This is a genomic window from Pseudomonas wadenswilerensis, from assembly GCF_024749185.1.
In the GTDB taxonomy this organism is placed as follows: Bacteria; Pseudomonadota; Gammaproteobacteria; order Pseudomonadales; family Pseudomonadaceae; genus Aquipseudomonas; species Aquipseudomonas wadenswilerensis.
On sequence record NZ_CP087191.1, the window covers coordinates 2,195,407 to 2,418,059 of the forward strand.

At 63.4% G+C, this 222,653-nt stretch carries 215 protein-coding genes, 1 tRNA gene and 1 pseudogene (2 of these 217 only partly in view); 104 read left to right on the forward strand and 113 right to left on the reverse strand.

Annotation, left to right across the window (positions count from 1 at the left end; genetic code table 11):
- The 6 genes from LOY45_RS10205 to LOY45_RS10230 all read right to left on the reverse strand — a co-directional run.
- Nucleotides 1-475 carry the 5' portion of an efflux RND transporter periplasmic adaptor subunit gene (locus tag LOY45_RS10205; protein ID WP_115087494.1) on the reverse strand. The gene continues 683 nt to the left of window position 1, outside the view, so only the first 475 of its 1,158 coding nucleotides appear in the window; it begins with the start codon at nt 473-475; the stop codon falls past the left edge of the window.
- 72 nt (nt 476-547) lie between these two features.
- A complete protein-coding gene (locus LOY45_RS10210) occupies nt 548-1,147 on the reverse strand; it encodes a TetR/AcrR family transcriptional regulator (protein WP_115087493.1) in 600 nt (199 codons plus the stop codon).
- An 84-nt stretch (nt 1,148-1,231) separates the two neighbouring features.
- Nucleotides 1,232-2,347 carry an agmatine deiminase family protein gene (locus LOY45_RS10215; RefSeq protein ID WP_115087492.1) on the reverse strand — a complete coding sequence of 372 codons (1,116 nt, stop codon included), beginning with the start codon at nt 2,345-2,347 and terminating at the stop codon, nt 1,232-1,234.
- Nucleotides 2,348-2,371: 24 nt separating this feature from the next.
- Nucleotides 2,372-3,463: an extracellular solute-binding protein gene (locus LOY45_RS10220; protein ID WP_258579074.1), complete on the reverse strand. Its 1,092-nt coding sequence runs from the start codon at nt 3,461-3,463 to the stop codon at nt 2,372-2,374.
- Nucleotides 3,460-4,365 carry an N-carbamoylputrescine amidase gene (aguB, locus tag LOY45_RS10225; protein WP_134063212.1) on the reverse strand — a complete coding sequence of 302 codons (906 nt, stop codon included), beginning with the start codon at nt 4,363-4,365 and terminating at the stop codon, nt 3,460-3,462. Before aguB ends, LOY45_RS10220 begins: the two co-directional genes overlap by 4 nt.
- Entirely contained in the window at nt 4,362-5,429 is a 1,068-nt protein-coding gene (locus LOY45_RS10230; protein ID WP_258579075.1) for an agmatine deiminase family protein, read from the reverse strand. The genes aguB and LOY45_RS10230 overlap by 4 nt, the downstream gene beginning before the upstream one ends.
- Before the next feature lie 125 nt (nt 5,430-5,554).
- On the opposite strand from LOY45_RS10230, the gene LOY45_RS10235 reads away from it, so the two are divergent.
- The gene (locus LOY45_RS10235) at nt 5,555-6,448 is read left to right on the forward strand and encodes a LysR substrate-binding domain-containing protein (protein WP_258579076.1); all 894 of its coding nucleotides are present in this window, start codon (nt 5,555-5,557) and stop codon (nt 6,446-6,448) included.
- Here LOY45_RS10235 and LOY45_RS10240 read toward each other — a convergent pair.
- The 3 genes from LOY45_RS10240 to LOY45_RS10250 form a co-directional block, all read right to left on the reverse strand.
- On the reverse strand, nt 6,420-7,094 hold the full coding sequence (locus LOY45_RS10240) for a polysaccharide lyase family 7 protein (RefSeq protein ID WP_115087487.1): 675 nt from the start codon (nt 7,092-7,094) through the stop codon (nt 6,420-6,422). The two genes, LOY45_RS10235 and LOY45_RS10240, sit on opposite strands and share 29 nt — an antisense overlap.
- Before the next feature lie 168 nt (nt 7,095-7,262).
- The gene (locus tag LOY45_RS10245; protein WP_258579077.1) at nt 7,263-8,363 is read right to left on the reverse strand and encodes a sigma-54 interaction domain-containing protein; all 1,101 of its coding nucleotides are present in this window, start codon (nt 8,361-8,363) and stop codon (nt 7,263-7,265) included.
- Nucleotides 8,364-8,373: 10 nt separating this feature from the next.
- Nucleotides 8,374-9,549, reverse strand: coding sequence for an acyl-CoA dehydrogenase family protein (locus tag LOY45_RS10250; protein ID WP_115087485.1), 1,176 nt, complete (start codon nt 9,547-9,549; stop codon nt 8,374-8,376).
- Between the two features lie 214 nt (nt 9,550-9,763).
- Between LOY45_RS10250 and LOY45_RS10255 the strand changes: the two genes are divergently transcribed.
- Nucleotides 9,764-9,979, forward strand: coding sequence for a TOBE domain-containing protein (locus tag LOY45_RS10255; RefSeq protein ID WP_010227092.1), 216 nt, complete (start codon nt 9,764-9,766; stop codon nt 9,977-9,979).
- Between the two features lie 54 nt (nt 9,980-10,033).
- Here the strand turns inward: LOY45_RS10255 and LOY45_RS10260 are convergent, their stop codons facing one another.
- Nucleotides 10,034-11,455 (reverse strand): purine-cytosine permease family protein, encoded by a 1,422-nt coding sequence (locus LOY45_RS10260; RefSeq protein ID WP_258579078.1) that lies wholly within the window; start codon nt 11,453-11,455, stop codon nt 10,034-10,036.
- A gap of 329 nt (nt 11,456-11,784) precedes the next feature.
- On the opposite strand from LOY45_RS10260, the gene LOY45_RS10265 reads away from it, so the two are divergent.
- The 4 genes from LOY45_RS10265 to LOY45_RS10280 are packed head-to-tail and all read left to right on the forward strand — an operon-like array spanning nt 11,785 to nt 17,904.
- Nucleotides 11,785-12,270: a DUF2165 family protein gene (locus tag LOY45_RS10265; protein ID WP_134063206.1), complete on the forward strand. Its 486-nt coding sequence runs from the start codon at nt 11,785-11,787 to the stop codon at nt 12,268-12,270.
- 24 nt (nt 12,271-12,294) lie between these two features.
- Nucleotides 12,295-13,392 carry an efflux RND transporter periplasmic adaptor subunit gene (locus tag LOY45_RS10270; protein WP_115087482.1) on the forward strand — a complete coding sequence of 366 codons (1,098 nt, stop codon included), beginning with the start codon at nt 12,295-12,297 and terminating at the stop codon, nt 13,390-13,392.
- Nucleotides 13,393-13,414: 22 nt separating this feature from the next.
- The gene (locus LOY45_RS10275; RefSeq protein WP_115087481.1) at nt 13,415-16,498 is read left to right on the forward strand and encodes a MexW/MexI family multidrug efflux RND transporter permease subunit; all 3,084 of its coding nucleotides are present in this window, start codon (nt 13,415-13,417) and stop codon (nt 16,496-16,498) included.
- The gene (locus LOY45_RS10280) at nt 16,495-17,904 is read left to right on the forward strand and encodes an efflux transporter outer membrane subunit (RefSeq protein ID WP_258579079.1); all 1,410 of its coding nucleotides are present in this window, start codon (nt 16,495-16,497) and stop codon (nt 17,902-17,904) included. The genes LOY45_RS10275 and LOY45_RS10280 overlap by 4 nt, the downstream gene beginning before the upstream one ends.
- Before the next feature lie 451 nt (nt 17,905-18,355).
- Here LOY45_RS10280 and LOY45_RS10285 read toward each other — a convergent pair whose 3' ends face one another.
- Both LOY45_RS10285 and LOY45_RS10290 read right to left on the reverse strand, forming a co-directional pair.
- Nucleotides 18,356-19,093, reverse strand: coding sequence for a nitroreductase family protein (locus LOY45_RS10285; protein WP_115087479.1), 738 nt, complete (start codon nt 19,091-19,093; stop codon nt 18,356-18,358).
- A gap of 30 nt (nt 19,094-19,123) precedes the next feature.
- Entirely contained in the window at nt 19,124-19,783 is a 660-nt protein-coding gene (locus tag LOY45_RS10290) for a helix-turn-helix transcriptional regulator (RefSeq protein ID WP_233674323.1), read from the reverse strand.
- A 312-nt stretch (nt 19,784-20,095) separates the two neighbouring features.
- Between LOY45_RS10290 and LOY45_RS10295 the strand changes: the two genes are divergently transcribed.
- The 6 genes from LOY45_RS10295 to LOY45_RS10320 all read left to right on the forward strand — a co-directional run bounded on the left by LOY45_RS10295 (nt 20,096) and on the right by LOY45_RS10320 (nt 26,146).
- The gene (locus LOY45_RS10295) at nt 20,096-21,139 is read left to right on the forward strand and encodes a methyltransferase (protein WP_258579080.1); all 1,044 of its coding nucleotides are present in this window, start codon (nt 20,096-20,098) and stop codon (nt 21,137-21,139) included.
- Nucleotides 21,139-22,029 (forward strand): VOC family protein, encoded by an 891-nt coding sequence (locus LOY45_RS10300; RefSeq protein ID WP_115087476.1) that lies wholly within the window; start codon nt 21,139-21,141, stop codon nt 22,027-22,029. The genes LOY45_RS10295 and LOY45_RS10300 overlap by 1 nt, the downstream gene beginning before the upstream one ends.
- Nucleotides 22,030-22,110: 81 nt before the next feature.
- A complete protein-coding gene (locus LOY45_RS10305) occupies nt 22,111-23,121 on the forward strand; it encodes a formylglycine-generating enzyme family protein (RefSeq protein ID WP_115087475.1) in 1,011 nt (336 codons plus the stop codon).
- Between the two features lie 29 nt (nt 23,122-23,150).
- Nucleotides 23,151-23,747 (forward strand): GTP cyclohydrolase II RibA, encoded by a 597-nt coding sequence (gene ribA / locus LOY45_RS10310; RefSeq protein WP_258579081.1) that lies wholly within the window; start codon nt 23,151-23,153, stop codon nt 23,745-23,747.
- Between the two features lie 29 nt (nt 23,748-23,776).
- On the forward strand, nt 23,777-25,468 hold the full coding sequence (locus tag LOY45_RS10315) for a WD40 repeat domain-containing protein (protein ID WP_258579082.1): 1,692 nt from the start codon (nt 23,777-23,779) through the stop codon (nt 25,466-25,468).
- 18 nt (nt 25,469-25,486) lie between these two features.
- Nucleotides 25,487-26,146 (forward strand): SAM-dependent methyltransferase, encoded by a 660-nt coding sequence (locus tag LOY45_RS10320; protein WP_115087472.1) that lies wholly within the window; start codon nt 25,487-25,489, stop codon nt 26,144-26,146.
- 47 nt (nt 26,147-26,193) lie between these two features.
- Here the strand turns inward: LOY45_RS10320 and LOY45_RS10325 are convergent, their stop codons facing one another.
- Together LOY45_RS10325 and LOY45_RS10330 are read right to left on the reverse strand one after the other, a co-directional pair.
- Complete coding sequence (locus tag LOY45_RS10325) at nt 26,194-26,922, reverse strand: class I SAM-dependent methyltransferase (RefSeq protein WP_115087471.1); 729 nt, start codon at nt 26,920-26,922, stop codon at nt 26,194-26,196.
- Between the two features lie 35 nt (nt 26,923-26,957).
- On the reverse strand, nt 26,958-28,385 hold the full coding sequence (locus LOY45_RS10330; RefSeq protein ID WP_115087470.1) for an MFS transporter: 1,428 nt from the start codon (nt 28,383-28,385) through the stop codon (nt 26,958-26,960).
- Between the two features lie 185 nt (nt 28,386-28,570).
- On the opposite strand from LOY45_RS10330, the gene LOY45_RS10335 reads away from it, so the two are divergent.
- The 3 genes from LOY45_RS10335 to LOY45_RS10345 all read left to right on the forward strand — a co-directional run bounded on the left by LOY45_RS10335 (nt 28,571) and on the right by LOY45_RS10345 (nt 29,693).
- A complete protein-coding gene (locus LOY45_RS10335) occupies nt 28,571-28,891 on the forward strand; it encodes a YbjQ family protein (RefSeq protein WP_115087469.1) in 321 nt (106 codons plus the stop codon).
- 175 nt (nt 28,892-29,066) lie between these two features.
- On the forward strand, nt 29,067-29,252 hold the full coding sequence (locus LOY45_RS10340; RefSeq protein WP_115087468.1) for a hypothetical protein: 186 nt from the start codon (nt 29,067-29,069) through the stop codon (nt 29,250-29,252).
- A gap of 138 nt (nt 29,253-29,390) precedes the next feature.
- Entirely contained in the window at nt 29,391-29,693 is a 303-nt protein-coding gene (locus LOY45_RS10345; RefSeq protein ID WP_115087467.1) for a hypothetical protein, read from the forward strand.
- Here the strand turns inward: LOY45_RS10345 and LOY45_RS10350 are convergent.
- Together LOY45_RS10350 and LOY45_RS10355 are read right to left on the reverse strand one after the other, a co-directional pair.
- Nucleotides 29,684-30,106 (reverse strand): group II truncated hemoglobin, encoded by a 423-nt coding sequence (locus tag LOY45_RS10350; RefSeq protein WP_115087466.1) that lies wholly within the window; start codon nt 30,104-30,106, stop codon nt 29,684-29,686. The two genes, LOY45_RS10345 and LOY45_RS10350, sit on opposite strands and share 10 nt — an antisense overlap.
- 187 nt (nt 30,107-30,293) lie before the next feature.
- Nucleotides 30,294-30,626: a hypothetical protein gene (locus LOY45_RS10355; protein ID WP_115087465.1), complete on the reverse strand. Its 333-nt coding sequence runs from the start codon at nt 30,624-30,626 to the stop codon at nt 30,294-30,296.
- A 410-nt stretch (nt 30,627-31,036) separates the two neighbouring features.
- Here LOY45_RS10355 and LOY45_RS10360 point away from each other — a divergent pair, with 410 nt between their 5' ends.
- A complete protein-coding gene (locus LOY45_RS10360) occupies nt 31,037-32,479 on the forward strand; it encodes a DASS family sodium-coupled anion symporter (RefSeq protein ID WP_258579083.1) in 1,443 nt (480 codons plus the stop codon).
- A 122-nt stretch (nt 32,480-32,601) separates the two neighbouring features.
- Here LOY45_RS10360 and LOY45_RS10365 read toward each other — a convergent pair whose 3' ends face one another.
- Complete coding sequence (locus LOY45_RS10365; RefSeq protein ID WP_038995852.1) at nt 32,602-33,147, reverse strand: cupin domain-containing protein; 546 nt, start codon at nt 33,145-33,147, stop codon at nt 32,602-32,604.
- A 137-nt stretch (nt 33,148-33,284) separates the two neighbouring features.
- On the opposite strand from LOY45_RS10365, the gene LOY45_RS10370 reads away from it, so the two are divergent.
- Nucleotides 33,285-34,328: a hypothetical protein gene (locus LOY45_RS10370; RefSeq protein WP_233674326.1), complete on the forward strand. Its 1,044-nt coding sequence runs from the start codon at nt 33,285-33,287 to the stop codon at nt 34,326-34,328.
- Here the strand turns inward: LOY45_RS10370 and LOY45_RS10375 are convergent.
- From LOY45_RS10375 to LOY45_RS10405, 7 genes are all read right to left on the reverse strand, one after another.
- Nucleotides 34,319-35,527: an MFS transporter gene (locus LOY45_RS10375; protein WP_134062189.1), complete on the reverse strand. Its 1,209-nt coding sequence runs from the start codon at nt 35,525-35,527 to the stop codon at nt 34,319-34,321. The two genes, LOY45_RS10370 and LOY45_RS10375, sit on opposite strands and share 10 nt — an antisense overlap.
- Before the next feature lie 94 nt (nt 35,528-35,621).
- A complete protein-coding gene (locus tag LOY45_RS10380) occupies nt 35,622-38,123 on the reverse strand; it encodes a TonB-dependent siderophore receptor (protein ID WP_258579084.1) in 2,502 nt (833 codons plus the stop codon).
- Nucleotides 38,124-38,208: 85 nt separating this feature from the next.
- Complete coding sequence (locus tag LOY45_RS10385; protein ID WP_258579085.1) at nt 38,209-39,162, reverse strand: FecR domain-containing protein; 954 nt, start codon at nt 39,160-39,162, stop codon at nt 38,209-38,211.
- Nucleotides 39,159-39,689, reverse strand: a complete 531-nt coding sequence (locus tag LOY45_RS10390) for a sigma-70 family RNA polymerase sigma factor (RefSeq protein ID WP_115087453.1) — start codon at nt 39,687-39,689, stop codon at nt 39,159-39,161. Before LOY45_RS10390 ends, LOY45_RS10385 begins: the two co-directional genes overlap by 4 nt.
- Nucleotides 39,690-39,776: 87 nt before the next feature.
- Nucleotides 39,777-41,030, reverse strand: a complete 1,254-nt coding sequence (locus LOY45_RS10395) for an OprD family porin (RefSeq protein WP_258579086.1) — start codon at nt 41,028-41,030, stop codon at nt 39,777-39,779.
- 132 nt (nt 41,031-41,162) lie between these two features.
- Nucleotides 41,163-41,693, reverse strand: coding sequence for a cytochrome b (locus tag LOY45_RS10400; protein ID WP_115087449.1), 531 nt, complete (start codon nt 41,691-41,693; stop codon nt 41,163-41,165).
- Nucleotides 41,690-42,736 carry a catalase family peroxidase gene (locus LOY45_RS10405; RefSeq protein ID WP_258579087.1) on the reverse strand — a complete coding sequence of 349 codons (1,047 nt, stop codon included), beginning with the start codon at nt 42,734-42,736 and terminating at the stop codon, nt 41,690-41,692. Before LOY45_RS10405 ends, LOY45_RS10400 begins: the two co-directional genes overlap by 4 nt.
- Before the next feature lie 131 nt (nt 42,737-42,867).
- Between LOY45_RS10405 and LOY45_RS10410 the strand changes: the two genes are divergently transcribed.
- The 3 genes from LOY45_RS10410 (at nt 42,868) to LOY45_RS10420 (ending at nt 44,534) form a co-directional block, all read left to right on the forward strand.
- Nucleotides 42,868-43,377: a sigma-70 family RNA polymerase sigma factor gene (locus LOY45_RS10410; protein ID WP_115087446.1), complete on the forward strand. Its 510-nt coding sequence runs from the start codon at nt 42,868-42,870 to the stop codon at nt 43,375-43,377.
- Nucleotides 43,374-44,123 carry an anti-sigma factor family protein gene (locus LOY45_RS10415; RefSeq protein WP_115087444.1) on the forward strand — a complete coding sequence of 250 codons (750 nt, stop codon included), beginning with the start codon at nt 43,374-43,376 and terminating at the stop codon, nt 44,121-44,123. Before LOY45_RS10410 ends, LOY45_RS10415 begins: the two co-directional genes overlap by 4 nt.
- Nucleotides 44,124-44,198: 75 nt before the next feature.
- A complete protein-coding gene (locus LOY45_RS10420) occupies nt 44,199-44,534 on the forward strand; it encodes a DUF2790 domain-containing protein (RefSeq protein WP_134062203.1) in 336 nt (111 codons plus the stop codon).
- Here the strand turns inward: LOY45_RS10420 and LOY45_RS10425 are convergent.
- Nucleotides 44,479-45,393 carry a LysR substrate-binding domain-containing protein gene (locus tag LOY45_RS10425; protein WP_258579088.1) on the reverse strand — a complete coding sequence of 305 codons (915 nt, stop codon included), beginning with the start codon at nt 45,391-45,393 and terminating at the stop codon, nt 44,479-44,481. The genes LOY45_RS10420 and LOY45_RS10425 overlap by 56 nt on opposite strands.
- Nucleotides 45,394-45,507: 114 nt before the next feature.
- Here LOY45_RS10425 and LOY45_RS10430 point away from each other — a divergent pair, with 114 nt between their 5' ends.
- From LOY45_RS10430 to LOY45_RS10445, 4 genes are all read left to right on the forward strand, one after another.
- The gene (locus tag LOY45_RS10430) at nt 45,508-46,350 is read left to right on the forward strand and encodes an SDR family NAD(P)-dependent oxidoreductase (RefSeq protein WP_415842518.1); all 843 of its coding nucleotides are present in this window, start codon (nt 45,508-45,510) and stop codon (nt 46,348-46,350) included.
- Nucleotides 46,351-46,423: 73 nt separating this feature from the next.
- The gene (locus LOY45_RS10435) at nt 46,424-46,933 is read left to right on the forward strand and encodes a sigma-70 family RNA polymerase sigma factor (protein ID WP_115087436.1); all 510 of its coding nucleotides are present in this window, start codon (nt 46,424-46,426) and stop codon (nt 46,931-46,933) included.
- Nucleotides 46,930-47,877, forward strand: a complete 948-nt coding sequence (locus tag LOY45_RS10440) for a FecR domain-containing protein (RefSeq protein ID WP_258579089.1) — start codon at nt 46,930-46,932, stop codon at nt 47,875-47,877. Before LOY45_RS10435 ends, LOY45_RS10440 begins: the two co-directional genes overlap by 4 nt.
- 81 nt (nt 47,878-47,958) lie before the next feature.
- Nucleotides 47,959-48,186, forward strand: a complete 228-nt coding sequence (locus tag LOY45_RS10445) for a hypothetical protein (protein ID WP_115087432.1) — start codon at nt 47,959-47,961, stop codon at nt 48,184-48,186.
- A gap of 10 nt (nt 48,187-48,196) precedes the next feature.
- Here LOY45_RS10445 and fauA read toward each other — a convergent pair whose 3' ends face one another.
- From fauA to LOY45_RS10465, 4 genes are all read right to left on the reverse strand, one after another.
- Nucleotides 48,197-50,395: a TonB-dependent alcaligin siderophore receptor FauA gene (gene fauA, locus LOY45_RS10450; protein ID WP_258579090.1), complete on the reverse strand. Its 2,199-nt coding sequence runs from the start codon at nt 50,393-50,395 to the stop codon at nt 48,197-48,199.
- 123 nt (nt 50,396-50,518) lie between these two features.
- The gene (locus LOY45_RS10455) at nt 50,519-51,454 is read right to left on the reverse strand and encodes a helix-turn-helix transcriptional regulator (protein WP_258579091.1); all 936 of its coding nucleotides are present in this window, start codon (nt 51,452-51,454) and stop codon (nt 50,519-50,521) included.
- A gap of 113 nt (nt 51,455-51,567) precedes the next feature.
- Complete coding sequence (locus tag LOY45_RS10460; RefSeq protein ID WP_115087667.1) at nt 51,568-52,857, reverse strand: sensor histidine kinase; 1,290 nt, start codon at nt 52,855-52,857, stop codon at nt 51,568-51,570.
- Nucleotides 52,858-52,871: 14 nt separating this feature from the next.
- A complete protein-coding gene (locus LOY45_RS10465) occupies nt 52,872-53,606 on the reverse strand; it encodes a response regulator (RefSeq protein ID WP_115087427.1) in 735 nt (244 codons plus the stop codon).
- Between the two features lie 213 nt (nt 53,607-53,819).
- On the opposite strand from LOY45_RS10465, the gene LOY45_RS10470 reads away from it, so the two are divergent.
- Together LOY45_RS10470 and LOY45_RS10475 are read left to right on the forward strand one after the other, a co-directional pair.
- Nucleotides 53,820-54,083 (forward strand): DUF2790 domain-containing protein, encoded by a 264-nt coding sequence (locus tag LOY45_RS10470; RefSeq protein WP_115087425.1) that lies wholly within the window; start codon nt 53,820-53,822, stop codon nt 54,081-54,083.
- Nucleotides 54,084-54,107: 24 nt separating this feature from the next.
- The gene (locus LOY45_RS10475) at nt 54,108-54,686 is read left to right on the forward strand and encodes a thioredoxin family protein (protein WP_115087423.1); all 579 of its coding nucleotides are present in this window, start codon (nt 54,108-54,110) and stop codon (nt 54,684-54,686) included.
- 92 nt (nt 54,687-54,778) lie between these two features.
- Here LOY45_RS10475 and pdxR (LOY45_RS10480) read toward each other — a convergent pair whose 3' ends face one another.
- Nucleotides 54,779-56,293: a MocR-like pyridoxine biosynthesis transcription factor PdxR gene (gene pdxR, locus LOY45_RS10480; protein ID WP_258579092.1), complete on the reverse strand. Its 1,515-nt coding sequence runs from the start codon at nt 56,291-56,293 to the stop codon at nt 54,779-54,781.
- 100 nt (nt 56,294-56,393) lie between these two features.
- Here pdxR (LOY45_RS10480) and LOY45_RS10485 point away from each other — a divergent pair, with 100 nt between their 5' ends.
- Nucleotides 56,394-57,614 (forward strand): benzoate/H(+) symporter BenE family transporter, encoded by a 1,221-nt coding sequence (locus LOY45_RS10485; RefSeq protein ID WP_233674336.1) that lies wholly within the window; start codon nt 56,394-56,396, stop codon nt 57,612-57,614.
- Nucleotides 57,615-57,622: 8 nt separating this feature from the next.
- Here the strand turns inward: LOY45_RS10485 and LOY45_RS10490 are convergent, their stop codons facing one another.
- Nucleotides 57,623-58,156 (reverse strand): hypothetical protein, encoded by a 534-nt coding sequence (locus tag LOY45_RS10490; RefSeq protein WP_115087419.1) that lies wholly within the window; start codon nt 58,154-58,156, stop codon nt 57,623-57,625.
- Between the two features lie 100 nt (nt 58,157-58,256).
- Here LOY45_RS10490 and LOY45_RS10495 point away from each other — a divergent pair, with 100 nt between their 5' ends.
- Nucleotides 58,257-58,727, forward strand: coding sequence for a hypothetical protein (locus LOY45_RS10495; protein ID WP_010226837.1), 471 nt, complete (start codon nt 58,257-58,259; stop codon nt 58,725-58,727).
- 136 nt (nt 58,728-58,863) lie between these two features.
- On the opposite strand, the gene LOY45_RS10500 is transcribed toward LOY45_RS10495, so the two are convergent.
- Nucleotides 58,864-59,319 carry an Lrp/AsnC family transcriptional regulator gene (locus tag LOY45_RS10500; RefSeq protein ID WP_115087415.1) on the reverse strand — a complete coding sequence of 152 codons (456 nt, stop codon included), beginning with the start codon at nt 59,317-59,319 and terminating at the stop codon, nt 58,864-58,866.
- A gap of 98 nt (nt 59,320-59,417) precedes the next feature.
- On the opposite strand from LOY45_RS10500, the gene rarD reads away from it, so the two are divergent.
- Nucleotides 59,418-60,347 (forward strand): EamA family transporter RarD, encoded by a 930-nt coding sequence (gene rarD, locus LOY45_RS10505; RefSeq protein ID WP_258579093.1) that lies wholly within the window; start codon nt 59,418-59,420, stop codon nt 60,345-60,347.
- Here the strand turns inward: rarD and LOY45_RS10510 are convergent.
- On the reverse strand, nt 60,311-61,318 hold the full coding sequence (locus LOY45_RS10510; protein WP_115087411.1) for a GlxA family transcriptional regulator: 1,008 nt from the start codon (nt 61,316-61,318) through the stop codon (nt 60,311-60,313). The genes rarD and LOY45_RS10510 overlap by 37 nt on opposite strands.
- Before the next feature lie 273 nt (nt 61,319-61,591).
- On the opposite strand from LOY45_RS10510, the gene LOY45_RS10515 reads away from it, so the two are divergent.
- The gene (locus LOY45_RS10515) at nt 61,592-62,113 is read left to right on the forward strand and encodes a GNAT family N-acetyltransferase (protein WP_134062223.1); all 522 of its coding nucleotides are present in this window, start codon (nt 61,592-61,594) and stop codon (nt 62,111-62,113) included.
- A complete protein-coding gene (locus LOY45_RS10520; protein ID WP_115087409.1) occupies nt 62,110-62,670 on the forward strand; it encodes a hypothetical protein in 561 nt (186 codons plus the stop codon). Before LOY45_RS10515 ends, LOY45_RS10520 begins: the two co-directional genes overlap by 4 nt.
- A gap of 107 nt (nt 62,671-62,777) precedes the next feature.
- Here the strand turns inward: LOY45_RS10520 and LOY45_RS10525 are convergent.
- Nucleotides 62,778-63,877 (reverse strand): IS3 family transposase gene (locus LOY45_RS10525; protein WP_476705458.1). Its coding sequence is split into 2 segments (ribosomal slippage): nt 62,778-63,673 and nt 63,673-63,877, totalling 1,101 coding nucleotides; the frame shifts between segments, so codons are not numbered across the junction.
- Between the two features lie 200 nt (nt 63,878-64,077).
- Here LOY45_RS10525 and LOY45_RS10530 point away from each other — a divergent pair.
- The 5 genes from LOY45_RS10530 (at nt 64,078) to gltS (ending at nt 68,248) form a co-directional block, all read left to right on the forward strand.
- Nucleotides 64,078-64,737 carry an HD domain-containing protein gene (locus LOY45_RS10530; protein WP_115087408.1) on the forward strand — a complete coding sequence of 220 codons (660 nt, stop codon included), beginning with the start codon at nt 64,078-64,080 and terminating at the stop codon, nt 64,735-64,737.
- 160 nt (nt 64,738-64,897) lie between these two features.
- Nucleotides 64,898-65,209: an NIPSNAP family protein gene (locus LOY45_RS10535; protein ID WP_258579094.1), complete on the forward strand. Its 312-nt coding sequence runs from the start codon at nt 64,898-64,900 to the stop codon at nt 65,207-65,209.
- Nucleotides 65,210-65,311: 102 nt separating this feature from the next.
- Entirely contained in the window at nt 65,312-66,037 is a 726-nt protein-coding gene (locus LOY45_RS10540) for an IclR family transcriptional regulator (protein WP_258579095.1), read from the forward strand.
- Nucleotides 66,038-66,056: 19 nt separating this feature from the next.
- Nucleotides 66,057-66,995: a formimidoylglutamase gene (hutG, locus tag LOY45_RS10545; RefSeq protein ID WP_115087404.1), complete on the forward strand. Its 939-nt coding sequence runs from the start codon at nt 66,057-66,059 to the stop codon at nt 66,993-66,995.
- A 44-nt stretch (nt 66,996-67,039) separates the two neighbouring features.
- Nucleotides 67,040-68,248, forward strand: a complete 1,209-nt coding sequence (gene gltS / locus LOY45_RS10550; protein WP_115087402.1) for a sodium/glutamate symporter — start codon at nt 67,040-67,042, stop codon at nt 68,246-68,248.
- 39 nt (nt 68,249-68,287) lie between these two features.
- On the opposite strand, the gene LOY45_RS10555 is transcribed toward gltS, so the two are convergent.
- A complete protein-coding gene (locus tag LOY45_RS10555; protein WP_258579096.1) occupies nt 68,288-70,105 on the reverse strand; it encodes a di-heme-cytochrome C peroxidase in 1,818 nt (605 codons plus the stop codon).
- A 304-nt stretch (nt 70,106-70,409) separates the two neighbouring features.
- The gene (locus LOY45_RS10560; protein ID WP_258579097.1) at nt 70,410-70,862 is read right to left on the reverse strand and encodes an Lrp/AsnC family transcriptional regulator; all 453 of its coding nucleotides are present in this window, start codon (nt 70,860-70,862) and stop codon (nt 70,410-70,412) included.
- A 154-nt stretch (nt 70,863-71,016) separates the two neighbouring features.
- Between LOY45_RS10560 and LOY45_RS10565 the strand changes: the two genes are divergently transcribed.
- The 5 genes from LOY45_RS10565 to LOY45_RS10585 all read left to right on the forward strand — a co-directional run bounded on the left by LOY45_RS10565 (nt 71,017) and on the right by LOY45_RS10585 (nt 75,204).
- Nucleotides 71,017-71,649, forward strand: coding sequence for a LysE family translocator (locus LOY45_RS10565; protein ID WP_134062229.1), 633 nt, complete (start codon nt 71,017-71,019; stop codon nt 71,647-71,649).
- Between the two features lie 105 nt (nt 71,650-71,754).
- Nucleotides 71,755-72,852, forward strand: coding sequence for a carboxynorspermidine decarboxylase (nspC, locus tag LOY45_RS10570; protein ID WP_115087666.1), 1,098 nt, complete (start codon nt 71,755-71,757; stop codon nt 72,850-72,852).
- Nucleotides 72,853-72,879: 27 nt separating this feature from the next.
- Nucleotides 72,880-74,115 carry a saccharopine dehydrogenase family protein gene (locus tag LOY45_RS10575; protein ID WP_115087394.1) on the forward strand — a complete coding sequence of 412 codons (1,236 nt, stop codon included), beginning with the start codon at nt 72,880-72,882 and terminating at the stop codon, nt 74,113-74,115.
- A gap of 271 nt (nt 74,116-74,386) precedes the next feature.
- A tRNA-Gln gene (locus LOY45_RS10580) sits at nt 74,387-74,461 on the forward strand.
- A gap of 110 nt (nt 74,462-74,571) precedes the next feature.
- The gene (locus LOY45_RS10585) at nt 74,572-75,204 is read left to right on the forward strand and encodes a LysE family translocator (RefSeq protein WP_233674340.1); all 633 of its coding nucleotides are present in this window, start codon (nt 74,572-74,574) and stop codon (nt 75,202-75,204) included.
- A 9-nt stretch (nt 75,205-75,213) separates the two neighbouring features.
- Here LOY45_RS10585 and LOY45_RS10590 read toward each other — a convergent pair whose 3' ends face one another.
- From LOY45_RS10590 to LOY45_RS10630, 9 genes and pseudogenes are all read right to left on the reverse strand, one after another.
- Nucleotides 75,214-75,645 (reverse strand): MAPEG family protein, encoded by a 432-nt coding sequence (locus LOY45_RS10590; RefSeq protein ID WP_115087390.1) that lies wholly within the window; start codon nt 75,643-75,645, stop codon nt 75,214-75,216.
- Between the two features lie 90 nt (nt 75,646-75,735).
- Nucleotides 75,736-77,001 carry a carbohydrate porin gene (locus LOY45_RS10595; protein WP_134062234.1) on the reverse strand — a complete coding sequence of 422 codons (1,266 nt, stop codon included), beginning with the start codon at nt 76,999-77,001 and terminating at the stop codon, nt 75,736-75,738.
- Between the two features lie 103 nt (nt 77,002-77,104).
- Complete coding sequence (locus LOY45_RS10600) at nt 77,105-79,522, reverse strand: glucose/quinate/shikimate family membrane-bound PQQ-dependent dehydrogenase (RefSeq protein ID WP_258579098.1); 2,418 nt, start codon at nt 79,520-79,522, stop codon at nt 77,105-77,107.
- Nucleotides 79,523-79,669: 147 nt separating this feature from the next.
- A pseudogene (locus tag LOY45_RS10605) lies at nt 79,670-80,298 on the reverse strand (MFS transporter); the annotation flags it as partial.
- A 269-nt stretch (nt 80,299-80,567) separates the two neighbouring features.
- On the reverse strand, nt 80,568-80,702 hold the full coding sequence (locus LOY45_RS10610) for a hypothetical protein (protein ID WP_258579099.1): 135 nt from the start codon (nt 80,700-80,702) through the stop codon (nt 80,568-80,570).
- Nucleotides 80,703-81,503: 801 nt separating this feature from the next.
- Entirely contained in the window at nt 81,504-81,782 is a 279-nt protein-coding gene (locus LOY45_RS10615; protein ID WP_115087384.1) for a hypothetical protein, read from the reverse strand.
- Nucleotides 81,783-81,947: 165 nt separating this feature from the next.
- Nucleotides 81,948-82,589: a hypothetical protein gene (locus LOY45_RS10620; protein ID WP_258579100.1), complete on the reverse strand. Its 642-nt coding sequence runs from the start codon at nt 82,587-82,589 to the stop codon at nt 81,948-81,950.
- A gap of 237 nt (nt 82,590-82,826) precedes the next feature.
- Nucleotides 82,827-83,114, reverse strand: coding sequence for a barstar family protein (locus LOY45_RS10625; RefSeq protein WP_115087382.1), 288 nt, complete (start codon nt 83,112-83,114; stop codon nt 82,827-82,829).
- Nucleotides 83,111-83,524, reverse strand: coding sequence for a hypothetical protein (locus LOY45_RS10630; protein ID WP_115087380.1), 414 nt, complete (start codon nt 83,522-83,524; stop codon nt 83,111-83,113). Before LOY45_RS10630 ends, LOY45_RS10625 begins: the two co-directional genes overlap by 4 nt.
- Before the next feature lie 678 nt (nt 83,525-84,202).
- Between LOY45_RS10630 and LOY45_RS10635 the strand changes: the two genes are divergently transcribed.
- The gene (locus tag LOY45_RS10635) at nt 84,203-86,134 is read left to right on the forward strand and encodes a tyrosine-protein phosphatase (protein WP_258579101.1); all 1,932 of its coding nucleotides are present in this window, start codon (nt 84,203-84,205) and stop codon (nt 86,132-86,134) included.
- Here LOY45_RS10635 and LOY45_RS10640 read toward each other — a convergent pair.
- Entirely contained in the window at nt 86,122-87,123 is a 1,002-nt protein-coding gene (locus LOY45_RS10640) for an AraC family transcriptional regulator (protein WP_420832714.1), read from the reverse strand. The genes LOY45_RS10635 and LOY45_RS10640 overlap by 13 nt on opposite strands.
- 491 nt (nt 87,124-87,614) lie before the next feature.
- On the opposite strand from LOY45_RS10640, the gene LOY45_RS10645 reads away from it, so the two are divergent.
- The 3 genes from LOY45_RS10645 (at nt 87,615) to dapF (ending at nt 89,616) form a co-directional block, all read left to right on the forward strand.
- On the forward strand, nt 87,615-88,172 hold the full coding sequence (locus LOY45_RS10645) for a DUF1842 domain-containing protein (RefSeq protein WP_258579103.1): 558 nt from the start codon (nt 87,615-87,617) through the stop codon (nt 88,170-88,172).
- Between the two features lie 19 nt (nt 88,173-88,191).
- Nucleotides 88,192-88,671: a DUF1842 domain-containing protein gene (locus LOY45_RS10650; protein ID WP_115087372.1), complete on the forward strand. Its 480-nt coding sequence runs from the start codon at nt 88,192-88,194 to the stop codon at nt 88,669-88,671.
- A 114-nt stretch (nt 88,672-88,785) separates the two neighbouring features.
- Nucleotides 88,786-89,616, forward strand: a complete 831-nt coding sequence (gene dapF, locus LOY45_RS10655; protein WP_258579104.1) for a diaminopimelate epimerase — start codon at nt 88,786-88,788, stop codon at nt 89,614-89,616.
- 16 nt (nt 89,617-89,632) lie between these two features.
- On the opposite strand, the gene LOY45_RS10660 is transcribed toward dapF, so the two are convergent.
- The 5 genes from LOY45_RS10660 to LOY45_RS10680 form a co-directional block, all read right to left on the reverse strand.
- Complete coding sequence (locus tag LOY45_RS10660; protein WP_166675678.1) at nt 89,633-90,919, reverse strand: endonuclease/exonuclease/phosphatase family protein; 1,287 nt, start codon at nt 90,917-90,919, stop codon at nt 89,633-89,635.
- A gap of 103 nt (nt 90,920-91,022) precedes the next feature.
- Nucleotides 91,023-92,579, reverse strand: a complete 1,557-nt coding sequence (locus LOY45_RS10665; RefSeq protein ID WP_258579105.1) for an MFS transporter — start codon at nt 92,577-92,579, stop codon at nt 91,023-91,025.
- Complete coding sequence (locus tag LOY45_RS10670) at nt 92,576-93,655, reverse strand: HlyD family secretion protein (RefSeq protein WP_258579106.1); 1,080 nt, start codon at nt 93,653-93,655, stop codon at nt 92,576-92,578. Before LOY45_RS10670 ends, LOY45_RS10665 begins: the two co-directional genes overlap by 4 nt.
- 65 nt (nt 93,656-93,720) lie before the next feature.
- Nucleotides 93,721-94,134: a cupin domain-containing protein gene (locus tag LOY45_RS10675; RefSeq protein ID WP_258579107.1), complete on the reverse strand. Its 414-nt coding sequence runs from the start codon at nt 94,132-94,134 to the stop codon at nt 93,721-93,723.
- A gap of 34 nt (nt 94,135-94,168) precedes the next feature.
- Nucleotides 94,169-94,930 (reverse strand): SDR family oxidoreductase, encoded by a 762-nt coding sequence (locus LOY45_RS10680; RefSeq protein WP_134062260.1) that lies wholly within the window; start codon nt 94,928-94,930, stop codon nt 94,169-94,171.
- Nucleotides 94,931-95,183: 253 nt separating this feature from the next.
- Between LOY45_RS10680 and LOY45_RS10685 the strand changes: the two genes are divergently transcribed.
- The 6 genes from LOY45_RS10685 (at nt 95,184) to LOY45_RS10710 (ending at nt 104,189) form a co-directional block, all read left to right on the forward strand.
- The gene (locus LOY45_RS10685) at nt 95,184-96,758 is read left to right on the forward strand and encodes a winged helix-turn-helix domain-containing tetratricopeptide repeat protein (RefSeq protein WP_134062262.1); all 1,575 of its coding nucleotides are present in this window, start codon (nt 95,184-95,186) and stop codon (nt 96,756-96,758) included.
- A gap of 77 nt (nt 96,759-96,835) precedes the next feature.
- The gene (locus LOY45_RS10690; protein ID WP_115087350.1) at nt 96,836-99,040 is read left to right on the forward strand and encodes an OsmC domain/YcaO domain-containing protein; all 2,205 of its coding nucleotides are present in this window, start codon (nt 96,836-96,838) and stop codon (nt 99,038-99,040) included.
- A 164-nt stretch (nt 99,041-99,204) separates the two neighbouring features.
- Complete coding sequence (locus tag LOY45_RS10695) at nt 99,205-100,017, forward strand: class I SAM-dependent methyltransferase (protein ID WP_258579108.1); 813 nt, start codon at nt 99,205-99,207, stop codon at nt 100,015-100,017.
- A gap of 159 nt (nt 100,018-100,176) precedes the next feature.
- On the forward strand, nt 100,177-100,680 hold the full coding sequence (locus tag LOY45_RS10700) for a sigma-70 family RNA polymerase sigma factor (RefSeq protein WP_115087346.1): 504 nt from the start codon (nt 100,177-100,179) through the stop codon (nt 100,678-100,680).
- Complete coding sequence (locus LOY45_RS10705) at nt 100,677-101,645, forward strand: DUF4880 domain-containing protein (protein WP_258579109.1); 969 nt, start codon at nt 100,677-100,679, stop codon at nt 101,643-101,645. The genes LOY45_RS10700 and LOY45_RS10705 overlap by 4 nt, the downstream gene beginning before the upstream one ends.
- Before the next feature lie 108 nt (nt 101,646-101,753).
- Nucleotides 101,754-104,189, forward strand: coding sequence for a TonB-dependent siderophore receptor (locus LOY45_RS10710; RefSeq protein WP_258579110.1), 2,436 nt, complete (start codon nt 101,754-101,756; stop codon nt 104,187-104,189).
- On the opposite strand, the gene LOY45_RS10715 is transcribed toward LOY45_RS10710, so the two are convergent.
- The 3 genes from LOY45_RS10715 to LOY45_RS10725 form a co-directional block, all read right to left on the reverse strand.
- Nucleotides 104,177-104,689: a hypothetical protein gene (locus LOY45_RS10715; RefSeq protein WP_115087665.1), complete on the reverse strand. Its 513-nt coding sequence runs from the start codon at nt 104,687-104,689 to the stop codon at nt 104,177-104,179. The genes LOY45_RS10710 and LOY45_RS10715 overlap by 13 nt on opposite strands.
- Nucleotides 104,690-104,700: 11 nt before the next feature.
- Complete coding sequence (locus LOY45_RS10720; RefSeq protein ID WP_258579111.1) at nt 104,701-105,639, reverse strand: YncE family protein; 939 nt, start codon at nt 105,637-105,639, stop codon at nt 104,701-104,703.
- 106 nt (nt 105,640-105,745) lie between these two features.
- Nucleotides 105,746-106,636: a LysR family transcriptional regulator gene (locus LOY45_RS10725; protein ID WP_258579112.1), complete on the reverse strand. Its 891-nt coding sequence runs from the start codon at nt 106,634-106,636 to the stop codon at nt 105,746-105,748.
- Between the two features lie 100 nt (nt 106,637-106,736).
- Between LOY45_RS10725 and nfsB the strand changes: the two genes are divergently transcribed.
- The 3 genes from nfsB (at nt 106,737) to LOY45_RS10740 (ending at nt 108,580) form a co-directional block, all read left to right on the forward strand.
- Nucleotides 106,737-107,390 carry an oxygen-insensitive NAD(P)H nitroreductase gene (gene nfsB / locus LOY45_RS10730; protein ID WP_115087336.1) on the forward strand — a complete coding sequence of 218 codons (654 nt, stop codon included), beginning with the start codon at nt 106,737-106,739 and terminating at the stop codon, nt 107,388-107,390.
- 45 nt (nt 107,391-107,435) lie between these two features.
- Nucleotides 107,436-107,744 (forward strand): putative quinol monooxygenase, encoded by a 309-nt coding sequence (locus LOY45_RS10735; RefSeq protein WP_134062350.1) that lies wholly within the window; start codon nt 107,436-107,438, stop codon nt 107,742-107,744.
- A 140-nt stretch (nt 107,745-107,884) separates the two neighbouring features.
- Nucleotides 107,885-108,580 (forward strand): tRNA (adenine(22)-N(1))-methyltransferase, encoded by a 696-nt coding sequence (locus LOY45_RS10740; protein ID WP_338106154.1) that lies wholly within the window; start codon nt 107,885-107,887, stop codon nt 108,578-108,580.
- A 6-nt stretch (nt 108,581-108,586) separates the two neighbouring features.
- On the opposite strand, the gene LOY45_RS10745 is transcribed toward LOY45_RS10740, so the two are convergent.
- Together LOY45_RS10745 and LOY45_RS10750 are read right to left on the reverse strand one after the other, a co-directional pair.
- Nucleotides 108,587-110,173: a hypothetical protein gene (locus LOY45_RS10745; RefSeq protein ID WP_258579113.1), complete on the reverse strand. Its 1,587-nt coding sequence runs from the start codon at nt 110,171-110,173 to the stop codon at nt 108,587-108,589.
- Nucleotides 110,174-110,385: 212 nt separating this feature from the next.
- Complete coding sequence (locus tag LOY45_RS10750; protein WP_134062276.1) at nt 110,386-110,772, reverse strand: hypothetical protein; 387 nt, start codon at nt 110,770-110,772, stop codon at nt 110,386-110,388.
- 275 nt (nt 110,773-111,047) lie between these two features.
- On the opposite strand from LOY45_RS10750, the gene LOY45_RS10755 reads away from it, so the two are divergent.
- Both LOY45_RS10755 and LOY45_RS10760 read left to right on the forward strand, forming a co-directional pair.
- On the forward strand, nt 111,048-111,485 hold the full coding sequence (locus LOY45_RS10755; protein ID WP_115087328.1) for an NUDIX hydrolase: 438 nt from the start codon (nt 111,048-111,050) through the stop codon (nt 111,483-111,485).
- Nucleotides 111,486-111,542: 57 nt separating this feature from the next.
- Complete coding sequence (locus tag LOY45_RS10760; RefSeq protein ID WP_115087326.1) at nt 111,543-112,022, forward strand: isochorismatase family protein; 480 nt, start codon at nt 111,543-111,545, stop codon at nt 112,020-112,022.
- 60 nt (nt 112,023-112,082) lie between these two features.
- Here LOY45_RS10760 and LOY45_RS10765 read toward each other — a convergent pair whose 3' ends face one another.
- The 6 genes from LOY45_RS10765 to LOY45_RS10790 form a co-directional block, all read right to left on the reverse strand.
- Nucleotides 112,083-112,544, reverse strand: coding sequence for a hypothetical protein (locus LOY45_RS10765; RefSeq protein ID WP_115087324.1), 462 nt, complete (start codon nt 112,542-112,544; stop codon nt 112,083-112,085).
- A gap of 3 nt (nt 112,545-112,547) precedes the next feature.
- On the reverse strand, nt 112,548-112,715 hold the full coding sequence (locus tag LOY45_RS10770; protein ID WP_115087322.1) for a DUF2986 domain-containing protein: 168 nt from the start codon (nt 112,713-112,715) through the stop codon (nt 112,548-112,550).
- 4 nt (nt 112,716-112,719) lie between these two features.
- Nucleotides 112,720-113,610, reverse strand: a complete 891-nt coding sequence (locus LOY45_RS10775; RefSeq protein WP_115087320.1) for a GGDEF domain-containing protein — start codon at nt 113,608-113,610, stop codon at nt 112,720-112,722.
- A gap of 191 nt (nt 113,611-113,801) precedes the next feature.
- Nucleotides 113,802-114,128, reverse strand: a complete 327-nt coding sequence (locus tag LOY45_RS10780) for a low molecular weight protein tyrosine phosphatase family protein (RefSeq protein WP_115087318.1) — start codon at nt 114,126-114,128, stop codon at nt 113,802-113,804.
- The gene (locus LOY45_RS10785) at nt 114,125-114,319 is read right to left on the reverse strand and encodes a hypothetical protein (RefSeq protein ID WP_115087317.1); all 195 of its coding nucleotides are present in this window, start codon (nt 114,317-114,319) and stop codon (nt 114,125-114,127) included. The genes LOY45_RS10780 and LOY45_RS10785 overlap by 4 nt, the downstream gene beginning before the upstream one ends.
- Nucleotides 114,320-114,944: 625 nt before the next feature.
- Entirely contained in the window at nt 114,945-115,814 is an 870-nt protein-coding gene (locus LOY45_RS10790) for an AraC family transcriptional regulator (protein WP_258579114.1), read from the reverse strand.
- Between the two features lie 459 nt (nt 115,815-116,273).
- Between LOY45_RS10790 and LOY45_RS10795 the strand changes: the two genes are divergently transcribed.
- Nucleotides 116,274-118,493 (forward strand): TonB-dependent receptor, encoded by a 2,220-nt coding sequence (locus LOY45_RS10795; protein ID WP_115087313.1) that lies wholly within the window; start codon nt 116,274-116,276, stop codon nt 118,491-118,493.
- A gap of 139 nt (nt 118,494-118,632) precedes the next feature.
- A complete protein-coding gene (locus LOY45_RS10800) occupies nt 118,633-118,986 on the forward strand; it encodes a DUF1428 domain-containing protein (protein WP_115087311.1) in 354 nt (117 codons plus the stop codon).
- A 120-nt stretch (nt 118,987-119,106) separates the two neighbouring features.
- Here the strand turns inward: LOY45_RS10800 and LOY45_RS10805 are convergent, their stop codons facing one another.
- The gene (locus LOY45_RS10805; RefSeq protein WP_115087310.1) at nt 119,107-120,732 is read right to left on the reverse strand and encodes a methyl-accepting chemotaxis protein; all 1,626 of its coding nucleotides are present in this window, start codon (nt 120,730-120,732) and stop codon (nt 119,107-119,109) included.
- Nucleotides 120,733-121,050: 318 nt separating this feature from the next.
- Between LOY45_RS10805 and LOY45_RS10810 the strand changes: the two genes are divergently transcribed.
- Entirely contained in the window at nt 121,051-121,920 is an 870-nt protein-coding gene (locus LOY45_RS10810) for a follicular epithelium yolk protein subunit (protein ID WP_134062291.1), read from the forward strand.
- A 46-nt stretch (nt 121,921-121,966) separates the two neighbouring features.
- Here LOY45_RS10810 and LOY45_RS10815 read toward each other — a convergent pair whose 3' ends face one another.
- Nucleotides 121,967-122,878 carry an AraC family transcriptional regulator gene (locus LOY45_RS10815; RefSeq protein ID WP_115087305.1) on the reverse strand — a complete coding sequence of 304 codons (912 nt, stop codon included), beginning with the start codon at nt 122,876-122,878 and terminating at the stop codon, nt 121,967-121,969.
- Nucleotides 122,879-122,985: 107 nt separating this feature from the next.
- Between LOY45_RS10815 and LOY45_RS10820 the strand changes: the two genes are divergently transcribed.
- From LOY45_RS10820 to LOY45_RS10845, 6 genes are all read left to right on the forward strand, one after another.
- The gene (locus LOY45_RS10820; RefSeq protein ID WP_134062293.1) at nt 122,986-123,543 is read left to right on the forward strand and encodes a carboxymuconolactone decarboxylase family protein; all 558 of its coding nucleotides are present in this window, start codon (nt 122,986-122,988) and stop codon (nt 123,541-123,543) included.
- Nucleotides 123,544-123,594: 51 nt separating this feature from the next.
- Entirely contained in the window at nt 123,595-124,656 is a 1,062-nt protein-coding gene (locus tag LOY45_RS10825; RefSeq protein ID WP_134062295.1) for an acyl-CoA dehydrogenase family protein, read from the forward strand.
- Entirely contained in the window at nt 124,653-125,501 is an 849-nt protein-coding gene (locus LOY45_RS10830; protein WP_115087299.1) for an ABC transporter ATP-binding protein, read from the forward strand. Before LOY45_RS10825 ends, LOY45_RS10830 begins: the two co-directional genes overlap by 4 nt.
- On the forward strand, nt 125,467-126,666 hold the full coding sequence (locus tag LOY45_RS10835; protein WP_134062297.1) for an ABC transporter substrate-binding protein: 1,200 nt from the start codon (nt 125,467-125,469) through the stop codon (nt 126,664-126,666). The genes LOY45_RS10830 and LOY45_RS10835 overlap by 35 nt, the downstream gene beginning before the upstream one ends.
- Nucleotides 126,666-127,421, forward strand: coding sequence for an ABC transporter permease (locus LOY45_RS10840; protein WP_258579115.1), 756 nt, complete (start codon nt 126,666-126,668; stop codon nt 127,419-127,421). The genes LOY45_RS10835 and LOY45_RS10840 overlap by 1 nt, the downstream gene beginning before the upstream one ends.
- A 126-nt stretch (nt 127,422-127,547) precedes the next feature.
- The gene (locus LOY45_RS10845) at nt 127,548-129,827 is read left to right on the forward strand and encodes a KAP family P-loop NTPase fold protein (RefSeq protein ID WP_258579116.1); all 2,280 of its coding nucleotides are present in this window, start codon (nt 127,548-127,550) and stop codon (nt 129,825-129,827) included.
- A 10-nt stretch (nt 129,828-129,837) separates the two neighbouring features.
- Here LOY45_RS10845 and LOY45_RS10850 read toward each other — a convergent pair whose 3' ends face one another.
- A complete protein-coding gene (locus tag LOY45_RS10850) occupies nt 129,838-130,956 on the reverse strand; it encodes an MFS transporter (protein ID WP_258579117.1) in 1,119 nt (372 codons plus the stop codon).
- Nucleotides 130,957-131,056: 100 nt separating this feature from the next.
- Between LOY45_RS10850 and LOY45_RS10855 the strand changes: the two genes are divergently transcribed.
- Nucleotides 131,057-131,827: an AraC family transcriptional regulator gene (locus LOY45_RS10855; protein ID WP_115087289.1), complete on the forward strand. Its 771-nt coding sequence runs from the start codon at nt 131,057-131,059 to the stop codon at nt 131,825-131,827.
- 97 nt (nt 131,828-131,924) lie between these two features.
- The gene (locus LOY45_RS10860; RefSeq protein WP_115087287.1) at nt 131,925-132,554 is read left to right on the forward strand and encodes a LysE family translocator; all 630 of its coding nucleotides are present in this window, start codon (nt 131,925-131,927) and stop codon (nt 132,552-132,554) included.
- Nucleotides 132,555-132,617: 63 nt separating this feature from the next.
- Here LOY45_RS10860 and LOY45_RS10865 read toward each other — a convergent pair whose 3' ends face one another.
- The 6 genes from LOY45_RS10865 to LOY45_RS10890 all read right to left on the reverse strand — a co-directional run bounded on the left by LOY45_RS10865 (nt 132,618) and on the right by LOY45_RS10890 (nt 136,446).
- Nucleotides 132,618-133,013, reverse strand: coding sequence for a hypothetical protein (locus LOY45_RS10865; protein WP_115087286.1), 396 nt, complete (start codon nt 133,011-133,013; stop codon nt 132,618-132,620).
- A 12-nt stretch (nt 133,014-133,025) separates the two neighbouring features.
- Nucleotides 133,026-133,856, reverse strand: a complete 831-nt coding sequence (locus LOY45_RS10870) for an AraC family transcriptional regulator (RefSeq protein WP_115087284.1) — start codon at nt 133,854-133,856, stop codon at nt 133,026-133,028.
- Nucleotides 133,853-134,176, reverse strand: a complete 324-nt coding sequence (locus LOY45_RS10875; RefSeq protein ID WP_038994745.1) for an AzlD domain-containing protein — start codon at nt 134,174-134,176, stop codon at nt 133,853-133,855. The genes LOY45_RS10870 and LOY45_RS10875 overlap by 4 nt, the downstream gene beginning before the upstream one ends.
- A complete protein-coding gene (locus LOY45_RS10880; RefSeq protein ID WP_115087663.1) occupies nt 134,173-134,871 on the reverse strand; it encodes an AzlC family ABC transporter permease in 699 nt (232 codons plus the stop codon). The genes LOY45_RS10875 and LOY45_RS10880 overlap by 4 nt, the downstream gene beginning before the upstream one ends.
- 102 nt (nt 134,872-134,973) lie before the next feature.
- The gene (locus tag LOY45_RS10885; protein ID WP_233674725.1) at nt 134,974-135,702 is read right to left on the reverse strand and encodes a sel1 repeat family protein; all 729 of its coding nucleotides are present in this window, start codon (nt 135,700-135,702) and stop codon (nt 134,974-134,976) included.
- A 126-nt stretch (nt 135,703-135,828) separates the two neighbouring features.
- On the reverse strand, nt 135,829-136,446 hold the full coding sequence (locus LOY45_RS10890) for a LysE family translocator (RefSeq protein WP_115087661.1): 618 nt from the start codon (nt 136,444-136,446) through the stop codon (nt 135,829-135,831).
- A gap of 112 nt (nt 136,447-136,558) precedes the next feature.
- Between LOY45_RS10890 and LOY45_RS10895 the strand changes: the two genes are divergently transcribed.
- A complete protein-coding gene (locus LOY45_RS10895; RefSeq protein WP_258579118.1) occupies nt 136,559-137,458 on the forward strand; it encodes a LysR substrate-binding domain-containing protein in 900 nt (299 codons plus the stop codon).
- Here LOY45_RS10895 and LOY45_RS10900 read toward each other — a convergent pair.
- Nucleotides 137,455-138,360, reverse strand: coding sequence for a LysR family transcriptional regulator (locus tag LOY45_RS10900; RefSeq protein WP_115087279.1), 906 nt, complete (start codon nt 138,358-138,360; stop codon nt 137,455-137,457). The genes LOY45_RS10895 and LOY45_RS10900 overlap by 4 nt on opposite strands.
- Nucleotides 138,361-138,482: 122 nt before the next feature.
- Here LOY45_RS10900 and LOY45_RS10905 point away from each other — a divergent pair, with 122 nt between their 5' ends.
- Together LOY45_RS10905 and LOY45_RS10910 are read left to right on the forward strand one after the other, a co-directional pair.
- Nucleotides 138,483-139,682 carry an MFS transporter gene (locus LOY45_RS10905; protein WP_258579299.1) on the forward strand — a complete coding sequence of 400 codons (1,200 nt, stop codon included), beginning with the start codon at nt 138,483-138,485 and terminating at the stop codon, nt 139,680-139,682.
- A gap of 66 nt (nt 139,683-139,748) precedes the next feature.
- Entirely contained in the window at nt 139,749-142,109 is a 2,361-nt protein-coding gene (locus LOY45_RS10910) for a DNA polymerase II (RefSeq protein ID WP_134062307.1), read from the forward strand.
- A gap of 339 nt (nt 142,110-142,448) precedes the next feature.
- Here the strand turns inward: LOY45_RS10910 and LOY45_RS10915 are convergent, their stop codons facing one another.
- On the reverse strand, nt 142,449-142,952 hold the full coding sequence (locus LOY45_RS10915; RefSeq protein ID WP_258579119.1) for an anthrone oxygenase family protein: 504 nt from the start codon (nt 142,950-142,952) through the stop codon (nt 142,449-142,451).
- A gap of 222 nt (nt 142,953-143,174) precedes the next feature.
- Between LOY45_RS10915 and LOY45_RS10920 the strand changes: the two genes are divergently transcribed.
- Nucleotides 143,175-143,756 (forward strand): DUF4174 domain-containing protein, encoded by a 582-nt coding sequence (locus LOY45_RS10920; RefSeq protein WP_115087276.1) that lies wholly within the window; start codon nt 143,175-143,177, stop codon nt 143,754-143,756.
- Nucleotides 143,757-143,759: 3 nt separating this feature from the next.
- On the opposite strand, the gene LOY45_RS10925 is transcribed toward LOY45_RS10920, so the two are convergent.
- The 4 genes from LOY45_RS10925 to LOY45_RS10940 form a co-directional block, all read right to left on the reverse strand.
- The gene (locus LOY45_RS10925; protein WP_258579120.1) at nt 143,760-144,710 is read right to left on the reverse strand and encodes a nucleotidyltransferase domain-containing protein; all 951 of its coding nucleotides are present in this window, start codon (nt 144,708-144,710) and stop codon (nt 143,760-143,762) included.
- Nucleotides 144,711-144,752: 42 nt separating this feature from the next.
- Entirely contained in the window at nt 144,753-145,847 is a 1,095-nt protein-coding gene (locus LOY45_RS10930; RefSeq protein WP_115087275.1) for a polyamine ABC transporter substrate-binding protein, read from the reverse strand.
- Between the two features lie 39 nt (nt 145,848-145,886).
- The gene (locus tag LOY45_RS10935; protein WP_258579121.1) at nt 145,887-146,702 is read right to left on the reverse strand and encodes a carbon-nitrogen hydrolase family protein; all 816 of its coding nucleotides are present in this window, start codon (nt 146,700-146,702) and stop codon (nt 145,887-145,889) included.
- Between the two features lie 94 nt (nt 146,703-146,796).
- A complete protein-coding gene (locus LOY45_RS10940; protein ID WP_258579122.1) occupies nt 146,797-147,384 on the reverse strand; it encodes an SMI1/KNR4 family protein in 588 nt (195 codons plus the stop codon).
- Between the two features lie 241 nt (nt 147,385-147,625).
- Between LOY45_RS10940 and LOY45_RS10945 the strand changes: the two genes are divergently transcribed.
- From LOY45_RS10945 to LOY45_RS10955, 3 genes are all read left to right on the forward strand, one after another.
- The gene (locus tag LOY45_RS10945) at nt 147,626-148,159 is read left to right on the forward strand and encodes a sigma-70 family RNA polymerase sigma factor (RefSeq protein WP_115087272.1); all 534 of its coding nucleotides are present in this window, start codon (nt 147,626-147,628) and stop codon (nt 148,157-148,159) included.
- Nucleotides 148,159-149,124 carry a FecR domain-containing protein gene (locus tag LOY45_RS10950; protein ID WP_115087271.1) on the forward strand — a complete coding sequence of 322 codons (966 nt, stop codon included), beginning with the start codon at nt 148,159-148,161 and terminating at the stop codon, nt 149,122-149,124. Before LOY45_RS10945 ends, LOY45_RS10950 begins: the two co-directional genes overlap by 1 nt.
- Before the next feature lie 97 nt (nt 149,125-149,221).
- On the forward strand, nt 149,222-151,621 hold the full coding sequence (locus LOY45_RS10955; RefSeq protein WP_258579123.1) for a TonB-dependent siderophore receptor: 2,400 nt from the start codon (nt 149,222-149,224) through the stop codon (nt 151,619-151,621).
- 133 nt (nt 151,622-151,754) lie between these two features.
- Here the strand turns inward: LOY45_RS10955 and LOY45_RS10960 are convergent, their stop codons facing one another.
- The gene (locus LOY45_RS10960; RefSeq protein ID WP_258579124.1) at nt 151,755-152,276 is read right to left on the reverse strand and encodes a methylated-DNA--[protein]-cysteine S-methyltransferase; all 522 of its coding nucleotides are present in this window, start codon (nt 152,274-152,276) and stop codon (nt 151,755-151,757) included.
- A gap of 13 nt (nt 152,277-152,289) precedes the next feature.
- Entirely contained in the window at nt 152,290-152,847 is a 558-nt protein-coding gene (locus LOY45_RS10965) for a helix-turn-helix domain-containing protein (protein ID WP_233674240.1), read from the reverse strand.
- Nucleotides 152,848-152,943: 96 nt separating this feature from the next.
- Here LOY45_RS10965 and LOY45_RS10970 point away from each other — a divergent pair, with 96 nt between their 5' ends.
- Nucleotides 152,944-153,867 carry a DMT family transporter gene (locus LOY45_RS10970; protein WP_115087269.1) on the forward strand — a complete coding sequence of 308 codons (924 nt, stop codon included), beginning with the start codon at nt 152,944-152,946 and terminating at the stop codon, nt 153,865-153,867.
- An 18-nt stretch (nt 153,868-153,885) separates the two neighbouring features.
- Here LOY45_RS10970 and LOY45_RS10975 read toward each other — a convergent pair whose 3' ends face one another.
- The 3 genes from LOY45_RS10975 to LOY45_RS10985 form a co-directional block, all read right to left on the reverse strand.
- Complete coding sequence (locus LOY45_RS10975) at nt 153,886-154,572, reverse strand: TIGR04211 family SH3 domain-containing protein (RefSeq protein WP_115087268.1); 687 nt, start codon at nt 154,570-154,572, stop codon at nt 153,886-153,888.
- Nucleotides 154,573-154,754: 182 nt separating this feature from the next.
- A complete protein-coding gene (ppnN, locus tag LOY45_RS10980) occupies nt 154,755-156,128 on the reverse strand; it encodes a nucleotide 5'-monophosphate nucleosidase PpnN (RefSeq protein WP_258579125.1) in 1,374 nt (457 codons plus the stop codon).
- Between the two features lie 86 nt (nt 156,129-156,214).
- Nucleotides 156,215-157,333, reverse strand: coding sequence for a DmpA family aminopeptidase (locus LOY45_RS10985; protein ID WP_258579126.1), 1,119 nt, complete (start codon nt 157,331-157,333; stop codon nt 156,215-156,217).
- Nucleotides 157,334-157,499: 166 nt separating this feature from the next.
- On the opposite strand from LOY45_RS10985, the gene LOY45_RS10990 reads away from it, so the two are divergent.
- On the forward strand, nt 157,500-158,291 hold the full coding sequence (locus LOY45_RS10990) for a response regulator transcription factor (protein ID WP_258579127.1): 792 nt from the start codon (nt 157,500-157,502) through the stop codon (nt 158,289-158,291).
- A 3-nt stretch (nt 158,292-158,294) separates the two neighbouring features.
- Nucleotides 158,295-158,918: a glutathione S-transferase family protein gene (locus LOY45_RS10995; RefSeq protein WP_258579128.1), complete on the forward strand. Its 624-nt coding sequence runs from the start codon at nt 158,295-158,297 to the stop codon at nt 158,916-158,918.
- Between the two features lie 196 nt (nt 158,919-159,114).
- On the opposite strand, the gene ampC is transcribed toward LOY45_RS10995, so the two are convergent.
- Nucleotides 159,115-160,269 (reverse strand): class C beta-lactamase, encoded by a 1,155-nt coding sequence (ampC, locus tag LOY45_RS11000; protein ID WP_115087263.1) that lies wholly within the window; start codon nt 160,267-160,269, stop codon nt 159,115-159,117.
- Between the two features lie 131 nt (nt 160,270-160,400).
- On the opposite strand from ampC, the gene LOY45_RS11005 reads away from it, so the two are divergent.
- On the forward strand, nt 160,401-161,276 hold the full coding sequence (locus LOY45_RS11005) for a LysR family transcriptional regulator (protein WP_115087262.1): 876 nt from the start codon (nt 160,401-160,403) through the stop codon (nt 161,274-161,276).
- Here the strand turns inward: LOY45_RS11005 and LOY45_RS11010 are convergent.
- The 6 genes from LOY45_RS11010 to LOY45_RS11035 form a co-directional block, all read right to left on the reverse strand.
- Nucleotides 161,266-162,315 carry an NAD(P)/FAD-dependent oxidoreductase gene (locus LOY45_RS11010; RefSeq protein WP_258579129.1) on the reverse strand — a complete coding sequence of 350 codons (1,050 nt, stop codon included), beginning with the start codon at nt 162,313-162,315 and terminating at the stop codon, nt 161,266-161,268. The genes LOY45_RS11005 and LOY45_RS11010 overlap by 11 nt on opposite strands.
- The gene (locus tag LOY45_RS11015) at nt 162,312-162,737 is read right to left on the reverse strand and encodes a hypothetical protein (protein ID WP_258579130.1); all 426 of its coding nucleotides are present in this window, start codon (nt 162,735-162,737) and stop codon (nt 162,312-162,314) included. Before LOY45_RS11015 ends, LOY45_RS11010 begins: the two co-directional genes overlap by 4 nt.
- Nucleotides 162,734-163,153 carry an LIC_13387 family protein gene (locus tag LOY45_RS11020; RefSeq protein WP_010221778.1) on the reverse strand — a complete coding sequence of 140 codons (420 nt, stop codon included), beginning with the start codon at nt 163,151-163,153 and terminating at the stop codon, nt 162,734-162,736. Before LOY45_RS11020 ends, LOY45_RS11015 begins: the two co-directional genes overlap by 4 nt.
- A gap of 59 nt (nt 163,154-163,212) precedes the next feature.
- The gene (locus tag LOY45_RS11025) at nt 163,213-165,873 is read right to left on the reverse strand and encodes a DUF4132 domain-containing protein (protein WP_258579131.1); all 2,661 of its coding nucleotides are present in this window, start codon (nt 165,871-165,873) and stop codon (nt 163,213-163,215) included.
- 3 nt (nt 165,874-165,876) lie between these two features.
- Nucleotides 165,877-166,272, reverse strand: a complete 396-nt coding sequence (locus LOY45_RS11030; protein WP_115087258.1) for a hypothetical protein — start codon at nt 166,270-166,272, stop codon at nt 165,877-165,879.
- An 81-nt stretch (nt 166,273-166,353) separates the two neighbouring features.
- Nucleotides 166,354-167,166, reverse strand: coding sequence for an AraC family transcriptional regulator (locus LOY45_RS11035; RefSeq protein ID WP_115087257.1), 813 nt, complete (start codon nt 167,164-167,166; stop codon nt 166,354-166,356).
- A 79-nt stretch (nt 167,167-167,245) separates the two neighbouring features.
- Here LOY45_RS11035 and LOY45_RS11040 point away from each other — a divergent pair, with 79 nt between their 5' ends.
- A complete protein-coding gene (locus tag LOY45_RS11040) occupies nt 167,246-168,238 on the forward strand; it encodes a bile acid:sodium symporter family protein (RefSeq protein ID WP_115087256.1) in 993 nt (330 codons plus the stop codon).
- On the opposite strand, the gene LOY45_RS11045 is transcribed toward LOY45_RS11040, so the two are convergent.
- Together LOY45_RS11045 and LOY45_RS11050 are read right to left on the reverse strand one after the other, a co-directional pair.
- Nucleotides 168,219-169,136 (reverse strand): bestrophin family protein, encoded by a 918-nt coding sequence (locus tag LOY45_RS11045; protein WP_115087255.1) that lies wholly within the window; start codon nt 169,134-169,136, stop codon nt 168,219-168,221. The genes LOY45_RS11040 and LOY45_RS11045 overlap by 20 nt on opposite strands.
- Nucleotides 169,137-169,249: 113 nt before the next feature.
- Nucleotides 169,250-170,155 (reverse strand): hypothetical protein, encoded by a 906-nt coding sequence (locus LOY45_RS11050; protein WP_115087254.1) that lies wholly within the window; start codon nt 170,153-170,155, stop codon nt 169,250-169,252.
- 275 nt (nt 170,156-170,430) lie between these two features.
- On the opposite strand from LOY45_RS11050, the gene LOY45_RS11055 reads away from it, so the two are divergent.
- Nucleotides 170,431-171,632, forward strand: a protein-coding gene (locus tag LOY45_RS11055) for an IS3 family transposase (RefSeq protein WP_258579062.1) whose coding sequence is annotated in 2 segments (ribosomal slippage) — nt 170,431-170,737 and nt 170,737-171,632 — 1,203 coding nt in all. Because the reading frame shifts where the segments join, the coding sequence is not laid out codon by codon here.
- A gap of 75 nt (nt 171,633-171,707) precedes the next feature.
- Here the strand turns inward: LOY45_RS11055 and LOY45_RS11060 are convergent.
- The 3 genes from LOY45_RS11060 to LOY45_RS11070 all read right to left on the reverse strand — a co-directional run bounded on the left by LOY45_RS11060 (nt 171,708) and on the right by LOY45_RS11070 (nt 174,232).
- Nucleotides 171,708-172,571: a hypothetical protein gene (locus tag LOY45_RS11060; RefSeq protein WP_258579132.1), complete on the reverse strand. Its 864-nt coding sequence runs from the start codon at nt 172,569-172,571 to the stop codon at nt 171,708-171,710.
- Between the two features lie 101 nt (nt 172,572-172,672).
- Nucleotides 172,673-173,392, reverse strand: coding sequence for a DUF899 domain-containing protein (locus tag LOY45_RS11065; RefSeq protein WP_115087252.1), 720 nt, complete (start codon nt 173,390-173,392; stop codon nt 172,673-172,675).
- Between the two features lie 183 nt (nt 173,393-173,575).
- A complete protein-coding gene (locus LOY45_RS11070) occupies nt 173,576-174,232 on the reverse strand; it encodes an HAD family hydrolase (protein WP_115087251.1) in 657 nt (218 codons plus the stop codon).
- Between the two features lie 77 nt (nt 174,233-174,309).
- Between LOY45_RS11070 and lexA the strand changes: the two genes are divergently transcribed.
- Genes lexA through LOY45_RS11090 form a run of 4 tightly spaced genes read left to right on the forward strand, consistent with a single transcriptional unit; the run spans nt 174,310 to nt 180,046 of the window.
- Nucleotides 174,310-174,927 (forward strand): transcriptional repressor LexA, encoded by a 618-nt coding sequence (lexA, locus tag LOY45_RS11075; protein ID WP_233674252.1) that lies wholly within the window; start codon nt 174,310-174,312, stop codon nt 174,925-174,927.
- Entirely contained in the window at nt 174,927-175,544 is a 618-nt protein-coding gene (imuA, locus tag LOY45_RS11080) for a translesion DNA synthesis-associated protein ImuA (RefSeq protein ID WP_115087250.1), read from the forward strand. The genes lexA and imuA overlap by 1 nt, the downstream gene beginning before the upstream one ends.
- A gap of 6 nt (nt 175,545-175,550) precedes the next feature.
- Nucleotides 175,551-176,966 carry a Y-family DNA polymerase gene (locus LOY45_RS11085; RefSeq protein ID WP_258579133.1) on the forward strand — a complete coding sequence of 472 codons (1,416 nt, stop codon included), beginning with the start codon at nt 175,551-175,553 and terminating at the stop codon, nt 176,964-176,966.
- A complete protein-coding gene (locus LOY45_RS11090) occupies nt 176,942-180,046 on the forward strand; it encodes an error-prone DNA polymerase (RefSeq protein ID WP_258579134.1) in 3,105 nt (1,034 codons plus the stop codon). Before LOY45_RS11085 ends, LOY45_RS11090 begins: the two co-directional genes overlap by 25 nt.
- A gap of 109 nt (nt 180,047-180,155) precedes the next feature.
- Here LOY45_RS11090 and LOY45_RS11095 read toward each other — a convergent pair whose 3' ends face one another.
- The 3 genes from LOY45_RS11095 to LOY45_RS11105 are packed head-to-tail and all read right to left on the reverse strand — an operon-like array spanning nt 180,156 to nt 184,077.
- Entirely contained in the window at nt 180,156-181,004 is an 849-nt protein-coding gene (locus LOY45_RS11095) for an aldo/keto reductase (RefSeq protein WP_115087247.1), read from the reverse strand.
- Nucleotides 181,004-181,861, reverse strand: coding sequence for an HNH endonuclease family protein (locus LOY45_RS11100; RefSeq protein WP_258579135.1), 858 nt, complete (start codon nt 181,859-181,861; stop codon nt 181,004-181,006). The genes LOY45_RS11095 and LOY45_RS11100 overlap by 1 nt, the downstream gene beginning before the upstream one ends.
- Entirely contained in the window at nt 181,858-184,077 is a 2,220-nt protein-coding gene (locus tag LOY45_RS11105) for an AAA family ATPase (RefSeq protein WP_258579136.1), read from the reverse strand. Before LOY45_RS11105 ends, LOY45_RS11100 begins: the two co-directional genes overlap by 4 nt.
- Nucleotides 184,078-184,111: 34 nt before the next feature.
- On the opposite strand from LOY45_RS11105, the gene LOY45_RS11110 reads away from it, so the two are divergent.
- Nucleotides 184,112-185,317 (forward strand): phospholipase effector Tle1 domain-containing protein, encoded by a 1,206-nt coding sequence (locus LOY45_RS11110; protein WP_244211929.1) that lies wholly within the window; start codon nt 184,112-184,114, stop codon nt 185,315-185,317.
- A gap of 10 nt (nt 185,318-185,327) precedes the next feature.
- Here the strand turns inward: LOY45_RS11110 and LOY45_RS11115 are convergent, their stop codons facing one another.
- Nucleotides 185,328-186,224, reverse strand: a complete 897-nt coding sequence (locus tag LOY45_RS11115; RefSeq protein WP_115087243.1) for a LysR family transcriptional regulator — start codon at nt 186,222-186,224, stop codon at nt 185,328-185,330.
- Between the two features lie 137 nt (nt 186,225-186,361).
- On the opposite strand from LOY45_RS11115, the gene LOY45_RS11120 reads away from it, so the two are divergent.
- The 3 genes from LOY45_RS11120 to LOY45_RS11130 all read left to right on the forward strand — a co-directional run bounded on the left by LOY45_RS11120 (nt 186,362) and on the right by LOY45_RS11130 (nt 189,312).
- Nucleotides 186,362-187,060 carry a CoA transferase subunit A gene (locus LOY45_RS11120; protein ID WP_258579137.1) on the forward strand — a complete coding sequence of 233 codons (699 nt, stop codon included), beginning with the start codon at nt 186,362-186,364 and terminating at the stop codon, nt 187,058-187,060.
- 32 nt (nt 187,061-187,092) lie between these two features.
- Nucleotides 187,093-187,749 (forward strand): CoA transferase subunit B, encoded by a 657-nt coding sequence (locus tag LOY45_RS11125; RefSeq protein ID WP_115087241.1) that lies wholly within the window; start codon nt 187,093-187,095, stop codon nt 187,747-187,749.
- A 132-nt stretch (nt 187,750-187,881) separates the two neighbouring features.
- On the forward strand, nt 187,882-189,312 hold the full coding sequence (locus LOY45_RS11130) for a short-chain fatty acid transporter (RefSeq protein WP_134063190.1): 1,431 nt from the start codon (nt 187,882-187,884) through the stop codon (nt 189,310-189,312).
- A gap of 47 nt (nt 189,313-189,359) precedes the next feature.
- Here LOY45_RS11130 and LOY45_RS11135 read toward each other — a convergent pair whose 3' ends face one another.
- The 3 genes from LOY45_RS11135 to dkgB form a co-directional block, all read right to left on the reverse strand.
- Nucleotides 189,360-189,797 carry a carboxymuconolactone decarboxylase family protein gene (locus LOY45_RS11135; RefSeq protein ID WP_115087239.1) on the reverse strand — a complete coding sequence of 146 codons (438 nt, stop codon included), beginning with the start codon at nt 189,795-189,797 and terminating at the stop codon, nt 189,360-189,362.
- A 102-nt stretch (nt 189,798-189,899) separates the two neighbouring features.
- The gene (gene pdxR, locus LOY45_RS11140) at nt 189,900-191,330 is read right to left on the reverse strand and encodes a MocR-like pyridoxine biosynthesis transcription factor PdxR (protein ID WP_258579138.1); all 1,431 of its coding nucleotides are present in this window, start codon (nt 191,328-191,330) and stop codon (nt 189,900-189,902) included.
- Nucleotides 191,331-191,472: 142 nt separating this feature from the next.
- Nucleotides 191,473-192,276 carry a 2,5-didehydrogluconate reductase DkgB gene (dkgB, locus tag LOY45_RS11145; protein WP_233674259.1) on the reverse strand — a complete coding sequence of 268 codons (804 nt, stop codon included), beginning with the start codon at nt 192,274-192,276 and terminating at the stop codon, nt 191,473-191,475.
- 159 nt (nt 192,277-192,435) lie between these two features.
- On the opposite strand from dkgB, the gene LOY45_RS11150 reads away from it, so the two are divergent.
- Nucleotides 192,436-193,056 (forward strand): TetR/AcrR family transcriptional regulator, encoded by a 621-nt coding sequence (locus tag LOY45_RS11150; protein WP_115087236.1) that lies wholly within the window; start codon nt 192,436-192,438, stop codon nt 193,054-193,056.
- A gap of 89 nt (nt 193,057-193,145) precedes the next feature.
- Here the strand turns inward: LOY45_RS11150 and LOY45_RS11155 are convergent, their stop codons facing one another.
- From LOY45_RS11155 to LOY45_RS11175, 5 genes are all read right to left on the reverse strand, one after another.
- Nucleotides 193,146-194,432, reverse strand: a complete 1,287-nt coding sequence (locus tag LOY45_RS11155) for a ComEC/Rec2 family competence protein (RefSeq protein ID WP_258579139.1) — start codon at nt 194,430-194,432, stop codon at nt 193,146-193,148.
- On the reverse strand, nt 194,429-196,162 hold the full coding sequence (locus tag LOY45_RS11160) for a gluzincin family metallopeptidase (protein ID WP_115087234.1): 1,734 nt from the start codon (nt 196,160-196,162) through the stop codon (nt 194,429-194,431). Before LOY45_RS11160 ends, LOY45_RS11155 begins: the two co-directional genes overlap by 4 nt.
- Before the next feature lie 44 nt (nt 196,163-196,206).
- Nucleotides 196,207-197,028, reverse strand: a complete 822-nt coding sequence (locus tag LOY45_RS11165) for a WG repeat-containing protein (RefSeq protein ID WP_166675702.1) — start codon at nt 197,026-197,028, stop codon at nt 196,207-196,209.
- 77 nt (nt 197,029-197,105) lie between these two features.
- Nucleotides 197,106-197,585, reverse strand: a complete 480-nt coding sequence (locus tag LOY45_RS11170) for a GNAT family N-acetyltransferase (RefSeq protein ID WP_038995679.1) — start codon at nt 197,583-197,585, stop codon at nt 197,106-197,108.
- A gap of 34 nt (nt 197,586-197,619) precedes the next feature.
- Complete coding sequence (locus tag LOY45_RS11175) at nt 197,620-198,831, reverse strand: multidrug effflux MFS transporter (protein WP_258579140.1); 1,212 nt, start codon at nt 198,829-198,831, stop codon at nt 197,620-197,622.
- Nucleotides 198,832-198,921: 90 nt separating this feature from the next.
- Here LOY45_RS11175 and pdxR (LOY45_RS11180) point away from each other — a divergent pair, with 90 nt between their 5' ends.
- Together pdxR (LOY45_RS11180) and tam are read left to right on the forward strand one after the other, a co-directional pair.
- Nucleotides 198,922-200,376: a MocR-like pyridoxine biosynthesis transcription factor PdxR gene (gene pdxR / locus LOY45_RS11180; protein ID WP_134063182.1), complete on the forward strand. Its 1,455-nt coding sequence runs from the start codon at nt 198,922-198,924 to the stop codon at nt 200,374-200,376.
- 64 nt (nt 200,377-200,440) lie between these two features.
- Complete coding sequence (gene tam, locus LOY45_RS11185; RefSeq protein WP_115087230.1) at nt 200,441-201,205, forward strand: trans-aconitate 2-methyltransferase; 765 nt, start codon at nt 200,441-200,443, stop codon at nt 201,203-201,205.
- Here the strand turns inward: tam and LOY45_RS11190 are convergent.
- On the reverse strand, nt 201,202-201,585 hold the full coding sequence (locus tag LOY45_RS11190) for a DUF2784 domain-containing protein (RefSeq protein WP_010221808.1): 384 nt from the start codon (nt 201,583-201,585) through the stop codon (nt 201,202-201,204). The genes tam and LOY45_RS11190 overlap by 4 nt on opposite strands.
- A gap of 124 nt (nt 201,586-201,709) precedes the next feature.
- On the opposite strand from LOY45_RS11190, the gene LOY45_RS11195 reads away from it, so the two are divergent.
- Entirely contained in the window at nt 201,710-202,339 is a 630-nt protein-coding gene (locus LOY45_RS11195) for a LysE family translocator (protein WP_115087229.1), read from the forward strand.
- A gap of 56 nt (nt 202,340-202,395) precedes the next feature.
- On the opposite strand, the gene preA is transcribed toward LOY45_RS11195, so the two are convergent.
- The 3 genes from preA to hydA all read right to left on the reverse strand — a co-directional run bounded on the left by preA (nt 202,396) and on the right by hydA (nt 206,598).
- A complete protein-coding gene (gene preA / locus LOY45_RS11200; RefSeq protein ID WP_115087228.1) occupies nt 202,396-203,670 on the reverse strand; it encodes an NAD-dependent dihydropyrimidine dehydrogenase subunit PreA in 1,275 nt (424 codons plus the stop codon).
- Nucleotides 203,671-205,038 (reverse strand): NAD(P)-dependent oxidoreductase, encoded by a 1,368-nt coding sequence (locus LOY45_RS11205; RefSeq protein ID WP_258579141.1) that lies wholly within the window; start codon nt 205,036-205,038, stop codon nt 203,671-203,673.
- Nucleotides 205,039-205,152: 114 nt separating this feature from the next.
- The gene (gene hydA, locus LOY45_RS11210) at nt 205,153-206,598 is read right to left on the reverse strand and encodes a dihydropyrimidinase (protein ID WP_258579142.1); all 1,446 of its coding nucleotides are present in this window, start codon (nt 206,596-206,598) and stop codon (nt 205,153-205,155) included.
- A 331-nt stretch (nt 206,599-206,929) separates the two neighbouring features.
- On the opposite strand from hydA, the gene LOY45_RS11215 reads away from it, so the two are divergent.
- Both LOY45_RS11215 and LOY45_RS11220 read left to right on the forward strand, forming a co-directional pair.
- The gene (locus tag LOY45_RS11215; protein ID WP_233674263.1) at nt 206,930-208,417 is read left to right on the forward strand and encodes an NCS1 family nucleobase:cation symporter-1; all 1,488 of its coding nucleotides are present in this window, start codon (nt 206,930-206,932) and stop codon (nt 208,415-208,417) included.
- Between the two features lie 45 nt (nt 208,418-208,462).
- Nucleotides 208,463-209,746, forward strand: coding sequence for a Zn-dependent hydrolase (locus LOY45_RS11220; protein WP_258579143.1), 1,284 nt, complete (start codon nt 208,463-208,465; stop codon nt 209,744-209,746).
- Between the two features lie 92 nt (nt 209,747-209,838).
- On the opposite strand, the gene LOY45_RS11225 is transcribed toward LOY45_RS11220, so the two are convergent.
- A complete protein-coding gene (locus tag LOY45_RS11225) occupies nt 209,839-210,708 on the reverse strand; it encodes a LysR family transcriptional regulator (protein WP_134063169.1) in 870 nt (289 codons plus the stop codon).
- 190 nt (nt 210,709-210,898) lie between these two features.
- Here LOY45_RS11225 and LOY45_RS11230 point away from each other — a divergent pair, with 190 nt between their 5' ends.
- From LOY45_RS11230 to LOY45_RS11240, 3 genes are all read left to right on the forward strand, one after another.
- Complete coding sequence (locus LOY45_RS11230) at nt 210,899-212,215, forward strand: MFS transporter (protein ID WP_115087223.1); 1,317 nt, start codon at nt 210,899-210,901, stop codon at nt 212,213-212,215.
- A gap of 18 nt (nt 212,216-212,233) precedes the next feature.
- A complete protein-coding gene (locus LOY45_RS11235) occupies nt 212,234-213,625 on the forward strand; it encodes an FAD-dependent oxidoreductase (protein ID WP_258579144.1) in 1,392 nt (463 codons plus the stop codon).
- A 94-nt stretch (nt 213,626-213,719) separates the two neighbouring features.
- The gene (locus LOY45_RS11240) at nt 213,720-214,427 is read left to right on the forward strand and encodes a YebC/PmpR family DNA-binding transcriptional regulator (RefSeq protein ID WP_115087221.1); all 708 of its coding nucleotides are present in this window, start codon (nt 213,720-213,722) and stop codon (nt 214,425-214,427) included.
- 71 nt (nt 214,428-214,498) lie between these two features.
- Here LOY45_RS11240 and LOY45_RS11245 read toward each other — a convergent pair whose 3' ends face one another.
- A complete protein-coding gene (locus tag LOY45_RS11245; protein WP_258579145.1) occupies nt 214,499-215,788 on the reverse strand; it encodes a leucine-rich repeat-containing protein kinase family protein in 1,290 nt (429 codons plus the stop codon).
- Nucleotides 215,789-215,930: 142 nt separating this feature from the next.
- On the opposite strand from LOY45_RS11245, the gene LOY45_RS11250 reads away from it, so the two are divergent.
- Nucleotides 215,931-217,820, forward strand: a complete 1,890-nt coding sequence (locus tag LOY45_RS11250) for a propionyl-CoA synthetase (protein WP_115087219.1) — start codon at nt 215,931-215,933, stop codon at nt 217,818-217,820.
- Between the two features lie 118 nt (nt 217,821-217,938).
- Here the strand turns inward: LOY45_RS11250 and zapE are convergent, their stop codons facing one another.
- Nucleotides 217,939-219,039: a cell division protein ZapE gene (zapE, locus tag LOY45_RS11255; protein WP_134063161.1), complete on the reverse strand. Its 1,101-nt coding sequence runs from the start codon at nt 219,037-219,039 to the stop codon at nt 217,939-217,941.
- A 281-nt stretch (nt 219,040-219,320) separates the two neighbouring features.
- Here zapE and LOY45_RS11260 point away from each other — a divergent pair, with 281 nt between their 5' ends.
- The 6 genes from LOY45_RS11260 to LOY45_RS11285 form a co-directional block, all read left to right on the forward strand.
- Complete coding sequence (locus LOY45_RS11260) at nt 219,321-219,809, forward strand: Csu type fimbrial protein (protein ID WP_115087655.1); 489 nt, start codon at nt 219,321-219,323, stop codon at nt 219,807-219,809.
- Between the two features lie 32 nt (nt 219,810-219,841).
- Nucleotides 219,842-220,369, forward strand: coding sequence for a Csu type fimbrial protein (locus LOY45_RS11265; protein ID WP_115087217.1), 528 nt, complete (start codon nt 219,842-219,844; stop codon nt 220,367-220,369).
- A gap of 17 nt (nt 220,370-220,386) precedes the next feature.
- Nucleotides 220,387-220,920 carry a Csu type fimbrial protein gene (locus tag LOY45_RS11270; protein ID WP_115087216.1) on the forward strand — a complete coding sequence of 178 codons (534 nt, stop codon included), beginning with the start codon at nt 220,387-220,389 and terminating at the stop codon, nt 220,918-220,920.
- Between the two features lie 3 nt (nt 220,921-220,923).
- The gene (locus tag LOY45_RS11275) at nt 220,924-221,427 is read left to right on the forward strand and encodes a Csu type fimbrial protein (protein WP_115087215.1); all 504 of its coding nucleotides are present in this window, start codon (nt 220,924-220,926) and stop codon (nt 221,425-221,427) included.
- A gap of 41 nt (nt 221,428-221,468) precedes the next feature.
- On the forward strand, nt 221,469-222,260 hold the full coding sequence (locus tag LOY45_RS11280; protein WP_258579146.1) for a fimbrial biogenesis chaperone: 792 nt from the start codon (nt 221,469-221,471) through the stop codon (nt 222,258-222,260).
- Between the two features lie 68 nt (nt 222,261-222,328).
- Nucleotides 222,329-222,653, forward strand: the start of a protein-coding gene (locus LOY45_RS11285; protein WP_258579300.1) for a fimbria/pilus outer membrane usher protein. The gene runs 2,003 nt beyond the window's last position; 325 of the gene's 2,328 nt are visible here — the first part of the coding sequence; it begins with the start codon at nt 222,329-222,331; the stop codon falls past the right edge of the window.

Genomic DNA, 222,653 nt, shown 5'->3' on the forward strand with positions numbered 1-222,653 from the left:
GGTCGAGTTGCTGGGCGCTGACCGCACCGATGCTGCCCAACTCATTGATTCGCGCCAGGCTGGCCTGTGCCTCGGTGTCGAGCGCTTGCTGCTGCTTGATCAGGGCGGCATTGCGATTGAGGGTGGCCTCGGCCTGGCGTACCTGGGCGTCGAGGGTATCGGTTTCCAGCTGCGCCAGCAGTTGCCCGGCCACCACTGTGTCGCCTTCTTCGACCAGTACCCTGGCAATGCGCGTGTCTTGCAGCGCGGTACCAATGGACACCTCGTCGCGGGCCACCAGGCTGCCGGTGACGTGGAGGGTCTGGCTCACGGTGCCGGGTTCGGCCAGCACGCTGCTGACCTTGAGCAAGGGCACTTGCGGGGGGGAGATATCCGGTTGCTCGCTGGCAGGCATCACCAGCACCCAGCCAGCCACGAGCAGTAGCAACAGGCCGGGGATCAACAGGCGGGGTTTGTCTCGCAGCACAAAAGCCATCGCGATCAATCTCGAGTGGGCATATCAACAAGGGGAGGTAACAACGAGTACAACAGGCCGATATCGGGCTGCTTATGGCTGCAACTGCAGGAACCTGCGGATGATCGTACGCAGCATCGGTTTATGGGCTTTGGCCTTGAAGCCTGGCTCGAGCACGACGCGGCCGATGCCGCCTTCGGTCAGGGCGATCAGCCAGGTCGCGGCTATCGGTGTATCCAGCGTCGGGTCAATCTGCCCGGCTTCGATGCCGCGCTTGAGCAAGGCCTGGAGATCGGCTTTGACCTTGGCGTCATTGGCGGCAAGCAGGGCTCCGACCTCGGGGTTGCGCAAGGCTTCGGCGGCGACTTCGAGGCTGATCCGGGCGTAGGTGGGGTCGCTGCACAACTCCATCATGTCGATGGCGATGTTCTCGATTGCAACGAGGGTGTCCTTGGCCTTGGCGTGGTGGGCGATCAACTCGGCCATGCCATGCTGGTCGTCCTGGGCAATGGCTTCGATGATCGCGTTCTTGCTGGGGAAGTAGTGGAACAGGTTGCCCGGGCTCATGCCCGCAGCGGCGCAGATTTGCGCCGTCGAGGTGGAGTGAAAGCCATTGCGGGCGAAGCATTCGATGGCCGCATCGAGGATCTGCTTGCGTTTGGCGGCGACTTTTTCCGGGTCTACGGTTCTCATACCTGGCTCATTAATAGACTGACTGATCGATCTATTATTGGCCTGCCGCTGCCCGCCGTCAAGCGAGCAAGGCGGCGGGTTGGATTACTGCCGGGTATCGGGCATGTTCTTGCTGATGCAATGAATCCCGCCGCCACCGGCGGCAATCGGGTCGATGTTGACCTGCTCGATGATTCGCCCCGGGTACAGTTTGCTGAGCAATTGTTTGCAGTGCTGGTCGGCCTGCGGGTCGCCAAATTGCGGCGCGATCACCGCGCCATTGATCGGCAGGTAGTTGATGTAGCCGGCGGCAAACTCCGGGTTGTCGCGGGTGAAGCGGTTGCTGCGCAGTTTGCTTGGCGGCGGCAGCAGGTGCACGGTCAACGGGCGGCCGTCGGCGTCGGTGGCCTGCTTGAGGATCTCCAGGTGCTTGCGGGTGACTCGGTAATCGTAGGAGTCAGGGTCATTGTCGAGGTTGGCGATCACCACCCCCGGTTTGACGAAGCGCGCATAGAAGTCGACATGGGCATCGGTGATGTCCTGGCCCTTGATACCCGGCAGCCAGATGATCTTGCGCAGGCCAAGGTTGGCTTTAAGCTCGGCCTCGACGTCGCGGCGGCTCCAGTCCGGGTTGCGGTTGGCGTTGACCCAGCAGCTTTCGGTGATGATCGCCGTGCCATGGCCATCCACTTCGATGCCGCCGCCTTCGCCGGTCAGCTCGCTTTGCAGGTAGGGCACGCCCAGGGTTTCGCTGAGCGTTGCCGCCACCCGGCTATCGTTGCGGTGGCGTTGCTTGTTGCCCCAGCCGTTGAAGTTGAAGTCCATCAGCGCGCTGTTGCCGTCGTCGTCGATGACAAAGCAGCCGCCGTAATCGCGGATCCAGATGTCGTCCAGTGCCACAGGCAGGAACTCGATGTTGTCGGTGCCGCATTGCTGGCGTGCCTCAGCCAGGTCTTCGGGACGGCAGAGTACGGTGACCGGCTGGTACCGGGCGATGGTACGGGCCAGTTGCGCGATACAGCTGTTGACCGCGTCCGCCTGGTCTTCCCAGACATTTTCGGCGGCGGCGAAGGCCAGGAAGATCCGTCGCTGGGCCTGGTCTTCTTCGGGCATGAACCAGCGCTCGTCAGCGGCCATGGCCAGGCGCAACGGGCCGAGGCCGAGGCCGGCGATGCCGGCGGCGACTGACAAATGTTTGAGAAAGGTACGACGGGGTGTCATCGGTATGGCTCTCGTGGTGGCGGCTCAATGGGCCGAGGAAGTCTTGAGGGTGGTCCAGGTGCGCATGCGCGCGCGCATGTCTTTCTGGGAAATGTCCTTGCCCGGGACCAGCCGCGCGTAGGTTTCATCGCTGACATAGATGTCCGGGTTGTCACGCATCTGCGGCTCGACCAGCGGCCGCGCCTTGGCGCTGGAGGTGGGGTAGCCGGTGAACGAACTGATGGCGGCCATCTGCTGCGGCTGCATGACGAAGTTGATAAAAGCGTAGGCGTATTCCGGGTGGGCGGCGTCGGCAGGAATGGCCATGCTGTCCATCCAGATGGTCGTGCCTTCAACCGGGATGTGGTAACGGAACTCGACCTTTTTACCGGCGGCATCGGCGGTGCGCTGGGCCTGGATCATGTCGCCGCTGTAGCCGAGCGAAATGCAGGTATCGCCATTGACCAGCTGGGTCACCGGCTGCGACTGGAACTTGCGGATGTACGGCTTGATCGCCCCCAGCATCTGGCGGGCGGCGAGCAGATCGTCGGCCTTGCCGCTGCGCGGGTCCTTGCCCAGGTAGTGGAGCACCACCGCCAGCACTTCGTCGGGGGAGTCGATCATCGAGATACCGCAGTCGGCCAGCAGCGCGGCGTTCTCTGGCTTGAACAACAGGTCGAGGCTGTTGACCGGGGCATTGGCGATGCGTTGCTCGATGGCTGCGCGGTTGTAGGTCAGGCCGATGCTGCCCCAGGTGTAGGGCACGGTGCTCTCGCGTGAATTGGGGTAACGCTGGTGCAGGCGCTGCAGGCCAGGCTCGATGTCTGCCAGGTGCTCGAGCGTGCCCGGGTCGAGCTTCTGCAGGGCCCCGGCGCGGGCCAGGCGCTCGGCCACGGTGTCGCCGGGGAAGATCAGGTCATAGCCGCTGTTGCCTGACAGCAGCTTGGCCTCCAGGGTTTCGCTGCTGTCCATGACGTCGTAGATGACCTTGATGCCGGTCTGGGCGGTGAAGTCCTTGAGGGTGTCTTCGGCAAAGTAATCCGCCCAGTTGTACAGGCGCAGGACTTTGTCTTCGGCGCCGGCCAGGCTGCAGCTCAGGGCCAGGGAAACGGCGATCAGGGTTTTCAGGCTGTTCATGCGCCTTGCCTCCAGGTGGTGTGCGGGTGACGGCCATCCAGGCTCAACAGCGTGCCGTACATCTCCGGGCGACGGTCGCGGTAGATGCCCCAGGTCAGGCGCTCCTCGCGCATCTGCGCCAGGTCCAGCTCGGCCAGCAGCATGCAGGTGTTGTCGCGATCGGCTTCGGCCAGCAGGCGGCCCTTGTGGTCGGTGATAAACGACGAGCCGTAAAAGCGCATGTGCAGGTCGGCATCGCTGCGCGCCACTTCAACGCCGGTGCGATTGGCGGTGATCACCGGGAGGATGTTGGCGGCGGCGTGGCCGCGCTGGGTCAGTTGCCAATGGTCGCGTGAATCCAGGGCTGCGGCGCCGGGTTCGGAGCCGATGGCGGTGGGGAACAGCAGGATTTCCGCGCCCTGCAAGGCCAGGCAGCGAGCGGTTTCGGGGAACCACTGGTCCCAGCAGATGCCCACGCCGAGGCGCCCGGCGGCGGTGTCCCAGACCTTGAAGCCGGTATCGCCGGGGCTGAAGTATTCCTTCTCCTGGTAGCCGATGGCGTTGGGGATGTGGGTCTTGCGATAGACACCGAGCAAGCGCCCGTCGGCATCGGCCACGGTCAGCGAATTGAAGTAGGCGTTGCCGGCCTGTTCGAACCAGCTCAGCGGCAGCACCACCCCCAGCTCTGCGGCCAGGGCGGCAAAGCGTTGCAGCAGCGGGCTGTTGTCATAGGGTTCGGCCAGCGCCAGATGCTCGTGGCATTGCTCGATGCAGAAGTAGGGCGTGGCGAACAGCTCCGGTAGCAGGATCAGCTTGGCCCCGGCTGAGGCTGCCTCGCGCACCAGTTGCTCGGCTTTATCGAGGTTGCCTTCAAGGTTCCAGCTGCAGGCGAACTGCAAGCTGGCGACAGTCAGCGCGCTCATTGCTTGCCTCCCGCCAGGGGCCAGGCCGGTTGCTGCTGGGTGATGCAATGTACGCCGCCACCGCCGTGGGCCAGCTGGTTGATCTGCACCGGTACCACGGTGCGGCCGGGGAAGGCCTGCTGCAGAGTGGCAGCCGCCTGCTGGTCGGCGTCGATGCCGTAGGCCGGCATGATCACCGCGTCGTTGCACAGGTAGAAGTTGGTGTAGGAGGCGCAGAACACTTCGGCGTCGGTATCGACGGCAGCCGAGGCTTCGTACAGGTCGATCAGCTCGAAGCCACGGCCACGGGCGTCGGTCGCCAGTTCAAGGGCGCGGCGGTTCTCTTTGGCCACCTGGGCGTAGACGGAGGATTTGTCGTGGGTCGCGTCGACCAGCAATACGCCGGGTCGGGCGAAAGCACAGACGCCGTCGACGTGGCCATCGGTCATGTCGCCCGTGACGTAATCCGGGTCGCCCGGCAGCCAGATGACTTTGTTCACCCCCAGCAGGCGCACGAAGATTTCCTCGATATCCTTTTTGCCCAGGCCCAGGCCCGGGTTGCGGTTGGGGTTGAGCAGTACCGATTCGGTGGTGATCAGCGTGCCGTCGCCGTCGACATGAATGGCGCCGCCTTCGTTGGCCAGGAAGCTGCCAAAGCAGGGCAGGCCCAGGCCATTGAGCACACGGCGGGCCAGGCCTTCATCAAGGTCATGGGCCGACTTGGCACCCCAGGCGTTGAAGCGCCAGCTGACCCCGGCCAGGCCCTGTTGCGGGTGGCAGATGAAGCTTGGACCGGAGTCGCGGCACCAGCTGTCGTTGACGGCGATTTCGATCAGCTCGATGTTGGCCCCGCACAGCGCCCGGGCCTGGTCGACTGCGCTGGGGTCGACCACCATCTTCACCGGCTCGAAGCGGGCGATGGCGTTGGCGACCCGGGCGAAATCGACCTGCACATCCGCCAGGGTCACGCCCCAGGTCGACTCCCACAGGGCCTGGTTGTGCGGCCAGACCATCCAGGTGGCGGCGTGTCGGGCCCATTCGGCGGGCATGAACCAGCCGTTGTTGTTGGCGCTGTCGTTGTGCATTGCAATAACCTTCAGTTAAGTAATTGTTTTCAGCGTTGTTGCCTGGGTGTCCATGCTATAACTGGGCTTTGCACCTGAACAAACGATGGATTTTGCCGATATATGATTAGCTGGGCTTATCAATCATGCTGAAATACTGGCCACCCCTCAATACCTTGCGCGGCTTTGAAGCGGCAGCGCGCCTGGGCAGTTTTCACAAGGCCGCCGAAGAGTTGCACCTGACCCAGTCGGCGATCAGCCAGCAGATCCGCAGCCTGGAAAACTACCTGGAGCAACCGCTGTTCTTTCGCGAAGGGCGCAGTGTGTCGCTCACTGATGCCGGCCATGACCTGCTCAGCACCACCCAGGTAATGCTGCAACAACTGACCGTAGGCATTCGCCGCCTGGAGCAGTACCGCAAACCCAACCAACTGGTGGTCAACACTACTCCGGCGTTCGCCCGGCACTGGCTGGTGCCGCACCTGGGCGACTTCCATCGCCGGCACCCGGAAGTGGACCTGTGGCTGTTCACCAGCGATGAAATCCCCGACATGACCACCCAGACGATTGACGTCGCGGTGCGTGACGACATCAGCGCCCAGGCCGATTGTGGCTTTCGTGTGTTGTTGCAGGATCGCTTGTATCCGGCCTGTCACCCGCGCTTGCTGGCGCAAGAGGTGCAGCAGCGGACCACTTTGCATGGCGAGCGGGAAATGGACTGGAGCTACTGGCACACCCAGGGTGGCGAGGGCGTAGGGCAGAAGCTGCAGGGCCTGAATTTTTCCGACCCTGGGCAGTTGCTCGACGCTGCCAGCCAGGGCTTGGGTATTGCGCTGGTGAGTGCCTTGCTGGCCGAGCAGGCTCGTGTGCAAGGCAGCCTGGTGGCCCTGACCGAGCAGACCGTGCGCGGTCCCAAATGGGCATGGCTGGTGCACCGCAACAGTGAAGGGGAGGCCTTGACTGTGAGCTTCTGCCAATGGCTGGAGCAGCGCCTGGCGGGCAGCTCAGGGCTTAATGGTGACCCAGCGCCAGCGCGTTGATGATGCAGATTGAACCGTCAGTGCTGGGGGTGCTGTCGCTGTAGTCGATCTGGTTGTAGACCCCGCCATGGAAGTTGAAAGTGCGGCTGTTCCAGCTGCTGTCCATCTGCAGTGCGCCGCTGCTGCCGGTAGTGCCGTTGCAGGTGGCGACGAGGGTGACCACGCCTTGGGCGGTGACATCGAGGATGATCTCGAACGCGGCGCCCAGCGGCACGTTGGCCAGCAGGGTGACGCTGGCCGGGGCGGCCTGGTTGTAGCTCTGGCGAAAGCCGTAGGTGAGCTTGCCCTTGTTCCAGAACACCTTGACCGCCGGGCTGTCGTCGTTCTTGACGTGCAATTGGGAGATCACCACCTTCTGCGCCGAGTTGACCTTGCTCAGGGTCATGGTCTGGTGGTTGTGGTGTTTGGCGGCGCTGCTGAGTGACCAGTAGGTGGGTTCTTTCCATTCGCAGCGGGTGCGGTGAGTGCTTTTGCTTGAGGCGCCCTTGGTCGGGGCGGTGAAGCGGACCGAGCCGTCGCTCAAGGTGGCGATGACCTGTGGCAGTTGTTCAAGCGCCTGGGCACCGGTCAATTCCAGGGCGGTGGGGTCGGTGCTGGACTTGGGCACCGGGGTGGTGATGGTGAGTCGGTCGATGTTGACGCTCATGTGTTTCTCCTTCGGTTTTGGATGTGGGCCCTCTCTGAAATGAATGTGGGCTTGAGCTAATATTTAGCTGTAAGCTAAATATTCGTCAATGGCTAAATTAATTGCTGGCTGCAATTTCTGTGAGAGGTGCAAGACCTGTGGGAGCGGGCTTGACCCGCGATGAGTCCACTAGATGGACAGATTCAGCACCCGCTCGCCCTGGGTATTCCCCGCAGGCTGCCTGCGATTCACCGCCAGCTCGCCCATCTTGATCAACCGGGTACGGGTGACGTTGCGACTCAGCCCGAGCAGGTTCGCCGTATGCACCTGGTTGTAATGACTGAACCGATACGCCGCCCGCAACAGCGCATCCTCGACCTTCTCGTGCAAGGCGCCGCCGGGCTGCTCGAAGAGTTTCTGGAAGGCCCGCTCCAGCAGCCCCTCAGCCGAGTCATCACTGCCGGGGCTGTCGTCGGCGCGTTCGATGCGCATGTTCGACAGGCGCAGGTCCTCCTGGCGGATCACGCCGTCGCGGCAGATCAACAAGGTGTGATGGATGACGTTTTCCAGCTCGCGAATATTGCCCGGCCAGCCATAGCCGCGCAGCTTGGCTTCGGCCTCGCTGCTGAGGCTGACCTCGCCATAGCCCAGGCGCTGGCTGTAGGCCTGGATGAAGTGGCGGGTCAACGGCAGGATGTCGCCCGGGCGTTCGCGCAGCGGCACCAGCTCCAGGCTGACCACGTCGAGACGGTAGTACAGGTCTTCGCGAAAATGCCCGGCGTTGATGGCTTTTTCCAGCTGCACGTTGGTCGCCGCCAGCACCCGCACATCGATGGGGATGCTCTTGCGCGAGCCCAGGCGCACCACTTCGCGCTCTTGCAACACGCGCAGCAGCTTGACCTGGATCGGCATCGGCAAGTCGCCGATCTCGTCGAGGAACAGGGTGCCGCCGTTGGCTTCTTCGAACCAGCCGGCCTTGGAGCTGAGGGCGCCGGTGAATGCGCCTTTTTCGTGACCGAACAGCTCGGCCTCGACCAGCGATTCGGAAAACGCCCCGCAGTTTACCGCCACGAAAGGCTTGTCGCGCCGGCCGCTCAAGTTGTGGATGTGGCGGGCCACCAGCTCTTTGCCGGTGCCGGTTTCGCCGATGATCAGTACGCTGGCTTCACTCGGCGCAACCCGCTGCAGGTGCGTCAGCAAGGCCCGCGACTTGGGGTCTTCAAACACTTGCGCAGTGGCGCGGATCGAGGTGGCCAGGGCCGGGGAGGGCGGTAGGGTCAACAATTGCATGGCGGTCACACTATGAGTAGAAGGTCGGAGTCGGCAATTGCCCACGCAGGGCCCATTCACCGAGTTCGTGCAGCTTGTAGTCGAGCGGGTCGTGCAGGCTCTGGGTGCGCAGGTTGCGCCAGTGCCGGTCGAGGCCCACCGAGGCCTGGGTGGCGCGGGCACCGGTGACTTCAAACACCTTGCTGCAAATCTCCAGGCCATCACGGCTGGCGGCAACCTTGGCGGTGGCAATGGTTACGGCCAGGCGCCCGCGTTGTTCGGCACTCAACGCCGCGCCCCTGCCCCAGGCCTGGTCCAGCTCGAGGGCGGCCTGCTCGACCAACAAACGTGCGCCCTGCAGGCGCACCCAGAAGTCGCCGAAATGGTTGAGCACGTAAGGGTCGGCGCTGCTCTGCTCGGCGGGTGACTTGAACCATGGCCGCGATTCGCGCAAGGCGTAATGCCGGGCCTCGTCGAAGGCGCCTTCGGCGATGCCAAGGAAGATATTGGCGAAATGCAGCTGGGCAATCAGCGGCCGCAGACAGGCGAACGGCGTGCTCAAGGGGCCGGGCTCGAGCAGCAGGTCGCTTTCTTCCACCCGGACCCGTTCGAAGGTGGCGCTGCCACTGTCGGTCTGGCGCTGACCCATGTTGTGCCAGTCGTTGTGCAGGGTGATACCGGTGCGGCCGCTGGGAATCGCCGCGATCAACAGCTTGCCTCCCGCGCTTTCGTCCACCGCCGAGGCGATGAGCATTTCCGAATCGCTGGCGCCGGAGCAGAAGCTCTTTTTGCCGGAGAATTCACGAAAGCTGCCGCGGTCCTTGACCACCGTGCGGGTGTCCAGCGGGTTGAGGGCGTTGCCCCAGAACCAGCTCTTGCGCGCGGTCAGTTCGAACCACGGCTGCCACTGCGCCGGGGTGGCAAACAGACGCACGGTGGCGAGCATCAGGTGATGAAAGCCGAACACGTGGGCCAGCGAGCTGTCGACACGGGCGAATTCACGGACCACGTCGAAGGTTTGCGTCCAGCTGGCGCCCAGCCCGCCGAAGTCGCGGGGGATGCTCAAGGCCAGCAGGCCGCTGTTGCGGATGGCATCGCGCTCGGCCTTGGGCGTGCCGCCCTGGCGGTCGCGCTCGACTGCGGTGCGGGCGAACTCACTGGCCAGTTCCCGCGCGATTTGCAGAGGGGTCGATGGAGTGCTGTGCAAAGGTGGCGCTCACTTGCTCTATGAGGGTGGCACCGATGCTAAAGGATCTAAAAAACTGAAAATAAATAACTTATGGATCTTTCTATATGACGATTTTTATATTTCTTTTTGTTCTATATTCGTAAGTATTTATTCTTTTTAATTTTATCTGCCCAGGCGCACTCTGCACCTCAAGCACTGCGCGGCAGTGCACCCCAGGACGAGGAAGCAGCGCATGACCATCAAGGCGATCAACGTACGCAATCAGTTCAAAGGCACGGTCAAGGAGATCATCGAAGGCCCGGTGGTCTCGGAAATCGATGTGCAGACCTCCGCTGGCATCGTCACCTCGGTGATCACCACCCGCTCGGTGCACGAGCTGGAACTGCGGGTCGGCAGTGAAGTGATTGCCTTCGTCAAATCCACCGAGGTATCGATCGCCAAGCTATGAAGGGCAGGAACAAAAACAGGCCGAGCCCCGGCGACGGGGTTCGGCCTTTTTGTTTCAGGAATGGCTGCTTTGCGGCAGGATCATCTGCGCCGGGGCATCGGCGGCCTTGCGCCGTGCGACCAGGTAATACAGCACGCTCGGTACCACCAGGCCGATGATCCACGACAGGTCGACGCCGCCCAGGTGGGCAACCATGGGGCCGGTGTAGAGCTTGGTGGAAATGAACGGCATCTGCACCAGCACGCCAATGGTGTAGACGATGATGCCGGGCATGTTCCAGCGCCCGTAGCGGCCGTTGGGATTACCCAGTGCCGGCACGTCGTAGCGCTCCTTGGTGATGAAGTAGTAGTCCACCAGGTTGACCGCACTCCAGGGCACGAAGAAAGTCAGCAGGAACAGGATGAACGACTTGAACGCAGCCAGGAACGAATGCTGGCCGAGCAGGGCGATCAGGGTCGAGGCACCGACAATGGCCAGGACGAAGAACAGGCGCTGGCGCCGGGTCACTTCGATGTGCCCGCGAAAGCCACTGATGATGGTGGCGATGCACATGAAGCTGCCGTAGGAGTTGAGAGTGGAGATGGTCACCTTGCCGAAGGCGATGCTGAAGTACAGCAGCGCGGCGGTGGCGCCGGTACCGCCCAGGCCAACGATGTAGGCCACTTCACGGCCGGAGAACTGGCCGTTGGCAATCGCTGCGGCAAACACCCCGAGCACCATCGACGCCTGGGCGCCGACCACCGAGCCCAGGCCCGCGGCGAGGAAGGTCTTGACCGATGAGGTGTTGCTCGGCAGGTAGCGCGAGTAGTCGGCGACATACGGGCCGAAGGAAATTTGCCAGGACGCCGACAGCGACACTGCGAGCAGGAACGAGGCCCAGGTGAAGTGGCGGTTCTCCAGCAACTGGCTGATGTCGCTGATGACCATGATGCGGCTGAACAGGTAGACGAAGGCGATGATCCCCAGCACGCTGGCGACCCGGCCGATCCAGTGGATCATGCGGTAGCCGAACACCGTGGCGAGGACGATGACCCCGGCGAAGATCAGGATGCCGGCGCTGTCACTGACACTCAGCAACTGGCCGATGGCCTGGCCCGAAAGCACTGTGCCGGTGGCGGTGAAGCCCAGGTACATCAGGCACACCAGGGCAATCGGGATGGCCGCGCCATACACACCGAACTGCACGCGGCTGGAGATCATCTGCGGCAGGCCGAGTTTCGGCCCCTGGGCGGCGTGCAGGGCCATGACCGCGCCACCGACCAGTTGGCCGAGCAGCAGGCCGATCAGCGACCAGAACACATCGCCACCAAGCACCACGGCCAGGGCCCCGGTGACGATTGCGGTGATTTGCAGGTTGGCGCCCAGCCACAGGGTGAACTGGCTGTAGAGGCGTCCGTGTCGTTCGTTTTCCGGGATGTAGTCGATCGAGCGCCGCTCGATCAGGGGCTTGCTGCGCGAGGCATTGGCCTGGGTCATTGCTCGGGATCTCCGCCTATTGTTGTGTTGTCGCGGTCGGGTCGCCAGCCGAACGCAGGTGGGCGACTGAAACAGATATGAGCATGTATATACAAATACAGTCAAGTGAAGGTGTCGACTTTGCTGCACCCATCCGTCGCGATGGATGAAGGTGATCAATTCAGTGGTCGGGGCAGGGCTTCGCAAGCCTGCGTCGGCAAAGCATGACCGCCGACAATGTTTTACCTGAGCAGGGTGGTTAGCGTTCTGTGGGTTGTGCATTGGCAGGCACGGCTCTAATATCCAAGTGTTTTCTTGTGTTATTGCGCTCAACCACCACGGACGTTCAAATGGATTTGCACACTTCCCTCTGGCTGTTCCAGGCCGTTCAGGCTATTGGCCTGAGCCTCTGGCTCGGCATCGCGGTACTCAACAACCTGCAGGCGTTTCGCGCTTCCCTCGGCGCGGTTGGCGCGACCATGGCCATGGCGCCGTTACGCCAGGCACCGGCCATCGATATTCCGCTGTTGTCCCGGGCCCTGCACGCCACTGCTGCCCACCGCATCGCCTTGCTGGTGGTGCTGGTACTGCAGGTGGTCGCGGCGGTCGCGGCCCTGATCGGCACCTACGTCCTGTTGATCGGTACCGGGCTCGAGCCAGCGCGGCCCTGGCTGAACCTGGCCCTGAGCGCGTTTCTCGGTTTTTCCTTCGCCATGCTCCTGGGCGGGTTGTGGTTCGGCTACTGGATTCGCCAGGAAGGCTTGCAACTGACCCATCTGGTACTGGTGCTCTGGGCCCTGCTGGCCTTCGTGGTGTTCAACGTGCAGTGGGCCTGAGGCCAGCCTCACAGGGAGTGATGGATGAACAGGAAGAACCTCGCGCTCGGCACCGTACTGGTGGGCGCAGCAATAGCGTTGCTGGTGGTCTGGCAACAACCGCATGGCGCACAGGCTTCGGCGCCGCCGGCCAGGTCGCTTATCAAGGTGGCATTGGGCACGGTGCAGCGTGGCCCGGCCAACGGTTTTTTCGCCGGGGTCGGCGAGCTTGAGGCGGCGCGCCAGGTGCTGGTCTCGGCTGAGATCGGCGGGCGGGTGACGCGGATCAACTTCGTCTCCGGGCAAAAGGTGCGCCGTGGCGATGTGCTGATCACCCTCAACGACGCCCCCGAGCAGGCCGAACGCATTCGCCTGCAGGCGCAGTTGCACAATGCGCAGATCAACCACCGCCGGGTCCGTGAGCTGGTGGCGGAAAACGCCGCCACCCAGGAGCAGCTCGACAACGCCCTGGCCGCCCGCGACATGGCCAGCGGCGAACTGGCGCACACCGAGGCGGTAATCGCGCAGAAGACCATCCGCGCGCCCTTCGACGGCGTGCTGGGCATTCGCAAAGTCAACGAAGGCCAGTACCTGAATGTCGGCGATGCCATCGTCAGCCTGATCGACACCCGTACCTTGTATGTGAACTTCTCCCTCGACGAGCAACTGAGCATCCACCTCAAGCCCGGGCAGCCGGTCGAGGTGCTGCTCGATGCCTATCCCGAGCGAACATTCCCGGCGCGCATCACCGCCATTGACCCATTGATCGGCCGTTCGCGCACGGTGCAGGTGCAGGCCACCCTGGACAACGCCGATGCGCTGCTCAAGGCCGGCATGTATGCCAGCGTCAAGGTCGCCGACCCGCAGGTGGCCGAGATCCTCAGCGTGCCGGAAACCGCCGTGACCTACACCGCCTATGGCGACACGGTGTTCCTCGCCCGCCATGACGAACAGCAACAGGCGCTGGTGGTGCAACGGGTGCCGGTGAAGATCGGCGAGCGCCAGGACGGCCGGGTGATCATCCTCGAAGGGCTGGACGAGGCCGACCAGGTGGTGACCTCCGGCCAGCTCAAGCTCAGTGACGGGGTAGCGGTGGAAGCCACCGCAGACACCCTGCAAGCCCCGGCGCTGTCCGGCTCCTGACCGATCGCCCAGAGACCTTCCGATGAAATTCACCGATCTGTTCGTGCGTCGGCCGGTGCTGGCGCTGGTGGTCAGCATCCTTATCCTGCTGCTGGGCATCCTCTCCCTGCGCCAGTTGCCGATCCGCCAATACCCGATGCTGGAAAGTTCCACCATCACCGTCACCACCGAATACCCCGGCGCCTCGGCCGAGCTGATGCAGGGCTTCGTCACCCAGCCGATCGCCCAGGCGGTGTCGTCGGTCGAGGGCATCGACTACCTGTCGTCGTCCTCGGTGCAGGGCCGCAGCCTGGTCACCGTACGCATGGAGCTCAACCGCGATTCGACCCAGGCGCTGACCGAAGTCATGGCCAAGGTCAACCAGGTGCGCTTTCGCCTGCCCGAGCAGGCCTATGACCCGGTGATCGAACGCTCGTCCGGCGAGTCGACGGCGGTGGCCTATATCGGCTTTGCCAGCAACAGCCTGTCGACTCCGGCGATGACCGACTACCTGGCGCGGGTGGTCGAGCCGATCCTGACCACCATCGATGGTGTGGCCAAGGTTCAGGTGTTTGGTGGCCAGACCCTGTCGATGCGTCTGTGGATCGACCCGGCGCGCCTGGCTGCACGCGGCCTGACGGCTGCGGATGTCGCCGAGGCAGTCAGGCGCAACAACTACCAGGCAGCGCCCGGCAAGGTCAAAGGCCAGTTCGTGGTTTCCAACATTCGGGTCAACACCGACCTGACCAGCGTCGGCGAATTTCGCGAGCTGGTGATCCGCAACGACGGCAATGGCCTGGTGCGCATCAAGGATGTCGGCACCGTCGAGCTGGGCGCCGCCTCGGTGGAAACCAGCGCCTCCATGGATGGCGTGCGCGCCGTGCACCTGGGCCTGTTTCCGACCCCCGGCGGCAACCCGCTGGTGATCGTCGACGGTATCCGCAAGGTGCTGCCGGACATCCGCAAGACCCTGCCGCCGGACGTCAAGGCCGAGCTGGCGTTCGAGACCGCGCGCTTCATCCAGGCGTCCATCGACGAGGTGACCAAGACCCTGCTCGAAGCGCTGCTGATCGTGGTGATCGTCATCTACCTGTGCCTGGGTTCGCTGCGTACGGTGCTGATTCCGGTGGTGACCATTCCGCTGTCGATGCTTGGCGCGGCGGCGCTGATGCTGATGTTCGGCTTCAGCCTCAACTTGTTGACCTTGCTGGCCATGGTCCTGGCCGTTGGCCTGGTGGTGGACGATGCCATCGTCGTGGTGGAGAACGTCCACCGCCATATCGAGGAGGGTAAGACTCCGGTGGCCGCTGCCCTGGTGGGGGCGCGGGAAGTGGCCGGGCCGGTGATTGCCATGACCATCACCCTGGCTGCGGTGTACGCGCCGATCGGCATGATGGGCGGGTTGACCGGCGCGCTGTTTCGCGAGTTTGCCCTGACCCTGGCCGGGGCGGTGGTGGTCTCCGGGGTGGTGGCCCTGACCCTGTCGCCTGTGATGAGCTCGTTCCTGTTGCAGTCCAAACAGTCGGAAGGGCGCATGGCCCATGCCGCCAACCGCTTCTTCGACGCCCTGGCAACGCGCTACAGCCGGGCGCTGGAGTTCTCCCTGGCACGGCGCTGGCTGAGCGTGGGTTTTGCCTTGCTGGTGCTGCTCAGCTTGCCCTGGCTGTACGGCTTGCCGCAGCGCGAATTGGCACCGACCGAAGACCAGGCCGGGCTGCTGACCGCGATCAAGGCGCCGCAGCACGCCAACCTCGAGTACGTCGAGCGCTTTGCCGACAAGCTCGACCAGGTCTACAACCGCCTGCCGGAAACTGTCAGCACCTGGATCATCAACGGCAGCGACGGCCTGGCCTCGGGCATCGGCGGCATCAACCTGTCGTTGTGGGACGAACGGGAGCGTACCGCTGCGCAGATCCAGGTCGACTTGCAGGCGGCGGTCAACGATGTCGAAGGCACCAGCATCTTCGCCTTCCAGCTGCCGGCCTTGCCGGGTTCCACCGGTGGCTTGCCGGTGCAACTGGTGCTGCGCAGTTCCCAGGATTATCAGGTGCTGTACCAGACCATGGAGGAGATCAAGCAGAAGGCCCGAGACAGTGGTCTGTTCGCTGTGGTCGACAGCGACCTGGACTACAACAACCCGGTGGTCCAGGTGCGGGTCGACCGGGCCAAGGCCAATAGCATGGGCATTCGCATGCAGGACATCGGCGAGTCGCTGGCGGTGCTGGTGGGGGAGAACTACTTGAACCGCTTCGGCCTGGAAGGGCGCTCCTACGACGTGATCGCACAGAGCCCGCGCAGCCAGCGCCTGACCGCGCAAACCCTGACCCGCCAGTACGTGCGCAGCGAAGACGGCACCCTGGTGCCGCTGTCGACGGTGGTGCAGGTGTCCGAGCAGGTCGAGCCGAACAAACTGACCCAGTTCAACCAGCAGAACGCCGCGACCTTTCAGGGCATTCCAGCGGCCGGGGTGACCCTGGGCGATGCGGTAGCGTTTCTCGACCAGGTGGCGGCGTCATTGCCGGCCGGCTTCAGCTATGACTGGCAGTCCGATGCGCGTCAGTACACCCAGGAGGGCAGTGCGCTGATGCTGGCATTCCTGGCGGCGGTGATCGTCATCTACCTGGTGCTGGCGGCGCAGTACGAAAGCCTGATCGACCCGCTGATCATCCTCATCACCGTGCCGCTGTCGATCAGTGGTGCGCTGATTCCACTGGCACTGGGCTATGCGACGGTGAACATCTACACCCAGATCGGCCTGGTGACCCTGATTGGCCTGATCAGCAAGCACGGCATCCTCATGGTTGAATTCGCCAACACCCTGCAGGAAGAAGAGCAGCTTGACCGTGCTGCGGCGATCAGCAAGGCGGCGCAGATTCGGTTGCGGCCGATCCTGATGACCACTGCGGCCATGGTGGTAGGCCTGATCCCCTTGCTGTTCGCCTCCGGCGCCGGGGCCAACAGCCGTTTCGGCCTGGGCCTGGTGATTGTCTGCGGCATGTTGATCGGCACCCTGTTCACCCTGTTCGTGCTGCCCACGGTGTACAGCCTGTTGGCGCGCAAACACTCGGTGGCTGCGCGCACGCCGCGTGCGGTGTCCCTGGCTGATGCGCTGAGGAGCGAAGGATGAACAGAGCGAACCTGGCCCTGGCCTGTGTGCTTTCGAGCCTGGCAGTGGCGGGCTGCAAGGTCGGCCCCGACTATGAAAAGGCAACCCCTGCGCCAATCCCCTTGAGCACGCCGCAACAGCAGCAGTTTGCCGCGGGTGCGCAGTTGCCGGCGCAGTGGTGGTCGTTTTTCGATGACCCGCAACTCGATCACCTGGTCGACACCGCGCTCAAGCACAACCACGACATCCGCCAGGCCCAGGCCAACCTGCTGGCGGCGCGGGCGCTGTTCGATGACCGGCGCCTGGACCAATATCCAGGGGTGACCGCGCGCACCGGCTTCAGCCAGAGCCTTGAGCAACAGCAACTGGCCGATGGCAGCGAGCCGCAGCGCATGTTCTCGCGCAGCTATCGCGCAGGTTTTGACGTGCAGTGGGAGATCGACCTGTTCGGCCGTTTGCAGCGCCTGACCGCTGCGGCTGAGGCACGCTCGGAGGCGGCGCGGGCGGACCTTGAGCAGATGCGCCTGAGCATCGCCGCCGAAGTCGCCCGGGCCTATTACCAGCAACAGGGTTTGCGCCGCAGCCTTGAAGTGGCGCAGGCCCAGGTCGAGGCCTGGCGCGAAACCCTGAAACTCACCAGTGCCCAGGTGCGTGCCGGCAGCGGCCAGTACGAGGACGAGCAAAGTGCCCATGCCAACCTGCTGCTCAGCGAAGCGGCGGTGCCACCGTTGCAGGCATCGATCCAGGAGGCCGGGTACCGCCTGGATGTACTCACCGGACGTGCGCCCAGCCTTGCCCAAGAGCCTGCGCAAGCACGGTTTTTGCCACCGCTGGCGCGGCAACTGCCTTTGGGCGACGTCAACGCGCTGATCAGCAATCGCCCGGATGTCGCCAGTGCCGAACGGCAACTGGCGGCCAGCAGCGAAGACGTCGGCGTGGCCACCGCCGAGCTGTACCCGCGCCTGGACCTGGGCGGCTTCATCGGCTTCTTTGCTTTGCGCAGCGGCGACCTGGGCAGCGCGGCGCGGGCCTACGAACTGGCGCCAACGGTGACCTGGCCGGCGTTCCGTTTGGGCAATGCCAAAGCCCGTTTGCGAGCTGCCGAGGCGCAATCGCAAGGAGCGCAGGCGCGCTATGAGCAGTCACTGTTGCTGGCCCGCGAAGAAGTGGAAAACGCCGTCACTCGCCTGGCCCGCAACCAGACCCGCCTCGGCGCGCTGATGCAGTCGGCGGCCCATGGCGCTGATGCCATCGACATCGCCTCCAAGCGCTATCGGCGCGGGGCGGGTACCTACATGGCCGTGCTGGAAAACCAGCGCGCGTTCTTCTTGATCAAGCGTGAAGTGGCGGAGGCGGAGACCGCTTCGTACCTGAATGCGATTGCCTTGTACAAGGCGTTGGGCTGGGGCAGTGGTGGGGTGCAGTGATCGGCTCATCGCGGGTCCGGCGTACAGAGATCGATTGTGGGAGCTGGTTTGCCAGCGATGAGGCCGGCCCAGTCAGCACTTCAGTGTTGCCTGGATTACGACCGCTGCGCGCTCGATCGCCGGCAAGGCCAGTTCCCACAAGTCCGGCGTACGCAGATCTACTGTGGGAGCTGGCTTGCCAGCGATGAGGCCGGTCCAGCCAGCACATCAGGTGGTGTCTGGATTACGACCGCTGCGCGCTCGATCGCCGGCAAGGCCAGCTCCCACAAGTCCGGCGTACAGAGATCCACTGTGGGAGCGGGCTTGCCAGCGATGAGGCCGGTCCAGCCAGCACATCACGTGGTGTCTGGATTACGACCGCTGCGCGCTCAATCGCTGGCAAGGCCAGCTCCCACAAGTCCGGCGTACAGAGATCCACTGTGGGAGCGGGCTTGACCCGCGATGAGACCGTTCAGTCCGCCGCCAACCCGTTGGCCAGCAACTGCGCTTTGAGCTGCGGCCGATAATTGCGCGCATAGCAACGGCCGATACTGCCTGACCAATTCTGCCCCTCAACCCGCCCGGCAACTTGCCAATGCTCCATCAGCGCAGCATCGTATGCCTCGATCGCCGCCGGCAACGCTTGGGCGTCATAGCGCTCGTCATGACGAAACGAAGCCAAGGGCAAACGCGGTTTTTGCAGCGCCGGCTGTTGCACGTAACCCAGCGCAACCCCGCACAGGGCAAAGGATTTTTCCGGCAAGCCAAGCAGCTCGATCATGCCGCTGGCGTTGGCGCGAATGCCGCCCACCGGCACCACGCCCAAACCCAGCGAGCGCGCCGCGGTCATCAGCATCGAGAGGATGATGCCGCCATCGGTGCAGGCGGCAATCATGCCTTCCAGGTGTTGGTGGATGCACTGCTGGTCACCGCTCAGGCGCGCTGCCAGTTCGGTCTTGTAGAAGTCCACTACCAAGGTGATGAACACCGGCGCCGCGGCAATCCACGGTTGCCCACCGGCAAGCTCGGCGATTTGCCGGCGGCGCTCGGCATCGCGCACCACCACCGCGGAAATATGCTGAGCATTGAACGAAGTCGGCGCCTGGTGGGCCGCCTGGAGGATGGCGTCAAGCAGGTCGTCGCTGATCGGTCTGCTGTGGAAACTGCGCTCGCTGCGGTGGCTGGCGAGCAGCTCGATGGTCGGGTTCATGTGCGCCTCATTCCTTAAGGACTTAGGGGGTTACTGCGCGGGCGCCGTCCTCGGCGAAACCCGGTACACGCAGCGTCGGTCACCTGATATCAGATGTTCGCAGCGCTCGACAAGCGCCTGCTCGCCAAACACCGACTGGAAGATCTGCAACTCTGAGCGGCAAAACCCCTGGCAGCGTGATGCCGCCACACAAATAGGGCAGTGGTTTTCGATGATCAGCCAGCCGTTGTCGCTCTCGACCATTTCCGCCATGTAGCCGGCGCGTTCGCGCAGCTGCACCAGGATCCGCACCTTGTCTTCGATCGTTTCGGCCAGACTGCAGGCCTGCAGGTATTCGCTGCGGTTGGCGGTTTCCATGCGGGTGATGAGTTGGTCGACGCCTTCATGGCCGAACACCTGTTCGACCGTCTCGATCAGTTGCAGGGTCAGCACGCTGTGGGAGTCGGGGAAGCGCCGCTGCGCGGCTTCGGTCAGGGTCCACTTCTGCGAAGGACGGCCAGCGCCCTTGGCCGGTGCACTGATGCCAGTGATCAGCTCGGCGCTCTGCAGCTTCTGGATCTGCTGGCGCGCGGCTTCAAAGGTGATGTCCAGCAAGCTGGCAAGGTCGGTGGTTTTCAGCGCGCCACGGGTCTTGAGCAAAAACAGGATGCGGTCGGCGGTGGAGCTGGCGTCGGCGGCGGGTGCAGTCATCGTGTGCAAATAACCCTGCGAATAGGCGTTAACGGTCGACCTGTGGCGCCATCCATTGCGCAGGTAACGAGCTTGAGCATAGCCAGTTTTAGCATTGCGATGGTTATTTGTAAAAGGTATCAGCAGTAAAGTTTAAAGCTCGAAAAAATATAAAAGATCGAATTTGTGTTTTTCCAGCCAGCGACTAGGATCATTTCTTAGTTTTGCGCCTGTGGCCGCAGTGAGCACCGCCAACAGCCAGAACCTTGCCGTGCACGGCAGGCCATCGGCCTGGAACATGCAGGAAATGAAACTCAACAGGGAAGTGAGTGTATGAATGCGCAAAAACCGGTGACCATCTATGAACACGCCGAGGAAACCAATGCCCTCAATGGTGTGTTCGACCTGGTGAAACTCTCCGATCAGTACCGCCAGTCGGCCATCCTCCATGCGGCGGTGGCGCACCAGGTGTTCGACCACACCCGCACGCCGGTCAAGGCCGAGGCCGTGAGCCTGGCGCTGGGCTGGGTGGCCAACAAGGGCAAGATCTTCCTCAATGCCCTGGTCGCCATGGGCCTGCTGCAAAAAACCGACAACGGTTTCGTCAACCAGCCGTTGAGCGAGCGCTTCCTGGTCAGCAGCAGTGCTGAATTCATCGGCCCGATCATTGCTCACCAGCGCCTGCAATGGCAGAACTGGCCGCGCCTGGGCGAGATTCTCAGCACCACCCGGTCACTGGACTTTCAGCAGGAAAACCGCTTCAAGCATGACATCGCCGCCCGCGATGCCTTTAACGATGCCATGGTCCGCTTCAGCCAGCCAATGGTCGATGTACTGCGTGAGCTGTCAGTCTTTGACCAGGCGAAGACGGTCATCGACCTGGCTGGCGGCCACGGTACCTACATCGCCGAGATCGCCCGCCGCCACCCGCAGGTCAGCGGCGAAATCTGGGACCTGGGCGCCACCCGCCAGGCGGCCGAGAGCACCATTGGCAAGTACCAGCTCGAGCAGCGCCTGAGCTTCAAGGAGCGCAACCTGCTCGACCTTGCTCGTTACCAGGACGCGCGCGCCGACGTGGTGATGCTCAACGACTGCCTGCATTACTTCACCCGTGAACAGACCACCACGCTGATCAAGGGCGCCAGCCGGTTGCTCGAACACCACGGCGCCTTGCTGATCCTCAGCATGACCCTGGACGAGGACGAGATTCACCCGGCGCTGTCGGCTGACTTCTCCCTGCACATGATGGTCAACACCGTGAATGGCGAGCTGCACCCGACCCGCTGGCTGGCAAAACAGCTGCAGGATCAGGGCCTGAGCGTCGACCAGGAGCCGATCGGTCGCTACACCCTGCTGGTCGGGCGGAGGGTCAACTGATGCTCAAGTTCATTCTGCTGCACGGGGCCAATCCTGACGCCCGTGCGCTGACCCTGATCGGTGAGCTGGGCCAGGTGGCCAGCGCCGCCGGTTTCGAATTGCACGCTACCGCGCAACTGTCCCGCCAGGGCGAGGCCGATGGCCTGATCGTGCTGCTGGCAAGTGATCAGCAAGCGGCGCTGGCGGCCCAGCTCAAGGCAGCCGAAGCCCTCTATCGCAATACGGCGGTGACCCTGGTGCGCCTGGCCGACAGCCAGGGCAGGGAGCCTGCTGCAGAGGCCATCAACCAGCAGCTGTCGCAGGCTGCGGCCTGCTTCGTCTACCCCTATGGCCTGACCCAGCTGGACAAGCCGCAGTCGAGCGAGGCGCTGAAAACCTGGCTGGCCGGGTACGCGAAGTTTACCGCTGCAGTAAAGATGTGGCGTGCCCTTGAAGGGGTGTCGATCGACGCCGCCGCGCTGGCCCGCCAGCAGCCGCAGCTCAATCACATCAACATCCTGGCCCGTGATCTGGAGGTTTCCCAGGCCTTCTACCGCAACATCTTCGGCGCGCGCTACTGCTACAACCTCGGCCCGCGCAAGGTGGTGATGGAGCTAAACGGCTTTGATTTCTTCATCGAGCAGAGCGCCGAGTTCAGCTACCCGCCGGGCTATCACATCGGCATTCGCGCCTTGCCCGAAGACGTCAAGCGCATCGCCGAGCGGGTCACCGCCAATGGCTCGATCAAGCTGGTCAAGGGCAACGGCCCGGCGCCGGGTTATCACCATGGCCCGGATAACGTGCGCAGCGCCGTGTACTTCGAAGACCCCGATGGCCTGGTGGTCGAAGTCTACAGCGCGGAAATCGAGATGATCGAAACCAATCGCCGGCTGCTGCTCGACCAGCTCTGAGGCTACCCCTGGGTACTACGTCGTGGGCCGAACCGGGTTCGGCCCCGTCGTGGGCGTCGTTACTCAAAACAAGGTGCAAGGATGAACAGTCTCAAGGATCGGCACTGGCCGCGGCTCCCCAGCCCGCTGCCCAAAGATGTTACCGACCGGGTGCTGATGGGCTACCCGGAACATTACCTGGAATACCCGCTGGTGGAGCAGGTGGGGCTGGCGATCAGCTCGATGCTCGATACACCGGTCGAACAATTGCTGGCGCTGCTTGAAAGCGCTGGCGCGCCGCTGTACCGGCGCATTGCCGCTGGCGAAGTGCTGGGCTTGCGCGGCGACCCGCGCATCGATGTGTTCAACCCGCAGATGATCGACATTCCCGCTGCGACCGTGCAGATCGGCCTGGACCCTGCAAGGGTCGGCCAGGTCATGGACGACTTCGAGGGCCTGGGCCTGGACCGTAGCTGGATCGAGAAGGAAACCCCGCTGCACAGCGTCGATCTGGACCGCTACCGCATCGCCCGCTTTGCCGTGACCAACAGCGAGTACCGGGAATTCTTGCTCGACACCGGCCACCCGGCGCTGCCCAGCAGCTGGGCCTTCGGCCGCTACCCGCTGCAGCGCGCCAACCACCCGGTGTACAGCGTCAGTGACACGGACGCCGATGCCTATGCGCAGTGGTTGAGCCAGCGCACCGGCCGACGCTTCAGCCTGCCCACCGAAGCCCAGTGGGAACATGCCGCGGCCGGGCCCCAGCGCCTGCAGTTTCCCTGGGGCGAGAGCTTCCACGCCGAATACGCCAACACCATCGAACTGGGTTACCTGGACAGCACCCCGGTGGGGGTATTTCCCCAGGGCGCCTCGGTGTTTGGTGCGCTGGACATGGCCGGTAACGTCGAGGAATACGTCGCCGATGACTATCGGCCGTACCCCGGTGGCCCGCAGATCAACGACGACCTGGTGCTGGATGTCGGTCGTCACCGTATCGCCCGTGGTGGCAGCTTCACGCGCTTTCGCGACCTGGCGCGCAACCCTCGGCGACATGGGCGCTACCCGCGACCGATCTATGTCATGGGCTTTCGCCTGGTAGAAAACAACAACTGAATCATCTGTCAATCGTGCGAGGTTTGATCATGAACAACGACGTTTCGCTGCACACCAAGGTGCCGATTTCCATTTTGGGCGGTTCGGTCGACGCTCACTTCTTCGGCTTCAAGGGCTTCGACAAGCACAACGAGCATTTTGCCGTCGGCATCAACCTGGACAAGGCCGAGGTGCCGCTGGTGCGGGTGCATTCCGAATGCATTACCGGCGATGTGTTCGGCTCCCAGCGCTGCGACTGCGGCCCGCAATTGCAGGAGGCCCTCAACACCCTGAACGTGCAGGGCGGCTACCTGATCTACCTGCGTCAGGAGGGCCGTGGTATCGGCCTGTACTCCAAGTTCGAGACGTACCTGCTGCAGGACCGTGGCCTGGACACCTATGAGGCCAATCTCGAACTCAACCATCCGGCGGATTCGCGCAGCTTCAGCCCCGCGGCGAAGATGCTCAAGGCCCTCAACGTGCACCGCTGCCGACTGCTCACCAACAACCCCGACAAGGTCCAGCAACTGCGTGATGGCGGCATCGACGTGGTCGACCAGGTGCCGACCGGGGTGTTCCTCACCCAGCACAACCGCAACTACCTGCTGTCGAAGGTGGCCAAGTCCAGCCACTCCATCAAGCTTTGATTGTTCTCTGAAGAAAAAAGGATTTTTCGATGAAACACATAGGCCCCATCAGCGGCATTGCCGCCCATGCAGCAGAGTTCGTGGCCACCGCCGGCTACGACAACCAGGTCATCCTGTGGAACGCCCGCACCGGTTTGCCGATCCATCGCGTGCACCATGATCACCTGGCCAACCAGTGTGCCTTCAGCGCCGACGGCAAGCACCTGGTCAGCGCCAGCAGCGACTACACCGCGCGGATCTGGGAAGTGCCGAGCATGCGCCTCAAGGCGGTGCTGTCCGGTCACCAGGACGACGTCGAGATGGCGGTGTTCTCGCCCGACGGCACGCTGGTTGCCACCTGTTCACGTGATCATGTGCTGCGCATTTTCGATTTGCAGGGCAACCTCAAGGGCAGTTTCCATGGCCACCAGGCCGACGTGATTTCGGTGGTCTGGTCGCCGGACGGCAAGCGCCTGATTTCCAGCAGCGACGATGGCACCGTGCGCCAGTGGGACACCGCCAGCTTCGCCCAGTGCGATGAGGTGGATATCGGCGGCGTCGAGACCGACACCATTGCCATCACCCGCAACGGCGTGGTGTTCGCCGGCGACGACGAGGGGCGCATCTCGATCATCGGCCAGGGCCAGGTGCGCAGCGTTGCCGCCCACGACGCCGGGATCAAGCGCATCGTCTGGAACGATGACAAGCAACTGTTGGTAACCCTCAGCTACGACCGTTCGGCAATTCTCTGGCGCTTCGATGCCCAGCACAACCTCAGCAAGCTGCGCAGCACCGCGCTGCCGAGCATCATCTGGCCGCGCAGCTGCGCCTTTGTTGGCGAAGAAGAACTGGTGTTCGCCACCTTCGGTTCACGCTACGCCACCTGGAACTACGAGCGTGACGAGTGGAGCGTCGACGGTATCCAGCCCGCGGTCAGCATCAACGCGGTGGTGACTGCCCAGGGCCAGCAGTACAGCATCGGCGATGCCGGCTTGCTGTTTCGCGACAACAAGCCGGTGACCGGGGTCGGCAGCCTGTGCAACTTCCTCCTGCCGTTCGGGCCGCTGCTGTTGACCGGCGGGCAGATGGGCCAGGTGTTCGATGCCCTCAGCGGACAGCTGTTGTACCAGCACCGCTCGCCCCTGAACTGCGGCACCACCTTTGAAAAGGATGGCGTGCCGCATGCGTTGATCGGCACCTACACCGGCGAAGGCCTGGTGTTCATCCTCGACGGTCGCGACGGCCTGAAGCTGGTGGCTTCGATCGCCATGCACGACAACGCCATCAAGGGCGTGGCCGCCAATGAGCGTTACCTGTTCAGCGTCTGCGCCTCGGCCGACGCCGCCTTGCACCGCATCGACGACTTTAGTTGCGCCCGCCACATCGACAACGCTCACGCGCGGATCTCCAACGGTTGCTGCCAGATCGAAGGCGGCTTTGCCAGCATCGGTCGTGACCTCAAGCTGCGTCTGTGGCTGGAGGGCGGTGATGAGGTCTACGATTCGCCGCACCAGCACTCGATCAAGTGCATCGGCGCCTCGGCCGATGGCGCGATCATCGCCACCGCCGCCTACAACGGCACCGTGGCGCTGTTCAACCTGGCCACGCGCAGCTGGCAGCCGCTGCAACGGCCAACCGCGAGCGGCATTTCCTGTATCACCCACAGCGGCCAGCAGCATGATTTTCTGGCCAGCTCCTATGACGGCAACATCTATGGCATCGCCGCCCGGCGTGCTTCCTGAGTGCGAGGAGATCGGTCAATGAGCAAGCAGGCAGTGGATTTCATGGAGCCTTCGGCGTACCGCAAGGCCCTCGATACCTCGTTCGTGCACCGCTATAGCCATGGCGAAGACGAGTGGTCGTGGGACATCGGCATGGCCCGGGCGGCGCGGGTTTTCCTCGCGGCGCTGGGCGACAAGCCCGACCAGCGCATCCTCGATGTCGGCGTCGGACGTGGCCGCGATGCCTCGGAGTTCATCCAGGCCGGGCACCGGGTCACCGGCCTGGACATCGTTGAGAACTCCAGCTGGCCGCTATTGCGCAAGCGCTGGGGCGAACGCCTGGAGCTGGTCAACAGCGCTTTGCAGGACTGGCAGACAGCGGACGGTCGGCAGTTCGACGCGGTACTCGACAACGGCTGCTTCCACCATCAGCACCCCGATGAGTGGGATGCCTACCTGGCGCATATGCGCAGCCATGTGCGCAAGGGCGGTCTGATTGCCCTTAACGTCTTTGGCGTGGACAGTAGCAACCCGGTACCGGGCTGGCGCGAGATGGACAACCAGCGCCAGGGTTACTTCTTCACCGAGCAGGGCATCCGCGACAGCCTCGAAGGCTACGGCTTTGCCTGGCAGGAACTGGTGGTGATCGAACGCCAGCATGGCGACGCCATGTACCTGCTGGCGCTGGTCCGCAACTGAGGGTGATCACGGCCGGGATCTGAGGTTTCAGCTCCCGGCCGTTCTGTTTACTTCCTGCAGATCAGGCCGATCTGCAGGCTGTTGCTTTCGAACCCATCCCAGTAGCCCGGCTCCCGGGCATCCTTGCGTTGCTTGCTGATCAAGGGCGCGATCCAGCGGCAGTCGCTGAACCCCGCGGCTTTTGCCGCGTCTTCATACACGTCCTGACGCCAGCGGTAGTAGGTGAAGTCGGCCGGCGGCGTGGACATGAACTGCGCCTTGCAGCGATAGCCGCCATTCACGACATTTTCATCCAGCACACTGATGCCATAGCGGGTGAAGTTGCCCTTGCCCAGGTCGAACGCCGGGTTGGCGGTATAGGCCACCAACTGGCCGCCGGGTTTGAGGTTCTGCGCGGCGCTGCTGAACATCCGCCCCAGCTCCTCGACGCTGCTGGCGTAATTGAACAGCCAGGCAGCGGTAACCTTGTCGTAGGTGCCGATGCGCCCCATCTGCGCCACGTCCCGCACTTCGTAGGCGATGCCGTCGTTGGCCTGGCGGGCCTGATAGATCATGCTCGGCGAAATATCCACGCCGCGCACATGGGCAGCGCCCCAGTCCTTGAGCTGACGGCTGAAAAAGCCGTGACCGCAGGCCAGGTCGAGAATCTCCAGGCCCTGCACGTTGCCGACCATGTAGCGGAAGGTATCGACTTCGATGCCGCGCTGGCTGGCGTGGCTGGTGAAGTCTTCAAACTGTTCGCTGATGCGCTCGTACACCTGTTTGGCTTCTTTCATCGCTGCTCCTTGCATCGGACGGGGGACTCAACTCATCAGGCCAGGGCCCTGGCCGGGTTTCGGGTAAGGCGCCAGGTCAGCAGCAGGGCCAGCGCTGGTGCCAGGGCAAACACGCTGAACAGCCACGTCGAGGCCTGCTGTGCCCCGGCGACGCCGCCGGGCTCGACCAGCCCGGCGCTGTTGCTGACCAGCCCGGCCAGCGCCGCGGACAGGGCGGTGGCGTACAGTTGCACGGTGGTGATCGACGCCGAGGCGAGGTTCTCTTCGCCTGCGCGGGCAGCGCTGAGCACCCGCGTCAGCAGGTGCGGCCAGCCCAGGCCGATCCCTAGCCCGACCCCGGCCAGGGCCAGGCAATACAACGCCAGGCCCGACGCCTGGGCCAGCCACGGCTGTTGCGGGGTCATCAGCGCCAGCGCCAGCAGGGCCACGAGGATCACTGCCGGGCCGAAGCGGATCATGCGCTCGGCGCCAGCACCTGTGCGGCTGGCGCTGAACAACGCGGCGACGGTCCAGCCTGCGGCCATGGCCGCCGTCATATAGCCGGCGGCAAGTGGGCTCAGGCCGTGAATTTCCTGAAGAAAATAGGGGACAAATATTTCCGTGGTGATCGCCGCGATCAGCAGGCACATCACCGCGTACAGCGCGCCCAGCGGCGTGCCCAGTGCGTAGGCGCCGGTGGGCAGCAGGCGTCGGCCAGGGGTATGGTCGAGGCGGGCGATGAGTGCGGCAAGGGCCAGCCCCGCGCCGATGCCGATCAGGTTCCAGAGCAACTGCGTCGACAGGCTGGCGGCGGAAATCGCCAGTACTGACGCCACCAGGCAGGCGATCAGGCCATAGGGCGGACGGGATTGCGAGCGGGCGGCAACCTTGTTGCTCAACTGGCTGATGACGATCAGCGCCAGCAGCGCCGCCACCGGCAGCAGTGACCAGAATGCCCAGCGCCAATGGCCGCCCTGGGCAAAGATGCCACCGACCGCCGGCCCGCACAGGGTGGCCACGCCCCACATGCCGGACACCAGGGCCATGGCCCGCGGCCACAGGCGTTCGTCGAACACCAGGCGGATCAGCGCGTAGCTCAGGGCAAACAGGATGCCGCCGCCCAGGCCCTGGACGCTGCGGCCGATCAGCAGCACCGGCATGCTGGGCGCTGCGGCGCAGATCACCGAGCCCAGGGCGAACACTGCCAGGGCCAGGAGAAAGGCTGCCCGCGCGCCCAGGCGTTCGATCAATTGCGCCGACAGGGTCGAACCAATGATCGAGGTGGCGACGAACAGGGTGGTGCTCCAGGCATAAAAGGCCAGGCCGCCGATGTCGGCAATCACGGTCGGCAAAATGGTGGTCACTATATAGACGTTGATCGCATGCAAGGCCACACCTCCGGCCAGGGCAATCGAGCGCAGGGCGTTGCGCCCGCGCAACAATTCAGCCCATGAAGCGGGGGCAGGGGGATGGGCGGTGTTCATGCGCGGCTCCTTCGCAGGTGGGGTTTCGAGTGGCTGAAAGTCTAGGTGCAGTCGCACTATTACACAATGTATTGCTTGTATAAATAGACCGCGCGACTGGCCTTGGTTTTGCTACCATCGCGTTTTTTTACCGCCCGCTCGCTGAAGCGTCGGGCGGCTGACTGGCAAGGCCGAAGGAGAGCAGTATGATCATCACTACCACAGGGACCATCGAAGGCCGGGAAATTGCCGCCTATCTGGATGTGGTCAGCGCCGAGTCGGTCCAGGGTATCAACGTGGTTCGCGATATTTTCGCCAGTTTCCGCGACTTTTTCGGTGGCCGTTCACAAACCCTGGAAAGCGCGCTGAAAGAGGCACGCATCCAGGCCACCGATGAAATCCGCGCCCGCGCGCGCAGCCTGCAGGCCGATGCAGTGGTGGGCCTGGATTACGAAATCAGCATGCCGTCGGCGCGCGGTGGCATGGTCGTGGTGTTTGTCACCGGCACCGCCGTAAAGCTCAAGTAAGCCTCTCAAGTCACCCTGGGGTGCGACAAAATAGCCCGGCCATTGGTCGGGCTTTTTTGTCTTTGCCCGTGTGGTCCGTAAATGACCGGCTAGTCTCAGAATCACCAGGGTCAGTGCTTTTCTGGGCAATCATCTGTTTGCCGGTACTGATCCGCTGTCGGAGGGAGACTGGGGCATGGTTGACTTGTTCAATGAGGACAACGGCGACGCTTTTCCAATCAACAATCTAATCCGTTGCGGGCAGAGCGGCTATCGGCTGGGTTTTACCAACATGACGCAGGAAGACGCACAGGTGCGCCTGAACGCGCTGCAGCGTAGCAAGAAGGGCAAATTCACCCCGCGCTTGCCCGCGAAGAAGTAAACGAATCGTCCACCACCCCGCCCAACGGCGGGGTTTTTTTTGCATTGTTTGACCTTGCGCAAAGGTTGCGTGGCTCGCACTCGCCTGATGCCGGGTTGTGTGCCTTACTATCGCCGCCATCAATACAGGAGCCATTCGATGCGTATCAGGGAAGAGACTTACTGGAACTGGGCCGACGCACAACTGCACAGCCGCAGCCATGACGAACAGCTCAGTGACGGGACCAGCCTCGACGTACAGGTAAGGCTGTCGCGTACCGGCGCCACGCAATTGTTCCTCGGCATCTATACGCGCCAGGGCAAGGCCATGGTCGAGGAGTACTACGACAACCGCCCCTGTGAAACCATGACGCGCGCCATGGTCTGGGGCGTCGACCGGGCCAGGGCACTGGCTACCGGGGCGTTGCCACTGGAGAAGGCGCCATTGCGCCGTCAGGCCTGAGGGTGACGGGCGCGGCTGGCCTGGACGATGCGCTGGGCCGGCACGCGTAGCTGGCGCAGCAGGTACTCGGCGAACTCGGCAGAATAATCCTGCAGGGCAATCGCCTGTTCCATGCAGTTCAACCAGATGGCGCTGTGGTTTTCATCGATCGGCCATTGGGCATGGAAGGCCGGGATGGCGATCGGACCATAGCGTTCACTGAACAGCCGCGGGCCACCGAGCCAGCCACTGAGGAAGCAGGCCAGCTTGTCGCGCGAGGCATCGAGGCTTTGCGGGTGCATCTGGCGCACGGCCAGTGCCTCGGGGTTCTCATCCATCAACCGGTAGAACGCATCGACCAGGCGGCGCAGGCCGTCGATGCCACCGGCGGCCTGGTAGGAGGCATCACCGGTGCCGAAAGCAGGTTGGGTCATAAGCGGGCTCTTGTGCAAAGCGCCATTCTAGCCAGGTACCGGGATAAATAAAAAAGGCTCTTCACGGAATCCAGGGTTGGGATGTTGAGGCTTAGCCCCCCAGGATTCCGTGAAGAACCATAAAAAAGCCCAATCCGCAGGGATTGGGCTCAAGCGTGGCTGGGGCAGTGCTGCACCCCAGCGACCCTTAGCAGAGACGGTCGATCACCGCGACGCCAGGAGTGTTCTGCAGCGCAGCCCATTCGCTTTGCAGGGTCTGCAGAACCCGTCCGACATACTGGGTGTCGGCAGCGGCTTTCTTGCCGACGTAGCCCTGGCCGCGACGGTACATCTTCAGGCGGGCACGCATGTTCGGGTTGCATTGCTCGAACTGCGTTTCGTCGCTCATGCTTTCCAGGCTGTCCAGGCGAACTTCACCCGATTCGCAAACCCAGAGGATGTGGCTGTCGAGAGTGTCCTTGCGCGCGGCGAACAGCCGGGCCAGTTCTTCAACAGTCGGTTGATTGTTCAGATTCATCATAAAGCCCCCTAGACCATTCGTTGTTTGTTCGCACTTGGCGCATAACATGTAGCGTTAAATGAAAGCTGCTACAGCAGCGTCACAACTGGGGGCTTCTACACGCTGCCTTTTGGGCAGTACCCATCCGCACACAGCTCATGGATCTGTCGAGCTGCCTGGAACACCCTTGCCAGTACCCCCGATCGGGGAGACGACCTCATCATGCAAGGGGCGACGAACGGCGTCAACAGGTTTTGTAGTGTTTTTTTTGATGCACTACATCTTGTCCGACAATGCCTCGAATTCGGGGCATTGACACGCATCAGTCTGCGTTAAAGCGATCTGCAGGATCATGGCTGCACATGTTCTGCAGGGAGTTACCCATGAATTCGCCGGCCAATGCGCCTGTCTCTCAAACCGCCGGAACCCGCATGCCTATTGGCCTGCTGGTGGGTATCGCGGCCCTGGTCGGGGTGCTGTTGCTGCCGATGCCCGCCGACCTGCCAGTGGCCGGCCACCGGGTGTTGGCAATCCTGGCCTTTGCCGTGGTGGTGTGGATCACCGAAGCGGTGTCGTACGAAGCCAGTGCGATCATGATCACCTCGCTGATGGCCTTTTTGCTCGGCACTGCGCCGACCGTGGCTGACCCCTCGGTGATCTACGGCTCCTCCGCAGCCATTACCCTGGCCCTGACCGGGTTCTCCAACAGCGCCCTGGCCCTGGTGGTGGGCGCCTTGTTCATCGCCGCGGCCATGACCCACACCGGCCTGGACCGACGCATCGCCCTGGTGACGCTGTCGAGTATCGGTGTCAGCACCCGGCGCATCCTTCTCGGTGCAGTCGCGGTCACCGTGCTACTCAGCCTGGTGGTGCCCAGCGCCACGGCGCGCAGTGCCTGCGTGGTACCGATCATGATGGGCGTGATCGCCGCCTTTGGCGTCGACAAGCGCTCGAACATCGCCGCCGGGATCATGATCATCGTCGCCCAGGGCACCAGCATCTGGAACATCGGCATCCAGACCGCGGCGGCGCAGAACCTGCTGACCGTCGGCTTCATGGACAAGATGCTCGGCGCCCGGGTGTCGTGGATCGACTGGTTGATCGCCGGCGCGCCCTGGGCGTTGATCATGTCGGTGGTGCTGATCGTGCTGGTGCTGAAAATGCTGCCGCCCGAGAGCGACGCGATTCCCGGCGGCAAGGCGGCAGTGAGCAAGACCCTGGCCGAGCTCGGGCCGATGACCGCGGCGCAGAAACGCCTGCTTGGCGTGTCGCTGCTGTTGCTGCTGGCCTGGGCCACCGAGGGCAAGTTGCATCACTTCGACACCACCTCGACCACTTATGCCGGGCTGGTGATCCTGCTGCTGCCACGGATCGGGGTGATGACCTGGAAAGACGTGCAGGCGCGCATTCCCTGGGGGACGGTGATTGTCTTTGGTGTCGGCATCAGCCTGGGCACCACCTTGCTTACCACCCAGGCCGGGCAATGGCTGGGCGCGCAGGTGGTGGCCCATACCGGGCTGGATCAACTGGGCACCCTGGGGGTGTTTTCGATCCTCGCGGCCTTCCTGATTCTGATCCACCTGGGCTTTGCCAGCGCCACCGCGCTGACCTCGGCGCTGCTGCCGATACTGATCGCCGTGCTGCAGACCCTGCCGGGTGACTTCAGCCGGCAGGGCATGACCATGGCCCTGGGTTTCGTGGTCAGTTACGGCTTTATCCTGCCGATCAACGCGCCGCAGAACATGGTCTGCCTGGGCACCGAGACCTTCACCGCCAAGCAGTTTGCCCGGGTGGGGATTGTGGTGACCTTGATTGGCTATGGGCTGATGCTGGTGTTTGCCGCTACCTGGTGGCAGTGGCTGGGCTGGATGTAAAGGGCCAAGATTGCGACCGCTTCGCGCTCGATCGCTGGCAAGCCAGCTCCCACAGTTCCGGTGTACACAAATCTACTGTGGGAGCCGGCTTGCCGGCGATGGGCTGGCAGCAGCCCCCGAATCTAGAAGTTCGCCGGGGTGTTGGCGCTGATGATCTCGGCCTCATCCTGGCCGATGTTCTTGAAGCTGTGGGGCAGGGTGGTGGGGAAGTAGTAACCGTCGCCGGAGTTGAGGATGCTGACCTGGCCATCCACCCGCAGCTCGATGGTGCCACGGGTCACCAGGCCACATTCTTCGCCCTCGGCATGCACGATCGGCTCACCGGAATCGGCACCTGGCGCATACAGCTCGCGCAACATGCGCATCTGCCGGCCTTCGACACTGGCACCCACCAGCAGCATGCGCAGGCCACTGTTGCCAAGGTCGGGCTGCTCGTTGGAGCGGAACACAAAGCGCTCTTCGCGGATCGGCTCGTCGAAACTGAAGAACTCCGCCAACGACATCGGAATGCCTTCAAGCAGTTTTTTCAGGGAACTGACCGAAGGGCTGACGCGATTCTGCTCGATCTGCGAGATCGTCGAGTTGGTCAGGCCACTGCGCCGAGCCAGCTCCCGTTGGGAGAGTTTGTTGCGTTCACGCACCAGTTTGAGTCGTGTCCCCGTGTCCATAGCCGCCTTATGTGTCAAAAATTTTGGGCGAAGCATTAAAGCACATTCCGTTAGGCTATAGCGGTCCGCCTGTAGGGATGGATGGCCGCAGGTGTTGCGGGCCTGATTTTGCACGCCACAACGACAGGGAGTGTTGGATGAGCCAGCTTGAACCTATCCCCGAGGGCAATAGCAGCTTGCGCGAGTACGCCAGGCAGTTGAGTGATGGTTTGCTCTGGATAAATGATCGTGCCTGGCCACTAGGGGGGTGTCTGCTATTCCTGTCCGGGCTCTATCTGCACCAGTACATTCAGGTCGAGAAGATCCCCTTGAGTATTACTTCGGGGGCGGTGATTACGGCATTGCCAATCATGTTTGCCATGATGATCTTCGTGATCGTGGTGCTCAGCACCAACATCCTGCTGCCGACCATGGTGCTGTTCCAGCGCCTGGATGCCAAGGGTAGGCGTCTGGCTGATCAGCTGGAGGGGAAGAGCCGGGGCGCAGTGAGCCTGGCGTGGCTTGCGGGCTCCCTCGCATTGGCATTGTTCCTGGCGTTTTCCGGGTATTTCGTGATTCAGATAGGCCCCATGGACTGGTACTGGCTGGTGCTGTTGCCGGTCGGGCTGATTGCCATAGCAACCTTTGTAGGATTTATCCATTGGCTGGTTCCTACGGATCTCGACAAGCCCGAACGTGGCGAGTTTTACACGATTGCTTTGTGCAGCGCCGGGTTGCAACTGCTGGTGCTTCTGCAAGTCACAGCTGTCGTCGAAACACTGGTGGGCGAGCTGGCCGGCTCAGCCTCGACATTCCTGCCGATCATGGCTCTGGAAGTGCTGGTGCTGGTGATTGTGCAAGTCCTGGTGGTGGCAATGATGGTGCATTTCCATCGGCAAAAGAATGTCTTTCGCCCTTTGATGGTGAGCTTCACTTTGCTGCTGATGGTTGTGGGGCTGTTCCCCGAAGCAGCTGCAAAAATTGGCGGTTACGCCCTGCAAGTGTCGGGCTCGGGCGGCAGGACCTGCATTGTGCTCAATACCGAGCAGGGGCCGACCGAGTCAATGAAAATCCTCGCCGAGGCCGACGGCATCTATTACGCGCGGCCTATCACGGCGACGACAAAGGAACTGCAGTTGATCCGCCGCGACACCGTCAAGGGTTTCGACGAATGCGCGAAACCCAAACCCGCTCAGCCCTGACGCCGCGGCATCGGCCAAAACCCCACCAGCAATAACAAGGCACCCACGATCAGGTATGGCAGGCGTGGATCGACGGCGTAGATCAGGGTTCCGGCCAGCGGCCCGATGACCACGCCCAGGCCCTGCACGGCGCCGATGGAACCGGCCGTGGCGCCTTGTTCGGAGGCGTCCATGGCATTGGCCGCCAGCGCCGAGAACGCCGGGAACACCCAGCCCATGCCGCAGGCCGAGAAAAAGAAACACGCCCACAAACCCACGGCGCTGGTGGCCAGGGCGCTGGCGGCAAAGCCCACGGCGGCGATGCTGGCGCCGACGCGGATCATCCGCAGCGGTGGCCACTCGAGTTTGCGCACCAGGATCTGCGACAGGATCAGCGCCACGCCGACCATGGTCAGGGCAACCCCGGCGGTTTGCGCCGCATCGGCCGGGTCCATGCCCAGACGGTCGAGGGCGAAGAAGCCGACGGTGATTTGCGCCACCGAGACACTGAGCATCGCCACGAAAGCCACCAGCAACGGCTGGCGCAGGCGCGGGTCGGCCAGGCGTACCGGGCGGGGTGGCTGCTTGAGGTGCAGTTCCTGACGCTTGAGCTTGAGCAGCAGCACCAGGAACGCCAGCATCGGTAGCACCGCCATCACATAGAACGGCAGGCTCAGGCTGTAGCGGGCCAGGACCGCTGCCAGCGCCGGGCCGATCACCAGGCCGAAGGCGTTGGCCGCACCCAGCGAAGCCATTGCCCGAGCGCGGTGCTGAGGTTCGATGTTATCGGCAATCAGCGCTGCGCCAGCGACCGGCAGAGCGGCGTAGAAGGCGCCGATCAAGCCGCGGCCAAGCACCAGCCCGGCAAAGGCCAGGGCGGCACTGGGCAGCAGGTGCAAGGCGGTATCGATGAACAGGCATAACGCCCAATAGGCCGCGGTGAAGCCTGCGGTGCCAAGCAACAGCACCTTGCGCCGTCCCAGCCGGTCACTGGCTCGGCCCCAGGTGTGTGCCAGGAGCATCCAGATCACCCCGGCAACCGTCACCGCTGCGCCGGCCTGCCAGGTGGCCAGACCGAGCGTGCGGGCAATCGGGCCGATCAAGGACACGAAAGCCATCATCGCCATGGTGCAGGCCATGTTGGCCGCCAGTAACGGGCGTAGGTCGAAGGTAGATCGCTCGGGTTCGTCGAGCATGGCAGGGTCCGTTGCGGTGGTCATGGGCTATCCAGGGCAGGTGAGGGCAAGGCGGTCGACGACCGGCAGAAGATGATAACGATTGTCATCTGTCGGCGTCGACCGCAAATCACCTGCGTCAGAAATCGCCTTTGAGGGTCACCATGAAATTGCGCGGCTCACCATAGAAGTTGCCCCAGGCCAGGGCGCCGACGCTGGAGTAGTAATGCTTGTCGAACAGGTTGTTGCCGTTGACGGCGATACTCCAGTTGTCATCCAGCTGGTAGCCCAGGCGCGCGTTCCAGATTGCATAGCCGGGCTGTACGGTTTTCGCCGCGCGGTCCTGGTAGTGGTTGTCGCTTTGCGCATTGACCCCACCGCCCAGGCTCCAGCGTTGCAGCGGGCCGTCCAGCTGATAGTCGGCCCAGACCCGCAACAGATGGCGTGGCACATAGCTGGCGGTGAAGGTCGCGTCCTGGCTGTTGGTATTGGTCTTGAGGTATTCAAGCTCGGTGTAGGTGTAGCCGGCCAGCACCTGCAGGCGCTCGGCCAGCTCGCCGCTGAGTTCGGCCTCGAAGCCCTGGGCGCGGACCTTGCCCTTGTCGCTGTAGCAGTAACCGTCGGAGGAGCCGGCGCATACCGAGTTATAGTCGGCTTCGGCGCGGTGCGCCTCGATGGTGCGGAACAGGTTGAACGCCGCGTTCAGGCCGCCATCGAACCATTCGCCCTTGATCCCCAGCTCGTAGTTGGCGCCGGTCTTGGGTTGCAGCGGGCTGCCCTGGGCGTCGGTGTAAGTGCCTTGCGGCTGGAAGATATCAGCGTAGCTGCCGTACACCGACCAGGTGTCGTCCAGGTCGTAGATCAGCGCAGCAAACGGCGTGACCTGGCCGTTTTCCTGGCTGCGGTCATGCTGCCAGTAGTCCCAGGCCTGGGTGTAGGAATCGCGCTGGCTGCGGTACCAGCTGACCCGGCTGCCAAGCACCAGGGTCAAGGGCTCGGCCAGTTTCAGGCGCAAGGTGGCATAGGTGCCGATCTGCCGGGTGTCGCTTTCCACCGGCAGCGGGCCGCCGCGGTAGGAGGCGGTCTGGTACAGGCTGTCCGGCGGCTTGGGAATGTCGCGGTTGGGCGCGAACGGGTCCATGGTGGTGCCAAGCAACTGGGTCATGTTGATCAGCGCGTAGGTGTCGCTGCCCTTGGCCCGGCTGGCGTTGGCACCGATGATCAGCTCGTGCTCCAGGCCCCAGGCGTTGAATTTGCCATCCAGGTAGGCGTCCATGCCGTAGTCGTGCTGGTCGTAGTCGAACAGGCCGGAGTACAGCGGGTTGTTGGCCGAGCTGCTGCCGACCGGCACGCTGCCCAGGGTCATGGCGTACTGCATGTCCTGGGTGTTGTGGCTGTGCATGGCCGCGACTTTCAACAGCCACTGGTCATTGAAGTGGTGGGTGAGGTCGGCGAACAGGTTGACCCGCTGGCTTTCCCAGCTGTTCCAGGTCGCGCCCAGGCAGGTGGAGCGCGACAGCTTCAGGTCCGAACCATCGCTGTAGCGCGGCAGGCCCTGCCAGCACGGGGTGGCATTGAGCTTCTCGTAGGCGGCGCCGATGCCGAGGGTGGTGGCGTCGTTGAAGTCGTAGTCGAGGGCGCCATAGACCACCTGGTCGTCGCGCTTGCCCATGTCGTAGAAGTATTGGCGGTCCTGCCCGGCGACCACCAGCCGGCCACGCAGGCTGCCGGACGCGTTCAGCGGGCCGCCGGTGTCGAGCTGGGCGCGGTAGTTGTCCCAGGAGCCTGCCGAAAGGCTGACGCTGGTAGCGGCCTTTTCCTGTCCGCGCTTGCGGATGAAGTTGACGCCACCGGCGGAGCTGCCGGAGCCCTTGAGCATGCCGGCGGCACCGCGCAGCACTTCGACGCGGTCGTAGTAGGCCATGTCGCTGGCAAAACTGTTGGCCTGCACGTAGTTGCCACCGAGGTCCAGCGGCACACTGTCGTACTGGTACTGGCCGGCAAGCATGAAACCGCGCGAGTAGAAGTATTTACCGCCCATGGGCGAGTCATGCACGGTGATCCCCGGGGTTTTCTCCATCACCTGTTCGAGGGTGGTGAGGTTCTGCTCGTCCATCATCTTGCGGGTGATCACCGTCACCGACTGCGGCGTCTCGCGCAGTGAGTGCTCGCCCTTGGCAAAGCTGACCTGGCGCACCGTGAGGCTGTCGGTGGTTTCCATGCCGGTGTTGAGGGTGCTGGCGCCGATGGTGGTGGCGCCCAGTTCCAGTGCACCGTTGCTGGCCGGCAGCGGGCGGATCGAGTAGCTGCCGTCAGCCTGGCGGAACGCTTGCAGGCCGCTGCCGGCGAGGATCTGGCTCAACCCTTCGAGTACCCCGAAGCGGCCCTGCAAGCCTTGGCTCTGCAGGCTGGCGGTCAACTGTGCGTCATACGACAGGTTGACTCCGGCCGCTGCGGCAAAGCTGCCCAGCACCCGGCTCAGGGAACCCGCTTCAATGGCGAATACCTGGCCGCTGCTGGTGCTTTCGGTCTCTGCGGCCTGGGCAATGGCGAGGGGTAGCAGGGGCAGGACCAGGGCGGCAGCCAGCAGGTGGCTGCCAATCAGGTGGGGTAGAAGGGCACGGGGGAAGCGGGGTTGCATGGAAATCCTCTTCGTTCGCAAATGAGATTATTTCCTACAGAGGCGGACGAACGAAAAGAAACAGGCACCCCTCGCTGAAATTTTTTTAACTCAGGCCGACGCTGACCCAGAAGCGGTTGTAGCGACGCACCTGGAGCTTGAACGACGTGGCCAGCGCCGACAGCGCCGCATCGCTGTCTGTGAGGGAAAAGGTCCCGGATACCCGTAGCCCGTTCAGTTCGTTGGAGTAAGACAACAGCCCTGGCCGGTAGCGGCCGAGCTCTTCGAGCAAATCGCCCAGGCGCCAGTCTTCGACGATCAGGTGCCCGCCGGTCCAGGCCGCTTCGCTGCTGGCGACGGTCTGCGCGGCATGCACCACATGGCTGTCGAACTGGCAGCGCTGGCCGGCGTGCAGTCGACGTGCCGGCGCCTGGTGCGGGTTGATGCGCACCGCATGCTCGAAGACTTCGACCCGGCTGGCGGTGTCGCGCTGCTCAACGCTGAAGCGCGTGCCCAGGGCTTCGACCAGGCCTTGAGCGGTTTCCACTCGCAAGGGGCGTTGGCGGCTGTCTTTGCCACTGGTAAGAAAGATCCGCCCGTGACGCAAGCGAATCAGCCGTTGCAGGTGGTCGAAGCGAATGTCCACGGCGCTGGCGGTGTCGAGCACCAACTGGCTGCCGTCGTCCAGGGTAAGGTGACGAATTTCACCGGTGGCGCTGTGAACATCAGCCAGCCAGTGCTGCGCCGGCTGGCTGCGATAGCTGGCCCAGCCGCCAAGGCCCAGGCCGGTGGCCAGCAGCAGACCCTTGAGCACGCTGCGCCGGGGCAGGCCCTCAGCTTCGCTGCGCTGCAAGGTGTCGAAGGCCAGCGCCCCGGGCACACTGGCCAGGCGCCCCTGCAATTGCTCGACCCGCGCCCAGGCCCAGCGATGCTCCGCGGCGCTGGCCAGCCATAGCTGCCAGGCCTGGTGCAGTTCGGCCGGGGCATCGCCGGCGGCCAGTTGCACATGCCAGCGGGCGGCGGCTTTCAGGGCCTGGCGTTGGCGCTCGCGCTCCGTCATGGCTGGGCGTCGTAGGCGAGCAGCAGGCAGCGCTCGGTGGTCTTGATCAGGTACTTTTTCACCGTAGTCAGCGACACGCCCAGGGCCTCGGCGATTTCCACGTAGGTCATGCCCAGCCAGTTGGCCATCAGAAACGCCTTGCGCGCCTTGGCGCCACAGCCGGCCAGCAACTGGTCAATTTCACGCAGGGTTTCCAGAATCAGCACCTGCTCTTCGGTGGAGATCTGTTCGGCTTCCGGTTGCGCGGCCAGTGCTTCCAGGTAAGCGCGTTCCAGTTGCTGACGGCGGAAATGATCGATCATCACCCGCCGCGCCACCGTCGCCAGGTAGTTACGCGGCTCACGCAGCAGGCGCACCAGTTCCAGCGCCTCGGAGGAGGCGAGGATGCGCACGAAAGTGTCCTGCATCAGGTCCGCCGCCCGTTGCGGGCAGCTCAGGCGCCGGCGCAGCCAGTGTTGCAGCCACAGGTGATGGTGCTGATAGAGCTGGCCGAGCTCGGCATTGGGCGGTGACGGCGGTGCGCTCATCCTGGCTGCATCCCGGAAAAATGATGCAGATGATAAGCATTCCCAAAAAACTAATAAAGGGTTGTTTTCACACGGCCGCCAGCCGCGTTACCAGAGGGCAAGGGTGTAGCCGACGATCAGGCGGTTCTCGTCGATGTCCGTGGTCATACCGCTGCTGGAGCGAAAGGTGGCGTTGCGCAGGCGCACGCTGACATTCTTCAGCGGACCGCTTTGCACCACGTAGGCAATGTCGGTATCGCGCTCCCATTCCTTGCCGCCGTTGACGCTGGCGGTTTCGATATGGCTGCCATTGACATAGCGGGTCATGAAGCTCAAGCCCGGCAGACCGAGCGCGGCGAAGTTGTAGTCGTAGCGCGCCTGCCAGGCATCGGTTTCGGCCTTGGTGAAGACGTTCACGGTGACCAGGTTGACCGAGTAGGGGTCCAGGCCCGGGTAGGCAAAATCGCCGTCGCCGGACAGGTTCTGGTAACCGAGGCCGAACTTGTGCGCACCCACGCCGAGGGTGAGCATGCCGTTGAAGAAGCGGTTGTCGATCTTGCCGCCGTCAACCCGCGAGGCGGCGCGCAGGTCGTGGCTGCCTTGTTCGCGGGTGTCGAAGTAACGCAGGTCGCTGCGCAGGTTGATGCCTTCGGCCAGGTGCAGGTCGTGGACCAGCCCGGCGTAGTGCTGGCGGTAGATGTCCTGCATCTGCGCGTAGTAATAACTGACCGCCAGGCGCGGGTTGACCGCGTAGGTGCCACCGGCCAGGTCCAGATGATTGCTCTCGACCCCGGCGTAGCTCATTTCGTCGTTGCTCGAGGAATCGCGCAGGTTCTGTTTTTCCAGGCGGCCGAGGTTCAGGGTCAGGCCGTCGATGTCCTGGGAGGTCAGCAGGCCGCCGCTGTAGGTCGAAGGCAGCAGGCGCACGTCGTTGATCGCCGCCACCGGCAGCATCGGTTGCAGGGTGCCGAGCTTGAGCGTGGTCTTGCTGACCCGCAGCTTGGCGGTCAGGCCCAGTTCACTGTAGTCGTCCACCGGTTCCTGGCTGGCGCCGAAGGGCAGCAGGCCGGTACCGCGACGGTCGCGGCTGGAGTCGAGCTTGACCCCCAGTTCACCCAGGGCATCGAGGCCGAAGCCTACGGTGCCTTCGGTAAAGCCCGACTCCATTTTCAGGATAAAACCCTGGGCCCATTCCCGCGCCTGGCTCTGCGGCGCGCCGCTCTGGCGAAAGTCGCGGCTGAAGTAGAAGTTGCGTGTCTCAAGGCTGGCCTTGCTGTCCTTGATGAACTCGGCCTGGGCGATGTAGGAGGTGAATGCGGCGCACAGGCCGGCACTCACCGTCAGCGAACGGGGCAGAAGCATGGGGCTACCTTTTTTTGTTGTTGTGTGTGGCGGGTGCCAGGTGTCTCTGCCTATATTGTTAACATATTATCTTTATTTTTGAATAGACCTCTTGTGGGTGCAATTGGACCTGAGCATAAAATAATTAAGATATTAATTCTTTGGCAGCGGCCCCGGCCACATGCTGCGCAGCACGCCGTCACGGCGTACCAGCCCGTGCACCAGTGCCGCGCCCAGGTGCAGCAGCACGGTGGCGAACAACACATAGGCCAGCCAGCCGTGGGCCTGGCGCAGCAGGGCATACAGCGGCAGGTCGTGGGGCAGCAGTGCCGGGAGTTGTAATGGCAGCGGATAGCCTCCTGCAGACTGCATGCCCCAGCCAAGCACAGGCATCGCCAGCATCAGCCCGTAGAGCAACAGGTGCGAAGCTTTCGCCGCCCAGCGTTGCACTGGCGGCATGTCGTCGGGCAGCGGCGGGGGCGCCAGGCTCAGGCGCACGCCAATGCGCACGAGCACCAGCAGCAACAGCGCCAGGCCAATGGCCTTGTGCAGGCTGACCAGCCAGGTGTGGCGCGGCGACAGGTCGCTGACCATGCTCACGCCGACGAACAGCATGGCCAGGATCAGCACGGCCATCAGCCAATGGAGCAGGCGGGCCAGGGGATGGAAGGCAACAGGTTTCATGGGCGAGCTCCCAGCTGCGCGGCTTCACGGCTGCGGCGGTTGAAGGATTCCGAATAGGCCGCCGAGCGGGCAGCGAGGATCGGGTCGGCCGAAGGCCTGATGCCGCTCGGTAGAATCAGCGGGTCGAAGTTCAGGTCGCGACAGGCGCCTCGTTCCGCGGCATCGACCTGGTCGAGCACCAGGGTGCCGGCGTTCACCGTGGGGCGTTGTGCGGGCCAGGGCTGGCTTGGGTCGTCGACTGCATCGCCGGCAGCTGCCAGGGTCAATTGCAGGGTCCAGCGCAGCGGCCCCCGGCTCAGGCGCTGGCGCAGGTCGTGCTGCAGGTAGTCATTGTCGTCGACCTTTGCCGGCAGCGCGCTGAACGGCGTTTGTGGCAACAGGCTCCAGCGCACGTAGTGGGCCTTGCCGCTGGCATCGATCAGGGCAAAGGCGTTGATGCTGTTGTAGCTGGTGCTGGCGAAACTGTCGGAGGCCTTGTAGTCCTTGGCCCATTGGCGAAAGGCGGCGCTTTCCGGGTGGGCGGCGAAAAACGCCTGCAGGCGCGCGGGGTCGGGTTTGCCGGTGGCCGGGTCCGGGCTCATGGCCAGTACCTGCTGGTAGAAGGCTTCAGGCGTACCCACAGCCAGCACCGGCGGGGTGTTCATGCCGGTGCGCCACTGCTGGCCATCGTCCGTGCTCAGTTGCAGCGCCAGGCTACGGGTCGGCACGCTGGCGTCAGGGCTGTGGGGGTTGGCGCCGCCGATGGCGAAGCGACCGATCACCGCTACGTTGCTCTGGTTGAACACCCGGGCAGTGGACAGGCTCGCCGCCTGCCCGCTGCTCAGGAAATAGCCGCTGACGCACAGGCCCTTGGCGTGATTCTTACGGTAGCCGGGGTAGTGCCCGGCCTGGGTTTCGAAGGTGTCGATAAAGCGCTTCGGGGTCAGGCGCTCGGTGCCGATCCAGCCGGCAGCATAGGCAAAGCCGGTGGCCAGGGCGGTAAGCCCGAGGCCAATGGCAGCCAGGCGCAGGGCGCGGGGGCGACCGTGTAACGGAGTGCTCATGGCGGTGATCCGGGTCAGTGAATGAGCCGGTACGACGCGTGGGGCAGAAATTTATTCCAGCACCAGGGAATAATTCTTCACCACCAGCGTCTGCCTCGTACACTGATCGCCTACAGGCCAAGACTGCGGCAATGAACGAACTAGACGACGAGCAATTGCGCCAGATGCTCCAGCGCCTGCGCCGCTTCGCCCTGTGGCTGACCCGCGAGGCCAGCAGCGCCGACGACCTGGTCCAGGCCACCCTCGAGCGCGCCCTCAGCCGCCGCGCTCAACAACGCGAAGACGCCAGCCTGCGCGCCTGGCTGTTCTCGATCCTGTACCGGCAGTTTATCGACGGTAAACGCCGCGAACGCCGTCAGGCGCGCTGGCTGGCCTGGTTCGGCCGCGGCGAGGAGGCGGGCAGCAACACCGAAGACATCGTCGTTGCCCAGTCGGGCCTGGCGGCGTTTGCGCAATTGCCTACCGAGCAGCGCGCCTTGCTGTTGCTGGTCAGCGTCGAAGGCCTGAGCTACAAGGAGGCCGCCCAGGCCCTGGATGTGCCGATCGGCACGATAATGTCACGCTTGTCGCGCGCTCGCGCGGCCATGCGCGAACTGGCCGAGGGCAATACGCCGCCCCCGGCGCTGCGGAGGTTGAAATGAGCTTGATTCCGTCTGACCACGAACTGCACGCCTATGTCGACGAACGCCTGGACAGCGAGCGGCGTCGGGCGGTGGAGCTGTACCTGGCGGCCAACCCCGAACAGGCGGCGCGGGTCGAGGCCTGGCGTAACGATGCCCGCCAGTTGCGCGCGGCGCTGTCCGGCTTTGCCGGGCAGGCAGCCAATCCGCGTCTGGACCCGGCCAACGTGCGCCGCGCGTTGCGTCGTCGCCGGCAGCGGCGCTGGGCCAGTGCCGCGGTATTGCTGGTGACCCTGGGCATCGGCGGCCTGGGCGGCTGGCAGGTGCGCGAGGCGAGCCTGCTGGCCAGCAACCCGCCGATGGCCGATGCCGTGCAGGCCCATCGGCTGTTCGCCAACGCCAAGGCCCTCGACCTCAACGCCCAGGACCCGGCGCGCCTGCAAGCCTGGCTGGGCCAGCACTTCGCCCATGTCGGCAACCTGCCGGACCTCTCGGCCTACGGCTTCACCCCGGTCGGTGCACGATTGTTGAGCAACGAGCAGGGGCCAGCGGCGCTGTTGCTGTTCGAGGACGCCCAGGGCCAGCGCGTCAGCCTGTTCCTGCGTTCGCCGGGCGAGCACTATGCGCGCATGCCCAGCGGTGAGCGAACCGACGGCCAGTTGCAGGCACGCTACTGGTCGCGGGGTGACTACAACTACGCCCTGATCAGCGCCACGTCCGATAGCCGGGGCGAGCAATTGCGCCAGGCGCTCGATATCACTTTGTAGCTGAAATGCCATTAGGGGCGTAAGCTCAAAGCCGTTGTTCCTGTCGTCATTTCACTTCATTCGAGGTATCCGCCAATGAAGCGCAAGCAAGGTTTGGTATTGGCCGCAGTGGTTCTGCTGGCCGGCCAAAGCGCGCTGGCTTCGGCACCAGAGGTAAAGGATGCGCGTCTGGTTGCCCATGAGCAGGCAGTGCAGGCCTATGCAGCAAGAACCGGCAAGACCGTCCCGACCATCCAGGACTTTACCTACGGTAAATCCGTGGATGTCGCCCGTCTGATCGAACAGACCCCCATGGCCCGCGGCTGCGAAGCGGCGCCGATGCTGATGACCTATGAAGATTCCAGCGGCCAGCTGGTTACCTTGCGTTATCGGCTCGAAGGTCAGTGTCCGCGCTTTCAGTCAACGCGATAAAGCGCCCCGGCAGCGGCGAGGGATCGTCGCTGCGCCACACCAGGTACAGACCCAATCGCGGGCTGGCTCCCAGCAAATGGCAAAAGCGTACCCCCGGCTGGGCATTGGCCTGGGCGGCTGCCGCCGGCACCAAAGCGATGCCGAACCCGCAACCCACCAGGTTGATCAGCGTTTGCAACTGCGCCGCCTGCTGGCTGATGCGTGGGTAAAAGCCTGCGCTTTGGCACAGGTCAAGCAGTTGCTGATGGTATCCGGCGCCCAAGGCTTGTGGGGTGAAGACGAAATCTTCATCGGCAAAGTCCGCCAGGCTGACAGATGTTTCGCCAGCGCGAGAATGTTCACTCGGCACCGCCAGCAGAATCTCCTCTTCCAGCAACAAGCGGCTGCTCAGGCGTTCGCTCATGATCGGCAATTGCCTGACCACGGCGATATCCAGCTGGCCATCGAGCAGGTTCTCGACCAACTGCGCCGACGATCCCTGCTGCAGGTCCAGCTGTACCTTGGGCCAGTCGGCACGAAACTGCTTGAGCGCATTGAGCAGCAGTGGATAGCCGGCCAGCGCCAGGCTGCCGATGCGCAACTGCCCGGCAATGCCTTCAGCCACGTGCCGGGCCTGGACGATGCCTTGCTGCAAGGTCGCCAGGGTTGCCCGCGCTGTTTGCACAAACGCCGCTCCGGCAGCGGTCAGCGCAACACCTCGGGAGTGACGGGTGAACAGGGCAAACCCCAGACGCTGTTCAAGCCTGCCAATGGCCTGGCTCAAGGGCGGCTGGGCCATGTGCAGGCGTTCGGCGGCGCGGTGAAAGTGCAGCTCTTCGGCCACGGCGATGAACTGGCGGAGCAGGCGGGTTTCGATCACGGCGGGCGTCCTTGATGCGCATCGATATCGGCAGGATATCGGCGGGTCAGCCCGATAGTATTCAACTTTGCGGTGCTCACTGGCTAGGCTGAACGGCCCATCAGGAGACTGCTTGTGATTTCATCCAGAACTGTACTCATCACTGGCGGCGCCCGTGGCCTGGGCCTGGCCTATGCCCGTGCCCTGGCAGAAACCGGTGCTCAAGTCGTCATCAGCGACCTTGGCACCGACCGCGTGGGGTGTGGCAGCGACGCTTCGATAGCCGAAGCCGCGGCCCAGTCCTTGCGCAACGAAGGCCACCAGGTGATCGGCCACAGCGCCGAGCTTGGCGATGAACAGGCCTGCCAGCAGTTGCTTGCCAAGGTACTGGACGCCTTTGGCGGCCTCGATGCGCTGGTCCATAACGCTGGCTGGGTCGGTTATCAGAATGTCGAGGACAGCAGCGCCGATTTCATCGAGCGCGCCCTGGCCATCAATGTTCACGCGCCGCTGTGGCTGAGCAAGCACGCCTGGCCTGCGCTCAAGGCCTCCGGTAGCGGGCGCATCGTGCTCACCACCTCCGACCGGGCCATGTACCTGCGCCATGCGCAGATCGGTCTTGGCGCCTACGCCGCCGGCAAGATGGCGCAATTGGGGATCATGAACGCCCTGGCTGCCGAGGGCGCCGAGCACGGGATTCGGGTCAATGCGATTTCGCCGGTGGCGCGCACGCGCATGTGGGGCCAGCAAGGCGAACCCGAGGATCTCAAGCCCGAGTGGGTTGTCCCCGGCGTGCTGTACCTGGCCTCGGCCGATTGCCAGGACAGCGGCTATATCCTGCGCGCCAGCAACGGCCAGTTCTGTGCCACGCGCTTCGAGGAAAACCCGCAGGTGGACTATCCGCGCGAACTGCGCGGGGTATCTGCCAGTACGGTGCGGGAAGTGCGCCAGCGCTGGCAGATGATAAAAGCCATGTAATAGCGCTTGGTTTGCGCAGGGGTATTAATTAGAATCAATCTCATTTGAGTCTAATCAATCCAGGTGCGTTGACATGAGCGAAGCGGCGGGCCCCACCGAGCAGACCCTGCATGGCCTCTATCGGGAGCATCGCAGCTGGCTTGAGCACTGGCTGTACCAGCGCCTGGGCAACCGCTGGGATGCCGCCGACCTCAGCCAGGACACCTTCCTGCGGGTGCTGGCCAGCCCCCAGGTGCTCAGCGAGTTGCGCGAACCGCGGGCCTATCTGCTGACCGTCGGCAAGCGTTTGCTGATCAACTTCCACACGCGCCGCAGCCTGGAGCGCGCCTACCTCGATGCCCTGGCCAACCTGCCTGAGGCACGGGTGCCTTCGCCGGAGCAGCGCTGGCTGCTACTGGAAACCCTGCAGGCCCTGGACGAACTGCTCGACGGTTTACCGGCAGTGGTGCGTCGGGCGTTTCTCTGGTCGCAGCTCGAAGGCCTGAGCTACGCACAGATCGCCGAGCGTCTGGCTGTCAGTGAGCGTACCGTCAAGCGCTACATGGCCCAGGCCTATGAGCATTGCCTGCTGGTCGAGCTATGAACCGCACCGTCACTCGCGAATCCCGGCAACTGGCCCGCACCGCCGCGCGCTGGCTGGCCCTGCTCGATTCCGGGCGGGCCAGCGCTGATGACCTGCAGCAGTTGCAGCACTGGCGCGCGGCCAACCCGCAGCATGAGCAGATCTGGCAGCGCGCCGAAGGCTTGCGCCAGCGCTTTCAAGAGGTGCCGCCAGCCTTGGCCATGGCCAGCCTGGATCGCCCCGAAACGAGCCGCCGAACCCTGCTCAAGCGCGGCCTGGCGTTGGCACTGCTACTGCCCGCCGGCGGGTTGCTCAGCCAGCAGACGCCGCTGCAGGCTCTGCGCGCCGACTTGCGTACCGCAGTGGGCGAGCGCCGCGGTGTGCGCCTGGCCGATGGCAGCCTGCTGCAATTGAACACCGCAACGGCCGTCAACCTTGACCTTGCCCACCAGCGCCTGACCCTGGTCGAGGGCGAAATCGCCTTGAGTGTCAGCCGCGCACAAGCGCTGCACGTCGATCTCGGCATGGCCCGGGTGAGCGTCGGCCAGGCCCAGGTCTGCCTGCGCCGCGATGCCGAGCAGTGCCGTATCGCCGTACTGCATGGCTCGGTGCAGGTACAGCCGCGCCACGGCACGGCGCTGGCCTTGCAGGTTGGCGATCAACTGACCATCAACGCCGACGGCAGTGGCGCCATGGACCGTTTCGATCCGCATCAACCGGATTGGCGCGACGGTGTGTTGAGTGTCAATAACCAGCCGCTGGGGCAGTTTTTGCGTGAACTGTCGCGTTATCGCCCGGGCTGGCTGCGCTGGGACCCGGCGCTGGAGTCGCTAAGAGTCACCGGCACTTTCCGCCTGGATGACACGGACCGGGTCCTGGCCTTGCTGGCTGCCAGCTTGCCAGTGGCGGTGCAGGCGCGCAGCCGTTACTGGATCACGCTGGTGGCGCAACAGAAAACGGCCTGAGTCGTGCCTGGTATTTTTACCAGTAGCGCGCCCGCCCGCAGATGGTGATTATGCCGACTCAAGGGCCGGAGCCATGCCGACATGGACGACAACAACAAAGAGCGTCTTCGCCTGTATCAACCTGGAGACACCGTGGTGCTGTACGGCTGTTTTGCCGCCGAATACGGAGTGATGGACACCCAGTCAGGCGAAGTACGCAGCATCGACTGGCGCACTCACCAATTGCAGCTGTACTTCGCCTGCGATGATGAATGCCGCTGTATTCCATTCGCCAGCATCACCGCCGTGCTGGCGCCGGCTCCAGGCTGAGCGCCGACCTTCAAAATGCCGCCCGGACACCCATGCTCATGCTGCGCGGCTCGCCCCACCAGCCCTGGCTGTAGAAGCCGACCTGTTCGTAATAGCGCTTGTCGAACAGGTTGTCGACATGAGCGCTGACGCTGACGTAATCGGTAAGTTGATAACGCGCCATCAGGTTGAACAGGGTATGGCTGCCTTGCTCAAGGTCGGTAAAGCCGCCGGGACGGGCGACATTGTTACGGGAGATACCACTCTGCCAGGTAGCGCCACCACCGAGGGTAAGGCGGCTTAACCCACCGCTTAGGCGGTAGGTGCTGAACAGCTTGGCCTGGCTGCGCGGGAAGTTGCTGTTGATCGCTTCGCCGTCGCTGTTGCGGGCGATGAAATGGGTGTAGCTGGCCGACAGGTTCCACACTTCACTGAGCTGCCCGGCCAGTTCCAGGTCAAACCCGTCGACGCGCGCCCCCGTGCCAGCCTTGTAGGCTTGCTCATTGGCCTGGCCTTCCACGTTCACTCCCGGGATGGCTTCGGCCAGGCCTTCCTGCTGGGTGCGATACACCGCAAAAGCGGCATTCAGACGACCGTCAAAGTAGCCTGCCTTGATTCCCGCTTCGTAGCTGTCGCCGGTCACCGGATCGAGGATGCTGCCGTCGGCGCTACGGGCATTCTGCTGGTTGAAGATGCTGGTGTAGCTGGTGTACACGCTGTAAGTCTTGTCGATGTCATAGATCAGGCCAGCGTAAGGCGTAACCTCATTGTGGTAGCGGTATTTGCGCTGACTGCCGTAGTAATCCTGGTCGATTTGCCAGTCGCTGATCCGTGTGCCGATGATCAGGTGCAGCGGGTCGGCAAGCGAGAAACGCACCACGGCGTAGCTGCCGGTCTGTTTCGTGTGGGTGGCGTCACCGGATGCGCGGGTGCTTGACCAGACCGGTTGCGCAATGTGGTCCATGCCCCAGTCCATGAAGTTGCCGGTGTCCGGTACCGCGCCCAGAGGGCGGAACTGGTCGATGTTCAGGTCATCGTCGATGCTCATCCAGCCCAGGGCCAATTCATGGCTGCGACCCAGCAGCTGGAACGGTCCGTTGGCCGTCAGATGCCAGTCGTCGCGGCTGCGTTCGCCGTTGTACTTGAGGAAGCTGGCATTCATGCCGCGGCCGCTGTCGCGGTCCGGATAGCCGCCCCGATAGAGGTAGCGCATGCGGTAGTTGCCATCGAAGCGGCTGTAGGCGGCGCGCAGTTTCCAGTCATTGTCCAGGCTATGTTCGAGGTCGACGAAGGCCGTGGTCGACTCGGTTCCGAAGTCGGCCCATTTGGTGTTGTTCGCCGCCGAGCGGCCGAAATCGGTGCGCGAACCGTCGCTGTAGAACAGCGGAAATCCGCTGCCCATGCCATTGGTTTGGTTTTTCTGGTACTCGATGCTGGTGGTCAGACGCGTGCTAGGTGTCAGCTCGCTGCTGATCACGCCGTACAGGGTACGTGAGCCATAGTCGAGGAAGCTTACGTAGCTGTCTTTGTCCGAATAGGCTGCCACCACCCGTGCCGCGATCCGGCCATCGGCGCTCAGTGGTGTCGACACATCGATATCGCCGCGCCGCTCGTCCCAGCGCCCGGCCCCCGCCGAGCCACTCACGGCGAAATCTGGCAACGGTCTTTTGCGCACGAAATTGACTGCCGCCGATGGGCTGCCGGCACCGGTCAGCAGGCCTGTGGAACCGCGTACCACTTCGACCCGGTCGTAGATTGCCGAGTCCATTTCGGTGGCGCCAAAGTTCCACAATCCATTGATCGGTGAAGCCAGACCGTCGAACTGAAAGTTGTCGATGGTAAATCCACGAGCAGAAAACGACAGGCGATTGCTGTCGTTGCGGGTGTAGGAGACGCCCGGCGCAGTGTTGAGAATATCGGCAGTGGTGGTCAGTTCCTGGTCTTCGATCTGCTGGCGGGTGACCACGCTCACCGACTGTGGCGTTTCCTTGATCGACAAGGGTAAACCGATGGCGGTGGACATCGCCCCGGTGGTATAGCTGCCACTGCCTTCGGTGGTTTGCGGCTGGTAGGCCTCGCCCTGGATGTCGATGGCCTGCAGGGTCAGGACCTGATCGCTTTCGGGTTGGGTGGGCTCTTCGGCGCTGGCGATCAGCGTGACGAAAGCGCTGCCCAACAATGCCGTGCGCAAGCGGACAGGACGAGCGGCAGGAGCAAGGCGGTACTGCATGGGAATAGTTCTCCGCAGAGTATAGTTATCGTCTGCGTATTATTCACATTTACCTGGGTTTTCAGTTTTGCCGGATGCCAGAGCCTGTATGGGCGCTGCCAAAGCATAAGGCAGGCGAGAACCTCAGGTGATTTCCCGCGGCGACTGGCCGAAGCGCTGGCGAAATGCCGTGGCAAAATTACTGGCATGACGGTACCCGACATAGTGCGCCGCCTGCTGAATGCGCCAACCTTCGTTGAGCAATTGCCGGGCTTGGTCCAGGCGCCGGTCACGCAGATAGGCGAACACCGACTGGCCATACAGCAGGCGAAACTTGCCGCGCAGCGAGCTGCTGCTCATGCATGCCAAACGCGCGAGATCGGCCAGGTTATGATCATCGCCGGGTTGCAGGTGCAGATGCTCGCGGACCCGTTCGAGCATCAGTCGGTCGCGAGCGCAGAGGGTGCTGCTCGTCGGTTTTGGCTCGAACTGTGCCAGGGCGTGGGCCAGCAGTTGCAGGCTCACGCCCTGGCAGAGAATGTGCTGCAATGGTCCTTGCCAGCGTGCGGCCAGCAACTCCTCTATGCTGGCCAGCAGATAAGCGGGCAATTGCCAATGGCTCAAAACCGAGCCGTGGCTGCGCAGCCGGGCCTGGATCAGGTCGGCCAGTGCCTCTTCACCAACATCTTCGGGCTGACGCACCGCCAGGTTGAGCCCGCGCAGGTTGGCACCGCGCTGATGCAGCGCCGACATCGGCCGACCATCGGCGCAAAGGGTGGTCATGCAAGTGCCGGGTTGCAGGCGTTGAACAGCGGTATAGGAGATCGTTGCTTCGCCATCGAGCACCAGGGCCAGGGACAGGCCGGGCATGTCCAGTGAGTCGGCGCGGAACGTGTGATAGGGCTGTACATCCGAATGCACCAGGCTGAACCCGGGGGCCAGGCCATGTTCGCTGATCCGCCCCTGCATCAGGCACGGGTCGTCTTCGCCGCCATCGCCTTCGGGCAAGCTGTAGTGCACGTTGTAGCGGTGCCCCAGGGCGTGGAAGTCGGACAGCAGGTAACGGGTCGGTGCGGACAAGGCGCGAGCTCGTGGCGGTAGATAACGTTCACGATAATAACATTCATTCTCAAATATGCGCTTGTGGAGGAGTATTTCCGGGCAGTTGTGTATTGCTCTGTCGCAGGGGGCTTTCAGTGCAGCTCGATTTGCGCGCAGAGGCCGCCACCGTCACGGTTGCTCAAGGTCAAGGTGCCGCCGATGGCCTGGGTCAGCTGCGCGGCGATGGCCAGGCCCAGGCCGGTGCCGCCGGTGCTGCGGTTGCGCGAGTTCTCTATGCGGTAGAAGGGCTGCAATACCGCGTCGAGTTCTTCGGCGGGAATCCCCGGGCCCTGGTCGAGCACGCGGATAATGGTGCTGTGGCTGGTACCGGTCTGCACCTCAAGCTGCGCTGCGCCGGCGAACTTCAGGGCATTGTCGATCAGGTTCACCAGCACCCGGCGCAAGGCTTGCGGGCGGGTCTCGATCCGCGCGCCGTTCTTGCCTTGCAGCTCGACCTGCTGGCCGCTGTCCTGGTAGTCGAACACCAGGCTGTCGAGAAAGGCATCGAGATTAACCCGGCACGGCGCCTCGCTGTTGCCATCGATGCTGCGGGCATAGGCCACGCCTTCGCGCACCAGGTGCTCCATGGCCTCCAGGGCGCTCCAGAGCTTGTCCCTGTCGATGCTGTTGTCCATGGCTTCGACCCGCAGCTTCATCCGCGTGATCGGCGTCTGCAGGTCATGGGAGATCGCCGCCAGCAGTTGCATGCGCTCTTTCAGGTAGGCGCCGATGCGTGCTTGCAGGCTGTTGAAGGCCACTGCGGCATACACCACTTCCCGAGGGCCGCTTTCGTCCAGTTGCGGCCCCGGGGCGTTGGGGTCGAGCTGGTCGACCGCTTCGGCCAGGCGGGTCAGCGGGCGGATCGCGATTTTCACCGCCAGCCAGGTGCACAGCAACAGAAGTGCCAGCTGGATCAGCAGCACCACGGGCAGCCAGCTCGACATGGGTACCGGCGCCGGGGTGACGTCGACGCTCAGCGGCGCGCCGTCGGCCAGGCGCAGGCGTACCTGGAAGTGCGGCTTGGGCCCGGGGATGTTCTGGTAATCCAGCACATACTGCCCACCCAGGGCCTTGCCGATGGACAGCGCGGCCATGGGCGCGTCGTCCATGCTCAGGCGCTGGCCGGGCTCGCCGGCATCCAGGCGGTAGCGGTAGGTTCGTCGCTCCAGGCGCGGCAGCCAGGCGGTGCGTTCGGCGGCCGGCAAGCGGTCGAGGATGGCCACGGAGGTGGCGACGTCCTGCTCCAGGTTACCGAGCATCATCGAGCGCGAGCTCTGGTAACGCTCGTAGAACTGGAAACTGAACGACAAGCCGTAAGCCAGCACCAGGCCGGTGAAGAAGATCAGCGCCAGGCGCGAGGCGAGTGTGCGCGGCCAGCGCAGCAGGTTGTTCATGCTCAGGCCTCGACCAGTTGCACAGGCAAGGAGAACACGTAGCCCTCGCTGCGCACTGTCTTGATATAGGCCGGTTCGCGGGCATCATCCTGCAAGCGCTGGCGCAGACGGCTGACCAGCAGGTCGATGGAGCGGTCGAAGATATCCGCCTCGCGGCCCTGGGTGAGGTTGAGCAGTTGCTCGCGGCTGAGCACCTGTTGCGGATGATCGAGGAACACCCGCAGCAGCCGGTACTCGGCGCCGCTCAGGGCCACCAGGGTGCCGTCGGCATCGAGCAGGTGACGCGCCGTGGTATCCAGGCGCCAGTGGCCGAAGCCGATCAGGCGGCTGCTTTCGCTGATGGTCAGGTTCGGCGGCAGCATGCGCGTACGGCGCAGCACCGCGTTGATCCGCGCCAGTAGCTCGCGGGCCGAGAAGGGTTTGGTCAGGTAGTCGTCGGCGCCCATTTCCAGGCCGATGATGCGGTCGGTTTCGTCGTTGCGGGCGGTCAGCATCAGCACCGGCGTGGCCTTGTGCTTGCCGGCGCGCAGTTCGCGGCACAGTAGCAGGCCATCGTCACCGGGCATCATGATGTCGAGCACGATCAGGTCGACCACATCGGATTCGAGAAAGGCGCGCATCTGCCGGCCGTCGGCGACGATGGTCGTGCGCAACCCGTTCTTTTTCAAGTAGTTGCCTACCAGCTCCCTGATCTCGCGATCATCGTCGACGATCAGGATGTGATCGACATGTTCCATCGTCCGGCTCCCGTGGTGGTGGGGCAAGTGTACCGAGCCCGGTAGTGCTTGCCTGCCGGGCTTTGTATTGCAGTGTATCTGCTGTGGCCATAGATACCTGGGGAGGCAAAGCGGGCTGATTCGGACACATCGGCGATACCTGGCGGGCCTGCAATAGACAGCAACGGGGTGGAACCCTCCACCTCCTTGCAACGCTGATTCGGGAGTACCGCCATGAACATCAAGACCCTTGCCACTGCCAGCCTGTTTAGCCTGCTCAGCCTCGGCACCGTTGCTGCCCAGGCCGACGACACCGTACCGGTGCAGCAGTATCGCTACGGCCAGCAACTGGATGTGCACAAGGTCCTGGCCCTGCACGAGGACAGCAGGATTGGCTGCGGCGTGGTCAATGCGCAAATGGACTACCTTGATTCCCAGGGCAAGGAACACCGCCTGCAGTACCTGAAATTTGCCAGCGACTGCAATGACGGCGGTTAAGCCATCGATCAGGGAGGTTCGTACATGAGCATCAACTTCATCACTACCCGCCGCCGGGTGCTGGGCATCGCCGCACTGCTGGCCGTGCTGCTGGCGGTGGCGGGCCTTGGTAACCGCCTGTTCGCTGGCACGCCTTCAAGCCTTGAAGTGCTGGGGCCGATGCCGGAACTGGCCGGCGCCGTGCAGTGGCTCAACTCGCCGCCGCTGGACCGCGAAGCGCTCAAGGGCAAGGTGGTACTGGTGGACTTCTGGACCTACGAGTGCATCAACTGCCGGCGCAGCCTGCCGCACGTCAACACCTGGGCCAAGCGCTACGCTGATCAGGGCCTGGTGGTGATCGGCGTGCACACCCCGGAATACCCCGAAGAGCGGGTGGTCGACAATGTGCGCGAGCAAGTGGCGAAACTGGATATCGCCTACCCGGTGGCCATCGACAACGACTATGCGATCTGGAACGCCTTCGGCAACCAGTTCTGGCCGGCGCACTACATCGTCGATGGCAGCGGCCAGGTGCGCTATGTGCACTTTGGCGAAGGGGCCTACGACACCCAGGAGCAGGTGATCCAGCAACTGCTCAAGGAGCGTGACGGGCAGGCGGGGTGAAGGCGGTCGAGGGGCCTTCGATCGAGCAGGTGATCGAGCGATTGAGGTTGGCCTTTTAGCGAGCGCCGCCTGATGTGTTGGTCGAACGGGCTTCATCGCGGGTCAAGCCCGCTCCTGCAGAGGGCCTTGGCCAGTTGCCGGATTGCCGTTTCGATCTCGCTGGCCGTCAGCGATGAATAGCCCAGCAACCAGCCCTGTTGTTTATGTTCACCGGCATACAAACGGCTGAGCCCTGGCAACTGCACACCGGCGCGGGCGGCCAGGCGCAGGGTTTGTTGTTCTGACCAGCCTGGCTCCAGCAAACAGGGAATCTGCAGGCCACCCGGCGGGCGCATGGCCGTGACGATGCCCGCCAGGTGCTTGCCAATGGCGTCGAGCAGGCACGCCCGGCGCCCGCCGTAGAGTTTGCGCATGGCGCGTACATGGGCGTTGTAGTGGCCGTCGTCCATGAAGCGCGCCAGGGTCAGTTGCAGGACCTGCGGCGTGTGTCCGTCGACAATGCTGCGCGCCGCACTGAACGGCGCCACCAGTTGCGTTGGCAGCACCATGTAGCCGATGCGCAGGCCGGGATAGAGGGTCTTGCTGAAGGTGCCGATGTAGAGGGTGCGCTGGTGGCGGTCCAGGCCCTGCACGCAGGCGGTCGGCAGGCCGTCGTAGTGGAACTCGCTGTCGTAGTCGTCCTCGATGATCCACTTGCCGTTTTCCGCTGCCCAGTTGATCAGCTCCAGGCGCCGCTCCAGGCTCAGGGTCGCGCCCGTGGGATACTGGTGCGACGGGGTGACGTATACGCAACTGGCACCGCTGCGGTCGGCGCGCAACAGGTCGGTGCGGATGCCGTGGGCATCGACGTCGATCGGCACGACCCGCGCTTGCGCCGCTTCAAAGGCCTTCTTCGCGCCAAAGTAGCCGGGGTTCTCCAGCAGGATCGGTTTGCCGGCGTCGACCAGCATCTGCGCGCAAAGGAACAGTGCCTGACGGGTACTGCTGAGCACCAGCACCTGCTCGGGCGCCACCTTGGCGCCGCGTTCCAGGTTCAGGTAGGTGGCAATGGCCTTGCGCAGGGCCTCGCTGCCTTGTGGGTCGCCGTGCAGCAGGATGTTGCCGCGATGGTCTTTAACGGCCTGGCGCTGCAGGCGTTCCCAGACCTCCAGCGGGAACGAGCGGGTTTCCGGCAGGCCGGTGGCAAAGGCCTTGATTGCCTGCTGGTCGCTGACGCCGCCGTTGTCGAACAGTATGCGTCCGCGCTGGCTCAGGCCCTGGCCGGGCTGCAGATCGCTGCGTTTTTGTGCCTGGGCGCGGATGCGCCGTTGCGTGCTGCCGCGCAGTTCGGCGCCAAGGCTGTCCGAGACATAGCTGCCCGAGCCCTCGCGACGCAGGATGTAGCCATCGCGCTGCAACTGCACGTAGGCGTTCTCGACGGTGTCGCGGGCGACCCCCAGCGACGTGGCCAGGGCGCGGCTGGCGGGCAGCTTGACGCCGCCGGCCAGGGCGCCTTCCAGGATCAGTGCGCGCAGGGCACGCTGGATGCGCTGGTGCAGGTCCAGCGGCGCGAACTCGGCGTCGTTGACGCGCATCTTCAGGGTTTCAAGCTCGAACGTGGTTGCCATGTGGTCTGCCGCAAGTGAAGAAACTGGCCTGAACGGGCAGGCCAGTCTATTCGTACACTCGGTCGCTCGTCACTGCCTCTTCGCAAGGAACCCTGCCGCCATGTCTACTTCAGCACTACGCCCCGGCGACCTCATGCACCCGCTCATTGCCGGTCTCATCTCGGTTATCGTCAATTACGGCGGGACCTTCATCCTGGTGTTCCAAGCGGCCAAGGTCGCTGGTTTGAGCCCGGCCCTCACGGCTTCCTGGGTGTGGTCGGTATCCATCGGCGTGGGGGTTAGCGGGCTGTTGCTCAGTTGGCTCAGCCGCCAGCCGATCATCACCGCCTGGTCGACACCGGCCGCCGCCTTCCTGGTCGTGGCCCTGGCCAGTACGCCCTACGCCGAGGCGGTGGGCGCCTACCTGATCTCGGCAGCCGCGTTTGTGCTGCTGGGCTTATCGGGCTGTTTCGACAAGCTCATCCGCCTGATCCCGCCGGGCATTGCGGCGGGGCTGCTGGCCGGGATCCTGCTGCAATTCGGCATCGGTGCCTTTGCCGGGCTCAGCGTCGACCCGTTGCTGGCCGCGCTGCTGATCGTGGCCTATCTGCTCTTCAAGCGCTTCAGTGCGCGCTATGCGGTGGTCGGCATCCTGCTGCTGGGGCTGGGCTTTTTGCTGATGCGCGGGCAGGTCGAGCTGTCGGGGCTGCGCTTGCAACTGGCGACGCCGGTCTTCACCGCGCCTGCATTTTCGCTCAATGCCATGCTCAGCGTGGCCCTGCCGCTGTTCCTGATTACCCTGACCGGCCAGTACATGCCCGGCATGCTGGTGCTGCGCAATGACGGCTTCAAGGCCAGTGCCAACCCTATTGTCGCCGTTACCGGGCTGGGCTCGTTGTTGATGGCGCCGTTCGGCTCCCACGCCTTCAACATCGCCGCGATCACCGCGGCGATCTGCACCGGCAAGGAAGCCCACGAAGAACCTGCCAAGCGCTGGATCGCCGGGGTGGCGGCGGGCGTGTTCTACATTCTTGTCGGCGTCTTCGGGGTAACCCTGGCCGCGCTGTTCATGGCCTTCCCGGCCACCTTCATCAGCACCCTGGCGGGGCTTGCGCTGCTGGGCACCATTGGCAGCAGCCTGGCCAATGCCATGGCCGATGCGAAAACCCGCGAAGCATCGTTGATCACCTTTCTGGCTGCGGCCGCCAATATCAGTTTGCTCGGTATCGGCGGGGCGTTCTGGGGGCTGGTGATCGGCCTGGGCGCTTATGCCGTGCTCAATGGCCGCTTGCCGCGCCGGGAGCGGGCAGGGGTGATCGGTGCCAGCAATGGCAAGGGGTAAGGCAGCGATCAGCGCTTGGCCGCCTTGGCGCGCTGATTCTCGTCGCTGCGCGCCCGTGCCGGGATGTTCTCCAGCGAAGTGGGCTTGTCGGCGATGTTGATCACCGTCCACTCCCAGAACGCGCTGGTCCAGTAGGTCAGTTCACCGTCTTCGAGCAGCAGGTCGTGGCGGCCACTGCTGTTCGGCGCTTCTTTGGCCTGACGCATCAACGGCACCAGTTGCATGGCGCGTTCGCCGTCGGTGGTCTCCAGCGACAGCGAAACCTGGCGCAGGCGGTCATCCTTGTCGAAGGCCGCTTCGATGCGGCTGACCTCGACGCCGCCGAGTTTGTAGGGTTCGATGCCCGGTACCGGGTCGACAGCCTGGTAGTACTGACGGGGCACGTTGTAGTGCACGCCGTTGATCAGCCAGACCCGGGTGAAATGCCGCTCCATTACCTCCACGACCTGCGCGCGCGGCATGCCCAGCGTGAACTCGCCAAGGCTCAGCGCCGACCAGGCGGTGCTCGGGAACAGGGCACAGCAGAGCAACAATGTCAGCATCCTTGGCACACCGGGTCCTCCTTGAAATGAGCGCAAAGGGTACTGCAGCCCTCGCATCCACGCTAGGATCAGCAGTCCTGCACTGACAATGAGGTCACCTGTGAAATACGCCATTACCCTGCTACTGAGCCTGATGCCGCTGCTGGCCAGCGCCGCCGAAGTCGGTGAACGCCTGGCACCCTTTACCTTGCTCGACCAGCACGACCAGGCCTACAGCCTCAACGAGCAGACCCGTGTGCTGCTGGTGGCGCGCAACATGGACGGTGCCAAGCTGGTCCAGGCTGCAGTGGGCGAACAGCCCAAGGGCTACCTGGAAGCGCGCGATGCGGTGTTCGTCGCTGATATTCAGCGCATGCCGGCGCTGATCAGCAAGCTGTTCGCGATTCCGGCCATGCGCGACTACAGCTACCGGGTGGTGCTGGACCGCGACGGCAAGGTGGTTGCGCGCTATCCGGGGGCTGAAGACAAGGTGCTGTGGATTCAGTTGGAGCAGGGGGTTGTGGCGGGGCAGAAGGAATATGCCAGTGCCGAGGCGTTGGCCACAGCACTCAAGGCGTTGCCGCAGCCATAGTGGGTTTGAATGCAGCGCAACTCTGTGGGAGCGGGCTGGACCCGCGATCGAGCGCGAAGCGGTCGCAATCCAGACGCCACCTGATGGGGAGGCTGTACTGACCCCATCGCGGGGCCAGTGCAGGCAGGCGCAGATCTTACAGCGGCACCTGCAAGGTCGTCTTGACCCGCTCCAGCACCACAATGGTCCGGAACCACTTCACGTTCGGATTATCGTGAAACAGCCGCTGGGCGATGTTCTGGAACACGGTCATGCTCGCCACCGTCAGCACCAGCAAAAAGTCGGCATCGCCAGTGACGTAATAGCACTGCTGAATTTCAGGCCCAGAGAAGGCGCGCTTCATCACTTCCAGGTCCGCCGACTGGGTGCGGTCGGCATGTACCTCGACCATCAGGGTAATCACCTGGCCGACTTTGTCCGGGTCGATGACCGCGGCGTTGGCCTGGATCACCCCGGTCTTTTTCAAGCGCTGGATACGCCGCTGCACCGAGGCCGTTGATAAGTGCACCTGCTCGGCCAGTTCGCGCAGGGGCTGGCTGTTGTCGCGCTGCAAGGCGGCGAGCAGGGCAAGGTCGAATTCGTCCAGGTCCATGCAAAAATTTCTCATCTTGAGGGGTGAAAACGAGGGCACTTATCAGTGGCTGCGGAATAAATTATCACCGTCTGTAGCTCCTCATTAGGGTATTTGCAATGACCGCGCATAACTCCACGTTGGGTGTAGTGCTCAATGTCCTCGCCTCGGTGCTGTTCGCGGTGATGTACGCCTATACCAGCCTGCTCGCGCCCCTCGACGGCGCCGAAATCTACGGCTGGCGGATTCTGCTGACCGTGCCGTGCCTGACCCTGATGGTGATCGCCAGCGGACACTGGCCGCAGGTGCGGCGGATCTTCCAGCGGCTGTTCGAGGAGCGTTGGTTCTGGGCGATTCGCCTGGTCTCGGCAGCCTTGCTCGGCGTGCAGTTGTGGCTGTTCATGTGGGCGCCGATCAACGGCCATGGCCTGGATGTATCGCTGGGCTACTTCCTGATGCCGCTGGTCATGGTGATTGTCGGCCGCCTGGCCTTCAAGGATTCGATCAGCCGCCTGCAACTGCTGGCGTGTGCGTTGGCGGCGCTGGGCATCATCAACCAGATCGCCATCGCCAAGGCGATTTCCTGGCCGGTGCTGGTGGTATCCCTGGGCTACCCCCTGTATTTCTGGCTGCGCCGGGTGACCGACACCAACAATATGGGCGGGCTGTGGTTCGACATGAGTTTGAGCCTGCCGGTGAGCCTGTACTTCGTGCTCAAGGGCGGGGTGGTGCTCGGCCTTGCCGGGCTGGCCTCGAACCTGCCCTGGCTGGTGCTCGGCCTGGGTGCGATCAGCGCGGCGGCCCTGGGCTTGCAAGCACTGTCGGCACCGCGCCTGAACCTGACCCTGTTCGGTCTGCTGATTTATGTCGAGCCGGTGCTGCTGGTGGTGGCCGCGGTGCTGCTGGGCGACAGCATCGCCCCGGCGCAGTGGCCAACCTACCTGGCGATCTGGCTGGCGGTGCTGGTACTGGTGGTGGAGGGCGGCTTGAGCCTCAACGGCAACCGCCGCACTTACTCGCCGAGCCGCTGCTCGCGCGAAGGCGGGTAGCCGAAGTAGGCGCAGTAGCACTTGCTGAAGTGCGAGACCGAAACAAAGCCACAGGCAATGGCCACATCCATCAGCGGCAGGTCGGAATACTGCAGCAGGCGCCGGCTCTTGGTGATGCGCAGTTCCATGTAGTAGCGGCTCGGCGAGGTGCCCAGTTGCGCCTGGAACAGGCGGTCGATCTGCCGCCGCGAACGGCCGCTGTAGGCTGCCAGCTGATCGAGGCTGAGGGTCTCTTCCAGGTTGCTTTCCATCAGCTCGACGATGGTGCGCAGTGGCGCGCTCATGGTTTTTTTCTGGCTGCTGTCGACCCGGCGAAAGCGCGCACTGGAAAACGCCAGGATCTCCTCGACACCCTCGGCCAGCGCCTCGCCATGCTGTAACTTGAGCAACCCCAGCATCATCTCCAGCGCGCCGTTGGGGCTGGCGGCGGTCAGGCGCTCGCGGTCGAGCACAAAGCTTGCCGGGGTGATGGTGCACTGCGGGCTGCGCTCGGCCAGGCTTGCCCGTTGTTCGGGGTGAATGGTGCAGTTGTAGCCTTCCAGCACCCCGGCGCGGCCGAGAAACCAGGCACCGTTCCACAACCCGCCCAGGGCCAGTTGGTGGGCGGCGGCATCGGCCAGCAGCCTGTCCAGCTCCGGGTACTTGAGCGGGGTACGCAAGCCGCCGCAGACGATCAGCATGTCCAGGTGGTCCAGGGCCGCGCGGTCGATGTGCGCGGCATAGATCTCCAGGCCCAGGTCACTGGTCACCCGTTCGCTGCCCAGGGAAAACGGTGTGCTCAAATACAGCTGGCTCTTGAGCAGGTTGGCCGTGACCAGTACGTCCATCGCCACGGTAAAGCTGGCCATGGAGAAGTTCTCCAGCAGCAGGAAACCCACCTGATAAGCCGGGGTACAGGCCGCCACAGGGTGTTTGAGATTGAGCATGTTGCTGGTGCTGGATTTCTTGCTGAACTGGCGTGGGGTGGGCAAGGCGCGGCTCCGCGAACTGGCAGGTTGAGGCGATGATGCCAGATATTGCCCTGCCCGCAATGGCAATCGAAATGAACCCTGGCGGACCCGGCACACCTAACCTTCAAAACCCCTCTGGAGGCTACCCATGAAAAAACGGTCATATCTCGTGGCTGGGCCGAAAGCCAGCGCAGGAGTGCCGATTTCCCGCGAGGGTTGACCAACCGGCTGGCGATAGGGATTGTAGGAGCGGCGCTGCACCGCCGCTCCTACACCGATACAAGGAAAGTATCCATGCCCCTGTTCGAAACCCCGCGCCTGCTCGTCCGCGAACTCTCTCGCCAGGACCTGCCCGCCCTGACGGCCATCCTTAGCGACCCCGAGGTCATGAAGTTCTCGCTGCGCGGCGTCTGCGACGAACAGATGACGGGTGCCTTCATCGACTGGTGCGTGCAGTGCTATGCCAATTACGGCATGGGCCAGTGGGCTCTGGTCGACAAGGCCAGCGGCGAGCTGGTCGGGTTCTGCGGGGTCAGCCCGGAGCAGGTCGCAGGGGTGCAGGAGGCCAGCCTGGGCTATCGGCTGGCCACGCGCTATTGGCGTCAGGGGCTCGCTAGCGAGGCGGTGAAGGGTGTGCTGGAGTATGTATTCAGCCAGCAACAACAGCCTGCAGTCATTGCGATCATTGAATCTGCAAACGTCGCCTCCTTGCGCGTGGCGCAAAAAGCCGGTTTCAATGCGTTCGATACCGTGCAGTTTCACGGCCGGCCCGTGCGTGTGTACCGGCTGACGCATCAGCACTGGAAGGCGCCATGACCAGCAGACACCTCGACCCGTTACGCCAGGCCATCCGCCAACAGCCGGTCTCGCCAGCACCCGCGCCGTGGAAACTGACCGGCCAGTTCACCGTCGCCGGCCTGCTGGAAATCGGTTTCGACCGCGACAGCGAGCGGCTGCTGGTGGCCTCAAGTTCAGGCCGTAGCGTGATCGACTGTCGTACCGGCGAGAAAATTGCCCGCGACCGTACCGACAACCTCGGCAGCGACCATTACCTGGAAACCCGCGGCATCGGCCCGTTGCACGACCGGGTGATTCGCATGGCCGGCATTCAGGGCGGCAGCCTGCCGATCAGCACCAGCGATGGCTGGGTCGTGGAGAACATCACCCTGGCCTGGCCCGAGCAGCACCTGCTGCTGGTCGAGCCGGGTTCGTGGCTGCATGGTGCGCGCTATAACCGGCCCTGGCAGTTTCATACCCTGGCGATCGAGACCGAAGTGCGCGCATTCGGGTTTTCCTACACCGGCCTGAGCCTGGTGATCGCCACGGGTGGCGAGTTACTGATTTATGGGCGCGCCGCGTCCCATCGCGGATAAATGGAGTTGCCTGGGTTAGGGCGGATCCGATGCTGTTCTTGACTCTGGTGCGTAACCTGTGGGAGCGGGCTTGAACTGGTCAACAGATTTTGGACACCGGTTTAGGTTCATACCGCAACCTTGAGCTTTTTCTCCATGGCTACCGGGGTTTCATAGCCGTTGTAGCTGTGGAGACGCTTAAGGTTGTAACGCATCAGATAAGCCTGGATGTCTAACTGTGCTTGCGCTTCGGTTTCGTAACCTTCTGCTGGCATCCACTCAGACTTCAATGCACCGAAGAAGCGCTCCATGACGGCGTTATCCCAGCACTGGCCTCGGTGACTCATGCTCTGTTCCAGACCGTACTCCTCAAGAGCAGCCCTGAATTTATGGCTGGTGTACTGACAACCCTGATCCGAGTGGAACATCACTCCAGCCGGTCTACCTCTAGATTCGACCGCCATTCGTAGCGCCTCGCAGGCAAGCCGGGCATCGGCGATCATTGAGAAAGCCCAGCCCACCACTCGGCGAGCATACAAGTCGATCACAGCCGCCAAGTACAGCCAACGCTTGCCTACCTGGATGTAGGTGACATCGCCGCACCACACCTGGTTGACCGTCGAGACGTTGAAGTTTCGCTTGAGCTGGTTACTCGCGATCAATGCTTCTGTGCCCGATGATCGGTAACGATGCGGCCTGCGTTGCTTGCATTGCAGACCGGCTTCCTTCATCAGCATACGTACCTTGTATCGCCCGGCTTTATGGCCAGCACGACGCAATTCCCGAACCAGCGTTCGCGACCCAGCAGAGCTACGAGAGGCCTTGAAAAGGCTGACCATCGTTGAACGCAGATCCTCTCTGACCGGATCCTTTCGTCCCTGGCGTTTTCGCCATGCGTAGAAACTGCTGCGCCGAACTCCAAGGACGCGACAGCAGTCGAAAACACCAAATTGCTCACTCAGTTCGTTGATCAGCGAGAACGATCCTTGGAGTCCCGAAGCAGGAGAGCACTGGCCTTTTTTAGGATTTCGATATCCCGGTCCTTTTGCCGGACTAGCGCTTCCAGCTCCTGGATTCGCTGCTGCTCTGGAGTGATGGCCTTGGCGCCGACTGGTGTTTGACCTTCTCGTTCCTGGCGCAGTTGCTCGACCCAGCGACGAAGCGCGGTCCGCCCTAGACCAAGGCTCTCGCAGACATCAGGGACTGACTCACCATCGTCCAGCACCATCTCGGCAGCTTTGATTTTGAATTCGTTCGAGTAAGATTTTCGCACTGATTTTGCCTCCAATTGGGCGCCATAATAGCGCCCGACGAAGGTGTCCAAAATCATTAGGCCAGTTCAGCTTGACCCGCGATCGAGTGCGAAGCGGTCGCAATCCAGGCGCCGCTGGCGTATTTTCGATAACCCGGTCCAAGACGCCATTCCTGATGCCAGCCCAACCTTTCGATCCCTGCCAAGACCTTGCCGACATTTTGTTGCCGCACTTGCCTGCGGACAACGGCGATGGCTCCCACGACCTGGCTCACATCCACCGGGTCTGGATCAACGCCCGCACCATTCAGGCCCAAGAGGGCGGCGACCTGACCCTCCTCCTGGCCGCCGCGCTGTTGCACGACTGCGTCGTGATCGAGAAGAGTTCCCCACTGCGCTCAAAGGCCTCGAGCCTGTCTGCGGATAAGGCTGCAAAACTGTTGGCTGAACTGGGTTGGCCCGCCGAGCGCATCAGCGCCGTGGCCCACGCCATCGCCACCCACAGTTTTTCTGCTGGCTTGCAGCCTGAAACCCTCGAAGCGAAAATCCTTCAGGACAGCGACCGCCTGGACGCCATCGGCATGGTCGGCGTGGCCCGCTGCTTCTACGTCGGCGGGCGCATGGGCTCTGCCCTGTACGACTTCAATAATCCCACCGCAGCAGGGCGCGACTATCAGGACCGGCAGTACAGCCTCGAACACTTCCATAGCAAACTGCTCAAGCTGGCCTCGGGCTTTCAGACCGGGGAGGGCGCACGCCTGGCGGCGGAGCGGCATCGGCGGCTTGAGCTGTTTGTGCAAGGTTTCATGGATGAGATTGGCAGCCCGCAGCCTTGATCGACACCACACTGACCGAAAGGACGCCTCAGTGAACCCACTGACGCTCACCACCCATCAATTGTTGATCAATTTCGCCGTAAAACCGATGTGAAGATGGAGTGGGACTGATTTCAGTTCTGCCGTTTCCCTGGACAACAACCTGAGCGAGAACCCACCGATGATCACCTGCTACCTGCGCTACGTCCTCGACCCCTACAAACTCGCCGAGTTCGAGCATTACGGCAAACTCTGGATCCCGCTGGTGGAACGCTTCGGCGGCCAGCACCACGGTTACTTCCTGCCCTCGGAAGGCGCCAACAATATCGCCCTGGCGATGTTCACCTTCCCAAGCCTTGCCGAGTACGAACGCTACCGCCAGGACTCGATGAACGACCCCGAGTGCCTGGCCGCCTTCCAGTACGCCCAGGATACCCGGTGCATCCTCAGCTATGAGCGTTCGTTCTTTCGGCCAGTATTCGGTCGGAACTGACAAACGGCGGTTCAGCCTCTATAAGTAGGGCATTTCCCACTCAATGGGAATCGAGTTTCACCTATTGAGAAAGACTGTGCACCATGGCGACAAGGAGCACATATGACCTACACCGCGCCCACCGATCGCCTGCTGCAAATCCTCGTTGCCCTCGGCCAGGCCAACGAGGCCGTGTCGGCCAAGGAGCTGAGCCTGCAACTGGACCAGCCCCTGAGCAGTACCTATCGGCACCTGAAGACCCTGCTGCGCTGGGGGCTGGCCGAGGACAACGTTCATGGCCGCTATCTGCCGGGCCCGGCCTGCCTGCAACTGGCGAAGAAATTCGACCGCGAGGCGCTGCTGGTGTCGCTGGCCAAGCCCGAGCTCAGGCGCCTGGCCGAACTCAGCCAGGAAAGCGTGGCACTGATGGTGCCCAGTAACGGCCAGGCCATCTGTATCGAACTGATCGACAGTCCGCAGCCGCTGCGCTGCTGTTACCAGAAGGGCCTGGCCCAACCGTTGCGGGTCGGCGCTTCGGCGCGGGTGTTGCTGGCGCACATGGAGCCGGCGCGCAGCCTGGCCATTCTCGAGGAACAGGGCCTGGAGGCTGAAGCACTGGACAGTTACCGCCAGAGCTTCGTGCAGATCCGTGACCAGGGTTATGCCATCAGCCTCGGTGAAATCGACGACGGCATCTGGGGCGTCAGTGCTCCGGTGCTCGACAGCCGCAACCGCCTGCACGGCGCAATCAGCCTGATGGCCCCGGCCATTCGAGCCCGGCAGAACAGCGAGCGCCTGACCCGCTGGACCTGTGAGGTCGCCCTGCGCATCGGTGCGCGGCTGGACTGAATCTACTGGAGTACCCCGCATGAACAGCAATACCGCACTGCCGCTATGGCAGGGTCGCGTCGATGCCGCAGAAGGTGCGTCGGCATTGCGCTGGCACCAATGGGTGCGGCCCTGGGCTGACGATCAACCGGCAGGCAACGCCCTGGTGGGCCTGGCCTGTGATGAAGGTGTCATCCGTAACCAGGGCCGCAGCGGTGCGCGCCAGGGGCCACCGGCCCTACGCAAGGCATTGGCTAACCTGGCCTGGCGCGGCCAGCGTCCGGTGTATGACAGCGGCGACTTCGTCTGCCTCGGCAGCGATCTGGAAGGCGCCCAGCAGGCCTATGCCAAGCGAGTGACGCAACTGCTTGATCAAGGGCATCTGCCATTGGGCCTGGGCGGCGGGCACGAAATCGCCTACGCCAGTTTTCTTGGCCTGGCCGGACATCTGCGACGGCACGAACAGCGCCCGCGCATCGGCATCGTCAATTTCGATGCGCACTTCGACTTGCGCCATAGCGCCCAGAGCAGTTCCGGCACGCCGTTCCGGCAGATCGCCGAGTACTGCCAGCAGGCGGGCATGGCCTTTGAGTATTGCTGCCTGGGCGTGAGCGAGTTGAACAATACCCAGGCGCTGTTCGACCAGGCCCGGCGCCTGAACGTGCGCTATCGCCTTGATCGGCAGATGCAGCCGTGGAACATCGCCGCTCTCGAAGCCTTTGTCGATGACTTCCTCAGTGGCATCGACCACCTGTACCTGACCCTCTGCCTGGACGTGCTACCGGCAAGCCAGGCGCCTGGCGTCAGTGCGCCTTCGGCCCATGGCGTCGAGTTGATGGTGGTCGAGCACCTGGCCCGCCGCGCCAAAGCGAGCGGCAAGTTGCGCATGGCCGATATCGCGGAACTCAACCCTGGCCTCGACCAGGACCAGCGAACGGCGCGCATAGGTGCGCGGCTGTTGGCCAGCCTGGTCGACTGAAACCCTTACCCCCTGATCCAACTATAAAAAGAAGAGTGTTAACCATGCTGACCCTGCAACTCGATGCTCTGACCACCGTCGCCCTGGCGCTATTGCTGCTGGCGATGGGCGCACAACTGAAAAAGCACAGCTACTGGCTGCGCCAACTCTGTGTCCCGGCCCCGGTCATCGGCGGCTTCGGCTTCGCCCTGGTGGTGTGGCTGCTGCGTGACCAGCAGTGGCTGGACATCAAGCTCGACACCGCCATGCAAACGCCGCTGATGGTGGCGTTCTTCACCACCGTGGGCCTGGGGGGCAGCCTTGGCTTGCTGCGCCAGGGCGGCAAGATCCTGTTCGTCTACCTCGGCGCCTGCTGGGCCCTGGCGCTGGTGCAGAACCTGGTCGGCGTGGGCATGGCCAAGGCACTGGGCATCGACCCGTTGCTGGGGATCATGGCCGGTGCGGTGTCGCTGGAAGGCGGCTTTGGTGCGGCCGCAGCGTTTGGTCCGATCGCCGAGAGCCTCGGCACTGTCGGCGCCACCACCGCAGCGCTGGCCTCGGCGACCTTCGGCATGGTTGCCGGTGGCCTGCTCGGCAGCCCGGTGGCGCGCTACCTGATCGAGCGCAAGAAACTGGTGGTTCAGGCGGACAAGGCCGATGCCCTGCAAGCCCTGGAAAAAGCCAACGAAACCCCTGTGGTCAGCCTCGATGCGCCGGTGCTGCTGCGCCTGCTGACCTGCATGCTGGTGATCATGGTGCTCGGTTTCTGGATTGGCGATGCCTTGAAGGCGCACCTGGGGATTGTTCTGCCGGTGTATGTCGGCGCCATGTTCGTTGCCATTCTGGCGCGCAACTTCAACGACCGCGCACGGCTGATCGAGATCCCCGACAACGCCGTCAGCACCCTGGGCGACATCAGCCTGGGGATGTTCCTGACCATGGCGATGATGAGCCTGAAGTTCTGGGAGCTGGAGCAACTGGGCCTGCCGCTGCTGGTGATCCTGGTGGTGCAGGTGCTGATCATGGTGCTGTTGTGCATCTTCGTGCTGTTTCGCCTGTTCGGCGGCAATTACGATGCGGCGGTGCTGTGCGCCGGCTACATGGGCCATGGCCTGGGCGCTACACCGAACGCGGTGGCCAACATGGGCGCCATCTGCGACCACTACAAGGTGTTCTCCTACAAGGCCTTCATCATCGTGCCGCTGTGTGGTGCGGTGCTGATCGACATCGTCGCGTTGCCGTTGATTACCTGGTTCATCAACGCGTTCAGCTGATGGGGCTAGGCGGGGCGCAAGGCCCCGCCATCCACCGGGCTAGAGGGTTTTCATGTATTCGACCAAGGCATAACGGTCGGCATCGGTGAAGGACGATGCGCCGTAGTCGTGGCCGAAGTTGAAGTTACCGGGCAAGGACGTGTCGTAGGTAAATTGACTGCCGGGCCCGAAGGCATCGATAAATCCGACTTTTTCCGGATCGAACTGGGTCGAGCCCATCTTGAAGCGCGAGGGACGTTGCTCTGCCGGCAGCAGCAGGTCGTAAAGCGTGGGTACCGAGCCGTTGTGCAGGTAGGGCGCGGTTGCCCAGATGCCAGTCAATGGACGGGCTTTATAGGCCAGCGGGTATTTCTGGACTGTTTTGCCTTTCTCCACCGTGTTCTTCTTGGCCAGCGCATAACATTGCTCGAGTCGATAGGCTTTATGCGGCGGGAGCAGTGTTTTCATCATGCTCAGTTGCTTGTCTTTGCTGACTTCCAGTTCCACCAGGGGGTCGACATGAAAGACCCCACGCAACGCCAGGTCGATAATTTCGCTCTTCTGGTTCAACAGTATTTCCCGGGCAGCGACCCCTAGTTGAGTGACCAGCGACGAGCCATGGTCGATATGGCCGCGGTCTGCATTGAGGTGTTCGCCTAGAAGGTTGCCGGGGGCACTGCTGAACTGTACGGCATTGCACGCCATCCAGGGATCGGTTGCGATGGTCTGGGGCGTTTCCTGCGCAGCAATGCGCGTCATCTGTGCCTGGATCGGTGTGGTCAGGTCGTTGCGCGCCAGCGGTAGATGGCAGCTCGAACAATTGTTGGCGAACAGTGCAGCGCCTCGGCTGACTTTCACCGGGTCGATTTTCCCCAGTTGTTCCGGCCATTTTGGCGGCTTGAGTTTCTGAATGGTTCGCTCAAGGTGGTCAAGGTTCTGAACGCGCACGCTTGAAGCAAATCCCTTGAGCAGCGGGGCATGCTGCATCGCCACATCACCGAACACGCCGACCACTTCCGAAGCGTTACGGGCCAGGGCGCCGATGTCCAGGCCGTTCTTGCCCAGGCGCTTGTTCGGGGCCACGCCGTTCCACTGCACCACATTGTGCTGAGGGGTATTACACAGGAACGGGTAGCTCACCGGTGCATCCGAAGGGTTGGGGGTCTGAGCGATGGCGCCATTGAGTTGCGCCACCCGGTTGAGAATATGCCCCACTGCATCGACGCGGCCGGGGCCATACTCCAGGTTGGTAGCGTTGAGTGAGGCGCTGGTCTTGAGGAACTGACCCAGGCTGTTGAGCGCCGTGTGCAGTTGCAGTCGATTGGCCGGTGTGTAGGCATCTTTCAAGACGTTTCGTGCAAAGCGGTCGAATGATTCTTCGTTTTCGGCGGTCGCAAACAGTGCTTCTCGAAAGGCATCGAGGAATTTCTGGAAATCCGCATTGGTGGGGCCACCCTGTATCACCCAGGTATTGTCACCATGGGAAATATTGGCGGTGTGGCACGCCGAGCAGTTCATGCCTACCCAGGGCTCCTGGTCCCGTTGATTGGCGTACCAGCGCAGGCGGGAAAAGGTCAGGGTCCTGTCGTCGCCCTGATCGATGACGAAACCGCGAGGCAGTCGGAAGGTGGAACCATTGAAGGGCAGAAGGTGGGGCGTATAACCGTACGCCTTGATGTTGTCTTCGGAGAGGAACGCCTTCCGCGTGCCTGCGACCTCCAGCGCCATCAACCAGCTCAAGGGCACCAGGCGCGAGCCCTGGGAGGTGTTCTGCCAGAGCGCAAGATCCTTGGTGCTCCAGTTTTGGTCCAGAATGGCCTCATCGGCCTGGGCACCTGTCGAAGCCAGGCACCCGACTCCGATGCTGACCGCTGCCAACACAGACTTCATTGTCATTTCTTCGATCCTTCGTGGCTTAGCCAACGTTGTTGTTAGAACATCAGGTCAGGGGCAGTACCTCTTTCAGTTTGCGTTAGCGCATTGCAGCGCCGCCGTCATTCAGGCTGGATCTTGTCTTGCAGCGTAGAAGGTTTTCAGTACCGTGCTGGCGTCGTTTGAGTCTGGAAGCCTGGGCGAGAGCGATCCAGTGCTGGCTGGGCACGGCGGGCTCCGGGGGGTGAGGGGGGCAAGCCCGACCATAGCGCGTTTGTGCGGCTGGCTTTAGAACAATTGTGCGCGCGGCTCACATCGGCAACGAGCGGTTCTCGATAACCCGCTTCATCACCAGGGTCGAGGTCAGGCGCTGCACATTGGGCAGTGCCGACAGCCGCTCATCGTACAGTTGCTGGAAGGCTGGCAGGTCGCGGGTGACCACCTGCAGCAGATAGTCCGGATCACCAAACAGCCGCTGCGCCTCGACGATCTGGGGTATCTCCTGCAGCGCCGCTTCAAAGGCGCTCACCGCCGGGCGATCACCTTCGCGCAAGGTCACGAACACCATTGCCGAGAAGTTCAGCCCCAGGGCACCCGGCGCCAGTTGTGCGCGGTAGCCCTGGATCACCCCGGATTGCTCCAGGGCACGCACCCGCCGGTGGCAGGGCGACAGGCTCAAACCCACCCGTTCGGCCAGTTCGGTCACCGACAGGCGCCCGTCGTTCTGCAGTTGCGCAAGAATCTTGCGGTCAATCCTGTCCATGTGGAAGAACCTTTCTATATTGGCCGGTAGTTCTGGAATATTCGAAAGATAATCCTATCAGCTTTTCTCTAATCTCCCTGCGAACTCCAGATTTGCGACGAGGTAGAGCGATGCAGGCAAGAAACTTCCAGGCACAGCACGCGGCGGTGCGGCCATGACCTTGAACATGCTGGCCGCCTTCTGGGCGGTGTCGTTGTTGTTCGTGATCACCCCGGGGGTGGACTGGGCCTATGCCATTTCCGCCGGCCTGCGCGGCCGAGTGGTCGTGCCTGCCGTGACCGGGCTATTGCTCGGGCACCTGGCGGCAACCCTGGTGGTGGCTGCCGGGGTAGGCGGGCTGGTGGCGAGCACCCCCATGGCCCTCACGCTGCTGACCGTGGCGGGCTCGGCTTATCTGCTGTGGCTGGGCGTCAACATGCTCATCCATCCTTCGGTTCCACACGCCGGGCAGGCGCAGGCGTCGGCCTCCTGGGCGCGCTGGGCATTCAAAGGTGCCTGCGTCAGCGGCCTCAACCCCAAGGTCTTCCTGCTGTTCGTGGCCTTGCTGCCGCAATTCACCGACGCCATGGCCGCCTGGTCGGTGCCGGTGCAGATCGTCACCCTGGGCCTGGTCCATGCCTTCAGTTGCGCGGTGGTCTATCTGCTGGTGGGCTTCGGCTCCCAGGCAGTGCTGCAGTCGCGGCCCGCAGCGGCGAAAGTGGTCAGCCGGGTGTCCGGGCTGGCGATGATCCTGATTGCCGCGGTTTTGCTCGTCGAACAGTGGGTCGGCCACCTTCGGTTGCTCTGAAATTGACCGCTGATCAAGGGAAAAGCGCTTTTGCTCTTTCGACTTGGAGCAAGGGAAGGCACAATGCGTGTCCTTTTTTTGGCCGGCCTGGCCGGGGGCCTCGAAATGATCAAAACGCCGTACTACCTCATCGACAAAACCAAGCTGCTGCGCAACATGGAGAAGATCGCCTACGTGCGCGAGCAGTCCGGGGCCAAGGCCCTGCTGGCACTCAAGTGCTTCGCCACCTGGTCGGTGTTCGACCTGATGCAGCAGTACATGGACGGCACCACCTCGTCGTCGCTGTACGAGCTCAAGCTTGGCCGCCAGAAGTTCGAGGGCGAGACCCACGCCTACAGCGTGGCCTGGGCCGACGACGAAATCGAAGAGATGCTCGACAACTGCGACAAGATCATCTTCAACTCCATCGGCCAGCTGCAGCGCTTTGCCGATGCCTCCGAAGGCAAGGTCCGCGGCCTGCGCGTCAACCCGCAGGTGAGCAGCTCCGACTACCTGCTGGCCGACCCGGCGCGCCCGTTCAGCCGGCTGGGCGAGTGGGACCCGGTGAAGGTCGAAGCCGTCATCGAGAAGATCTCCGGCTTCATGTTCCACAACAACTGCGAGAACGACGACTTCGGCCTGTTCGACCAGATGCTCGGCACCATCGAAGAGCGCTTCGGCCATCTGCTGCACAAGGTCGAGTGGGTCAGCCTGGGCGGCGGCATCCACTTTACCGGTGAAGGCTACGCACTCGATGCCTTCTGCGCGCGCCTGAAAGCCTTCTCCGAGAAGTACGGCGTGCAGGTTTACCTGGAACCGGGCGAAGCGGCGATCACCCAGAGCGCCTCGCTGGAAGTTACCGTGCTCGACACCCTCTATAACGGCAAGCACCTGGCCGTGGTCGACAGCTCGATCGAAGCGCACATGCTCGACCTGCTGATCTACCGCCTGAACGCCAAGCTGGCGCCAAGCGAGGGCGAACACACCTACATGGTATGCGGCAAATCCTGCCTTGCCGGCGACATTTTCGGCGAATACCAATTCGATCGTCCGCTGGCCATCGGCGATCGGCTGTCGTTTGTTGACGCAGCGGGTTACACCATGGTCAAGAAAAACTGGTTCAACGGCCTGAAAATGCCGTCCATCGTAGTGAAACAACTCGACGGTAGTGTCGAGCTGGTTCGTGAATTCGGGTTCGAAGACTACTTGTCCAGCCTGTCGTAAGCTGGCAGTAAAGGAGAGAAAGAGAAATTGAAGAAGAACGTTCTTATCATTGGTGCAGGAGGTGTCGCCAAGGTGGTGGCCCACAAGTGCGCGCAGCACAACGACGAACTCGGTCGTATTGCTATCGCGTCGCGCAACATCTCCAAATGCCAGGCCATCATCGACAGCGTCAAGGCCAAGGGTAGCCTCAAGCAACCTGCAGAGATCAAAGCCTTCTCGTTGAATGCGCTGGACGTCGAAGCGACCAAAGCGCTGATCCGCGAAACCGAATCGCAAATCGTCATCAACGTCGGTTCCGCTTTCCTCAACATGTCGGTGCTGCGTGCCTGCATCGATACTGGCGTGGCCTACCTGGACACCGCCATTCACGAAGAACCGGGCAAGATCTGCGAGACGCCGCCCTGGTATGGCAACTACGAGTGGAAACACCTCGAGGAATGCCAACAAAAGAACGTTACCGCCATTCTTGGCGTGGGCTTCGATCCGGGCGTGGTCAACGCCTATGCGGCCCTGGCCAAGCAAAAGTATTTCGACAGCATTGACTCCATCGATATCCTCGACGTCAATGCCGGATCCCATGGCAAATATTTCGCCACCAACTTCGACCCGGAAATCAACTTCCGCGAGTTCACCGGGCAGGTGTGGAGCTGGCAGAACAGCCAGTGGACCAGCAACACCATGTTCGAAGTCAAGCGTACCGACGACCTGCCGGTAGTCGGCTCGCAGAACCTGTACCTGACCGGCCACGACGAAGTGCACTCGCTGTCGAAGAACCTCGACGTGCCGAACGTGCGCTTCTGGATGAGCTTCGGCGAGCACTACATCAACGTGTTCACCGTGCTGAAGAACCTTGGCCTGCTCTCCGAGCAACCGGTCAAGACCGCCGAAGGCCTGGAAGTGGTGCCGTTGAAAGTGGTCAAGGCCGTGCTGCCTGACCCCGCCTCGCTGGCACCGGGTTACACCGGCAAGACCTGCATCGGCGACCTGGTCAAAGGCACCAAGGACGGCCAGCCGCGCGAAGTGTTCATCTACAACGTAGCGGATCACGAAGAGGCTTACGCCGAAACCGACAGCCAGGGCATTTCCTACACCGCAGGCGTGCCGCCTGTGGCCGCGGCGCTGCTGGTTGCCCGTGGCGAGTGGGACGTGCAGCGCATGGTCAACGTCGAGGAGCTGCCTGCCGAGCCGTTCCTCAAGGCGCTGGACGTGATGGGCCTGCCGACTCGGGTTAAAGACGAGAACGGCGACCGTCCGTGGAACTGAGTTCCACGCAGCGGTAAAACACCGGGTGCACCAGGTTAGGTGTACCCGGTGAGCGGTCGAGGCGCCGATCTGGCGCCTCGATTCAGAGTAAGTGGCTGTTTTAACAACAATTTGTGCAGTCAGGGGCTTCCCAGGCACAACGAAGTTTGATAAATTGCCAGCCATTCTTGCAACGGTCCTCACGGGGCTGGCAGCGAAGGCCCGCAACTTCCCAGGTTGCACCACGTTGCATCATCGCAAGCGAGTGCCAGGCACTCATCGCTACAGCTACAGGGGCGTCGCCAAGCGGTAAGGCAGCAGGTTTTGATCCTGCCATGCGTTGGTTCGAATCCAGCCGCCCCTGCCATTTTCTCGTTGTACCTTTCCTCTTTGTAATGGTCGCTCCCAGAGCAATTGCAACACCCATGCAATTACTGTCATTGTTGCCACTTATTCCCCCTGGCAAGGACTGCCTCCATGGCACTGCACCTCTGGCTCACCTTTTCCCTGGCATACCTGCTGACTTCCCTGACCCCCGGCCCCAACGTACTGCTGACCGTGCGCAACGCCTTGCGCCATGGCCCGGCGGGCATGGGCGTGACCTTGTTCGGCAACCTGCTGGCGCAACTGCTGGTCATCAGTGCCGTGGCCTGGGGCGTGGGGGCGATGTTGCTGGCGTTGCCGACGGCGTTCCTGGCCTTGAAAGTGGTAGGCGCGGGGTACTTGATCTACCTCGGTGCACGCCAGCTGTTTGCGCGCAAATCGGTTTCGACTGCTGCCGCCGAAGTCGCCGTGCCGGCAGCGCAATCGAAATGGCGGATCGGCACTGAAGCCTTCCTGGTCTCGGCCAGCAATCCGAAAACCCTGATTTTCTTCTGCGCCTTCCTGCCGCAGTTTCTCGACCATGGCCGGCCGATCGCCGAGCAGTTCGCGGTCATGTACCTGACCAGTGCCGCCATCGTCTGCGGCGTGCACTCGTTCTACTGCTTTAGCGCCTTGCACTTCAGTAAGCACGTGAAGGCTTCGCGCGTGGTGGCGGCGCTCAAGCGTGCCACCGGTGCGCTGTTCATCGGCCTCGGGGTGCGGTTGTTGAGCGCCAGGGCGGTATAACGCGCTCGCTCACCAATGCCGCAAGGCGCCCATGCTGACCATGGCCGCCAGCCCCAGCAGGCACATGATGCCCACGGCATAGGCAATGGTGCGCCACGGTTGCCAGCGCGCCAGGTAGGTCACGGTGTGTACCAGGCGTGCGACGGTAAATAGCACCATCAACCCGGCCGTGAACAGCAATGGCGGGTTGAACACCAGGCACAGCGCGCCCAGCACAAAAAACAGCGGAATGTTTTCCAGGTCGTTGGCCCAGGCCTGGGCCGCGCGGCTGACCTGCGGCAACTCCTCGGGGCTCGCCTGGCGGCCGACAAACCCGGCGTCCTCGCTGTTTTTGAAGGTCAGGCGGCTGATGCGATAGAAACCCTGATAACAGGAGATCGCCAGCATCTTCACAAACAGCGCGACCACGCAGAGGGCATAGATGGAGATCAGCGTAGGCATCTTCATTCCTTTGAAAACGGGGAGCGCGATCATCGCCTGAATCGCGCTTGCGCGTACAGGTCAACCTGCGCTCACCGTTGTCAGGAAGGCTTAGAACGTGGCTTTGACCTGCAGGCCAAGCACCAGTGCATTGTCGATGTTGTCACCGGAAAACGCCCCCGGCTCGATGATGTATTGCACATCCGGGCGCAAGGTCAGCCAAGGGGTGGCCTGGTAGCCGTAGCTGAGTTCGATCAACTGCTCGGCGCTGTCCAGGTTGGGGTAGGCGACGCCTGCGGCTGCGGCGGCATCTTGCTGCACATCACGGCTGCGCGGGTTCGGCACGGCGCGGCCATAGCCCAGGGCCACGGTGTCGCGCGGGCGACCTTCGAACGGCTTGTACAGCACGACACCTGCGCCATACCACTTGCTGAACGGCGAGGCGGCGGCGCTGGCGGCCGAGTACTGGCCAAAGGCATGCAGGCTGCGCCCCTCGGAACTCGACGAGGTCCATACGGCCTGATCCACCAGCAGGTAATGGCCGTCACGGCCGGACACCTGTTTGTCGCTGCCGATGCGTTTGACATCGGAGCTGTCGTAGTAGTAACCGAGTTTGTACTCACCCGGCAGTGCGCCCGACAGCTTGTACACCAGCTCGACCGGTACCACGGTGCCGGTGGTGTGCTTGGGCCCCAGATGCCAGGCGCGGCTGGAATTGCCGTTGCTTTCGGGGTCGACGTTGAACGCCGCCACGCGCAGTTGCCAGGCCGGCGACAGGTCGTATTTGACCCGCACGCCCAGGTGCGCATTGGGGTAGTTGGTCCAGCCACTGCCGCCGGACATGTTCAGTGGATGGCCACAGAAACCGGCGTTCATGAAGTTGCAGAGAATGCCGCTGTCCAGGCCGCCGAGGTCGTTGCCCATGGCCATGTAACCAAGCTTGACGTTGAGTGCCGGGGTGAACAGGGTGCGCTCATAGCTCAGTTCAGTCAGGCGGGTATAGAGGCCACCGTAGTTTTCCTGGATCGGCAGGCGGTTGCCCACCAGGTCTTCGGAAGCGCTGTTGCCGCGGCGGTCGTTGACCGTCAGCTGGACCTTGCCGCCGTTGTCCAGGCCGTACAGCTTGCCCAGATCAAACTGCACGCCCAGCTTGAGGTTCTGTGAATAGCGCGCCGAGCGGTGCAGGCCGCCATCGGCGTTGTAGGCGGTTTCGCCGCTGTAGTCGCCAGTGAACTTGATGCCCTGTTCGTCGAGCTGGTGGCGCAGGCCGCCCCAGTCGCCGGTCAGGGTGTTGCGGGTCATCAGGTCGTCGGCCAGGGTTGTGGAGCTGGCCAGGGCCAGGAGCAGGGCAGGGGTGATGCGAGAAGCGCGGGGCATTGCGGGGTATTCCTGGGAGGTCGGTAAAAGCCTCATCGCGGGTCAAGCCCGCTCCCACAGAAGCTGTGGGAGCGGGCTTGACCCGCGATTGGGGCGATGCGATTTAAGGCAGCGCGTACGCCATCACATAGTCGCCACGATCAGTCGACTGACGCGCACCACCGGCGGTGATCACCACATACTGCTTGCCGGTTTTCGGCGACACATAGGTCATCGGGCCGCCCTGGCTGCCGACCGGCAGGCGGGCTTTCCACACTTCTTCACCGTTGGCGCTGTTGAAGGCGCGCAGGTAGAAGTCCTGGGTGCCGGCAATGAACACCAGACCGCCCTGGGTCGACAGGGTGCCGCCGAGGGTCGGCAGGCCAACCTTGATCGGCAGGTGCATGCGGATGCCCAGCGGGCCGGTGTCTTCAACGGTGCCGACCGGCACTTGCCAGGCAACCTTCTGGGTCTTCATGTCGATGGCGGTGAGGGTGCCGAACGGCGGTGCCTGGCACGGAATGCCGGCCACCGACAGGAAGCGGTTCTTGTTCACCGCATACGGCGTGCCCTTGAGCGGCACCGCGCCCATGCCGGTGTTCAGCGCTTCACCACCGGAGGCGGCCTGGCCCTTGTTCTGCGACGGGATCATCTGAATCCACAGGCCCAGGCGCATGTCGTTGACGAAGATAAAGCCATGCACCGGGTCGGTGGAGATGCTGCCCCAGTTCATGCCGCCCAGGGAGCCCGGGAAGCTCAGCGACAGGTCGGTACCGGGCGCGGTGTACAGGCCGTCGTAGCGCATCTTCTTGAAGTCGATGCGGCACAGCAACTGGTCGTACGGGGTCGCGCCCCACATGTCCGACTCGGTCAGCTGCTGGGCACCGATCTGCGGCATGCCCACCGATTTAGGCTGGGTCGGCGAGTACGGCTCGCCGGGGATGTTGCCTGGCTTGACCGGGGTCTCGACCACTTCGGTCAGCGGCTTGCCGCTGGCGCGGTCGAGCACGTAGATCTGCCCGGCCTTGGTACCGATGACCAGCGCAGGCACCGACTGGCCGTCGGCCTTGGTGAAATCGATCAGGCTCGGCTGCATCGGCAGGTCGAAGTCCCAGAGGTCGTTGTGCACGGTCTGGTAGACCCACTTCTCTGCACCGCTGCTGGCGTCCAGGGCCAGTACCGAGGCGCCGTACTTGTGGTTCAGCTCGGTACGCTCGACGCCGTAGATGTCGGTGGACGAGCTGCCCATTGGCAGGAACAGGGTGTTCATCGCCGGATCGTAGGACATCGGCGCCCAGCTGTTGGGGGTGCTGCGCACGTAGGTGCTGTCGCCGGTCGGCGCATTGCGGTCTTCAGGGTTGCCCGGGTCGAAGGCCCAGCGCATCTGCCCGCTGATCACGTCGAAGCCACGGATCACGCCACCCGGCATGTCGGTCTGGACGTTGTCGGCGACGCGGCCACCGACCACTACGGTTGTGCCCGCCATCAGCGGCGCCGAGGAGAGCTGGTAGAAGGAGTCCGGAACGTTGCCCAGGCCGGCTTTCAGATCCACCTGACCATTGTTGCCAAAGCCCTGGCAGAACTCGCCGGTGTCGGCGTCGACCGCGATCAGGCGCGCATCGATGGTGTTGGTCAGCAGACGGCGCTGGCAGTTGGCACCGGCCGGCACGCTGGCGGCGATGATCGGCGAACTGTTCGGCTGGGTCGGCTGGGCGATCGGTGCGCTGGCATCGAAGTAGGCCATGCCGCGGCAACGCTGCCAGACCGCCGACCTGGCGTTGATTTCGTTCTTCCACAGCTCTTTGCCAGTGTCGGCATCGAGGGCGATCAGGTTGTTGTGCGGGGTGCAGATGAACACCTTGTTGCCGACCTGCAGCGGGGTCAGCTGGTCTTCGGCGCCGTTGCCGTCGCTGATGGCTACGTCACCGGTGTGGTAGGTCCAGGCCACTTTCAGTTTGTCGACGTTACTGCGGTTGATCTGGTCCAGCGCGGCGAAGCGGCTGCCACCTTCGGTGTTGCCATAGTGGGCCCAGTCTTTTTGCGCCTTGGCCGGGTCGACCGCGGTCAGGCCCGGGCCGTCACCGGTAGGGGCAACGCTTGGATGGGCGACGAGCATATTGCCCGCTGCCACCGCCAGGGCAATTGCAAGCACCGCCGCCAAGCCATAGGCACCTCGGCCGGGCGTGGCGCCAGCGGCACGCTTGAGCAGCGGATAGACCAGCACCACCGCCAGGCCCATCGCGCCGAACATGAACAGGCGCGAGAACAGCGGCCAGAACACCAGGCCGACATCGGCCACGGCCCAGATCGCGGTACCGACCAGGAAGGCGGCGAACAGCCAGGCGCCGGCCAGTTTTCGGCGGGCGATCAGCAGGCCGGAAATGGCCATCAGCAAACCGCCGACCAGGAAGTACCAGGAACCACCCAGGCTGACCAGCTTCACGCCACCGGCGGCGAGCGCAAGGCCGAGCAGGGCGATGATCACCCCCAGGCCAACCAGGATGAATGTTGAGGCGCCAGATACGCGCGGTGTCTGTGTCATATCGAAGAAAACTCGAAGGGGGGTGGTCGAATTTTATACCCTTAGCAAGCTAATTAACAAGTTAGTACATAATTCGCTCGGGTTGGCGCTGTGCCGGGAAACAGCTGAAACGCCCTCTCCCACAGGGGGAGAGGGTGGGTATCAGACTTAGGTATGAGTGATGTCGCGGTCCTTGGTTTCCGGCAGGAAGAAGGTGCCAAGGATCGCCGTCATCACCGCGATGACGATCGGGTACCACAGCCCGTAGTAGATATCGCCGGTGGCGGCGACCATGGCGAAGGCCACGGTCGGCAGGAAGCCGCCGAACCAGCCGTAGACCATGGTCACGTAGATCACCAGGATGGTCAGCAGTAAGACCATCGGGTAGTTGGTCTTGGCCGGGTCGGCTTTTTCCGGGTAGCCAGCATCCTTGAGGGCGGTGCCCAGAGTGGCGATGAAGGCGTCGTTCTGGGCTTTGAAGTCGGCGGCCGGCATGCCGGTGCCTTCAAAACTCTGGATCACCGTGTCGCCGATGCGGATCTGCGCGAGGGTGCCGGGATCAGCGTTCTCGTTGCTGTAGGGGATGGTTTTTTCGCCGGCACGCTCTTGGCCAGGTCGCACGAACTGGTGAATTTGACCTTGCCCTCGGCCTTCATCTTCTGGAACACCGGCGATTCGCTCAGTTGCAGGCGGATGTACACCGAGACGATCAGCAGCAGGATCGACAGCAGGAACGGAATCCGCCAGCCCCAGGCCTCGAAGGCCTCGGTGCCGAGGATAGTGCGGCAGGCGAGGATGCCGCCATGAGTCTTCTCCGTCTTGTGCTTGTAGGCCGGAGTTCCCACTATCCTTAATCGGCAAAGCCACTCACTCAACGATCATCCGGCGCCTGAGGGTTGGCGGCAATCTATCCATCTTGTCTGCATCGAGGTGGCCCCTGCGTACATGAAGCTGTAGCCAGATCACCACGCCGCAGGCCGACCATACCAAGTAACAACGCGACTTGAAGCTTGCAGTGCCCCATAGGTTCTTCTGGCGCTCGAACCAGGGGTTGCCTTGAATTGCCTCAATCAAAAAGGTCGAAATCACGGCTCAAGGCGACGCAGGCATTCATCGCCATTGCAGATAGCATCAACAGAAAAGGCGTTAATAAGAAAACCAGTTGCACGCCGGGCATCCAGGTTCGAGGATCTTCCAGCATGGTCGTTTCCTGTGGGAGCCGGACTTGCCGGCGATGAGGCCAGTTCAACCAGCACATCAGACGCTGACTGGATTACGACCGCTACGCGCTCGATCGCAGGCAAGCCAGCTCCCACGGGTCCGGCGTACTGATCCACTGTAGGAGCGGGCTTGACCCGCGATTGGGCCAGTCCAGCCATCACATTAGGTGTCGCCTGAATTACGTCCAGGCCGGGTTACTGCGAAATCGAACAGCCGATGCGCACAGAACTCACCCAACACAACGGTTACTTCCAGGGCGAGATCATCGGCTCATTCCGCTCAAGGTTTGAGTCAGGATCGTCCTTCGATGGCCTTGCGGATGAGTGTTGGTTAGGGCTAAAACATGCCCAGTTTTATCAGGCCTATACCAACCATCAGCCAGGCGAATCCTACAATTGTCAACCAGGACGAAATGTACATTCGGAGTTTTAGATAAGGTGGGAAATCTGCTACTTCCGCTGGGTCCAATACGCCTTTACGGATACCAAGGCGCGGTCTAAGCATTGCGCCGCAGACACTACCCACGACAAGCGTGCGTGACCTTACGCTGGTGATTCCCCACAAGTTGACTTGCTGATGAAGCCAGGGGCTATTTTCAAGGGCCTTGAGCATGACCTTGAAATGTCGGCTACAAGCGAGATGGACGCCAATGCCTAAGCCAGACAAACACAATACGAAGGGGGCCAGGCCAAAAGCAATTTGAGCCCCTATTGGCCAGGTGCTCAGGTTCATCACGAGTGGGCAATCCATTGCGGGTTCGCTTGACTGCTGCACGGTGGTTTCAATACTTGCTCGCCTGCACCAGCCCTGCGCCAATCATTACCCAGACAAAGACCGCCGCTGAGTAAACCAAATTCCAACGCGACGTAAAGCTGGATGTTCCCTGCGAGCGCTTCTGCGACTCAAACCAGGGGTTGCTCTGAATTGCCGAAATCAGCACAAGGAAATCGCGGCTACAAGCGATATACGCACTCATCATCAACCCGGTCAAACCGACCAGAAAAGGGGAGAGGCCGAAGACAGTTTTCAATGGTAATGGCCAACTGTCGATATGGATCATTCCTGTGCTCCATAGATCAAATCACCCACCCACTCGTGTGGGAGCGGGCTTGACCCGCGATGAGGCCAATACAACCAGCACATCAGGCACTGACTGGATTACGAGCGCTATGAGCTCAATCGCTGGCAAACCCGGCTCTCACAGATTCGGTGCATGCAGAACCATTTATCCGTTGCTGAGTTTCAGCAGCCCTGCACCTGTCATCAGCCAGGCAAAGCCGATGATCGACAACCAGGACGAGATGATCATTTTACGTTTGAGATAGGCTGGGAATACCTGCAGTTCACCTGCATCGAACAGCCCTTTGCGAATGCAGAACCTGGGGTAGAGCATGGCGCCGCTGACTGTGTTTACCAGATACCAGCGTGACCTTAAGCTTGCGTTACCAAAATTGGGGGTTTGGTTCTGAAGCCGCAAGCTGTTTGGCAGTGCCGAGAGCTGATGCAATTGCTCAATACTGCGCAAGGTCGCTTCGACCTGGCGCAAGCCCTTTTCCAGCATGTCCTTGCCAACGCCCATGGCCTGGCTCGCGCCTGCGGACAGCCCGGCAATCTCGGCCTGATGGCGCATCATGAAATTGGCTTCCTCAGCACTCAGTGCAGCCAGGCTTTCGCGCACCTGCGCCGCAGCCGTCATCAGCTCGGCCTCCTCACGGGTGCAGGCACTGGTGATGTCCGGGTCACCAACGACAAAGATTTCCCCCGCCTTGAAGCCACTGGCAAAGGTCGGGTTGAGCCGCTGTAGTCGAGCGATCAGTTGAGGCCCTTGTTGTGCCGTCAGCAAGGCCAGCACCTGGGCACCGGTCATGCTGTGCGGCACGATGTAGAAGCCAGGCTGCAACGTGCCATTGGTGGCGGTCATCGCAGGCGGAGGGGGAAAAACGGCAGATGGCATCCTTGTCATGCACAGGTTCCTTGGGCAAAGAGGCCCGGAACCTAGCACTGGCATTCACGGCTTAACGCACCGCTGGACGGAATGGGAAGCGTCCCACAGTAAAATCGGATTCATCGCCCTGTGGAGCTGGCTTGCCGGCGATGGCCTGGTTCACTCGAACAGCACTTCAGCCGCCATTTGCGGATACTCGGCCTGCAGAGTGGCCAGGCATTTTTGCATCAGCTCGGCGTCCCTCGGCAACTGCCTGGAAAAAGTGTCCCAGCCACTGAGCTTCAACTGTCGAGGCATCTGCACAAGGCCGGTAATCGCATCCCAGAAGGCATCCCAGTTACAGCCATACCAATCGGGAAAGCCGAGGGCATCCCTTAACAGGCAATGCAGCTCCCTGGCGCTTGTCACCTTGCCCAGATCAATCGCCACCACCTGTAAGCGGCTCAATTGAAATGCCCCAGATAGGTGAGCGTGGCGGTGCTTTGTGGTTGCCGCGGATTGGAGTGATCTGGTGAGCGGCGGTCGCCGTAAATCGCGTTGTCGCCGATGATGATGAAGTGACTGAACCCGGCCAGAGACCGGGAACACAACTGCGATTTCTGCGCCTCGTTGGCTACCAGGCTCTGCACATACTCCAGCGATTCATCCAGCTCGACAAAGTCCGAATCCATGAAGAACTCAAGTTCCCGGGCAAGCTGCCAGGTTGGATTGTGATCTTCCCACGCGGCGAACTCGGCAGAACTTGCGTCGGCGGGCGGCTCGGGTTGCCATTGCTCGAAAGCGAACTGGCGAGCGTGCGTTTCGCTCTCGAAGGTGGCGGCGAAGAGGTGGAAGGGGTAGTAGGTTGGATCGTCCATAATCGGCCTTGCTGAGTGTGCTGAACAGGGCTGCAGGTTACCAGTGATCAACGGTTAATTTTTGCCGGGTTCGTAGGTGTAGGTTGGTCCGGGACCTCCCTGTGGAAGGAGCGGAGCTGTGGGGGGCAGCAAATCAAATGTTGTCTGGATTGCGACCGCTACGCGCTCGATCGCAGGCAAGCCAGCTCCCACAGGTCCGGCGTACACAGATCCACTGTAGGAGCGGGCTTGACCCGCGATGAGGCCAGCACAACCAGCACATCAGGCGCTGGCTGGATTACGAGCGCGATGAGCTCAATCGCTGGCAAGCCTAGCTCTCACCGATTCGGTGCATGCAGAACCATTTATCCGTTGCTGGGTTTCAGCAGTCCTGCACCTGTCATCAGCCAGGCAAAACCGACTATCGACAACCAGGACGATGTTTCTGAAGCCACAAGCAGTTAGGCGGTGCCAAGAGCATGACATTGAAGTCACGGCCACAGGTGATCTGGATACTCATCACCAAACCAATCAAGGCTAAGCTACAAAGTTGGCCTCTTCAGCACCGTAATACGGACAAAAAACGCATGCCCCGGACAGATCGCGCAGCGATTCGCCAATCCGGGCTTTTTGCAATATTCAGTTGCAGGTCAGCCCGCAATAGTAGCCAGCCCAACATGACTCCCATGAGGCTGCATCGTGTATCAACGACTGTTGTGTTCACTGTCCGTTTTGAGCCTGTCCATCGCTGCCGCCCAGGCCGCTAGCCCGTCCGCAGAAGGTTCGCTGCTGGATACGCCGCGCCTGGCGCGTATCGACAACTTTCGCGATATCGCCGGCACCACCCACGCTTATTCCACCGCCCACGACGGTACGATGCGCAGCGGCGTATTCTACCGCTCCAATGCGCTGACGCCGTCGGCCGCGGACCTGGCCACGCTCAACGGCTTGGGCATCAAGGCGATCTACGACCTGCGCACCCCGGACGAAATCGCCGCCACCCCCGACACCCTGATCGAGGGGGCGCGCTATCGCAACATCGACATCATCGGCAACAACACCTCTGGCGCCGACATCACCCGCGTCAGCTTCACCAGCGCCGCCGATGCCATTGCCATGATGCAGGAGACCAACCGTGCCTTCGTCAACGATGCCGGTATGCGAGGCCAGTTCACCACATTGTTCAACGAGCTGGCGGCAGGCGATGGCGCGGCGTTGTTCCACTGTACCGCCGGCAAGGACCGCACCGGTTGGACAGCCGCCGTATTGCTGAGTATTGCCGGGGTCGACAGCGCGACGATCATGGAAAACTACCTGGCCACCAACGATTACACCGCCGCGCGCGTGGCGGCGACCCTGGCACATCTGCCGCCGAGCATGGCGGCGATCTATGCGCCGCTGCTGGCGGTCGATGCCAGCTACCTGCAAGCCGGCCTCGACCAGGTCACCGCGCAGTACGGCAGCATGGACAACTACCTCAAGGAGGGCCTGGGCCTGTCCCAGGAGACGATCTACGTACTGCGGGCCAAGATGGTGTCCTACAACAGCCTGCCCGGACAGCTGGGCCTGCTCGGCAACGCTGCGGCCGGCGCGCAGTTGCTGCAGCAGTTGCAGGACAGCAGCCTGTCGGGCACCTACAGCGCCTACAACTACTACCTGCAGTCGGCGATCGATGCCGGTGACCTGGCCGGCGTCGAGTCCAGGGTCGGCGGCCAGGTGCATGCCGACGCTGCCAGTTACCTGTTGCGCCAGGGCGCGCTGCTCGACCGCGCCGCAGCGTCCTACAGCCGCGGCACTGAGCTTAAGGTCGGCCAGTACCGCTTGTGGAGCACAGCCCTGGCCAGCTACCTGGGCACCGATGGCTCAAGCCATGCCGCCAGCAGCAACGAACATAGCGATGGCCTGATGATCGGCCTCACCCAGCGCTTTTCCGAGCAGCTCAGCGGCTACGCCGGCTTTGGCTACAGCCGTGGCAATGTCGGCGGCGCGGGTGGTGAGGCGGACACCGACCTGACCTTCTTCAAGGCCGGTGCGCGCTACGCTCCGGCGGGGCTTGAGCGTGGCCTGTTCGTCGATGCCGGCCTCAGCGCCGGCTGGCTCGACTACGACAGCAAGCGCGAGCTTGGTGCTGGGCTGGGCACGGCCAAAGGCGACAGTCATGGCAACCTCAGCGGTGCCAGCCTGGCCCTGGGCTACCGCATGCCATCAAGCGGCATCACGCTGGAGCCAAGCCTGGGCCTGCGCATCAGTCACCTGGACCTCTCGGGCTTCAACGAAAAAGGCAGCGAACTGGCCCTCGACGTCGACGGTATACAGCAAACCCGGCGCAGCGCATTCGCCAACCTCGATGTTGCATTCAGCGCCATCGATCTGGGTGGCTGGCAACTGGTGCCGGGCGTGCAGGTGGGCTACGAGCATGTGCTGGGCGATCACCAGGTTGACAGCCAGGGTCACCTGCTGGGCCTGGACATCGAACAGCGCGCCGCCTTCGACAACCGCGACCAGTTCACTGCCGGGGTCAACCTGATGGCCAGCCTGGGGGCGCTGAGCTTCGGTGCCGAAGTCGGCGCCAGCAATGGCGGTGACAGCCACGGCGCCAGCGGCAGCCTCAAGGCCAGCTATCTGTTCTGACCGCCAGGCAAATCCGGGCCAGCCCTGCGGCGCTGGCCTGAGCCGTTGCGTACGTCGGCAGGGCTGACGCCGAAGGCACTGTGAAAGTACTGACAGAACCTGCCGACATTGCTGAAGCCAAACTCCAGCGCCACCTCGGTGACCGACGCCGCGTCGCGTTGGCGCAGAGCATGGTGAGCGTGCTCCAGACGCAGCTGGCGCTGGTAGGCGACGATCGACAAACCCATGAAACGCCGAAAACCGTCCTGCAAGGCACGCAGGCTGACGTTGCACAGCCGCGCCAGCTCAGTGCCGCTGACCTGGCTTTGCGGATGGGCCTGGATGTACTCGATGGCCAGCTTCACGTGCCGCGGCGCAATCAACGGCGCCGGGCGCTGCAGGGCCTGGCTGAAGTTGTGCGGCCAGATCTCGAGCAGCGCATCGACGAGCATTTCCTGCAGGCGCGCCGGCATCAGCGCTCCGGCATGCAGCAGCAGGTCGAACTGGCTGCCGGTGGCCAGCTCCACCAGGGCCCTGATGCCCTGCAGGTGGGCCAGGGCCACCACCGGCTCGAAGCACAGCCTGCCAAGAATCGGTTTGCCCAGCAGCGTTGCCAGTCGCTCGGTAAACAATGCCCGGCGGATCGAGATGCCGCATTGGTCGTGGTCATCCATGAAGCGCATCGAGCGCACATCGGCCTTGTCGACCGCCAGGCCCACCTGCCTGAAGCCCGTCGCGTCGCTGCCCGGATTGAGGATCAAGGTACCGGAGGAGGGGATGACGAAGGTGATTTCATCCTGGGATTCGGGAAAGCAGAAGGTGAAGTCACCGCGGTAGTGCATGCGCCGAAAGCTCACGCCATCATGGCGGCCATAGACGCCACCGATGCTGGTGTCGCCGGGCAGCGGCGGGATATCGGCATACAGATTGCCGAACAGGCTGCTGAACAATGCGCCGAAGTCGTCGCTGTGCATGCTGTCGGAGCGCAGGATGATCTGCTTGCGGGTCATGCTTGAGTACACCTTCAGTGTCACCTTGCGTGCGGGGTGTTCCGGGGTTGGAAAGCATCAAGAGGTTAGCAGCTGGGCGTGACAAGTGCGTGACCTCAGCGGGGAGAACAGTATGGGTTATCCAGGGGGCAGGCCAACCACCCGTCGGACATCATGCACTTTTGCCACCACCCCCTGGCCGGTCCGGTTTTCCCTGCTTTACTGATCAGGGCTGCCAGGCAGGCAGCTATGCGCCCAGGGAGGGTTTCATACCCGTTGCACCTCGGCGAACCTTGCCCATTGGGCATGGCCGTGCCGGACCGCAGCGTCTTCGCCGCAGGCAATCTGCGCGTGACGCCATCACGGAGGTCGCAACGCCGTTCGCCTACATCCAACTGCGCGCCAAGGAAGTCGCCCGCCAGAAACAGCCCACGCGCTTGTTTCCACTCATTGTTTGCAATGGAGGCACCATGACTGACTCACTACAAGCACCCGTAATAGGACTCTTCCCCGTGTCCTACATCATCGGCACCGATGCACCCGGCGCCCAGCGCCTGGTGCTCGACCTGCTGGTTCATCCGTCTGACCGCACCCTGCGCGGCACCGCCCATCTCACCCAGTCCACCAACCCGCCGCTGGACCAGCACCTGGACGTGTGGGGCACCTACAGCTATCAGCTGTTCCTGCCGCCAAGCCCAAGCAATATCCTCATCACGTTGCAGGGCAACCATGGCGGCAAAACTGCCAACTCGCCGATCATCTTCAGCCTCAAACTCGCGGTGGGCTCGGACTGGCAGAAAGGCCAGGCCGGTTACCGCTACTTGAACAGCCAGGGGCAATGGATCGTGGTCGAAGCGCCAGCGCACCGGGAAGACACCCGCATCAAGGCTTTCGGTGATGTCGGCATCCAGGCACTGCTACACGCCACCACCCTGGAGGCGGCCATTGCCACCGGCGATGTCGATCATCTCAAGGCCCTGGCTACCGGTGACGCAGGCGCTGCCCTGAACACCGCCATCGATTCGACCAAGAGCACTTCCGGCAAAGCCGGCAAATCCAGCCGCGCCTGAACAGACAAGGAGTCGCACCATGCCCGCAATCGGACTGTTCCACACCCGTCTCAATGTGCGTACCGGCCTGCTCGGTGCTCCCGTCCTGACCCTCGATCTGTTGGTCAATACCGTGCAGAAGAAGATCACCGGCGTAGCCAGTATCTTTGCTGCCACCTATCCACCGCTGAACTTCCATGCCGATGTCTGGGGGGACTATTCCGACCTCAAGCTCGGCCTCAAAGGTGATGGCCATATCGTGCTCAACCTGACCGGCAGCCCCAGCGGTCCGTTCAGCACCCTGGAGCAGACCTTCCATCTGCACGGGATCCTCAGCGCCAACTGGGCCAGCGGTACCGCCAGCTATCGCTACCTGCGCCTGGACGGCGGAGGGTGGCAGGTGGTGCCCCATGCCAACGTGCGCCAGGCACCGACCGAGACTCACCAGAGCCAGAAGGATGTCAGCGAACGTAGCCGCAGCCGCCTGCAGGCAGCGATTGGTCAGCTGGAAAACGCGTAGACGCGCGTGAGAAGCGGGCGGCCCGGAAGACCGGGCTGCCTTTCTCGTGCTTGCAAAGGTTGTGGGATTTAGGCTAGATCGACGTTGAATCTGTTTCGCTGCCAGGGTCGATCTATGCCGCTGAGCTTTCACAAGATGCACGCCAATGGCGATGACTTCGTTATCGTCGACGCGCGGAACGCAGCCAACCCGATCACTGGCGACATTGCCCGGCGACTGGGGGATCGCAGCCACGGTATCGGCTTCAATCAGCTCGCGGTGCTGCTCGATTGTGATGATGCCCAGGCGCGCCTGCTGTTCTGGAATGCCGATGGCTCCCCGCTGGACGTTTGCGGCAGCGCAACCCGGGGCGCTGCGGACAGGTTGATGCACGAAGCGAACACCACGTCGCTAACCTTGCGCTCCAACCGTGGGCTTCTGACGTGCGAACGAACGGCAACGGGCGCCATTGCCGTCAGCATGGGCGTGCCGCTGTTCGGCTGGTCGGATGTTCCGCTGGCTGACGCAATGGATACGGCTGTATTGCCACTGGCTGGAGGCCCCAGCGCCTGCAGCATGGGCAACCCGCACTGCAGCTTTTTTGTCGATGATCTGGCGGCCATTGACCTGGCGGCTATCGGCCCGGGCATCGAGACCCATCCGCTGTTCCCCAACCGGACCAATGTGCATTTCGTCCAGGTCATTGACCGAGCGCACATTCGCTTGCGCATCTGGGAGCGTTGGGGCGGCATTGCATTGGGTTCGGGGTCCTGCTCCTGTGGTGCGGTGGTCAACGGCATCCGTCGCGGCCTGCTGGACCCTTGCGTTGAGGTGGAATGCGATGGCGGGACCGTCACTGTGCAATGGGATGGCGAGGGCCCGGTCTTTCTCACCGGGCCGGTGGCCTTGAGCTATTCGGGCGTAGTTGCAGATGGCCTGTTACCGGCCGGCTTCGTCGGTAGCTGAGCCTCACGCAAGCCCCTCACAGCTGGATATCTATCACAACCGGGCAATGGTCCGATATCGCCAATGCAGCGACGGGGTACTGCGGTGGCTTTGCAGGAAGGGAGCCGCCCATGTTGCCGATTGGAACCTTGTAAGTCGACTGGACACTATTGGCCAGCGTCTCAGATACAAGGATGTGGTCCAGGCCAACCGGGTTTCGGCAGCCCAGCCCATCAGCAGCAGTCAGTGCCTTGCGCTGCGCCTGGGACAGTTTGGAGGTTTTTGCCGACTCGCACGCAGCCTTTACTGATGGGGCTCCAGGACACACTGCTGACAGAAGTCTGGCCTTCGACCCTGCGGGTGCTCCGTCATTGATTTCCAAGAACAGATTGCGCGTTGATACCGTGGCGGCCCGGCTCTTTGTCAAATCGGTCTCTCCGTCGCTTCGCAGTGGCTCTGCGCCCGCCAGTTTGTTGGCTTCGTGCCAAAGATTACGGTTGAAATCGCCAAGTACAACGAAGCCATCCACGTTCAACGGCAGTGTTTCGAATGCGACTTCAAGTGGGCCTACCTGCTGCTGCAAAACAGGACATGGGTCGTCGGCTCCCTTGTCGCCGTCGAGACGATCACCTTCCAGCGGTGTGACACACCCGGATTTGAGATGGACCGTCAAAAAGCGAACCCGTTTGCCGCCCAGATTCAACGTGACGGTATACCCCGGTCGTACCTGTTTGGTCGCTGGACGATCGGGCAGGGACAGCTCTACCAGGTCGGTGCATGCCTCGACGGCCTCGCCCAACGACCTTTTCCAGGCAAACGCCAGGCGTTGTATCTTGTAGGCACCCTCGAAGGAGCAGACGTTGTAGTCTGCTGCGGCGTCGCCAAGCGCTTCGCGAACACTTTGTGCTCCGGAAACTTCCTGGAAAGCAATGACGTCCGGCTTGATCTCGGCAGACATCAATCTGGCTATTTGCGCCAAGCGTTTGGCATAGGCTTCAGGCGTAACTTCCACGACCTGATGAGTTGCAGTCATGTAGACCGCGCAGGGCGGCATTCTGGCAAGGTCCACCCCTTCGAGTGAAGCACGTGACTCGCTGATGTCCCATCCACGCTTGGCCTGCGGTGTACCGACGGGTACCAGCTTCCAATCACCTTGAGCGTCTTTCGCGTAGGTTTTTGAGCACTGTGCAATCCAGGTTGGCAGCTCTTGTTCAGCGATATGCCAGCCAAGGTTCCACGTGGCAATTCGAAAGCTATCGCCTTGTGCGACAGACGAACCAAACAACATTGCGCTGAACACGACGAGCTTCCAGGCCGGGTACATTCGATGCTCCTTCTCAAAGAGATCATGTTGGGGCCATAGCTGGCAGAGAGCCATAATTCATGGGTATAGACTGCATCCAGATTCACGGCAAACACCGTTGAGCTTATTGGCCTTCCCGAGAATAGGTTTTTACATGCTTGGCAAAGCCGATCTTGATCGCTACCAACACGGGCGCCGCCACGGCAAACAGCAGCGTCACGGCCATGAACGCACTGTCGAAGGCAATCACCTGGGCCTGCCCGGACAGCGCCCGCCCCAGCAAATTTGTCGCCGCCCGCGCCGCCGCTGCATCCATGCCTTTATCCATCAGCAACGCCGTGCTGCTGGTCAAACGCTCCATCATCGCCGCGCTGCCGGGCGTGACACGGGTGCCGAGCACCACGGCATTGGTCGCGACGTCATGCTCGATCAGGGTCTGCAACCCGGCCACCCCCATCAGCCCGCCTAACTGCCGCCCGGCATTGAACAGGCCAATGCCGGCCGCCAGGTTGCGGCTGTTGAGGTGCGTGAAGGCAATCAGGGTGATCGACAAAAACAGAAAACCCAAGCCCAGCCCGCGCAATACAATGGCCGCCATCATGTCTGCGCTGCCGCTTTCGCTGGTCGAGCCAGACAGCATCCACATGGCGATCATGATCAGCCCGATGCCAAAGGGCACCGTGGCAAACGGCGGCACCCCACGTGCCTGCATGAGGTAGGCCGAAACCAGCAGCGCACCCACGAAAAACGCGCCACTGGGCAACAGCAACAAACCGGCACTCGTCGGGGTAAAGCCCAGCACCGACAAGGCAAATGCCGGGATCAGGTACGCACTGCCAAACAAGGCCGCACCGGCGACAAAACTGACGATAAAGGCGAAGGCAAAATCGCTCGATTGGAACAGGCTGAAGTCGAGCAGACCTCGACCCTTGGCCAGCACTTGCCGACCGAGAAACACCAGCAGCGCCGCTGTGCCAATCACCGTCAGCCAGCGGATGCGAGGTTCCTCGAACCAGTCCCAGCGGCTGCCCTGGCTGAGCACATAGGTAAAGCACAACAGCGCAGTGGCGAGGAAAAACAAGCCAAGCCAGTCAAACGGTAGCTGTCGGGCTTTGGCCGGCTTCGGCACGTCGGCGAGCAGCACAAGCCCACCGGCCAGCAGCGCCAGCGGCAAGACGCTGAAGAAGATCCAGGTCCACGACTGGCTGTCCAGCAACCAGCCATGCAGGGCCGGGGCGAGGGTAGCCGGGGCAACCACGGCGCCCATGGCGAACAGCGCTTGAATGAGCGGTTGCCAGGCGCGCGGGTAGGCCCGAAACAGGATCATCTGACCGCCGACCAGCAGCGTGCCGCCGGCAAAACCCTGCGCCACCCGCAACGCAGTCAGCAGCTGCAGTTGCGTGGTGTAAACCGCGATCGCGCAAGCCAGGCCCATGGCCAGGGTCGCACCGATGACCACCTGCCGGGGATTGAAGCGCCTGAGCAGCCAGGCGGCGCTCATGAAACCGATCAGTTTGAACCCGGTGTAGCCGATATCCAGCCAGGCGAACTCATCGGGCGTGGCATAGGTGTCGCCGATGATGTCGCCGCGGCCCAGCGCCAGTACGGTACTGGCGATGGCCTCGGTCAGGGTGGCGAGCAGTATGCCGACCACCAGCAGGCTAGCGCCGCCGCGCTTCACGAGCCACCGCCATGGGCCACCTCGACCCGCGCCGACAGGCCCGGCACGATACGCCCGGGCAGGGGGTTATGGGCCAGGCGGATCTTCACCGGCACACGCTGCACGACCCGGACGAAATTGCCGGTGGCGTTGTCGGCCGGCAGCAGGCTGAACGCCGAACCGCTGCCGGGGGCAAAGCTGTCGACCACGCCTTCCAGCACGTCGTCGGGGTAGCCGTCGACGGTGATACGCACGCGCTGGCCAGGGTGGATCGGCTCAAGCTGGGTTTCCTTGAAATTGGCCACCACCCACACATCGTTGACCGGCACGATATCGAGCAAGGCCACGCCGGTGGTCACAAAGCGCCCGACCCGCACCTGGCGGTTGCCGACCACGCCATCCACCGGGGCACGCACCACCGTGCTGTCCAGGTCGATCCGCGCCAGGTCCCGCGCGGCCTGGGCCTGGGCCACGGCAGCAACGGCGGCTTGACGCTGGGCGAGCAGCACGGCGATGTGCTGCTGTTGCGCGTCCACCGAGGCCGAGGCGGCAGACACCGTCGCCGCGGCCTTTGATTGCGCCGCGCCGGTTTCATCGACCAGGGCCTGGCTGACGGCGTTGCTGACGATCAGCTTGCGGCTGCGGTCGTGGGTTTTGCTCGCCAGGTTCATTTCGGCGGCGGCCGAGCGCCGCTGGGCCTCGGCCTGGCGAATCAGTGCGCGTTGCAGCTGGGTCTGCGCATCGACATGGCTCAGGCGTGCCTGGGCCGCGTTGTAGTTGGCCTCGGCCTGGTCGAGGTGAGCGCGGTAGTCCTGGTCGTCGATGCGAAACAGCACGTCACCGGCGCGCACGCTCTGGTTGTCCCGGACCTGGACCGCGGTTACGTAGCCGGCCACCTTGGCCGCTAGCGAGGTGACGTCGCCGCGCACATAGGCGTTGTCGGTGGAGGTGCTGGCGCCGCTGAACCCTGCAGCCCAGCCAGCCAGCAACACCGCCAGGGCACTGGCGCAAAGCAGCAGGCCGACGACCTTGCGCTTGCCGCGCCGTGGCGCTGTCGGTGCTGCCTCGACGTCGGGGGAGGGCTCGAGCGCGTTCATGATGGGTGTCCTGTTCAATGCCGGCGCCTGCGGCAGCCGAAGCTGCCGAGGGTCGCCTGGCGTGGTTACTTGTTAACGGGCTTGACCAGCTCCTGCTCGCTGCTGTCGAGCACGAACACCGCCAGCAAACGGGCCGGCTCGGTGCTGCTGGCATTAGCGCTGACTGCATGAAAGGCGCCGGGCTCCTCGACGAAATGCTCCCCGGCCTTGTAGACCTTCTCCGGGTCGTCGCCGACCTTGCTGCGCACCGCGCCTTCGAGCACCGTGGCGTAGATGAACGCCGACTTCGGATGCAGGTGCGCCGGTGATGCGCCGCCTGGCGCGTATTCCACCAGCACGCCCTTCATGCTCTTGCCTGGCACATTGGGCAGGGCGCGGTCGAACACCACACTGACCTTGCCCGGTTGCGGTTCGCCAGCCCAGGCGCTGGTGATTGAAAAACTGGCAAAGGCGGCGGCGAGAACCAATCGGCTAAACATGGCAATGCTCCTTCAATGAGTGGGTGAGCGTGTCTCAGTGCGGTGCCTGGGGGGTGGATTGCGCCAGCCAGTCCTCGAAGCGGATCGCACCCAGGCGCGGGTTGCTGCCGGGGGTCAGCGACTGGTCGTCGAGCACATCGCCGAAGTAGCGCGCGTGTACATCCGGCACCACCTTGCGGGTGTCGTCGGTGGCGCGGAACAAACGCCGCACCAGCTCATCCAGCGGCAGGGCTTCGGGGCCGGCGACTTCCACGGTGGCGTTGAGCGGCGCCGCCAGGGCCACATCGGTGAGCGCCGCAGCGACGTCATCGGAAGCCATGGGCTGGATCAGCGCCGGTGACAGGCGCACTTCGTCGCCAACCATGGCCGCCTGGGCAATGCCGCCGACAAACTCGAAGAACTGCGTGGCGCGCAGCAGGGTGAAGGGCTGGCCGGACGCCTTGATCAGGTTCTCCTGGGCGACCTTGGCACGAAAGTAGCCGTTGGCCGGCAGCCGCTCGCTGCCGACGATCGACAGCGCCACATGATGGCCGACGCCGGCAGCGGCTTCGGCGGCCAGCAGATTACGGGTGGAGGTTTCAAAGAACTCCAGCACCGCCTGGTCTTCCCACGATGGCGCGTTGGCCACATCGACCACCACCTGGGCGCCATCCATCGCCTCGGCCAGGCCTTCGCGGGTAATGCTGTTGACCCCGGTGTTGGGCGAGGCGGCGACGGCGTCATGGCCGCGCTCGCGCAGGTTTTTCACCAGTTTCGATCCGATGAGGCCGGTGCCTCCGATGACGACGATTTTCATGGGGACTCTCCGCTTGCCGACGGCAACCATTGCTGTCGATGGGCTCAAGCGTGCCAGCGGCGCCGGGGCAAGTCCTTGCAGCAGGCGTGGATTTGCCTTGGCATTGGCGTGGATTTATGTCCAAAGCCTCCAACCTGCGCCGACCCGCCCGCTGGACGGTGCAGCCGGCCACGGCCTGCCGTATGATCGAAACCACGACCAATCGCCAGCTCGGACACGGAGTCGGGGGCGCTCGACCCAGGGGATAGCCACCGTGCAATTCGTGTTTGAAGACTACGTGCTCGACCAGCAGCGCCGGGAGCTGACCCAGCGCGGCCAGGTCGTGGCCATCGGCCCGCAGGTGTTCGACCTGTTGCTGCTGCTGGTCAGCAACCACGAACGGGTGGTCAGCAAGGACGACCTGCTGCAGGCGGTATGGAGCGGGCGCATCGTCTCCGAATCGACCATCACCAGCCACATCAACGCCGTGCGCAAGGCCATCGGCGACACCGGCGAGCAGCAGCGCCTGGTGCGCACCGTGCCGCGCAAGGGCTACCGCTTCACAGGCGTGATCAGCCGTTGCGAGGGCCTGGCCGACGAGCCGGCACTGTCAGCCGAACCACTGCCGGCGCCAGCCGCCATACTGAACCTGCCAGACAAACCGTCGATCACCGTGCTGCCGTTCCACAACCTCAGCGGCGACCCCGAGCAGGACTACTTCGCCGACGGCATGGTCGAAGACATCATCGCTGCCTTGTCGCGACTGCGCTGGCTGTTCGTCATCGCCCGCAACACCAGTTTTACCTACAAGGGCAGGGCGGTGGACGTGCAGGGTATCGGCCAGGAGCTGGGTGTGCGCTACGTGCTTGAAGGCAGCGTGCGCAAGGCCGGCAACAAGGTGCGTATCACCGGCCAGTTGATTGATGCCAGCAGCGGCACGCATCTGTGGGCCGAGCGCTTCGAAGGCCTGCTCGACGACATTTTCGACCTGCAGGACCGCATTGCCGAAAGCGTGGTCGGCGCCATTGCCCCACAGCTGGAACGGGCCGAAATCGAGCGGGCCAAGCGCAAACCCACCGACAGCCTCGATGCCTACGACTACTACCTGCGTGGTACGGCCAAGCTGCATAACGGCACCCGCGAAGCCATCGAACAGGCCCTGGCGCTGTTCTACCGGGCTATCGAACTGGACCCGGAATTCGCCTCGGCCTACGGCATGGCCGCCTGGTGCCACTTCTGGCGCAAGATCAATGGCTGGATGAGCGATCGCCCGCGGGAGATCGCCGAAGGCACGCGGCTGGCGCGCCTGGCCGTGGTGCTTGGCCGCGACGACGCCGTGGCCCTGACCCGTGGTGGCCATGCCCTGGCGCACCTGGCGGGCGATGTCGACAGCGGCATCGCCTTGCTCGACCGCGCCCGGCTGCTCAACCCCAACCTGGCGCCGGCCTGGTACCTGGGCGGTATTTTGCGTGCCCTGCGCGGCGAAACCGAGGCGGCCATCGACAACCTCAACCATGCCGTGCGCCTGAGCCCGCTGGACCCGGAGATGTTTCGCATGCAGGTGGGCATGGCCCTGGCGCACTTTTTTGCCGGGCGCTTCGACATCGCCGCCAGCTGGGCCGAAAAGGCCCTGGGTAACCTGCCCAGCCTGCTGCCAGCTGCGGCCCTGCTGGCGGCCAGCTATGCCCACGCCGGCCGGCAGGACAAAGTCGAGCAGGCGCTGCAGCGCCTGCGGGCGATGGACCCGACCTTGCGGGTGTCGCGGCTCAAGGAATGGCTGCCGATCCAGCAGGGCGAGGATTTCGAGCGGTTTGCCCAGGGGCTGCGCCTGGCGGGTTTGCCCGAGTAATTGCGCCCGGCACAAGACTTCCCGGCGAAAACCCGGATAATGGCGGCCAAATCGTTTTGCTCGTATGGTATTCCCGCATGGAAATCAAGGTTAACTTTCTCGACAACCTTCGACTTGAAGCCAAGTTCGATGACTTCACGGTGGTGGCCGATCAACCGATCCGCTACAAGGGCGATGGCTCGGCACCGGGGCCGTTCGATTACTTTCTGGCTTCGTCGGCCCTGTGCGCGGCGTACTTTGTAAAGCTGTACTGCCAGACCCGGGGTATCCCCACCGATAACATCCGCCTGTCGCAAAACAACATTGTCGACCCGGAAGACCGTTACAAGCAGATCTTCAAGATCCAGGTCGAGTTGCCGGCCGATATCTCCGAGAAGGACCGCCAGGGCATCCTGCGCTCCATCGACCGCTGCACGGTGAAAAAGGTGGTGCAGACCGGCCCTGATTTTGTCATCGAAGAAGTGGAAAACCTCGATGCCAACGCCCAGGCCTTGCTTATGCTCGACCCGGCGTCGGACACCAGTACCTTTATCGCCGGCAAGGACCTGCCGCTGGAACAGACCATTGCCAACATGTCGGGGATTCTCGCCGGCCTTGGGATGAAGATCGAGATCGCCTCGTGGCGCAATATCGTGCCCAATGTCTGGTCGCTGCACATTCGCGATGCGCAGTCGCCGATGTGCTTTACCAATGGCAAGGGCGCGACCAAGGAAGGCGCGCTGGCCTCGGCGCTGGGCGAATTCATCGAGCGGCTCAACTGCAACTTCTTCTACAACGACCAGTTCTGGGGCGAAGACATCGCCAACGCAGAATTCGTCCATTACCCGGACGAGCGTTGGTTCAAGCCAGGCCGTAAAGATGCGCTGCCGGCGGAAATCCTCGACGAATACTGCCGCGAGATTTACAACCCCGATGGCGAACTGTGCGGCTCGCACCTGTACGACACCAACTCCGGCAATGTCGAACGCGGTATCTGCTCGCTGCCGTTCGTGCGCCAGTCCGATGGTGAGGTGGTGTACTTCCCCTCCAACCTGATCGAGAACCTGTACCTGAGCAACGGCATGAGCGCCGGTAACACCCTGGCCGAAGCCCAGGTGCAATGCCTGTCGGAAATCTTCGAGCGCGCGGTCAAGCGTGAAATCCTTGAAGGCGAGCTGGCATTGCCGGATGTGCCACAGGAAGTACTGGCCAAGTACCCCGGCATTCTCGCCGGCATCCAGGGCCTGGAAGAGCAGGGCTTCCCGGTGCTGGTCAAGGATGCGTCGCTCGGCGGCGCCTTCCCGGTGATGTGCGTGACCTTGATGAACCCGCGCACCGGCGGCGTGTTTGCCTCGTTCGGCGCGCACCCAAGCTTTGAAGTGGCGTTGGAGCGCAGCCTCACCGAACTGCTCCAGGGCCGCAGTTTCGAAGGCCTGAACGACCTGCCGCAGCCGACCTTCGAAAGCCACGCGGTGACCGAGCCGAACAACTTTGTCGAGCACTTCATCGACTCCAGCGGTGTGGTGTCGTGGCGCTTCTTCAGTGCCAAGGCAGACTTCGAATTCGTCGAGTGGGACTTCTGTGCCGAGGGTGAAAACGCCAACGCCGAAGAAGCCGCAGCGCTGTTCGGTATTCTCGAAGACATGGGCAAAGAAGTGTACATGGCGGTGTACGAGCACCTGGGCGCCACGGCTTGCCGCATCCTGGTACCGGATTATTCGGAAATCTATCCGGTGGACGACCTGATCTGGGACAACACCAACAAGGCGCTGTTCTTCCGTGAAGACATCCTCAACCTGCACCGCCTGGATGATGAGCAGCTGCACGCTCTGGTCGAGCGCCTGGAAGAAAGCGAGCTGGATGATTACACCGACATCACCACCCTGATCGGCATCGAGTTCGACGACAACACCGCCTGGGGCCAGCTGACCATCCTGGAGTTGAAGCTGCTGATCCACCTTGCCCTGCAGCAATTTGAACCGGCCAAAGAGCTGGTCGAGACCTTCCTGCAGTTCAACGACAACACCGTCGAGCGCGGCTTGTTCTATCAGGCGGTGAATGTGGTGCTGGAAGTGGCGCTGGACGATGAACTGGAACTGGCCGACTACGAGGTCAATTTCCGCCGCATGTTCGGCAACCCGCGCATGGACGCGGTGCTCGGCTCGGTGGACGGCAGCGTGCGCTTCTACGGCCTGACGCCGACCAGCATGAAACTCGAAGGCCTCGACCGTCACCAGCGCCTGATCGACAGCTACAAAAAACTGCATGCGGCACGGGCCAAGGTGGCCAACCTGTCGCGCTAACACGCGCTGACAACAAAAGCACCTTCGGGTGCTTTTGTTGTTTATGCGCTGGGGTTATAGCCCTGTAGCCAACGGGTCTTGCCGCTGAAACGGCGGCCCTTGCCGGATGATGGGGTTGGGGTTTAGCTGATTGTTCGTGTGAACAACCTCATCAGGTGCAGACCATGAGCACACCCCTGGATTTGAATGCTTTGAAAGCGCGCCAGCAGGCGACGTGGGCCAGTGGCGACTACGCGGTGATCGGTACCACCTTGCAGCTGGTCGGTGAACACCTGGCCGAAGCCTGCGACTTGCGCTGGGACGAAAAGGTCCTGGACGTCGCGGCCGGCAACGGCAATGTCACCCTGGCCGCCGCACGCCGCGGCTGCCAGGTCACCTCCACCGATTATGTGCCCGAACTGCTCAAGCGCGGCGAAGAGCGCGCCCGCGCCGAACGTCTGAATGTCGTGTTTCAGGTCGCCGATGTTGAGGCCTTGCCGTTCCAGGACGGTTCCTTCGATGTGGTGTTATCGACCTTCGGCGTGATGTTCGCCCCCGACCAGGCGCAAGCGGCGAAGGAACTGGGCCGCGTGTGCCGCTCGGGCGGCCGTATCGGCCTGGCCAACTGGACCCCGCAAGGGTTTATCGGCCAGATGTTCAAGACCCTCGGCCGCCATGTGCCGCCACCTGCCGGTGCGCAACCGCCCTCACGCTGGGGGGATGAAGAACAGTTGCATAGCCTGTTCGGCGACGACATCGGTTCGATCAAGGTCAGCCGCGAGCACTTCAATTTTCGCTATCGTTCGGCGGCGCATTTCATCGAAGTGTTCAGGACCTGGTACGGGCCGGTACACAAGGCGTTTGCATCGTTGGAAAGCGACAAGGCCAGCGCGCTGGAACGCGATCTGACCCAGCTGTTGAACGACAACAACGTGGCGGGAGGTGCGTCGCTGGTGGTGCCGAGCGAGTACCTGGAGGTGGTCATCAGCCGCCGCTGAAATCATCGCGGGTCAAGCCCGCTCCTACAGGCCTTGCGCCGAACCTGTGGGAGCGGGCCTTGCCCCGCGAAACGGTCGGCCAAAGCAAAACCTGTAGTAGTCAATGAATGAGAAGTATTACCATGCACGGATTTCCTTAGCTGCCAGGAGATCCCGTCCATGTCCCCATCCAGCCCCCACGATGTCGGCGCGCTGTATCTCCAGCATCACAGCTGGGTAGTGGCCATGCTCCGGCGCAAACTGGGCAATCGCGAACAAGCGCTGGACCTCGCACAGGACACCTTCGTAAAACTCCTTCGCAGCGAGATGCCGCCGTTGCTGCGCGAACCCCGGGCCTACCTGGGCACCATCGCCAGCCGCCTGTGCCTGCAGCATTTTCGCCGCCAGGCCCTGGAGCGCGCATATCTGCAAAGCCTGGCTCAGCTTGAGCCGCAGCATCAGCCTTCGGAAGAAACCCGGGTGCTGGTGCTCGAGGCGCTGGACGCGGTGGGCCAGGTGCTCGATGGCCTGGCCAACCGGGTGCGTGAAGTGTTTTTGCTGTCCCAGCTCGACGGCCTGACCTACCCGCAGATCGCCGAGCGCCTGGGCCTGACCGTCAATGTCGTGCAGAAGGCCATGCTCAAGGCCTATCGGCATTGCTATGCCGCAGTGCATGGCGAATGAAGCCGTTGACCGCACACGAGCCGTGTCTCGATCCGCAAATCCTCGAACAGGCCATGTTGTGGATGGTGCGCCTGCAATCGGGTGTGAGCAGCGACGCCGAGCAGCTCGCCTGCCAGCGCTGGCGCCAGGAAAGCGCGGCCCATGAACTGGCCTGGCAGCGGCTCACGGGCATCAGCCAGGGCCTTCGTGAAGGCACCCGCGGCCTGTCGGCGGCTGGTGCGCGTAGCCTGCTTGAGGCACGTTCGCTGCCCTCGCGAAGGGCAGTGCTCAAGAGCCTGGCTGCCGGTGGCGTGCTGATAGCCACTGGTTACGGGGTACAGCAACGCACAGTGCTGCCGTCCCTGTTCAGCGACTACGGGACCGCCACCGGCGAGCGCCGACACTGGAGCCTCGCCTCGGGGCTGGCGTTGCAACTGGATACCCGCAGCGCCCTGGACAGTGACGTGGTGGACGGCGACCGGGTGCTGACCCTCAACCGTGGACGAGTGCTGCTGGAGGTGGAGCAGGGTGCCAGTGTCAGCCTGCGCACCGCTGATGCCCGGGTTCGGCCGGCGACGCTGTCGCGCCTGGTGGTCAGCCAGCAATCCACTGGCACCCTGGTGCAGGTGCTCAAGGGGGCGGCGCAGGTCGAGCACGGGCAAGGCGCGCGCGTCGCCCTGGAGGCCAGCTGGCAACAGCTGTACAGCAGCTCCCGGGCCGGCCCGTTGGTGCCGCTGGCTGTGGGCGCGGAGGCCTGGACCCAGGGTCTGCTGGTTGCGCAACGCATGCCGCTCGGCGAGCTGCTGGCCGAGCTCGACCGCTATCGCCCCGGCGTGCTGCGTTGCGATCCGCGAATTACCGGGCTGCAGGTCAGCGGCTCGTTCTCCATCGAGCAACCCGACGCCAGTCTTGAGCTGATCACCCAGGTCTTGCCTGTTCGCGTCCAGCGCGTGCTGGGCTATTGGGCCAGTGTCGTGCCCGCCTGAAATAATTTTCATTAGCGTTGGCAGGTTTTGTCGCTTCGCGCATCAAGACAAGGGAAAGCGCTGCACTGCCAGCGCCATGTCCACCCCTGCTTTCCAAGGATTGCCTCGATGCGTTGTCGCCTTACCCCCCTTGCCACTGTTGTACGCACCCTGATGCTTGGTTTTACCCTGGTGTCCTTCAACCAAACCGCAATTGCTGCCCAGGTGATCGCGGAGCAGGCCGGAGTGCGCAGTTATGACATCGCCCCGGGGAGCCTCGACCGCGTACTCGGGCAATTTGGCCAGCAAGCCGGGGTGATGGTTGCCGTCGACTCGCAGTTGTCCAATGGCCTGCAGAGCCCCGGGCTGCGCGGCCAGTTCGCCGTCGACCAGGCGCTGGCGCAGCTGATTGCCGGCACCGGCCTGCAGCCGCTGGTAATGGGGCAGGGGCGCTATCGCCTGATCCCCCGGGCCAGCGAGGCCGGCGCCCTTGAACTGGGTGCGACCAGTGTCAGCGCAGCAGGCCTGGGTGCCACCACCGAAGGTACCGGCGCCTACACCAGCGGCTCGACCAGCACTGCCACCAAGATGAACCTGTCAATCCGCGAAACGCCGCAGTCGATCAGCGTCGTCACCCGCCAGCGCATGGATGACCAACAGCTGCGCAACATGTCCGATGTGCTCAACCAGACGCCCGGCGTGACCATGTCCCAGGATGGCGGCGAGCGCTTCAACATCTATTCGCGCGGTAGCGCCATCAACACCTACCAGTTCGACGGCGTCACCACTTACCAGGAAAACCAGACCCGCACCATGCCCAGCACCTTGCTCGACATGGCCATCTACGACCGGGTGGAAGTGGTGCGCGGCGCCACCGGGCTGATGACCGGCGCGGGCGACCCCAGCGGCGTGGTCAACGTGATCCGCAAGCGCCCGACCCGCGAGTTCCAGGCCTATGTGCAGGGCGGTATCGGCTCCTGGGATTTCAAGCGCCTGGAAGCGGACGTCTCCGGGCCGCTGACGCCGACCGGCAACCTGCGCGGGCGCATGGTCGCGGCCAAGCAGCTCAACGATACCTTCATGGACTGGTACCAGCAGGACCGCGACATCCTTTACGGAGCGCTCGAAGTCGACCTCAGCGACAGCACCCTGGTGCGCCTGAGCATCGATCACCAGCGCTACCGGCCAACGGGCGGCCAGGGTGTGCCGATCATGTTCACCAACGGCCAGGCGACGGACTTCTCCCGCGATACCAGTTCCGGCGCACGCTGGGCCTCGGACCGTTTCGACACCAACAACTACAGCCTGGCGCTCGAACAGCAATTGGCCAACGACTGGCAGCTGAAAGTCGCGGGCACCTTCATGGATGTCGATCGCGATACCCGCAGCGGCTCCTACCAGAGTTCGACCGGCATGTCGTACATCACCCCCGAAGGTAATGCCACCATCAGCCAGGGCTGGTCCGAAGCCACCCAGCATCAGAAGGCCATCGATGCCACCCTGCAGGGCCCGTTCGAACTGTTCGGCAACAGCCATGAGCTTATCGTCGGGGCCAACTACCTCGACTACGTCAACCACCACTACGCGACCACCGGGCGCTCGGCCATCGTCGACTTCAACCACTGGAACAACGAACTGCCCAAGCCCGACAAGGACGGTTTCACCCCGGCGCTGGACTACGACGTCGACACGCGCCAGAGCGGCTACTTCGTCGCCGGGCGCTTCAACCTCAGTGACAGCCTGCACCTGATCCTCGGTGCCCGCGCCAGCAATTACCGCTATCACTACTATTCCAAGAGCCTGGCCAGCGGCTACGTCATGGACTACAGCATGACCGAACGCGGCGAGGTCACGCCTTACGCTGGCGTGGTCTATGACCTGACGCCCGAGCAGTCGATCTACGTCAGCTACACCGACATCTTCAAGCCGCAGTCGAGCCAGGACCGCAGCGGCAAGGTGCTTGAGCCGGTGGTGGGTAAAAACTATGAGTTGGGTTGGAAGGGCGAGTTCTACGACGGCCGGCTCAACGCCAACATCGCCGGTTACATGATCAAGCGCGACAACGTCGCCGAACTGGATGCCGGCTACACCGTGCCGGGCACCGATCAGGACGCCTACCGCGCGGTGAGCGGCGCCAAGACCAAGGGCATTGACCTGGAACTGGCTGGCGAACTCGCCCCGGGTTGGGAGCTGCAGGCTGGCTTCAGCCACTCGCGCACCGAAGACGCCGAAGGCCAGCGCCTGACCGCCCAGCTGCCGCTGGACACATTCCGGCTGTGGACCACCTACCAGCTACCCGGCCAATGGCAGCGCCTGACCCTCGGCGGCGGTGCCAGCTGGAACTCCAGCAACTCGCTGTACTTCAGCCGCTACAACAGCCGCGTCGGCCAGGATGATTACGCCGTGCTCAACCTGATGGCGCGCTACCGGCTTAGCGATCATCTTTCCACCACGCTGAACCTCAACAACCTGCTCGACGAGAAGTACTACGCCGGGTTTTCCGGGAGCTACGGGCACTACGGGCCGCCGCGCAATGTGATGATGAATGTGCGTTACGACTTCTGAGGTTTGTAGTCGCAATGGATCTGCATGCTCTCTGTTTCGTTTCGATGGATGTCAAAGCCGCATTGTTTTAATGCGTCTTTGACCCTATCGATAACCACCAGGTAGTGCGCTGCGCGTGCGCGCTGGCGAGTCAGCGAGGTAAAGACGCCAAAGGGCAGGAAGCGCAGCCTTTTTCCCTTTAACACAATGGAGACATCGACATGTGAGCCATCCACGTCATGTCCATTGGAGCCAAATATCTCGCCGACTTCATCCTTGCGACCGGGGTAGCAGGCGCAGAACACCTTGATGCCCAGCCAGCGTGAGAGCGTTCTGAACGAACCCAGATGGCTGTTTTTGTTTTCATACCCGCGCACCAGCAACAGCTCAATGTCGGGTGGCAGCGTTGATTGGGCCTCAATCAACTTATGGAAAGTTTCTTCATCGATGGCTACTTCAGAGGACGGCCAGCGCGGGGATACTCGTACCCCGTGGCGCTCTCCCTTTGGCAGTACAAGCATGTTGGGCATTCTCAAATGGGGCTATCCGGGGGGAGGGGGCTGGTCAGATCAAGCACATCGACGACCGCACCGCTGAAAAAGTCCACGACCTCCAGACGGTGGGTCAGCAACTGATCGCCGAACCAGTCAGCGGCGAGCCGGCCGGGTGGGCCTTTGTGGCGTACAACCGTGGTCTCGATCTGGCCGCTGTCAGCCGCAAGGATGATGTCTTCACCCCAGTTCGAACGCTGCGTCGCCGAGATCGGCAGGCACAGGTGAGTAGCGGATTCATTGAACAGGATTGTCCCGGCGCCTACCTGACCATATTCGCCGATGTCCCTGGACCACAATGTCGCGCCGTTGCGATCGCAGCACAGCAGGCGGTTGTTTTCACCGGTGACAAACAGGTATTGACCATCACGGGAAAAGCGCAGGCTTCTGACCTTGGCGTCCAGCGCCAGGGTGATCTTGTTGATCTCGCCACTGGCGCAATCAACCGTCAGCACACTGTTGCTGGCCCGCTCATCGGGTGCCCAGAGTTTGCCTTGCACGGGGTCGATGCAACCAAACCGGGCATCGACATTACGGGCGATCGGTTCGCTGCATTCGCCGCTGTCCAGGTCGATGACCACCGGGCGCTTTTTATCGTTGCCGACCCCGACCAGCGCGTACCGGCCGCTGGGGTCCAGGTGCGACCAGTACGCCAGGAACCTGTCGGTTTCATGCAGCGCCGTGCGATCTTCAAGAAAGCTCAGGCGCGAGCGACTGGCGCCGCGCACCACCCGCCAATCGGTGCCTTGCAGGGCCATGCGCCGGCCATCGTGAGAGATGTCGCAAACCCTGTCGTCGGCCTGGGTACCGACGGGGTGGGTCAATGCACCGGTGTCCGGATCGTACTGGGTCAGGCAGGCGGGGCGAATGCTGTCGCTTTTATCGAAGAACACCAGGCGGCGGGGTACATCAATGTACATTGCAACTCCCGAAAGTCAGCGAGCAAAGTGCGCAAGGATAAGGCTGCGGCGGCTACCTGAAAAGCAGGTGCGAGCTGTGGGAGATTCTATGGCTCACAGGAAGGCCTCAAATCGGCTTCAACGACTCGAACTGATTGGCCAGCCACCCATGCAGCCGTGACACCGCAGGCGAGACCTGTTTGCGGTGCGGGCAGACCAGACTCAACGGCAAGGCCTCGCCAGGATGGTCCTGCAACAGCACCAGCAGACGCCCGGCCAGCACATCGGCACTGACATCCAGCCAGGACTTGAAGGCAATCCCTTCACCCTCAACCGCCCAGCGCCGGGCGACATCGGCGTCGTCACTGAACAGCGGCCCGGACACCTGGACCGTCTGCGCGCCTACCCGCCACTTGTCAAACACGCGGCCGTTCTGCAGGTAAAGCAAACACGCATGACTGAGCAAATCTGCCGGTACCCGTGGGCTGCCATTGCGTCTGAGGTAATCCGGCGAGGCTACCAGCACCCGCCGATTCCACGGCGCCAGCGGTAGCGCAACGTAGTTGGCGTCACCATTGAGCCCATAGCGAATGGCGACATCCACCGGGTCGCGAAACAGGTCGGCAATCTGGTCAGAGAGAAAAAAGCGCAGGTTCAGCTGCGGGTGCTCGCGTCGAAACGACGAAAGCCAGGGCAGCAGAATATTGCGCCCCAGGTCCGACGGCGCTGCAATCTGCAGCACCCCGCGCAGCGGCGCATTATCACCGCGCAGGCTCTCGCGCCCTTGCTTGAGGGTCTCCAGCACCGACACCGCGGTGGGCAGGTACTGCTCGCCTTCGGCCGTCAGGCGCAGGCTGCGGGTGGTGCGGGCAAACAGGCGCACATCAAGTTCGCGCTCAAGGCGCTTGATCGCCGCCGCCACCTGGCCTGGCAGTAAATCTGCCTCGAGCGCGGCGGCGGTAAAGCTGCCAAGGGCAGCGCTGCGGACAAACATGCCCAGATCATCGATACGGATCATTTTCACTCCTGCAGTGAAAGTGTTGGCGCATTTTGCCGGTTTTTCTTTGCCCCAGGGAAGGTGCACCCTTCGTTCCTGCTTTTTCAACCAGGAGTAACCCATGGATCTCGTCAGCTTGGCTCAACGCCGCTACACCACCAAGGCCTTCGATGCCGCCCGCAAAATACCTGCCGCCACCGTGCAAGCCTTGCTTGAACAACTGCGCAACAGCCCTTCTTCGGTGAACTCCCAGCCCTGGCATTTCGTCATCGCCCAGACGCAGCCGCAGCGCGCGCGGGTGGCCAAAAGCACTGACGGCGGGTTTGCCTATAACCAGGCAAAAATCCTCAATGCTTCCCACGTCATTGTCTTCTGCACGCGGACCCACATGCCCGACGACCACCTGCAGGCGGTACTGGCCCAGGAAGCTGCGGATGGACGTTTTCACAATGCCGAGGCCAGGGCAGGGCAGGACCGCAGCCGACGTGGCTACGTCGACCTGCATCGCTTTGACCAGAAAGACTTGCAGCACTGGATGGAAAAGCAAACGTACCTGGCACTGGGCACGCTGTTGCTGGGCGCGGCCGCCCTGGGCGTTGACGCCACGCCCATGGAGGGCTTCGACAGCAAGATGCTGGACGCAGAGCTGGGGCTGCGTGACCAGGGCTTTACCAGCCTGGTGCTGGTCAGCCTTGGCTACCACAGCAGCGATGACTTCAACGCCGGCCTGCCCAAGTCAAGGTTGCCGGCCGAGTCGCTGTTTACCTTTCTGTAACGACCGGATTGCCTTTGGCCTGACCTGAACAGTGGAGCATTGATGATGACTGAACATGAGAAACACCTGGTATCGATCGCGGTACTCAAAGCTGCAACCGGTAAACAGCAAGTGTTGAAAGAGGCGCTGGTGGCGCTGATCGAACCTACCCGGGCGGAGCCGGGCAACCTTGACTATGTACTGTTCGAACGCCGGGACGAACCGGGCACGTTCTATATGCGCGAAGCCTTCAAGGATCAAGCGGCACTCGATGCACACTTCGCTATGCCGTACTTCCAGAACTTTGCGGCTGCCAGCGCAGCGCTGCTCGCAGCACCCCTGGAACTGATCTTCCTCGAGCAGGTTTCGACTTAGCGCATTGCGTCTCGGCGCGGGCCCGGCATGACCGCCGGGCCGGGTAGCTGCCGATCGCTTGAAATGCACCGCAATGCCCGCCAGAATCGCCCCCGATCCGGCCAGCAGCGCCGGACGTTGCAGGTGAAAAGGGGCTGCAGTTGAACGAACAGACATTGTCCATGCGCCTGGAGCGCGTGGCGGCGCATGTGCCAGACGGTGCGCGCCTGGCCGATATCGGCTCGGATCACGCCTACCTGCCGGTGGCCTTGATGCGTCGGGTCGCCATCGCAACTGCCGTGGCTGGCGAGGTGGCGATGACCCCGTTCAACGCAGCCCAACGCACCGTGCGCGACAACGACCTGGAGCAGCAGGTCAGCGTGCGCCTGGCCAATGGCCTGGCGGCGATCGAGCCGACAGACGGCATCACCGCGATCAGCATCTGCGGCATGGGCGGGGAGACCATCCGTGACATTCTCGAGGCCGGCAAGGCACGCCTGAGCGGCCAGGAGCGGCTGATCCTGCAACCCAACGGCGGCGAGCAGCCGCTGCGCCAATGGTTGATGGACAACGGCTACCGTATCGTCGGCGAGGAACTGCTGCGGGAAAACCGCTTCGACTACGAAATCATCGTCGCCGAGCGGGACGGCCCGGTGACCTACAGCGCCGAACAGCTGTACTTCGGCCCGCTGCAGATGCAGGCCCGCAACCCGGCGTTCCTGGCCAAGTGGCAGAGCATCCTGCAGCGCAAGCAGCAGACCCTGGCGAGCTTCGCCCGGGCGCGGCACAGCGTGCCCGAGGACAAGGTTCAGCAGGTCGCCCGGCAAGCCCGGTGGATCACCGAGCTGCTGGCGTAAGCGGGTTTACTGCTGGGCATCCCGAGGGCGGATCAGCGCCGGATCGGACTGCAACTGCCACTGGCTGCGTTGCGACTGCAACTGTGCTTCCAGGATCGATACGCCGCGGTCACGCTGGGAGATGCGCTCGCGTTCGAACAGGTCAGTGAGCAGGCCAAGCAGGTTGCGCGATTCGGAGACCGACGCCGGTGTGCTCACGTCGCTTTCCAGCACGCCCTCGGCGTACGAGCGCACACGTTCATTGCGACTGGCCTGTTGGCTGACGCTGGCTTCCACCAGGCTATTTTTGTCGTAGCGCAAACGCGTGCTGGAGCTCGATTGGTCGCTGATCTCGTGGTAACGGTAGTTCTGCGTCGCCATGGCCTCGAGCATCGACATCTGCGGGTTGAGGCTGGTGTGGTAGGCGGCCGTGAGGCTCGCCTGCTGATCCTGTTGCACCGAGCGGTTCGCCGGCGACGCACCACTGATCGTGGTTGACTGGGACACTTTGTAGTCGAAGCGATCCAGCTCGGTCGGGCGCAGCGAGTTGGGCTGCTGGCTTGTCTGGCTGATCGAGGCGCTGAAGTCGGCCAGGCCGCTGAGCAGGGCTGTGTCTTTGGCTGCCAGCAGCGGGATGCGGCCGGTCGCTGGCCTGGCGATGTCGTCGGCGCTGTTGAGCTGAACGAAAGCGTCCTTGAGCAGGCTCACCAGGTTCTCGTCGCCTTTGCCGCGGCCCTGCGCCGCATCGAACTGGCTCAGGTAATTGCTGATCGCCGCCTGGCGCTGGGCGCTTTTACCCAGCAGAGAGGTGTCGCGGGTGTCGAGGTTCAACTGCACGTTGCCGGCGGGGCCCTGCAGGCTGAGTTTGCGTGCGCTGTCGTCCAGGGCCAGGTCGAAGGACAGCTGTTCGCCATTTACCGTGTCCAGCTTGGCATTCATTTGCAGCGCGCTGAACAGGGCCGGGTCGAGCGTGGCCAGCTTGCCCAGCTGCAGGCGAGGAGGCTGCTCGCTCAGGCCGTTGATGGTCCCCTGGAAACTGTCGGCCAGTGACGCCAGGCCCTTGAGCTCATCGCTGGTGAGCTGGCCGCCCTGCACCTCGGCGCTGACTGCCAGGCCTTGCTCGCCGCTGGCCAGGGACAGCGTGACGGTCGCTCCGGAGGCGGTGGTCAGGCTCAGGTTCACGGCATTGGCCGGGTGTTGGCGCAGGTTATTGCCCTGGATCCTCAGTGTTTCGGCGCTTGGCTGCGCGCCGTCGGCGAAGGCAAACACCGATTGTGTGAACGACTGGCCGCCGTTGCCTACCAATTGATTCACCAACGCTGCGCCGAGCCCGTTGAAGCGCGAACCGATAGCGCTGGACTGAACACCGATCATCATGTTCATGCTCAGCTTGTTCAGGCTGTCGTTTTCCAGCACGTAGCGCAACGGCACCGCGAGGGTTCCGCGGGACGAATAGGTCGCGGTATCGTCGCTACGAGGGCTTTGGCCCAGGCTGACGGTGGTGCTCGGCGTTGCCGCAGCTTGCTCGGCGCGGCTGCTGCCAGCACTTGCCGGGGCCGGCTGGGGGGCCGTGTAGGCGGGGGCGATGCGCACTCCTGCATTGATTGGGGTCATGCTCTGTACCCGTAGTGTCCATACTTGTTCAAGGGGTATCGGCGGCGGATTGCAGAGCTTGAGTGTCGGTACCGCGATACTGGCCCCTGCGGGAGCTACGCTGAGCTTCGTATGGGGTTGGTTGTCGGGGGACGGGGAGTCGAGCTACGTCGAGATTGCTGCGCAGCGATGACGCGGACCATCGGCTGGATCAAATACACCCCGGGCACGTCCTAGCGACGATAGTAGCGGCGATCGTCCTCGTAACGGTAACGCATGGCCCGATCATGGTGGCGTTCCCAATAACGATGGCGCTCGGCTTCGCGGCGGGCTTGCTCTCGGCGCCATTGGTCCCTGCGCCAGTTTTCGCGGCGCCAGTCGTCCCTGCGATCATGCCAACGGTGGTCATGCCGGTAGCGGTCATCATGGGCCAGCAACGGCCCTGGTTGCTTGTCGGTCATGCTGGCCAGGCTCGGCCAGGGGGTTTCGGCAGTCCGGGTGGCCGGGACTTCAGGAGCCAGAACCGGGGTTGAGGTCTTCATCTGCGTTGCCGATGCCGAGCCCACTGCCGCGAATGCGAACAGGGCAACGAGCAGCATCCGTGGGGCATGGAATTTCATGAGCGAAGACAACCTCTGAATGACGATTGAACGTATCCAAATAGACCGATAAACAGAGAAAAGTTCTACGGCGCCGCTGTTAAAAAAAATGCGCCTGAGCGGCGTACCCCGAGCAACTGTGGGAGCGGGCTTGACCCGCGATGAGGCCGGTACAGTCCGCTCATCAGGCAGTGTCTGGATTGCGGCCGCTGCGCGCTCGATCGCTGGCAAGCCAGCACCCACATGGTGCTCCTGGCGTATGATGCCCAGCCGTTTTTGCCGACAAGGAAATCGCCATGCTCCCCGACAAGGCCTGCGCAGTAGTGCTTTCATCCACGCTGCGCCCGAGGATCCTCTTGTTTCGTCATCCGCTGGCGGGTGTGCAACTGGTAAAGGGCAGCATTGAAAAAGATGAAACAGTGGGTCAGGCAGCGCTGCGGGAATTGGCGGAAGAGTCTGGTATCAATTGCGCCACCATCGCGGACGACCTGGGGTGTTGGGATGCCGGGCATCTTGGTCAGGTGTGGTCGTTTCAACTGTGCGAGGCGAGCGGACCGTTGCCTGAGCAGTGGACTCATCAGACGCTCGATGACCATGGCCACGCTTTCGCGTTCTTCTGGGCATCGCTCGAGCATCTGCCCCTTGCCGAGTGCCACCCGGTCTTTCAACGCGCGCTGCTGTTTTTGTCCGCGACCCTGAAAGCGCGTGGCCATTGGGCAGGCAAACAGCGCTAAATAATCCACCTCGGGGCGATATACTCCGCACCATTGGTCAATGCTCGAGAGAAGTGTATGCGGCAGGTTTTGCTAATCGTTGATGTGCAGTCCACATTCAGTCCACCCGAGTGGCTGGTCGATGGTGTGCGGGCGTTGTCAGAGCGGATTCTGACGGTTGCCTCGGTCGAGTTGCATGATGAGCAGGTGACGCCGTTTGAAAAGCAACTCGGCTGGCATCCTGCGGCCGAAGACGAAAGCCTGGTCGAGGCCGACAAAGTATTTGTAAAGCACGGCTACGGACAGACCGCTGAAGCCATCGAGTACATCAGGCAGCTCGGCGCCGAGCGCGTGCTGGTTTGTGGCCTGCAGACCGAAACCTGCGTGCTCGCCGCCGGGTTTGCCCTGTTCGATGCAGGGCTCACGCCCACGCTGGTTACCGACCTGACCGTCGGCTCATCCCTGGACCGGTCAGGTCGGTTGGGCATCGATCTGTGGAAGCATCATTTCCGTCAGGTCACGACCAGAGCAGAAGTGTTTGCCGAACTTGATGCATGAGTTCGTGGAGGCGTGAGGGCAGGGGGTAAGATCGACTGACAATCGGCGATTCGGGTGCGATCAGCGCACACGCTTACTGACGATCTCGCCGGTAGCTGCATCCTCCATCCATACCTCCAGGCGATTGAGACCAACGTACTGCGTGCGGGCGATTATCTTTTGGCCCGGCTTACCTTCAAACTCCAGATCCGCAAACATGAAGTGCTGAGGCAGTCGGTACTCCAGCTGAACGGTGTAGGTGCCCGGCTTGAGGATCGCGCGCTGGGGCGAGTCATTCTTGTAGTAATAGGTAGAGAACGGGATGTTTCCGACCTTTTTGTCGTTGATCTTTATGATGTTCAAGTCAGGCTGGAGGTCGGCGTAATGGCGCTGGGCTCTGCCTGCGTAAGTGTCGGTTTCGATGATGGTGTAACGAGCGTCATCACCGGGTACGAGGGGATCAACGTTCGAGTAATCGGGCATCTCCGCGCAGCCGTGCAGGCCCAGAAGTGCGATAAAGACAGGGGTGAAGATTTTTCTCATTTTCTATCCAGCTTGGTGGGGCTCGGGCAAAAGCTCTTGATCTGTTTCGGCCGCTAATTTTAGACGGTCGGCTTTGCTGATGTATTTAGGCTTGCTTTTAGGCGCTAATTTGGCACTGGCCTTTTTGGCGTGAGCCTTTAACAGCTGCTTTATTTTCTTTTGACGATTCACGTTGTTACTCGGCTTGTAAATGCTTGAACACTATCCGCTGTGCGGAGCGTTGTTTTTTGATCCGGTACATATCGCCATCCGCATGGCTGAGCAGCGTATCGGCATTCTCTGCGTCCTTGGGGTAAAAGGCCACGCCCACGCTGCAGGACGGCATTGTGAACCCGCCAAATTCTGCGCCCAAGGGCTCGGCCATGGCCGCGAGAATCTGCTCCACCTTGGCGTAAACGTCGTCCTGCGACTGGATATCCGGCAACAGCACAGTGAATTCATCACCCCCCATCCGGGCCACTGTGTCGGTCTCGCGCACGCAGCCTTCCAACCGCCGTGCAATCATGCAGAGGATCCGGTCACCCATGGCATGCCCATGGACATCATTAATGCCCTTGAAGTCATTGATGTCCAGAAACAGCAACGCCAGTGTGCTCTGGTGGCGGTGTGCCGCGCGAACGGCCGACTCCAGCCGATCATTGAAAAGCGCGCGGTTGGTCAGTGCCGTCAGTGGATCATGATGGGCCAGGAAGCGTAATTCATCCTCGGCTTGCCTGAGGGCTGTCACGTCCCGCGCAACGCCGATTCGCGCACCCACTTCCTCGGACCAGAAGGCCGCCCACAGGATATGTACGACACCGCCATCCTTGCGGATATAACGGTTGCGGAAATCGACGTGGGATTGACCATTCATGACCCGGACAATGGAGGCCCGTGTCACCGCCAGGTCGTCAGGATGGATGTAGTCGGTGATCGGCGTACCGGTCAGCTCGCCGGCAGAGTAACCGAGCAGCGCCTCGCAGGCATCGCTGACAAATACAATCTGGTTATCCCTGTCGACCACGAAGACCGTGTCCAGCATCAGATGGATCAGTTTGGGGTAGAGCGCTTGGAGGTCAACGGGCATAGGCAGGCACGTCCGGTTCAGATCGGCTGATCATAACGCGATTGCGTTTGGCCAATACAGTGCAAGCCTAATGCCGATGCGACGCCCGACGAGACTCTGGAGCAAGCCGGGCTGATGGGGCTGACGCAGATTAAAGTGATTGGCTGCACCAACTGACGCGAGGAACGGTTGCTGGCGTTTACGCACCCATCCTAGATAGCAAGACAGGACGCGACCGTCTCCTCAAGGATGGCGACCAACTCCGGGTCCATGTAGCGAAAATCATCTGGAATATCCAGCGTGTAAACCCGCTTATGCTCCAGCAGCCGCGCGTATTGTGCCTGCAGGCGATTCTGGTGTTTGCGTTCCATGACAAAAATCACATCGGCCCAGCGAATATCCGCTGGGCCGATGGGTTTGCGCGCATTCGGGCTGGTGCCCGCCGACCGGGCATCGAAGCCGGGGCGGCGGCGCCAGAGCGCTTCTGCAGTAGGGCTGCGCCATTGGTTGCGGCTGCAGACGAACAGGAGGTTAGTCACTCTTGATCCAACAGTTGGCGGGTGGAGCGGATGGGGTAGCTCATGCCGAGTTGGCGTGCCCGTATCAACTTGTCGGCGCGGGTGTACAGCAGCTTCCAGTTCTTTTCGGGCTTGAATTCCAGCGGATACACCGCTTTGCTTCTGCCACTTTTACGGGCCTGTGAGCGTCTCCAGGCGCGGGTTCTTTCCATGATCTTGTCCTCGTGAGTACCGGGTTCAGCAGCCGCGGCAATACGAGTTGGGCTTATAGTAAGCGCGAATCAGGATTGTGGCTAGAGGCCGGTCCAGCCAGCACATCAGGTGTTGCCTGGATTACGACCGCTTTGCGCTCGATCGCTGGCAAGGCCTGCTCCCACAGGTCCGGTGTACACAGATCCACTGTGGGAGCGGGCTCGACCCGCGATGAGGGCGGTACAGCCAGCACATCAGTGTTGCCTGAATTGCGACCGCTGCGCGCTCGATCGCTGGCAAGGCCAGCTCCCACAAGTCTGGCGTACACAGATCCACTGTGGGAGCTGGCTTGCCAGCGATGAGGCCGGTACAGCCAGCACATCAGGTGGTGTCTGGATTGCGACCGCTTCGCGCTCGATCGCTGGCAAGGCCAGCGCCCACAAGTCCGGCGTACACAGATCCACTGTGGGAGCTGGCTTGCCAGCGATGAGGCCGGTACAGCCAGCACATCAGGTGGTGTCTGGATTGCGACCGCTTCGCGCTCGATCGCTGGCAAGGCCAGCTCCCACAGGTCCGGTGTACACAGATCCACTGTGGGAGCCGGACTTGCCGGCGATGGGCTACGCAGTAGCCCCAAGACGCCGACTACCGCAACGGCACATAAATATCCGTCTGCCACTGCTCCTGTGGCGTTTGCGGATAAGCACTCAGGTAATGAAAAAACAGTGGCTGATCGCGCAGCTCCTCGCCACTGTCCGGCAACCAGTCGCGATACAGCGGATAGATGGATTCACCAATATGGTCCGGCGAACCCACATGCCGCACCAGCGCATAACGCCCGCCAGCAATCAGCCGTTCGTGCACGCCGAATTCATTCGCCGCCACCGCCTCATCAATCTCACCACAAATGGCAAAACGAAAATCCTCCGCCGGCGTGGTGTCGGGGTTGCCATAGGGGATGCCAAAGGTACGGCTCGATGCCACCGGCGACTGCCCGCTGGCCATGCGCCAGGCGATGAACTGACTCACGCTCTCGTTGACCTGCGCGGCCGGCCCGCGGTGCTCCAGCGCCGCGACCCGGGTTTGAGCAAACTCCACAATACGAACCTGCATGATGACGCTCCTGGAAAAGTGAGGGATATCGAACACCGCATTCCAGGCCTGCCAGTCCGGCTGCCGGCGAAAGGCACTCGGCGACCTGCCCAGCGCCCGCCGAAACGCCCGGCTGAACGCCTCGGGGCTTTCGAAACCTGCCGCCAGGGCAGCCTCCAGCACCGAGTGTTCGGCATTGGCAGCCAACCGATGCGCCGCCAGGCGCAAGCGCATCAACTGCACATAACGCGAGACCGGCACCCCGACATACGCCGTGAACTGGCGATGAAAATGAAACACCGAAAAGTTCGCCACCTGGCTCAGGGTTTTTACCGACAGATCACCTTCGAGGTTGGCGTCGATGTAGGCGAGCACAGCGCTGAAGCGCTGGGTGTAGGCGGCGTTGGGCGGCAGGTCGGGCACGGCTGGAGGCTCTTGGAAGTACGGTCGGCATAGAATCGACTATACCCGCGTGGCAGTGCCTAGCCGTGTTTGCTCAAGGTGTGTTTTTTACGGGGATGAGCATTCGCTCGATGGGCCGCATCGGCGGCCCGGGCGTAGCCCTCGGCGTCTACTTGGCCGAGGCTTGGTCCACCCTGCACGCCTTAGAGTACTCGGGCTACCAAACCCGGCCGCTGGATTTACAGCGACAGGGGGAGGGTCGCGAGGTTGCAGAATGGATTGAAGGGAAGATTGTAGCGCGCTCGTAGTTAAAGGTTTGGCCCCTGCTGATGCTCACGCAAACAGTGCTGGCCAGCTGTTCGTCAGGCAACATCTCATCAATCGCAAACAGACAAAACCGATACAAATCAACCCACTACCCACCTGGCACAACCATTGCGAAGGCCCTCGTCTCTTCCCCCTCGTGGAACATCGACGTTCATGACCGCTCCCTTCGCCCGCTTGCCCCTGTTACTGGCCATCGCCGCCGCCTTACCCACGCTACCGAGCTTCGCCGCCGACCCCACCCCCGCAGCCCTGCCCATCATCACGGTCACCGCGCAAAAGCGCGAAGAGTCGGTGCAGGATGTGCCCTCGGCCATCTCCGTGGTCAGCGCCAAGCAGATCGCCGACAGCGGTGGCGGCTTCAGTGCCGGCAAGGCCCTGCAGAACGTGCCCAACGCCATCGCCCCGGAGTTCGCCGGGCACCAGCGGCCGCGCTGGTACATTCGTGGCATGGGCTCGGGGGACATGGCGTCGACCACGGTTTACCCGGTGGGCATCTACACCGATGACGTGTATATCGACCCCCACGTGGCTACCGGTTTTCCGCTCTATGACATGGAGCGCGTCGAGGTGCTGCGCGGGCCGCAGGGCACGCTGTGGGGCAAGAACACCACGGGCGGGGCGATCAACTTCGTTTCGCGCAAGCCGGATTTCGAGAAAGCCAACGGTTACTTCAAACTCGACCTGGGCAACTACAATTCGCGCCTGTACGAAGGCGCCTATGGCGATACGCTGATCGACAACAAGCTGGCCGCACGGGTGGCGTTTGTCGACCAGAGCGCCGATGGCCAACTGGAGAACCAGGTCGATGGCCATACCGTTGGCGACATCCACGACCAGGCCCTGCGCCTGCAATTGCTGGCGCAGATCAACGATGACCTGCAGGCCACCCTGCAACTGCATGGCCGTGACTACAAAGGGCAGGGCATTGCCACCCGCGCCTGGGGTTCGGGGCCGGGGGGCAATACGCTGTTCGGCCCGGCGCCGAAGCCGGGTACCGACGAGGCCGCCTTTACCGGTAAAGCCGAAGACCGCATCGAGCACAACGGTGTGCAGTTGGCACTGAAGTGGGATCTGGGCGACCTGCAACTGGACTCGATCACCGCCTTCGACGATATCCACGAAAAAGCCGAAAGCCCGAACATGAGCCTCTACGAATTCGGCCGTGGCTTTAACGATGACCGCTGGAAGCAGGTGTCCCAGGAGCTGCGCTTGTCTTCGGCGAAAAACCAGCCAATCAGCTGGATCGTCGGCACCCACCTGTTCCATGAACAGCTCGACAGCCGCAACGACAACGGGCTGTTGCCCAAGCCCTACAACCAGGCCTTTGGCGTGGCTGACTATGGCCGTACCGATATCGACCAGAGCACCGACAGCTTCGCGGTGTTCGGCAGCAGCACCTGGCAGGCCACCGACAACCTGAGCCTCACCGCCGGCCTGCGCTGGACCCGCGAAACCAAGGACATCGACCTGCACCGCGTAGCCGCACCAGATGCCGATGCGGTCAGCTACAACAGCGAGCGCGACTGGTGGAAAAACTACACCGGCGACCTGGTGACCCGCGTCGAGCAGGATGAAAAACGCACCTGGAACAAGCTCACCTACGACTTCACCCCCGAGTACCAGCTCAACGACAACGCGCGGGTGTATTTCCGTTATGCCAAGGGTTTTCGTTCCGGTGGTTTCAGCGGCGGTGCGCAAGTGCAGGCGGAGGCCTCGGTGGTGGCGCCGGAGAACGTCGATGCCTATGAACTGGGGGTCAAGAGCGAGTGGTTCGACGAACGCCTGATCGCCAATGCCAACGTGTTCTACTACGACTACTCGGACATCCAGGTCAACGCCGTGTCGGTGCGTGACGGCCAGGTGGTGTCGCTGCTGACCAACAGCGGCCAGGGGGTGATTCGCGGCGCGGAGTTCGAGCTGCAGGCGTTGCCGTTCAGCAACCTGGAGCTGCATGGCTCGCTGGGCTTGCTGCATACAGAGTTGCAGGATTTCGAGTCGGGCGGGGTGGATTATTCGGGTAACCGCATTGCCCGCTCGCCGTCGCGGACCCTGGCGGTGGGCGGCAGTTACCGGATACCGCTGGAGAATGGTGATGAAGTGCGCTTGGGCACCGACTGGCGCTATCAGAGCCGGATCTTCTTCCTGCCGACGGCGCAGCAGGATCACAGCGTTTCCCAAGGCGGCTATACCTTGGGCAATGCCAGTGCGACCTATCATCTGGGCGGGCGCTATGACCTGGATCTGACGGCGTATGTGAACAACCTGACCGACAAGCAGTACAAGACCGACAGCGTGCCGTTGCCGTTCGATATTGCCTGGGATGCGCGCGGGGATCGGCGTACCTTCGGGGTGAGTGCGACTACGCGGTTTTGAGCCGGGGCTGCCGGCCTCATCGCTGGCAAGCCAGCTCCCACAGGGTGCGATGACCATCGGTCGGGCTTGCGTACAAGCCTGTCGATCCACCCCCGGCCCAATCGACCATCCTGCACACACCACGTGCAGGAGTTCCCCCATGTCTTATGTAGATGGTTTCGTTCTCGCAGTCCCCACCGCCAACCGCGACGCTTTCAAGCAACACGCCGAAGAGGCCGCCGTGGTGTTCAAGGAATGCGGCGCCCTGAAGGTCGTCGAGTGCTGGGGCGATGATGTGCCGGACGGCAAGATCACCTCGTTCCCCATGGCCGTGAAGCTCAAGGATGACGAGACGGTGGTGTTCTCCTGGATCCTCTGGCCGTCGCGCGAGGTGCGCGATGCCGGGATGCAGAAGATGATGGAAGACCCGCGCTTGCAGCCGGACCAGAATCCGATGCCGTTTGATGGCATGCGGCTGATTTTTGGCGGGTTCAGGATTCTGGTGGAAGCTTGAGGTTTTTGGGCTGCGTTGCAGCCCATCGCCGGCAAGGCCGGCTCCCACAGGGAACTGTGAACGCTGACCCTGTGGGAGCTGGCTTGCCAGCGATGCAAGGCAAAGCCATGCTGCTTTTGATTACACCCTGAACCGCGCCACCAGCGCCGTCAGCTGCCCGGCCAGCCCCGCCAACGCCTGGCTGGCCTCGCGGGTTTCCCGGGCCCCGGCCGCCGAGCGAGTCGACAGTTCGCGAATGTTCAGCAGATTACGATCCACCTCCCGCGCCACCTGCGCCTGCTCCTCCGCAGCGCTGGCAATTACCAGGTTGCGCTCGTTGATCTCGCCGATCGCGCTGTAGATCCCCTCCAGCACCTGCCCCGACGCCTGGGTAATGCCCAGGGTCGACTGCGCCCGCTGGGTGCTGGCGTGCATCGATGCCACCGCCGCCTCAGTGCCATGCTGCACGCGGCCGATCATCTGCTCGATTTCCTGGGTCGATTGCTGGGTGCGGTAGGCGAGGGTGCGTACCTCGTCGGCGACCACGGCAAAGCCACGCCCGGCTTCACCGGCACGGGCCGCTTCGATGGCGGCATTGAGCGCCAGCAGGTTGGTCTGTTCCGACACCGAGCGGATCACTTCCAGCACCTGGCCGATGTCGCGAATCTGCCCGGCCAGTTGTTCCAGGTGCTCGCTGCTGGTCTGCACTTCACGGGCCATGGCCTGGGTACCGTCGAGGTTGTCGCTGACCTGGCGGCGGCTCTGTTCGGCCAGTTCGTTGGAGGCGCTGGCCGCTTGCGAGGTGGACACCGCATTGCGCGCCACTTCTTCCACGGCGGTGGTCATTTCGGTGACGGCGGTGGCGGCCTGTTCCAGCTCCTGGTCTTGCTGGCGCAAGCTGTGGGAACTCTGTTCGGTAATGCCGTTGAGCGCCCCGGCGGCCTCGGCCAGTTGCGTCGCGCAGCCGGTGATTTGCCCCAGGGTGTCGCGCTGGCTGTGCTGCATGCGCTGCAGTTCGCTGAACAGCTGGCCGATCTCGTTGCTGCTGTGCACCGCTACCGGCACGCTCAAGTCGCCGCCGGCGATGCGCTGGAAGTGCTGACCGGCGTCACGCAGCGGGCGCAGCACGCGCTGGGCGATAAAGCTCCAGCAAAGGGCGGCCAGCAGCAAGGTCAGCAGCCCCAGCGCCACGCTCAGCAGCTGGGCACTGCTCAGGCGCCGGTCAGATTCGAGCATGATCTGCTGGCTGCGCTCGTTCAGCGCCGCCACCAGTTTTTGCCGCAGCGCCTGCAGGCGGCCCATGGCGTTGCCTGCGTCGGTGTTGACCCTGAAGTAGTGCTGCAAGTCGTTGTGCCGGGTGGCTTCACGTTGCCCGGCCACGGCCTTGGCGTAGTCGGCGAAGGTGCTTTGCAGCTCCACGGCGAGTGCTTTGAATGTCGGCTCCTGGGCATTGCTGACCAGCGCATTGATCAGCTGCGCGCTATTGCCCAGCAGTTCTTCCGAGAGCTTCAGGCGTTTGTTGGCGCTCTCGCTGTGGCCACCGGTCTGTTCGATAAAGCCCGAGGAGACGTTGGCGCTGGCGCGGATCGCCATCAGCAGCGCGTTGTTCAGGCGGTCCGACTGGTGCGCGGTCTGGTCCAGCTCGGTGATCTGCTGGTCGCTGCCCACCGCCGCGCGCCAGGCGCTGACGGTGGAGAACAGCAAGGTCAGGCTGAACAGCGACAGCACCCAGAACATACCGGTGCGGATTTTCAGGTCGGCGAACATGCGGGCAGTACTCCTCGAGTTGTTATCAGCGCCACTCTTTGCCGCTGGAGCGGCGGTGGGTGGTCTGCTATCGGAGTAATGGCAGGCGGACTTGAGGGGGCAGGGGCGGCTTGTGTTCGATTACCGAACGGTGATTTCGTCGGCGGCGGCTTATCGGCCAGCGCAGATAATTCGCTACATCAGCGCAATTGCTTATGAACAATGGGTACTGGCTGTGTGCCACCCCTGGGCTAGCGTTAGGGCTTCGGCGGCATGTCGTCGCCGAAGGCTGGAAGTTGAACGACTTTCTGCTCTCCCTCATTCAACAAGGATGTCGTCATGGCTATTAGTATCGCGATCAATGCTGGGCAATCTTCATCCGCGTCAACCGTCATTGCCACGGGCACGGTCCAGAACGTTATCACCGACACCGAGCGAACCTTGTTCAACATCCAGGATGGGTCGTTGAAAGCGGCGGTGTCTGCCTATTTTGGCCGCTCGCCCAATGACGCTTACGTTTGCAGCCCCACGCCCTGGGGTGATCTGTACCAGACCTACAACTGGCCGCAGGTACAAGCCACGCTGTCGGTGGTGAGCGCAAGGATTGTCTCGGAAACCTCGAACCCGATTGCCCTCAATACCAATACCTTCACCAACCACTCCTCGGTGCCGGCGGAGTTCAACTGCGGGGTCACCCAGGAGGTGACGGTCACCGCGGAAAGCAACTGGTCGAGCTCGTCGGAAGTCGGCATCAGCCAGACGATTTCCTACGGGATCTCGTTCCTCGGCGCCGGCGCCCAGGGCGAAACCGCCTTGAGTTTCACCCAGACCTGGGAGCAGGGCGGTTCGCAAAGTGAGTCGGTAACCCTGGGTTCGAGCGCCGGAGTGACCCTGACCTTGCAACCCGGGCAGACCGTAGAGGCGATACTGTCGGCCAGCAAGGGGGTACTGACGGTAGAAGTTGAGTATCAAATAACCCTGGCGGGGGTAACGGCGGTCAATTACAACCCGACGTATCAGGGGCATCACTTCTGGGCACTGGATATCAACAACGTCATGAGTGCCGGCAAACTGTCGAATGTCATCACCAGCAAAGAAACCATCGTGATCGACTACTTCACCAATACCACGATCACCGTGCAGGACCCTGAAAGCCAGGATGTCATCCGCACCCTCGTCACCTCGGCCAGGCCGGGCATCAGTTCATAACGCAAGCAAGGGGTGCAGGCAGTGCGCTGCACCCCTTTCAACACGTTCAGCGCCCTTCATGCTGACGCCGATACGCCCCCGGCTGCACCCCGACGGCCTTGCTGAAGGCGCGGGTGAAGGCAGCAATCGACTGATACCCCACCGCCGCGCACACCTGCTCGACGGTGTTGTTGGCCTTGAGCAACTGGCAGGCATGGCGCATGCGCAGGGCCAGCAGCACCTGCCCGGGTGATTGCCCGGCAAGCTCACTGAAACGCTTGAAGAACGCCGAACGCGACAGCCCCGTGCAGGCCGCCATGCTCTCCAGCGACCAGGGCTGGTCTGGATGTTCGATCAACTGCTCGAGCAGGCTGGCAAAGTTGGCGTGGCGCGCCAGCGCGACCAGGCCGCTGATGCCCTGATCGTCACTGACCCGCTGGCGCAGTACATACAAGAACAGCAGATGGCTCAGGCGTTCGAGCAAGGCCGAGGAGGGCGCGGGCAGGCGTTGGCATTCGGCCAGGATCAGCTCGAACAACGCCCGCGCCGCACTCAGCGCCGGGTCGCCGGCACGCAGGATGATCCAGTCGTCGAGGCCTTCGATGATCAGCGACGACAGGCCCGGCTGAAAATGAAAGAACCCGCACACCAGGCCCACGCCGTCGGTGGCGTCACTGTCCAGCGGCTGCATGGCCTGGCGCGGCTGCTGTTGCGCCAGCTCGCAATCCGCGACATTGGACAGCCGATAGTTGAAGTCGCGCAGCAGGAACACCGCATCGCCGGCTTGCAGGCAAATGGCCTCGGCCTGGCCGTCGATATGCAGCCAGCAATGACCCTGGACGATCAGGTGGAAACTGGCCCGCGCCAGGCCGTGGGTGCTGGCGTGCCAGCCGCCGCAATAGCGCCCGACATGGAACAGGCTGGCGTCTAGCTCAAGGCTTTCTAATAACCAATCGACTACGGGGCTGGACGAAATCATCTAATGAAAAGACTCAGGAGCAAGTAATAGCGACTGCAGAATATGGCAGGTAATTCTTATAACCAACAGACTTGTCGCACACCCCCAGTCTGCAGGAGTCCACTCCAATGTCGCGCGTCACTGTCCATACACTGCAAAGCGCCCCTGAGGCCGCCCGTCCTTACCTGGAGAACGCCCAGAAGGCCTCGGGCTTCATCCCCAACCTGCTCGGCGTGCTGGCCAACGCCCCGGCGGCGCTGGAAACCTACGTCACTGTGTCGGCACTCAACGGCAAGGCCGAGCTGAGCCTGGCCGAGCGTGAAGTGGTGCAACTGGTGGCCGCCACCCACCACGGCTGCGACTTCTGCGTGGCCGGCCACACCGCCGTGGCGCTGAACAAGGCCAAACTGGGGCAAGAGGTGGTCGATGCCCTGCGCGCCAAGGGCGAGTTGCCGCAAGACAAGCTTGAAGCGCTGGCGGCGTTTACCCGCGAAGTGATCGCCACCCGCGGCAATGTCAGTGAGGCGGGTTATGGCGCGTTCCGCGAAGCGGGCTACAGCGAAGGCAATGCCCTGGAGGTGATCCTCGGCGTCAGCCTGGCAACCCTGTGCAACTTTGCTAATGTGTTCGCCCAGACGCCGCTCAATGACGAGCTGAGCAAGTACCGCTGGCAGCCTTCGGCATAACGAACCCTCGGCGCCAGCGCAGGCTGGCGCATTTTTAAAGGAGTAAACGCTATGCTCGATCCCGCATTGGTCGCGTGGCTGGATGCCCAGGCCGAAGCCCTCGACCAGGGCCACGGCGACCCGCAGGCGGTGCTGGGGCAACTGGCAGCGGCGCAGGTGCTGCGCGTCGGTATCGACGAAGCCCTGGGCGGTAGCGGCGGCACGGTCGCCGACGCGGTAGAGACGGTCGCCAACGTTGCCAGCCATTCCCTGGCGGCGGCCTTCGTGTTCTGGGGCCAGCGCGCTTTTATCGAATACCTGCTGCACAGCCCCAACGGCGGGCTGCGCGAGCGTCTGTTACCCGACCTGCTCAGCGGCCAGCTGGCGGGTGCCACCGGGCTGTCCAACGCCATGAAGTACCTCTCGGGTATCGAAGCGCTGCAGGTCAAGGGCCTGCGTGACGATCGGGGCTGGACCCTGGCCGGGCGCCTGCACTGGGTGACCAACCTGCGCAAGGGCGGTTTCGTGGTGGCGGCGGCGATTGAAGAGGAGGGCGCCTCGCCATTCGTTCTGGCCATTCCGGACAACGCTGCCGGGCTGACCCGCTCCGACGACCTACAACTGCTGGGCCTGCAATCGAGCAACACCGCCGCCTTGGGTTTCGAGCAGGTGCCGATCAGCCGCGACTGGCTGCTGCACGAGAACGCCAAGCAGTTTCTGCCGGCGGTGCGCCCGTCATTCCTGGGCCTGCAATGCGGCATGTCGATTGGTCTGGCGCGGCGCTCGCTGAGCGAAGTGGAAGGGCACCTGCAGGGCATGCGCCCGTTCCTTGGCGAGGCGCTGCAAGTGTTGCACGAGCGCTTGGAAAACACCGTGGGCGAGTTGAAAAAGGGCCTGCTCGATGGTCGTTTCCTGGCCCAGCCCGCGGCCCTGTTCAAGCTGCGCATCACCTTGGCCGAAACCGCTGCCGACGCGGTGCAGCTCGAGTTGCAGGCCAGCGGCGGCAAGGCTTATCTCACCGCTTACGGCGCCGGTTTCGCCCGCCGCTGGCGCGAGTCGGCCTTTGTGCCGATCGTTACCCCGAGCCTGGTGCAACTGCGCGCCGAGCTGCAACGCCAGGCGCCGTCAGCATGACCGAGGTGTTACTCGAAGCCCGTGGCATCAGCCTTGGCTACCCGCGTGAACAAGGCTGGCAAAGCGTGCTGGAAAACTTCGACCTGCAACTGGCGCCGGGTGAGGTGATCACCATCCTCGGCCCCAGTGGCGTCGGCAAGTCCAGCCTGTTACGGGTGCTGGCCGGCTTGCAGCAGGCCCGCGCGGGCAGCGTCAGCTTGCTCGGCGAGCCGCTGCAGGGCCCGCACCCGCGCCTGGCGGTGGCCTTCCAGGACCCCAGCCTGCTGCCCTGGCTGAGCCTGGAAAGCAACGTCGCCTTCGGTCTGGATTTCGCCCGCCAGCCCACGCTTGCCGCCAGCGAACGGCGTGCACGCATCGACCACGCCATCGAGGCGGTCGGCCTGCAGCACGCTCGCGAGCAGTACCCGGCGCAGCTTTCCGGCGGCATGGCCCAGCGTACTGCGCTGGCTCGCTGCCTGGCGCGCCAGCCACAAGTGCTGTTGCTCGATGAACCCTTCGGCGCCCTGGATGAAGTGACCCGCGCCGACATGCAGCAACTGCTGCTGCAACTGATTGCCCGGCACAACACCGCGGCCGTCCTGATTACTCACGATATCGACGAAGCCCTGCTGTTGTCTGATCGCGTGCTGCTACTGGGCAACCACCCGGCGCGCACCCTTGGTCAATGGCACATCGACCTGCCGCAACCACGCGAGCAGCGGGTCGAGGAACTGGGCGCGCTGCGCATCGACATACTCAAAACCCTTCGGCGGGCCAGCCGCACACCCGAACCTTCTTCTGAACCTATGCCGCTGCCGTCGGAGACTGCCCATGTGCCTGGACGACTTCACCCACACTCGTCGTGACTTCATCAAACTCAGCGCCTTGCTCACCGCCGGCGGCGCCATGCCGCTGCTCAGCAGCCTGCAGGCCCGGGCGGCCAGCGACCCGGATGCGCCGGTGCGCATCGGCTACCTGCCGATCACCGACGCCACGCCGCTGCTGGTGGCGCACAACAATGGCCTGTTCGAGGCTGAAGGGGTAAAGGCCGAGCGGCCGGTGCTGTTGCGCAGTTGGGCGCAGGTGATCGAGGCGTTCATCTCCGGGCAGGTCAACGTCATTCACCTGCTGTCGCCGATGACCGTATGGGCGCGCTACGCCAGCAAGGTGCCGGCCAAGGTGGTGGCCTGGAACCACGTCGGCGGCTCGGGCCTGACCGTGGCCCCGGGGATTACCGAAGTCACGCAATTGGGCGGGCAGACCGTGGCCATTCCGTTCTGGTACTCGATCCATAACGTGGTGGTGCAGCAGCTGTTCCGCGACCACGGCCTGACCCCGGTGTCCAAAGCCGCCACTGCCCAGCTGGCGGCCAACGAGGTCAACCTGGTGGTGCTGCCGCCGTCGGACATGCCGCCGGCGCTCGCCAGCAAGCGCATTGCCGGCTACATCGTTGCCGAGCCGTTCAACGCCTTGGCCGAAGACCTCAAGGTTGGCCGCGTGCAGCGCTTTACCGGCGACATCTGGCGCAACCATGCCTGCTGCGTGGTGTTCATGCACGAACATGACCTGAACAACCGCCCCGAGTGGTCGCAGAAGGTGGTCAATGCGATCGTCAAGGCCCAGCTATGGACCCGCGACCACCGTGCCGAAGCCGCCGCACTGCTGTCCAGGAGCGGGCCGAACAAGTACACCCCGCACACCCCGCAGGTGCTTAGCCAGGTGCTGGCGCCGACAGCAGCGGCCCGTGACGCCTACATCGCCAGCGGTGCGATCCAGCATGCGCAGTGGGACGAGAAACGCATCGACTTCCAGCCGTATCCATTCCCCAGCTACACCGAAGAACTGGTGCGCCGCCTGCAGAACACCCTGATCGAAGGCGACAAGGGCTTCCTCGCCGGCCTCGACCCGCAACAAACCGCCCGCGACCTGGTCGACGACCGCTTCGTCCGCAACAGCATCGCCGCCGTCGGCGGGCTCAAGGCCTTCGGCTTGCCCGAGAGCTTCGAGCGTAGCGAGGAGTTCGCGATCTGATGGGCAAGCATGCAATCCATGGCGCCCTGGGCGTTGCCGGCCTGTTCGGCTTGATATTGCTCTGGTGGCTGGGCGTGCACCTGTTTGGCGAGGCCGATGGCCTGTCGGCGCGTTTTTCACCGCAGGCGACGCTCGGCAGCCTGATCGAGCTGCTGGGCCAGGCCGAGGTGTACGAGCACATCTGGGTCAGCCTCAAGCGCATCCTTATCGGTTTGGTGCTGGCCTTGCTGATCGGCGTGCCATTGGGCTTGCTGGTGGGCAGTTATCGCCACCTTGAAGCGGCAACCACCCCGGCGTTCCAGTTTTTGCGGATGATCTCGCCGCTGTCGTGGATGCCGGTGGTGGTGATGCTGATGGGGGTAGGCGATCAGCCGATCTACTTCCTCCTGGCCTTTGCCGCGCTGTGGCCGATCCTGCTCAACACCGCAGCGGGGGTGCGTCAGCTCGACCCGCGCTGGTTGCAACTGAGCCGCAGCCTGAGTGCGACGCGCTGGGAGACCCTGTGCAAGGTGATCATCCCCGGCGTGCTTGGCCATGTGCTGACCGGCGTGCGCCTGGCCATTGGCATCTTGTGGATCGTGCTGGTGCCGTGCGAGATGCTTGGGGTGAGTGCCGGGCTGGGCTACTTCATCCTCGATACCCGTGATCGGCTGGCGTATTCGGAGCTGATGGCGATGGTGCTGCTGATCGGGGTGCTGGGCTTTATGCTCGATGCGTTGGCGCGGGGGCTGCATCGGCGTTGGGTGCATGCCTGACCGAGGAGGCAGGAGCGGGCTTGCCCCGCGATGCGGACGGCGCAATTTTGAAAGCTCAGGTGCAGCACCGAACTCAGTTGGATAGACTTCCCGACCGGTTCAACTTCACGGTCGATGGATCACCACATGACAGCACCAGCAAACCCACGGCGTAGCGGCAAAGGCCATGATGCGGCGATCAGCCTGCAACAGGATGACGATCTGCAGCGCTGGTCGATTGCCCGCTCGGTGCTGCGCTCGATCGAATCGGCGCCGGACAACTGGTCCACGCGTATCGGCCTGTATGGCAAGTGGGGTTCCGGCAAGACCAGCGTGCTGAATTTCATTGAAGAGCAGGCGCGCATTCGCAATGAAAGCAAGCCGGACGGTATCACCTGGGTGGTCGTACGCTTTTCAGCGTGGGATGCCGAAGGCCGTGACGGGGTGATCCAGCGGTTCTATCAGGCGTTGCTGGAGCAACTTGAAAAAGGTGCTTGGGCGGGCAAGTCATTCAAGGATCTGGGGCGTGGAATCGCCAGGCTACTGGGCAATGTTGCCGAGATTGGCAAGTCAGTTGCACAAGTTATGGACCCTATTACCGGGACGATGGTTAGCAAAGGCACCCAGATTGCCGAGCAAACGGGCCAGCTACTGAGTTCAAAGCTGGCCTTCAATCGCAAAGAGCTCGAAGCGCTATGTGCTGACCTCCAGCGCACACGCATCGTGGTGTTCATCGATGACCTTGACCGCGCCGACCCGACCGCGATTCCCAAGGCAATGCTGGCGTTGCGCGAATTGCTCGACTGGCCGAGCTTCGCCTTCGTCCTGGCCTTTGACCTGGATGTTGTAAGTAAAGCACTGAGCCTGTACTCGGCCGCCTATGGTGAGAATGGGCAACGCTTTCTCGAGAAGATCATCGATATTTCCATCACCCTGCCGGAGCCTACACCAGAGCAGGCCAAGCGCTTGGCGTGGCGAGCATTTCGCGAATGTTGCCCCTTTATTCCCGAGGCAGCGTTCACGCGAATGGCTCAGTGGTTTCCTGCCAACCCTCGTCTGGTCAAAGCGATCACCCGTGACCTGGGGCAACTGAAAACCGTTGCGCGTCGCCACGGCGATGACGAGCTCGCGTGGGATGCAATCATTTTGCAGACCATCATCAGGCATGAAGCCCCGAAAACCCTCGAACGTCTGGAGCCGTCCTTGCTGGGCCTGGGTGGGCGGTCGTTGCGCGGCGAAACCGATGAAGAGCGAGAGGCGTTTGAGCGTGAAGCCATTCAACTGACGCTGGGAGCAACAGTACCTGATCTTGCGCCAGCTTTTGTGCGGCTGAAAAACCAGTTTTCAGCCCTGCACGATCTGCGAAAATTTACTAATCCCGCACGTGCACGGTACGAGATGGGGCTACTGGCGCAGGAACCGGGTATCACCCTTCAGGAGCATCGGCGTTTCTTGAATGAGTGGGCCGCTGACTTCGACGACCAGCGAATCGATCTGCTTCTTGAAGAAGGGGTGGAGGCCGCTCAGGCTGAAGTGCCGGAGGTTGCCTTGAACCTGATCTGGTTGACGATCGATTCATACTGCCAGGGCATGCGTGAGCTGGCGTCTCAGATTGATCAGCGTGTCTATGACCAGCAACTGCAGTACCTTGGTGTTCAGCTCAAACTGCTTGAACACGTCTGGGGGGAGACGCCGCACCCAGCGCTCCATGATGTCTCTGGCCATTACGGTTTGTGCTGCAGTTTGATCGACGGGTTGTTGTCCCTGCGCGAGCGTGATGAAGGTCAGCCAAGGCAAGCGCAGTACCAGCGCGAAATCGCACTGGTGACGGCAGCGGCAACCACGTGCAGTGATCGTGTACGGCTATACGATTGGGCGATGGAAAAGTTGCTCGCAGGTGGCATCGCGTACCTGTATGACTCGCATAAAAGGACACGACTCGAAGGTGTCGCCAACCTGCTCAAGGATGATGCGGTATCGGATTTGTTGACGGTGTTCGAGGCCCCAATGGGCGTCGAACGGTTGTTCAAAGACCCTTCGCCAGCGGCCATTCAACGACAGTGGCGCTTGTTCAATGCCAGGTCACCCTTTTACCAGGAGGCTGGTCAGGCCAAGCTGATCGCATGGCTGGAAAGCACTGCCAATGACAGGCAGGCCGAAGGCGTCGCCGCTGGTAACATGCTTGATTATCTTGTGGGATTGGCGGTTCACAACCATACCGGCGCTGAGGGTGGAGGCCATGACGTGCAAAGGTTGCAGGCGCTGATTCCTGTTGCCTGGGACGCGGCGATGAAGCGTAGCGAGTACCACCGCTTCCCCAAACAGTTGCTCGATAAATGGGACAGTCTAGTCAATGCGGGCATCGACAAGAGCTGGATTCCACTGCCGCCAAATCTGGCAGAACTGGACAGGCAACGAAGCAACTGAGTTATGCCCGTTACCTGTAGAAAGCGCTCACGGCAGCAATGAAAACGGAGCAGCAGCACAGTACTGCTCCCAGTGCCTGCTCCCATCCGGCCAACGCCAAGCCCGCGCCAATCAACCCGTAATATAACAACCCAAACAACGCTCCCGCCGTCCCCCGGCAATCCCCGTACTCAACCAGCGCCGAGCCCAGCACCAACGGAATCGCCATGGCAAAGGCGCCGAGCATAAAGGCCATGGCCACGGCGATCAGCCAATGTTCGCCCAGCAGCAGTATCGCTAGCGCTGCCAGCAGGTTCACTGCGCACGCCAGATTGAGCAGCGTTGCCTGGCTGACACCACGCGCCAGCAATAGCGCATTGAGGCGCGCGCCAAGCAGCGAGCCCAGCGCCAGCAACACGCCGCTGTAGCCAAACAGACTTTGCAGCTGCAAACGCTGGAAAATGAACGGCGCCAAGCTGTACCAACTGAACACGCCGATGTTGAACAACGCCACCAGCAGCGTCGCCAGCAACACCCGACGATCACCGAGCATGCGCCGCAAGGTGCCGATCAAACTGGCGCGATGGGGTACCTGTGGGCGGGTTTCCGGCATGGTTCGCCAGCTCCATAACAGCAACGCCAGCGCCAGCAGCAACTGCGCGGCCAGCACGCCACGGTAACCCAAAGCCTCGGTCAGCAGCGATCCACCGAGCACGCCAATCGCCGGGCTGATCGCCAGGAAAACGCCGATCAGGGAAAACACCCGCGCCAGTTCCGCACCGCTATGCACGTCCCGCAGCGCGGTTTGCGTCACCACCGAACCGACCGCAGCGGCAAAGGCGGCAACCATGCGCGCGGCGAGCAGGCCGCTGAAGCTTGTGACCAGCAAGGCTGCCAGCGATGCCAGGCCGTACAGCAGCAAGCCGGCAAGCAATGTCGGGCGGCGGCCCCAGAGGTCGCACAGCCGACCCCAGACCAGCACGCCAATGGCAAAGGCGGCGAAGTACAGCGACAGGGTTTGCGCCGCCTGCGCAGGCGTTACCCCGAAGCCCTGGCCGATATCCACCAGGGCGGGACTGTAGAGGGTTTCGGCGATCTGCGGGAACATCAGCAGGGCCGTGGCCAGGGTCAGCCAGGTGCGGTGGGTCATAAGTAGCGCCCGGTGAGAAAAAGGGCGCTCATGGTAGACGGCAGGCGATGGGTGTATTGTCGCGGTCTGGTCTAAAAATAGTGAATATCGGACAACCTGCATGGCCTGGCTGGAACCCACCGCCACTTTCGACCCGGACCGCTTCGGCGCGCCCATCGTCGGCATCTGCTCGGCCCTGGGCGAACACGATTCTGGCGTCCATCAGCACCGCATGGGGCAGGTGCTGTTCACCCGCCAGGGCTGCGTGCGCATCGACGCCCAGGCGCCGGATCTGCTCTGTCTGCTGCCGCCGACCCGCGCGGCATGGATTCCCGCCGGCATAGCCCATCGGGCGCGGATGCGGGCGACCGTCGATTATCGCTCGGTGTACCTGGACCCCCGGCACTGGCCGCATTTGCCTGCTGAAGTGGTGATCCTTGACGTCAATCCGCTGTTGCGCGAACTGCTCGAGCGCATGGCCGAGGCACCGTTCGCAACCGACTGGAGCCAAGGCGCCGCCGCGCATCTGGCCGGCCTGTGCATCGCCGAACTGCAGGCCGCCGGGCAGCAGCCGATGCGTTTGCCGCTGCCCCGGGATCGACGCCTGGCCAGCCTGGTAGAGGGGCTTGAGCAGTTGCCGCCGCCGCTGCACGAACTGGCTCGCACGGTCGGCGCCAGTGAGAAAACCATCGGCCGTTTGATCCGCCGTGACACTGGTATGTCATATCAGCAATGGCGTCAGCAGTGGCGGCTGGTACGTGCGGTAGAGCAGTTGGCGATCCATCAACCGCTGTCCCAGGTGGCGCTGGAACTGGGCTTTGCCAGCGACAGTGCCTTCATTGCTTTCTTCAAAAGCATGACCGGCAGTACGCCTCGGGTTTATTGCCGCTGAGGCAACTGTTGCGCAATAAATTCGCTGCGCTGTAGCGCTTGTCCCGGCTGGAGATCCGTTACTGTCGTCACTCGGAGCTTAGCCAGGAGGGTGTGCGATGCTCGATATGCAAACGCTGGTCATCTTTGCTGGCGCGGTAACCCTGTTGCTGCTGTCGCCCGGGCCGAACATGGCTTTTGTCATCAGCCATGGGCTGTCCATGGGTTGGCGTGGCGGGCTGGCGGCGGCGCTGGGTATCAGCCTGGCTGACCTGTTGCTGACTGTGCTGACGGCTACCGGTGTCACCGCACTGATCGCCGCCTGGCCGCCGTCGTTCGACATCATCCGCTACAGCGGCGCGGTCTACCTGTTATGGATGGCCTTCAAGCTGTTGCAGCCGCGCACGGTGGGCATGGGCGAGGGGTCGCGTGAGACATCGCTGGCGGCGGTGTTGGTTGCAGCGACCTTGAACAGCCTGCTCAACCCCAAGGCGCTACTGTTTTTTATCGTGTTCTTGCCGCAGTTCGTGGTGCCGGCCAAAGGCGCAGTGGCCCAGCAATTGTTGCTGCTGGGGCTGGTACTGAGCGTGATTGCCCTGGTGTTTCATGTGGTGCTGGGGGCGTGTGGCGGGGTGCTTAGCCGTTGGTTCAGTGGCAAGGGGCGCCTGGCCAGGTTGCAGCCGCGCTTGCTGGCCAGTGTGCTGGCGTTGCTGGCGCTGCGGTTGATGTTGATGCAGCGCCCGGCGTGAATGCCCGGCTCCCACATGTGGGAGCTGGCCTTGCCGGCGATGGGCTGCAGAGCAGCCCTAGATTCAATCCTGCAGGTCGTCCTCGCTCATCCACTCAAGCGCATCCGCCAGCGCCACCTCGGCCACCCATTCACTGAAGCTGCGGGTCACTTGTTCATAGCTCAACCGCGAGCGTAGCTCGAGTTTGTCGGCAAACGACAAATGCACGGTGATGACCTTGTCTTCAATCACCCCGTCGCGCACCACGAAGAAGGCAAAGTCCTCCCGATCCTGGCGGCGGGCGAACAGGTAAACCTCGAAGTCCGCCCCGGTTTCCTTGGCAAAGGCCCTGGCGGCGAAGGCGTTCCTGGTCAGGTCAGGCGCTTGTTGCAGCGACGCCTGGGTATCGCAGAAATACCACGGCTCCCAGTCGGTCAGGCCTTTGTGAATGAACCAGCGGTAGGCAAGCGGGTAGGGCATTGGCTTAGTCCGTTAATGAGTGCAGGCGCGCCGGTACTCGCCCGGCGTTACGCCATAGGCTTGCTTGAACTGCCGGTTCAGATGGCTCTGGTCAGAAAAACCCAGGGCGAAGGCGACGTTGAACGGCAGGCAGTCGTTTTTCAGCAGTTCACGGGCGCGGCTCAGGCGCCGTTGCTTGAGCCAGGCATGGGGCGGCAAGCCGGTGGCCTGGCGGAACACCCGGGCAAAGTGGAAGGGCGAGAGATTCACCGCTGTGGCGAGTTCTTCCAGCGATGGCGGATAGGCCAGGCGGTTGTCCATCAGTTCCTTGGCCCGGGCCACGGCGCACGGTTCGTTGCCGGGCGTGCGCGCCTCGCCCGCGCGGGCATGGCGCTGCACCAGCAGCAACACCGCCTCGCGCCAGGCGGTTTGTTGTTCCAGGGCGCTGGCGCCGTGCTCGGCCGAGCAGTGCAGCCAGCTGAAGGCCTTGGCCAGTTGCGGGTCGTGCAGCACGCTGGCGTCAAAGCGCGGCAGGCCGTCGCGCTTGAGTTCCAGTTCGTCGAGCACGCCGGTGATGCGTTCGCTGTCGGGGTAAAAGCCGCGATAGCGCCAGCCGTCTTCGCTGGCCTTGGCGCCGGTGTGCAGCTCGTCGGGGTTGATCAGGACCATGCTGCCGACCGGCGCTAGGTGTTCGCTGCCGCGGTGCCAGAAGCGCTGGGCGCCGGACTCGATGATGGTGATCACGTAGCCTTCGTGCACATGGGGGGCGAAGCGCTGCTGAAAATAACGCGCATGCAGCATCTCGGTGTCACCGAGCGCCGAGGCTTGCCAGAAACGGGTCTGTTCCTTGTGTGCAGGGTTCATGGGCTGCCGTTCAACCACCAACGAAAGACAAAAAAGAAGGCCATGCTCAGCAGCATGCTGATCAAGGTGCTGCGGGTCAACAGCACCAGCACTACGGCCACCAGCGAACCGATCAGGTACGGGTTGCTCAGGCTCAGGTCGAGCTGGTGGCCGGGCAGAAAGACGATAGGCCCGCAGATCGCGGTAAGCATGCCCGGTACGGCGAAGCCGAGGAACTGCCGGGCATTGGAGCTCAGGCGCAGGGGCAAGCGCGGTTCCAGAAAGGCATAGCGGTTGAGGAACACCAGCAGGCCCATGCCGATAATCAGGGCGAAGATCATGAGCGTGCTCCACTGAATTTCTGACAGATGAAACCTGCGCTCATGCCCAGCAGGCCGGCGGCCACCAGGCCGATGTCCCAATGCCAGGCACTGAACAGCACCGAGCAGAACAACGACACCGCCACGCACACCACGGTGGGCAGGTTGCGCACCAACGGCGCGATCAGGGCGACGAAGGTGGCGACAATCGAGAAGTCCAGGCCCAGTTGGTCGAGGTGCGGAATGTTCTGCCCCAGGATGATCCCGGCCAGGGTGAACAGGTTCCAGGCAATGTAGAACGTCAGGCCCACCCCCAGGGCGTACCAGCGATTGAACTGCTGTTTGTCGTACTGGCTGGTGAGGGCGAAAAACTCGTCAGTGAGCAAGAAGCCCAGGCCCAGCCGCCAGCGGGTCGGCAGGCCCGACAGCACCGGGCGCATCGACAGCCCGTACAGCAGGTGCTGGGACGTCAGCAGCAGGGTGGTGAGGAGGATCGAAAACAGGTTGGCGCCGCCCTTGAGCATGCCGATCGCCACCAGTTGCGCCGCGCCGGCAAAGACGATGGCCGACAGGCCCTGGCCTTCCCAGGGCGTGAGGTTGGCTTCGATGGCCATGGAGCCGGCCAGCAACCCCCAGGGGGCAACGGCAAGGGACAACGGCAGGATGGCGATGGCGCCACGGATAAAGGCCTGGCGGGCGAACGGCGGACTGGGCATGGACGGCAGCAACAACCAATGAACACGGTTGTACAGCATGCCAGAGCCGGGCGCCGCTGACTTGAACGATCTTGCTGTCAGCGGCGGCGCAGTGCGCTCAGCTCAGTAGTGGTTGCTGGCCAGGCGCCGCTGCGCCGCGATGCAGCCATTGATGTCCACTGCTTTTTGCCAGTAAGCCTTGCTTTGCGCCGGGTCGGCGCTGGCCAGCAGGCGGTAGACCTCGGCCTGGTAGTCGCGCTGACGGCCCCACTGCATCGCCAGGCCTTGCGGTTGCTCGCGATGGCACAGCAGGCGCACGGCCGGTTGCGGGTAGTAGGGAGCGTAGAGGCTAGCCAGGTTCGGCACGCTTTCCAGCGCAGTGCGGTATTCGCTACGGCTGTAGTTCGGGCACCAGTTTTCGATGCCCAGCGCCGCCGGGGCGAAGCCCTGGCCCATGCTCGCTTCGAGCAGCGGGCAGGCGGCAGCCGGGATCTGCGCTGCCGGCAGGTAGGTGATGTAGTAGAGGGCCAGGCGGTACTGGGCGGCCGGGTGGTCAAGCTCCACGGCTTTTTTCAGCAGGCTCACCGCAGGCGCCAGGGTGCGGCCCAGGGCCTGGCCTTGCTGGGCGAGGTCCTGGTCGGTGGTGCTGGTCTTGAGGGTGAAACTGGTGTTCTGGTTGTCGGCCTGTTCCAGCAAGGTCAGGGCCTGGCGGTACAACAGGTCGGCATGCGGGTCGATCCGTACGCCGGCGGCCAGCGCCGAAGTTGGCAGCACGACGGCGAGCAGGCCGTGCAAAAGGGACGAGCGGATCAAGGAAGTGCCTCTGGAATTCGGGGCCGGGCGGGTATGCATGGTGGTTTCGAGACGACTGCGCTGTTCAGGGTTCAATCCGACTGTCCATAGTGTGGCTTGAGGCTGGCCTGGAGGTATAGCGCGTCATTCTAACCGCTCTCGGCCTACACCCGAAAGCGTAGCCCGTCAGGGCAACAGTTGCCGGAGGTTGTAGGCCAGCCCGGCGACGGCAATGGCCAACAGCACCACGGCACTGATTGCGCTGATCAAGCGTCGGTTGAGACGCTCGGCCAGGCGGCCGATGACCAGGATGTACAAGCCCAGAATGCCCAGGTCGAGCACCAGCCAGACCAGCCCCAACACCATCAGGCTTTGGCTGAACTGCTCGGTAACCTGGATGAACTGCGGGAAGAAAGCGACGAAAAACAGAATGTCCTTGGGGTTCGACAGGCCGATGGCAAAACCTTGCCACAGCCCGCCCTGGCGGACGGGGGCCTGCTGTATGGCGAGCGCGGGCTGGCGCAGTTCAGCCAGTGCGCCGAGGCCCAGGTAGCCGATGAACAGGCAACCGAACATGCTCAGGGCGCTTAGCAACAGTGGGTTGACGGCTGCGCTGCTGAAGATCAGCGCAGCGGCCAGGGCAATCAGCACCAGCGAAGCACCGTTGGTCCCCAGGGCGGTCAGCAGTGCCTGTTTGCGTCCGGCGCGGGCGGTGGTGTTGACCACCAGCGCCACCACCGGGCCGGGGCTGGCGATCAAGAGCAAAACAGTCAGGGCGTAGGTGGCAAGCAGGGCACTGTTCACGGGCATTTCTCGATGGTTTTTACCGGGAGCGGCATTCTCTGCAGGCGCGGTTCGGTTGTAAAACGCCTGTTACTGTGGCTTTCTATTAGTTTTACTCATGCTTGAGGCGGCCATGACCGAACGCATTCCCGCATTGCAGGCGCTCAGGGCGTTCGAGGTGGCCGCACGCTATGGCTCCTTCACCCGCGCGGCCGAAGAACTGGCCCTGACCCAGGGCGCCATCAGCCATCACATCAAAACCCTCGAAGGCTTGTTCGACTGCGCATTGTTCGAGCGCCGCGGGCCGAAAGTGGCGCTCACCGAGCCGGGCCGGCTGCTGGCCCAGGAGCTCAAGGTCGGCTTCAAGATCATCGAGAATGCCTGCGGGTTGCTCAGGCAGGACCGTCAGCACCTGCGCCTCAAGGCGCCTTCGACCCTGACCGTGCGCTGGCTGCTCAAGCACTTGGCGACGTTCAAGCAAGGCGAAGAACACAGCAAGGTGCAATTGAGCAGTGTGTGGATGGACATCGACACGGTGGACTTCTACAGCGAGCCTTACGATTGCGCGATCCTGCTGGGCGACGGCCATTTTGCCGCGGACATCGCCAGCCTCAAGCTGTTTGACGAATGGCTGGTGCCGGTGTGCCAGCCCGGTTACCCGGCAGACCTGGCCCACTGCGAACTGCTGCACCCGTCGCCCGATCGGCGTGACTGGCGGCGCTGGTTGAATCGGACAGGCGGCGCTGCAATCAGCCTGGACCGCGGCCAGCTGTTCGACACCCTGGATCAAGGCATCGCTGCCGCCCAGCAAGGCCTGGGTGTGGCCGTGGTCGACCTGCTGCTGGCCAGCGGCGAGCTCGACGCCGGCCGCCTGGTCACGCCCTTTGCGCAGGCGGTGGCCACCGGCGAGGGCTATTACCTGACCTGGCTGCAGGCTAGCCCCAAGGCGCGCCAGACGCAGAAGCTCGGCGAATTCCTGCAGCAGCAGGTGCCGCGACTTCCCGCTCAGGGGCTTGATTATTTGTATGACTAATACTGCGGCGCGCCGGCATCCAGCTGCAGTCGCGTGCTCATGAAGTCGATGAACACCCGCAGCCGTGGCGGTATTTGCCGCCCCGAGGGCCACAGCAGGTAGAAGCTGCCGCGCCGCTCCATGTAGTCATCGAGCACGGTCACCAGGTCACCGCGTTGCAACTGCTGGCGTACGGTGAAATCCGGAGTGCAGGTGATGCCGCGATCGCGGGTGGCAAAGCAGATGCGCGTGTCGACGTGGTTGCAGACCATCGACACCGGGATGTCGTATTCGCGCCCGGCGGGCTCCTGGCGCAACGGCCATTGCTCGAGCTTGCCGGTGCTGGGGAAACGGTAGTGCAGGCAGGTGTGCCGGGCCAGTTCATCGGGATGAACGGGGGTGCCATTGCGCGCCAGGTACGCCGGTGAGGCGACCAGTACATGGTGGAAATGGCCCAGAAAGCGCGCGCTCAAGCGCGAGTCGCTGGGGGTACCGCCGCGCATCACCACGTCGAAACCTTCGCCGATGATATCGACCAGGCGATCGTCGAAATCCAGGTCCAGTTCGATGGCCGGGTACTGCGCCATGAACTCGCTCAAGGCCGGCATCACCAGTGCGGTGACTTGCGGCAGGCTGATGCGCAAACGCCCACGCGGCACCTCGCTGGCCTGGGACAGTTCAAGTTCGGTGGCTTCGATCTCGGCGAGGATGCGCCGGCTGCGTTCCAGGAACAGGCTGCCCTCGGCGGTCAGGGTGATGCTGCGTGTGCTGCGGTGAAACAGGCGCACGCCCAGGCGGCTCTCCAGGCGCGCCACGCGCTTGCCGATGGCCGAAGCGCTGACCCCCAGCGATTGCGCGGCGCCGACGAAGCTGCCGGTTTCTGCCACCCGCACGAACACCACGAAACCGCTGAGGCTATCCATCTGCTTTCCCTGATTGCGGACATCAATGTCCGTTATGAGCGGAATTGTACCCGTCTTTTTCCGCAGTGACCGCAGGCTTAAGGTTCGCCCATCTTTCCTACAGGAGTTTCACCATGACCCCGATGAGTTGCACGGCGGACGGGCCAGCCGCACTCGAACAGCCCTTGCCGGTCAGCGGCCTGCTGGCCCTGGCCATGACCGGCTTTATCGCCATCCTCAGCGAAACCCTGCCGGCCGGCCTGCTCGGGCAGATCTCCAGCGGCATGCAGGTCAGCGAGGCCATGGCCGGGCAGATGGTCAGCGTGTATGCCCTGGGCTCGCTGTTGACCGCCATCCCGTTGGTGACCCTGACCCAGGGCTGGCGTCGGCGGCCGGTGCTGTTGCTGGCGATTGTCGGTTTCCTGCTGTTCAACACCGTGACGGCGCTATCGAGTTCGTACTGGCTGACGCTGGTCGCACGCTTCATGACCGGCGTCGCCGCCGGCCTGGCCTGGGGCGTGATCGCCGGGCATGCACGGCGCATGGTCAGCCCCGAGCAGCAGGGCCGGGCCATGGCAGTGGCGATGATCGGCGCGCCGGTGGCGTTGTCGTTGGGGGTGCCAGCCGGCACCTGGTTGGGCGAACTGGTGGGGTGGCGCATGACCTTTGCCCTGGTGTCGGGGGCGACCCTGGTGCTGGTGGCCTGGGTGCTGTGCAAGGTGCCGGACTTCGACGGTCACGCCCCGGGTCAGCGTCCCGGCATCGCTCAAGTTTTGCGTACCCCGGGAGTGCTGGCGGTGTTGCTGGTGATCCTCACCTGGGTGCTGGCGCATAACGTGCTGTACACCTACATCGTGCCGTTCCTGGCTTCGGCGGGGCTGGCAGCCAGCACTGGCATGGTCCTGCTGACCTTCGGTATCGCCGCCCTGGCGGGTATCGGCGTGGTCGGTGCGTTGATCGACAAGCACCTGCGCAACATGGTTTTGCTCAGCCTGTGCGGATTTGCCGTGGTGGCGCTGGTGCTGGGTTTTGTCAGCCAGTCGGCGCCGCTGGTGTACGTCAGTGTCGCGCTCTGGGGCCTGACCTACGGCGGCGCGCCGACCCTGCTGCAGACCGCCAGCGCCGATGCCGCCGGGGAGGGCGCCGATGTCGCCCAGTCGATGATCGTCACCGTGTGGAACTCGGCGATTGCCGCAGGCGGTCTGCTCGGTGGCGTGCTGCTCAGCCAGTGGGGCGTGGGCAGTTTCCACTGGGTGTTGCTGGGGCTGATCGCCTTGGCCTTGCTGATTGCCGGTCGCGCCCATGGCCACGGCTTTGCCCCCGGTGCACGGGTAGCGCGCTAAGTTCGGCAGCCAGCGGCCCAGGCAGGTAGAATCGCCGCATACACAGGTGTTTTCGAGGTTGCAGCGGTGGAGTTACAGCAGGGCTTTGTCCTGACCCGGCATTGGCGCGATACCCCGGCGGGGACCAGCGTCGAGTTCTGGCTGGCCACCGATCAGGGACCACGGCGCTTGCGCTTGCCGGTGCAGACGTCCGTTGCGTTCATTCCGGCCGAGCAGCGTGGGCAAGCCGAAGCGGTGCTGCGCGGTGAGCGCGACGTCGCGTTGCGCGAGCTGGCCCTGCGCGATTTCGAACAGCGGCCGGTGCTGGGCTTGTACTGCCGCCAGCACCGCCAGTTGATCCAGCTGGAAAAGCGCCTGCGCGCCGCCGGGGTGCAAATCTACGAGGCTGATGTGCGTCCGCCGGAGCGCTACCTGATGGAGCGTTTCATTACCGCGCCGGTGAGTTTCAGCGGCACACCTGATGCCAACGGTGTGTTGCTCGATGCCCAGCTCAAGCCCGCCCCCGGCTACCGCCCGAAGCTCAGGCTGGTATCACTCGACATCGAAACCACCGAGCGCGGCGAGCTGTATTCCATCGCCCTCGAAGGCTGCGGCCAGCGCCAGGTGTACATGCTCGGCCCGGCCAACGGCGACGCCGAGGGCGTGGATTTCGATCTCGAATACTGCGACAGCCGTGCCCGCTTGCTCGAGCGCTTGAACGACTGGCTGGCCGTGCATGACCCCGATGCAATCATCGGCTGGAACCTGGTGCAGTTCGACTTGCGCGTGCTGCAGCACCACGCCACCCAGCTCAAGGTGCCCTTGCGCCTGGGGCGTGGCGGTGAGGAAATGGACTGGCGCGAGCACGGCAGCCGCGCGCATTTTTTTGCCGGGGCCGCCGGGCGCCTGATCATCGACGGTATCGAAGGGCTGCGTTCGGCGACCTGGAGTTTCCCCTCGTTCAGCCTGGAGAACGTCGCCCAGACCCTGCTCGGCGAAGGCAAGGCCATCGACACCCCGTACCAGCGCATGGACGAAATCAACCGCATGTTCGCCGAGGACAAGCCGGCCCTGGCCCGTTACAACCTCAAGGACTGCGAACTGGTCACACGGATTTTCGCCAAGACCGAACTGCTGACCTTCCTGCTCGAACGGGCCACGGTTACCGGCTTGCCGGCTGACCGCAGCGGCGGCTCGGTGGCGGCGTTCTGTCATTTGTACATGCCCCTGATGCACCGCCAGGGCTTCGTCGCGCCCAACCAGGGCGAGCGCCCGGAGGAGGCCAGCCCTGGTGGATTCGTCATGGACTCGCGGCCGGGGCTGTACGAGTCGGTGCTGGTGCTCGACTACAAGAGCCTGTATCCGTCGATCATCCGAACCTTCCTGATCGACCCGCTAGGGCTGATCGAAGGCCTGCGCGAGCCGGGCGACGCGACCTCGGTACCGGGCTTTCGCGGTGCGCGTTTTTCCCGTACCCGGCATTGCCTGCCGGCGATTGTCGAGCGGGTCTGGCAGGGCCGCGAGGTGGCCAAGCGCGAGCACAATGCGCCGCTTTCCCAGGCGCTGAAGATCATCATGAACGCCTTTTACGGGGTGCTTGGTTCCAGTGGCTGCCGCTTCTTCGACCCGCGCCTGGCCTCATCGATCACAATGCGCGGCCACGAGATCATGCGCCGTACCCGCGAACTGATCGAGGCCCGGGGTTACGCGGTGATCTATGGCGACACTGACTCCACGTTCGTCTGGCTCAAGGGTGCCCATGACGAGGCGGACGCGGCGCGTATCGGTCGCGAGCTGGTGCAGCAGGTCAACCAGTGGTGGCGCGAGCATCTGCGTGACAGCTACGGCCTGGACAGTGCCCTGGAGTTGCAGTACGAGACCCACTACAAGCGCTTTCTGATGCCGACCATTCGCGGCGCCGAGGAGGGCAGCAAGAAGCGTTATGCCGGCCTGGTGCAACGTGGCGAGGGCGTTGAGGAGATGATCTTCAAGGGCCTGGAAAGCGTGCGTACCGACTGGTCGCCGCTGGCCCGGCAGTTCCAGCAGGAGCTGTACGAGCGGATCTTCAAGCGTCAGCCGTACCAGCAGTACCTGCGTGAATATGTGCGCAAGACCTTGGCTGGCGAGCAGGATGAGCTGTTGATCTACCGCAAGCGCCTGCGCCGGCCGCTGGCCGACTACCAGCGCAACGTGCCGCCGCATGTTCGCGCGGCGCGCATGGCCGATGACTTCAATGACCGACAGGGTAGGCCGCGGCAGTACCAGAATGGCGGCTGGATCAGCTACGTGATTACCGTGACCGGGCCGGAGCCGTTGGAGACGCGGCATTCGGCGATCGATTACGACCACTACCTGACTCGGCAGTTGCAGCCGGTGGCCGATGCGATTTTGCCGTTCGTGGAGGATGACTTCACGGCGCTGATCGATCGGCAGATGGGCTTGTTCTAGCCGGACCTGCATGCACTGACCCTGTGTGGCTTGCCGGCGATGAGGCCGGTGCAGGCAGCACATCAGGGGTTGACTGGATTGCGACCGCTGCGCGCTCGATCGCTGGCAAGGCCAGCTCCCACAGGTCCGGCGCTTGCCGGCGATGAGGCCGGTGCAGGCAGCACATCAGGGGTTGGCTGGATTGCGACCGCTGCGCGCTCGATCGCTGGCAAAGCCAGCTCCCACAGGTCCGGTACATGCAGGTCTATTGTGGGAGCCGGCCTTGCCGGCGATGAGGCCGGTGCAGGCAGCAAGTCCAGGTCCGGCGTGCACAGATCTACTGTGGGAGCTGAGCAGCCGCTATTGAGTCCACACCACCCGCAGCAACGCCACCATCAACCAGGCCGTGGCCGCCAGGGCGGTAATGGTGCGCACATGGTTCCAGCGGTTCCACACCCGCGCATAGGTCGGCCAGGCACTGGCCGCCTCGATACTGGCCGGCTCCAGGCGCGCCAGGCTCTGGTTTCGCGGCACGTTGAAGAGCATGGTCACCAGCACGTTACCAAGCAGGTACAGGCCGCTGCCAATGCCGATGCACAGGCTGCCCGGCAATGGCCAGCGCAACCAGGCCCAGGTCAGCAGGATCGCGCAGGTCACGGCGGTGCCGAGAAACAGCGAGAGGAACAGGCGGTTGAGCACCACCTGGTTGATCGATTGCATGGCCGTCACCGCACTCTGTGCCGGAATGCGCTCCAGGGCCTGCATGACGAAGTTGGAGAAGGCGAAGAACAACCCGCCCATCAACCCGCAACCCAGGGCGGTAACAAGGATCAGCAGCAATAGCAGGGTGTCGGCAATGCTCATGGTTCAGGCCTTTTCCAGGGTGGTCGACGGGCATGGCAGACGGCCTTCAGCTATCCTCAGAATCGGATGACAGACCTTTCGGTGTGTATCCAAGGTCGCACTTGGTAATCGGAAGTTACCTTTGCCTTGCCCACTCATCTGTCCCTGTAGTTTAGGCTCGCAACCCGGATCTTTCGTCGCGATTTGTAGTCTTTGTTGCATGGAAATAGAAAGGAGATGCGCATGCTTGTTCGGTCACTGACCCTCGCCGCCTTGCTGGCCATTGTCGCCGGTCCCGCCCTCGCTGCCGATAGCGATGACCCCTTGGGCCAGGAGCTGTACAAGACCCGCCCCTTGGTTGTCCTTGCCCCCAGTACCGCCGACCCGACCCTTCGCGCGTTGAACAAGGCCCTTGAAGACCCGGCCACCAAGGCTGCCTTCGAGGAGCGCAAGCTGGTGCTGTACAGCGTCGCCGGCATGATCGGCAAGCGTGATGACAAGTTTCTGGATCAACAGGCGACCATGGCCCTGATCCGCAAGTTCAAGTTCAGCGCCCGGGATACGATGGTCACCCAGGTAGTACTGGTGGGCAAGGACGGCGAGCTGCACCGGATCGAACACACCGGCATCCTCGAGCCCAAGGCGATTTACGATGCAGTCGACCAGTTGCCGGCAGCGGAAAAAGCCATCGTGCCGCCGACCGTTGCCGATTTGAAGGAGGACGCTACCAAGGGCAAAGAGGCCAAGCCCGGCAAGGACGGTAAACCCGCCAAGCCGGCCAAGCCGGCACCACCACCCAAACCGCCGAAGCCGCTGGAGGATTGAGGTTCAACCAGAAGCGTTCAGACGTACAAAGAATGCTGTGTTGAATGCGCCGAACTGTTCGAGGAACTGTTCGGCGCTGGCCTCGGGTTGATAGGCGTGACGCAAAAAGAATTCGACCTCAGCGGCCAGTTGCGGACAAGCAATACGTAACTGGTCAGCATGATCCTCCAGGGTCAGCGGCCACGAAGGGTCCTTGTCACTTCGCAGCATGTTGCCGGCCCGCAATGCCTTGCGTGAGGCTGCCCGTTGCAGCCGGCGCAGCGTGTCTGCGTCGCCCGCATCGGCGATACCCTCGACATATCGCTCAAATGCAGCCTGCAGGTCGGCATTGACTGCCCGCGCGATGGCTGGTGAAGGCTTGAATGGCGCGAAGCACTGGGCGAGGTCTTCGCCCCAGATACAGCGGCAGTGATGCTTTAGCCAGTAACCCCAACTGTTGCGGTGTTCCTCGGCCAGCACCTGGTCACGGGTGCCGATGTCGAAATCGATCTTGCTCACCAGTGGGTGCCGGTCCTGCAGCTCACCTCTGACCCGTTCAAGCTGCTGCAAGTCATTGGCGTTGGGGCAATGGTTGAGTATCAGGGTCACGTCCAGGTCCGATTCACCTTCGCGGGCATCGCCACGGGCAACGCTGCCGTAGAGGTAAATGCCACCGAGCAGCGTATGGCATCGGTTTTCGAGGGTGCGGCAGAGATCGTCGAGCACAGGCCGGTAGGCGGGTTGTAGCGCTATCGGCGCAAGCGTGAGGATAGCGCCGTTGGCATCCACCCCACCGATGTCCACTACCTGTCCCCGGTCTTCCAGCACCTGAACCTGCCGGCGGGTGACCAACTGCGCGTAGTCTTCCAGCATCGGCCCCGGCTTGGCCTTGATGCGGACGATGTAGGGGCTGTAGGCCGCCTCGATCAGGGCATCGATGGCGGGCAGGTCTTCAGTGGAGGCCAGGCGGATCATGCAGCGAGTCCTTGGGCGAGCGTGCGGTTCACTACGCTAACACTAACTCCCGGTCTTGACCTTGCTCCACACCCGGGTGCGGATGCGCTCGTATTTGAGTGGCAGCGGCTCCAGGGCGAACAGGGTATCGAGCACCGCCTGGGGCGGGTACACCGACGGGTTGTCGCGGATCTTCGCTTCCACCAGCGGTGCGGCGTCCTTGTTGGCGTTGGGGTAGCCAAGGTAGTTGGTCGAGGCAGCGATCACCTCGGGGCGCAACATGTAGTTGATAAAGGCCAGGCCTTGCTGCGGGTTGGGCGCGTCCTTGAGCAGCACCATGCTTTCGAGCCAGAACGGCGCGCCTTCGCGGGGAATGCTGTAGCGGATGTCGCGGCCATTCCTGGCGTTATCGGCGGCAAGTCTTGCGTCAAACACCCCGCCGGACCAGCCCAGCACCACGCAGACATTGCCGTTGGCCAGGTCCGAGATAAAGCGCGAGGAGTCGAAGTAGGCGATATGCGGGCGCACCTTGAGCAGCAGCGCTTCGGCCTTGCGGTAGTCCTCGGGGTTCTTGCTGTTGTAGGGCAGGCCCAGGTAGTGCAGGGCGATGGGGATGATCTCGCTGGGTGAATCGAGCATCGCCACGCCACAGTCGGCCAGCTTGGCGATGTTTTCTTCCTTGAAGATCAGGTCCCAGGAGTTGAGCGGCGCATCGGCGCCCAGGCGGGCCTTGATCTTGTCGACGTCGTAACCCAGGCCTGTGGTGCCCCACAAGTAGGGCGCGGCGAAGCGGTTGCCAGGATCGTTGCCCTGCAGTTTGGCGAGGATCTGCGGGTCCAGGTGTGCCAGGTTGGGCAACTGGCTGCGGTCGAGCTCGGCCAGCACCCCGGCCTTGATCAGGTTCGGCAACAGGTCGGCGCTGGCGAACACCACGTCATAGCCGCTGCGCCCGGCCATCAATTTGCTCTGCATCACATCGCTGTTGTCGAACACGTCATACACCGGGGCGATACCCGAGGCCTGCTGAAATTCCTTGGTGGTGTTGGGGGCTATGTAGTCGTACCAGTTGTAGATGTGCACGCTGGGCGTGGCGGCCTGGGCTGCAGCGAGGTTCAGCAGCGCGGCCAGGGCCAGGGGCAGGCGACGGATCGACTTCATGGGGGCACTCCGGGATCTTGTTATTGTAAGGGGTAGCGCTCAGGGAATCAGCAGTTCGCGGCGGCCATCGGCGTGGTCCACGCGCTGGCCGGGCAGTTGCAAGCGCCGGTCGGCGAGGTAGTCGTAGTCGCGGCGGGCGTGCTCTAGTTGCTGCAGGTCCAGTTCGACCACCTGCCGGCAGGCTTCACGACCGGCTTCGAACAGCAGGCGCCCGTGCGGGTCGACCACCGCGCTGCCGCCGGCGAATACCAGGCCGTCATCGCCTGGGCCGACGCGGTTGACCATCAGCGCGAAGGCCTGGTTTTCCTGGGCGCGGGCCATGATCGCGGTGCGATGCACCGGGCCGTAGGGGTCCATGTTGCCGTTGGTTACCACGATCAGGTCGACGCCCAGTTGCGCCAGGGCGCGGCTGCTTTCTGGCAGCTCGATGTCGTAGCAGATCAGCAGGCCGATGCGCAGGCCTTTCCAGCTCACCGTGGTGTAGCGATCGCCAGGCTCGAACAGGCCGCGTTCCGAGGGCCAGAGGTGGGTCTTGCGGTAGCGCAGGGCGATGCCTTCGGGGGTGAGCAGCAGCGAGGTGTTGTAGAAGCGGTCGTCGGCTTTTTCGGCCAGGCCGATCACCACCGCGACCCCGCGTTCGCGTACCGCTTGCAGCACGGCCTGGACGCTGGGGCCGTCCACGCTTTCGGCAACCTTGGGCAACTGCGCGGCGCTGGCAAAACCCATCAACTGGGTTTCCGGGAACACCAGCAGGTCGGTGTCGGCTGCACAACCGGCAATGGCTTCCAGGGTGCGTTGCAGGTTGTAGGTGGTATCGCCGTCGCGGCCGGCGAGTTGTATCAGTTCGATCTTCATCGGGGTTCCTTGCGTGGGGCTGGAACCGAGTATGCGGCGCGACGGCGTGGGCGGTAATCACGTTGATGGAGTAACCCTGAATGGGTAATGGCGCTCAGATCTCCCGTTCAACAAAGGCGAAGTCGTCGTCGATCAACTGCTGCAGGTACTCATCGAAGCTCTCGGCAATCACTTCATAGCTGTCCGGGTCGTGCAGGTAGCGCAGCACCTGGCCGACGGTGCCGCCGGCGGCGGGGTTGAAGTCGATGTACAGCTTCGAGGTGCCGCCGTTGTTCATGCAGTGGGAGAAGCACAGGCGCTGGTTCATGCCCAGGTCGATGTCGATGCCTGGGCCGACGGTTTCCGGGTATTCGTCCAGGAAGTCGCCGTAGATGCCGCGAATGCTGTCGGTATAACCTCTGGCGTCTTCGAGGACCTGCTCGGCGGCGCTGAGGTAGTAGGGGTACTCGAACACGTCCGAACCGAGGATCAGGACGATGACTGTGCCGCCTGGGTAGTCACGGAAATGGGTACCGTCGATATGGCCGAGCAGTTCCAGCAGGCTTGCGGGACACAGCGGGTAATGGTTACTGAGCTTCTGCAAGGCTTCGGCCGAGGCGCCGTGGGTGAGGTTCAACTGCTCAAGCGACTCGCTTGGCAGCGCCTGACGCAGGCCGGTGAGGTACGTGGTGACGAGGGACATGAGGGGCGGTTCCTTCCTGAAAGAGCACAGATGATAGCCAGGCTGGCGTAAATTCACCGGGATTGCGAGCGCTGCACGCTCGATCGCGGGCAAGACCCGCTCCCACAGGGTTTGTGCAAGACCTGTGGGAGCTGGCTTGCCAGCGATGCGGCCGGTGGGCCAGCTTTAGTGCGGCGCTCTTCCAAGCCCTTCTATCATTCGCATAGAATGATAGAAATTCTCATTTGCTCTTCGAGTCGCCATGACCGATTCCAACCCCGCCCTGCGTCAGCAGGTCAGCCACCTCTACCGGGCTCATCACCGCTGGCTGACCGGCTGGCTGCGCCCGCGGGTGGAATGCCAGGACCTGGCCGCCGACCTGGTGCAGGATGTGTTCGTCCGCGTGCTCAGCGCCGACGATGCCAGTGACCGCCTGCGCGCCGTGCGCGAACCCCGGGGCTACCTGGCGACCATCGCCCGGCGCTTGATGATCGATCATTTTCGCCGCGCGCGGCTCGAGCGCGCCTGGCTGCAGGCGCTGGCCGAGCAGCCCGAAGCCCTGGACATCTCCGCCGAAGCCCGGGCCATCCTGCTGGAAACCCTGTGCGAGCTGGACGGCATGCTTGCCGGCCTCGGCGCCCGGGTGCGCAAGGCTTTTCTGCTTTCGCAACTGGACGGCATGACCTACAAGGCCATCGCCGAAACCCTTGGCATCTCGGTGGTTACGGTCAACCGCGACATCGCCAAGGCCCTGCACCATTGCACGCTGTACAGCCTGCAACACGAGGTCGACTGATGGCCGCCCTGGACTCGCGCCAGCTCGCCGCCCTCGAGCAGGCCGCCGCCTGGCGTGCGCGCCTCGGTGATGAAAGCGCCGGCAGCGCCGAACACGCCGCCTGGCACGCCTGGATGCAGGCCGACGAGCAGCACCGCTGGGCCTGGCAGCAGGTCGAACGGGTGCAGCAACGCCTGCAGCAGATGCCCACGCGCCTGGCCGGGCGCACCCTGGAACTGGCCGGCCAGCAGCCGGCGCTGGGCCGTCGTGGTGTACTCAAGGGGCTGGTACTGATGGCCGGTGCCGGTGGGCTGGGCTGGAGCGGCTATCAGCAGGCGCGCCAAGGCCCCTGGTTCGCCGATTACCACACCCGTACCGGCGAACGCCTGAGCCTGACCCTGGACGATGGCAGCCAGGTCCAGCTCAACACCGCCAGCGCCCTGGACGTACGTTTCGACCCTCAGCAGCGCCTGCTGGTGCTGCGCGACGGCGAGGTGCTGATCACTACCGCCAAGGACCCGGCCAATCGACCCTTCCGGGTACAAACCCGTCACGGCACGCTGCAGGCGCTGGGCACGCGTTTCTCGGTGCTGGCCGGCGAAAACACCACGCGCCTGGCCGTATTCGAAAGCCGTGTGCAGGTGCTGCCGGGCGAGCAGGGTGGCGGCGCGCTGCTGGAGGCCGGAGAGCAATGCCGTTTTGCCAACCCGGCGCTGGTGCTCAGTTCGCCGCTGGAAACCAACCTGGACGCCTGGAGCAAAGGCCTGCTGATCGCCAACGAGCAGTACCTGGGGGCGTTTGTCGCCGAGCTGGCGCGCTACCGCCGTGGCTGGTTGCGCTGCGCGCCGGAAGTGGTGGGGCTGCGCATCAGCGGCACCTTCAGGCTCGACGACCCGGCGCAGATCTTCCGCGCCCTGGAAAGCACGCTACCGGTAACGGTCAGCCAGCGCACGCCGTATTGGGTGACGGTAAAGGCACGCCAGTAAAAGTATTTTTCATGCAAATGATATTAATTCGTCTTGTCGTTCGACTTATGGAAGGCAGGCCCACTGCCTGAATGCCAACCAGAAGAGAACGCATCGAATGAGAACCCGCCGGATTCACCACGCCCTGCGCTGTTGCGCGCTGTTGTTGCCCTTGAGCATGGCCCAGGCCGAATCGGCCACGCGCAGCTACGACCTGGGGCAGGACGATCTTGGCCAGGTGCTGACCCGTTTTGCCGCCGAGGCGGGAGTGGTGCTGTCGTTTGACCCGGCGCTGACCCAAGGCCAGCGCAGCGAAGGCCTGCATGGCCAGTATGGGGTCGAGGAGGGCCTGCGCGCCTTGCTCGCCAGCAAGGGCCTGGCGGTGATCAAGGAAGCGGACGGGCGTTACAGCCTGGTACGGGAAGTGAGCGAGGCGGGTGCGATCAACCTCAGCGCCACCGAGGTCACCAGCAACCAGTTGGGTACCATCACCGAAGAGAGCCGCTCCTACACCCCCGGCACCATTGCCACCGCCACACGATTGGTACTGACCCCGCGCGAGACGCCGCAGTCGATCACCGTGGTGACCCGCCAGCACATGGATGACTTCGGCCTCAACAACATCGACGACGTGATGCGCCACACCCCGGGCATCACCGTCTCGGCCTATGACACTGAGCGCAACAGCTACTACGCGCGCGGCTTTGCCATCAACAACTTCCAGTACGACGGCATTCCCTCGACCTCGCGCAACGTCGGTTACTCGGCCGGCAACAGCCTCAGCGACATGGCCATCTACGACCGCGTCGAAGTGCTCAAGGGCGCTACCGGATTGCTGACTGGCGCAGGCTCCCTGGGCGCCACCATCAACCTGGTGCGCAAGAAGCCCACCGCCGAGTTCAAGGGCCACTTCGCCCTTGGTGCCGGCAGCTGGGACAACTACCGCAGCGAACTGGACGTCAGCGGCCCGCTGACCGACAGCGCCAATGTGCGTGGCCGGGCGGTGGCGGCCTATCAGGACAAGCACTCGTTCCTTGATCACTACCAGCGCAAGACCAGCGTCTACTACGGCATCCTCGAGTTCGACCTCGACCCTGACACCTTGCTGACCGTTGGCGCCGACTACCAGGACAACAACCCCAAAGGCTCCAGCTGGTCGGGCACCGTGCCGCTGTACGATGGCAATGGCGACACCAACAATGTTTCGCACCACTTCAACAACGCGGCGAAATGGAGCAGTTGGGAGCAATACACCCGCACCGTGTTCGCCAGCCTCGAGCATCACCTGGACAACGGCTGGGTGGCCAAGGCCCAGCTCGATCACAAGATCAACGGCTACCACGCGCCGCTCGGCTCGATCCAGGGCTACCAGCCACGCAAGGACGGCACCGCCGGCATCTATGCGCAGAAGTACACCGGCGAGACCGTGAGCGACTCCCTCGACCTGTATGCGAGCGGGCCGTTCCAGTTGTTCGGCCGCGAGCATGAGCTGGTGATCGGCAACTCCTTCACCGCCTCGCGCTGGAAGGGCAACGACTACCGCAATGTCACCCATGCCAACAACAACATCGCGGACTTCCCCAACTGGGACGGCGACATTGGCGAACCCGACTGGGGCCCGGTGGCGGCGCGCACCGACGACAAGGTGCGCCAGAACGGCACCTACCTCACAGCACGCCTGCACCCGACCGACGACCTGACCCTGCTGCTCGGCGGGCGCCTGGTCAACTACAGCTACGACGGGATCGAGGACAACAACAAGGAAAACGACCGCCTGGTACCGTACGTTGGCGCGGTCTATGACCTCAACGACACCTACTCGCTGTACGCCAGCTACACCGATATCTTCATGCCCCAGGACGCCTGGTTCCGTGACCGTACCAACCGCCTGCTGGACCCGGACGAAGGGCAGAACTACGAACTGGGTCTGAAGGGTGAATTCCTTGACGGCCGGGTCAACGCCAGCCTTGCCTATTTCGAGATCCATGAGAGCAATCGTACGGTCGAGGACAACCAGTACAACGGCAACCCGACCAACCCCGACGTGGCCTTCGCCTGGATGGGCGTGAAAGCCAAGACCAAGGGCTTCGAGGCCGAAGTCTCGGGCGAGCTGACGCCAGGCTGGCAGTTGCAGGCCGGTTACACCCACAAGGTGATTCGCGATGACGATGGCCAGAAGGTTTCGACCTGGGAGCCGCAAGACCAGGTCAGCTTCTACACCAGCTACAAGCTCAAGGGCGCACTCGAGCGGCTGACCGTCGGCGGTGGTGCGCGCTGGCAGGGCAAGGGCTGGCAGGTGCTGCACAATCAGCCCAAGGACATCGACGAGGAATTTGCCCAGGATCCGTTCTGGCTGGTGGACCTGATGGCCCGCTACCAGTTCACCGATAGCTTTTCGGCCACTGTGAATGCCAATAACCTGTTCGATAAACGCTATTACACCAATATCGGTTTCTATAATTCGATGTCTTATGGTGACCCGCGCAACTTGATGTTGACCACCCGCTGGGATTTTTGACTGGCTAAATAAAAACGCCCCCTGAACCCTATGTAAATACTGTCAGTAGGGCGCCTGCAGCTCCCACAGCAAATCTGTGTACGCCGTACCTGTGGGAGCTGGCTTGCCAGCGATGAGGCCGGTTCAGCCAACATCAGCCGTCGTCTGAATTGCGACGTTCGTGCTCCAGCAGCCAGCGCTTGCGTTCAATCCCACCGCCATAACCGGTCAGCGCGCCGTTGCTGCCCACCAGCCGATGGCAGGGGATGGCCAGGCTCACCGGATTCAGTGCATTGGCCAGGCCTACTGCCCGCGCGGCTGCGGGGTTACCAAGCTGTGCGGCGATCTGCCCGTAGGTGCGGGTGCTGCCCACCGGGATTTCCCGTAGCGCCGCCCAGACGCGCTGCTGGAACGGGGTGCCGCCGGCATCAATGGGCACTGCATCAAATGCCTGCAATTGCCCCGTGCAGTAGGCCTGCACGGTATCGGCGAGACCCGCCAGCCCCGCGGTTTCACGCAACTGCACGCCTGTGCCGAAGCGGGTACGCAGCAGCCGCAGCAGGCGTTTTTCCGGCTCATCGAATTCCAGCGCCAACAACTGATCTCCGTCGCTGACGATCAGCACCTGGCCGATCGGCGCCGGCAAGTGCAGGCGGCGCAGCAGCAGTTCGCTCATCAGCATTCCTCGTTCAGGCGTGTTCGATCAGCATCACGGCCAGGGTATCGGCGTCCAGCGCGTCGAACAGATGCGGGGTATCGGCCGAATAGCTCATGTAGTCGCCGGCCGCCAGTGTCACCGCCTGCTCGACCGGCCCCACTCGGGCGCGACCGTGGCACAGGATCACATGCTCAAGGGTACCCGGTGGATGCGGTTTTGACATCCGTGGCTCACCTGGCTGCACCCGCACCCGGTAAATATCGCGCTGAGCCCCCGCCGGGCAGGCGGCGAGCAAGGTGGCGGCGTAATTGGCCTGCTCGGCGTGGCTGGCGGCGCCTTCATTGGCGCGAATCACCTGCACATGCTGACGCGGCTGGCCCATCAGCCGGCTGACCGGCACCTGCAACGCGCCGGCCAGGGCCCAGAGGGTTTCCAGGCTGGGGTTGCCGACCCCGGACTCCAGCTGCGACAGGGTGGACTTGGCCAGGCCTGCGCGCTTGCCCAGTTCGGTCACTGACAGGCCCAGGCGCTCACGCTCGCGGCGGATGGCGCTGGCCAGCAAGAGGATGGGGGAGTGTGCTTCGATCATTTGTTCGCTATACCGGTCAATTGTTCGTCTTGACGAACGGTTTTCATCTGTTCAGCATAACGGACCTTTGTTCGATATGACAGGAGTCAGCTCGCCATGCACCTGAAAACACGCGGCACCCTGGAGATGACCGCCGCCATGCTGATCTCCGGCACGGTTGGCTGGTTCGTCCTGGCCGCAGACCAGCCTGCGGCCGCCGTGGTGTTCTGGCGCTGCCTGTTCGGTGCGTTGGCACTACTGCTGGCCTGTGCCGGGCTGGGTTTGCTGCGGCGAGGGAGGATTAGCCGGCGCCAGGCATTGGCGGCGGCAGTCGGCGGGGTGGCGCTGGTGCTGAACTGGGTGTTGCTGTTCAGCGCCTATGGGCATGCCTCGATCGCTGTGAGCACCGTGGTCTATCATACCCAGCCGTTTATGCTGGTGGGCTTGGGCATGCTGTTGTTCGCCGAGAAGATGACCGCTGGCAAAGCCGGCTGGTTGCTGGCGGCGTTCGCGGGAATGCTGCTGATCGTCATGGCCGGATCGAGCGCTGATGCGGTCGCCGGTGATTACCGTCTGGGCGTGCTAATGGCGCTGGGTGCGGCGTTTTTCTATGCGATTGCCGCCGTTATCACCAAGCGATTGCACGGTGTGGCGCCGCAATTGATCGTGCTGATCCAGATGCTGGTCGGTGTAGGGCTGCTGGCGCCCTTTGCGCAGGTGCCGGGGTTGACGCGTGCGCCCGCTACCTGGGCCTGGCTGGCCACCATCGGCATCGTCCACACCGGGCTGATGTCGACCCTGCTGTACAGCGCTATCCAGAAGATCCCCACCAGCCTGGTCGGCGCCTTGTCGTTCATCTACCCGGTGGTGGCGATCCTGGTCGACTGGCTGGCCCTGGGGCACCCGCTCAGTGCGCTGCAACTGGCCGGTTCCGGCTTGATTTTGCTGGCGGCGGCGGGGATGACCTTTGGCTGGACGCTGCGGATCACGACCGCTACGCGGCCGATCGCTGGCAAGGCCAGCTCCCACAGGGGGCGCTGAGCGTCCCAGGACTATCCCTCAGAACCACCGATCGTTGCGTTTGCGCCCACGGCTCAAGGCCGGCAGGATCAAGCCAGCGAGCAGGCCGGCACCGGCGATGCCGCCGCCGTAGACCATATAGCGCATCAGCACCTGCTTGTTCTCGTCACCCAGACGCGCCTGGGTGCTGCGCAGTTCCGACTGGGTATCGCCGAGCTCGGCATTCAGCGCCTTGTTGCGTGCTTCCAGCTCGTCGATCAGCGCCTTGCGCGAATCAAGCGTCTCCTGCATGCCTTGTACGCGGGTTTTCCAGCTGTCGTCGATGGTCTTCAACTGCTCGCTGAGCTGGGTCACCTGCCCGGTCAGTTGCGGCAGGCGTTCGGCCTGGCCGGGCACGGCCTGCAGGTCACTGCTGGTGATCCACACGGTGTCTCCGGACTCGCCGCGCACCTGGCTGTAGTTGCCCTGAGTGGTCAGCAAGGTGACCTTTTGCCCGGACTTGAGGTTGCCAACAATGCGGTGGCCATCGGTGGGGCCGCTGCGCACGTAGGTGGTCAGGCTGTCGCTGACCCAGCGTTCGCTGCTGGGCGCGGTTTCTTCGGCGTGCAGCGGGTGGGCAAGGACCAGCAGGGCGCCTATCAGGCTACCGCTCAGCAGGCGGCGCGCGCCCGGGGTGCAGGAGGAAAACAGCGCGGGCGCCGCAGAAACAGGACGAGAGATAGGCATGATGGTCTTCGCGTGAAATAAACAATAAAAGCCCGATGACTGGGCCGGTGAAGAGTCGGCGTGCGCGCAGACCGCCAGCTGAAAGACCATATTTCTGCAGGCAGGTTCACTGAAGGGGGTAGGAAAATAGCAGCAAATGTTGCGGGCACTGGCTGTGCCCGCAAGCGGGGGAGGGGCTTGAATCAGTTCACGACGCGGTAGCAGGGCACGTATTCGGCACCGCCCGGCAGCTTCATCCGGTGCTGGTCGACGAACGCCTGCAGCAGGTGGCCGAGGGGTTCGAGCACGGCACTGTCACCCTTGATTTCGTACGGGCCTTTCTCTTCGATCAGGCGGATACCCTTGTCCTTGACGTTGCCGGCGACAATCCCGGAAAACGCCCGGCGCAGGTTGGCGGCCAGTTCGTGCGGCGGCAGCTCGCGGCTGAGCTTGAGTCCGGTCATGTTCTCGTGGGTCGGGTCGAAGGGGCGCTGGAAGCCTTCTTCGATCTTCAGCAGCCAGTTGAAGTGGAAGGCGTCGTTGCGTTCGCGGCGGAACTGCTTGACCTCCTTGAGCCCGTCAACCATCTGCCGAGCCACTTCGGCCGGGTCGTCGATGATGATCTGGTAGTGCTCCTGGGCCTTCTCGCCGAGGGTGGCACGCACGAACGCATGCAGCTGCTGCAGGTACGGCGCGGCGCTTTTCGGCCCGGTGAGGATCACCGGGAACGGCAGGCCGCGGTTGTCCGGGTGCATGAGGATGCCGAGCAGGTAGAGGAACTCTTCGGCGGTACCGGCGCCTCCGGGGAAGATGATGATGCCGTGGCCGACGCGTACGAAGGCTTCCAGGCGTTTTTCGATGTCCGGCAGGATCACCAGTTCATTGACGATCGGGTTGGGCGCTTCGGCGGCGATGATGCCAGGCTCGGTCAGGCCCAGGTAGCGGCTGCCGCTCATGCGCTGCTTGGCATGGGCGATGGTCGCGCCCTTCATCGGGCCCTTCATCACGCCCGGGCCGCAGCCGGTGCAGACGTCCAGCTTGCGCAGGCCCAGCTCGTGGCCGACCTTCTTGGTGTACTGGTATTCCTCGGTGCTGATCGAGTGGCCGCCCCAGCACACCACCATTTTTGGCTCGACGCCCGGGCGCAGGGTGCGGGCATTGCGCAGCAGGTGGAAGACGTAGTCGGTGATGCCCTGGGAGCTTTCCAGGTCGATGCGCTGGCTGGCCAGTTCGCTTTCGGTGTAGACGATATCGCGCAGGGCGCTGAAGAGCATTTCGCGGGTGCTGGCGATCATTTCGCCATCGACGAAGGCATCAGCCGGTGCGTTCAGCAGTTCCAGGCGCACGCCACGGTCCTGCTGGTGAATGCGCACCTCGAAGTCTTTGTAGGCTTCGAGGATGGTCTTGGCGTTGTCGACGTGCGCGCCGGTGTTGAGGATTGCCAGCGCGCACTGGCGGAACAGGGTGTACAGGCTGCCGGAACCGGCTTCACTCAGTTGCTGTACTTCACGTTGAGACAGTGTTTCCAGGCTGCCTTTTGGGCTGACAGATGCATTGATAACTTCACGTTGGGGCATTCTGGGTTTCCTGTGAGCGGGTAAACGTCCATCTTCAGAACACCACCATACCGACAATTTGTCGCAGCAACGAGTGCCTTTCGCTGTCAGGCCTTGTCGGCAACACCTGGGGCGGCTCGCCAGCCAGCGGCCTGCAGGGCATCGAGCAACTGCTCGGGTTTGAGTGCCAGTACCTTGCTGCCATGGGCTTCGAGGTCGGTGGCCGCCAGCAGGGCATTGACGATGGCTTCCTCCACGGCATCGGCCGCCGCGCTGAACAGCGCCGAGATATGGTCGTTGTTGACCATCTGCACCGTGCTGGTCGGCGGCCCCGGGTGGCCAAAGTTGGCCGCCGGCAGGCTGTTGCCGGTCGAGAAAGCGATGAAGATGTCGCCACTGGAGTCTTCGGTGCCGCCGCCGACCCGTGCCAGCCCGACACTGGCCCGTTGCGCCAGGCGCGTGCACTGGTGCGGCAGCAGCGGTGCGTCGGTGGCCAGGGTGATGACGATCGAACCCATGCCCGGCTCGCCGACGTTGCGCGGTGCGCTAAAGGGCGAATGCACTGCACCCAGCACCTGGCCGACCGGGTAGCCGGCTACCCGCAAGGCGCCGCGCACACCGTAGTTGGCCTGCACCAGCACGCCGACGGTCCAGCCGCCGGCCGCGCTGTCCAGTACCCGCGAAGCGCTACCGATACCGCCCTTGAATTCGTGGCAGATCATCCCGGTGCCGCCGCCGACGCAACCTTCAGCCACCGGCCCCGATTGCGCAGCGGCAAGCGCCGCGTGGACATGCTCGGCAGTGACATGCTGACCCCAGATGTCGTTGAGCACGCCGTCGTAGGTTTCCAGTACCGTGGGCATGCACCAGTAGGTGCGCGCCTTGCCCATCTCGCGCTCGGCCGCCACCAGCGCATCGCGGACCACACCGACGCTGTGGGTGTTGGTGTAGGCAATCGGCGTGGTCAGCAAGCCGGCCTCGCGAATCCACTCAAGGCCAGTGGCATCGCCATTGCCGTTGAGTACGTGCACGCCGGCAAAGCACGGCTGCAGGCTGGCGGCCTGGGCCCGAGGCTCGATCACCGTGACCCCGGTATTGACCGCGTTGTCGCCGCTGCCGCGCTGCACGGTGTGATGGCCGACACGCACGCCCGGCACATCGGTGATGGCGTTGAACGCGCCAGGGGTGCCCACGCCGATACAAATGCCCAGATCACGTACACGCATTGATTCACAGCTCCTGTAGGAAGGTTCGAAGGGCCCGCAATGGCCGTTGCTCGCACAGCATGACAAGTACTCGGGCAACGGCAATACTGCGTGCCGGTGTGCAGAGTCTAGGAACTCGACCTGCCGCTGGCGATTCCCCCCAATCGTTACCCCCTAGGAGTTACCGGTGAACCTGCTATTCGAAGCCGCCGCCCATCACCATGGCCTGGCCCGGGTCATTGACCAGCTGGGCAGGCCGGGGTTCTGGCACCAGTTGATCGTGCTGCTCGATCAACTGGTGCCTTGCGAGACTGCACTGGCCTTGCTGGTGGAGCGCGACGGTGCGCCGCGGGTGCTGGAGGAATTCGACCGTGGCTTTCGCGATGCGCCTGCGGCGGCGCCACTGTACCTGGGCGGCCTGTACCTGCTCGACCCGTTTATCCAGGCCATGCGCGACGGCCTGGCCGATGGCGTGTACCGCATGGAAGAGGTGGCGCCGGACGAGTTTCGCAAGAGCGACTACTTCAACAACTACTTTCGCGCCCTGGTCGGCGAGGACGAGCTGCAGCTGATCCTCAACCTCGAACCGGGCAAGGTCCTGGCCATTTCGTTGGGTGCCAACCAGCGTTACCAGACGGCGACCATCGGCCAGCTGACCCTGCTGGCGCCGTGGCTGCTGGCCCTGATGCGCCAGCACTGGCAACAGCAGCATCCACAGCAGGTCAGCGAGCATTCGACCCCGGTCGAGCGTGCCCTGGAGCATTTTGGCAGCGACACCCTGTCGGCCCGCGAACTGGAAACGGCCCGCCTGGTGCTGCGCGGCAACTCCAGCAAGGCCATCGCCAAGCGCCTGGACATCTCCCAGGAGACGGTCAAGGTGCATCGCCGCAACCTGTACAGCAAGCTTGGGGTGTCGTCCCAATCGGAGCTGTTCAGCCTGTTCTTGCAACACCTGGGACAACACCACCATCAGGAGTGAATGATGCTACGGATACTGGGCAAGGCTTCATCGATCAACGTGCGCAAGGTGCTGTGGACCTGCGCCGAATTGCAGCTGCCGTTCGCGCGCGAAGACTGGGGGTCGGGCTTTCGCTCGACCGCGGAGGAGGCGTTCCTTGCGTTGAATCCGAATGCCATGGTGCCGGTGATTCAGGACGGCGATTTTGTGCTGTGGGAGTCCAACAGCATCATCCGTTACCTGGTTTCGCAGTACGGCGGCCAGCAGCTGTACCCGGCCGAACCGAAGGCGCGGGCGCGGGTCGATCAATGGATGGACTGGCAGGCTACCGACCTCAATGGCGCGTGGAGCTATGCCTTTGTCTCGCTGGTGCGCAAGGCGCCGACCCACCAGGACCCTGAAGCGCTGGCGGCGGGTTGTCGCAACTGGGCGCGCAACATGACCATCCTTGAGCGTCAGCTGGAGCGTACCGGAGCCTATGTGAGTGGCGCGGACTTCTCCCTGGCCGACATTCCCATCGGCCTGTCGGTCAACCGCTGGCTGCAGACCCCGCTGGAGCGTCCGGCGCTGCCGGCGGTCGAGGCTTACTACGATCGCCTGAACGAACGTGAAGGCTATCGCTTGCATGGGCGCAACGGTTTGCCGTGAGGGCAACTTTAAACACTGCGTCGGGCCTGTGGGAGCCGGACTTGCCGGCGATCGAGCGCGCAGCGGTCGCAATTCAGGCAACGCTGGATGTGCTGGCTGCACCGGCTTCATCGCTGGCAAGCCAGCTCCCACAGGTCCGGCGTACACAAATCCACTGTGGGAGCGGCGGTGCGACGCCTCGACTTGCCCCGCGATTCTACTGATCCAAAGCCGTGAGGATCCGATGCGCCACCTTCACCCGCTCGGCAATCGGGTAGTTCTTGTTCGCCAGCAACACGATGGCAATGCGTTTTGACGGCACAAACGCCACGTAGGCTCCAAAACCATCGGTCGAACCGGTCTTGTTCAACAGGGTGTCGGCCGGCAGCGGCCGTGCCGGTTTCAACCAGGTCACAGGTTGCGGCTCCAGCACCATCGACGGCGCATTGCCGGCCTGCAACTGCTCAAGGCTAACCGGGTAGGCATACTGCTCCCAACCCAGGCCCTGGGTCATTTCACCGACCTGGTAATAGCCGGTCTGCGTCGTGGCGATGGCCCGCTGCAGCGGTTTGCTCAGGCTTTGCGGCTGGATGTTCAGGTCCAGGTAATGCAAGAGATCCACAGCCGTCACTTTCAAACCATAGGCTTCGGCATCCAGCGGCCCGGGGCCGACGCGCACGGGTTGATCCTGCTTGTTGTAACCCTGGGCGTAGTTGCCCATCTGCGCGGCAGGCACCTGCAGGTAGCTGTGCTGCAGGCCCAGTTGCGGTAGCAGCTGTTTTTCCATCAACTCGGCAAACGGCGTACCCAGGCTTTTGGCCGCGAGGTAGCCGAACAGGCCAAGGCTGGGGTTGGAATACAACCGGTGGGTGCCAGGTGCGTAGTCGGCTTTCCAGTGACCGTAGTAACCGGGCAGGTCGGCCTCGCCCTTGATCTCATCCGGGAACTGCAGGGGCAGGCCGCCGGCGCTGTAGGTGCCGAGGTTGAGCAGGGTGATGCCATCGAATGCCGTGCCTTTGAGCGCCGGCCAGTGTTTGCTGGCCGGGTCGCCGAGGCTCAGCTTGCCACTGGCCTGGGCAAAGCCTGCGAGGGTGGCGGTGAAGGTCTTGCTCAGCGAACCGATCTCGAACAGGGTGTCGGCGTTCACCGCCTGGCCGTTTTGTTTCGACGCTACCCCGTAGTTAAAATAGTGCTGTTGGCCATCGACGCTGATGGCCACGGCCATGCCGGGGATCGCCTGTTGCTGCATCAGCGGGCGGATGGCGCCGCTCACTGTTGATTCCAGCGGCGTCTCGGCAAAACTTTGCCCAGCGACCAGGCAAAGGGCAAGGGAGGCCAGAATCCCTGGCTTGAGGTTGGTTGTTTGGTGCATGATCGGCAACCTTTCCATAAGTGGACTGTTGTGAGCCTGGCTGCAGCAGGGAGCGCCAATCTAGGCGCTTTGCGCAGGTTGCACAAACGATGATATTTCGCAGCAGCCATTAGAAAAATTTGGGAGTCTGCATGATCCGACCGCACCTGCCCCTGAACGCCCTGCGGGCGTTCGAGGCTTCGGCCCGGCACCTTAGTTTTACCCGCGCGGCCATCGAGCTGTGCGTGACCCAGGCGGCGGTCAGCCATCAGGTCAAGAGCCTCGAAGCCCAGCTCAAGGTCACCCTGTTCAAGCGCCTGCCACGCGGGCTGATGCTCACCAGCGAAGGCGAGACCTTGCTGCCGGTGCTGCGCGAATGCTTCGACCGCATCGCCCAGACCCTCGACTGCTTCGACGGCGGCCACTACCGCGAGGTGCTGACCGTGGGTGCGGTGGGCACCTTTGCCGTTGGCTGGCTGCTGCCGCGCCTGCCCGAGTTCCAGGCCCTGCACCCGTTTATCGATTTGCGCCTGTCGACCAACAACAACCGCGTCGATGTCGCCGCTGAAGGCCTGGATTACGCCATTCGCTTCGGTACCGGCGCCTGGCATGGCATCGATGCGCAGCCGCTGCTGGAGGCGCCGCTGTCGGTACTGTGCGTGCCGTCGATTGCGCTGCAGTTGCACACCCCCGCCGACCTGCTGCAACAAACCCTGTTGCGCTCCTACCGCAGCGATGAATGGGCCGAATGGTTCCAGGCTGCCGGGCTGTCTGGCGCCGTGCAGCCTTCGCGGACGATGGTCTTCGATTCGTCGCTGGCGATGATGGACGCGGCCCTGCAAGGCGCCGGGGTGGCCCTGGCGCCGCCGTTGATGTTCGAACGGTTGCTGGCCAGCGATGCCATTCGCCAGCCGTTTGCCCTGGGCATCAGCACCGGCAGTTACTGGCTGACGCGCCTGCAGTCGAAGGCCGAAAGCCCGGCGATGACGGCATTCAAAAGCTGGTTGTCGAAGGCGGCTACAGGCTGAAGCGTGAAGGCCGGCAGCCTCGCAGCTCGGGCGCAAGCTGGCCATCGATCAGCTCTTGCGCAACCAGGCGACCGACCACCGCTGCCAGGGGCACGCCCGAATGCATCACCGCCAGGTACAGCCCGCTGACCGCGGACAAGGTACCAATGATGGGGATACGGTCATCCGGCATGGGCCGCAAGCCAACCTCGGTGCTGATCAGTTCAAGCCCCTGACCGCCGTGCAAACTTTCCCGAATGGTGTGCAGCGCCCGCTGGGCAATGGCTTCGGGGCCGTCTTCGCCGTCGGCGTCGAGGTAGTCTTCGGCGGCCAGGATCAACTCAGGCGTCGGTTGGCGGATTTCCAGTTCGCTGCTGGCGATCAGCGTGTGCACCAGCCGCTCTTGTGCCCGCAGGCGGATCAGGATCGACGGCGACGGGTGCAGCGGCAACGCCACGCCCAGGGGCTGCAACAGGGCCTTGCACTCGGTGCCGGCCGCCACTACCAGGCGGTCGCAGGCGATCTGCCCGCCAGTCGTGGCGAGTGCCTCGACGGCGCCGCCACGGCACTCAATCGCCAGCACCTGCGTATTGCTCAGGACGTTGGCGCCGTTGGCCTGGGCGCGTTCCAGCAGCAGGCGGGTCATTGCTACCGGGTCAATGGAGCCTTCCTGCGGGGCGAAAAACGCTTGCTGCGGCGGCGCTTTGAAATACGGCTCAAGCTGTTGAACGCGAGCGGGTCCGATCCGCTCGACACCGGCAACCGGTGCTGGCGCCTGGCTGAACGACAGCGCGCCGATCCAGTTGATCGGCACCGTGCCCAGCTCGCTTTGCAGGCGGTGATACTCGGTAATCGCCAGGCCGCGCAGTTCGGCAAATTCGCCGGGTTGCGGCGCTGTGGCGTTGATCCAGCCAAAGGCTCCGGAAGTCACCCCCAAGCCTGGCTGGCCCTTGTCGATCACCGTGACTTGCGTGTGCTTGCTCAAGTGATAGGCAATCGAGGCACCGATGATGCCGGCGCCGATCACCACCACGCTCGGGCGTTGAATGCCTGTTGTCATTGGCGATTCTCCGGCCAGGTGGCGGTCGGGAAGTAGCTTTCCATCCCCGGCTCCTTGTGCTCGACGCCGTCGCGCTGCCAGTAGCAGGTCAGGCGCGCGTAGTTGTCCAGGTCACCGTGGATCAGGCAGGTCGAGCGGTGCCCGGGCCAGGTGAAGCGCAGCACTTTGGCCTTGGCAATGGCCGCGACCTCGACCTGGCCGATGGCGGTGCGGGTCTTGCCGTCGATGGTCTTCGCCAGCACCAGTTGACCGTCCAGATAGCGCAGGGTGGCCCGGCCCGAATACGTGGCGCCGTTGTCCGGTTGTTTGCCGACCAGTGCATAAGGCCCGACCACAAAGCCGTAGAGCGGGTCCGGATAGTCTTCATCATCGGCCACGCAAACCGTGCCGATCAGCATCAAACCCAGCAGCAACAGCCTCATAGCGGCAGGGCCTGAAGCATGACGGCGCCAACAAACAGCAGCAGCGCAAGGCTGATGCCGATCAGGGGAATGTTGAACCAGTAGCGCCGCGCCAGCAGCGCCATGCTCGCCAGGAACACAACCCCCAGGCCCAGCAGAAAGCCGTCACGCAGCAACGCCTGCGGTGCTGCCAGGGCCAGGTAGCCATACACCAGGCCGAACAGCATGGCGCCCAGGCTATGGCTGGCATTGAAACCCACCCAGGCACGCCACACCGTCGTCTGCCGGGAAATCACCGGGGAGATTTTTTGCATCTGTTCGCCCAGCGCCGGGTCACGCGGCTGGAACTTGTTGCTGGCGAAGGTATAGACCAGGTGCACAGTGCCCAGGAGCAGGGCGATGGCAGCGCTGGCACAGATCAGTAGTTGAGCGATCACGGGCAATCCTTTGGCAGGTGAATAAAGCGCCGCCGGTGGGCCAGCGGCGCACAGACAATCTACTTCAAGGCCAGCTGGCGGGTGATGGTCGGGTCGCTGATCTTGTCGTCGTCGATCAGCAACATGGCCTTGGAGAGGATAATCGACAACAGGTTGTCACCCTCGAACGGCAGGTACTGCGGCGTGGTCTGTTGGCGCGCCTTGGCGTCGGGGACGATGCACAGGTACTGATCGTTGGGCAGCATCAGGATATTGCCCGAGCCCAGGTGGATCTTGTAGCTGCGCAGCTTGCCGGTGACTTCCAGGAAGCGCCCGTGCAGGGCCCATTTGTCCTTGAGGCGGGTCATGCGCGGCAGCAGTTTTTCCAGCAGTTGCTTGCGCGTTTGTGCGGTGGCGCCCAGTTCGCCGAACGAATGGTTGTGCCAGTAATCGCGGTAACGGCCGTCCGGCCCGCCGTCGGCCCACAGCGGGTCGTTGGCCAGCGAGGCGACGCCGACGAACAGGTCGACATCGCGCATCACTTCGCTGAGCACCAGCGCCGGCACCTGCTCCAGCGGCAAGGGCGCGGCGTCTTCGGCGTTGTCCCAGCGGTTCATGGCATAGCCGCCGCCACCGGCATGGGCACTACGCTGTGCGGCGTCGATGGGGTAGAAGCGTACCTGGTCGGTGCTCAGGCGCAGGAAGGCCCCGGCTTCGTTGGTGTCGACGCCGTAGTCGTCGCCCACGCCCTCGATCCAGAACTCGGCGCGCAGGCCCCAGGCCGGCAGTTCACGGGTGGCCGGCGGGTAGGCGTCATCGACCATCAGCCGCAGTTTGTTGCGCCAGCCGCGGGCGGCGGCCAGGGCGTGGAACTGGTGCTGACGCAGAATGTGCGCAGCGAAGCGGTTGGAATAGGTGGCGGTGTTGCGCTCGGCTTCGGTCAGCAGGTAGACCTCGCGGTGGGCCTGCTTGAACGGCTGGGTGATCTGCAGCGTTTCGATGCGCTCGCGCCAGGCGAGGATCTCTTCCAGCGGGCGGCCGATCGGGTGCCAGAGGCGCACTTGGGCGTCGCTGGAAGGGCTGATGGTGTTGCCCTCGAGGCTTTGCAGGCGGTCCTCGCTGAACACCACGGCGTGCTGCTGGCCGCTTTCGCTGATCACCCAGATCAGCCGCCGCGCCAGGGTGCCGATCAGCGGATGGTCAAGGTAGCGCTCCTGCCATTGGCCGAACGCCCAGTGCTTTTCCAGCAGGAACAGGCTGTCCAGGCGCTCGGCCTGGGCCGGGAGCATGGCGCCGATGTCCTTGACCGCACCTTGCAGCTCCTTGAGCTCCTCCTTGTAGTCGGCCTTGACCTTGGCCGGCACCGATTTCTGCGGCGTGCCGTCGGCGCGGAACCAGCTCAGGCTGGCGCTCTTGCCGTCGACTTTGAGTTCGGCGACAAAGGCGCCGTCATCGAAGCTTTCGCGGCGCAGGCCGACCTGTTCCAGGCCGTAGGTCGGCACGCCGAGCTCTTCGATCTGGTCACGCGGCAGCTGCAGGGCTTCGGCGGCGCTGGTGAAGGCCTTTTCGATTTCCTTCTGCGCGGTACCGAACTTGACCCGCACCTTGAGCAGGGCCAGTTGCCCGACGGCTTCGCTGCTGGGGATCGACGACAGGGCGAATACCGCTGCGTTGCCGACCTTGGGCGCCCGCGGGCCGATGCCGCGCACCTTGCGGTAGGCGCTCAACGCGAGGCGGGCGATGGCCCGGGTCAGTTCGCTGTCGGCCAGCGGCGCGCTCATCCATAACAGGCCGCGCAGCACCGTGGCATTGCCATCGTGCATGCGCGCGCGGTCATCGCTGCTTTCCCAGCCAACGTTGAGCAGTGCACCGCAGCGCCCGGCATCGACCCGCGCAAACCAGCGCAGCAGTGCTTCCCGCAGCGAGGCTTCACCGACCTTGAGCAGCAGCGCCTGGGCGTTCTTCAGCCATTTCGCCGACGGCCGCGCCGAGGTCGCCGCAGCGGCCTGACGCAACAGTGCCAGCCAGTCTTCGCGCCCCTCGGGGCTGAGTTGTTCGAGGTCTTCGAGGGCCAGCTGGGTCCAGTGTTCGCACGGCGCCAGCACCTGCCAGGCGCCGTTGCCCAGCAGCGGGTCGAGCTTGGCCATCAGCTGTTCGCCGAAGTTGCCGTAGTGACCGAGGTCAGCGCACTGACTGCGTAGCATGATCAGCAGGTCGCGCAGGTCGTCGGGCACTTGTTGGTAGTTTTGCGCAATGACCCAGTCAGTCACGGTCAGGGTCGGCAGGGTGCCGTAATAGGCAAAGCGGTAGCTGGTGAACCACTGCAGCACAGGCGCGGCCAACTGGCCGACGTCGGCGCCGTTTTCCATCAGCCAGGTCATCAGCGCCGGTAGCACGCCATAGTCGAAGATGTGCGAAAAGGCATGGCCGGCACTGGCCGTGCTCAGCTCACCGTTGTAGGCCACCACCCGTTCGATCAGGGCCAGGACCAGGCGCGTACGAAACGCCGGGTCGGCATCCAGGGCCATGATCGCCGGCAGTTTGCTCAAGGCAAAGACCATGGCATCAGGGCGGCCATGGATCTTCTGCACCAGCGGCAGCAGTTCGCTGATCAACTCATGTTCGTGGCGCAGTTCGGAGCCGGCCAGCAGCGGGTAGCCGTCCGGGCCGATGTGTTCGACCGGGCCCAGCTCGGATTGCGGGCGGTCATGGCGAAACGCCTGAAGTTGTTCGAGTGCCATGGTTCAGCCTCCTACCAGTGGGGTCAGTTTGATGAAATTGACCACGCTGTCGTGACGGATGGTCAGGACTTCGTCGAGGCTTTCGGCCTGACGCTCGTCGAGGAGGATGAAAAAGCCGTTGCGCTCGAAGGCGTCGCAGGCGATGTCGACCTGCTTGCGCCAGTCGATACTCGGGCGCTCAATCGGGCGCTCGCCATTGAGCGCGGCTTCCAGCGACTCGGGGGTGACTAGGCGCTGGCGCCGGCTGTGGTCGGTTTCATGGTTGCGCTGCTGGACTTCCTGATGGACCCGCTCGCGGATCAACTGGCGCACGGTGATGGTGTCGGTGGCAAAGTGCAGGGCGAAATCATCGAAGACTTCGCCCGAGACCGACTCGTCGCGGACGGTGAGCGTTGCCATGGGAACTCCTTTTCTGGCAAGAGGCAAAACGGATAGGCGCAAGGGTATCAGGCTGGCCAGGCGATTTCGACGTGCAGGCGCTTACTGATCGCTGCCGGTTCGCGCGCGAAAGAACTCACCCGGTGGCAAGCCGAACTGCTTGCCGAAGGCGGCGATAAACGCTGATAGCGACTCATAGCCGCAGGCCAGGGCCACGTCGGTGACCCGCTCGCCGCGCTCAAGGGCAGGCAGGGCGCTGAGCAGGCGCATGCGCTGGCGCCAGAGGCGAAAGCTCAGGCCGGTTTCACGTTGAAAACGGCGGCTCAGGGTTTTCTCCGAAACGCCTGCTTGCCGCGCCCAGTCGGCCAGCCCGGTAGGCGAGTCGGGTTGCGCCTGCAGGTGGCTGCACAGTGCGCGCAGGTCACGGTCGAGCGGCAAGGGCAGCATCAACTGCTGCTGTTCGGCGCTGTCCAGCTGGTCGAGCAACACCTGCACCAGGCGCCCGTCAGGGCCATCGCTGTCGTACTCCACCGGCAGTTCGCTGAAGGTGCGGATCAGCTCGCGCAACAATGGGTCGACCGCGATGACCCGGCATTGCGGGTCGCTCCAGCTCGGCGGCGCTGTTTCCAGGTAAAGGCTGCGCAGGCAGGTGCTGTCGGCACAACTGACCCGGTGCTGCACCTGCGCCGGTACCCACACCGCCCGCTGCGGCGGCACCAGATAGAAACCCAGGTCGGTGTGCACCTCCAGTACGCCGCGAATGGCGTAGGACAACTGCCCCCAAGGGTGCGAGTGGCGGTAGCCGAGCACCACGTTGGGCAGCGCCTGTACATGGCCATATACCGGGCGTGGCAGTGCGGTCAGCTGCTCCAGTGACTGCGGGGTGACTGCGGGGTGTTGTCCTTTTGGCGACACTGGCGGGGCGCTGGCGTTAGTGAAAGTCGGGCAAAGACCTTAACGTCTGCAACGCCACAATAACAAGCCGGGAGCGGCCATGAAGTACCTGCGGATGCTGTTCGACAATTTCACCCTGGCGTTGCTCGGGGTCATCCTCATTGCCACCCTGTTGCCTTGCGAAGGCAGTGGCGCCGTGGTGTTCGGCGGGCTGACCAACCTCGCCATCGGCCTGCTGTTCTTTTTGCATGGCGCCAAGTTGTCGCGCGAGGCGGTCGCCGCCGGTGCCGGGCATTGGCGCCTGCACCTGCTGGTATTTGCCTGCACCTTCGTGATGTTCCCGTTGCTGGGCATGCTGTTCAAGCCGTTGTTCCTGCCGCTGGTGGGCGATGAACTGTACCTGGGCGTGCTGTACCTGTGTGCCTTGCCGGCCACGGTGCAGTCGGCCATCGCCTTTACCTCGCTGGCCCGCGGCAACGTGCCGGCGGCGATCTGCAGTGCGGCCGCGTCGAGCCTGCTGGGCATCGTACTGACGCCGTTGCTGGTGGTGCTGCTGATGGGCGTCGAAGGTGACAGTGGCTCGAGCCTGGATGCAGTGCTGAAGATCGTTGCGCAACTGCTGGTGCCGTTCGTGGCCGGGCAACTGGTGCGGCGCTGGATCGGCACCTGGGTAGCGCGCAATGCACGCTGGTTGAAGCGCGTCGACCAGGGTTCGATCCTGCTGGTGGTCTACACCGCCTTCAGCGATGCGGTGGTCAGCGGTCTGTGGCATGCGGTACCGCCGTCGCGGTTGCTGGGCCTGGCGCTGGTCTGCTGCCTGCTGCTGGCCGTGGTGCTGTGGCTGACCAGCGCGCTGGGGCGCTGGCTGGGTTTCAACCTCGAAGACCGCATCACCATTTTATTTGCCGGTTCGAAAAAGAGCATGGCCACCGGCGTGCCGATGGCTCAGGTGCTGTTCGTTGGCGGTGGCATCGGCGCGATGATCCTGCCGCTGATGCTGTTTCACCAGATCCAGTTGATGGTCTGTGCGGTGCTGGCTCAGCGTTACGCCGCGCGCAGCGAAGCGTCGACGCTTACAACAGAACTCCTTTGACCGGTTGCAATTGCGCCGGTGCTGCTTCGCCTTCCAGTTCGCGCACGGCGATTTCCAGGTTGCGGCACATGGCATCCAGGGCCAGGTCGTTGGGCTGGGTGTCGAACGGGTCGGCAATCTGGTCGCCCAGGGCATCCAGGCCGAAGAAGGTGTAGGCCAGCACGCACACGGCAAAGGGCGTGAACCAGCCGATGCTGTCGACCAGGCAGAACGGCAGCAAAAAGCAGTAGACGTGGACGATGCGGTGCAACATGAGGATGTAGGGGTAGGGGATGGGCGTGTTCTTGATCCGCTCGCAGCCGCCCAGCACGTAAGACAGTCGGTTCAACTGCTGATCGAGGTTGGCCTGGATCACCTCGCCGGCACCGGCGTCGCGGGCCTGGGCCATGAAGCGCTGGCCGAGCACGCCGAGCAGGCGGCTGGCGGGCGCGTCGCTAGTGGCCAGGGCAGTGCGTGTAGACGTGTCGAGCAGGCGCTGGCGGTCGGCACTGGCCGGGGTGCCGCGTAACTGGTCGCGCAGCACGTAGGCGAAGGCGATCAGCGGGTCGAGCAGGGCGCGGCGCTGGCTGGCGTCTAGGTCGGGCAGCAGGCTCAGGGTCTGGCGGGTCAGGTTGCGGCTGACGATCAGCAGCTCGCCCCACAGCGTGCGCGCTTCCCAGAAGCGCTGGTAGGCCACGGTGTTGCGAAAGCCGAGGAAGATCGCCAGCGTCAGGCCCCAGAGGGTGAAGGGTGTGGCGGTGAGGATTACCTTGTACTCGAACAGGGTGCCGTGGGTGGCCACCACCGCCGAGCTGATCAACACGGTGTACAGCACCTTGCGCCAGATCGCCGGGATGATCGAGCCCTTGAGCGAGAACAGCAGGACGCGGATGGAGGGTTTTTGCGGCTGGATGATCATGCGAGGCAAGCCTTGGCAGTGGCGCGAAAATATCCGCGCCACTGTAAGGCAAAGGCGCCTGCGGTAGCTAGGCGCTGCAGAAGGTGAGGTGCCTACCAACTCACCTGGACAGGCTAGGCAGTTGTTAAGGTGAAGTTGTCGAGGTAGGCGTAGTCTCGGCAGATGACCACGATCCAGGCAATCTGTTCGCCGTCTGGAGCGTTGTATTTCACCTCATGGTGCCTGGGCTCTCCGGTGTATGACAAAGTGGTCAGCAGGTTGCCATGCAGCCCATAGAACTCGACCTCACCAGGAAATTGCCTCCAGGTCCAGAAGAACTTCAGCTCGGAGCACGGGAGCACGGGAGTGATCTGCAGTTTTTGCGGATTGTTCGGCTGATGGTGCTGTTGGCGTTGAAGTGTGATGGCTGGACCTTCTCGCATGCCGGGTTCTGCGGCTGTCGGTTCGATGAAGGCTTTGATGCCCAGAGGGTCTTCGAGGAGCTTGATGGTCATGGTCTTGCTTAGCAGTTGAACTTCCTCACCCTGGGAAATCGTTTGTGCAGGCTGGCCATCGAGGTTTTCGGTGATGGTAACTGGGTATATCTGGATATCGTCGAAGCTGAAATCCGCGCCATGGTCACTGCCGTTGCCGGTATCGTCACGACCGATAAGTTCGATAGCGTGGGAATGTTCGCGGGCGCGGAACTGCCAGCGAAGGATCTGCCATTCAGGTGCGGTGACAGCAAACTCGCCCTCGAGGGGGATGCCATCCAGCTCAAATGACAGGTGAGGGGTCTTGGAGCTGTTGCCGTTGCGTTTTACCCGCATCGACAGACGATAGACGGTGTCGGGCGCAAGGCCTGTCAGTTCCTTGCTGATCACCCTGCCCAACAGGTTACCGGCAAAATTTTCGAAGTGCGCCCAGTGGTTGGCGCCGTCGGAGGTCACCGCCAGGGTCTGGCCGTTGGGGCCTTTCTGCCAGCCGTTCCATGGGTCAATGCCGGGTTTGAAATCGGTGAGATCGATAAACAGTGCCATACGTCCTGCCTCCGGGGTGGTGCCTGTCGGTCGACAGGCCTCGGTGCATTCGAGCACCGCCAGGGCGTGCTGACTACTGGCAAAAATGCTAGGTGCCGCGGCTATTCATCGAGCCCTTGAGCGAGAACAGCAGGACGCGGATGGAGGTTTTTTGCGGCTGGATGATCATCAAGGCAGGCCCTGTACAGTAGCGCGAGGATTTCCGCGCGCTACTGTAGGGCAAAGCCGGGAGGGTTCACAGTCTGGCGTTGATGGAGCAGGATTGAACTGGCCTAATGATTTTGGACACCTTCGTCGGGCGCTATTATGGCGCCCAATTGGAGGCAAAATCAGTGCGAAAATCTTACTCGAACGAATTCAAAATCAAAGCTGCCGAGATGGTGCTGGACGATGGTGAGTCAGTCCCTGATGTCTGCGAGAGCCTTGGTCTAGGGCGGACCGCGCTTCGTCGCTGGGTCGAGCAACTGCGCCAGGAACGAGAAGGTCAAACACCAGTCGGCGCCAAGGCCATCACTCCAGAGCAGCAGCGAATCCAGGAGCTGGAAGCGCTAGTCCGGCAAAAGGACCGGGATATCGAAATCCTAAAAAAGGCCAGTGCTCTCCTGCTTCGGGACTCCAAGGATCGTTCTCGCTGATCAACGAACTGAGTGAGCAATTTGGTGTTTTCGACTGCTGTCGCGTCCTTGGAGTTCGGCGCAGCAGTTTCTACGCATGGCGAAAACGCCAGGGACGAAAGGATCCGGTCAGAGAGGATCTGCGTTCAACGATGGTCAGCCTTTTCAAGGCCTCTCGTAGCTCTGCTGGGTCGCGAACGCTGGTTCGGGAATTGCGTCGTGCTGGCCATAAAGCCGGGCGATACAAGGTACGTATGCTGATGAAGGAAGCCGGTCTGCAATGCAAGCAACGCAGGCCGCATCGTTACCGATCATCGGGCACAGAAGCATTGATCGCGAGTAACCAGCTCAAGCGAAACTTCAACGTCTCGACGGTCAACCAGGTGTGGTGCGGCGATGTCACCTACATCCAGGTAGGCAAGCGTTGGCTGTACTTGGCGGCTGTGATCGACTTGTATGCTCGCCGAGTGGTGGGCTGGGCTTTCTCAATGATCGCCGATGCCCGGCTTGCCTGCGAGGCGCTACGAATGGCGGTCGAATCTAGAGGTAGACCGGCTGGAGTGATGTTCCACTCGGATCAGGGTTGTCAGTACACCAGCCATAAATTCAGGGCTGCTCTTGAGGAGTACGGTCTGGAACAGAGCATGAGTCACCGAGGCCAGTGCTGGGATAACGCCGTCATGGAGCGCTTCTTCGGTGCATTGAAGTCTGAGTGGATGCCAGCAGAAGGTTACGAAACCGAAGCGCAAGCACAGTTAGACATCCAGGCTTATCTGATGCGTTACAACCTTAAGCGTCTCCACAGCTACAACGGCTATGAAACCCCGGTAGCCATGGAGAAAAAGCTCAAGGTTGCGGTATGAACCTAAACCGGTGTCCAAAATCTGTTGACCAGTTCAGATGGGCTCATACCATTGAGCACAACCTGTGCAATGGGGCTACAAGCTCCACAGGGTGAAATAGGCCAGCAATGAGGAGTCGTTGGTGTTCACTTCGATACGGGCGATATCAGTGTGCCCTGGCGCGGCATACTCAATCCAGTTGTTAACTGCGTTTCCGGAGGGGCGAGGAAGGGTTTGTGTATTTTGCAGGATGCCTTGAGCGTCATAGAACCTTACTTCGCCTCTTTCGTTGCGACTTCTCCACTCGAACCTGACTTTCTCGCACAGCCAGGCAAGGCTGATATTAACCTGCAGTGGCGAAGCCGGGGCGCCATCTACGTAGTGAATTGACAGGTACTGGTAGTCGTTCCCCGTAGGTAGAATGCCTGTTCTACCCCCCGGCTCAGCCTGCAAGCTTACGGTCATGGTCGGTAGCGGAAGGCTTTGGCCGTTGCTGATGTACTGGTTCGGGTAGCCATAGAAGCGCTCAGCGGTCTGCTTCGGGTAGATGCGGATATCGTCAAAGCCGAGGCCGTCTGCCAGCTCCCCCGTGATACCGTGCCCGAGCAGCTCCAGTCGGTGCTCTGCGCGGGCGGCCTGGAATGTCCAGCGCAGGGTCTGCCAGTGCTGATCACGCACTTCGAACCGCTCCTCCAGAGGCTCGCCGTCCAGCTCGAACCACAGGGTAGGCGTCAGCAGATTGTCGTGATGGCGTTTGACGCGCAGGGACACCCGGTATGTTTCTCCGGGTTCGAGTCCTGTCAACGTTTTGTTCAGGAGTCGGCTGGTGTTGTCAAAACTGACAAAGTGGTTCCCGTGATCGCGATTGATGATCAATTTGCTGCCGTCCGGACCTCTTTCCCAACCATTCCACGGATCCTCGGGAATTTCGAAACCGGTGTGCTCGATAAACAGTCCCATACGCCCTGCCTCCGGGGTGGTGCCTGTCGGTCGACAGGTCTCGGTGCATTCGAGCACCGACAGGGCGTGTTGACTACTGACAAAAATACTAGGTACCCCAGCTATTCATGGCAGCAGTGGGGTGGTTGGGCGGCACCTTCATAACGGTCGTGGTGGCGCACCCAGTCCATGGTGCCTTCCTCGTTGCGGCCCTTGGGCATCAGGTCGAGGAAGTTGTAGGTGCCGACCAGGATGTCCAGGCCCCGGGCAAAGCTTGAGTAGGTGTGAAACAGCGTGCCGTCGGCGTCGCGGTAGAACACGCTAAGGCCCGGCAGCTCGGTTTCCTCGCCCGCGTAGGGTTCATAGTTGTACTGATCGCTGCCCTTGCCGCCGACGCCGAAGTCCTGGTTGAAACTGCTGGCATGGGACGAGACCCAGGGAAACTTCCAGCCCATGCGTTGCCTGAACGCCTGGAACTGGGCGTACGGTGCACGGGATACCGCCACCAGCGACACATCGTGATGGGCCAGGTGCAGGTTGGCGCCGTCGAAGTGGTCGGCCAGGAACGAGCAGCCGGGGCAGCCTTCCTCCCAGCCTTCGCCGAACATGAAGTGGTAGACCAGCAACTGGCTGCGGCCGGCGAACAGGTCGCCGAGGTCCAGGCGGCCCTCGGGGCCTTCGAAGCGGTAGTCCTGTTCGACCCGTACCCAGGGCAGGGCGCGGCGGGCTTTGCTCAGTTCATCGCGCTGGTGGGTCAGGGCCTTTTCATGCAGCAACAGCTGGCGGCGGGCGCTGAGCCATTCGCTGCGCGAGACCACCTGGGGGTTTTGATGGTTGTCCATGGGTACGGCTCCGCTGGGGGATGTACTCATGGTCGATTGCCGGGTGGGGGATTCGACAGGGGTGAGTGCAGGGCTGATGAACGGTGGTGAAGCTATCGCCGGCAAGGCCGGCTCCCACAGAGACCTGTATGCACCGGGACCCTGTGGGAGCTGGCCTTGCCAGCGATGGGCGCGCCGCGGTCTTCAGCCAGACATCCGCCCGATCAACGCCCACAGCCGCTCATCCTCGAAATCCTTCACCACCAGTTGCGCACCGGCCTCAAGCAAGGCCTCGGGCCGCTGGCTGGTCGACAGCCCGACGGTGAAGATCCCCGCGCCACTGGCCGCCTTCACCCCCGGCACCGAGTCCTCGAACGCCAGCGACTGTGCCGCCCGCGCCTGCAGGCGCTCAAGGCCGGTGAGGTAGGGCAGCGGGTCGGGCTTGGCCCGGGCCAGTTCTTCGGCCACCAGTACATGTTCAAAGCGTTCATTCAGGCCCATGGCGCCGAGCATGTGCACGGCGTTGGCCCGCGGCGCGTTGGTGACCACGGCAACGCCGATGCGCTGGCGCTCGGCATGCTCGAGCAGGCGCAGCAGGCCGGCGGTAGGCTGCAAGGTGGGCGACAGGGCGCGAAAGCGCGCCTCCTTGCGGTCGGCAAACTGCTGGTGCTCGCTCACCGGCCGGTCAGGGAACAGATAGCGGCACAAGTCGGCATTGGCCCGGCCGCTGACGTGGGCATCGAACTCCGCTTCGGTGAACACCCGGCCTTCTTCGAGCAACAGCTGTTGCATGGCCAGCAGGTGGAGTTTGTCGGTATCGGTCAGGGTACCGTCGAGGTCGAACAACAGGGCATCAAGCATGGTCGGCTTCCGCTGCGGTGGCCGAGCATGATAACCGGATCAGCGGGGCTGGCCAGATGCGTAGGAAAAGAGTACAAATGTACTCCATGAATAAACTATCGCCCAAACGCCGCGCTATCCTCGACTTCATTCGTCAGCGCATCGCCGATCAGGCCCAGCCGCCGAGCCTGGCCGATATCGCCACGGCTTTCGGTTTTGCCTCGCGCAGTGTCGCGCGCAAGCATATCCAGGCGCTGACCGAAGCCGGCTTCATCGAGGTCACCCCCAACCAGGCCCGTGGCATTCGCCTGGCCGGCGCCTTGCGCCGCCCCGAGGTGCTGGAGATCCCCGTGCTCGGCCAGGTCGCCGCCGGCCGGCCGATCGGCCCGGACGTGGATATCCACGAACAGCTGATGCTCGACGCACACTTGTTCAGCCGCTCCCCGGACTACCTGCTCAAGGTGCGGGGCGACTCGATGATCGACGACGGCATCCTCGATGGCGACCTGGTCGGCATCAAGCAGCAGGCCGACGCCCGTGACGGGCAGATCATCGTCGCGCGCCTGGACGGCGAGGTGACCATCAAGCGCTTCGAACGCGCCGGCGGGCATTACCGTCTGCTGCCGCGCAACCCGGCGTATGCCCCCATCGAGGTTGGCCCGGAGCACGACTTCGTCATCGAAGGGGTGTTCTGCGGCCTGGTGAGGCGCGGCTGATGGGCGCGGTGGTCAGCCTCGACGGCCTGCTCGACCAGCAACGGGTCTGGAAGGGCCGGCCGCAGGCCTTGCCCCAGGGCCTGCAGCCCACCGGTCATGCTGCCCTGGATGCGGCACTGCCCGGTGGCGGCTGGCCGGCCGGGGCACTGACCGAACTGCTGCTGGCGGCAGAAGGCTGTGGCGAGCTGCAACTGCTGTGGCCCAGCCTGGCGCGCCTGACCCAGGCCGGCGAGCGGGTGGTGCTGATTGCCCCGCCGTTCATTCCCTACCCACCGGCCTGGCAGGCGGCAGGGGTCGATCTGCAGTGGTTGGCGGTGGTCCAGGCGGGGCCAAGCGAGGTGCTCTGGGCCGCCGAGCAGTGTTTGCGCTCGGGCAGTTGCGGCGCCGTGCTGTGCTGGCCGCATAAAGCGGATGATCGCGCCTTGCGCCGCTTGCAGGTCGCTGCCGAAAGCGGCCAGACCCTGGCCTTTGCCTGTCGCCCGCAACAGGCCGCGCTCAACCCGTCGCCGGCGGCACTGCGCATTGCCGTCGATGCCCAGCCGGCCCAATGGCGGGTGCTCAAGTGCCGGGGCGGCCTGGCCCCGGCCACGCCCATTGCCTGTCCCGGGCGAGGCTGATGGATCATGCTCTGGGCCTGTATCCTGCTGCCGCAGCTGGCACTCGATGCCGTGCTGCGTGCTCGCGACGACGTCGACACGCCGCTGGTGCTGCTCAGCGGCCCGGCCCAGCGCCGGGTCTTGCAGGCGGTCAATCCACCGGCGGCCGCCTTGGGCCTGCGCGCCGGACAGTCGCTGACCACCGCCCAGGCCCTGGCCGGCAGTTTTACCTGCGTCGAGCACGACCCGGCAGCCATCGAGCAGTGGCAGCAATTTTTGGCCGCCTGGGCCTACCGCTTCAGCTCCCAGGTCAGCCTGCATTACCCGCGGGTGCTGTTGCTCGAAGTCGAATCCAGCCTCGGCCTGTTCGGGCCCTGGCCAGCCTTTGAAGCGCGGCTGCGTGCCGAGCTGAGGGCCCTGGGTTTTCGTCACCGTATTGTCCTGGCCAGCAACCCGGTGGCGGCGCGCATGCTCGCCAATGTTCACGATGGCCTGGCCCTGGAGTGCCCGGAGCAAACCCGCGTGGCGCTGGAGCAGATGCCCATCGACCGTGTCGGCCTGCCCGCCGAGGCCGCCAGCGCCTTTGCGCGCATGGGCCTGCGCCAGCTCGGCCAGGTCCTGGCCTTGCCTCGTGACGCTCTGACCCGGCGCTTTGCCGCACCGGTGCAACTGCACCTGGACCGCCTGCTCGGGCGGCGACCCATGGCCCTGGAATTCTATTTGCCGCCGGACCGCTTCGATGCGCGCCTGGAACTGAACTTCGATGTCGAGTCCCATCAGGCCTTGCTGTTCCCCCTGCGTCGGCTGATCAACGACCTTGCCGCCTTCCTTGCCGGGCGTGACAGCGGCGTGCAGCGCTTTGCCCTGCACCTGGAGCATGCCGAAGGGCCCGACACCTGCGTGCCGGTCGGCCTGCTGGCGGCCGAGCGTGACCCGTCGATGCTGTTCGAGCTGGCCCGTGGCCGCCTTGAGCAACTGCAGATTGCCGCACCGGTGCGCAACCTGCGCCTGCTGGCCGAAGACCTGCCGGCGTTTGTGCCACAACGCACCGAGCTGTTCGACCCGCGCCCACAGCAGAACCAGCCCTGGGAGCAACTGCGCGAACGCCTGCGCGCACGGCTTGGCGACGAGGCGGTGCGCGGTCTCACGGCCCAGGCCGATCACCGCCCGGAATGCGCCTGGCACAGCGGTAACGGGCCGCGTCAGGCGCCGCCATTGTCGAGTGCGCCGCGCCCGGGCTGGTTGCTGGTCGAGCCCCAGGCCTTGCCGGGGACTGGCGTGCACCTGCTGACCGGCGCCGAACGCATCGAGTCCGGCTGGTGGGACGGCGGCGATGTGCGCCGTGACTACTACCGGGTGCGCACCGCCAGCGGTTTGCAGGGCTGGGCCTACCGCACCCTCGGTGAAGACGGCCCGTTGTGGCTGCAGGGCTGGTTCGCATGAACACGCCGGGTTACGCCGAACTGCATTGCCTGTCCAACTTCAGTTTCCAGCGTGGCGCCTCCAGTGCCCAGGAGCTGTTCCAGCGTGCCCGCCAGCATGGCTACCAGGCCCTGGCGATCACCGACGAGTGCACCCTGGCCGGTATCGTCCGCGCCTGGCAGGCGGCCAGGGCGGCGGACCTGGCGCTGATCGTCGGCAGCGAAGTGCGCCTGCACGACGGCCCCAAGCTGGTGCTGCTGGCGGAGAACCTCACGGGTTACCAGCACCTGTGCAAGCTCATCACCCTCGGCCGGCGACGGGCGAAGAAGGGCGAGTACCAGTTGCTGCGCGAAGATTTCGACAAACCCCTGGAAGGCCTGTTGGCGCTATGGGTGCCGGACGGCGCCGAGCATGACCTGGCCACCGGCCGCTGGTTGCGCGAGGTGTTCGCCGAGCGGCTATGGCTGGCGGTCGAGCTGCACCGTGGCCCGGATGACCCGCGGCGCCTGCAACAACTGCTGGCCCTGGCCGACAGCCTCGGCATCGCCGCGGTGGCCAGCGGCGATGTGCACATGCATGCCCGCGGCCGCCGCGCCCTGCAGGACAGCATGACTGCCATCCGCCATCACTGCAGCGTTGCCGAGGCCGGGCAGCGCCTGTTCGCCAATGGCGAGCGGCACCTGCGCCCGCTGGCGCAACTGGCCGAGCTGTATCCGCCGGCATTGCTTGAGGAAAGCCTGCGCATTGCCGCGCGTTGCCGTTTCGACCTTGGCCAGTTGCGCTATCAATACCCCCGCGAACTGGTGCCTGAAGGCCAGACGGCCAGCGCCTGGCTGCGTCATCTGTGCGAGCAGGGCCAGCGCTGGCGTTGGCCCGAAGGTATCGGCGACAAGGCTCGCCAGTCCCTGGAGCATGAGCTGGAACTGATTGCCGAGCTCAACTACGAAAGCTACTTCCTTACCGTTCACGACATCGTCAACTTTGCCCGGGGCCAGGGCATTCTCTGTCAGGGGCGTGGCTCGGCGGCCAACTCGGTGGTGTGCTTCGTGCTCGGCATCACCGAGCTCGACCCGATGAAAAGCCACCTGCTGTTCGAGCGCTTTTTGTCCCGCGAGCGCGACGAGCCGCCGGACATCGACGTCGACTTCGAACACGATCGCCGCGAAGAGGTGCTGCAGTACGTGTTCCGCCGCTATGGCCGTCACCGCGCGGCACTCACCGCAGTGGCCAGCACCTATCACGCCGCCGGTGCGGTGCGCGATATCGCCCGGGTGCTGGGTTTGCCGGTGCAGCAGATCAACGCCCTGGCTGATTGCTGCGGGCGCTGGAGCGACCGCCTGCCACCACCCGAGCAACTGCGCGAAGCCGGTTTCGACCCCGACAGCCCGTGGCTGCGCCGGGTGCTGGCGTTGACCGGCGAACTGATCGGTTTTCCCCGCCACCTGTCCCAGCACCCGGGTGGCTTCGTGATTTCCGAACAGCCGCTGGACAGCCTGGTGCCGGTGGAAAACGCCGCCATGGACGAGCGCACGGTGATCCAGTGGGACAAGGACGACCTCGACCTGGTCGGCCTGCTCAAGGTCGATATCCTTGCCCTGGGCATGCTCAGCGCCTTGCGCCGTTGTTTCGACCTGCTGTATCGCCATCGCGGCCGCGAGCTGACCCTGGCAAGCATCCCGGCCGACTGCACGGCGACCTACGACATGATCGGCCGCGCCGACACCGTCGGCGTATTCCAGATCGAGTCGCGGGCGCAGATGGCCATGCTGCCGCGGCTCAAGCCGAAGAACTTCTACGACCTGGTGATCGAGGTGGCTATCGTCCGCCCCGGGCCGATCCAGGGCGACATGGTTCACCCCTACCTGCGCAGGCGCCAGGGGCTTGAGCCGGTGAGCTATCCGTCCGAGGCGCTGAAGCAGGTCTTCGAACGCACCCTCGGTGTGCCGCTGTTTCAGGAACAGGTGATGGAACTGGCCATGGTTGCCGGCGGTTATTCGGCGGGCGAGGCCGACCAGTTGCGCCGGGCCATGGCCGCCTGGAAGCGCCACGGCGGCCTGGAGCCGCACCGCGAACGGCTGACCCGGGGCATGCTCGACAACGGCTACAGCGCAGCATTTGCCGAACGCATCTTCGAGCAGATCAAGGGCTTTGGCAGTTATGGTTTTCCTGAATCCCACGCCGCCAGCTTCGCCTTGCTGACCTACGCCAGTTGCTGGCTCAAGTGTCATGAACCGGCGATCTTTGCTTGCGCGTTGATCAACAGCTGGCCCATGGGCTTCTACAGCCCCGACCAGATTTTGCAGGACGCCCGCCGCCACCGTATCGAGATCCGTCCGGTGGATGTCTGCCACAGCGACTGGGACTGCAGCCTGGAGCCGGGGGCAGGGCAGGCCCTGGCCATTCGCCTGGGCCTGCGCCAGGTGCGCGGCTTTCGTCAGCAGGATGCCCAGCGTATCGAACAGGCCCGGGCCGAGCGCGGCTGGCGTGATGTCAGCGACCTGTGCGAGCGGGCGCGCCTGGATGCCCGTGGCCGTGAGTTGTTGGCCGATGCCGGGGCCTTGCGTGGCCTGGCCAGCGACCGCTACCGGGCGCGCTGGAGCGTGGCGGCGGTGCAGGCGCAGTTGCCGTTGTTCGCCGGCATCGAGGCCCCGCTGGAAGAGCCGGTGGATTTACCGCAGCCGTCGCTGAGCGAGGACATGTTCGCCGACTACGCCAGCGTCGGCACCACCCTCGGCCCGCATCCGCTGACCTTGCTGCGCCGCCGCCTCAATGCCCTGGGTTGCCGCAGTGCGCAGGCGCTGGAGCAGGCCGGGCACGGCGACCGGGTCAGCGTGGCGGGGCTGGTGACCGGGCGTCAGCGGCCGGGGACGGCCAGCGGGGTGACTTTCGTCACCCTTGAAGACGAGTTCGGCAACGTCAACGTAGTGGTCTGGCGCGACCTGGCCGAGCGTCAGCGCCGGGTGCTGGTGGGCTCGCAACTGCTGCGGGTGACTGGGCGGCTGGAGTGCGAGAGCGGGGTGCGGCACCTGATTGCCCAGCGCCTGGAGGATCTGAGCCCGCTGTTGCAGGGGCTGGATGTGCGGAGCCGGGATTTCCATTGATTGGGGCTGCTACGCAGCCCATCGCCGGCAACGCCGGCTCCCACAGGGGATCGGTGTGCGCCGCCCTTGTGGGAGCTGGCTTGCCAGCGATGAGGCCCTCAGAAACGCCTCAAACCATCGACAGATGCTGCTTGCGCGTCGGCGGCGCAAAGGCCCGGTCAATCGCCCGCAAGTCTTCACTGCTGAGCACCAGGTTGGCCGCCGCCGCATTCAGGCGCACATGCTCAAGGTCTACCGCCTTGGGAATGGCGATCACGTCGTCCTGGCGAATCACCCAGGCCAGGCTCACCTGCGCCGGCGTCGCGCCATGGCGCTCGGCAATCTCGGCCAGGGTCGGGTGCTTGAGCAAGCGCCCGGCCTGGGCCAGCGGGCAGTAGGCCATGGTCGGCAGCTGGCGCTTGTGGCTCCAGGGCAGCAAGTCGTATTCGATGCCGCGCTGGGACGGGTTGTACAGCACCTGGTTGACGGCGCAATCGCGGCTCACCTGATACAGCTCGCGCAGGTCGTCGACATCGAAGTTGGATACACCCCAACGGCCGATCTTGCCCTCGGCACGCAAGCGCTCGAAGGCTTCGACGGTTTCGGCCAGCGGGTACTGGCCGCGCCAGTGCAGCAGGTACAGGTCGATATGCTCGGTGCCAAGGCGTTGCAAGCTACGTTCGCAAGCTGCCGGAATGCCTTTGAGGCTGGCGTTGTGCGGGTACACCTTGCTGACCAGAAACACCTGGTCGCGACGCCCGGCAATGGCCTTGCCGACAACCTTTTCCGCGCCACCTTCGGCGTACATCTCGGCGGTATCGATCAGGCTCAGGCCCAGTTCGATGCCGTGCTGCAAGGCGGCGACTTCGGCGTGCTGCCGGCCCGGGTCTTCGCCCATGTACCAGGTACCCTGGCCAATCCTGGAAAGCCTGGAGGATGGCGTTTGCAATCGTGCGTGGAGGTCCTTTCTATCAGTCATCAGCAATTGAGTCCGTAGTTCTTGAAAATGGTGCGGGCAACGGCCAGAAAAGGTTCATTTGGCGCCAGGTGGCTTCTGGCATCTTCGAGCAATTGCCGGGCGTGCTCCTTGAGATCTTGCTTGAGCGCCGGATTGTCAGCCTGGCGCATCATCTCAATGGCTTTGAGCGCTCGTTCCAGTGCCGCCTTGACGCTTTTTTCCTTGAGCTGCCGTTGTTCGACGAGGTCGCGACGCAGTAATCCGTACACTTCGATGGAGACCTGCCCCTTCGGGCTGGGCACCAGGTTGGCATCTATCTGGATTGTCCTGGGGCGGACCAGGCCCTTGGCAAGAAACTCCAGGTGCTGCTCGGGGTCATCCACGCAAGGATTGAGCAGCAGCTCTACTTCATTTTTTTGCGCGGCGTGGTCGCGCCAGCGCAACATCTCATTGACCACAGGGAACAGATTGGCTTTGCCAGACATGCCCGTGCTGTCATCGGCGAAGGTCTTGCCGCGTTTACGGTTGCAATCGATGCACGACGGTAGCAGGTTGTCCCAGTCGGCGGCGAGCCAGTAGTAGCCGGGTTTGCTCATCTTGCCATTGATCACCACTGCGCCTTTGGGGCGAAAGTGCTCGATGTCTTCCGGTCCACCGGCGGCGTAATTGAATTCGCAGTAAGCACATTTCTTGTGGAACAGTACGCGCAGGGCTTCGACGATTTCCGGGTCTTTGTAGACGCTGAACTCGAAGGGCGGCGACGGGGTTCCAGGCGTGGCATTGACGATATGCGCGATCGCGCGCAGGGTCTCGTCCTGGCCGGCTGACTGCGCCCCATCGAGCACGCTCGGAGCGGCGCCGCGTTGTACCCTGATCATGATTCAGGCCCTTTCCCGTCGTGCGCCACAGGCTGGGCGGGTTCAAGCTGGATTTCCGCCCACAGGCTCTTGAGTTCGATGAGCGCGTCATGCTCATCCTCCGCCGGCAGCTCGCGGGCGCTAGCCATGCGCTCGGCCAGGAACCTGTCGGCCGCTTCATAAACCATGTGTTCCCGTGGCGTCAGGCCCATCTTGTTATTGCCGCGCAACTGCTCGCTGACGGCCTGCAGGCGATCCTGCTGGCCAGGGCTGCGTTGCTCCATGGCCAGCAGGCGGTAGTACTCCTCGAACAGGCGGTCGATCTCCACGTCCTCGGTCGAATGCAGGCCGAAGTACTCTGAAGCCAGCAGTTGATCGACGCGCATGAAGCGCGGGGAGGGCAGTTCAGTGTTCTTTGTGGTCATGGCCGTGACCGGGCCGTCGAGCGTGCGGGTCAGTACGGCGATTTCACTGCTGTCCAGTCCCCTGAGGGTGAGGGGTTCATGGCTGGTGGCAATGAACTGGACCCGCGGAAATACCTCGCGCAGGCGCTGCACAATGCGCATTCGCCAGCGCGGATGCAAATGGGCGTCGACTTCGTCGATCAGCACAATGCCTTCAGCCGAGGACATATCCTGCCAGCCCAGGCGCATGATGCTCATGATGTCCATGGCCAACGCCAGCACGGCCTGGTAGCCACTGCTGACGGCGGTCAGGGTATCTTGCCCGGAGGGGCTCTTGACGATGATCTGATGGTTGCGGCGAACCAGTTCGACGCCGTCGGCGCTGGGCAGCAACGACGCCAGTGAGCGGGCGAAGCGATTGAATTCTGCCGAACTGGCGGTGTTGAGCCAGGGTACTCCGTTGTCGAGGAAACGTGTCGGGTCGAACAGGTTTTCCACTTTGCTTCGGGCAGCAGCAGACGGGTCGGTTGGCTGTGGTTTACCCATCAAACGCGTCGCGCCATAAGCCAGTACCATGACTTTGGGCTCCGCTGGCTTGATGCTGATTTTATTGCCACGCCGGGTCAGGGTCATGACGATAGGTTCCGACATGCCGGACAGCTCGACCCTGACTTCGCCGCGGGCCGCGCCTTTTTGCAGCAGGTCGGTGGCCTGTACGCCCAACCGTTCGACACCGCTCTGGCCAATCAGCGCGCACGCCAGTGCCTGGAGCAAGGTGCTCTTGCCCGTGCCGTTCTCACCGAGCAGCATGTACCAGGAGCCGACCTTGCCATCGCTGAACGAGGGCTCGAGTTGCAGGTGGTCAACCGCGCGGACATGCCTGAACTCCACGCGCTCGATGTACTGGGACATCCGATACAGTTGTTCTGGCGGCTGCGATTGCTCGATCGAGAATGACTCCAGCTCCTTGGTTCTTTGTGTCAGGTTTCTGGAGGCATCGCGCAGCGTCTTGCTGTTACTCGCGCTGCTTGAGGCACCCAGCGCGGTATTGAAGCTGAGGAAGTCAGCCATGCGCTTATGGCTGCTGGGGAACTGCGCGACCACTTTCTCCGCCCAGGCCCGGACAAACTGGCGGCGCATGGCGCAGAACGGGCTCTGCGGCCTGACCATTTGAGCCAGGTACTCCAGGCTCTTTTTGTCGGGGCGCCTGTTCTTCATCAGCGCTTGCAGATGTTCGAGGTTGCGCAGGTCATCCGACCTGGCCTTGATCAGGTTGCTGCGGTTAAGCCCCAGCACGTCGATGGTGGCCTGACCGCGTTCGGTTTCGCTGGTGATCTTGCCATCGCTGAGGAACAGGAACACCCCATCAAGGTCATCTTCAGCGGGATCGAGCAGCAGGTTCTTTTCCTGGCGCAGGGCTTCACCGATTGCACCGACTCTGGCCCGTGGCCCTTGCACCGGGAAGCGCGGCCCTTTGAGTGCGTTGCATTCAGCGCAACTGGGCAGGTAGTTGCTCCACTCGAACGCCAACCACCAATAGTGGTCATCGGACACGCCGCCACTGAAGTCAGTGCTGCCGTAGCGCGGCCTGAACAGCTCGATTTCCGGGCGGCTGACCAACTGCTCGCAATACGCGCACTTGTTGACCTGGCGCTCGCTCCAGAGCAGACGAATATCCGGGTGCAGGCGTGCGGCGATGCGTTGGAAGCCAAAGCGCGCCTGAGCCCTTTTCGCCGCAGGCTGTTGGTAGAACGCCTCGGCATCACTGCGTAGCCTGGTAAACGCCGCTGAAGAAAACACCTCTGGCATTGGCCCGCGTTCGATCCTGATCATCGGGTTAGTCTCCAGTGAGGAGGGTATTACTGCTGTGCACAATCACCTGACTATAGCTGCTGGAACGGCGGTGATGGCGATGAAGCATCATTGGCCTATAGTCGAGGCGTCAGCACAGGAGATTTTGCACATGGCGCGGCAACTCGTGATATGCCTGGATGGGACTAACAACCGCTTCAGCCAGCAACCGACGCACATTCTGCGCCTTGTGCGGGCGCTCAACCCTGACCCGCAGCAAGTCCTGTCTTACTATGACCAGGGCGTCGGTACGTTCGGCCTCAAGGAAACCCTGTTCGAATGGCAGAAGCTTCCGGCGCGGATCTTTGGCCTGGCCTTCGGCTGGGGGCTCAAACGCAATGTCGAGGGTGCGTACCGTTTTCTCGCCGAGCAATACCAGCCGGGCGACCAGGTGTTCGTGTTCGGCTTCTCGCGAGGTGCTTACGCGGCCAGGGCGCTTGCCGCACTGGTGCATGGGTTGGGGCTGGTAGCGGCCCATCAGACCCATCTTTTCGATTATGCCTGGTCCATGCTCCTGGCCCGTGACAAGGACAAGAACAACGAGCCTGATTTTGCCTTGCAGCGCCAGTTCAAGGAAACGTTCGGCCGCGACCTCGACATCACCTTTCTTGGCCTGTTCGACACGGTGAAATCCCTGGGCTGGATTTATGACCCGGTCAGTATTCCCTATACCGCCAGTAACCCGAGTGTGCTGAAGGTGCGCCATGCCGTGTCGCTCGATGAGCGGCGTTGTTTCTTTCGCCAGCACTTGTGGCGGGCCAAGCCGACGGACTCGACCGATGTCAAAGAGGTGTTTTTTCGTGGCGTGCACTGTGATGTCGGTGGTGGCTATGCGGTTGCCGAATCACCGCTGGCCCTGGTGGCCTTGCGCTGGATGTTTGCCCAGGCCGGTGCGGCAGGTTTGGCACTGGACGCCCAGGCTTGTCAGGCACAATTGAACCCGTTGGCCGGCGTGGCACCGGATCCTCTGGCAAATTCCCATGACTCGATGAACCATGCCTGGCGGGTCGCCGAATGGGTGCCGCGGCTGGTATGGAGCAAAGGCAGGCGCAAGCTGGTCATTGGCGCCATGCCGCCGTTTCGCCAGCCTTACCCCAGAGTATTGCCAAATGCCCTGCTGGTGCATGAATCGGTTGATGCGCGAATCAAGGCCGGCGGTTACGCGTCGGCAAGCATTATCAACGGTGTCACCCAGGTGACGTATGTCGCCGATCTGCCTTGAGTGAGCATGCTCACCCTGGCGGATTGCCGGCGGTGCACTCCAGCAGAACGTCCAGCAGCGCCTGGGCCGCTGCCGAGAGTTTATGGTCGGCCAGCAGGGTCACGCCAATACGCCGTTCTATACTCGGCTCCACCAGCGGCACGCAACGCGCGCCCAGCTCCTGCATCTGGCCGATGCACAGGGCCGGCACGGCACTGACGCCCAGGCCATTGGCAACCATGCGGCCGATGGTCGACAACTGATGGCTTTCAAAGGCCACCGCCAGCTTGCCGTGTTCGGCGGCCAGGTGCTGCTCCAGCAGCAGGCGCACTGCCGAGGGGCGTTGCAGGGCGATGAAGTCTTCTGCCAGCAGTTCGCGCCAGCTCACCTGCGGCTGTTGCGCCAGCGGTGAATCGGCCGGCACCACGGCGACGAAGCGGTCCAGGTACAGCGGCCTGAAACACAGTGGCTCGCTGGCTTCGGGTTCGAAGCCGATGCCCAGTTCGACGCGCCGGTGGCGGACCAGTTCCAGCACCTGTTCGTTGATGACGTCGTGCACAGTGACGTTGACCCGCGGGTAGCGCTGGCGAAACACCTTCAGCGCCGCCGGCAGCAGGTTACCGGCAAAGGCCGGCATGGCGGCGATCGATACTCGCCCAAGCTGCAGGGTAAAGCGCTGGCGCAGCAGTTCTTCGGTGTTGTCCCAGTCGGCCAGCAGTTGCCGGGCCAGCGGCAGCAGCACTTCGCCCTCCGGGGTCAGGCTGACGCTGCGGGTGGTGCGGCTGAGCAGGGCGCCGCCGAGGTTGTCCTCCAGGGCCTTGATGGTCAGGCTCAGGGCCGGCTGCGACAGGTGCAGTTGTTCGCCCGCCTGGGCAAAGCTCTGGTACTTGGCGACGGTGACGAAGGCGCGCAGCTGTTTGACGTTCATTTGGCTAGACTATTCTTTTGAAAAATTAATCAATCGATCATAAAAACAAAATTAACAAATAAGTGCTCAGGGGTGAAGATGGTTCAAACGCTCGCCGACACCCCTGTCGGATCAACAACTACAAAAGGCGGATCAGCATGGCCGGACTGGACAAGCGCGTAGCAACCTATGAACAGGCCCTTGAAGGCCTGACCGACAACATGACGGTACTGGCCGGTGGTTTCGGCCTGTGCGGCATCCCGGAAAACCTCATCGCCGAAATCAAGCGCCGTGGCGTCAGGGGCCTGACCGTGGTTTCCAACAACTGCGGCGTCGACGGCTTTGGCCTGGGCGTGCTGCTGGAAGACCACCAGATCCGCAAGATGGTCGCCTCCTACGTGGGCGAGAACGCCGAATTCGAGCGTCAGTTGCTCAGCGGCGAGCTGGAAGTGGAGCTCACCCCGCAAGGCACCCTGGCCGAGAAGATGCGCGCCGGCGGCGCCGGTATCCCGGCCTTCTTCACCGCCACCGGCTACGGCACCCCGGTAGCCGAGGGCAAGGAAGAGCGCGAGTTCAACGGCCGCAAGTACATCCTCGAAGAAGCCATCACCGGCGACTTCGCCATCGTCAAGGGCTGGAAGGCCGACCACTACGGCAACGTGGTGTACCGCAACACCGCGCAGAACTTCAACCCGCTGGCCGCCACTGCCGGCAAGATCACCGTGGTCGAGGTCGAAGAGATCGTCGAGCCGGGCGTGCTGCTGCCGAGCGAAATCCATACCCCGGGCATCTATGTCGACCGGGTCATCGTCGGCACGTTCGAGAAGCGTATCGAAAAACGCACCGTCAAAGCCTGACCTGACCCCAGAACAACAAAGAGATCCTGACCATGGCACTTACCCGCGAACAAATGGCCCAACGTGTAGCCCGCGAACTCAAGGACGGCTACTACGTCAACCTCGGCATCGGCATCCCGACCCTGGTGGCCAACTACGTCCCGGCCGATATGGACGTGATGCTGCAATCGGAAAACGGCCTGCTGGGCATGGGCGAATTCCCCACCGAAGGGCAACTGGACGCCGACATGATCAACGCCGGCAAACAGACCGTGACCGCCCGCACCGGTGCCTCGATCTTCAACTCGGCCGAGTCCTTCGCCATGATCCGCGGCGGTCATGTCGACCTCACCGTGCTGGGCGCCTTTGAAGTGGACGTGGAAGGCAACATCGCCTCCTGGATGATCCCCGGCAAGCTGGTCAAGGGCATGGGCGGGGCGATGGACCTGGTGGCCGGTGCCGAGAACATCATCGTCACCATGACCCACGCCTCCAAGGACGGCGAGTCCAAGCTGCTGCCGCGTTGCAGCCTGCCGCTGACCGGCGCCGGTTGTATCCGCAAGGTGCTGACCGACCTGGCCTATCTGGAAATCGAGAACGGCGCGTTCATCCTGCGCGAGACTGCGCCGGGGGTGACGGTTGAAGAGATCATCGAGAAGACCGCTGGCAAGCTGATTGTGGCGGATGATGTTAAAGAAATGACCTTCTGATCTGAGTTTTTCGTAGTTCTTGCTGGCCTCATCGCTGGCAAGCCAGCTCCCACAGAGTGGACCTTGTGGGAGCTGGCTTGCCAGCGATGGGGCCTTGTGCCGTTCCGATAAAACCAATAAAAGGAAAATCCCGTGGCCGCTGATATTCAAGACAGCCGCTCCGCCCGTTTCGCCCTGCGTTGCTCGAACTGGGCCGAACGCTGGTTCCCCGATTCCTGGGTGTTCGCTGCCCTGGCCGTGGTGCTGGTATCGGTTGCCGCCCTGGCCATGGGCGGCAAACCCGCCGACACCGCCAAGGCCTTCGGTGACGGCTTCTGGAGCCTGATCCCGTTCACCATGCAGATGGCCTTCGTGGTTATTGGCGGTTATGTGGTGGCCAGCTCGCCACCCGCGGTCAAGCTCATCGACCGCCTGGCGCGAATCCCCAGCAATGGCCGCTCGGCGGTATGCTGGGTAGCGCTGATCTCGATGGTCGCCTCGTTGCTCAACTGGGGTCTGTCGCTGGTGTTCGGTGGTCTGCTGGTCCGCGCCCTGGCGCGCCGCACCGACCTGAAGATGGACTACCGTGCCGCCGGTGCCGCCGCCTATCTGGGCCTGGGCGCCGTTTGGGCCCTGGGCCTGTCATCCTCGGCCGCGCAACTGCAGGCCAACCCGGCCAGCCTGCCGCCGTCGATCCTGGCAATCACCGGGGTGATCCCGTTCACCGAGACCATTTTCCTCTGGCAGTCGGGGGTGATGCTCGCCGCGCTGGTGGTGGTTTCGCTGGTCGTGGCCTACGCCACCGCGCCCGGCCCGAATAGCGCCCGCAGCGCCGAAGCCTGCGGCGTCGATCCGAGCTTCTCGGCACCGCCGACGCCCCAGCGGACCCGCCCGGGCGAGTGGCTGGAGTACAGCCCGATCCTGATCCTGTTGCTGGTGGCGCTGGCGGCCGGCTGGCTGTACAACGAGTTCTCGACCAAGCCTGCGATCACCGCGATTTCCGGGCTGAACACCTACAACCTGCTGTTCATCATGGCCGGGGCCTTGCTGCACTGGCGACCGCGCAGCTTCCTCGATGCGGTGGCCCGTGCGGTGCCGACCACCACCGGGGTGCTGATCCAGTTTCCGCTGTACGGTTCGATCGCGGCGATCCTGACCCAGGTCCAGGGTGCCGATGCGCAGAGCCTGGCGCACCACATCTCGACCTTCTTCGTGCAGATCGCCACCCACGACACCTATGCCTTGCTGATGGGCGTGTACTCGGCGGTGCTGGGTTTCTTCATCCCCTCGGGTGGCGGCAAGTGGATCATCGAAGCGCCCTACGTGATGCTGGTGGCCAATGACCTGCAGTATCACCTGGGCTGGGCGGTGCAGATCTATAACGCCGCCGAAGCGTTGCCGAACCTGATCAACCCGTTCTACATGCTGCCGCTGCTGGGCGTGCTGGGGCTCAAGGCGCGCGACCTGATCGGCTTCTCGTTCGTGCAGTTGCTGGTGCACGTGCCGCTGGTGCTGTTCCTGCTGTGGATCCTCGGCACCACCTTGCAGTACACACCGCCGGTGATGCCAACACCTGCGGGCTGATTGAAACACTGCAAGGCCCGCTCCCACAGTCTGTGTCCAAACACAGATCAGCTTGGGATCATTGCAAAGCCGACGCCAAAGCGGTTCCAGGCGTTGATGGTGGCGATGGCCAGGGTCAGGTTGACCACTTCGGCTTCGCTGAAGTGCTCGAGCAGGGTGCGGTACTGGTGCTCGGGGGCGCGCTGGTCGGGCAGGCGGGTCAGGCTTTCGACCCAGGCCAACGCTGCACGCTCGCGCGGGGTGAAGAATTCGGTCTCGCCCCAGACACTCAAGGTCTGCAGGCGCGCTTCGCTTTCGCCGCTCTTGCGTGCATCGTTGGCGTGCAAGTTGACGCAATAAGCGCAACCGTTGATCTGCGAGGCACGCAGGCGTACCAGTTCCAGCAGCGAGTTCTCCAGCCCGGATTTGCCCAGGGCCATTTCCAGGCCGATCATGGCCTTGTAGGCCTCAGGTGAGTGTTTGGCCCATTCGATACGGTTGCTCATGTGTGCTCTCCATCAAGGTCTGCGGTAGGCGGCAATAGCGCTACCTTACCGCCAGGCCGGGCGAGCCCGAATAGCCAATTTTGTTCTTTGTCAGGAGGCCAATCAACCCATGGCCTGGAGGGTGTCGCGCAGCCGGTCCAGGGCCGGGTCGATGTCCAGCAGTTCGATGGCGCCAAAGCCCAGCAGCAGGCCCTGGCGCACCGGCACCCGGGCATGGAAGGGGGCCAATGAATAGAGGCCGACCTCGACCTTGCGCGCCATGCTGATCAGGAACTCGACGTCCAGGTTACCCCGGGCCAGGGCGCTCATGTGGTAACCGGCAGTGGCCGGCACGACCTCGAACCACGGCGCCAGGTCACCCTGCAGGCGCGCCAGGATCCGTTCGCGGCGCGCGGCGTAGACCTCGTGCACGCGGCGGATGTGCTTAAGCAGCGAGCCTTCGCCGATGAACTGCGCCAGGGCCCACTGGTTGAGGGTCGGGGTATGCCAGTCGGTCAGTTGCTTGGCAATGCAGATCGCTTCGCGCAGCGCTTCGGGGACGATGCAGTAACCCAGGCGCAGCTCCGGCAACAGGGTCTTGGAGAAGGTCCCGACATAGGCCACCAGGCCGTTGCGGTCGAGGCTTTGCAACGAGTCGGTGGGCCGGCCTTCGTAGCGGAATTCGCTGTCGTAGTCGTCCTCGATGATGATCGCGCCCAACTGTGCGGCGCGCGCGAGCAGGGCCTGCCGGCGCGCCGGGCTCATCGGCATGCCCAGCGGAAACTGGTGTGACGGGGTCACGTAGATCAGCCGCGTGCCTGGGGCGATCTGCTCCACACACATGCCTTCAGCGTCGACCGGCACGCACTGCAGTTCGGCGCCCTGGGCCAGGAACAACTGGCGCGCCGGGGTGTAGCCCGGGTCTTCCATTGCCACTTGGCAACCGGGTTCTATCAGCACCCGGGCGATCAGGTCCAGGGCTTGCTGGGCACCGTTGCACACCAGCACATCATTGCTGCTGCAGCGTACGCCGCGGGCGAAGGCGATATGCCGGGCAATCGCCTCGCGCAACTCCGGCAGGCCCTGATGGGCGCTGTAGCGGGCGCTGCTGTGGCGGATCTGGCGCAGGGCGTACTGGTTGCAGCGGCGCCAGTCATCGAAGGGGAACTGCACCTTGCTTGAGGCGCCGCCGATGAAATCGTAGCGCAAGGTCGGCAGTTTGAGGTCCGCCAGCGGGTTGGCGCGGGCCCGCCATTTGGCCAGGGTCGCGGCGCTGGCCAGGGGGATGGCCGCCGTCGGTGCCGGGGTACGGGTCGGGGAAGGGCTGATGAAGGTGCCTTTGCCGACCTGGCCGCTGAGCAGGTTGTCGTAGGTCAGGCGCGAATAGGCTTCGGCCACGGTCTTGCGCGACACCCCCAGTTGTTCGGCCAGCAGGCGGCTGGGTGGCAGTTGCGTGCCGGCGGCCAGGCGGCCGCTGTCGATGCCGTCGCGCAGCTGTTGGTAAAGCTGCTCGGCCAGGCCCTTGCGGCCTTGCAGGCTGATGTGGAGTTCCATGATGAAGGTGCGTCCGCAGGCGTTGTCTGCCGTTCAGGTTACCTGATTCGGCGCCGTTGATCCCCTGGCGCAACGCCAACGCCTGCGGCCGGCAACACCGCCTGCAGTACCTGAACCTGGCCCAGGCCTGCACCGCCCGCGGTTAGTCCCAGGCCGGCGCCAGGCGCTCGGGGCTGGTCAGGCGCAGGCCGCTGTCGAGGGTGGCGATTCTGCCCATGTCTTCATTGCTCAGCTTGAGTTCACGGGCCTTGAGGTTGCTGGCCAGGTTCTCGCGCCGGGTCGAGGACGGGATCACCGCATAGCCCAGTTGCATGGCCCAGGCCAGAGTCACCTGTGCCGGGGTGGCGGCGTGTTGCGCGGCAATCTGCTGGATGACCGGATCCTCCAGGACCTTGCCGTAGCCCAGGGTCATGTACGAGGTCACGGCAACGCCTTGACTGTGCATGAAGTCCACCAGTTTGCGGTTCTGCAGGTACGGGTGCAGCTCGATCTGGTTGGTGGCGATGGCGTCTTTGCCGACCACCTCGATGGCCTGGCGCAGCAGGTCGATGGTGAAGTTGGACACGCCGATCTGCCGGGTCAGGCCCTGTTTTTGAGCTTCGGCCAGGGCGCCCATGAATTCGCTGACGGGCACTGCGCCCTTGGGCGATGGCCAGTGGATCAGGGTCAGGTCCAGGTAGTCGCTGCGCAGCTTGCTCAGGCTGTCCTTGAGGCTGGGGATCAGCTTGTCGGCGGCCAGGTTGTCCGTCCAGATCTTGCTGGTGACAAACAGCTCGTCACGGTCGATGCCGCTGGCGGCCACGGCCTGGCCGACTTCGGCTTCGTTACCGTAGATCTGCGCGGTGTCGATGGCGCGGTAACCGAGTTCCAGGGCGGTGGCCACCGAATCGATCACCACCTGGTCCTTGAGGCGGAAGGTGCCGAGGCCGAGGGCGGGAATAGTCATTAGCGGGTTCCTCCAGTGCGGACGTTGATAAACACGGCGTGCAGTATTGCGACTGTGCGGGCGCAGAAAAATGCCCGTGACGGCACAACCTTTTTGCTTGCAGCGCACGAATGCCCCGGCAGTGGTAGCCTTGCAGGGTCAGTCGCAACGGATTCGCCCATGGCCCAGCACAAGCTCAGCATTCGTCAACGCAACGTTGACAACATCCTTCTGGCGGCCGAAAAGGTCTTTGCCGAAAAAGGCTTCGCCGGCACGGCCATGGCCGACATCGCCGAGGCCGCGGAGCTGCCGCGCAGCAATGTGCACTATTACTTCAGCACCAAGGCCGAGCTGTACCAGGCGGTGCTGTTCGGCCTGCTCGATGTGTGGAAGCAGGATGCCTTGTGCTTCGAGCTGTATGACGATCCGCGCATTGTTTTGAGCAGCTACATCCGGGCCAAGATGAACCATTCGCGTACCCGGCCGCATGGCTCCAAGGTCTGGGCCAACGAAATAATCCATGGCGCACCGAACCTTGGCGCGGCGCTGGATGATCCGCTGTATGACTGGGCGAAGATGAAAGAGGCAAAGATCCGCCAGTGGATCGAGGACGGGCGGATTCTGCCGGTAGAGCCATCGGGCTTGCTGTACATGATCTGGGCTTCGACCCAGCACTATGCCGACTTCAGCCACCAGGTGGGGCTGCTCAATGATCACCAGCCATTGTCGGAGCTGCAGTTCGAGCGGGCGGTGCAGACGGTGACCAGTGTGATCCTCAGGGGTATCGGGTTGGAGCCCTGATCAAAAGCATCGCTGGCAAGCCAGCTCCCACAGGTACTGTGGATGCTGATCTTGTGGGAGCTGGCTTGCCAGCGATAGGGCCCTGACCGTCAGAAGCTGAACTCCAGCTCCTCATACAGTACTCCCGGCTCCAACCCGTCGGTACTGTGCAACTCACTCTCCTTGCCCAGCGCCTCCAGCAACGGCCGCCGCGGCACTTCGGTGCCCGCCCCGGGGTTGCCATGCTTGCCGGGCATGGTCGACAACACACTGGTCAAGCGCTGCGCCGTACCGGCCTTGCCGCGCTTGCGAAAGCCGCCCCACAGGCTTTTCGGCGTGGCATTGAGGCTGCCATGGTGACCGACCTTGTACAGGTCGACATCCGCCAGAAGCTCGCGAATTTCTGGGTGACTTAACGCGTAACTCCAGTTCTCGATCTGCGCATCGCCCGGGAACAGCAGTTTCTTGCCCGCCACCTCGAACAGCAGGATCAGGCTGGTGTTGTTCATTTGCTTGTCCAGCGCGGTGACGATCTGCAGCAACTGCTCGCCACGGGCTTCGCGCACCCGCCGGGCGATCCAGCGGGTGCTCATGGGCAGTTTGCTGCCCCGGGTCGCCGGGTAGTCGGCAAAAGGCCCCGAATCGTCGTTCGGCGAGTTGACCTGGGCATCGAGCAACTGCCGGTGCAGGTGCCAGAACTCGGCCGGGTCACGGCTGCGCTGCTTGCGAATCGAGGCGCTCTGCTCGACGGTGGGCGGGCCGAGGATATGCGTGCGCACGCCGGGCAACAGCTCGGCCAGGGCATCAGCGCTGCCGAAGAAGGCAAAGGCGTTGCGTTTGCCCATGCTCGCCAGGTTCTTCACGGCGCTGACATTGGAGATGTTGTCTTCGCCGATAAAGCCCAGCCGACTGGCCAGGTCTTCGGACAGCCCGTGCCTGCCCTGGTCGAGCAGCGTGACCACGGCGCTGGCCAGGGCATTCATGCTCTTGAGGGTCTGGGCCATGCTGCGTGTGCCGCGCAGGCCGGGCTGCTCGGGTGCGCTGGCGTCTTCAGCCAGCTCCAGCTGTTCGGTCCAGGGCTGCAGCACCAGTTCCGGCGCGAGGGTACGAATCACATCACCGCTGGCAGTACCGGCGCGGTTGGTGGCAAAGCCGCTGATGTGGTCGGCATGCCGGTGGGTCGCGACCACCGCATCGAGCTTGCCCGCGCACTTGGCCTTGATGTCTTCGGCAATGGCCAGCAGGCGCTGGCCCTGGGCGACGCCCTTGGGCATGCCCATGGAACCGAAGTCGATCAGTACATGGCGGCGCACCTCGCCGGGGTAGTTGAAACGCAGCAGGAAGCAGTCGCCAAAACCGACCTGGTAGGCATAGAGGGTCAGGCTGGTCGGGCTCATGCTTGCTCCTCGCGTAGCGGGCCCACCTGCCAGGCGCGTTGGCGGTGCAGTTGGGCCAAGGGGTTGCGCAGGTCCAGCTCGCTGCTGTCCAGGCCGGCCAGGTAGCTCAAGCGGCGCAGCTGCCACTGGCCGTCATTGAGCGGCCGCTGGACGTGGTACTTGATGCGCCCGTACTGATCGAAAATCAGCGTGCCGGCGCCGTAGACGGTGAGGGCGTCGGTGGTCTTGATCCAGGCCGGGCGCGGGCTGATGTTGCACACGCTCTTGAGCTCGGCGCCAAAAATGTTGGCCTTCATGATGTATTCGCACACGCTCTCGCGCAGCAGCAGGCCGTCGGTGCCCAGGCGGATGCTCGGGCGTACCGACACCACCTCGGTGTAGGCACGCTCGTCGATGCCCAGCACCGCACGGTTCTCCCAGAGAAAGCGGAATACCTCTTCGTCGTCGCGCAGCATCGAATCGAAATGGCTGTTGCGATATTGCACCTGGCCGTTGTCGGCAAAGCCGTGCCAGCAGCCGTCAGCATCGGTGCGCGCTGCTGGCGGGACGATGCCGAAGGCCTCGAAAGTGGTGCGGATGATCAGCCGGTAGTCGTAGCGCGAATCGTCCGGCGCCACCTGGGCATCGACGGTGAGCAGGGCGGCCAGGTAGTCGCCGAATTCCAGGTCCAGCGGCGGGCAGTAGTCCAGGGCGCGGATGGCGATGGTCAGCAACTGGTCGGCGGCCTTGGCGCCTTCCTCGACCACTTCGCGCAGGTTGTACAGGTTGTCGCCAAAATTGCCCAGCTCGCCCAGGCGCGCCACCCACAGGGCGAGCATGCTGCGCAGCATGGCGGCGGCGAAGATTTCGCCGCGGTTGTGGGCTTCGGCAAACTGCTCGTCCCTCAGGTAGTCGGCCGAGGGCGGCAGCATCACCGAGCGGCGCAGGGCATTGGCGCGCAGGCCTTCGAGCTGCTGGCCGAACTCTTCGCCGATACCGAACAGCAGCGATTCGGCGAGGTTCTGCTGGCTCAGCTGGTCGCCATTGAGCAGTCGGCGGTCGCCCTGCACGGTCAGCTCGATGCGCCCGCCATTGGTCAGGGCGAACTCGATGATTTCACGCAGGGAGAACACCGACAGCAGCGCCACGACATCGGCAAAACCTTCATGGAAGGCCGCCTGATCGGGCCCGGAAGCGTTCATGAAACCGCCGCGCAAGCCGTCGAGAATCGCGTGGGTGGCCTCGTGGGCGACGATGTCGTGGGACAGGCAGGTGAACACGTGCTGGCCGTCCAGGCCCTTGAAATAGCCGAACATCAAGGCCCGGTCAGCCCGCGAGTAAAAGGCGTTGGCTTCGACGAAGGCGTGCGGTACCACGTGCAACTGATGGCCGTCGAAGCCCCAGCCAACCCGGCGCCCCAGGGCCATCTCGAAGCGCGCCAGGGTGCGCATGACCACCGCGTACACGTGCTGGCAATGGAATGCCGGATTGCCCAGCAGCGCCTCGCCAGGCGGATCGAAAGGGTCGATCATGCAGCCGCTGGCGGCATCCTGCTGATAGGCGTGGGCGTGGTACAGCTGGTTGCGCGAGGCATCGAAGTCGACCACCTTCAGGCGGTAGCCGGTGGGGCCCAGGCCAAGGGTTTCCAGCGGCACGCTGACCCGGGCGAACAGCAACTCGCCGTGGGCATTACGCACCGCCGGGTCCTGGGCGAGGATGGTGAAGGTCTGGCTGTTGGCTTTCACGACCATGGGCAATGCTCCTGCGCACCAGGTTCAAATCGGCGGAACTGCTATCAGGGGAGCTTCAACGGCTCGTATTCCAAGGGTGTTTCATTGCCCTGGCGGTCGATCCGGTAATGCTTGCCATCGCGTTGGACGATGGCCTTGCCGTCACGAAAAAAACCGGGTCTGTCATAGATATAAGGCAGCACCACCTTGCCATTAAGGTCGATAAAGCCCCATTTACCTTCTTTTGCCGCGCTCAGCAGATTGTCGTTGATCAGCCGTCCGCCCCAGGTATTGTAGGCGAAGCCGTCGTATTCGAAAGGCAGCACCACTTTGCCGGATGTGTTCATCAGGCCGCTTTTTTTGCTGGCGCTGTCGTTCAGCAGCACATAGCCCTTCTCGGTAATGGGCCGCGAGCTGAAGCGCAGGGGGATCACCTGCTCGCCCTTGCGGTTGATCATGCCGAACAGGTTGCCTTTGGCGACTACCGTCAGGCCGTCCTTGGCTTCGTCGAAACCCTCTACCCAGTCATAGTCGAACGGCACCACGGTGCGGCCCCGGGTATCGATGTAGCCACACTCGGAATACGTCAGGCAGACGCCTGCCAGGCCATCGCTGAACGGCCCGGGGCGCTTGTAGAGGGTCGGGATGACCAACTGCCCCTTGCGGTCCATGTAGCCCCATTTGTTGTTGATGCGAACGGCTGCCATGCCTTCGTGGTAAACCGGTTGCAGCTCGATGGACGGCGCAACGATGACCTTGCCGCTGGGGTCTTTAAGGCCATACAGGCCATTTTCCTTAAAACTGACCGGGTCGGCGGGGGTGGCGCTGCAGGCTGCCAGGGCAGCACCCAGGCACAATGACGGGAGGGAGCGAAACAAAGCCTTCAATTCAGTGCATTCCTTGGCAAGGCGAGAGCAGGGCAAGGCGCGCACCTTAGCCGATTGCGCCGCCCTTGCCCAGCCACTCAACCGCGGGCGAAGGCCTCAAGACCGGCGCCTTCGAGGCGGTAGCGGACCCATTCATCCTGGGGCAGGGCACCCAGGGACTTGTAGAACTGGATGGCCGGCTCGTTCCAGTCCAGCACGCTCCATTCCAGGCGTCCGCAGCCGTTCTCGCAGGCTTCGATGGCGATATGGCGCAACAGCTGTTTACCGGCGCCGCCACCGCGTTGCTCGGGGGTGATGTACAGGTCTTCGAGGTAGATGCCGTTGCGCCCCAGCCAGGTCGAGTAGCTGTAGAAGTACACCGCATAACCGATGGCCTGGCCGTCGCGCTCGCAGATAAGGCTGAGGGCCTTGGCGCCGTCATCGAACAGGGTGCGCTCGATGTCGGCCTGGGAAGCGATCACCTCGTGGACGGCGCGTTCGTAGTCAGCCAGTTCGGTAATGAAGGCAAGGATCTGGGCGGCGTCGTCGCGCCGGGCAGGGCGGATGGTCAGGCTCATGGCAGGCTTCCGGCAAGTGAGGTAATCGCCCATGTTAGCCGGAACTGGCCTTGAGGGTAATCGCTTCGCTGCGTAACAGCTTGAGCACCAGGGCAAAGGCCAGGCTGGCCAGCGCGGTCATGCCCGCCAAGGGGCCGGCACTGCCATCGGACAACTGGCCGATGACCAGGCTGCACAGGGCGGTGAAGGCCATCTGGATGAAGAAGAACAACCCCGAGGCGCTGCCGGCGATAGCCGCATAGGGTTGCAGCACCGCCCATTGGCAGGCCGGAATGGCCAGGCCCACCGAAAGCATGATCAGCAGCATCGGCAGGACGATCGCCAGCAATGCCTCGGGCCACAGGCGGGTGGCGAGCATCAGCAGCAGCGCGCCCCCCAGGTTGAGGAACATGGCCTGGCCGAGCAAGGCATCGGCGCTGTGGCGCCCACTGCGCCGGCGAAACAGCTGCGAGCCGGCCAGGTAGCCGCCGACGGTGACGGCGAAGACTGCGGCGTACTGCAGCGAACTCAGGCCCAGGCGGCGTTGCAGCAGGGTCGAGGACTCGGCGATGAACGGGAAGTAGGTGCAATACACGCAGGCAATCGCCAGTGAATAACGCATGAAGTAGCCGTCGCCGAGCAGCCGCAGGTAAACCTTCAGCACCGGCTCGTGGCGCTGCCCGGCAGCGTGCAGCGGGCGGGTTTCCGGCAGGCGCAGGGCGATCAGCAGCAGGCTCAGGGCGGCGCTGAGGCTCAGCAGCAGGAAAATCCAGCGCCAGCCCAGGGTGGTTTCGATCAGGCTGCCGAGCAGTGGCGCGATCATCGGCGACAGCGCCATGCCCATGGACAGGTAACCGAGCAGGTGGCCCTGTTGCTGGCGGTCGAAGTGGTCACGCACCATCACCCGGCCGATGACTGCCCCGCAACAACCGCCCAGGGCCTGCAACAGGCGTGCGGCAATCATCACCTCGACACTGCTGGCCAGGCTGCAGGCCAGGCTCGCCACCAGGTAAATAGTGCCGCCGAGCAGCAACAACGGGCGGCGGCCAAAACGGTCGCACAGCGGGCCGCTGATCAGCATGCTCAGGGCGTAGCCGACCATGTACAGGGTCAGCGTCAATTGCAACTGGGCGTCGCTGGCGTGCAGGGCCATGGCGATGTCGGGCAGGGCGGGCAGGTAGATATCCAGGGCCACCCGCGGCAGGCAGACAATCATCAGCAGTAATAGCAGCCAGGTTCGTGGGCCGGGCGAGGGGGTGGTGCGCATGGAGCATTTCCTTGTTGTTGGTGCGCAGACCTTAACGGCCAATGTGGTTTAATCGGCAGCGCCATTAAGAGCAAATTTGATTGGACCACTATGCGCACAGGCAAAGCCGCCATCGCCCTCGATCTACCGCTGCCACCGGCATTGGCCCAGGGCAAACAGCAAGGCGCTTATGCCGCCTTGCGCGATGCGATACTCGACAAGCGCCTGCCAGCCGGCACCCGCCTGCCCTCGACGCGAACCCTGGCCGAGCGCTGGCAGTTGTCGCGCGGCACCCTGGAGCTGGTGTTCGAGCGCTTGCGCGATGAAGGCTATGTCAGCCGGGTGGCCGGCTCCGGTACGCGGGTCTGCGCGGTCGTTCCTGACCTGTTCATCGCTGCCGGCAGCGGCCCGCCACTGGCACTGGCGCAGCAGCCGCTCAGCGAGCCGGCAGCCTCGAGCCTTACCGGTGTGCAGGTGGGGGTGCCGTTTGTCGCGCGCCTGGCCGACCCGGCACTGTTCCCGGTCAAGGCCTGGTCCCAGGCCCTGGGCAAGGCCCTGGCCAGCGCGCCGACCGCCTTGCTCAGTTCGCCAGACCCGGCCGGCCTGCCGGCCCTGCGCGAACGGATTGCCAACTACCTGCGCAGCTATCGCGGCATACGCTGCAATGCCCAGGACCTGATCGTCACCAGCGGCATTCGCCAGTGCATCGACCTCGTGGCGCGCAGCGTGATCTGCCCAGGCGACAAGGCCTGCGTCGAAGACCCCGGCTACCGCACCGCCAGGTCGTTGTTCGAGCGGGCCGGGGCGCAGGTGGTCGCGGTGCCGGTGACGGCCGAGGGTATCGATGACCAGCTGCTCGAGCGCCACCTTGATGCCCGCCTGGCCTGCGTGACCCCCGCGCACCAGTCACCGCTGGGCGTGACCCTGTCGGTGTCGCGACGGCTGATGTTGCTGGACTGGGCCAATCGTGCCGATGCCTGGATCGTCGAAGACGACTACGACAGCGAGTTCAACTACAACAATGCGCCGCTGCCGGCGCTCAAGGCCCTGGATCAAAGCGACCGGGTGATCTACTGCGGCAGCTTCAACAAGACCCTGTTCGCCGGCCTGCGCGTGGGCTTCATGCTAGTGCCGGCCAGCCTGCGCGAGCCGTTGCTGGCCACCCTGCAGGGCACCGGTGGCGCAGTCGGGGTCACCGAGCAACTGGGCCTGGCCGAGTACATGGCCAATGGCAGCTTCGTGCGCTACCTGAGGCAGGCGCGCCAGGCCTATCAGCAGCGCCGTGATTTGCTGCTTGAGTGCCTGGCCGAGCAGGCTCCGGGCTGCTTTGCAGTGACCGGGCAGCAAGCCGGTTTGCACTTTGTCCTGTGGTTGCCAGAGGGGACGGATGAGCAGGACTTTTGCCAGCGCGCGGGCAGTCAAGGCTTGCAGCTACAGCCGATCGGCAACTTCTGCCAGCAGGTGCAACTGCCGCCTGCGGTGATGATCGGCTTCACCGCCCTGACAGCGGCGCAGCTGCGTTTTGCCGGGCGCAAGCTGGCGGCGCTACTGCGTGAGGTTTCCTAATCGGCGGGTAACCGGCATGCTAGGGCCACGCTCGAATTCCCAAGGCCACTAAAGGAAACCTGCGATGACCTGGTCAGCCGCGCAGTACAGCACCTTCGAGAACGAACGCACGCGCCCGGTGCGCGACCTGGTGGCGGCGCTGCCCAACCAGACGGTGGCCAGCGCTGTCGACCTTGGCTGCGGTCCGGGCAACTCCACGCAAGTGCTTGCCAGCCGTTACCCCGAGGCGCAGGTCACCGGCCTGGACAGCTCTGCAGACATGATCGCCGCCGCCCGCCAGCGCTTGCCGCAGCTGGCGTTCGAAGTGGGTGATATCGGCAGCTGGAGCGCCGAACAGGGCGTCGATGTGATCCTCGCCAACGCCTCCCTGCAGTGGTTGCCCGACCATGCCCAGCTGTACCCGCACCTGGTGCGCCAGCTGGTGGCCGGTGGCAGCCTGGCCATCCAGACCCCGGACAACCTCGATGAGCCGGCCCACCGGCAGATTCGCGAGATCGCCAGGCTGGGTAGCTGGGCCGGCAAGGTCGGTGACCTGCAACTGCCGCCACGGCACACCGCCGCCTACTACTACGATGTGCTCAGCCCCCATTGCCAGCGCGTGGACGTGTGGCGCACCACTTACTACCACCCGCTGGCGGGCGGTGCGCCGGCGGTGGTGGAGTGGTTCAAGGGGTCGGCGCTGCGGCCGTATCTGGCGGCGCTGGATGCGCAGGAGCAGGCAGACTTTCTACAGTACTACCTGCAGGCCATGGAGCAGGCTTATCCGCCTGCGGCTGATGGCACGGTGTTGTTGCCGTTTCCGCGCCTGTTTATCGTCGCCACACGCTAGGCAATGCGCTGCTGGCGCCGCGCTTGCCATTGGCGCAGGACGCGCAGGTAGACCAGGCCGTTGACCAGCACCACCACCGAGCCGAGTACCAGCTGGATACCCGGCGTCAGCCCGGCCGGGTAGATGATCGGCCAGATGTAATGCTCGATGAAACCGCCTTCGTAACCGGCCAGGCCCGAGGCCTGGCGCAGGCGGTTTTCCCATTCGGTGAGCGGGCAGGTGAGGTGAAAGAACTCCACGGCGGTCCCCCAGCACACCGCCGGTAAGTGCCACCACATCGCACCGCGCCATTTGAGTACCAGCAAACCGCCAAACAGCACGAACAGGATGAACAACAGGTGAAACAGCACCAGACCATCGGCGCCCAGGCGGTACAGCATGACGATTCCTTCCTCGTGGATATGTTCCTCTAGCCACCATGATATAGGCATTCGCGGGATGGCACGATTGCCATGATCAGCCTGGCCGAGGCATGCTTGGGCCTTTCTGCCCGCGGAGCCCGCCATGCAAGCCTCGACCCTGCTGCTCTACGTTATCGCCGCCAGCGCGGTGATGATCACCCCCGGCCCGGCGATGCTCCTGGCCCTGAACAATGGCGCTTCCCACGGCATGCGCGTGGCCGGTTTCGGCATGGCCGGGGCGATGCTCTCCGACCTGCTGTTGATTGCGGCGGTGGGCTGCGGCCTGGGGGCGTTGCTGCAGGCTTCGGAGCAGCTGTTCAGTGTGGTCAAGTGGGTGGGCGCGGTGTACCTGCTGTACCTGGCCTGGGTGCTCTGGCGGGCGCCGAGCGGGGCCTTGCAACGTAGCACGGTGAGCGCTGGCGCCACGGGGCGTTCGGCCTTCTTGCGGGCCTTGTTCGTCGGCTTGTCCAACCCCAAGGGCTTGCTGTTCTTCTCGGCGTTCCTGCCGCAGTTCATTCGCCCCGAGCAACCGGTGGCCGAGCAGTACCTGGTGCTGGCGATCACCAGCGCGGCGATCGACGGGCTGATGATGGCCGTCTACGCCTATGGCGGGCGGCACGCCATGCGGCGCTTTTCGGCGCGCACCATGCAGTGGATCAACCGCAGTTGCGCCGGCATGCTGGCGGCGCTGGCGGTGGGCTTGAGCCTGTACCGGCGCAGTGACCTGCGCTGAGCGAATGCACGCGAGGGAGGATCAATGATCCTCCCTCGCTGTTTTTACCTTATGCCTCAGGACGCTTCGCGATAGGGGTTGCGCGGGTCATGCAGCCAGTCGAGGAACGGTTTGCCGGTGTCCTGCGGGACCATCTCGATGCAGTCCTGCACCGGGCAGGTGATCTGGCACAGGTTGCAGCCCACGCATTCGGCGTCGATCACCTCATAACGGTGGCTGCCGTCGGCCTGCTTGAGGTTGGCGATGGCCTGGTGCGAGGTGTCTTCGCAGGCGATGTGGCAGCGGCCGCAACTGATGCAGGCCGCCTGGTCGATCTTGGCTACCACCTGGTAGTTGATGTCCAGGTACTTCCAGTCGGTGGTGTGGCCCACCGCGCGGCCCTGGAACTCCTGGAGGCTGCGGTAGCCCTGGCTGTCCATCCAGCGCGAGAGGCCGTCTTTCATCTCGTCGACGATGCGAAATCCATGCAGCATCGCCGCCGTGCACACCTGCACCGCGCCGCAGCCCAGGGCGACGAATTCGGCGGCGTCACGCCAGCTGCCGATGCCACCGATGCCGCAGATCGGCAGGCCGTGGGTAGCCGGGTCGCGGGCGATTTCGGCGACCATGTTCAGGGCGATCGGTTTGACCGCCGAGCCGCAGTAGCCGCCGTGGGTGCTCATGTCGCCGACGATGGGATTGGCGACCATGCGCTCCAGGTCGACGCTGGTGATTGAGTTGATGGTGTTGATCAGCGACACCGCGTCGGCGCCGCCGCGATGGGCGGCGCGGGCCGACTGGCGGATATCGGTGATGTTCGGCGTCAGCTTGACGATCACCGGCAGCGAGCAGTACGTCTTGCACCAGCGGGTGACCTGCTCGACGTACTCCGGCACCTGGCCGACCGCTGCGCCCATGCCGCGCTCGGGCATGCCATGGGGGCAACCGAAGTTCAGTTCGATGCCGTCGGCGCCGGTGGCTTCGACCAGCGGCAGGATGGCTTTCCAGGATTCCTCGACGCAGGGCACCATCAGCGACACGATCAGTGCGCGGTCGGGCCAGTCCTTCTTCACCTGGGTGATTTCGCGCAGGTTGATTTCCAGCGAGCGGTCGGTGATCAGCTCGATGTTGTTGATGCCCATGACCTCGCGGTTGACCCCGTAGTGCGCCGAGTAGCGCGACGAGACGTTGACCGCGGCCGGGTCTTCGCCGAGGGTTTTCCAGACCACGCCACCCCAGCCGGCCTGATAGGCGCGGACCACGTTATAGGCCTTGTCGGTAGGCGGCGCGGAGGCCAGCCAGAACGGGTTGGGCGCCTTGATACCGGCGAATTCGATCGACAGGTCAGCCATTTATGCAGCCTCCACATTGAGCATCAGGTGCGCATGCATGGCCTCGGCGGCCAGCTTGCCGTGCTGCACGGCCTGGACGGTGAGGTCCTGGCCGAGCTGGGTGCAGTCGCCGCCGGCATACACGCCGGGGAGGCTGGTACGCAGCTGCTCATCCACACGAATGCGTTCGCCATCGCGGGCAAGCTGTTGGCCGCTGCTGTCACTCAACGCGCTGTCATCGAAGGCCTGGCCGATGGCTTTGAAGATCGCATCGGCGGCCAGTTCGAAGGTTTCCCCGGTTGGCTGCAGGCGACCGTCACACATGTGCGTGCGGGCAAAACGCATGCCGCACACCCGGCCCTGGTCATCCAGCAATACTTCCTCAGGCTGGGCCCAGGTCAGCAGGCGCACCTGGTTCTCCTTGGCGATGTGTTGCTCGTGCTCGGTGGCGCCCATGTCCTCGACGCCACGGCGATACACCAGGTTGACGTCACGGGCACCGAGACGGGCCATTTGCACGGCCATATCGATGGCGGTGTTGCCGGCACCCAGGACGATGCAGCGGTCGGCGACGGGCAGGGTGGTGAGGTCATCGGCCTGGCGCAGTTCGCGGATGTACTCGGTGGCGGCGAGCATGCCTGGCGCGCCTTCACTGGCCAGGCCCAATTGGCGCACGGTGTTCAGGCCCAGGCCAAGGAACACCGCATCGAACTGCTGTTGCAGCTCGGCCAGGCTGAGGTTGTCGCCCAGCACCTGGCCGTGACGGATCTCGATGCCGCCGATCTGCAGGACGAAATCCACCTCGCGCTGGGCGAAATCGTCGACCAGCTTGTATTTGGCGATGCCGTACTCATTGAGGCCGCCGGCTTTTTCCCGGGCTTCGAAAATCACCATGTCATGGCCGTGCCAGGCCAGGCGGTGGGCGCAGGACAGCCCCGCCGGGCCGGCACCGACCACGGCAATGCGCTTGCCGGTGCTGGCGGCGCGCTGGAACGGGTGTTGCTGGAACTCGGCGTGGTCCACCGCGTAGCGCTGCAACAGGCCGATCAGCACTGGCGCGCACTCCTGGTGATTGTTGCGCACGCAGGCCTGCTGGCAGAGGATCTCGGTGGGGCACACCCGCGCGCAACTGCCGCCGAGGATATTGGCCGAGAGAATCTTCTGCGCCGCGCCCTGGACGTTCTCCTGATGAATGTTGCGGATGAACGAGGGGATGTCGATTTCGCTGGGGCAGGCATTGACGCAGGGGGCGTCGTAGCAATACAGGCAGCGTGAGGCTTCGAGTACGGCCTGGCGGTCGGTGAGGGGAGGCGCCAGGTCGCTGAAGTGCTCGGCGAGGCTGGCGTGGTTCTGGTTCGGTCGGGGGAGGTGGTTGAGGGAATCGATCACGGTGGGTTCCTCTTTTTTTATTTTTTTGGGGAAGGCTTTGCCTTCCATCGCTGGCAAGCCAGCTCCCACAGGTTCGGCGGTGTCTGTGGGAGCGGGCTTGCCCCGCGATGCTCTTCAGCGCTTAACGGCGACCGGCCGCGAATGCTCAGCCCGCTTGCTGAGCAGATCGAACACCGCCGGGTACGCCGGCCGCTCGATGTAGCGCCCGGCACCACGCTCGGCGCGCAGGTCGCCGTTGGCCCAGACCAGCTTGCCCTGGCTGATGGTGTGGCTGGGGATGCCACGCACGGTCTTGCCTTCGAAGATGTTGAAGTCGACCTGCTGATGGTGCGTGGCGGCCGAGATGGTCCGCGTGCCTTGCGGGTCCCAGAGCACCAGGTCGGCATCGGCGCCGACGCGCAAGGCGCCCTTGCGCGGGAACAGGTTGAAGATCTTCGCGGTGTTGGTCGAGGTCAGGGCGACGAAATCCTGCATCGACAATTTGCCGCTGTTGACCCCTTCGTCCCAGAGCACCGCCATGCGGTCCTCGATGCCGGCGGTGCCGTTGGGGATGCGGCTGAAGTCGTCGCGACCGGCGGCTTTCTGCTCGGCGCAGAAGCAGCAGTGGTCGGTGGCGGTGGTGTGCAGGTTGCCCGACTGCAGACCGTGCCACAGTGCCTCTTGATGGCCGTCCTGGCGCGGACGGAACGGCGGGCTCATGACGTATCCGGCAGCGGTTTGCCAGTCAGGATGACGGTAGACACTGTCGTCCAGCAACAGGTGGCCGGCCAGTACTTCGCCGTAGACCTGCAGGCCCTTGTTGCGCGCGTAGGTGATCTCATCCAGGGCTTCGCGGGTCGAGACGTGCACCAGGTACAGCGGCGTGCCCAGGGTTTCGGCAATGCGAATGGCGCGGCTGGCGGCTTCACCTTCAACCTGCGAGGGGCGCGACAGGGGGTGCGCTTCCGGGCCGGTGATGCCCTGGGCCAGCAGCTTGCGCTGCAGGTGATAGACCAGTTCGCCGTTCTCGGCGTGCACGGTGGGTACCGCGCCCAGCTCCAGGCAGCGTTCGAAGCTGGCGACCAGGGTGTCGTCGGCGGCCATGATCGCGTTCTTGTAGGCCATGAAATGCTTGAAGCTGTTGACCCCGTGCAGGCGTACCAGCTCGCCCATCTCCTCGCGTACCTGCTCGCTCCACCAGGTGACGGCGACGTGAAAACCGTAGTCGCTGGCCGACTTCTCGGCCCAGCCACGCCACTGGTGAAAGGCTTCGAGCAAGGACTGCTGCGGGTTGGGAATCACGAAGTCGATGATCGAGGTGGTACCGCCGGCCAGGCCTGCGGCGGTGCCGCTGTAGAAGTCCCCGCTGGCCACAGTGCCCATGAAAGGCAGCTGCATGTGGGTGTGCGGGTCGATGCCGCCGGGCATCAGGTACTGGCCGCTGCCGTCGATCACTTCACAACCGGCCGGGACCTCCAGGTCAGTACCGATGGCCTTGATCACGCCGTCGGCACACAACACATCGGCCCGGTAGCTTTCTTCATGGGTAATCAGGGTGGCGCCACGAATCATAAGCGTCATCAGATGCTCCTCGCAGGCTTGACCGGTTGTTACCGGTTCTAGGTTTTGTACTTTTTTCAGCGTAGGCGAAAACCTGTCATCGCTGTCAGGAATTGAATCTAGTCGGCGATTTCGGATAGGGCAAATATTTAATTTATAAGCTTATAACTTAGTTAACTATCTGATTAATAAGAATTTATATGATTTGCCCAGGCTTGAGGAAAACGACCAGTGGTCCTGTCCGTCTTGACAGGTTGTGGAAATGGTCAAGATTTCTCATGGGCATCCGTGATTGCCCACATGCCAGTGCAATGCAACCACCTCCCAAAAACACAACAACAGTGGAGCGGCCATGCAGCAGACCAGATCGCAGGTGAGCGAACGCGACGGCTTGTATGAACTCGACGCCGGCAGCGACGTCCTCGACAGCCCCCGGTACAACCACGACATCGCCCCGACCAAGGTGCACGAGCGCACCTGGAACAAATGGCACATCACCGCGCTGTGGGTCGGCATGTCGATCTGCGTGCCGACCTATACCCTCGGCGGCGTGCTCACCGCCTATTTCGGGCTGACCGTGGGCGAGGCACTGCTGGCGATCCTGCTGGCCAACACCGTGGTATTGATTCCGCTGACCTTGAATGCCTTTCCCGGCACCAAGTACGGCATTCCCTTTCCGGTGCTGCTGCGCTCGTCCTTCGGCATCCTCGGTTCCAACGTGCCGTGCCTGATTCGCGCCCTGGTGGCTTGTGGCTGGTTCGGTATCCAGACGATGTTCGGCGGCCTGGCCATCCACCTGTTTCTTGGTTCGCTGTCGGCGGACTGGAAGGCGCTGGGCGGCACCGGCGAGGTGATCGGCTTCATGCTGTTCTGGTGCCTTAACCTGTGGGTGGTGCTGCGCGGCGCCGAGTCGATCAAATGGCTGGAGACCCTGTCGGCGCCGTTGCTGGTGCTGGTGGGCGCCGGGCTGCTGGTGTGGGCCTTGCCCAATGTCTCGATCAGCGAGCTGATGGCCCAGCCGCCCAAGCGCCCGGAAGGCGCCAGCGTGTACGGCTACTTTTTTGCCGGGCTGACCGCCATGGTCGGTTTCTGGGCCACCTTGTCGCTGAACATCCCTGACTTCAGCCGCTACGCGAAAAGCCAGAAAGACCAGATCCTCGGGCAGATCTTTGGCCTGCCGCTGACCATGTTCCTGTTCGCCGCCCTCGGCGTGGTGCTGACCGCAGCTTCTGCCTCGCTGGTGGGTGAAACCGTGTCCGACCCGGTCAGCCTCATCGGGCATATCCAGAGCCCGATGTGGGTGGCGCTGGCCATGGCCCTGATCATCATCGCCACACTGTCGACCAACACCGCAGCGAACATCGTCTCGCCAACCAACGATTTCCAGAACCTGGCGCCGAAATGGATCGGGCGTACCACCGCAGTGCTGCTCACGGGGTTGGTGGGGCTGTTGCTGATGGGCCATGAACTGCTGAAAAAGCTCGGCTGGATCGTCAGCGAGGTGAGCCTGGAAAGCCTCTATTCCAACTGGCTGCTGGGCTATTCCAGCCTGCTCGGGCCGATTGCCGGGATCATGGTGGTGGACTACTTCATCACCCGCAAACAGACCCTGGACCTCGCCGGCCTGTACCGCGACGACGTCTATCCGGCCTGGAACGCTGCCGGTTTCATCGCCTTTGGCGTGCCGGTGGTGCTGACCCTGCTGTCGCTGCACAGCACCGCCTTCAGCTGGTTCTACGACTTTGGCTGGTTTACCGGCTCCGCCTTGGGCGGGCTGATCTATTACGCCCTTGGCAGCCTCAAGGCGGCCCGCGCGGCCAACCTCAAACCCACCGTGTAGCCCCTATGGCCCGCAGAGGCCAGGCACGTGATGCAGGAGAAGAACATGCAAACAACTCAGGACGTTCTGCAATCGACCCAACGGCATATCAACGGCGAACGCTTGTGGCAGTCGCTGATGGACCTGGCCAGGCTCGGCGCCACGGTCAAGGGCGGGGTCTGCCGGCTGGCCCTGACCGACCTCGATCGCCAGGCCCGCGACCTGTTCGTCAAATGGACCGAAGAGGCCGGTTGTACCGTCACCATTGACGGCGTTGGCAACATCTTCGCCCGCCGTCCGGGACGCAACCCGCAACTGCCGCCGGTGATGACCGGTAGTCATATCGACACCCAGCCTACCGGCGGCAAGTTCGACGGCTGCTTTGGTGTGCTGGCCGGGCTTGAAGTGCTGCGCACCCTCAATGACCTCAAGGTGGAAACCGAAGCGCCGCTGGAAGTGGTGGTGTGGACCAACGAGGAGGGCTCGCGCTTTGCCCCGTGCATGATGGGTTCGGGGGTGTTTGCCGAGAAATTCACCCTGGCCGAAACCCTGGCCAAGACCGATGCCGAAGGTATCAGCGTCGGCGAGGCGCTCAACGCCATTGGCTATGCCGGGCCACGGCCGGTCAGCGGCCATCCGGTGGGCGCTTACTTCGAGGCACATATCGAGCAGGGGCCGATCCTGGAAGACCAGCACAAGACCATCGGTGTGGTGCTGGGCGCGCTCGGGCAGAAGTGGTTCGACCTGACCCTGCGCGGCGTCGAGGCCCACGCCGGGCCCACGCCGATGCACCTGCGCAAGGATGCCCTGGTCGGCGCCAGCGCGGTGGTGGCGGCGGTCAACCGCGTGGCCCTGGAGCATCAACCCCACGCCTGCGGCACGGTCGGTTGCCTGCAGGCCTATCCGGGCTCGCGCAACGTGATCCCCGGCGAAGTGCGCATGACCCTGGATTTCCGTCACCTGGAGCCGGCGCGGCTGGATTCGATGATTGCCCAGGTCAAGGATGTGATCAGCAGCACCTGTCAGCAGCACGGGCTGACCCACAGCCTGACGCCGACGGCAGATTTCCCGCCGCTGTATTTCGACGAGGGTTGCGTGGAGGCGGTGCGCAGCGCGGCCGGGGGGCTGGGGCTGTCGCACATGGATATCGTCAGTGGCGCCGGGCATGACGCGATCTTTGTCGCTGAACTGGGGCCGGCGGGGATGATCTTCGTGCCCTGCGAAGGCGGGATCAGCCACAACGAGATCGAGAATGCCGCGCCTGAAGACCTGGCCGATGGTTGCGCGGTGCTGTTGCGCTCGATGCTGGCGGCGGCGCAGGCGCTGGCGCGGGGCAGGGAAGCGGCTTGAGCTGAAGGCCCCATCGCTGGCAAGCCAGCTCCCACAGGGTAAGCAGGAGCTACTGTGGGAGCTGGCTTGCCAGCGATGGCCGCGCCGCGGTTTCAGAGGCTGTCCTGAACCATCTGCAAAAACGTCGCCACCAGCCGCCGTGAACTCTGCTCACGCAGGCACACCAGGGTCTCGGTCAAGCGCCGCTGGCAGTCGACAATCGGCAACGCACACACCCGCGCATCGGCGCCGAACTCGGCGGCCGACACCACCCCCACGCCAATCCCCACCACCACCGCCTCGCGCGCTGCTTCCCGGCCTTCTACCTGGATCGCCGCGCGGATGCGCAGGCCGGCGCGGGCCATTTCTTCTTCGAGCGTCTGACGGGTCACCGAGCCCGGTTCACGCAGCACGATCGGCGTGTCATCCAGGTCCGCCAGGCTGATCGAGCCGCGGCTGGCCCATGGATGGTTATGGGACACGAAGGCCACCATCGGGTCACTGCGCATCGGCACGCACAGCAACCGCTCGTCATCCACGTCACGACCGAGCAGGGCCAGGTCGGCCTGGTAGTTGAAAAGCCGCAGCAGCGACTCGTCGGTGTTGCCGGTTTCGATCTTGACGCTGATCCCCGGGTATTGCTGGCAGAAGCGGGCGATCTGCGGCAGCACGTGCACCGGCGCATCCACCGCCAGCACCAGGGTGCCGGTCTGCAGGGCGCGGGAATCCTGCAGCAGTTCATGGGCCTCGGCCTCGCAGACGAACAGGCGCTGGGTGATCGCCAGCAGGCGCTCGCCCAGGTCGGTCAGTTGCACCGAACGCTTGTTGCGGTGAAACAGCAACACGCCGAAGCGTTCTTCGAGTTTGCGCACCTGGTCGGAGATCGCCGGCTGGGTCAGGAACAACCGTTCGGCGGCGCGGGTGAAGCTGCCGTGCAGGGCAACCGCGTGGAAAGCCTTCAACTGAGCATGGGACACCGACATCGCAGCACCTGTTACAAGCTGAGCTTATTTGTGAAATACGATAAATCGATTTTATTTATCAGTCAGTAATTGTTTCTATCTGAGCAGGTGACGGGTTCGACCGGCCGTCACGCAGTGCGCAACACAACAACAAGACAGGCGTTTTTTTCAAATTCTGCCGGCACACTCAGCTTCCGAGGTCAGATCCACCATGAACAAATACGTCGCAGATATCAAACGTTGGCGCGTGCAGATTTTTGCCATCACCTGGCTGGCCTACGCCGCGTTCTATTTCACCCGCAAAGCCTTTTCGGTAGCCAAGCTCGGCATCGCCGAAGACCCAAGCTTTACCCTCGACAAAATGGCCATGGCCAACCTCGACGCCCTCTACCTGACCGCCTACGCAGTCGGGCAATTTACCTGGGGCATGCTCGCCGACCGCTTCGGCCCGCGGGTGGTGGTACTCGGTGGCCTGGTGATCTCGGCGGCGGCGGCGGTGGTGATGGGCAGTTACGCGACCTTCCCGATCTTCGCCACCTGCATGCTGGTCCAGGGCCTGGCGCAATCGACCGGCTGGGCCGGCTTGTGCAAGAACATCGGCAGCTTCTTCCCGTCCTCCCAGCGCGGGCGGGTTCTTGGGTTGTGGAGTTCCTGCTATGCCTTCGGCGGCCTGGTGGCGTCGCCGTTCGCCGGCTGGTGGGCCTACACCCTGATCGGCAGCTGGCATGCGGCGTTTATCTCCAGCGCTGCCGTCGTGGCGGTAGTGGCGGTGCTGTTCTTCATTTTTCAGCGCAACAAGCCTGAAGACGTCGGCCTGCCGGCGGTGGAGCCGGAGCCTGAGAGCATGGTCCCGGGCTCGACCCTCTGCAGCATCTGGGCACCGCTGCGCGAGATCCTGCGCAACCGCACGGTGCTGACCCTGGGGCTTGCGTACTTTCTGCTCAAACCGGCGCGCTACGCCATTTTGTTGTGGGGCCCGGTGATCGTCTTCGAACAGATGCCCTCGGTGGGCAAGGTCGGTGCGGCGATCATCCCCACCGCCTTCGAGCTGGCCGGCCTGCTCGGCCCGATCATGATCGGCCTGGCCTCGGACAAACTGTTCGGTGCCCGCCGTATGCCAGCCTGCGTGATCAGCCTGGTCGTGCTGACCGTGACCCTCGGGCTGTTCATGGCTGCGCTCAATACCGGCAGCGTGATCCTGGTAGTGGCCTTGCTGTTCGTCATGGGCCTGACCCTGTACGGGCCGGACTCGATGATCAGCGGCGCGGCAGCCATCGATTTCGGCACCGCCAAGGCCGGCGCCACCGCAGCCGGCTTCGTCAACGGCTGCGGTTCGGTCGGGGCGATTCTCGGCGGCTTGCTGCCGGGCTATTTCGACAGCGTCACGGTGTTCATCGTGTTCGCCGGGTGCGCGCTGTTCTCCGCCCTGGTGCTGCTGCCGCACTGGAACAGCCGCCCGGCCAGCGCCGAGCACACACCGGCTGTCGCCCCCAACACGGCCATGGCCATCAAACCGCTGCGCACTTGAACCTAAAGGGAAGCCCACATGAGACCGTTCTGGTTGCAACAGGCGCTGGACCAGGAAGTTGCACCCGCGTGCCCGCCGCTGGCTGGCGATATCGACTGCCAGGTGTGCGTCGTCGGTGGTGGTTACACCGGCCTGTGGACGGCGCTCATGCTCAAGGAGCATAACCCGGCGCTGGATGTCGTGCTGATTGAAGCCGACATCTGTGGCGCCGGGGCCAGTGGACGCAACGGCGGCTGTGCGCTGTCGTGGTCGGCCAAGTACTTCACCCTTGAGCGGCTGTTCGGGGTGGACGAGGCGGTGCGCCTGGTCAAGGCCTCGGAGCAGAGCATCTACGCCATTGGTGATTTCTGCCAGGCCCATGGCATCAATGCCGATTACCGTCTGGACGGCACCCTGTACACCGCCACCAATCGCGCCCAGGTCGGCGCCACCGATGGCGTGATTGCCGCCCTGGAGCGCCAGGGTATCAACTCGTTCCGCCGCTTGCCGGTAGAGCAGGTGCAGCGCCTGGCAGGCTCGGCCAAGCATCTGGAAGGCTGGTTCTCGCCAGCGGCCGCCACGGTACAGCCGGGCAAACTGGTGCGCGGCCTGCGCCGGGTCGCCTTGCAAAAGGGGGTGCGCATTTATGAAGGCACGGCCATGACCGGCTTGCAGGAAGGGCCGCAGGCCGTGGTCGAGACCGCCTCTGGCTCTGTCCGCGCCGGCCGCGTGGTGTTGGCCCTGAATGCCTGGATGGCGCGGGCCTTCCCGCAGTTCGAACGCAGCGTGGCGATCGTCTCCAGTGACATGATCATCACCGAACCGCAACCCGAACTGCTCCAGCAGATCGGCCTGACCAGCGGCATCAGCGTGCTCGATTCGCGGATCTTCGTGCATTACTACCACAACACCAGTGATGGCCGGTTGATGCTCGGCAAGGGCGGCAATACCTTCGCCTATGGCGGGCGCATGTTGCCGGTGTTCGACCAACCTTCACCCTACGAGCCGTTGCTGCGCCGCAGCCTGGGTGAGTTCTTCCCGGCGCTGGCCCAGGTGCCGATCGCCGCCACTTGGAACGGGCCGTCGGACCGTTCGGTGACCGGTTTGCCGTTTTTTGGCCGGCTTAATGGCCAGGGCAACGTGTTCTACGGCTTTGGTTACTCGGGCAGCGGCGTCGGCCCCTGCCATATGGGCGGGCAGATCCTCTCGTCGCTGGCCCTGGGCCTGGACAACCCGTGGACCCGCTCGCCGCTGGTCAACGGCCCGCTGGGCTATTTCCCGCCGGAGCCGATTCGGTACCTGGGCTCATTGATGGTGCGCAATGCCATCCGTCGCAAGGAGCAGGCCGAAGACAACGGCCACCGCCCGCGCCACCTCGACGTGCGCCTGGCGCGGTTTGCCGCCGCCGCGGGCAAGGCCGACAAGGGCTGAAGGGTTTTTTTGTCGATGGCTTGCGGAGCGTATAAACTGCTTGCCACTTTGGCCGGTCGCTACCTGAACCGGCACCTGAAACAAGAGAGTCGAGATGGGCGCACAGTGGAAAGCCAAGCATAGAGAAGTAGCAGCCAACGCCAAAGGCAAGATCATGGGCAAGCTGTCCAAGGAGATCCAGATCGCGGCCAAGTCCGGCGCCGACCCGGACATGAACCCGCGCCTGCGCCTGGCCATCGAGCAAGCCAAAAAGGCCTCGATGACCCGCGAGACCCTGGAACGGGCGATCCGCAAGGGCGCAGGCCTGGATGGCGATGCGGTGCAGTACACCGCCGTGACCTATGAAGGCTTTGCCCCGCATCAGGTGCCGCTGATCGTCGAGTGCCTGACCGACAACGTCAACCGCACCGTGGCGCAGATCCGCGTCCTGTTCCGCAAGGGCCAGCTGGGCGCTTCGGGCTCGGTAGCCTGGGACTTCAACCACGTCGGCCTGATCGAAGCCACGCCGAACAGCCCTGACGCTGACCCGGAAATGGCCGCCATCGAAGCCGGTGCCCAGGATTTTGCCGAAGGCGAAGAAGAGGGCGCGACCCTGTTCATCACTGACACTACCGACCTCGACGCCGTGCAGAAAGCCCTGCCGGGTCAGGGTTTCACCGTGGTCTCGGCGAAAATCGGCTACACCCCGAAAAACCCGGTCAGCACCCTGAGCGATGAGCAGATGGAAGAGGTTGAAGCCTTCCTGCAGGCGATCGACGATAACGACGACGTGCAGAACGTGTATGTAGGTCTGGCGGGTTGATGTAAACCGTAAGGGCCTCATCGCGGGGCAAGCCCGCTCCCACAGTGTGTGGGAGCTGGCTTGCCAGCGATTCAGACACCGCGAAGCTGCTGACAGACCTCGTCGAAGCTTGGCCGACGCATCACCTCAGCCTGCACACAACCCCGCTGCACCGCCCTCAATCCCTCGCAATCCCCCTCGCAACACGCCAGCAACTCCCCCAGCAACACCCCGAACGCCAATACCTCGATCCGCTGCAACGCTTCAGCCGCCACACTGCCATCCAGCGGGTGAAACGACGCCGCGCCAAAATCCCCCAGCAAGCAGTCGCCCGCCTCATCACACAGCACATTGTGCGCATACAGGTCGCCATGGGTAATGCCGTGCCCGTGCAGGTGCGCGCCCACTGCAGCAATGGCGCTGGCCAGGCGCCGCACGCTGGCCAGGCTCAGGCGTCGTGGCGGGTATGTATCCCGTGTGCAGGAATCCAGGCTCGGCGGCCCGGCGAGGTTGAACCAGCTCGGCTCGATCAACTGCATCACCAGCGCCGGTAGTTGCTGCGGGTGGTTGTCGATGCGTCCGGCCAGGCGTACCAGTTGCGGGTGATCGCCCGCAGCAATGCAGGCGCTCATCTCGTTGAGCGGCAAGCCGTCGCTGGTGATCTCGCCCTTGTACAGTTTGACCGCCACTGGCGCGCTCTGCTGCTGCCAGCGGGCCTGGTGAATGACCCCGGACGCGCCCTGGCCCAACACCTGTTCGAGGGAGATCTGCTGCCAGTCGATGACCTGGCAATGGCCCGGGTCCTGCGGGGTGCAGTAACCCGCAGGCATGGGATTGCCGGCATAGGCCAGCCAGGCCAGGCGTGGCATCTGCAGCAGCCACTCGGGCAGGGCGGGCAGCTGGTTGGCCGATAGCCGCAGCAGTTCAAGCTTTGTGCAGCGCGCGAGATTCGCCGGCAGTTCGCGCAGGCGGTTGCCGGCCAGCATCAGCTTTTGCAGGTCCGGGCAGTTGCCCAGAGCCTCGGGCAAGGTTTCGATGCGGTTGTCGGTAAGCACCAGGGCCCGCAACCGCAGTGGCAGTGCGGCGGCGCTGACCTGTTCGATCTGGTTGCTCTTGAAGCCGACCATCTCAAGCTTCGGGCATTGGCCGATGCCTTCGGGCAAATGGCGAAAGCGGTTCTGCGAACAGAACAACACCTTGAGCTTGCGCAGGCGGCCCAGGTCGCCGGGCAAGTCGCTCAGGCGGTTACCGGTAAGGTTGAGCACTTCCAGACTGTCGGCCAGGTCGAAGATTTCCTCCGGGAACTGTTCCAGCCCGCAGGCCAGGTCGAGGCGGGAAATACCTGCCAGACGGCCGGCTTTGAGGTCTTCAAGGGTATGCATGGGGATCGCGGCAGGCTCGAAAATAAACGGCGCCCATCATACCGGCAAGATGCGACTTAAGTCCCATGGCAGACTGGCCGCCGCGGTCCATACTCGAAGCTCGCCCTTTATTAATAACAACAAGTTCAGGGTTTTACATTCGATGACATACCAGCACAGCTACGCCCGCTCCATCGCCGATCCTGCCGCCTTCTGGGCCGAACAGGCTGACCACCTGGCCTGGTACCGCAAGCCCCTGCAAACCCTTGCTGAAAACGCCGACGGCACCCACCAGTGGTTTGCCGACGGCCGGCTCAACAGCTGCTACCTGGCCCTTGATCATCAGATCGAGCAAGGCCGTGGCGAGCAGACTGCGCTGATCTACGACTCGCCGGTGACCGGCAGCCAGCAGCAGTTCAGCTACAACCAGCTGTGCGACGAGGTGGCGCGCCTGGCCGGCTTGCTGCGCGAGCTTGGGGTCAAGAAGGGCGACGGGGTGATCATCTACATGCCCATGGTGCCGCAGGCGGCCATGGCCATGCTCGCCTGTGCGCGCATCGGTGCGGTGCATTCGGTGGTGTTTGGTGGCTTTGCCGCCAACGAACTGGCCCTGCGCATCGACGATGCCCGGCCCACGCTGCTGCTGACCGCCTCGTGCGGGCTGGAGTTCGACCGGGTCATCGAGTACAAACCGCTGGTGGATCGTGCCTTGCAACTGGCCAAGCACCAGCCGCGCCAGGTGCTGGTGCTGCAACGTCCGCAAGCCCGGGCGGCGCTGGTCGAAGGCCGCGACCTGGACTGGCTCGAAGCCGTGGCCACGGCCAGCCCGGTGGCGCCGGTGGAGCTGGCCGCCGCAGACCCGCTGTACATCATGTACACCTCCGGCACCACCGGCAAACCCAAGGGGATTGTCCGGGAAAACGGCGGCAACGCCGTGGCCCTGAGCTTTGCCATGCGCCACATCTATGGCATGCAGGCGGGGGATGTGTGGTGGGGGATCTCCGACGTTGGCTGGGTGGTTGGCCATTCGTTGATCGTCTACGGGCCGCTGATGAACGGCTGCACCACGGTGTTCTACGAAGGCAAGCCGATCCGCACGCCCGACGCCGGTGCCTACTGGCGGGTGGTCGAGCAGTACCGGGTCAACGGCCTGTTCTGCGCGCCCACCGCCATGCGTGCGATCCGCAAGGAAGACCCTGACGGCGAACTGCTGCGCCGCTACGACCTGAGCTCCCTGCGCCAACTGTTTCTGGCCGGCGAAAAACTCGATTCCAGCACCCATCAATGGCTGGAGACAACCAGCGGCAAGACCGTGCACGACCACTGGTGGCAGACCGAAACCGGCTGGCCGGTGACTGCGCCCTGCGTGGGCCTTGACGGCAGTGCGGCGCGGCCGGGTTCGAGCAATCGTGCGGTGCCGGGTTATCACGTGCGGGTGCTGGACGATGATGGGCACTTGCTGGGCGCCAACCAGCAAGGTTCGATCGTGATTGCCTTGCCGCTGCCGCCGGGGTGCAGCCAGACCTTGTGGGGCGACCACCAGCGTTACCTGGATGCCTACCTGAAGACTTACCCGGGCTATTACCACACCGGTGACGGCGGTTATCTGGATGAGGACGGTTTCGTCTACATCATGGGGCGCACCGATGACGTCATCAACGTCTCCGGCCATCGTCTGTCCACTGGTGAAATGGAAGACCTGGTCGCCCGTCACCCGGCGGTGGCCGAATGCGCGGTGATCGGCGTGCACGATGAGATCAAGGGCCAGGTGCCGCTGGCACTGGTGGTGCTCAAGGACGGCCAGGATATTGCGCAGGCGCAGTTGCAGAGCGAGCTGGTGGCCAGCGTGCGCGAGCAGATTGGTGCTTTGGCGTGTTTCAACCAGGTGCGGGTGGTCAAGCGCCTGCCCAAGACCCGTTCGGGCAAGATCCTGCGCGCGGTGCTGCGCAAGATTGCCGACCAGCAGCCGTATACACCGCCTTCGACCCTGGATGATCCGGCGGTGTTGGTGGAGATTGAAGCGGTGTTGGCGAGCCTGGCGCGGGTTGGGTAGTGGTTTCATCGCTGGCAAGCCAGCTCCCACAGGTCTTGCACCAACCTTGAGAACACTGCCAATCCTGTGGGAGCCGGCATTGCCGGCGATCGAGCGCGCAGCGCTCGTAGTTCAGGTCTCAGCAGCCAGCCTGGCGCAACTGCCCCAGGCGGCTGCGGGTGCGGGCCAGGTCGCTGGCGCTGCCGCCCAGGCTTGCGGCCAGCGGCAGGCTGCCGATCAGCACCAGGTGCTTGTCCTGGTCATACAGCACATCGACCAGGTTGATGAAGCGCTGCTGGGCGGCAATCGAGCAGTCTTCAAGGTTCGGCAAGCAGTCGATGATCCAGTGATCAAAACGCCGGGCCAGTTCCAGGTAGTCGATCACCGCCGTCGGCTGCTCGCACAGTTCGACAAAATCAAAGCCCACCGTGCGTTGCTCGCTCAGGCGTGCGCGCAGCGTGCGCTTGCCAACCTCCAATAAAACCGGCGCGTCACCCGGCTCAGGCAACTGCAAGGCCTGGCGCTGTTCGCGGCTGCCCGGCCACAGGTAGTGCCCCTGGGTAAAGCGCTGCTGGCCAGCCGCACTGGGCAGGCTGCGAAAGTCTTGCTCGCCGCCGACTTCCAGCACCTGCATCTGGCTGTTGATCAAACGGATAACCGGCTCGAACCGCTGGTGATACAGCGGGTTGGGCAGCAAGCCTTGCGGCGCGTAGTTGGAGGTTACCAGGAGAAAAATCCGCCGCTTGAACAAGGCCTGGAACAGCCGGGTGATGAGCATGGCATCGCCAATGTCATGCACGTGGAACTCATCGAAACACAGCACCTGGCAGTCTTCGAGCAGTTCATCCAGGGTGCAGGCGAGGGCGTCTTGCGCGTGGCGATGCTCGAACATGCCCTGGTGCAGGCGGGCGAAAAAGTCATGAAAGTGCAGGCGGCGTTTGTCGGCCTGGGGCAAGGCCTGGAAGAAACCATCGAGCAGCCAGCTCTTGCCGCGCCCGACCGCGCCATACAGGTACAGGCTACAGGCCTGGCCACTTTCAAGCTGCGCCGCCTGGGTAGCCATATGCTCGATCACCCGCAGTTGCCCCGCGCTCAGGGTGTAACCGCGGGCAGCGGCCTTGGCGCGAAAGTGCTGACGGACGGTCGCCGCCAGGCCGCTTTCATCAGCCACCGGCCGACTCAAACAATGGCGCAGGGCACGCAGGGGCGTACGTATCCAGGAAGGGGGCAAGACAGGCAAACCGGGTTCCTCGGGCTATCGGGACTCAAGGGCCAGCTTGAGCGAGGGCGGCTAATTTAACCAATATGATTGAGGGCGGCCAGTGATCTCGAAAGGGGATAACTGGCGATTTTTATCGCGGGGCAAGCCCGCTCCTACAGGGGAATCTTGTACGGGGCTTATACATTTCTCTGTGAACTGGCAGGTTCTTCCTTCGCTGCTACCCTCAAGGTCAGACCACTCCTGCGTTGAAGGATGACAAGGTGAAGGGACGCTCTTTGACGACGCTGCTCGGTCTGTTCATGGCCACCACGGCAGGCGCCGCCGATTTCATGGTTGAAGTCAAAGTGGAAGTGCAGCGCGGCTGCGTACTTATCCACCAGCCCCGCGATGCCGGCGCCCAGGCCCTGGGCGTGCTCGACTTCGGCCGCACCGCACGGCTGGACGACCCGGCCGGCCCGCTGAGCAGCCAACTGATCGCTTTGCGCCCGCCGCGCCTGGAATGCAACCCCGACACCGCTTATCAGGTGCAGGTCGATGGCGGCCAGCACGGTGGCATCGGCGAGGTGCGTTACCTGGCCAGCGGCCAGCCTGCGACAAAACCCATTCCCTACCGTTTGTATCAGGACCCGGCCTGGCGTCAGCCCTTGCCGGTCAATGTCGTGCAGCATGCCCGGGTGCCAGATAGCGGCTCGGTGGCGCTGCCGTTGTACGCGCGCATCGACCGTCTGGCCGAAGTACCGGCGGTGGGGCGATATTCGGATCTGCTCAAAGTCACCGTCACCTGGTAACCGGGGCGGCGCCTGCTAAAGGAACTGGCGGTATGAAACGGGTATTGCTGTTGAGTGTTGGCCCACTGCTGTTGCTCAGCCCCGATGCCTTCGCGGTCATGAGCGGGCATATCCAGGCGCAGCTGGTGATCAGCAGTGCCTGCCAGATCAGCGGCGGGCCCGGCACCCTCGAAACCCCGGACGGCGGCGTGCTGGACTTTGGCCGCCAGGGCCCGAGCTGGACCAACCCGCTGCGCTCAGGCATTGAAGAAGCCACCGGTGACGGCAGCCTGCAGGTGCGCTGCAACCCGGCGGTGCGTGCCTTTACCGTGAGCATCAACGGCGGTGCCAACGGTGACGGCGCCACCCGACGCTTGAGCAACGGCCGCGAACTGATCCCCTATGAGCTGTCCGCCGATTCCTCGGGCCGGGCCCTTTATGCCATCGGCCAGACCCGCAATTTTTCGGTCAGCAGCGCCGCGCAGATTCCGATTCCGATCTACGGCGCGGTGGTCGCCCATCCCAAGGCGCTGCCCGCTGGCATCTACCGCGACACCCTGATGGTGACCCTGGATTGGTAGCACGCAAGGAGTGACACATGCACCCAAACCTCTCACGCTTCATTTTCGCAGGCCTGGGCCTGGCGCTCGCGGCTCAGGCCCAGGCGGCCACGGTAACCGGCAATATCACTGCCACCCTGACGCTGATCGCCAGTTGCCAGGTCAACGGTGGCGGCGGGGCCAGCGGCCTGAATTTCGGTACGCTGAATTTCGGCACCCAGGAGGCGCTGTTCACTGATGCCCCCGGGCAGGTGCTGGGCGGTGGCGGCGGGGCCATGAGCATCCTCTGCTCCAGCGGCACGGTGCCGGAGATCAAGGTGCGCGCCGGCGCTCACGACAGCCAGTCGTCTGGCGGCACCCGGGCACTTTACGATGGCGTGGCCAACTACGTGCCCTACGACTTCTACACCGATTCAGGGCACACCCAGGTGCTGGCCATCGACGGCACGATCACCTTGCCGACCAGCACCGGCGTGGCGCAGACGGTCAACCTCTACGGCCTGGCCAAGGGCAAGGCGGGCCTGCCGGCCGGGGTGTATACCGACACCGTAGCGGTCGAGCTGAGTTTCTGAGCCGTGACCCGCGCCTTGCCTGCGCTGCTGGCCCTGGTCGCTGGCAGTGCGCCGTTGCCGGTGGCGGCGGTCACCACCAGCACCTTCCAGGTCAGCGCCACGGTGGTGGCCGGCTGCCTGGTGGTGGGCGGGGTGAGCAACTACGGCAACCTGGACTTCGGCAGCTATTCGGCGCTGTCGACCAGCAGTGTGACCACCGCCCTGGGCGGCACCACGGTAACCCTGCAATGCACGCCGGGAGTGAGCCTGAGCATGAGCGTGGATGCAGGACTGAACAGCGCCAGCGGCACGCGCAACCTCAAACGCAGCAGCGGCACTTCGCTGGTGGCCTATCAATTGTTTCGCGACGCCGGCTTCAGCCAGAGCCTGGGCATCAACCAGAGCGTGGCAGTGAGCTACAGCGACCCGACGGCGATCAAGCTGCCGGTCTACGCCCGGGCCCAGCTGACCGGCAGCCTGCCGGCCGGCAGCTATACCGATGTGGTGCAGGTGGTGCTGACCTTTTGAGCCGCGCCGCCAGATGATTTCGACAATAAAGGAGTGTGTGCATGGAAGTAGGCGCTGGCAGTTCGCGCTGGAGCTACAACCTCTTGGCTGGCGCGGTGGTCCTGCTCTGCAGTGCACCGTTGCAGGCCGCCACCTCGGTACTGATCTGGCCGATTGACCCGGTGCTGGAGGCCAATCAGAAAGCCGGTGCGCTATGGCTGGAAAACCGCGGCGACGCCCCGGCCAACCTGCAGGTTCGGGTGTTCGCCTGGCGCCAGGGCGAATTCGACGACCAGTACCAGGCCCAGCGCGAGATCATCGGCAGCCCGCCGGTGGCCAACATCGCCCCGGGGCAAAAGCAGCTGATTCGCCTGACCCGCACCGGCAGCTCGCCGGTCGGCCAGGAGCAGGCCTACCGCATCATCATCGATGAAATCCCCCCGGCCTTGCCGGCAGCGGCCAGTGCCGAAAAGCCACAGGCGGCGATCCGTTTCCAGATGCGCTACTCGGTGCCGTTGTTCGTCTACGGCGAAGGCCTCTGGGGCAAGCCGGATGCCAGCGGCCAGCGCGGCGACAGCGCGGTGGGCAAGCCGGCGCTGAGCTGGCGCCAGGTGTCGGTGCAGGGCAAGCCGTATGTGGAAATCCGCAATACCGGGCCGGTGCACGCGCGCCTGACCGACATGGTGCTGCAGCAGGGCGGCCAGAGCCGGCCACTGGTGGAGGGCCTGCTCGGCTACGTATTGCCCGGCGCGGTCATGCGCTGGCCAGCGCCGCAGCCCTTGAGCGCCGCCTCGGTGCTCAAGGGCCGGGTCAATGGCCAGGAGCCGGCGCAAACCCTCAGTCAGGGCCAATGACCTGCAGCTAGCGGCAAGACAACAGGGGCCAGGGAGGACCCGGTAATGGTCGGATACTGTGTGTGAGCATTTCTTCGGCGCTGCAGGCCTGCGGCCTGACCGTGCTGGGCTGTGGTGCGCTGCTGGCTGGCGAACTGCCGCCGCCCCCGGCCAGCCTCGAGGCGGTTGCCGATGCGCCGTTGTTCCTGGAACTGGTGGTCAACCAGATGAGCAGCCCTGAGCTGGTAGCGGTGCAGCAGCGCGCCGGGCGCCTGTACATGGCCAGCGCCGACCTGCAGGCCGCCGGTATCGAACTGCCCGGCGAATACGGCGCCGAAGTGGCCCTGGACAGCATTCCCGGCCTGCACAGCGACTATGACAGCCAGGGCCAGCGCCTGGTCGTGCAGGTGCCGG

What these genes read in the sequence shown, in the direction of transcription:
- LOY45_RS11225 (WP_134063169.1), bottom strand. Translation starts at nt 210,708, where the DNA reads ATGTCGGTGTCCCATGCTCAGTTGAAGGCTTTCCACGCGGTTGCCCTG.
- LOY45_RS10600 (WP_258579098.1), bottom strand. Translation starts at nt 79,522, where the DNA reads ATGACACAGACACCGCGCGTATCTGGCGCCTCAACATTCATCCTGGTT.
- LOY45_RS10765 (WP_115087324.1), bottom strand. Translation starts at nt 112,544, where the DNA reads ATGAGAAAAATCTTCACCCCTGTCTTTATCGCACTTCTGGGCCTGCAC.
- LOY45_RS10240 (WP_115087487.1), bottom strand. Translation starts at nt 7,094, where the DNA reads ATGAGCGTCAACATCGACCGACTCACCATCACCACCCCGGTGCCCAAG.
- LOY45_RS10860 (WP_115087287.1), top strand. Translation starts at nt 131,925, where the DNA reads ATGCTCGATATGCAAACGCTGGTCATCTTTGCTGGCGCGGTAACCCTG.
- LOY45_RS10710 (WP_258579110.1), top strand. Translation starts at nt 101,754, where the DNA reads ATGCGTTGTCGCCTTACCCCCCTTGCCACTGTTGTACGCACCCTGATG.
- LOY45_RS10785 (WP_115087317.1), bottom strand. Translation starts at nt 114,319, where the DNA reads ATGGAAAGAACCCGCGCCTGGAGACGCTCACAGGCCCGTAAAAGTGGC.
- LOY45_RS10705 (WP_258579109.1), top strand. Translation starts at nt 100,677, where the DNA reads ATGAAGCCGTTGACCGCACACGAGCCGTGTCTCGATCCGCAAATCCTC.
- LOY45_RS10835 (WP_134062297.1), top strand. Translation starts at nt 125,467, where the DNA reads ATGTGCCTGGACGACTTCACCCACACTCGTCGTGACTTCATCAAACTC.
- LOY45_RS10265 (WP_134063206.1), top strand. Translation starts at nt 11,785, where the DNA reads ATGGATTTGCACACTTCCCTCTGGCTGTTCCAGGCCGTTCAGGCTATT.
- LOY45_RS10295 (WP_258579080.1), top strand. Translation starts at nt 20,096, where the DNA reads ATGAATGCGCAAAAACCGGTGACCATCTATGAACACGCCGAGGAAACC.
- LOY45_RS10410 (WP_115087446.1), top strand. Translation starts at nt 42,868, where the DNA reads ATGAACGAACTAGACGACGAGCAATTGCGCCAGATGCTCCAGCGCCTG.
- lexA (WP_233674252.1), top strand. Translation starts at nt 174,310, where the DNA reads ATGTACTCCATGAATAAACTATCGCCCAAACGCCGCGCTATCCTCGAC.
- LOY45_RS11170 (WP_038995679.1), bottom strand. Translation starts at nt 197,585, where the DNA reads ATGAGCCTGACCATCCGCCCTGCCCGGCGCGACGACGCCGCCCAGATC.
- LOY45_RS10715 (WP_115087665.1), bottom strand. Translation starts at nt 104,689, where the DNA reads ATGCTTGTACTGCCAAAGGGAGAGCGCCACGGGGTACGAGTATCCCCG.
- LOY45_RS11050 (WP_115087254.1), bottom strand. Translation starts at nt 170,155, where the DNA reads ATGGCACTGTTTATCGATCTCACCGATTTCAAACCCGGCATTGACCCA.
- LOY45_RS11240 (WP_115087221.1), top strand. Translation starts at nt 213,720, where the DNA reads ATGGGCGCACAGTGGAAAGCCAAGCATAGAGAAGTAGCAGCCAACGCC.
- LOY45_RS10800 (WP_115087311.1), top strand. Translation starts at nt 118,633, where the DNA reads ATGTCTTATGTAGATGGTTTCGTTCTCGCAGTCCCCACCGCCAACCGC.
- LOY45_RS10245 (WP_258579077.1), bottom strand. Translation starts at nt 8,363, where the DNA reads ATGCAATTGTTGACCCTACCGCCCTCCCCGGCCCTGGCCACCTCGATC.
- LOY45_RS10320 (WP_115087472.1), top strand. Translation starts at nt 25,487, where the DNA reads ATGAGCAAGCAGGCAGTGGATTTCATGGAGCCTTCGGCGTACCGCAAG.
- LOY45_RS10760 (WP_115087326.1), top strand. Translation starts at nt 111,543, where the DNA reads ATGCGGCAGGTTTTGCTAATCGTTGATGTGCAGTCCACATTCAGTCCA.
- LOY45_RS10435 (WP_115087436.1), top strand. Translation starts at nt 46,424, where the DNA reads ATGAGCGAAGCGGCGGGCCCCACCGAGCAGACCCTGCATGGCCTCTAT.
- pdxR (WP_134063182.1), top strand. Translation starts at nt 198,922, where the DNA reads ATGCGCACAGGCAAAGCCGCCATCGCCCTCGATCTACCGCTGCCACCG.
- LOY45_RS11270 (WP_115087216.1), top strand. Translation starts at nt 220,387, where the DNA reads ATGCACCCAAACCTCTCACGCTTCATTTTCGCAGGCCTGGGCCTGGCG.
- LOY45_RS10325 (WP_115087471.1), bottom strand. Translation starts at nt 26,922, where the DNA reads ATGAAAGAAGCCAAACAGGTGTACGAGCGCATCAGCGAACAGTTTGAA.
- LOY45_RS10820 (WP_134062293.1), top strand. Translation starts at nt 122,986, where the DNA reads ATGTCGCGCGTCACTGTCCATACACTGCAAAGCGCCCCTGAGGCCGCC.
- LOY45_RS10235 (WP_258579076.1), top strand. Translation starts at nt 5,555, where the DNA reads ATGCTGAAATACTGGCCACCCCTCAATACCTTGCGCGGCTTTGAAGCG.
- LOY45_RS10940 (WP_258579122.1), bottom strand. Translation starts at nt 147,384, where the DNA reads ATGTCCCTCGTCACCACGTACCTCACCGGCCTGCGTCAGGCGCTGCCA.
- LOY45_RS11265 (WP_115087217.1), top strand. Translation starts at nt 219,842, where the DNA reads ATGAAACGGGTATTGCTGTTGAGTGTTGGCCCACTGCTGTTGCTCAGC.
- LOY45_RS10565 (WP_134062229.1), top strand. Translation starts at nt 71,017, where the DNA reads ATGACCTTGAACATGCTGGCCGCCTTCTGGGCGGTGTCGTTGTTGTTC.
- LOY45_RS11120 (WP_258579137.1), top strand. Translation starts at nt 186,362, where the DNA reads ATGGCCGGACTGGACAAGCGCGTAGCAACCTATGAACAGGCCCTTGAA.
- LOY45_RS10970 (WP_115087269.1), top strand. Translation starts at nt 152,944, where the DNA reads ATGCACCTGAAAACACGCGGCACCCTGGAGATGACCGCCGCCATGCTG.
- LOY45_RS10300 (WP_115087476.1), top strand. Translation starts at nt 21,139, where the DNA reads ATGCTCAAGTTCATTCTGCTGCACGGGGCCAATCCTGACGCCCGTGCG.
- LOY45_RS11215 (WP_233674263.1), top strand. Translation starts at nt 206,930, where the DNA reads ATGCAGCAGACCAGATCGCAGGTGAGCGAACGCGACGGCTTGTATGAA.
- LOY45_RS10355 (WP_115087465.1), bottom strand. Translation starts at nt 30,626, where the DNA reads ATGATGAATCTGAACAATCAACCGACTGTTGAAGAACTGGCCCGGCTG.
- LOY45_RS10560 (WP_258579097.1), bottom strand. Translation starts at nt 70,862, where the DNA reads ATGGACAGGATTGACCGCAAGATTCTTGCGCAACTGCAGAACGACGGG.
- LOY45_RS10640 (WP_420832714.1), bottom strand. Translation starts at nt 87,123, where the DNA reads ATGACCCGCAAGCAGATCATCCTGCGCTCCGACAGCATGCACAGCGAC.
- LOY45_RS10840 (WP_258579115.1), top strand. Translation starts at nt 126,666, where the DNA reads ATGGGCAAGCATGCAATCCATGGCGCCCTGGGCGTTGCCGGCCTGTTC.
- LOY45_RS10275 (WP_115087481.1), top strand. Translation starts at nt 13,415, where the DNA reads ATGAAATTCACCGATCTGTTCGTGCGTCGGCCGGTGCTGGCGCTGGTG.
- LOY45_RS10400 (WP_115087449.1), bottom strand. Translation starts at nt 41,693, where the DNA reads ATGAAACCTGTTGCCTTCCATCCCCTGGCCCGCCTGCTCCATTGGCTG.
- LOY45_RS10975 (WP_115087268.1), bottom strand. Translation starts at nt 154,572, where the DNA reads ATGCCTATCTCTCGTCCTGTTTCTGCGGCGCCCGCGCTGTTTTCCTCC.
- pdxR (WP_258579138.1), bottom strand. Translation starts at nt 191,330, where the DNA reads ATGGAACTCCACATCAGCCTGCAAGGCCGCAAGGGCCTGGCCGAGCAG.
- LOY45_RS10855 (WP_115087289.1), top strand. Translation starts at nt 131,057, where the DNA reads ATGGCCTGGCTGGAACCCACCGCCACTTTCGACCCGGACCGCTTCGGC.
- dkgB (WP_233674259.1), bottom strand. Translation starts at nt 192,276, where the DNA reads ATGACTATTCCCGCCCTCGGCCTCGGCACCTTCCGCCTCAAGGACCAG.
- LOY45_RS10850 (WP_258579117.1), bottom strand. Translation starts at nt 130,956, where the DNA reads ATGACCCACCGCACCTGGCTGACCCTGGCCACGGCCCTGCTGATGTTC.
- LOY45_RS10880 (WP_115087663.1), bottom strand. Translation starts at nt 134,871, where the DNA reads ATGCCCAGTCCGCCGTTCGCCCGCCAGGCCTTTATCCGTGGCGCCATC.
- LOY45_RS10845 (WP_258579116.1), top strand. Translation starts at nt 127,548, where the DNA reads ATGACAGCACCAGCAAACCCACGGCGTAGCGGCAAAGGCCATGATGCG.
- LOY45_RS10960 (WP_258579124.1), bottom strand. Translation starts at nt 152,276, where the DNA reads ATGAGCGAACTGCTGCTGCGCCGCCTGCACTTGCCGGCGCCGATCGGC.
- LOY45_RS10260 (WP_258579078.1), bottom strand. Translation starts at nt 11,455, where the DNA reads ATGACCCAGGCCAATGCCTCGCGCAGCAAGCCCCTGATCGAGCGGCGC.
- LOY45_RS10290 (WP_233674323.1), bottom strand. Translation starts at nt 19,783, where the DNA reads ATGACTGCACCCGCCGCCGACGCCAGCTCCACCGCCGACCGCATCCTG.
- LOY45_RS10660 (WP_166675678.1), bottom strand. Translation starts at nt 90,919, where the DNA reads ATGTACCCGGCCTGGAAGCTCGTCGTGTTCAGCGCAATGTTGTTTGGT.
- LOY45_RS10995 (WP_258579128.1), top strand. Translation starts at nt 158,295, where the DNA reads ATGCTACGGATACTGGGCAAGGCTTCATCGATCAACGTGCGCAAGGTG.
- LOY45_RS10340 (WP_115087468.1), top strand. Translation starts at nt 29,067, where the DNA reads ATGGTTGACTTGTTCAATGAGGACAACGGCGACGCTTTTCCAATCAAC.
- LOY45_RS10230 (WP_258579075.1), bottom strand. Translation starts at nt 5,429, where the DNA reads ATGCACAACGACAGCGCCAACAACAACGGCTGGTTCATGCCCGCCGAA.
- tam (WP_115087230.1), top strand. Translation starts at nt 200,441, where the DNA reads ATGACCTGGTCAGCCGCGCAGTACAGCACCTTCGAGAACGAACGCACG.
- LOY45_RS10695 (WP_258579108.1), top strand. Translation starts at nt 99,205, where the DNA reads ATGAGCACACCCCTGGATTTGAATGCTTTGAAAGCGCGCCAGCAGGCG.
- LOY45_RS11065 (WP_115087252.1), bottom strand. Translation starts at nt 173,392, where the DNA reads ATGGACAACCATCAAAACCCCCAGGTGGTCTCGCGCAGCGAATGGCTC.
- LOY45_RS10955 (WP_258579123.1), top strand. Translation starts at nt 149,222, where the DNA reads ATGAGAACCCGCCGGATTCACCACGCCCTGCGCTGTTGCGCGCTGTTG.
- LOY45_RS10650 (WP_115087372.1), top strand. Translation starts at nt 88,192, where the DNA reads ATGCCCGCAATCGGACTGTTCCACACCCGTCTCAATGTGCGTACCGGC.
- LOY45_RS10925 (WP_258579120.1), bottom strand. Translation starts at nt 144,710, where the DNA reads ATGATCCGCCTGGCCTCCACTGAAGACCTGCCCGCCATCGATGCCCTG.
- LOY45_RS11195 (WP_115087229.1), top strand. Translation starts at nt 201,710, where the DNA reads ATGCAAGCCTCGACCCTGCTGCTCTACGTTATCGCCGCCAGCGCGGTG.
- LOY45_RS10305 (WP_115087475.1), top strand. Translation starts at nt 22,111, where the DNA reads ATGAACAGTCTCAAGGATCGGCACTGGCCGCGGCTCCCCAGCCCGCTG.
- LOY45_RS10375 (WP_134062189.1), bottom strand. Translation starts at nt 35,527, where the DNA reads ATGACCACCGCAACGGACCCTGCCATGCTCGACGAACCCGAGCGATCT.
- LOY45_RS10675 (WP_258579107.1), bottom strand. Translation starts at nt 94,134, where the DNA reads ATGTTTAGCCGATTGGTTCTCGCCGCCGCCTTTGCCAGTTTTTCAATC.
- LOY45_RS10725 (WP_258579112.1), bottom strand. Translation starts at nt 106,636, where the DNA reads ATGATCCGTATCGATGATCTGGGCATGTTTGTCCGCAGCGCTGCCCTT.
- rarD (WP_258579093.1), top strand. Translation starts at nt 59,418, where the DNA reads ATGACCGCGCATAACTCCACGTTGGGTGTAGTGCTCAATGTCCTCGCC.
- LOY45_RS11095 (WP_115087247.1), bottom strand. Translation starts at nt 181,004, where the DNA reads ATGACTGATAGAAAGGACCTCCACGCACGATTGCAAACGCCATCCTCC.
- LOY45_RS10755 (WP_115087328.1), top strand. Translation starts at nt 111,048, where the DNA reads ATGCTCCCCGACAAGGCCTGCGCAGTAGTGCTTTCATCCACGCTGCGC.
- LOY45_RS11045 (WP_115087255.1), bottom strand. Translation starts at nt 169,136, where the DNA reads ATGATCATCCAGCCGCAAAAACCCTCCATCCGCGTCCTGCTGTTCTCG.
- ampC (WP_115087263.1), bottom strand. Translation starts at nt 160,269, where the DNA reads ATGCACCAAACAACCAACCTCAAGCCAGGGATTCTGGCCTCCCTTGCC.
- LOY45_RS10735 (WP_134062350.1), top strand. Translation starts at nt 107,436, where the DNA reads ATGACTGAACATGAGAAACACCTGGTATCGATCGCGGTACTCAAAGCT.
- LOY45_RS10215 (WP_115087492.1), bottom strand. Translation starts at nt 2,347, where the DNA reads ATGACACCCCGTCGTACCTTTCTCAAACATTTGTCAGTCGCCGCCGGC.
- dapF (WP_258579104.1), top strand. Translation starts at nt 88,786, where the DNA reads ATGCCGCTGAGCTTTCACAAGATGCACGCCAATGGCGATGACTTCGTT.
- LOY45_RS10775 (WP_115087320.1), bottom strand. Translation starts at nt 113,610, where the DNA reads ATGCCCGTTGACCTCCAAGCGCTCTACCCCAAACTGATCCATCTGATG.
- LOY45_RS11005 (WP_115087262.1), top strand. Translation starts at nt 160,401, where the DNA reads ATGATCCGACCGCACCTGCCCCTGAACGCCCTGCGGGCGTTCGAGGCT.
- LOY45_RS10395 (WP_258579086.1), bottom strand. Translation starts at nt 41,030, where the DNA reads ATGCTTCTGCCCCGTTCGCTGACGGTGAGTGCCGGCCTGTGCGCCGCA.
- LOY45_RS10335 (WP_115087469.1), top strand. Translation starts at nt 28,571, where the DNA reads ATGATCATCACTACCACAGGGACCATCGAAGGCCGGGAAATTGCCGCC.
- LOY45_RS10620 (WP_258579100.1), bottom strand. Translation starts at nt 82,589, where the DNA reads ATGACCGGTGCCCAGGTGCTGGCCTTGCTGACGGCACAACAAGGGCCT.
- LOY45_RS11030 (WP_115087258.1), bottom strand. Translation starts at nt 166,272, where the DNA reads ATGGCAACGCTCACCGTCCGCGACGAGTCGGTCTCGGGCGAAGTCTTC.
- LOY45_RS10385 (WP_258579085.1), bottom strand. Translation starts at nt 39,162, where the DNA reads ATGACGGAGCGCGAGCGCCAACGCCAGGCCCTGAAAGCCGCCGCCCGC.
- pdxR (WP_258579092.1), bottom strand. Translation starts at nt 56,293, where the DNA reads ATGGCAACCACGTTCGAGCTTGAAACCCTGAAGATGCGCGTCAACGAC.
- LOY45_RS11115 (WP_115087243.1), bottom strand. Translation starts at nt 186,224, where the DNA reads ATGAACGTCAAACAGCTGCGCGCCTTCGTCACCGTCGCCAAGTACCAG.
- LOY45_RS10470 (WP_115087425.1), top strand. Translation starts at nt 53,820, where the DNA reads ATGAACATCAAGACCCTTGCCACTGCCAGCCTGTTTAGCCTGCTCAGC.
- LOY45_RS10930 (WP_115087275.1), bottom strand. Translation starts at nt 145,847, where the DNA reads ATGAAGTCGATCCGTCGCCTGCCCCTGGCCCTGGCCGCGCTGCTGAAC.
- LOY45_RS10595 (WP_134062234.1), bottom strand. Translation starts at nt 77,001, where the DNA reads ATGCCCCGCGCTTCTCGCATCACCCCTGCCCTGCTCCTGGCCCTGGCC.
- LOY45_RS10445 (WP_115087432.1), top strand. Translation starts at nt 47,959, where the DNA reads ATGGACGACAACAACAAAGAGCGTCTTCGCCTGTATCAACCTGGAGAC.
- hydA (WP_258579142.1), bottom strand. Translation starts at nt 206,598, where the DNA reads ATGACGCTTATGATTCGTGGCGCCACCCTGATTACCCATGAAGAAAGC.
- LOY45_RS11025 (WP_258579131.1), bottom strand. Translation starts at nt 165,873, where the DNA reads ATGGCACTCGAACAACTTCAGGCGTTTCGCCATGACCGCCCGCAATCC.
- LOY45_RS10945 (WP_115087272.1), top strand. Translation starts at nt 147,626, where the DNA reads ATGACCGATTCCAACCCCGCCCTGCGTCAGCAGGTCAGCCACCTCTAC.
- LOY45_RS10280 (WP_258579079.1), top strand. Translation starts at nt 16,495, where the DNA reads ATGAACAGAGCGAACCTGGCCCTGGCCTGTGTGCTTTCGAGCCTGGCA.
- LOY45_RS10485 (WP_233674336.1), top strand. Translation starts at nt 56,394, where the DNA reads ATGTCTACTTCAGCACTACGCCCCGGCGACCTCATGCACCCGCTCATT.
- preA (WP_115087228.1), bottom strand. Translation starts at nt 203,670, where the DNA reads ATGGCTGACCTGTCGATCGAATTCGCCGGTATCAAGGCGCCCAACCCG.
- LOY45_RS11015 (WP_258579130.1), bottom strand. Translation starts at nt 162,737, where the DNA reads ATGAGGCTGTTGCTGCTGGGTTTGATGCTGATCGGCACGGTTTGCGTG.
- LOY45_RS10985 (WP_258579126.1), bottom strand. Translation starts at nt 157,333, where the DNA reads ATGCGTGTACGTGATCTGGGCATTTGTATCGGCGTGGGCACCCCTGGC.
- LOY45_RS10330 (WP_115087470.1), bottom strand. Translation starts at nt 28,385, where the DNA reads ATGAACACCGCCCATCCCCCTGCCCCCGCTTCATGGGCTGAATTGTTG.
- LOY45_RS10540 (WP_258579095.1), top strand. Translation starts at nt 65,312, where the DNA reads ATGACCTACACCGCGCCCACCGATCGCCTGCTGCAAATCCTCGTTGCC.
- LOY45_RS10950 (WP_115087271.1), top strand. Translation starts at nt 148,159, where the DNA reads ATGGCCGCCCTGGACTCGCGCCAGCTCGCCGCCCTCGAGCAGGCCGCC.
- LOY45_RS11220 (WP_258579143.1), top strand. Translation starts at nt 208,463, where the DNA reads ATGCAAACAACTCAGGACGTTCTGCAATCGACCCAACGGCATATCAAC.
- LOY45_RS10210 (WP_115087493.1), bottom strand. Translation starts at nt 1,147, where the DNA reads ATGAGAACCGTAGACCCGGAAAAAGTCGCCGCCAAACGCAAGCAGATC.
- LOY45_RS10870 (WP_115087284.1), bottom strand. Translation starts at nt 133,856, where the DNA reads ATGAACCCTGCACACAAGGAACAGACCCGTTTCTGGCAAGCCTCGGCG.
- LOY45_RS10420 (WP_134062203.1), top strand. Translation starts at nt 44,199, where the DNA reads ATGAAGCGCAAGCAAGGTTTGGTATTGGCCGCAGTGGTTCTGCTGGCC.
- LOY45_RS10500 (WP_115087415.1), bottom strand. Translation starts at nt 59,319, where the DNA reads ATGGACCTGGACGAATTCGACCTTGCCCTGCTCGCCGCCTTGCAGCGC.
- LOY45_RS10380 (WP_258579084.1), bottom strand. Translation starts at nt 38,123, where the DNA reads ATGCAACCCCGCTTCCCCCGTGCCCTTCTACCCCACCTGATTGGCAGC.
- LOY45_RS10965 (WP_233674240.1), bottom strand. Translation starts at nt 152,847, where the DNA reads ATGATCGAAGCACACTCCCCCATCCTCTTGCTGGCCAGCGCCATCCGC.
- LOY45_RS10515 (WP_134062223.1), top strand. Translation starts at nt 61,592, where the DNA reads ATGCCCCTGTTCGAAACCCCGCGCCTGCTCGTCCGCGAACTCTCTCGC.
- LOY45_RS10920 (WP_115087276.1), top strand. Translation starts at nt 143,175, where the DNA reads ATGCTTGTTCGGTCACTGACCCTCGCCGCCTTGCTGGCCATTGTCGCC.
- LOY45_RS11010 (WP_258579129.1), bottom strand. Translation starts at nt 162,315, where the DNA reads ATGACAACAGGCATTCAACGCCCGAGCGTGGTGGTGATCGGCGCCGGC.
- LOY45_RS10585 (WP_233674340.1), top strand. Translation starts at nt 74,572, where the DNA reads ATGGCACTGCACCTCTGGCTCACCTTTTCCCTGGCATACCTGCTGACT.
- LOY45_RS10535 (WP_258579094.1), top strand. Translation starts at nt 64,898, where the DNA reads ATGATCACCTGCTACCTGCGCTACGTCCTCGACCCCTACAAACTCGCC.
- LOY45_RS10750 (WP_134062276.1), bottom strand. Translation starts at nt 110,772, where the DNA reads ATGAAATTCCATGCCCCACGGATGCTGCTCGTTGCCCTGTTCGCATTC.
- LOY45_RS10350 (WP_115087466.1), bottom strand. Translation starts at nt 30,106, where the DNA reads ATGACCCAACCTGCTTTCGGCACCGGTGATGCCTCCTACCAGGCCGCC.
- LOY45_RS10285 (WP_115087479.1), bottom strand. Translation starts at nt 19,093, where the DNA reads ATGAACCCGACCATCGAGCTGCTCGCCAGCCACCGCAGCGAGCGCAGT.
- LOY45_RS11125 (WP_115087241.1), top strand. Translation starts at nt 187,093, where the DNA reads ATGGCACTTACCCGCGAACAAATGGCCCAACGTGTAGCCCGCGAACTC.
- LOY45_RS11135 (WP_115087239.1), bottom strand. Translation starts at nt 189,797, where the DNA reads ATGAGCAACCGTATCGAATGGGCCAAACACTCACCTGAGGCCTACAAG.
- gltS (WP_115087402.1), top strand. Translation starts at nt 67,040, where the DNA reads ATGCTGACCCTGCAACTCGATGCTCTGACCACCGTCGCCCTGGCGCTA.
- LOY45_RS10530 (WP_115087408.1), top strand. Translation starts at nt 64,078, where the DNA reads ATGCCAGCCCAACCTTTCGATCCCTGCCAAGACCTTGCCGACATTTTG.
- LOY45_RS10935 (WP_258579121.1), bottom strand. Translation starts at nt 146,702, where the DNA reads ATGAAGATCGAACTGATACAACTCGCCGGCCGCGACGGCGATACCACC.
- LOY45_RS10720 (WP_258579111.1), bottom strand. Translation starts at nt 105,639, where the DNA reads ATGTACATTGATGTACCCCGCCGCCTGGTGTTCTTCGATAAAAGCGAC.
- nfsB (WP_115087336.1), top strand. Translation starts at nt 106,737, where the DNA reads ATGGATCTCGTCAGCTTGGCTCAACGCCGCTACACCACCAAGGCCTTC.
- LOY45_RS11230 (WP_115087223.1), top strand. Translation starts at nt 210,899, where the DNA reads ATGAACAAATACGTCGCAGATATCAAACGTTGGCGCGTGCAGATTTTT.
- hutG (WP_115087404.1), top strand. Translation starts at nt 66,057, where the DNA reads ATGAACAGCAATACCGCACTGCCGCTATGGCAGGGTCGCGTCGATGCC.
- LOY45_RS10795 (WP_115087313.1), top strand. Translation starts at nt 116,274, where the DNA reads ATGACCGCTCCCTTCGCCCGCTTGCCCCTGTTACTGGCCATCGCCGCC.
- LOY45_RS10405 (WP_258579087.1), bottom strand. Translation starts at nt 42,736, where the DNA reads ATGAGCACTCCGTTACACGGTCGCCCCCGCGCCCTGCGCCTGGCTGCC.
- LOY45_RS10345 (WP_115087467.1), top strand. Translation starts at nt 29,391, where the DNA reads ATGCGTATCAGGGAAGAGACTTACTGGAACTGGGCCGACGCACAACTG.
- LOY45_RS10465 (WP_115087427.1), bottom strand. Translation starts at nt 53,606, where the DNA reads ATGGAACATGTCGATCACATCCTGATCGTCGACGATGATCGCGAGATC.
- LOY45_RS10360 (WP_258579083.1), top strand. Translation starts at nt 31,037, where the DNA reads ATGCCTATTGGCCTGCTGGTGGGTATCGCGGCCCTGGTCGGGGTGCTG.
- LOY45_RS10900 (WP_115087279.1), bottom strand. Translation starts at nt 138,360, where the DNA reads ATGGATAGCCTCAGCGGTTTCGTGGTGTTCGTGCGGGTGGCAGAAACC.
- LOY45_RS10830 (WP_115087299.1), top strand. Translation starts at nt 124,653, where the DNA reads ATGACCGAGGTGTTACTCGAAGCCCGTGGCATCAGCCTTGGCTACCCG.
- LOY45_RS10670 (WP_258579106.1), bottom strand. Translation starts at nt 93,655, where the DNA reads ATGAACGCGCTCGAGCCCTCCCCCGACGTCGAGGCAGCACCGACAGCG.
- aguB (WP_134063212.1), bottom strand. Translation starts at nt 4,365, where the DNA reads ATGAGCGCGCTGACTGTCGCCAGCTTGCAGTTCGCCTGCAGCTGGAAC.
- LOY45_RS10815 (WP_115087305.1), bottom strand. Translation starts at nt 122,878, where the DNA reads ATGATTTCGTCCAGCCCCGTAGTCGATTGGTTATTAGAAAGCCTTGAG.
- ppnN (WP_258579125.1), bottom strand. Translation starts at nt 156,128, where the DNA reads ATGCCCCAACGTGAAGTTATCAATGCATCTGTCAGCCCAAAAGGCAGC.
- LOY45_RS10825 (WP_134062295.1), top strand. Translation starts at nt 123,595, where the DNA reads ATGCTCGATCCCGCATTGGTCGCGTGGCTGGATGCCCAGGCCGAAGCC.
- LOY45_RS11160 (WP_115087234.1), bottom strand. Translation starts at nt 196,162, where the DNA reads ATGGTCGTGAAAGCCAACAGCCAGACCTTCACCATCCTCGCCCAGGAC.
- LOY45_RS10255 (WP_010227092.1), top strand. Translation starts at nt 9,764, where the DNA reads ATGACCATCAAGGCGATCAACGTACGCAATCAGTTCAAAGGCACGGTC.
- LOY45_RS10220 (WP_258579074.1), bottom strand. Translation starts at nt 3,463, where the DNA reads ATGAACAGCCTGAAAACCCTGATCGCCGTTTCCCTGGCCCTGAGCTGC.
- LOY45_RS10875 (WP_038994745.1), bottom strand. Translation starts at nt 134,176, where the DNA reads ATGATCTTCGCCCTGATTATCGGCATGGGCCTGCTGGTGTTCCTCAAC.
- LOY45_RS10700 (WP_115087346.1), top strand. Translation starts at nt 100,177, where the DNA reads ATGTCCCCATCCAGCCCCCACGATGTCGGCGCGCTGTATCTCCAGCAT.
- LOY45_RS10475 (WP_115087423.1), top strand. Translation starts at nt 54,108, where the DNA reads ATGAGCATCAACTTCATCACTACCCGCCGCCGGGTGCTGGGCATCGCC.
- LOY45_RS10270 (WP_115087482.1), top strand. Translation starts at nt 12,295, where the DNA reads ATGAACAGGAAGAACCTCGCGCTCGGCACCGTACTGGTGGGCGCAGCA.
- LOY45_RS10370 (WP_233674326.1), top strand. Translation starts at nt 33,285, where the DNA reads ATGAGCCAGCTTGAACCTATCCCCGAGGGCAATAGCAGCTTGCGCGAG.
- LOY45_RS10610 (WP_258579099.1), bottom strand. Translation starts at nt 80,702, where the DNA reads ATGCTGGAAGATCCTCGAACCTGGATGCCCGGCGTGCAACTGGTTTTC.
- LOY45_RS10895 (WP_258579118.1), top strand. Translation starts at nt 136,559, where the DNA reads ATGACCGAACGCATTCCCGCATTGCAGGCGCTCAGGGCGTTCGAGGTG.
- LOY45_RS10745 (WP_258579113.1), bottom strand. Translation starts at nt 110,173, where the DNA reads ATGACCCCAATCAATGCAGGAGTGCGCATCGCCCCCGCCTACACGGCC.
- LOY45_RS11040 (WP_115087256.1), top strand. Translation starts at nt 167,246, where the DNA reads ATGAAGTACCTGCGGATGCTGTTCGACAATTTCACCCTGGCGTTGCTC.
- LOY45_RS11175 (WP_258579140.1), bottom strand. Translation starts at nt 198,831, where the DNA reads ATGCGCACCACCCCCTCGCCCGGCCCACGAACCTGGCTGCTATTACTG.
- LOY45_RS10885 (WP_233674725.1), bottom strand. Translation starts at nt 135,702, where the DNA reads ATGCATACCCGCCCGGCCCCGAATTCCAGAGGCACTTCCTTGATCCGC.
- LOY45_RS11260 (WP_115087655.1), top strand. Translation starts at nt 219,321, where the DNA reads ATGGCCACCACGGCAGGCGCCGCCGATTTCATGGTTGAAGTCAAAGTG.
- LOY45_RS11280 (WP_258579146.1), top strand. Translation starts at nt 221,469, where the DNA reads ATGGAAGTAGGCGCTGGCAGTTCGCGCTGGAGCTACAACCTCTTGGCT.
- LOY45_RS10390 (WP_115087453.1), bottom strand. Translation starts at nt 39,689, where the DNA reads ATGAGCGCACCGCCGTCACCGCCCAATGCCGAGCTCGGCCAGCTCTAT.
- LOY45_RS11245 (WP_258579145.1), bottom strand. Translation starts at nt 215,788, where the DNA reads ATGCATACCCTTGAAGACCTCAAAGCCGGCCGTCTGGCAGGTATTTCC.
- LOY45_RS11060 (WP_258579132.1), bottom strand. Translation starts at nt 172,571, where the DNA reads ATGGGACTGTTTATCGAGCACACCGGTTTCGAAATTCCCGAGGATCCG.
- LOY45_RS11150 (WP_115087236.1), top strand. Translation starts at nt 192,436, where the DNA reads ATGGCCCAGCACAAGCTCAGCATTCGTCAACGCAACGTTGACAACATC.
- LOY45_RS10690 (WP_115087350.1), top strand. Translation starts at nt 96,836, where the DNA reads ATGGAAATCAAGGTTAACTTTCTCGACAACCTTCGACTTGAAGCCAAG.
- LOY45_RS10490 (WP_115087419.1), bottom strand. Translation starts at nt 58,156, where the DNA reads ATGCTGACATTGTTGCTCTGCTGTGCCCTGTTCCCGAGCACCGCCTGG.
- LOY45_RS10680 (WP_134062260.1), bottom strand. Translation starts at nt 94,930, where the DNA reads ATGAAAATCGTCGTCATCGGAGGCACCGGCCTCATCGGATCGAAACTG.
- LOY45_RS11250 (WP_115087219.1), top strand. Translation starts at nt 215,931, where the DNA reads ATGACATACCAGCACAGCTACGCCCGCTCCATCGCCGATCCTGCCGCC.
- LOY45_RS10315 (WP_258579082.1), top strand. Translation starts at nt 23,777, where the DNA reads ATGAAACACATAGGCCCCATCAGCGGCATTGCCGCCCATGCAGCAGAG.
- LOY45_RS10630 (WP_115087380.1), bottom strand. Translation starts at nt 83,524, where the DNA reads ATGGACGATCCAACCTACTACCCCTTCCACCTCTTCGCCGCCACCTTC.
- LOY45_RS10805 (WP_115087310.1), bottom strand. Translation starts at nt 120,732, where the DNA reads ATGTTCGCCGACCTGAAAATCCGCACCGGTATGTTCTGGGTGCTGTCG.
- LOY45_RS11085 (WP_258579133.1), top strand. Translation starts at nt 175,551, where the DNA reads ATGCTCTGGGCCTGTATCCTGCTGCCGCAGCTGGCACTCGATGCCGTG.
- LOY45_RS10440 (WP_258579089.1), top strand. Translation starts at nt 46,930, where the DNA reads ATGAACCGCACCGTCACTCGCGAATCCCGGCAACTGGCCCGCACCGCC.
- LOY45_RS11100 (WP_258579135.1), bottom strand. Translation starts at nt 181,861, where the DNA reads ATGATCAGGGTACAACGCGGCGCCGCTCCGAGCGTGCTCGATGGGGCG.
- LOY45_RS10615 (WP_115087384.1), bottom strand. Translation starts at nt 81,782, where the DNA reads ATGATCCATATCGACAGTTGGCCATTACCATTGAAAACTGTCTTCGGC.
- LOY45_RS11190 (WP_010221808.1), bottom strand. Translation starts at nt 201,585, where the DNA reads ATGCTGTACCGCCTGGGCGCCGATGGTCTGGTGCTGTTTCACCTGTTG.
- LOY45_RS11155 (WP_258579139.1), bottom strand. Translation starts at nt 194,432, where the DNA reads ATGAGCCCGACCAGCCTGACCCTCTATGCCTACCAGGTCGGTTTTGGC.
- LOY45_RS10365 (WP_038995852.1), bottom strand. Translation starts at nt 33,147, where the DNA reads ATGGACACGGGGACACGACTCAAACTGGTGCGTGAACGCAACAAACTC.
- fauA (WP_258579090.1), bottom strand. Translation starts at nt 50,395, where the DNA reads ATGCAGTACCGCCTTGCTCCTGCCGCTCGTCCTGTCCGCTTGCGCACG.
- LOY45_RS11235 (WP_258579144.1), top strand. Translation starts at nt 212,234, where the DNA reads ATGAGACCGTTCTGGTTGCAACAGGCGCTGGACCAGGAAGTTGCACCC.
- ribA (WP_258579081.1), top strand. Translation starts at nt 23,151, where the DNA reads ATGAACAACGACGTTTCGCTGCACACCAAGGTGCCGATTTCCATTTTG.
- LOY45_RS10905 (WP_258579299.1), top strand. Translation starts at nt 138,483, where the DNA reads ATGAGTTGCACGGCGGACGGGCCAGCCGCACTCGAACAGCCCTTGCCG.
- LOY45_RS10415 (WP_115087444.1), top strand. Translation starts at nt 43,374, where the DNA reads ATGAGCTTGATTCCGTCTGACCACGAACTGCACGCCTATGTCGACGAA.
- LOY45_RS10915 (WP_258579119.1), bottom strand. Translation starts at nt 142,952, where the DNA reads ATGAGCATTGCCGACACCCTGCTATTGCTGCTGATCCTTGTTACCGCC.
- imuA (WP_115087250.1), top strand. Translation starts at nt 174,927, where the DNA reads ATGGGCGCGGTGGTCAGCCTCGACGGCCTGCTCGACCAGCAACGGGTC.
- LOY45_RS10590 (WP_115087390.1), bottom strand. Translation starts at nt 75,645, where the DNA reads ATGCCTACGCTGATCTCCATCTATGCCCTCTGCGTGGTCGCGCTGTTT.
- LOY45_RS11070 (WP_115087251.1), bottom strand. Translation starts at nt 174,232, where the DNA reads ATGCTTGATGCCCTGTTGTTCGACCTCGACGGTACCCTGACCGATACC.
- LOY45_RS10810 (WP_134062291.1), top strand. Translation starts at nt 121,051, where the DNA reads ATGGCTATTAGTATCGCGATCAATGCTGGGCAATCTTCATCCGCGTCA.
- LOY45_RS10520 (WP_115087409.1), top strand. Translation starts at nt 62,110, where the DNA reads ATGACCAGCAGACACCTCGACCCGTTACGCCAGGCCATCCGCCAACAG.
- nspC (WP_115087666.1), top strand. Translation starts at nt 71,755, where the DNA reads ATGATCAAAACGCCGTACTACCTCATCGACAAAACCAAGCTGCTGCGC.
- LOY45_RS11105 (WP_258579136.1), bottom strand. Translation starts at nt 184,077, where the DNA reads ATGATCAGGATCGAACGCGGGCCAATGCCAGAGGTGTTTTCTTCAGCG.
- LOY45_RS10865 (WP_115087286.1), bottom strand. Translation starts at nt 133,013, where the DNA reads ATGCCCTACCCGCTTGCCTACCGCTGGTTCATTCACAAAGGCCTGACC.